This window comes from Mitsuaria sp. 7, from assembly GCF_001653795.1.
In the GTDB taxonomy this organism is placed as follows: Bacteria; Pseudomonadota; Gammaproteobacteria; order Burkholderiales; family Burkholderiaceae_C; genus Roseateles.
Map to the genome: position 1 here is coordinate 1,755,842 of NZ_CP011514.1, position 230,686 is coordinate 1,986,527.

194 protein-coding genes and 2 pseudogenes (2 of these 196 cut by a window edge) are annotated in these 230,686 nt (G+C 68.9%); 98 read left to right on the plus strand and 98 right to left on the minus strand.

Going from position 1 to position 230,686, the window contains the following annotated elements; translation table 11 throughout:
* The 3 genes in view from ABE85_RS28725 to ABE85_RS07795 are tightly spaced (at most 53 nt apart) and all read right to left on the minus strand, a layout consistent with a single transcriptional unit that may run on beyond the window.
* Positions 1-376, minus strand: the start of a protein-coding gene (locus ABE85_RS28725; protein ID WP_067272240.1) for a PA domain-containing protein. It extends 1,124 nt beyond the left edge of the window; only the first 376 of its 1,500 coding nucleotides appear in the window; the start codon lies at positions 374-376; its stop codon lies beyond the left edge, outside the window.
* Between the two features lie 3 nt (positions 377-379).
* On the minus strand, positions 380-844 hold the full coding sequence (locus ABE85_RS07790) for a post-PEP-CTERM-1 domain-containing protein (RefSeq protein ID WP_067272244.1): 465 nt from the start codon (positions 842-844) through the stop codon (positions 380-382).
* 53 nt (positions 845-897) lie between these two features.
* Positions 898-1,533 carry a choice-of-anchor J family PEP-CTERM protein gene (locus ABE85_RS07795; RefSeq protein ID WP_067272247.1) on the minus strand — a complete coding sequence of 212 codons (636 nt, stop codon included), beginning with the start codon at positions 1,531-1,533 and terminating at the stop codon, positions 898-900.
* A gap of 625 nt (positions 1,534-2,158) precedes the next feature.
* Here ABE85_RS07795 and ABE85_RS07800 point away from each other — a divergent pair.
* A complete protein-coding gene (locus ABE85_RS07800; protein ID WP_067272249.1) occupies positions 2,159-2,947 on the plus strand; it encodes an alpha/beta hydrolase in 789 nt (262 codons plus the stop codon).
* Positions 2,948-3,015: 68 nt separating this feature from the next.
* Positions 3,016-4,635, plus strand: coding sequence for an HD domain-containing phosphohydrolase (locus tag ABE85_RS07805; protein WP_310732603.1), 1,620 nt, complete (start codon positions 3,016-3,018; stop codon positions 4,633-4,635).
* Positions 4,636-4,641: 6 nt separating this feature from the next.
* Here the strand turns inward: ABE85_RS07805 and ABE85_RS07810 are convergent, their stop codons facing one another.
* The gene (locus ABE85_RS07810; RefSeq protein WP_067272255.1) at positions 4,642-5,499 is read right to left on the minus strand and encodes an alpha/beta fold hydrolase; all 858 of its coding nucleotides are present in this window, start codon (positions 5,497-5,499) and stop codon (positions 4,642-4,644) included.
* A 49-nt stretch (positions 5,500-5,548) separates the two neighbouring features.
* Positions 5,549-6,463 carry a LysR family transcriptional regulator gene (locus ABE85_RS07815; RefSeq protein ID WP_067272259.1) on the minus strand — a complete coding sequence of 305 codons (915 nt, stop codon included), beginning with the start codon at positions 6,461-6,463 and terminating at the stop codon, positions 5,549-5,551.
* Between the two features lie 157 nt (positions 6,464-6,620).
* Here ABE85_RS07815 and ABE85_RS07820 point away from each other — a divergent pair, with 157 nt between their 5' ends.
* A complete protein-coding gene (locus tag ABE85_RS07820; protein ID WP_067272262.1) occupies positions 6,621-7,415 on the plus strand; it encodes an SDR family oxidoreductase in 795 nt (264 codons plus the stop codon).
* A gap of 256 nt (positions 7,416-7,671) precedes the next feature.
* On the opposite strand, the gene ABE85_RS07825 is transcribed toward ABE85_RS07820, so the two are convergent.
* From ABE85_RS07825 to ABE85_RS07835, 3 genes are all read right to left on the minus strand, one after another.
* On the minus strand, positions 7,672-8,862 hold the full coding sequence (locus ABE85_RS07825; RefSeq protein WP_067272265.1) for an MFS transporter: 1,191 nt from the start codon (positions 8,860-8,862) through the stop codon (positions 7,672-7,674).
* Positions 8,863-9,074: 212 nt separating this feature from the next.
* Positions 9,075-11,258: a hybrid sensor histidine kinase/response regulator gene (locus tag ABE85_RS07830; protein WP_157522055.1), complete on the minus strand. Its 2,184-nt coding sequence runs from the start codon at positions 11,256-11,258 to the stop codon at positions 9,075-9,077.
* A gap of 4 nt (positions 11,259-11,262) precedes the next feature.
* A complete protein-coding gene (locus tag ABE85_RS07835; RefSeq protein WP_082938423.1) occupies positions 11,263-11,952 on the minus strand; it encodes a response regulator transcription factor in 690 nt (229 codons plus the stop codon).
* A 349-nt stretch (positions 11,953-12,301) separates the two neighbouring features.
* On the opposite strand from ABE85_RS07835, the gene ABE85_RS07840 reads away from it, so the two are divergent.
* Positions 12,302-13,132, plus strand: a complete 831-nt coding sequence (locus ABE85_RS07840) for a MipA/OmpV family protein (RefSeq protein WP_067272273.1) — start codon at positions 12,302-12,304, stop codon at positions 13,130-13,132.
* A 78-nt stretch (positions 13,133-13,210) separates the two neighbouring features.
* A complete protein-coding gene (locus ABE85_RS07845) occupies positions 13,211-14,395 on the plus strand; it encodes a sterol desaturase family protein (protein WP_067272276.1) in 1,185 nt (394 codons plus the stop codon).
* Between the two features lie 34 nt (positions 14,396-14,429).
* On the opposite strand, the gene ABE85_RS07850 is transcribed toward ABE85_RS07845, so the two are convergent.
* Positions 14,430-15,554, minus strand: coding sequence for a DUF4126 family protein (locus tag ABE85_RS07850; RefSeq protein ID WP_067272279.1), 1,125 nt, complete (start codon positions 15,552-15,554; stop codon positions 14,430-14,432).
* A 151-nt stretch (positions 15,555-15,705) separates the two neighbouring features.
* Positions 15,706-17,118 carry a PLP-dependent aminotransferase family protein gene (locus tag ABE85_RS07855; protein ID WP_067272281.1) on the minus strand — a complete coding sequence of 471 codons (1,413 nt, stop codon included), beginning with the start codon at positions 17,116-17,118 and terminating at the stop codon, positions 15,706-15,708.
* 154 nt (positions 17,119-17,272) lie between these two features.
* Here ABE85_RS07855 and ABE85_RS07860 point away from each other — a divergent pair, with 154 nt between their 5' ends.
* Entirely contained in the window at positions 17,273-17,749 is a 477-nt protein-coding gene (locus tag ABE85_RS07860) for a carboxymuconolactone decarboxylase family protein (RefSeq protein WP_067272284.1), read from the plus strand.
* Here ABE85_RS07860 and ABE85_RS07865 read toward each other — a convergent pair whose 3' ends face one another.
* Positions 17,750-18,364 carry an N-methyl-D-aspartate receptor NMDAR2C subunit gene (locus ABE85_RS07865; protein ID WP_067272288.1) on the minus strand — a complete coding sequence of 205 codons (615 nt, stop codon included), beginning with the start codon at positions 18,362-18,364 and terminating at the stop codon, positions 17,750-17,752. It lies immediately after the preceding gene.
* A 47-nt stretch (positions 18,365-18,411) separates the two neighbouring features.
* Here ABE85_RS07865 and ABE85_RS07870 point away from each other — a divergent pair, with 47 nt between their 5' ends.
* Positions 18,412-19,329, plus strand: coding sequence for a pyridoxal-phosphate dependent enzyme (locus tag ABE85_RS07870; RefSeq protein WP_067272290.1), 918 nt, complete (start codon positions 18,412-18,414; stop codon positions 19,327-19,329).
* 11 nt (positions 19,330-19,340) lie between these two features.
* Here the strand turns inward: ABE85_RS07870 and ABE85_RS07875 are convergent, their stop codons facing one another.
* The 9 genes from ABE85_RS07875 to ABE85_RS07915 form a co-directional block, all read right to left on the minus strand.
* Positions 19,341-19,802 (minus strand): DUF1801 domain-containing protein, encoded by a 462-nt coding sequence (locus tag ABE85_RS07875; protein ID WP_067272293.1) that lies wholly within the window; start codon positions 19,800-19,802, stop codon positions 19,341-19,343.
* Positions 19,803-19,816: 14 nt separating this feature from the next.
* Entirely contained in the window at positions 19,817-20,278 is a 462-nt protein-coding gene (locus ABE85_RS07880) for a PIN domain-containing protein (protein WP_067272296.1), read from the minus strand.
* Complete coding sequence (locus ABE85_RS07885; protein ID WP_067272298.1) at positions 20,278-20,499, minus strand: hypothetical protein; 222 nt, start codon at positions 20,497-20,499, stop codon at positions 20,278-20,280. Before ABE85_RS07885 ends, ABE85_RS07880 begins: the two co-directional genes overlap by 1 nt.
* Positions 20,492-20,695, minus strand: a complete 204-nt coding sequence (locus ABE85_RS07890) for an AbrB/MazE/SpoVT family DNA-binding domain-containing protein (RefSeq protein WP_409072595.1) — start codon at positions 20,693-20,695, stop codon at positions 20,492-20,494. Before ABE85_RS07890 ends, ABE85_RS07885 begins: the two co-directional genes overlap by 8 nt.
* 115 nt (positions 20,696-20,810) lie before the next feature.
* Positions 20,811-23,948, minus strand: a complete 3,138-nt coding sequence (locus ABE85_RS07895) for an efflux RND transporter permease subunit (RefSeq protein WP_067272304.1) — start codon at positions 23,946-23,948, stop codon at positions 20,811-20,813.
* A gap of 10 nt (positions 23,949-23,958) precedes the next feature.
* Positions 23,959-25,374: an efflux RND transporter periplasmic adaptor subunit gene (locus tag ABE85_RS07900; protein WP_082938424.1), complete on the minus strand. Its 1,416-nt coding sequence runs from the start codon at positions 25,372-25,374 to the stop codon at positions 23,959-23,961.
* An 8-nt stretch (positions 25,375-25,382) separates the two neighbouring features.
* Positions 25,383-26,735: a TolC family protein gene (locus ABE85_RS07905; RefSeq protein ID WP_067272307.1), complete on the minus strand. Its 1,353-nt coding sequence runs from the start codon at positions 26,733-26,735 to the stop codon at positions 25,383-25,385.
* Positions 26,736-26,868: 133 nt separating this feature from the next.
* The gene (locus ABE85_RS07910) at positions 26,869-27,300 is read right to left on the minus strand and encodes a hypothetical protein (protein ID WP_067272310.1); all 432 of its coding nucleotides are present in this window, start codon (positions 27,298-27,300) and stop codon (positions 26,869-26,871) included.
* A 77-nt stretch (positions 27,301-27,377) separates the two neighbouring features.
* Positions 27,378-28,487, minus strand: a complete 1,110-nt coding sequence (locus ABE85_RS07915) for a beta family protein (protein ID WP_067272312.1) — start codon at positions 28,485-28,487, stop codon at positions 27,378-27,380.
* A 253-nt stretch (positions 28,488-28,740) separates the two neighbouring features.
* On the opposite strand from ABE85_RS07915, the gene ABE85_RS07920 reads away from it, so the two are divergent.
* Positions 28,741-29,835, plus strand: a complete 1,095-nt coding sequence (locus tag ABE85_RS07920; RefSeq protein WP_231993256.1) for an alpha/beta fold hydrolase — start codon at positions 28,741-28,743, stop codon at positions 29,833-29,835.
* A gap of 164 nt (positions 29,836-29,999) precedes the next feature.
* Here the strand turns inward: ABE85_RS07920 and ABE85_RS07925 are convergent, their stop codons facing one another.
* Complete coding sequence (locus ABE85_RS07925; protein WP_067272315.1) at positions 30,000-30,446, minus strand: DUF4148 domain-containing protein; 447 nt, start codon at positions 30,444-30,446, stop codon at positions 30,000-30,002.
* A gap of 147 nt (positions 30,447-30,593) precedes the next feature.
* Between ABE85_RS07925 and ABE85_RS07930 the strand changes: the two genes are divergently transcribed.
* Both ABE85_RS07930 and ABE85_RS07935 read left to right on the plus strand, forming a co-directional pair.
* Positions 30,594-31,490: an ATP-binding protein gene (locus tag ABE85_RS07930; protein WP_197507250.1), complete on the plus strand. Its 897-nt coding sequence runs from the start codon at positions 30,594-30,596 to the stop codon at positions 31,488-31,490.
* Complete coding sequence (locus ABE85_RS07935; RefSeq protein ID WP_067272322.1) at positions 31,487-32,809, plus strand: 3-oxoacyl-ACP reductase; 1,323 nt, start codon at positions 31,487-31,489, stop codon at positions 32,807-32,809. Before ABE85_RS07930 ends, ABE85_RS07935 begins: the two co-directional genes overlap by 4 nt.
* 18 nt (positions 32,810-32,827) lie before the next feature.
* Here the strand turns inward: ABE85_RS07935 and ABE85_RS07940 are convergent, their stop codons facing one another.
* A complete protein-coding gene (locus ABE85_RS07940; protein ID WP_067272324.1) occupies positions 32,828-32,983 on the minus strand; it encodes a DUF3309 family protein in 156 nt (51 codons plus the stop codon).
* A gap of 230 nt (positions 32,984-33,213) precedes the next feature.
* On the opposite strand from ABE85_RS07940, the gene ABE85_RS07945 reads away from it, so the two are divergent.
* The 4 genes from ABE85_RS07945 (at position 33,214) to ABE85_RS07960 (ending at position 36,466) form a co-directional block, all read left to right on the plus strand.
* Positions 33,214-34,998, plus strand: a complete 1,785-nt coding sequence (locus tag ABE85_RS07945) for an ATP-dependent DNA helicase RecQ (RefSeq protein WP_067272327.1) — start codon at positions 33,214-33,216, stop codon at positions 34,996-34,998.
* 226 nt (positions 34,999-35,224) lie between these two features.
* Positions 35,225-35,485, plus strand: coding sequence for a DUF1778 domain-containing protein (locus tag ABE85_RS07950; RefSeq protein WP_067272329.1), 261 nt, complete (start codon positions 35,225-35,227; stop codon positions 35,483-35,485).
* Between the two features lie 35 nt (positions 35,486-35,520).
* Positions 35,521-35,979 carry a GNAT family N-acetyltransferase gene (locus tag ABE85_RS07955; RefSeq protein ID WP_082938426.1) on the plus strand — a complete coding sequence of 153 codons (459 nt, stop codon included), beginning with the start codon at positions 35,521-35,523 and terminating at the stop codon, positions 35,977-35,979.
* A 22-nt stretch (positions 35,980-36,001) separates the two neighbouring features.
* On the plus strand, positions 36,002-36,466 hold the full coding sequence (locus tag ABE85_RS07960; protein ID WP_157522060.1) for a hypothetical protein: 465 nt from the start codon (positions 36,002-36,004) through the stop codon (positions 36,464-36,466).
* Between the two features lie 35 nt (positions 36,467-36,501).
* Here the strand turns inward: ABE85_RS07960 and ABE85_RS07965 are convergent, their stop codons facing one another.
* Positions 36,502-37,389 (minus strand): LysR family transcriptional regulator, encoded by an 888-nt coding sequence (locus ABE85_RS07965; protein WP_067272333.1) that lies wholly within the window; start codon positions 37,387-37,389, stop codon positions 36,502-36,504.
* Positions 37,390-37,530: 141 nt separating this feature from the next.
* On the opposite strand from ABE85_RS07965, the gene ABE85_RS07970 reads away from it, so the two are divergent.
* From ABE85_RS07970 to ABE85_RS08005, 8 genes are all read left to right on the plus strand, one after another.
* Positions 37,531-38,226: a substrate-binding domain-containing protein gene (locus tag ABE85_RS07970; RefSeq protein ID WP_067272335.1), complete on the plus strand. Its 696-nt coding sequence runs from the start codon at positions 37,531-37,533 to the stop codon at positions 38,224-38,226.
* A gap of 67 nt (positions 38,227-38,293) precedes the next feature.
* Positions 38,294-38,977 carry a 4-carboxy-4-hydroxy-2-oxoadipate aldolase/oxaloacetate decarboxylase gene (ligK, locus tag ABE85_RS07975; RefSeq protein ID WP_067272340.1) on the plus strand — a complete coding sequence of 228 codons (684 nt, stop codon included), beginning with the start codon at positions 38,294-38,296 and terminating at the stop codon, positions 38,975-38,977.
* Positions 38,978-39,231: 254 nt separating this feature from the next.
* A complete protein-coding gene (locus ABE85_RS07980; RefSeq protein ID WP_082938427.1) occupies positions 39,232-40,179 on the plus strand; it encodes a tripartite tricarboxylate transporter substrate binding protein in 948 nt (315 codons plus the stop codon).
* A 1-nt stretch (position 40,180) separates the two neighbouring features.
* On the plus strand, positions 40,181-41,158 hold the full coding sequence (locus ABE85_RS07985) for an NAD(P)-dependent oxidoreductase (protein ID WP_067272343.1): 978 nt from the start codon (positions 40,181-40,183) through the stop codon (positions 41,156-41,158).
* Between the two features lie 33 nt (positions 41,159-41,191).
* Positions 41,192-42,127 carry an amidohydrolase family protein gene (locus tag ABE85_RS07990; RefSeq protein ID WP_067272346.1) on the plus strand — a complete coding sequence of 312 codons (936 nt, stop codon included), beginning with the start codon at positions 41,192-41,194 and terminating at the stop codon, positions 42,125-42,127.
* An 11-nt stretch (positions 42,128-42,138) separates the two neighbouring features.
* Positions 42,139-42,600, plus strand: coding sequence for a protocatechuate 4,5-dioxygenase subunit alpha (gene ligA, locus ABE85_RS07995; RefSeq protein ID WP_082938995.1), 462 nt, complete (start codon positions 42,139-42,141; stop codon positions 42,598-42,600).
* Entirely contained in the window at positions 42,597-43,472 is an 876-nt protein-coding gene (locus ABE85_RS08000) for a class III extradiol dioxygenase subunit beta (protein ID WP_067272349.1), read from the plus strand. The genes ligA and ABE85_RS08000 overlap by 4 nt, the downstream gene beginning before the upstream one ends.
* Positions 43,473-43,539: 67 nt before the next feature.
* A complete protein-coding gene (locus ABE85_RS08005) occupies positions 43,540-44,505 on the plus strand; it encodes a Gfo/Idh/MocA family oxidoreductase (protein WP_067272352.1) in 966 nt (321 codons plus the stop codon).
* 39 nt (positions 44,506-44,544) lie between these two features.
* Here the strand turns inward: ABE85_RS08005 and ABE85_RS08010 are convergent, their stop codons facing one another.
* A complete protein-coding gene (locus ABE85_RS08010) occupies positions 44,545-44,898 on the minus strand; it encodes a hypothetical protein (RefSeq protein ID WP_067272354.1) in 354 nt (117 codons plus the stop codon).
* A gap of 186 nt (positions 44,899-45,084) precedes the next feature.
* On the opposite strand from ABE85_RS08010, the gene ABE85_RS08015 reads away from it, so the two are divergent.
* The 5 genes from ABE85_RS08015 (at position 45,085) to paoC (ending at position 51,656) form a co-directional block, all read left to right on the plus strand.
* A complete protein-coding gene (locus ABE85_RS08015) occupies positions 45,085-47,247 on the plus strand; it encodes a diguanylate cyclase domain-containing protein (protein WP_067272357.1) in 2,163 nt (720 codons plus the stop codon).
* 66 nt (positions 47,248-47,313) lie between these two features.
* Positions 47,314-47,496, plus strand: a complete 183-nt coding sequence (locus ABE85_RS08020; protein ID WP_067272360.1) for a DUF3606 domain-containing protein — start codon at positions 47,314-47,316, stop codon at positions 47,494-47,496.
* A 214-nt stretch (positions 47,497-47,710) separates the two neighbouring features.
* Positions 47,711-48,475 (plus strand): aldehyde dehydrogenase iron-sulfur subunit PaoA, encoded by a 765-nt coding sequence (paoA, locus tag ABE85_RS08025; protein ID WP_082938428.1) that lies wholly within the window; start codon positions 47,711-47,713, stop codon positions 48,473-48,475.
* Positions 48,472-49,437: a xanthine dehydrogenase family protein subunit M gene (locus tag ABE85_RS08030; RefSeq protein WP_067272364.1), complete on the plus strand. Its 966-nt coding sequence runs from the start codon at positions 48,472-48,474 to the stop codon at positions 49,435-49,437. The genes paoA and ABE85_RS08030 overlap by 4 nt, the downstream gene beginning before the upstream one ends.
* Positions 49,434-51,656: an aldehyde oxidoreductase molybdenum-binding subunit PaoC gene (gene paoC, locus ABE85_RS08035; RefSeq protein WP_067272367.1), complete on the plus strand. Its 2,223-nt coding sequence runs from the start codon at positions 49,434-49,436 to the stop codon at positions 51,654-51,656. Before ABE85_RS08030 ends, paoC begins: the two co-directional genes overlap by 4 nt.
* 195 nt (positions 51,657-51,851) lie before the next feature.
* On the opposite strand, the gene ABE85_RS08040 is transcribed toward paoC, so the two are convergent.
* On the minus strand, positions 51,852-54,131 hold the full coding sequence (locus tag ABE85_RS08040) for an ATP-binding protein (RefSeq protein WP_082938429.1): 2,280 nt from the start codon (positions 54,129-54,131) through the stop codon (positions 51,852-51,854).
* Between the two features lie 109 nt (positions 54,132-54,240).
* Between ABE85_RS08040 and ABE85_RS08045 the strand changes: the two genes are divergently transcribed.
* Positions 54,241-54,933 carry a heavy metal response regulator transcription factor gene (locus ABE85_RS08045; protein ID WP_067272374.1) on the plus strand — a complete coding sequence of 231 codons (693 nt, stop codon included), beginning with the start codon at positions 54,241-54,243 and terminating at the stop codon, positions 54,931-54,933.
* Here ABE85_RS08045 and ABE85_RS08050 read toward each other — a convergent pair.
* Positions 54,906-55,913, minus strand: coding sequence for a DUF4886 domain-containing protein (locus tag ABE85_RS08050; protein WP_082938430.1), 1,008 nt, complete (start codon positions 55,911-55,913; stop codon positions 54,906-54,908). The genes ABE85_RS08045 and ABE85_RS08050 overlap by 28 nt on opposite strands.
* A 306-nt stretch (positions 55,914-56,219) precedes the next feature.
* Between ABE85_RS08050 and ABE85_RS08055 the strand changes: the two genes are divergently transcribed.
* Positions 56,220-57,011 (plus strand): Crp/Fnr family transcriptional regulator, encoded by a 792-nt coding sequence (locus ABE85_RS08055; protein WP_067272377.1) that lies wholly within the window; start codon positions 56,220-56,222, stop codon positions 57,009-57,011.
* A 218-nt stretch (positions 57,012-57,229) separates the two neighbouring features.
* Here the strand turns inward: ABE85_RS08055 and pepA are convergent, their stop codons facing one another.
* Positions 57,230-58,021 (minus strand): flocculation-associated PEP-CTERM protein PepA, encoded by a 792-nt coding sequence (pepA, locus tag ABE85_RS08060; protein WP_067272381.1) that lies wholly within the window; start codon positions 58,019-58,021, stop codon positions 57,230-57,232.
* Between the two features lie 377 nt (positions 58,022-58,398).
* Here pepA and ABE85_RS08065 point away from each other — a divergent pair, with 377 nt between their 5' ends.
* Positions 58,399-58,698: a hypothetical protein gene (locus ABE85_RS08065; RefSeq protein WP_157522066.1), complete on the plus strand. Its 300-nt coding sequence runs from the start codon at positions 58,399-58,401 to the stop codon at positions 58,696-58,698.
* A 78-nt stretch (positions 58,699-58,776) separates the two neighbouring features.
* Here ABE85_RS08065 and ABE85_RS08070 read toward each other — a convergent pair whose 3' ends face one another.
* The 5 genes from ABE85_RS08070 to ABE85_RS08090 form a co-directional block, all read right to left on the minus strand.
* Complete coding sequence (locus ABE85_RS08070; protein WP_067272386.1) at positions 58,777-59,172, minus strand: hypothetical protein; 396 nt, start codon at positions 59,170-59,172, stop codon at positions 58,777-58,779.
* Between the two features lie 73 nt (positions 59,173-59,245).
* A complete protein-coding gene (locus ABE85_RS08075) occupies positions 59,246-60,103 on the minus strand; it encodes a protein-glutamate O-methyltransferase CheR (protein ID WP_067272389.1) in 858 nt (285 codons plus the stop codon).
* Positions 60,104-60,140: 37 nt separating this feature from the next.
* Complete coding sequence (locus ABE85_RS08080; RefSeq protein WP_067272391.1) at positions 60,141-63,725, minus strand: response regulator; 3,585 nt, start codon at positions 63,723-63,725, stop codon at positions 60,141-60,143.
* A 107-nt stretch (positions 63,726-63,832) separates the two neighbouring features.
* Entirely contained in the window at positions 63,833-64,645 is an 813-nt protein-coding gene (locus tag ABE85_RS08085) for a beta/gamma crystallin family protein (protein WP_197507252.1), read from the minus strand.
* 131 nt (positions 64,646-64,776) lie between these two features.
* Positions 64,777-65,874 (minus strand): hybrid sensor histidine kinase/response regulator, encoded by a 1,098-nt coding sequence (locus ABE85_RS08090; protein ID WP_082938433.1) that lies wholly within the window; start codon positions 65,872-65,874, stop codon positions 64,777-64,779.
* Between the two features lie 237 nt (positions 65,875-66,111).
* Here ABE85_RS08090 and ABE85_RS08095 point away from each other — a divergent pair, with 237 nt between their 5' ends.
* The 9 genes from ABE85_RS08095 to ABE85_RS08135 all read left to right on the plus strand — a co-directional run bounded on the left by ABE85_RS08095 (position 66,112) and on the right by ABE85_RS08135 (position 76,040).
* Positions 66,112-66,996, plus strand: a complete 885-nt coding sequence (locus tag ABE85_RS08095; RefSeq protein ID WP_067272396.1) for an STAS domain-containing protein — start codon at positions 66,112-66,114, stop codon at positions 66,994-66,996.
* Positions 66,993-67,427, plus strand: a complete 435-nt coding sequence (locus tag ABE85_RS08100) for an STAS domain-containing protein (protein ID WP_067272399.1) — start codon at positions 66,993-66,995, stop codon at positions 67,425-67,427. Before ABE85_RS08095 ends, ABE85_RS08100 begins: the two co-directional genes overlap by 4 nt.
* Positions 67,424-67,834 (plus strand): anti-sigma regulatory factor, encoded by a 411-nt coding sequence (locus tag ABE85_RS08105; RefSeq protein ID WP_067272402.1) that lies wholly within the window; start codon positions 67,424-67,426, stop codon positions 67,832-67,834. The genes ABE85_RS08100 and ABE85_RS08105 overlap by 4 nt, the downstream gene beginning before the upstream one ends.
* 2 nt (positions 67,835-67,836) lie before the next feature.
* Positions 67,837-69,009 carry a SpoIIE family protein phosphatase gene (locus tag ABE85_RS08110; RefSeq protein WP_197507414.1) on the plus strand — a complete coding sequence of 391 codons (1,173 nt, stop codon included), beginning with the start codon at positions 67,837-67,839 and terminating at the stop codon, positions 69,007-69,009.
* A gap of 17 nt (positions 69,010-69,026) precedes the next feature.
* Entirely contained in the window at positions 69,027-69,986 is a 960-nt protein-coding gene (locus ABE85_RS08115) for a HAMP domain-containing sensor histidine kinase (RefSeq protein ID WP_067282172.1), read from the plus strand.
* A complete protein-coding gene (locus tag ABE85_RS08120; RefSeq protein ID WP_067272404.1) occupies positions 69,983-72,010 on the plus strand; it encodes a response regulator in 2,028 nt (675 codons plus the stop codon). The genes ABE85_RS08115 and ABE85_RS08120 overlap by 4 nt, the downstream gene beginning before the upstream one ends.
* A gap of 176 nt (positions 72,011-72,186) precedes the next feature.
* A complete protein-coding gene (locus tag ABE85_RS08125; protein WP_067272407.1) occupies positions 72,187-73,755 on the plus strand; it encodes a hypothetical protein in 1,569 nt (522 codons plus the stop codon).
* A 31-nt stretch (positions 73,756-73,786) separates the two neighbouring features.
* A complete protein-coding gene (locus ABE85_RS08130; RefSeq protein WP_157522075.1) occupies positions 73,787-74,338 on the plus strand; it encodes a hypothetical protein in 552 nt (183 codons plus the stop codon).
* Between the two features lie 4 nt (positions 74,339-74,342).
* Positions 74,343-76,040, plus strand: coding sequence for a hypothetical protein (locus ABE85_RS08135; protein WP_067272415.1), 1,698 nt, complete (start codon positions 74,343-74,345; stop codon positions 76,038-76,040).
* On the opposite strand, the gene ABE85_RS08140 is transcribed toward ABE85_RS08135, so the two are convergent.
* On the minus strand, positions 75,999-78,155 hold the full coding sequence (locus tag ABE85_RS08140; RefSeq protein WP_067272417.1) for a TonB-dependent receptor: 2,157 nt from the start codon (positions 78,153-78,155) through the stop codon (positions 75,999-76,001). The two genes, ABE85_RS08135 and ABE85_RS08140, sit on opposite strands and share 42 nt — an antisense overlap.
* A 215-nt stretch (positions 78,156-78,370) precedes the next feature.
* Here ABE85_RS08140 and ABE85_RS27430 point away from each other — a divergent pair, with 215 nt between their 5' ends.
* The 5 genes from ABE85_RS27430 (at position 78,371) to ABE85_RS08165 (ending at position 83,889) form a co-directional block, all read left to right on the plus strand.
* On the plus strand, positions 78,371-79,696 hold the full coding sequence (locus ABE85_RS27430) for a hypothetical protein (protein WP_157522077.1): 1,326 nt from the start codon (positions 78,371-78,373) through the stop codon (positions 79,694-79,696).
* 76 nt (positions 79,697-79,772) lie between these two features.
* Positions 79,773-81,221, plus strand: coding sequence for a sorbosone dehydrogenase family protein (locus ABE85_RS08150; protein ID WP_231993257.1), 1,449 nt, complete (start codon positions 79,773-79,775; stop codon positions 81,219-81,221).
* A 214-nt stretch (positions 81,222-81,435) separates the two neighbouring features.
* The gene (locus ABE85_RS08155) at positions 81,436-81,939 is read left to right on the plus strand and encodes a hypothetical protein (protein ID WP_067272420.1); all 504 of its coding nucleotides are present in this window, start codon (positions 81,436-81,438) and stop codon (positions 81,937-81,939) included.
* Between the two features lie 109 nt (positions 81,940-82,048).
* On the plus strand, positions 82,049-82,375 hold the full coding sequence (locus ABE85_RS08160) for a helix-turn-helix domain-containing protein (RefSeq protein WP_067272422.1): 327 nt from the start codon (positions 82,049-82,051) through the stop codon (positions 82,373-82,375).
* On the plus strand, positions 82,372-83,889 hold the full coding sequence (locus ABE85_RS08165) for a type II toxin-antitoxin system HipA family toxin (RefSeq protein WP_067272424.1): 1,518 nt from the start codon (positions 82,372-82,374) through the stop codon (positions 83,887-83,889). Before ABE85_RS08160 ends, ABE85_RS08165 begins: the two co-directional genes overlap by 4 nt.
* On the opposite strand, the gene ABE85_RS08170 is transcribed toward ABE85_RS08165, so the two are convergent.
* The gene (locus ABE85_RS08170; protein ID WP_067272427.1) at positions 83,846-84,409 is read right to left on the minus strand and encodes a hemerythrin domain-containing protein; all 564 of its coding nucleotides are present in this window, start codon (positions 84,407-84,409) and stop codon (positions 83,846-83,848) included. The genes ABE85_RS08165 and ABE85_RS08170 overlap by 44 nt on opposite strands.
* Complete coding sequence (locus ABE85_RS08175; protein WP_067272431.1) at positions 84,406-84,678, minus strand: hypothetical protein; 273 nt, start codon at positions 84,676-84,678, stop codon at positions 84,406-84,408. The genes ABE85_RS08170 and ABE85_RS08175 overlap by 4 nt, the downstream gene beginning before the upstream one ends.
* Positions 84,679-84,955: 277 nt before the next feature.
* Between ABE85_RS08175 and ABE85_RS08180 the strand changes: the two genes are divergently transcribed.
* From ABE85_RS08180 to otsB, 4 genes are all read left to right on the plus strand, one after another.
* On the plus strand, positions 84,956-85,168 hold the full coding sequence (locus ABE85_RS08180; RefSeq protein WP_067272434.1) for a hypothetical protein: 213 nt from the start codon (positions 84,956-84,958) through the stop codon (positions 85,166-85,168).
* Positions 85,169-85,316: 148 nt separating this feature from the next.
* Positions 85,317-85,889: a hypothetical protein gene (locus tag ABE85_RS08185; RefSeq protein ID WP_157522080.1), complete on the plus strand. Its 573-nt coding sequence runs from the start codon at positions 85,317-85,319 to the stop codon at positions 85,887-85,889.
* Positions 85,886-88,174, plus strand: a complete 2,289-nt coding sequence (locus tag ABE85_RS08190) for a trehalose-6-phosphate synthase (RefSeq protein WP_067272441.1) — start codon at positions 85,886-85,888, stop codon at positions 88,172-88,174. The genes ABE85_RS08185 and ABE85_RS08190 overlap by 4 nt, the downstream gene beginning before the upstream one ends.
* Positions 88,171-88,971: a trehalose-phosphatase gene (gene otsB / locus ABE85_RS08195; protein ID WP_067272445.1), complete on the plus strand. Its 801-nt coding sequence runs from the start codon at positions 88,171-88,173 to the stop codon at positions 88,969-88,971. The genes ABE85_RS08190 and otsB overlap by 4 nt, the downstream gene beginning before the upstream one ends.
* A 228-nt stretch (positions 88,972-89,199) precedes the next feature.
* Here otsB and ABE85_RS08200 read toward each other — a convergent pair whose 3' ends face one another.
* The 3 genes from ABE85_RS08200 to ABE85_RS27435 form a co-directional block, all read right to left on the minus strand.
* Positions 89,200-90,312: an IS481 family transposase gene (locus ABE85_RS08200; RefSeq protein ID WP_067270535.1), complete on the minus strand. Its 1,113-nt coding sequence runs from the start codon at positions 90,310-90,312 to the stop codon at positions 89,200-89,202.
* Between the two features lie 112 nt (positions 90,313-90,424).
* A complete protein-coding gene (locus ABE85_RS08205) occupies positions 90,425-91,546 on the minus strand; it encodes a mechanosensitive ion channel family protein (RefSeq protein ID WP_231993258.1) in 1,122 nt (373 codons plus the stop codon).
* 41 nt (positions 91,547-91,587) lie between these two features.
* Entirely contained in the window at positions 91,588-92,544 is a 957-nt protein-coding gene (locus ABE85_RS27435; RefSeq protein WP_067272448.1) for a hypothetical protein, read from the minus strand.
* A 140-nt stretch (positions 92,545-92,684) separates the two neighbouring features.
* Here ABE85_RS27435 and ABE85_RS08215 point away from each other — a divergent pair, with 140 nt between their 5' ends.
* Positions 92,685-93,050, plus strand: a complete 366-nt coding sequence (locus ABE85_RS08215; protein WP_157522083.1) for a hypothetical protein — start codon at positions 92,685-92,687, stop codon at positions 93,048-93,050.
* On the opposite strand, the gene ABE85_RS27440 is transcribed toward ABE85_RS08215, so the two are convergent.
* Positions 93,004-93,687, minus strand: a complete 684-nt coding sequence (locus ABE85_RS27440) for a hypothetical protein (protein ID WP_157522086.1) — start codon at positions 93,685-93,687, stop codon at positions 93,004-93,006. The two genes, ABE85_RS08215 and ABE85_RS27440, sit on opposite strands and share 47 nt — an antisense overlap.
* A gap of 167 nt (positions 93,688-93,854) precedes the next feature.
* A complete protein-coding gene (gene rpoN, locus ABE85_RS08225; protein ID WP_231993259.1) occupies positions 93,855-95,258 on the minus strand; it encodes an RNA polymerase factor sigma-54 in 1,404 nt (467 codons plus the stop codon).
* Positions 95,259-95,846: 588 nt separating this feature from the next.
* On the opposite strand from rpoN, the gene ABE85_RS08230 reads away from it, so the two are divergent.
* The 3 genes from ABE85_RS08230 to ABE85_RS08240 all read left to right on the plus strand — a co-directional run bounded on the left by ABE85_RS08230 (position 95,847) and on the right by ABE85_RS08240 (position 100,082).
* Positions 95,847-97,148: an AI-2E family transporter gene (locus ABE85_RS08230; RefSeq protein ID WP_197507254.1), complete on the plus strand. Its 1,302-nt coding sequence runs from the start codon at positions 95,847-95,849 to the stop codon at positions 97,146-97,148.
* A gap of 91 nt (positions 97,149-97,239) precedes the next feature.
* Positions 97,240-99,576, plus strand: a complete 2,337-nt coding sequence (locus ABE85_RS08235; RefSeq protein ID WP_067272463.1) for an ATP-binding protein — start codon at positions 97,240-97,242, stop codon at positions 99,574-99,576.
* Positions 99,577-99,623: 47 nt separating this feature from the next.
* Positions 99,624-100,082 carry a PA2169 family four-helix-bundle protein gene (locus tag ABE85_RS08240; RefSeq protein WP_067272466.1) on the plus strand — a complete coding sequence of 153 codons (459 nt, stop codon included), beginning with the start codon at positions 99,624-99,626 and terminating at the stop codon, positions 100,080-100,082.
* Positions 100,083-100,136: 54 nt separating this feature from the next.
* Here ABE85_RS08240 and ABE85_RS08245 read toward each other — a convergent pair whose 3' ends face one another.
* The 5 genes from ABE85_RS08245 to ABE85_RS08265 form a co-directional block, all read right to left on the minus strand.
* Entirely contained in the window at positions 100,137-102,119 is a 1,983-nt protein-coding gene (locus ABE85_RS08245) for a C2 family cysteine protease (RefSeq protein WP_067272469.1), read from the minus strand.
* Positions 102,120-102,214: 95 nt separating this feature from the next.
* Entirely contained in the window at positions 102,215-102,772 is a 558-nt protein-coding gene (locus tag ABE85_RS08250) for a hypothetical protein (RefSeq protein ID WP_067272473.1), read from the minus strand.
* Positions 102,747-103,121 (minus strand): hypothetical protein, encoded by a 375-nt coding sequence (locus tag ABE85_RS08255; protein ID WP_157522090.1) that lies wholly within the window; start codon positions 103,119-103,121, stop codon positions 102,747-102,749. Before ABE85_RS08255 ends, ABE85_RS08250 begins: the two co-directional genes overlap by 26 nt.
* A gap of 205 nt (positions 103,122-103,326) precedes the next feature.
* Entirely contained in the window at positions 103,327-103,704 is a 378-nt protein-coding gene (locus ABE85_RS08260) for a YqjD family protein (protein ID WP_157522093.1), read from the minus strand.
* 141 nt (positions 103,705-103,845) lie between these two features.
* On the minus strand, positions 103,846-104,367 hold the full coding sequence (locus tag ABE85_RS08265) for a hypothetical protein (RefSeq protein WP_231993260.1): 522 nt from the start codon (positions 104,365-104,367) through the stop codon (positions 103,846-103,848).
* Positions 104,368-104,709: 342 nt separating this feature from the next.
* Between ABE85_RS08265 and ABE85_RS08270 the strand changes: the two genes are divergently transcribed.
* Together ABE85_RS08270 and ABE85_RS28855 are read left to right on the plus strand one after the other, a co-directional pair.
* Positions 104,710-105,243: a response regulator gene (locus tag ABE85_RS08270; RefSeq protein WP_067272478.1), complete on the plus strand. Its 534-nt coding sequence runs from the start codon at positions 104,710-104,712 to the stop codon at positions 105,241-105,243.
* A 127-nt stretch (positions 105,244-105,370) separates the two neighbouring features.
* Positions 105,371-105,853: pseudogene (locus ABE85_RS28855) on the plus strand (D-glycero-alpha-D-manno-heptose-1,7-bisphosphate 7-phosphatase); the annotation flags it as partial.
* A 13-nt stretch (positions 105,854-105,866) separates the two neighbouring features.
* Here ABE85_RS28855 and ABE85_RS26845 read toward each other — a convergent pair.
* The 6 genes from ABE85_RS26845 to ABE85_RS08315 form a co-directional block, all read right to left on the minus strand.
* On the minus strand, positions 105,867-107,084 hold the full coding sequence (locus ABE85_RS26845; protein ID WP_082938437.1) for a DNA topoisomerase IB: 1,218 nt from the start codon (positions 107,082-107,084) through the stop codon (positions 105,867-105,869).
* A gap of 168 nt (positions 107,085-107,252) precedes the next feature.
* Positions 107,253-108,725, minus strand: a complete 1,473-nt coding sequence (locus ABE85_RS08295; RefSeq protein WP_067272491.1) for a sigma-54 dependent transcriptional regulator — start codon at positions 108,723-108,725, stop codon at positions 107,253-107,255.
* A 314-nt stretch (positions 108,726-109,039) separates the two neighbouring features.
* On the minus strand, positions 109,040-109,387 hold the full coding sequence (locus ABE85_RS08300) for a hypothetical protein (RefSeq protein WP_067272494.1): 348 nt from the start codon (positions 109,385-109,387) through the stop codon (positions 109,040-109,042).
* 152 nt (positions 109,388-109,539) lie between these two features.
* Positions 109,540-110,349, minus strand: a complete 810-nt coding sequence (locus tag ABE85_RS08305) for a hypothetical protein (RefSeq protein ID WP_197507256.1) — start codon at positions 110,347-110,349, stop codon at positions 109,540-109,542.
* Between the two features lie 74 nt (positions 110,350-110,423).
* On the minus strand, positions 110,424-111,494 hold the full coding sequence (locus ABE85_RS08310; protein WP_067272502.1) for a glycosyltransferase family 9 protein: 1,071 nt from the start codon (positions 111,492-111,494) through the stop codon (positions 110,424-110,426).
* Positions 111,495-111,615: 121 nt separating this feature from the next.
* Positions 111,616-112,530, minus strand: coding sequence for a YihY/virulence factor BrkB family protein (locus ABE85_RS08315; RefSeq protein WP_067272507.1), 915 nt, complete (start codon positions 112,528-112,530; stop codon positions 111,616-111,618).
* 187 nt (positions 112,531-112,717) lie between these two features.
* Between ABE85_RS08315 and ABE85_RS08320 the strand changes: the two genes are divergently transcribed.
* Positions 112,718-113,059 (plus strand): PRC-barrel domain-containing protein, encoded by a 342-nt coding sequence (locus ABE85_RS08320; protein ID WP_067272510.1) that lies wholly within the window; start codon positions 112,718-112,720, stop codon positions 113,057-113,059.
* A gap of 101 nt (positions 113,060-113,160) precedes the next feature.
* On the opposite strand, the gene ABE85_RS08325 is transcribed toward ABE85_RS08320, so the two are convergent.
* Positions 113,161-113,616, minus strand: coding sequence for a CBS domain-containing protein (locus tag ABE85_RS08325; protein ID WP_067272514.1), 456 nt, complete (start codon positions 113,614-113,616; stop codon positions 113,161-113,163).
* A gap of 89 nt (positions 113,617-113,705) precedes the next feature.
* On the opposite strand from ABE85_RS08325, the gene ABE85_RS08330 reads away from it, so the two are divergent.
* The 6 genes and pseudogenes from ABE85_RS08330 (at position 113,706) to ABE85_RS08350 (ending at position 118,050) form a co-directional block, all read left to right on the plus strand.
* Positions 113,706-115,019: an O-acetylhomoserine aminocarboxypropyltransferase gene (locus ABE85_RS08330; protein WP_067272517.1), complete on the plus strand. Its 1,314-nt coding sequence runs from the start codon at positions 113,706-113,708 to the stop codon at positions 115,017-115,019.
* A complete protein-coding gene (locus tag ABE85_RS08335; protein ID WP_067272522.1) occupies positions 115,016-115,846 on the plus strand; it encodes an alpha/beta fold hydrolase in 831 nt (276 codons plus the stop codon). The genes ABE85_RS08330 and ABE85_RS08335 overlap by 4 nt, the downstream gene beginning before the upstream one ends.
* 63 nt (positions 115,847-115,909) lie before the next feature.
* Positions 115,910-116,269, plus strand: a complete 360-nt coding sequence (locus ABE85_RS08340; protein WP_067272526.1) for a DUF962 domain-containing protein — start codon at positions 115,910-115,912, stop codon at positions 116,267-116,269.
* A gap of 111 nt (positions 116,270-116,380) precedes the next feature.
* Positions 116,381-117,070, plus strand: coding sequence for a hypothetical protein (locus ABE85_RS27445; protein ID WP_157522098.1), 690 nt, complete (start codon positions 116,381-116,383; stop codon positions 117,068-117,070).
* Between the two features lie 47 nt (positions 117,071-117,117).
* Positions 117,118-117,216 (plus strand): annotated as a pseudogene (locus tag ABE85_RS26850) (Mpo1-like protein); the annotation flags it as partial.
* A gap of 111 nt (positions 117,217-117,327) precedes the next feature.
* A complete protein-coding gene (locus ABE85_RS08350; protein WP_067272532.1) occupies positions 117,328-118,050 on the plus strand; it encodes a hypothetical protein in 723 nt (240 codons plus the stop codon).
* Here ABE85_RS08350 and ABE85_RS08355 read toward each other — a convergent pair.
* Together ABE85_RS08355 and ABE85_RS08360 are read right to left on the minus strand one after the other, a co-directional pair.
* Entirely contained in the window at positions 118,021-118,890 is an 870-nt protein-coding gene (locus ABE85_RS08355) for an SDR family oxidoreductase (protein ID WP_067272535.1), read from the minus strand. The two genes, ABE85_RS08350 and ABE85_RS08355, sit on opposite strands and share 30 nt — an antisense overlap.
* A gap of 60 nt (positions 118,891-118,950) precedes the next feature.
* Positions 118,951-119,883 carry an NADP-dependent oxidoreductase gene (locus ABE85_RS08360; RefSeq protein WP_067272538.1) on the minus strand — a complete coding sequence of 311 codons (933 nt, stop codon included), beginning with the start codon at positions 119,881-119,883 and terminating at the stop codon, positions 118,951-118,953.
* A gap of 106 nt (positions 119,884-119,989) precedes the next feature.
* Here ABE85_RS08360 and ABE85_RS08365 point away from each other — a divergent pair, with 106 nt between their 5' ends.
* Complete coding sequence (locus tag ABE85_RS08365) at positions 119,990-120,910, plus strand: LysR family transcriptional regulator (RefSeq protein WP_067282190.1); 921 nt, start codon at positions 119,990-119,992, stop codon at positions 120,908-120,910.
* Positions 120,911-120,919: 9 nt separating this feature from the next.
* Here the strand turns inward: ABE85_RS08365 and ABE85_RS08370 are convergent, their stop codons facing one another.
* The 5 genes from ABE85_RS08370 to kbl form a co-directional block, all read right to left on the minus strand.
* The gene (locus ABE85_RS08370) at positions 120,920-121,123 is read right to left on the minus strand and encodes a hypothetical protein (RefSeq protein ID WP_067272541.1); all 204 of its coding nucleotides are present in this window, start codon (positions 121,121-121,123) and stop codon (positions 120,920-120,922) included.
* Positions 121,113-121,562 carry a hypothetical protein gene (locus ABE85_RS08375; RefSeq protein ID WP_197507258.1) on the minus strand — a complete coding sequence of 150 codons (450 nt, stop codon included), beginning with the start codon at positions 121,560-121,562 and terminating at the stop codon, positions 121,113-121,115. The genes ABE85_RS08370 and ABE85_RS08375 overlap by 11 nt, the downstream gene beginning before the upstream one ends.
* A gap of 102 nt (positions 121,563-121,664) precedes the next feature.
* Positions 121,665-122,357 carry a hypothetical protein gene (locus tag ABE85_RS08380; protein WP_067272544.1) on the minus strand — a complete coding sequence of 231 codons (693 nt, stop codon included), beginning with the start codon at positions 122,355-122,357 and terminating at the stop codon, positions 121,665-121,667.
* Between the two features lie 7 nt (positions 122,358-122,364).
* Positions 122,365-123,306, minus strand: a complete 942-nt coding sequence (locus ABE85_RS08385) for an NAD-dependent epimerase/dehydratase family protein (RefSeq protein WP_067272547.1) — start codon at positions 123,304-123,306, stop codon at positions 122,365-122,367.
* A gap of 24 nt (positions 123,307-123,330) precedes the next feature.
* Positions 123,331-124,572, minus strand: coding sequence for a glycine C-acetyltransferase (gene kbl, locus ABE85_RS08390; RefSeq protein WP_067272550.1), 1,242 nt, complete (start codon positions 124,570-124,572; stop codon positions 123,331-123,333).
* A 154-nt stretch (positions 124,573-124,726) separates the two neighbouring features.
* Here kbl and ABE85_RS08395 point away from each other — a divergent pair, with 154 nt between their 5' ends.
* Positions 124,727-125,305, plus strand: coding sequence for a helix-turn-helix domain-containing protein (locus ABE85_RS08395; RefSeq protein WP_067272552.1), 579 nt, complete (start codon positions 124,727-124,729; stop codon positions 125,303-125,305).
* Between the two features lie 116 nt (positions 125,306-125,421).
* Complete coding sequence (locus ABE85_RS08400) at positions 125,422-125,742, plus strand: hypothetical protein (RefSeq protein WP_067272555.1); 321 nt, start codon at positions 125,422-125,424, stop codon at positions 125,740-125,742.
* Here the strand turns inward: ABE85_RS08400 and ABE85_RS08405 are convergent.
* Positions 125,726-127,066 carry a YihY family inner membrane protein gene (locus tag ABE85_RS08405; protein ID WP_067272558.1) on the minus strand — a complete coding sequence of 447 codons (1,341 nt, stop codon included), beginning with the start codon at positions 127,064-127,066 and terminating at the stop codon, positions 125,726-125,728. The genes ABE85_RS08400 and ABE85_RS08405 overlap by 17 nt on opposite strands.
* Before the next feature lie 19 nt (positions 127,067-127,085).
* On the opposite strand from ABE85_RS08405, the gene ABE85_RS08410 reads away from it, so the two are divergent.
* Positions 127,086-127,541, plus strand: coding sequence for a DUF2069 domain-containing protein (locus ABE85_RS08410; protein ID WP_067272561.1), 456 nt, complete (start codon positions 127,086-127,088; stop codon positions 127,539-127,541).
* Positions 127,538-128,950: an FAD-binding oxidoreductase gene (locus ABE85_RS08415; RefSeq protein WP_067272565.1), complete on the plus strand. Its 1,413-nt coding sequence runs from the start codon at positions 127,538-127,540 to the stop codon at positions 128,948-128,950. The genes ABE85_RS08410 and ABE85_RS08415 overlap by 4 nt, the downstream gene beginning before the upstream one ends.
* Before the next feature lie 19 nt (positions 128,951-128,969).
* Here ABE85_RS08415 and ABE85_RS26855 read toward each other — a convergent pair whose 3' ends face one another.
* Complete coding sequence (locus tag ABE85_RS26855; RefSeq protein WP_197507260.1) at positions 128,970-130,184, minus strand: NHL repeat-containing protein; 1,215 nt, start codon at positions 130,182-130,184, stop codon at positions 128,970-128,972.
* Between the two features lie 370 nt (positions 130,185-130,554).
* Entirely contained in the window at positions 130,555-130,917 is a 363-nt protein-coding gene (locus ABE85_RS08420; protein ID WP_157522101.1) for a hypothetical protein, read from the minus strand.
* Between the two features lie 144 nt (positions 130,918-131,061).
* Between ABE85_RS08420 and ABE85_RS08425 the strand changes: the two genes are divergently transcribed.
* Positions 131,062-134,175 (plus strand): sensor histidine kinase, encoded by a 3,114-nt coding sequence (locus ABE85_RS08425; protein WP_067272572.1) that lies wholly within the window; start codon positions 131,062-131,064, stop codon positions 134,173-134,175.
* Here the strand turns inward: ABE85_RS08425 and ABE85_RS08430 are convergent, their stop codons facing one another.
* Both ABE85_RS08430 and ABE85_RS08435 read right to left on the minus strand, forming a co-directional pair.
* The gene (locus ABE85_RS08430; RefSeq protein WP_067272575.1) at positions 134,176-137,409 is read right to left on the minus strand and encodes an efflux RND transporter permease subunit; all 3,234 of its coding nucleotides are present in this window, start codon (positions 137,407-137,409) and stop codon (positions 134,176-134,178) included.
* Positions 137,410-137,429: 20 nt separating this feature from the next.
* On the minus strand, positions 137,430-138,674 hold the full coding sequence (locus tag ABE85_RS08435) for an efflux RND transporter periplasmic adaptor subunit (RefSeq protein ID WP_067272578.1): 1,245 nt from the start codon (positions 138,672-138,674) through the stop codon (positions 137,430-137,432).
* Between the two features lie 413 nt (positions 138,675-139,087).
* On the opposite strand from ABE85_RS08435, the gene ABE85_RS08440 reads away from it, so the two are divergent.
* Both ABE85_RS08440 and ABE85_RS08445 read left to right on the plus strand, forming a co-directional pair.
* Entirely contained in the window at positions 139,088-140,164 is a 1,077-nt protein-coding gene (locus tag ABE85_RS08440; protein WP_067272598.1) for a glycosyltransferase, read from the plus strand.
* Positions 140,164-141,099, plus strand: a complete 936-nt coding sequence (locus ABE85_RS08445) for a hypothetical protein (RefSeq protein ID WP_197507262.1) — start codon at positions 140,164-140,166, stop codon at positions 141,097-141,099. Before ABE85_RS08440 ends, ABE85_RS08445 begins: the two co-directional genes overlap by 1 nt.
* A gap of 7 nt (positions 141,100-141,106) precedes the next feature.
* Here the strand turns inward: ABE85_RS08445 and ABE85_RS08450 are convergent, their stop codons facing one another.
* A complete protein-coding gene (locus ABE85_RS08450) occupies positions 141,107-142,528 on the minus strand; it encodes an MFS transporter (RefSeq protein WP_067282203.1) in 1,422 nt (473 codons plus the stop codon).
* Between the two features lie 42 nt (positions 142,529-142,570).
* Positions 142,571-143,362, minus strand: a complete 792-nt coding sequence (locus ABE85_RS08455) for an inositol monophosphatase family protein (RefSeq protein WP_067272601.1) — start codon at positions 143,360-143,362, stop codon at positions 142,571-142,573.
* Between the two features lie 96 nt (positions 143,363-143,458).
* Here ABE85_RS08455 and ABE85_RS08460 point away from each other — a divergent pair, with 96 nt between their 5' ends.
* The 3 genes from ABE85_RS08460 to ABE85_RS08470 all read left to right on the plus strand — a co-directional run bounded on the left by ABE85_RS08460 (position 143,459) and on the right by ABE85_RS08470 (position 145,670).
* Positions 143,459-143,893 carry a response regulator gene (locus ABE85_RS08460; RefSeq protein WP_067272604.1) on the plus strand — a complete coding sequence of 145 codons (435 nt, stop codon included), beginning with the start codon at positions 143,459-143,461 and terminating at the stop codon, positions 143,891-143,893.
* Between the two features lie 126 nt (positions 143,894-144,019).
* On the plus strand, positions 144,020-144,949 hold the full coding sequence (locus ABE85_RS08465) for an alpha/beta hydrolase (RefSeq protein WP_082938443.1): 930 nt from the start codon (positions 144,020-144,022) through the stop codon (positions 144,947-144,949).
* A 40-nt stretch (positions 144,950-144,989) separates the two neighbouring features.
* Positions 144,990-145,670, plus strand: a complete 681-nt coding sequence (locus tag ABE85_RS08470; RefSeq protein ID WP_067272607.1) for a DUF6928 family protein — start codon at positions 144,990-144,992, stop codon at positions 145,668-145,670.
* A 38-nt stretch (positions 145,671-145,708) separates the two neighbouring features.
* On the opposite strand, the gene ABE85_RS08475 is transcribed toward ABE85_RS08470, so the two are convergent.
* Positions 145,709-146,197 carry a VOC family protein gene (locus ABE85_RS08475; RefSeq protein ID WP_067282207.1) on the minus strand — a complete coding sequence of 163 codons (489 nt, stop codon included), beginning with the start codon at positions 146,195-146,197 and terminating at the stop codon, positions 145,709-145,711.
* Positions 146,198-146,783: 586 nt separating this feature from the next.
* Between ABE85_RS08475 and ABE85_RS08480 the strand changes: the two genes are divergently transcribed.
* From ABE85_RS08480 to ABE85_RS08530, 11 genes are all read left to right on the plus strand, one after another.
* Positions 146,784-156,236, plus strand: a complete 9,453-nt coding sequence (locus tag ABE85_RS08480; RefSeq protein WP_067272609.1) for a hypothetical protein — start codon at positions 146,784-146,786, stop codon at positions 156,234-156,236.
* A gap of 146 nt (positions 156,237-156,382) precedes the next feature.
* On the plus strand, positions 156,383-160,858 hold the full coding sequence (locus ABE85_RS08485) for a hypothetical protein (protein ID WP_067272612.1): 4,476 nt from the start codon (positions 156,383-156,385) through the stop codon (positions 160,856-160,858).
* Positions 160,859-161,262: 404 nt separating this feature from the next.
* A complete protein-coding gene (locus ABE85_RS08490; protein WP_067272614.1) occupies positions 161,263-164,856 on the plus strand; it encodes a hypothetical protein in 3,594 nt (1,197 codons plus the stop codon).
* A gap of 259 nt (positions 164,857-165,115) precedes the next feature.
* Complete coding sequence (locus tag ABE85_RS08495) at positions 165,116-166,237, plus strand: glycosyltransferase family 4 protein (RefSeq protein ID WP_067272617.1); 1,122 nt, start codon at positions 165,116-165,118, stop codon at positions 166,235-166,237.
* Between the two features lie 26 nt (positions 166,238-166,263).
* Positions 166,264-167,352, plus strand: coding sequence for a glycosyltransferase family 2 protein (locus ABE85_RS08500; protein WP_067272620.1), 1,089 nt, complete (start codon positions 166,264-166,266; stop codon positions 167,350-167,352).
* 14 nt (positions 167,353-167,366) lie between these two features.
* Positions 167,367-168,140 carry a glucose-1-phosphate cytidylyltransferase gene (gene rfbF / locus ABE85_RS08505; RefSeq protein ID WP_067272622.1) on the plus strand — a complete coding sequence of 258 codons (774 nt, stop codon included), beginning with the start codon at positions 167,367-167,369 and terminating at the stop codon, positions 168,138-168,140.
* Positions 168,137-169,243: a CDP-glucose 4,6-dehydratase gene (gene rfbG, locus ABE85_RS08510; protein WP_231993261.1), complete on the plus strand. Its 1,107-nt coding sequence runs from the start codon at positions 168,137-168,139 to the stop codon at positions 169,241-169,243. Before rfbF ends, rfbG begins: the two co-directional genes overlap by 4 nt.
* Positions 169,244-169,282: 39 nt before the next feature.
* Complete coding sequence (gene rfbH, locus ABE85_RS08515; protein ID WP_067272627.1) at positions 169,283-170,635, plus strand: lipopolysaccharide biosynthesis protein RfbH; 1,353 nt, start codon at positions 169,283-169,285, stop codon at positions 170,633-170,635.
* 46 nt (positions 170,636-170,681) lie between these two features.
* Positions 170,682-171,638: an NAD(P)-dependent oxidoreductase gene (locus tag ABE85_RS08520; RefSeq protein WP_067272630.1), complete on the plus strand. Its 957-nt coding sequence runs from the start codon at positions 170,682-170,684 to the stop codon at positions 171,636-171,638.
* Positions 171,635-172,672, plus strand: a complete 1,038-nt coding sequence (locus ABE85_RS08525) for a GDP-mannose 4,6-dehydratase (RefSeq protein ID WP_067272633.1) — start codon at positions 171,635-171,637, stop codon at positions 172,670-172,672. The genes ABE85_RS08520 and ABE85_RS08525 overlap by 4 nt, the downstream gene beginning before the upstream one ends.
* Positions 172,669-173,688 (plus strand): 2Fe-2S iron-sulfur cluster-binding protein, encoded by a 1,020-nt coding sequence (locus ABE85_RS08530; protein ID WP_067272636.1) that lies wholly within the window; start codon positions 172,669-172,671, stop codon positions 173,686-173,688. The genes ABE85_RS08525 and ABE85_RS08530 overlap by 4 nt, the downstream gene beginning before the upstream one ends.
* 49 nt (positions 173,689-173,737) lie before the next feature.
* Here the strand turns inward: ABE85_RS08530 and ABE85_RS08535 are convergent, their stop codons facing one another.
* Positions 173,738-174,499, minus strand: a complete 762-nt coding sequence (locus ABE85_RS08535) for a glycosyltransferase family 2 protein (RefSeq protein ID WP_067272638.1) — start codon at positions 174,497-174,499, stop codon at positions 173,738-173,740.
* A 294-nt stretch (positions 174,500-174,793) separates the two neighbouring features.
* On the opposite strand from ABE85_RS08535, the gene ABE85_RS28735 reads away from it, so the two are divergent.
* From ABE85_RS28735 to ABE85_RS08555, 4 genes are all read left to right on the plus strand, one after another.
* Positions 174,794-176,368, plus strand: coding sequence for a methyl-accepting chemotaxis protein (locus ABE85_RS28735; RefSeq protein WP_067272642.1), 1,575 nt, complete (start codon positions 174,794-174,796; stop codon positions 176,366-176,368).
* 49 nt (positions 176,369-176,417) lie between these two features.
* Positions 176,418-177,497, plus strand: coding sequence for an AAA family ATPase (locus tag ABE85_RS08545; RefSeq protein WP_067272645.1), 1,080 nt, complete (start codon positions 176,418-176,420; stop codon positions 177,495-177,497).
* Positions 177,481-179,289 (plus strand): DUF2201 family putative metallopeptidase, encoded by a 1,809-nt coding sequence (locus ABE85_RS08550; RefSeq protein ID WP_067272648.1) that lies wholly within the window; start codon positions 177,481-177,483, stop codon positions 179,287-179,289. Before ABE85_RS08545 ends, ABE85_RS08550 begins: the two co-directional genes overlap by 17 nt.
* Positions 179,290-179,529: 240 nt before the next feature.
* Positions 179,530-179,754: a hypothetical protein gene (locus ABE85_RS08555; protein ID WP_157522104.1), complete on the plus strand. Its 225-nt coding sequence runs from the start codon at positions 179,530-179,532 to the stop codon at positions 179,752-179,754.
* Between the two features lie 99 nt (positions 179,755-179,853).
* On the opposite strand, the gene ABE85_RS27450 is transcribed toward ABE85_RS08555, so the two are convergent.
* From ABE85_RS27450 to ABE85_RS08620, 14 genes are all read right to left on the minus strand, one after another.
* Complete coding sequence (locus tag ABE85_RS27450; protein ID WP_067272652.1) at positions 179,854-180,480, minus strand: hypothetical protein; 627 nt, start codon at positions 180,478-180,480, stop codon at positions 179,854-179,856.
* Positions 180,470-181,852: a peptidylprolyl isomerase gene (locus ABE85_RS08565; protein ID WP_067272655.1), complete on the minus strand. Its 1,383-nt coding sequence runs from the start codon at positions 181,850-181,852 to the stop codon at positions 180,470-180,472. Before ABE85_RS08565 ends, ABE85_RS27450 begins: the two co-directional genes overlap by 11 nt.
* On the minus strand, positions 181,849-182,865 hold the full coding sequence (locus ABE85_RS08570; RefSeq protein ID WP_067272658.1) for a phospholipase: 1,017 nt from the start codon (positions 182,863-182,865) through the stop codon (positions 181,849-181,851). Before ABE85_RS08570 ends, ABE85_RS08565 begins: the two co-directional genes overlap by 4 nt.
* 170 nt (positions 182,866-183,035) lie before the next feature.
* Complete coding sequence (locus ABE85_RS08575) at positions 183,036-183,692, minus strand: superoxide dismutase (protein ID WP_067272661.1); 657 nt, start codon at positions 183,690-183,692, stop codon at positions 183,036-183,038.
* A gap of 154 nt (positions 183,693-183,846) precedes the next feature.
* A complete protein-coding gene (locus tag ABE85_RS08580; protein ID WP_067272664.1) occupies positions 183,847-184,983 on the minus strand; it encodes a patatin-like phospholipase family protein in 1,137 nt (378 codons plus the stop codon).
* A 57-nt stretch (positions 184,984-185,040) separates the two neighbouring features.
* Positions 185,041-185,892, minus strand: coding sequence for an ABC transporter substrate-binding protein (locus ABE85_RS08585; RefSeq protein ID WP_197507264.1), 852 nt, complete (start codon positions 185,890-185,892; stop codon positions 185,041-185,043).
* A 190-nt stretch (positions 185,893-186,082) separates the two neighbouring features.
* Complete coding sequence (locus tag ABE85_RS08590; RefSeq protein WP_067272668.1) at positions 186,083-187,123, minus strand: TRAP transporter substrate-binding protein; 1,041 nt, start codon at positions 187,121-187,123, stop codon at positions 186,083-186,085.
* 46 nt (positions 187,124-187,169) lie between these two features.
* The gene (locus ABE85_RS08595; RefSeq protein WP_067272672.1) at positions 187,170-188,462 is read right to left on the minus strand and encodes a TRAP transporter large permease; all 1,293 of its coding nucleotides are present in this window, start codon (positions 188,460-188,462) and stop codon (positions 187,170-187,172) included.
* A gap of 18 nt (positions 188,463-188,480) precedes the next feature.
* Positions 188,481-189,014 (minus strand): TRAP transporter small permease, encoded by a 534-nt coding sequence (locus tag ABE85_RS08600; protein WP_067272675.1) that lies wholly within the window; start codon positions 189,012-189,014, stop codon positions 188,481-188,483.
* Positions 189,011-189,505 carry a gluconokinase gene (locus tag ABE85_RS08605; protein WP_082938999.1) on the minus strand — a complete coding sequence of 165 codons (495 nt, stop codon included), beginning with the start codon at positions 189,503-189,505 and terminating at the stop codon, positions 189,011-189,013. Before ABE85_RS08605 ends, ABE85_RS08600 begins: the two co-directional genes overlap by 4 nt.
* Before the next feature lie 239 nt (positions 189,506-189,744).
* Positions 189,745-190,035, minus strand: a complete 291-nt coding sequence (locus ABE85_RS08610) for a hypothetical protein (RefSeq protein WP_067272687.1) — start codon at positions 190,033-190,035, stop codon at positions 189,745-189,747.
* Between the two features lie 96 nt (positions 190,036-190,131).
* The gene (locus tag ABE85_RS27455) at positions 190,132-190,587 is read right to left on the minus strand and encodes a hypothetical protein (protein ID WP_157522107.1); all 456 of its coding nucleotides are present in this window, start codon (positions 190,585-190,587) and stop codon (positions 190,132-190,134) included.
* An 8-nt stretch (positions 190,588-190,595) separates the two neighbouring features.
* Entirely contained in the window at positions 190,596-194,546 is a 3,951-nt protein-coding gene (locus tag ABE85_RS08615; protein ID WP_067272693.1) for an RHS repeat domain-containing protein, read from the minus strand.
* 3 nt (positions 194,547-194,549) lie between these two features.
* Complete coding sequence (locus ABE85_RS08620; protein WP_157522110.1) at positions 194,550-198,041, minus strand: FG-GAP-like repeat-containing protein; 3,492 nt, start codon at positions 198,039-198,041, stop codon at positions 194,550-194,552.
* Between the two features lie 227 nt (positions 198,042-198,268).
* Between ABE85_RS08620 and ABE85_RS08625 the strand changes: the two genes are divergently transcribed.
* The gene (locus ABE85_RS08625; protein WP_067272700.1) at positions 198,269-199,306 is read left to right on the plus strand and encodes a LacI family DNA-binding transcriptional regulator; all 1,038 of its coding nucleotides are present in this window, start codon (positions 198,269-198,271) and stop codon (positions 199,304-199,306) included.
* Positions 199,307-199,315: 9 nt separating this feature from the next.
* On the opposite strand, the gene ABE85_RS08630 is transcribed toward ABE85_RS08625, so the two are convergent.
* From ABE85_RS08630 to surE, 10 genes are all read right to left on the minus strand, one after another.
* Positions 199,316-199,993 carry a hypothetical protein gene (locus tag ABE85_RS08630; RefSeq protein WP_067272703.1) on the minus strand — a complete coding sequence of 226 codons (678 nt, stop codon included), beginning with the start codon at positions 199,991-199,993 and terminating at the stop codon, positions 199,316-199,318.
* A gap of 116 nt (positions 199,994-200,109) precedes the next feature.
* Complete coding sequence (locus tag ABE85_RS08635) at positions 200,110-203,355, minus strand: efflux RND transporter permease subunit (protein ID WP_082938448.1); 3,246 nt, start codon at positions 203,353-203,355, stop codon at positions 200,110-200,112.
* 35 nt (positions 203,356-203,390) lie between these two features.
* Positions 203,391-204,545 (minus strand): efflux RND transporter periplasmic adaptor subunit, encoded by a 1,155-nt coding sequence (locus tag ABE85_RS08640; RefSeq protein WP_067282212.1) that lies wholly within the window; start codon positions 204,543-204,545, stop codon positions 203,391-203,393.
* A 259-nt stretch (positions 204,546-204,804) separates the two neighbouring features.
* Positions 204,805-206,010, minus strand: a complete 1,206-nt coding sequence (locus tag ABE85_RS08645) for an MFS transporter (RefSeq protein ID WP_231993262.1) — start codon at positions 206,008-206,010, stop codon at positions 204,805-204,807.
* Positions 206,011-206,012: 2 nt separating this feature from the next.
* A complete protein-coding gene (gene aroC, locus ABE85_RS08650) occupies positions 206,013-207,122 on the minus strand; it encodes a chorismate synthase (protein WP_067272706.1) in 1,110 nt (369 codons plus the stop codon).
* Positions 207,123-207,224: 102 nt separating this feature from the next.
* A complete protein-coding gene (gene rlmD / locus ABE85_RS08655) occupies positions 207,225-208,754 on the minus strand; it encodes a 23S rRNA (uracil(1939)-C(5))-methyltransferase RlmD (RefSeq protein WP_082938449.1) in 1,530 nt (509 codons plus the stop codon).
* Positions 208,755-208,802: 48 nt separating this feature from the next.
* Positions 208,803-210,029: an RNA polymerase sigma factor RpoS gene (rpoS, locus tag ABE85_RS08660; protein ID WP_082938450.1), complete on the minus strand. Its 1,227-nt coding sequence runs from the start codon at positions 210,027-210,029 to the stop codon at positions 208,803-208,805.
* Positions 210,030-210,053: 24 nt separating this feature from the next.
* Positions 210,054-210,941 (minus strand): peptidoglycan DD-metalloendopeptidase family protein, encoded by an 888-nt coding sequence (locus tag ABE85_RS08665; RefSeq protein WP_067272709.1) that lies wholly within the window; start codon positions 210,939-210,941, stop codon positions 210,054-210,056.
* Between the two features lie 66 nt (positions 210,942-211,007).
* The gene (locus tag ABE85_RS08670; protein WP_067272712.1) at positions 211,008-211,853 is read right to left on the minus strand and encodes a protein-L-isoaspartate(D-aspartate) O-methyltransferase; all 846 of its coding nucleotides are present in this window, start codon (positions 211,851-211,853) and stop codon (positions 211,008-211,010) included.
* Positions 211,850-212,605 carry a 5'/3'-nucleotidase SurE gene (gene surE / locus ABE85_RS08675; RefSeq protein ID WP_067272714.1) on the minus strand — a complete coding sequence of 252 codons (756 nt, stop codon included), beginning with the start codon at positions 212,603-212,605 and terminating at the stop codon, positions 211,850-211,852. The genes ABE85_RS08670 and surE overlap by 4 nt, the downstream gene beginning before the upstream one ends.
* 106 nt (positions 212,606-212,711) lie before the next feature.
* Here surE and ABE85_RS08680 point away from each other — a divergent pair, with 106 nt between their 5' ends.
* A complete protein-coding gene (locus ABE85_RS08680; protein ID WP_067272717.1) occupies positions 212,712-213,689 on the plus strand; it encodes an NADPH:quinone oxidoreductase family protein in 978 nt (325 codons plus the stop codon).
* A gap of 149 nt (positions 213,690-213,838) precedes the next feature.
* Entirely contained in the window at positions 213,839-214,579 is a 741-nt protein-coding gene (locus tag ABE85_RS08685; RefSeq protein WP_067272720.1) for a response regulator transcription factor, read from the plus strand.
* 104 nt (positions 214,580-214,683) lie between these two features.
* On the opposite strand, the gene ABE85_RS08690 is transcribed toward ABE85_RS08685, so the two are convergent.
* From ABE85_RS08690 to ABE85_RS08705, 4 genes are all read right to left on the minus strand, one after another.
* Positions 214,684-217,071 carry a TonB-dependent siderophore receptor gene (locus ABE85_RS08690; RefSeq protein WP_067272723.1) on the minus strand — a complete coding sequence of 796 codons (2,388 nt, stop codon included), beginning with the start codon at positions 217,069-217,071 and terminating at the stop codon, positions 214,684-214,686.
* 111 nt (positions 217,072-217,182) lie between these two features.
* Positions 217,183-218,118 (minus strand): AEC family transporter, encoded by a 936-nt coding sequence (locus ABE85_RS08695; protein WP_067272726.1) that lies wholly within the window; start codon positions 218,116-218,118, stop codon positions 217,183-217,185.
* 4 nt (positions 218,119-218,122) lie between these two features.
* Complete coding sequence (locus tag ABE85_RS08700; RefSeq protein WP_067272729.1) at positions 218,123-218,413, minus strand: hypothetical protein; 291 nt, start codon at positions 218,411-218,413, stop codon at positions 218,123-218,125.
* A 13-nt stretch (positions 218,414-218,426) separates the two neighbouring features.
* Complete coding sequence (locus ABE85_RS08705) at positions 218,427-219,101, minus strand: GNAT family N-acetyltransferase (protein ID WP_082938452.1); 675 nt, start codon at positions 219,099-219,101, stop codon at positions 218,427-218,429.
* Between the two features lie 146 nt (positions 219,102-219,247).
* Here ABE85_RS08705 and ABE85_RS08710 point away from each other — a divergent pair, with 146 nt between their 5' ends.
* Entirely contained in the window at positions 219,248-219,538 is a 291-nt protein-coding gene (locus ABE85_RS08710; RefSeq protein WP_067272734.1) for a hypothetical protein, read from the plus strand.
* Here the strand turns inward: ABE85_RS08710 and ABE85_RS08715 are convergent, their stop codons facing one another.
* A complete protein-coding gene (locus tag ABE85_RS08715; protein WP_067272737.1) occupies positions 219,539-220,504 on the minus strand; it encodes a GlxA family transcriptional regulator in 966 nt (321 codons plus the stop codon).
* 139 nt (positions 220,505-220,643) lie between these two features.
* Here ABE85_RS08715 and ABE85_RS08720 point away from each other — a divergent pair, with 139 nt between their 5' ends.
* From ABE85_RS08720 to ABE85_RS08745, 6 genes are all read left to right on the plus strand, one after another.
* Positions 220,644-221,072, plus strand: a complete 429-nt coding sequence (locus ABE85_RS08720; RefSeq protein ID WP_067272740.1) for a DUF2946 family protein — start codon at positions 220,644-220,646, stop codon at positions 221,070-221,072.
* 116 nt (positions 221,073-221,188) lie between these two features.
* On the plus strand, positions 221,189-223,432 hold the full coding sequence (locus tag ABE85_RS08725; RefSeq protein ID WP_082938453.1) for a TonB-dependent receptor: 2,244 nt from the start codon (positions 221,189-221,191) through the stop codon (positions 223,430-223,432).
* On the plus strand, positions 223,432-224,259 hold the full coding sequence (locus ABE85_RS08730; protein ID WP_197507266.1) for an ABC transporter ATP-binding protein: 828 nt from the start codon (positions 223,432-223,434) through the stop codon (positions 224,257-224,259). The genes ABE85_RS08725 and ABE85_RS08730 overlap by 1 nt, the downstream gene beginning before the upstream one ends.
* Entirely contained in the window at positions 224,256-225,671 is a 1,416-nt protein-coding gene (locus ABE85_RS08735) for a DUF3526 domain-containing protein (protein ID WP_067272743.1), read from the plus strand. The genes ABE85_RS08730 and ABE85_RS08735 overlap by 4 nt, the downstream gene beginning before the upstream one ends.
* Complete coding sequence (locus ABE85_RS08740; protein ID WP_067272747.1) at positions 225,668-227,059, plus strand: DUF3526 domain-containing protein; 1,392 nt, start codon at positions 225,668-225,670, stop codon at positions 227,057-227,059. Before ABE85_RS08735 ends, ABE85_RS08740 begins: the two co-directional genes overlap by 4 nt.
* A 91-nt stretch (positions 227,060-227,150) precedes the next feature.
* Positions 227,151-228,734, plus strand: coding sequence for a hypothetical protein (locus ABE85_RS08745; protein WP_067272751.1), 1,584 nt, complete (start codon positions 227,151-227,153; stop codon positions 228,732-228,734).
* Between the two features lie 3 nt (positions 228,735-228,737).
* Here the strand turns inward: ABE85_RS08745 and ABE85_RS08750 are convergent, their stop codons facing one another.
* Entirely contained in the window at positions 228,738-229,961 is a 1,224-nt protein-coding gene (locus tag ABE85_RS08750) for an MFS transporter (protein WP_067272754.1), read from the minus strand.
* A 372-nt stretch (positions 229,962-230,333) separates the two neighbouring features.
* Here ABE85_RS08750 and ABE85_RS08755 point away from each other — a divergent pair, with 372 nt between their 5' ends.
* Positions 230,334-230,686: the 5' portion of a glycoside hydrolase family 64 protein gene (locus tag ABE85_RS08755; protein WP_082938454.1), read on the plus strand. 1,288 nt of this gene lie beyond the right edge of the window; the window shows 353 of its 1,641 coding nt (coding positions 1-353); it begins with the start codon at positions 230,334-230,336; its stop codon lies beyond the right edge, outside the window.

The window sequence follows — 230,686 nt, forward strand, 5'->3', positions numbered from 1 at the left end:
GGGCCTGCGGGTACCAGGTTCCAGGCGTGCCGCCGGGGAAGTCGTGCCAGATGTTCCAGGCGCCGGCGCTGCCCAGCACCGCCTGCGAGGCGCTGCAGGTCAGCGGCTCCCAGCCGGCGTTCACGGTGATCGTGACGTTGCTGTCGAGCGCCTTCTCCCACACGTCCGCCACGTAGCGGTAGACGTACATGCGCTGCTCGCCCAAGGTGGTCTTGGGGTTGCCGCCGACCGGGGCGACCGGCGTGGTGTCGTTGAAGCCGACGCCCGCGGGGTCACGGCTCTGGATGACGATGGTGGCGGCCTGGGCGGCGCCGGCGGCGCACAGCGCGGCCAGCAGCGCCGTGCGGATCACGGTGTTCTTGAAGGATGTCTGCATGGCTTACTCCGTGGGCAGGGCCGACTTGGCGACCGCGCCGCCGTTCTTCATGAAGGCTTCGGCCTCTTCCTTGCTGGCGAAGCAGGCTTCGATGAGCTTGCCGTCGGCGCCGCGCACCATGACGGACTGGCTCACCATGTCCTCGGTCAGGCGCACGCCGATGGCGCCGCTGCGATGCTGCTTGAGCACCGGCGTCAGCGCGGCCGCGCGCGACGCGACGCGCGCCCGGGCGTTGACATTGGCGGGCAGCGACTTGAGGGCGGTGATGGCGGTGTGCTCCTCGGGCGTGGCCGGACGCAGCTGGCCGGTCTCGGCATCGCGCACGATGACGATCTGGTTGACGTCGGCAGCGGCGGCGTCAGCCACCGACAGCGCGGCGGGAGCGGCCGGAGCGGCGGCTTCGTGAGCCTGCGCCGCCAGCGGCAGGGCCGCGGCGATCGCCAGGCCCAGGGAAATGCGGGTGATCATGGTCGTTGTCCTTGCGGAGATGACTCGGAGGTTCCGATGATTCGAAACGCGGCTCAAACCTGTGCGCGGCGGCGACGTGCGGCCACCAGGCCCAGCAGGCTCACGCCGGCCAGCGCCCAGGTCGACGGCTCGGGCACGTTGACGCTGACGTTGTCGACGCCGACGTAGTTCGCGTTGTCCGCGGCACCGGCGTACTGGATCGCGAAGCGCGAGGTCGCGCCCGCGCCCTGGCCCGACAGCAGGAAGCTGTACTGGGTCCATTCGCCCGCCACCGTCACGGTCGCCTGCGGCACGAAGCTGCTGAAGACGCCCGCGGCGTTCACCAGGCCGTAGGTCAGCTGGTCGAAGAAGCCGGCCTGGATGTCGCCGCGCGCCCAGAAGGACACTTCCAGGTTCTCGGCGGTCGAGAACACGGGGCTGATCAGCCAGCTCGACAGCGTGCCACCGGCGGGCGCGTTGTTGTAGTTGGACGTGATGTACGAATTGGCCGCGCCGCTCAGCGCGGTGAAGATCGACTGGTCGCCCTGCACCCACGGCTGGGTCAGTCCGCCCGGCGTGCCCTGGTTGGAGATGATCCAGCCGGGAAGCGCGTTGACATCGTCGAATCCCTCGTTGATGAGGGTGGGCCCCGCGTGGGCCGCGGCCGCGGCGCCGACGAGCGCCAGGGCCAGACAGGTCTTCTTGAACATTGCTGCGTCCTTTTCAGGATGAAGGTGGGATATCCACCTGGACTTGAACGACGGCGCACCGTGATGCGGTGCGCTGTCTTGACTGCTGACGGCCGGCGGGAGGACGACCTTCGGGCGTGTCGATTCTGTGACTCTTGTCACGGAGAGCACGAGGGGGTCGGGCCGGGTGTCCCCCTCGGTACGGGGGTGGTTCTTTCCCTAGGGGATGACCCTTTCGGGCTGCAAGGCGGGAAAACGGCGCGTCTGCGGCGGGGTCAGGACTTGCGCGAGTGGGTGACTGGGGCGGGACGCAAACGGCGCGCAAACGCATTCGCACAGGGAACACGGGAACGCGCACGCCCTGCACGGTGGTCGCTCCCCGGCGGCGGAACCCGCCCACCCCGGGCGATCGACGTTTAACGAGGCGCTCACATCGCCCGACGGAAGTGTGGCGGCCTCGGTGTAAATACCGATGGGCAACGCGGCGCAATGTCCCGTCCGTGTCACTGCTTCCAGGGGACAGGTCTCCCCTGCGGGGGAGGCGGACCTCGGACATTCGTCCGATACCGGCGCCAGGCTCGAACCGCGACAGTTGAGCCCTGTCTTGAACACCCTCGACATCCTCCCAACCACCAGGAGCCAGACCATGAACTTCACCCGCCGCTTCATCGCCACCGCCGCTGCCGCCGCCGCCCTCGCCGCCTCGGCCGGCCTGTCGACCGCCGCGCTGGCCGCCACGCCGGCTGCCGCCGCGCAGCCCTCGGTCGTCATCGTCCACGGCGCCTTCGCCGACGGCTCCGACTGGGCCAAGGTCATCCCGCTGCTGCAGCGCGAAGGCGTGCAGGTCACGGCGGTGCAGAACCCGCTGAGCTCGCTGGCCGACGACGTCGCCGCCGCGCGCCGCGCGATCGACGCGCAGCCCGGCAAGGTCGTGCTGGTCGGCCACTCCTGGGGCGGCACGGTGATCACCGAAGCCGGCAACTCGGACAAGGTCGCCTCGCTGGTTTACGTGGCCGCGTTCGCGCCCGACGTCGGCCAGAACACCGCCGAGCAGGGCAAGGGCTTCCCGGCGCCCTCCGGCTTCGCGCACATCAAGCCCGACGCGCAAGGCTGGCTCAGCCTGACCGCCGAAGGCATGAAGAACCACTTCGCGCAAGACCTGCCCCCGGCGGCGACCGCCGTGATGACGGCGACCCAGGGCCCGATCCAGGCCAAGGCCTTCGATCAGACGGTGTCCGCCGCGGCGTGGAAGAACAAGCCGTCGTACTACCTGCTGGCCACCGCCGACCACATGATCGACCCCGAGGCGCAGGCATCGATGGCCAAGCGCGCCGGCGCCAAGGTGACGAAGGTCGACAGCTCGCACGTGCCCCAGCAGTCGAAGCCGGAAGCGGTGGCCAAGGTCATCCTGGACGCCGTCCGGCAATCCCGGTAAGGTCCGCGCCGTCCGCGGGCACCCATCACGCGGTGCCCGCGGCGCGCAGCACTTTCCCCTGGGACGCCGTGACCGATCCTTCTCCCCTGCCCCCTCCGATTCCTTCCTCCACGGCTTGCGCCGCGACCTCCACGCGGGCCACCACGGCCACCGTGGTCGTCCCGGCGGGCTCGCGCGTGGCGGTGCTCGACGCCGTGCGCGCGTTGGCGTTCGTGGGCGACCTCAGCATGGGGCAACCCGTCGACCATTCGACGCGGACGGGCTGGCTCGCCGCGCGCATCGCGGAGGCCGCCCGGGCCGAAGGCCTCGCGCTGGGCCGCGATGCCGACCAGTCGCCCGGCCACGCCGCCTGCGTGGCGCTGCTGCGCTGGTCCGGCTGCACGGCCAACGCGCCGGAAATCGCGGTCGCGCTGGGCGACGACGTCGACGGACGCGACGCGATGCTGTCCAACGGCTCGGCGAAGGAAGCCTCCGCGCTGGCCGACACGCTCGGCGAGGCGGCGTTGATCCATTGCGAGGTCGCCGGCGAGATCGCCCGGCTGCTGGGCCTGCCGGCCAACATCGAGCGCGCGATGCGCCACCTCTTCGAGACCTGGGACGGTGGCGGCAAACCTGCCGGGCTTCGCGGCGACGAGGTGCCGGCCGTCGTCTTCCATGTGGCGCTGGCGGGAGATCTGGAGATCTTCTCGCGCGTGCACGGCGTACCTGCGGCGCTGCGCCACATCGCCGAGCGGTCGGATGCGAAGTATCCGAAGGCGCTGGTGGAACTCGTGACGCGGCACGCGCAAGCGTGGATGGCCGCGCTGGAGGCCGGTGCCCATGAAGGCAGCGCGCTTGACGCCGGAAACGGGGGCACCCCGCGCGCTGCGAGTCGCGATGCCGCCGACCTCGACGCGGCCCTGGCCGCTCTCGAGACCCCGCTCGAGCTGGTCGCCGATGTCATCGACCTCAAGCTGCCCTGGATGACAGGCCTGTCGCGACGCGTGGCCGATGCAGCCCGCGACGCAGGCGCAGTGCTCGGCCTCGACGCGGCCGCGCTGGAGCAGTTGCACCGCGCGGGACTGCTGCACGGCATCGGCCGCGCGTCCGTGCCCAACGCGATCTGGAACGAGGACCGCCGCCTCGGCGAGGCCGACCGCGAAAAACTCCGGCTCATGCCCTACTGGACCGGACGCGCCGCGCGACGCCTGACCGCGCTGCACGCCGAGGCGGAGTTGGCCTCCTACGTCGACGAACGCATGGACGGCTCCGGCGCCTTCCGCAGCGCGTCAGGCGCGGCGATCCCGATGCCGGCACGGGTGCTGGCCGCAGCAGCGGCGTGGGTGACCGTGAGGACCGCCCGGCCGGGCGCACCTGCCCTCGACACCGACGCCGCGCGCGCGGCCATGGGCAAGGAAGTGGCAGCCGGACGCCTCGATCCACAAGCCGCCGACGCCGTCTGCGGCGGCGAGCGTCGCCGCGCGGTCGCACCTGCGCCCTCATCGACGGCGATCACGCTGTCCGCTCGCGAGACCGAGGTGCTCGGCCGCATCGCCATCGGCGAGAGCAACAAGGAAGCCGCAAAGGTCCTCGGCATCAGCCCCGCCACCGTGCGCACCCACCTGGAAAGCGCGTTCCGCAAGCTCGAATGCAGCACGCGGGCGGCGGCCACGCTCAAGGCGATGACGATGGGGTTGCTGACGGTCTGAGACCGACTACCTGCCCTCGCCAGGGCGTTGGCCGCTGGACCATGGGGCCTTGGCGTCAAGCGCCAAAACCCCACGGACCACCGTCCCCAACCAATGGCTGACTTCGGCGATCACTTCGACGGGCTTGTCCTTGTGCGGCGAGTGGCCGCATGCAGGGATTTCGAAGAGGCGCGTCTGAGGGACCTCGCGCGCGATGCCGCGGATCTGCTCGAGGGTGCCGTATTCGTCGTCGACACCCTGCATCGCGAGCAGCGGACAGTTGATCGCGCGGATCTCTTCGACGATCGACCAGTCTCGGAACGCGGGACTCAACCAGCTCCCGCTCCAACCACCGAACGGCGAATCAGGATCGTCGTGGAAGCGCGCCAGGCGCTTGCGCAACGGACCCGCCTCATAGACCTCCACGGTCCTGCGGATGCCTTCCAGCGACAGCTCCTCGACCACGATGTGCGGCGCGGCAACCACTGCCCCCGCCGTCGGCAACTTCGCCGCATGCAGCAGCGCGATGGAGCCCCCGTCGCTGTGCCCGAACAACCAGGGCGGCGAGGTCACGCCCAGTCCCGCGAGGACCGCGGGCAGCACCTCATGCGCCTGCCGGTGCAGGTAGTCGACATCCCAGCGATCGTCCGGCGCCCGCATCGTCGAGCGCCCGTAGCCCGGCCGCGAGTACACGAGCCCGCGCATGCCGACCGCCTCGCACAGGCGCTCCGGGAAGTCCCGCCACATCGCGATCGAGCCCAGGCCCTCGTGCAGGAAAACCATCACCGGGGCGTCAATCGAATCGTTGACCCAGATGTACTCGATGTCGGTGGCCCGACCTCGCCAGTCGATGCGAAGCCGTGGCGTCGAAGTCGTGGTGTTCATGGGCACGCATCTTAGGCATGCGCCTGGAAGCACGTTGTCGCGCAGGCGCTCACGCGATCGGCACGCCGTCGACGAGCCTCTTGGCCAACCGCGGTTGCCGCAGACGCTCGACCCACCAGTCCAGCGCGCGGCCTTCGTGCTCGCCGCGCCAGGCGACGTAGAGCGTGTTGGGCTCGCGCGGATCGACGGTGCGTTTCTCCACCAGTTCCCCGCGTTCGATCAGGCCGCTGACGCGATGTCGCGGCAGCCAGCCGACGCCGAGTCCGTCCGCCTGCGCCCGGGCCTTGGCCGCCATGCCCGGCACCGCGAGCTGCGCTTGCCCGCCCTGGATGCCGTAGCTGCGTGCGCTCGCGCCGCGTGAGGTGTCCGCCACGACGATCGCACGATGCGCCCGGATGGAGTCCCGGCTCAGCGGCTCCGGCGCCTTGGCCAGAGGATGCCGGGGCGAGACGGCGAAGGTCCAGGCCATCTGACCGAGCTCGAACCAGCGCAGGCCAGGAATGGCCGGCGGCTCGTTGGTCGCGCCGACGACCAGGTCGGCGCGGCCTTCGCGCAGCGCCTCCCAGGTGCCACCGAGCACCTCGTGCGTGAAGCGCAGGCCGACGCCGGCCTCGAGCTTGTCGAAGTCCGCGATCACCGGCAGCAGGGTCGCCATCTCCAGGAGTTCGTCGGTGACGATCGTGAGGCGGTCCTCCCAGCCGTTGGCGACCTGCTTCACCCGGGTGTTCAGGCGCGTCATGTCGGCCATGAGTCGCTGCGCCTCTGTCGCGAGCAGTTGCCCCGCGGGCGTCAGTTGCAGGCGGTACCGGCGCCGGTCGAAGAGCAAGGCGTCGTAGCGCGTTTCCAACTGCCGCGCGGCGTGCGAGATCGTCGACGGCGCCTTGCCCAGCGCCGCTGCGGCACGCGAGAGGCTGCCCGTCGTCCGGATGGCCTCCAGCAGCGCGAGTTCTTCCTGACTCAACATGTTCGATGCTTTCGAATGAGTGCGTCGCGATTGTGGTGCGACTTCCCCGGCGGGAGCGACGAATATTCATTCATCGCCAGGCAGCAAGGCCAAAGCGAAACACCCACCCCCGGCATCGCCGGACCTCACGCACCGAACGAGTCTGAAAGGAAACACCATGAACGCCATCACTTCCACCGCCTCCGTGACCACCACCGGTCGTGCCGGTCGCTTCGCCGGCAAGACCGCACTGGTCACCGGCGGCAGCAGCGGCATCGGCCTGGCCGCCGCGAAGGCCTTCGTCGCCGAGGGCGCCCGCGTGGTCATCACCGGTCGCGATGAAGCGGCCCTGGCCCGCGCCAGCGCGGAGATCGGCGGCGACGTCATCGCCCTGCGCAACGATGCCGGTCAGATCGCCGAAGCGGCCGCGCTCGGCCAGGCACTGCGCGACCGGGACATCCAGCTCGACGCCGTGTTCCTGAACGCCGGGGTCGCGAAGTTCGCGCCGCTGGCCGACGTCACCGAAGCGCTGTGGGACCAGACTTTCGACACCAACATCAAGGGCCCCTACTTCCAGGTGCAGGCGCTGCTCCCGCAGCTGCGCCGAGGCGCTTCGATCGTCATCAACGGCTCGATCAACGCGCGCATCGGCATGCCGAACTCGTCGATCTACGCGGCGAGCAAGGCCGCGCTGATCTCGCTGGCCAAGACGCTGTCCGCCGAGCTGCTGCCCAACGGCGTGCGGGTGAACGTCGTCAGCCCGGGCCCGATCCAGACGCCGCTCTACGGCAAGCTGGGCATGGACGCCGCCACGCTGGACGCGACCGCCGCGGCCATCCTGGGTCAGATCCCGCTGGGCCGTTTCGGCACGGCGGAGGAACTGGCCTCGACGGTGCTGCATCTGGCGGCAGCGGAGTCGGCCTTCATCGTCGGCACGGAGATCATCGTGGACGGCGGCATGAGCCAGCTGTGAGCCCGCTTTGAGCCAGGCTTGAGTCGACGCCGGGCCCAAAAGAAAAAGGCCCCGGTCGTGAGACCGGGGCCGAAAGTTCGTCCGCCTGCAGAGGGAAAAGGCGGACCATGCGAGAGAGAAGCATGAACAACGAAAGCTCGAATTCCGTTGTCAGGATCAACTGTAGGCAGGTCCGCGTTCCCTGGCACGAAGGCAACGACGCATCGTCGACGAGGGGATCGCCCGATGCGCGTGTCGGGCGATCGCCTACACGCCCTCAATCGGCGGCCGCGGGCGCCGTCGGCCGGGCGGTGCCGCCCAGCGCGCGCTGGGCGCTGGCGGCCATGAACAGCGCGAAGAGGACGACGCAGGACAGTCCGGCGGTCAGCGAGGTGTGCTCCGCGATCATGCCGATCAGCGGCGGGCCGGCCATCATGCCGAGGTAGCCCAGCGACGAGACGGCCGCGATGCCGTGTGCGGCGCTGACGCCGGGCACCTTGGACGCCGCGCTGAACAGCACCGGCACGACGTTCGACAAGCCCAGCCCCACGAGCCCGAAGCCCAGCAGTCCGGCCGACGCGACCGGCACCAGCAGCGCCGTCGCCATGCCGGCGGCGGCGAGCAGGCCGCTGGCGACCATCAAGGGCACCGGCGCGACACGCGCTCGCACCCAGTCGCCCCCGAAACGCCCCAGCGCCATCGCCAGGCTGAAGCTCGCGTAGCCGAGCGCCGAAAGACTCGCATCGCTGGCGCGTTCCTGCTTCATGAACAGCACGCTCCAGTCGTACATGGCGCCTTCGGCGATCAGCCCCAGCGCCGCCAGCGTGCCGATCAGCGCGAGCACGCCGCGCGGCAGGCTCAGCGGTTGCGATTCGCCGGCGTCGGTCTTCATCTTCAGCATCGCCCCGCAGGCCCCGAGGATCATCACCATGCCCGTGCCGCAGGCCACCAGCAGATGCGTCTGCGGCGTCCACCCCAGCAGCGGCAGCAGGCTGCCCACGCCCGCGCCGACCATGCCGCCCAGGCTGAACATCGCGTGGAAGCCGCTCATCAGCGGGCGGCCCGCGAGGTGTTCGATCTCGGTGGCCTCGGCGTTGATGGCGACGTCGAAGAGACTGGCCGTGGCGCCGAAGAGCATCAGCAGCAGCACCAGCCCGAGGTACACGCTCGGTGCGATCAGCATCGACACGCCGGCCGCGCACAGCACGCCGGTCAGGCCGGCCACGCCGCGGGGTCCGAATCGCGCGACGACACGCCCGGCCTGCGTCAGCGCCAGCAGCGCGCCGACACCCGACGCCAGCATCGCGATCGCGAGCGACTGCTCGCCCAGGCCGTAATGCGCCTTCACCGTCGGCACATGCACGCCCCACGTCGCGAACAGCGCGCCGGAGACGAAGAACTGGATGCGCAGCGCCCAGGCCGCCGAGGTCAGGCGGCGGGGCGTCAGGGTGTCAGAGATCGTGGTCATCGTGGAGCAGCGTGAAGAGCACGTTACTGTAGGCGCCAAGGGGCGCCCCTCGCGCGGATGTCGCCCCGTTTTGCCAAGCGCGGGCACTCCACGGTGCAGGGGGCGTCCCTCCGGGAACCCCCAGCACCATTCCGGCCCCACAAGCACTCGCTGACGTCGCCCCGGCGTTTGACGCTGGAACATGCGACGTCGGCTCGGGGTCAGGTCGTGCGTCAGGACACCATGCCGCGCAGCGCGTTGAAGAGCTTGCGCGGCTGCAGCGGCTTGAAGAGCACCGTGTGCCCGCTTTCAGTGGCGCGGCGTAGTTCCTCGCGGCTGGTGTCGCCGGTGACGAGGATGGCCGGGACCTCGGTGCGGCAGAGCTCTCGTACCGCGCGGATCGCGGCAATGCCGTCCGGCCCGTCGCCCAGGTGCAGGTCCGACAGGATCAGGTCCGGCGGCAGCGCCCGCGTGCGCACCGCCTCGGTGGCTTCGGCGGCGGTCGCGGCGATGATGGACTCGTAGCCCCATTCCTCGAGCAGCAGCTGCAGGCCGATGCGGATCGGCTCCTCGTCGTCGATGACCAGCACCGAACGCGGCTCCATGACCGGCATCGGCACGGTGTCCGCCGCCGTCGTGAACTCGGGGATCTCCGGCAGCCCGCCCAGCGGGATGCTGAGCCGGAACATCGTGCCCCGCCCCGGCCGCGACGCCACCATCAGCCGGTACCCCAGCAGGTGCGCCAGCCGCTTGACGATCGCCAGCCCCATGCCCAGCCCCTGCGTGCGGCTGCGCTCGCTCTGCCCGACCTGGTAGAACTCCGCGAAGATCCGCGGCAGGTCGATGGACTTGATGCCGATGCCGGTGTCCCAGACCTCGAGGTTCAGGTGGGTCGAGGTCGACCGCGCGACGACCACCACGCCGCCCTCCTCCGTGTACTTGATCGCGTTCTGGATCAGGTTGCCCAGGATGCGCTCCAGCAACTGCGGATCGCTGGTGACGGACTTGCCGCCCGGCGAGAAACGCAGCCCCAGCCCCGAGCCCTCCGCCTGTCCCGCGTAGTGCATGTGCAGGCGCCGGAACAGGTCGCGCAGCGGGAAGTGCTGGAGGTTGGGCTCGACGGTGCCCGCGTCCAGCCGGGAGATGTCGAGCATCGCGTTGAACGAGCGCTCCAGACCCTCGATCGAGCGCATGACGTTGCGGATCAGCGGCTCTTCTTCCGTGCCTTGCAGGCGGCGCTCCAGGCTGGCGGCGAAGAGCCCCAGCGCGTGCACCGGCTGGCGCAGGTCGTGGCTTGCGATCGCGAGGAAGCGGCTCTTCTCCTGGTCGGCGCGGATGGCGCCGTCACGGTCCTGCTCGAGCGTGCTGACCTGCAGGTCCTGCTCCATCAGCAGGCGCTTGGCCCGCTGCCAGCGATGGTGTTCGAGCAGCGCCAGTCCGCCGACCACGGCCGCGGCGAGGAACCAGACCGGCCCCGCGCCGGCACGCGCCGTGGGATCGAACAACCGCGCCAGGCCCTCGGACGCCGGCAGCACGGCGATCACCGCCGCCCAGCGTCCCATCGGCGCCAGCAGCACGCCCACCACCGCCGCCGTGGCCGCCAGCAGCGGTCCGGTCAGCAGGCCGCGCGCGCCCGGCGATTCGGCCAGCCAGGGGTGCAGGCTCAGCAGCCCCAGGCAGCCCGCAGCCTGCAGATAGAGCAGGCGCCGCCCCTCGCGGTCGGAGAAGACCATGCGGCTGCTGTCGCTGCGGGGCCCCCGGTGCGACAACGAACGCGCGGTGAAGACACAGCCGATCGCCAGCGCGATCACGCCGAAGACCCAGACCACCAGACCCGTCGCGGGCATGCCGCGCAGCAGCGCCGAGACCAGCGGCACGGCGACCGCCGTCAGCAGCCAGGGCCAATGGCTCCAGGCTTCGTCGAAGCCGGCATCCTGCAGCCGGCGCGCGATCGCGCGCCGTTCGCGGCGTCGGCCTTCCTGGACGGACTCGTCGTTCTCCGGCACCGCGCCGGCGACCGCGACGAAGAGGCTGGGTTTGGGTGGACGCCGGGCACGCTTCGGACGGACGCCCGGGCCGTCGGCCGGCGGCGGAGCCCCCGCACCCGCTGGTGCCGGAGCCCCGGAACCGGCATCCCCTGCGCGAGTACCGGACGTCGAAGGTGCTCCGGACGCGAACGGACCCGCGGCGCGATCCGTGACGGGCGCGCCGGGTGCGAGGTGGGGGATGGGCGCGAGGGGCGTGACGAGGCCGCCGTTCGATGACTCACCGGACGGCAGGCCAGAAACGACGCTCGCCGGCACGTCGTGGACGTCCGGCGAGTCGATGCGCGAGTCGATGAAGAGCTCGGTCGGCGGAAAGCTCGTGTCGGGGCTCTGTTCCTCGACCCGGTGTCCGCCTCGGTGGACCGTGGCCACCGCGTCAGCGGAAGAGGCTGATCATGTGCGAGCGCGACTTGACGTCCAGCGCCAGCAGCAGCGAGGAGACGTAGTTCTTCACCGTGCCGAGCGACAGCTGCGTCGAGTTGCTGATCTCCTGGTTGCTGCAGCCCGACAGCACCAGTTCGAGGATCTCCAGGTGACGGGGGCCGAGTTCGGCCACGCGGTCGTACATCGCCGACGACGGGAAACGCGGGAACAAGGTGCCCGACTGCGACTGGCGGTGACGCTGGCCGTCGGCCAGCAGCGCGCGCAGCGTGCTGCGCATCTCGGCCATCAACGCGCCCTTGGGCAGGTAACCCACGGCGCCCAGCGCCCGCGCCTGGCGGACGACGAATTCATCCTGCGTGCCGCTGAAGACGACGACGCGGGCCTCGGGATAGGCCTCCATGAACTGCCGCAGGCCTTGCAGGCCCTTGCAGTCCCCCAGGTTCAGGTCCAGCAGGACGGCATCCACCGTGCCGCTGCCGGCGTAGGCCTGCAGGCCCTCCTGCAGCGACGCCGCCTCCACCCACTCGATGTCGATCTCGTCCAGCGACTGGTACAGGGTGCGGATGCCAGCCCTCACCAGTTCATGGTCGTCGACCAGGAGCACCCGGCGCTTCACCGCCGGCAGCGCATAGCCACCACTTCCTGCCGCCTCGAACGTGCGGGCAACGGACACTGCTTCCATAGGGCCTCCCTTTTTCGACTGACCGGTGGGTCTCCGGCTCGGTCGTCGTCGTCCCTCAAATCACGCCGGAGAAGGCCCGGATGATAGGCCGAAGGTCACTTGCGTCTCCCCCTCTTCAGGGGGAACCCTGAGGGGGGAGCCCTGAAACACTTGTGACCACATGTTGCGGATATAGACCGGCAACGTTGTCAGACGCCATCCCTACTTATAGGTCGCCGGATGCTTGCGCTACCCCCAATCGGTGGGAGTGCAAACGTACCCCGCACGCGGAGTCGGACGGAGGACGACAGACTCCCGCAAGGTCGTGACGGACCCCGCTCCCTAGAATCGCGGGCAGCTTTCGTCCCCCATGCGCCGCGTCCTTCCACCTCCCCTTCACCAGCTCCTGTGTCCCGGACTGATCGCCGGCCTGATCGCCGGCATCGCACCGCCGTCGGCCCAGGCCGCGGGCAGCCTGGTGCTGATGGACGCGCCGCCCGCGCAGACGAGCTGGTCCGCCGGCGCATCGACGCGCAGCTGGCCCTCCGCGCCCGGGAGCCGCGCCCGCAGCAACGACCTGCTGCCCGCCCTGGAGGTGCTGACCGCCAACGGCGCGTTCGTCTCAACGGACCTCGGCATCGGCTGGAATGTCGTGCCCTTGCTGGCCGATGCTGAAACGGCCTCGACATGGCAGGTCGGCGCCCGGCTGTGGCCGCAGTTCGGGCGACCCTCCCGGGTCACGCCCAAGGGCATCGACCGGTTGGGCTCGCGCGTCACGACGGAGGCGTTCGCCAACGTCCAGGTGACCTCATGGCTGATGTTGCAGTCAGGCTTCTCCTGGGGCAGCGGCCGTCGGCACGACGGCCAGCAGTTCGAGCTGGGCCTGACCTCGGGGATCCCGATCGGCGACGACCTCATCGCCGTCACGCTGGCGACCACCGCCGCGAACAGCGCGCATCTGCGCAGCAGCTACGGCATCGGCGCCCGCGAGTCCCTGGCGAGCGGCCTGCCGGAATGGCACCCGCGCGCCGGAATGATGGATTGGAGCATCGCGTTCAGCGGAGAGCACAAGTTCTCCGAGCGATGGTCCGTCAGCGGCCAGTGGCTGAACGCGCGGCTGGTGGGCGACGCGTCGCGGTCCCCGCTGACGACCTCGAAGACGCAGCAGACCTTCAGCGCCAGCCTCTGGTACCGCTTCTGAGTCCTCTCAGCCAGTGCCTCACGTTCATACGCGGCGTCCAACAGGCAAGTCCTGACCCCTCCTCCCCGGCAGTCCCCCATGCATCGCGTCCTCCTCATCGCCGTTCCGCTGTTCGGACTCCTGATCGCCTTCGAGTGGCTGTGGGGTCGTCTGAAGGGACGCGACGGCTACCGGCTGTCCGACTCGATCAGCAGCCTGAGCCAGGGCCTGATGAGCCTGGCCGTCGCCGCGATCACGCCGCTGTTCCAGAACGGCATGTACGCCTGGCTGCAGCCGCATCTGGCGCTGGTCCCGGCCTCGGCCTGGGACGGCTGGTGGGGCTGGGCCGTCGCGATCGTGGTCTACGACTTCTGCGACTACTGGCTGCACCGTGTCAGCCATGAGAGCGCCCTCTTCTGGGCGGCGCACACGGTGCACCATCAGAGCGAGCACTTCAACCTGACCACCGCCCTGCGCCAGGAGAGCTTCTATGCGGTGATGGGCTGGCCGTTCTTCCTGCCGATGGCGCTGCTGGGGTTGCCGCTGGAGCAGTACGTCGCGGCGGGGCTGTTCGTGCTGCTGTACCAGTTCTGGATCCACACCGAGCACATCGGCCGGCTGGGCTGGATGGACCGCGTGTTCTCGACGCCGTCCAACCACCGCGTCCACCATGCGGTGAATCCGGGTTACCTGGACAAGAACTACGGCGCGGTGCTGGTGATCTGGGACCGGATGTTCGGCACCTTCACCGAGGAAACCGAGCCCTGCGTCTACGGCACGGTCAAGCCGCTCCACAGCTGGAACCCGATCCTGGCGGTCGGCCAGTTCTACGGCGAGCTGTTCGAGCGTGCGCGGGCCACGCCGCGCTGGGCGGACCGGTTCCGCGTGCTGTTCAAGTCGCCCGGCTGGATGCCGCCGGGGACGTCGACGGTCGCGCCGGACGCCGACCGGCTGCGGCAGCCGCGCTTCGATCCGGTCGTCACCCGGCTGGACCGTTGGCGCGCGGTGAGTCTCGTCGCGATGACGGGCCTGGCGTCGGCGGTCTGGCTGGACGTCAGCGACGACATGAGCGAAGGCCGCAACCTGATCGCGGCGGCGGTGATCGCCGCCGGGCTCTACGCTGCGGGGGCCTTGCTTGCGCGAGGCGAGGATGAGCGTAACGATCGCAACGATCGCGACATCAGCGTTGAGCGCGTGGAGCGCAGACGCCGCGACCTGCGCGCCTGGGCGCTGTACGTCGGCGCGATGGCGCTTTGCGCCGCGATGATCGGCGTGCTGGCCTGAGTCCTCAGCGCCCACCGACGCTGATGCCGCCGGCTCAGCTGTGCGGCCAGCCCAGCGCTGCGAGCGCATCGTCATAGGAGTCCGTGGGGACGCCCGCAGAGGTCGCGGATGCTGCGTCCTCGGTGCTGCCCAACTGGGCCAGGCACACCATCGTCGCTCCACCGAAGGCGATCAGGTCCTCGACCGCCGCCACGGGGAAGTCGTGGCCCAGCGCGTCTGACAGCTTCTCGCGCAGCGTGTACCCCGCGTACGTCGCCACGACGGCCCCCATGGCGCCGGCGAAGGCGGCCGGCCAGGAGCGTCCGCCGGCCAGCGCCGCGCCCGAGATCGCCCCGCTGACCGCGCGCGCCGCGAGCCCCGGCGGATCGGTGCGATCGGGCGTAGCCGGCAGCTTGTCGACGATGAGCTCGCCGATCGCCATCGGCGTCGTCACCGCCACGGCGTGCGTCGAGGCGAGGAAGGCCAGCGGCGAGTCCTTCACATCGATCCAGCCGAGCTTCGCGGCCCAGCTGGTGACGGTCAGCGGCGCGCTGGTGCGCGGACCGGCGGTGCTGCCGAGCAGGAAGGCCATCAGCAGCGTGCGCCGGGAATCGGCCGGCTTGGCCGCGACGACCGGCACGCCCTGCGCCCTCGCCTCCCGGACGACTTGAGCGCCCGCGCGCACCCGCCCGAAGAAGCGTCGGAAAAGCTGGCGCGCCGACTCGGTGAAGGCGCCGTAGACCAGGTGCGAGGCATACGAATACGGATGCGATTGCAGCGGTGCCCGCGTGATGGGGTCGCCGAAGCGGAACGCGGGAACGAGCGTCTCGTCGACGACGGTCGCGGCGGCCACGCCGAAGACCGTGCCCCGCCCGCAGGTCACCCGCGGATCGAGCTCGGCCGCGGCGCCGTAGAGTCCGCCGACCAGCGAGCCCATCCCGTAGTGGACGGCTTCCCCGGCGACCGGACGCTGACGGTAGGGCAGACGGCGACCGGTGAAGCTGGCGAGGCGGTCGGCGGCCCGTTCGGTCGACGGCATGCCGCGCACGCCCGAGGTGATGCCGACCCGGGCCAGCCCGGCCTGGAAGGCGGTCATCGCGGCGGCGCCGATGAGGCCGCCTAGCAATCCGGAAGCGGTGCCCACGCAGAGGTCGCGCGGCGGGCGGTGATCGAGGCTCATGGGCGTTCCCGTCAAATCGGAGTGGAGCCGCCTTCATGGCAAGGCTCGTTCCTCCCGGGATGACGGGGTGTCGGCATCGATGCGCCCGGTGTCGAACCCGATGTCGCACCCCGTGTCGCGCCCGGTGCCGCAGCCGGTATCGAGGGGCGCTTCAACGGGGCGTGTACCGGGCGATGGCCTCCTGCAACCGATCGCAGGCGCGGGCGATGTGAGCCTTCGGCGCGGTCGCGACGCTGAGCATCAGCCCTGACTGCGCCCGTTCCGGTTCGGCAAACCAGACCGACAGCGGCGCCGGCGAGATGCCGAAGGCGAACAGGTCCCGCGCGATCGCGAGGTCCGACGCGCCCGCCGGCGTCCGCACGAGCACCGCCAGCGCCGCGGGCAAGGTCTCCAGGCCGCGCTCGTGCAACAGGTCGAGCAGACCGTCGCGTTGCGCCAGGTACAGGCGCTTGGCGCGTCGCAGATGGCGCAGGTAGTGCCCGTCGCGCATGAAGGCCGCGATCGCCAGTTGGGCGGCCGGCCCGGGCGGCGGCGCCAGGCAGGCGGCCACCTCCGCGAAGCGCGCCGCCATCGCCGCCGGCGCGACGATGAAGCCGAGCCTCAGCCGCGGATCGATGGTCTTGCTGAAGGACCCGATGTGGATCACCCGCCCGTGCGGGTCCAGCGACGCGAGCGCCGGCGCGGCGCGGCCTTGCAGCTGCAGCTCGCTCAGATAGTCGTCCTCGACGATCCAGCCGCCGGTGCTCCCGGCCCAGTCGAGCAGACGCAGGCGGCGCTGCAGCGACATCGTCACGCCCAGCGGCGCCTGCTGGCCCGCCGTGACGACGGCGAGCGCCGCGTCCGGCGCGCGCCGCCAGCCGGCGTCGACATCGAGGCCCTCCTCGTCCACCGCCACGGGGACGGGCGTCAGGCGACCGAGCGTCAGCGCCTGGCGCGTGAAGAAGAAGCCGGGTTCCTCCATCCACGCCGAGCCGCCGTCGAGCCCGAGCACGCGCAGCGTGATGCCGAGCCCCGCCGCGTACCCGCCGGTGACGAGCACCTGGTCCGGCGAACAGACCACCCCGCGCGCCACGGCGAGGTAGCCGGCGATCTCGCGCCGCAATTCCAGCTCGCCCCGAGGGTCGGGATAAAGCGCCGCGCCGGTGGTCTCCGCCAGCAGCGCCCGCGCGCGGAGCCGGTGCATCAGCTTCGCGGGCAGGCTGTCGCGCGACGGAATGCCGGGCTGGAAGATGCCCGGCCCGGCGGTCATTTCGCGGTACATCGAGATGAAGGGCCCGGGATCCAGCGAGCCTTCGCTGCGACGGGCGGCCACGGGCCGCTCCGCGACGCGCGTCCCGGCGGAGCGCGACGCCTCGATCATCTGCGCGGCGGCCAGCTTCTCGTAGGCCACGCGCACCGTGCCGCGCGCCACGCCGAGCTGCGCCGCCAGATCGATCCAGGACGGCAGCCGCATGCCGGCCTGCAGCACCTGCCGGTCGATCGCCGTCGCGATGCCCCGATGGATCTGGTCGGCCAGCGGAACGGCCGAGGACTTGTCGAGCGGGAGACTCAGCGGCGACGTCATCGTGGTACAGCGATTCCTGCAATTCTTGGGACTCCACTTTGCACCACGGCGGGAGAAGAATCCAGTCATCGATCACGCACCCGCCGCCATCGATCACCCGATCCCTCCCAGTCCATCCTTCACCTCTTCATCTCTTCATCCCAAGGAGTCCGCCATGTCCCACCGTCTCGATTACAGCCAGATCGCTCCCGCCGGCGTCAAGGCGCTCGGCGGCGTCTACGGTTACGTTGCCCAGAGCGGCCTGCCGCCGGCGCTCGTCGAACTCGTCTTCCTGCGGATCTCGCAGATCAACAACTGCGCGTACTGCCTGGACATGCACACCCGCGACCTGCTGAAGAAAGGCGTGCCCGCCGAGAAGCTCGCGCTGGTGCAGGCCTGGCAGGAAGGCGGCACGCTGTTCGACACGCGCGAGCGCGCGGCGCTGGCCTGGGCGGAGTCCGTCACGCGGGTCGCGACGACCGGCGTGCCCGATGCCGACTACGCCGCCGTCCGCGCGGTGTTCAGCGAGAAGGAACTCGTCGATCTCACGATCGCGATCGGTCTCATGAACACCTACAACCGTCTGGCGATCAGCTTCCGCAACGTGCCGCAGGCCGTGACCGCGGCCACGACCGCGGCGGCCGCGCGCTGATCAGCCGATCGCGCGCCGCAGGTTCTCCCGGGCGCGCGCGTCCAGCCGTTCGCGCAACGCCGGCGTGCTGTACAGCACCGGCCGGTCCAGGAAGATCCTGAGGATCTCCTGTCGCTTGCGCCGGAACAGGAAACCCGGCACGTACGCGTATTCATCGCGGATCTGGCGTTCGTATTCGTCGAAGCGCGGGCGCTCGGCGCCGAGGATCGCGAGGTCGATGTCGACGAGCACCTGCTCGTCGACGCTGGCCGGCACGCCATCGTGTTTCGTCACCAGCACCAACTGCCGGACGCGGTCGGCGACGTCGCGGGTCACGCCGGCGGACAGCAGCGCCTCATGCGCCCACACGGCGCTCCGCTCTTCGTTGCCCGATCCCTTCACGTCGTAGATCGCGTCGTGGAACCAGAGCGCCATCTCGACTTCGGCGGGATGGACGGCGAGATCGCCGACCTCGTCGAACAGCGCGAGGCATTCCTCGAGGTGCTGACGCGTGTGGTACTTGCGTGGCGGCTCCGCGTAGCGGGCGAGCAGCTCGTCGCGCAGCGCGGTGCCGTCGCGTTCGCCGACGAGGGCGGACCAGGCGCGCTGCCAGGATCGTTCGAAGAGGGCATTCATGTGCGCTGGATGGTAGCGGCTGCCGGCCCTCGCGCTACGATCCCCGGATGGCCATCCACATCACCACGCCCACCGTCGAATCCGACGCGTTCAGCACGCCCGACCAGCGCGTCTGGCTCAAGCTCGAAGCCCTCCAGCCCTGCGGATCGTTCAAGCTGCGCGGCATCGGCCACGCCTGCGAAGTCCACGCGTCGCGCGGTGCGACGCGGCTGTTGTCGTCCTCGGGCGGCAACGCGGGGATTGCGGTCGCGTACGCGGGACGTCGGCTCGGACTGCCCGTCGTCGTCGTGGTGCCGGAGACCACGCGCGAGTGGCCCAAGACGCTGATCCGCCGTCAGGGCGCGGAGGTCGTCGTCCATGGCAAGAGCTGGATGGAGGCCAATGACCACCTGATGTCGTTGCGCCAGCCGACCGACGCCTTCATCCATCCGTTCGACGACCCGCTGCTGTGGGACGGCCATGCGCCGATGATCGCGGAGGCGGCGACGCAGGCGCCGAAGCCGGACGCGGTCGTGCTCTCGGTCGGCGGCGGCGGCCTGATGAGCGGCGTGCTGCAGGGCATGCACGCGGCCGGGTGGCAGGACGTGCCGCTCGTGGCGGCGGAGACCGTCGGCGCCCATTCACTCAACGCGGCGATCGCCGCAGGCGAGCTGGTGACGCTGGACGCGATCACGAGCCTCGCGACCTCGCTGGGTGCCCGGCGGGTCAGCGAGCAGGCCTTCGCGTGGACGAGGCGGCATGCGGTGACTGCCACGACGGTGACCGATGCCGAGGCGGTGCAGGCCTGCCTCGACGTGGCGAAGGAACACCGTGTGATCGTCGAACCCGCGTGCGGGGCCGCGGTCGCGGCGACCCTCAAGCGCGAGGTGCCCGCGCTGCAGAAGGCCAGGAACGTGCTGGTAATCCTCTGCGGCGGTGCGTGCGCGACCTACGAGGATCTGATCGATTGGCGCACGGCGAGTTGATCACGCGCTGATCACATCTTCTCGCCGGGGATCGCGCTCGCCGCTTTCACCCAGGCGATGAAGGCGGCCTCGTCAAGCGGCTCCTTCTCGCTGACATGCAGATAGCGCGCATGTGCCGTCTTCGAATCGACGGGCGGCATCGGATCCAGCGATTTGCCGTTGAAGAACGCGACCTTGACGTATCGCGTCATCACATGGAGACCGAGGAACCAGGTCGTGCCATCGACGCCATACAGCGGCGAGTTCCACTTCACGGCCTTGTGCACCTCGGGCACGGTCTCGACGATCAGCGCGTCCATGCGTCGCACCACCGCCTGCTTCCAATTCTGGAGCGCGGCGATATACGCCTGCACCGGCTTATCCCCGGACCCTTTCGGGATCTGCGGATTGCCGCCGGAGAGCAGGACCACGTCGCGGTCACCTGCGGGCGCCGCGGCGGTCTGTCTTGAGGTCTTGCGAGTCTCCGTGGGCATTTCTTTCCTTCAAATCACACGACGTCACAAAGCTGCTTTCGGCTCATTCGCCATGCTGGTCTCGGCTCTTCCGCCCTGATGCTGAGCAGTTGTGCGCCCGGCAGGGTCGAAGCACGACGATCGAATGTGTGAAGCGGCTCCTGCCCCTCCCATGCCGAAATCCGTGCATGCATGCAGTCGGCAAGATCAGCATCGCGCAGCTTGAATTCGGCGAGCGCTTCGACCATCGCCATCTCCCGCTCGACGAACAGGTCGCTCGCGTTCAGGATATTCGGCATCGCGGCGATGACCTCATCCTTGCCAAAGCTGAAGCGACTTCGCAGCACCCATTCGAACTCCAGCAGGACCGTCACGGGCACGAAGAGTTTGCTGCCATTCTGTATGTGGCGTTCGCGCAATCGAGCGACAGCGTCGCACTGACGTTGATCGTCCTGAACGATGTACCTGATCAGGACGTTGGTATCGACGGCGCCCATCAGCGGAACGGACTCATCTCTTCGACGGATACCGTCCTGCCGTTGCGCGGCTTCAGCATTCCCGCCAGCTCCGCCAACGACGTCGTCTTGGCGCGAACATAGAGGGTATTGTCGCCACGGGTGTACCAGACGAACGGGGTGCCAGGCTTTGCGCCCAGCTCTTTCAAGATCTCCGCGGGCACCTGCAAGGTACCTTGCTCGCTCAGAAACGTTTCATGCATTGCCTTCTCCATTCAGTGAATCACCGGAATCCGGCTGCGGCGTCTCTTCCGCGACCGGCTTTTTCGACTTCGCAACGACGTGGATGCTGCCGTCCTCCGTCAACTTCCAGATGAAGCGCGTTCCGAGCCTGGCGCCGACGGCCTTCCGGATGTCCTTCGGGACGACGATCCGCCCGTTCATTTCCATCTTTGACATCGACACGCCACTCTCCTTGCGAAGCGATGCAGCTACTTTAGGAAAACGTCGATCGAAGTGCCATGACCTGCACTTGTCGATTTGGCGCCGAGGCCACTCCGACAAGGCAGCTCGCTCACGTGGATGAGTGTTCATCCCGTCGATACACCCACCGGTACAGCACCGGCAACACCAGCAGCGTCAGCGCGGTCGAGGACAGGATCCCGCCGATCACCACCGTCGCCAGCGGTCGCTGCACCTCGGCGCCCGTGCCGGTCGCCAGCGCCATCGGGACGAAGCCGAGCGAGGCCACCAGGGCCGTCATCAGCACCGGCCGCAGGCGCGTCAACGCCCCCTCATGGATGGCCTCCTCCAAGGGACGGCCCTGCTCCCTCAACTGGCGGATGAAGGAGATCATCACCAGCCCGTTCAGCACCGCCACGCCGCTCAACGCGATGAAACCGACAGCCGCCGAGATCGACAGCGGAATCCCCCGCATCCACAGCGCCAGCACACCGCCCGTCAGCGCGAAGGGGATGCCCGAGAACACCAGCAGCCCGTCCCGCGCGTTGCCGAACATCGCGAAGAGCAGCACGAAGACCAGCCCCAGCGCCACCGGCACCACGACGCGCAGGCGCTCGCTGGCCGACTGCAGGTTCTCGAACTGGCCGCCCCAGCCCAGCCAGTAGCCCGACGGCAAGGCGACCTGAGACGTCACCGCCTGCTGGGCCTCGGCGACGAATGAGCCGAGATCCCGTCCGCGCACGTTCGCGCTGACCACGACGCGCCGCTTGCCGTCCTCGCGGCTGACCTGGTTTGGACCCGGCGCCAGCGACAAGGTCGCGACCTCGGACAGCGGCAGGAAACGCGCAGCGCCGTCGGCGCCCTTCGGCAAGGGCACCGGCAGCCTCTGGATCGCCGCCAGGTCCGTGCGCAGCGCCTCGGGCAGGCGCACGACGATCGAGAAGCGCCGGTCGCCCTCGAACAGCGTGCCCGCATGCGCGCCGCCCGTCGCCGTCGCCACGAGTTGCTGCACGTTCTGCAGGTTCAGCCCGTGGCGTCCCGCCTTCTCGCGATCGATGTCGACGGTGAGCATCGGCAGCCCGGTCGTCTGTTCGACGTTGACCTCCGCGGCGCCATCGAGTCCGCCGAGCACCGCAGCGATCTTCACCGCCGCCGCGTTGAGCTGGTCCATGTCGTCGCCGAAGACCTTCACCGCCACGTCCGAGCGCACGCCCGAGATCAGCTCGTTGAACCGCAGCTGGATCGGTTGCGAGAACTCGTAGTTCTGCCCCGGCAGCGTCGCGAGTTCCGCCTGCACCGCGGTGATCAGCGCCTCGCGCGTGCGGCGCGGCTCGGGCCACTCGTCCTGCGGCTTGAGCATCACGTAGGCGTCGGAGATGTTCGGCGGCATCGGGTCCGCCGCGATTTCCGCCGTGCCGGTGCGCGAGAACACGCGCTCGATCTCGGGGAACTTCTCCTTCAGGCGAGACTCCATCTGCTGCTGCATCGCCACCGACTGCGACAGGCTGGTGCCCGGCAGCCGCAGCGCCTGCACCGCGAAGTCGCCTTCGTTGAGGCTGGGCACGAACTCGCTGCCGAGCCGCGTCGCGAGCAGCGTCGACAACACCACCGCGACCGCCGCGCCGGTGATGACCACCGGACGCGCGGCCATGGCCTTGGCCAGCAGCGGCTCGTAGGCGCGATGCGCCCAGGCCATCACGCGGCTCTCCTTCTCCTGGACCTTGTCGCCGATGAACAGCGCCACGGCCGCCGGCACGAAGGTGATGGACAGGATCATCGCGCCCAGCAGCGCCATCACCACGGTCACCGCCATCGGATGGAACATCCGCCCCTCCACGCCGGTGAGCGCGAAGATCGGCAGGTAGACCACCATGATGATCAGTTGCCCGAACAGCAGCGGCCGGCGCGCCTCCTGCGCCGCGGCGAAGACCTCGTGGAAGCGCTCCGCGCGCGTCAGCGGCCGGCCCAGCCGCGACTGCGCATGCGCCAGGCGCCGCACGCAGTTCTCGACGATCACGACCGCCCCGTCCACGATGATCCCGAAGTCCAGCGCGCCCAGGCTCATCAGGTTGGCGCTGACCTTCTGGCCGACCATGCCGGTGAAGGTGAACAGCATGGACAGCGGGATCACCAGCGCCGTCAGCACCGCCGCGCGCAGGTTTCCCAGGAACAGGAAGAGCACCGCGATCACCAGCACCGCGCCCTCGACCAGGTTGCGCTTGACCGTCGCGATCGCCTTGTCCACCAGCACCGTGCGGTCGTAGACGGTCACGACATGCACGCCCTTGGGCAGCGTGGTCGCGACCTCCTTCATCTTGCGGTCCACCGCCTGCGCCACGCTGCGGCTGTTCTCGCCGATCAGCATGAAGACGGTACCCAGCACGACCTCGCGGCCGTTGTCGGTGGCCGCGCCGCTGCGCAGTTCCTTGCCGATGCCGACCTGCGCCACGTCGCGCACGCGGACCGGCACGCCGCCGTCGGTGCGCAGCACGACGTTGCCGATGTCGGCCAGATCGCGCAGCTGGCCCGGCGCGCGGATCAGGTACTGCTCGCCGCGGCGCTCGATGTAGCCGGCGCCGACGTTGGCGTTGTTGCGCTCCAGCGCCTCGACGACCTCCGCCAACGTCAACCCGTGCGAGGACAGCCTTCCCGGATCGGGTGCCACCTCGAACTCCTTGGCGAAGCCGCCTATCGTGTTGACCTCGGTCACGCCCGGCACGTTGCGCAGCTGCGGCTTGACGACCCAGTCCTGGATCTCGCGCAGGTCGATCGGCGTGTAGGCCGAGCCGTCCGGCTTGCGGGCGCCCTCCTCGGCCTCGATCGTCCACTGGTAGATCTCGCCCAGGCCCGTGGACACCGGCCCCATCGCCGGCGTGAGCCCGTCGGGCAGGTGCTCGCGCGCGGCCTGCAGCCGTTCGTTGACCAGTTGCCGCGCGAAATGGATATCGGTGCCGTCGCGGAAGATCACGGTCACCTGCGACAGCCCGTAGCGCGACAGCGAGCGCGTCTGCTTCAGCCCCGGCAGGCCCGCCATCGCGGTCTCCACCGGGAAGGTCACGCGCTGCTCCGCCTCCAGCGGCGAGTAGCCCGGCGCGCCGGTGTTGATCTGCACCTGCACGTTGGTGATGTCGGGCACGGCGTCGATGGGCAGCTTCTGGTAGCTGAAGACCCCCAGCGCCGCCATGCCCAGCACGGCCACCAGCACCAGCCATCGGTGCTCGATGGCGAATCGGATGATGCGTTCGAACATGCGTCCCCCGTCAGTGCGAATGCGTCGCCGAGCCCTTGCCGGCCTCGGACTTGATGACGAAGGCGTTGACCGCCGCGACCTTGGCGCCGGCCTTCAGGCCGTCGACGATCTCGATGCGCCGGCCGTCGCCTCGACCGGTCTTCACCGGCTGTGCGGCGAAGCCGTCGGCCGTGCGCACGAAGACGACCTGGCGGTCCTCGAAGACCTGCACGGCGTCGGCGGCGACCGTCACGGGCGCGGGGGCCTCGCCGGTCACCACGTCGACGTTGACGAAGAGCCCGGGCCGCCACGCGCGCTCGGGATTCGCCAGCGAGATGCGCGCCTGCGCGGTGCGGCTCTGCCCGCCGATCAGCGCGCCGACGTAGGCCACCTTGCCGTCGGCCGACTGCTCGAAGGCGGCCGAGCGCACGACGGCGCGCTCTCCCACGCGCACCTTGGCCAGATCGCCGGCGGGCACGTCGATGCGCGCCCACACGGTGCGCAGGTCAGACAGGACGAAGACACTCGCGTCCTCCTTCACCTGCTCGCCCAGCGTCAGGTGCTTCTCGACGACGACGCCGTCGAAGGGCGCGCGCAGCTCGAATCGCGTGAGCGCGCCGCCGCTCGTGGCGCCCGCCAGGGAACCCGGCGCGGCGCCGATGGCGACCAGTTTCTGCCGCGCGTTGGCGACGGCGATCTCGGCCTCGCGCAGCGCCTGTTCGGCGATGTCGACGTCCTGCCGCGGGGAGATCTTCTCCTCCCACAGCTTGCGTTCGCGATCGAAGGTCCTGCGCGCCAGCTGCTCGCGTTTCTGCGCGGCGAGCAGCTCGCTGCGCTGGTCGGATACCTGCGCGCTCGCGATCACCGCCAGCAGCTCGCCCTTGCGCACGGACTGGCCCAGCGTCACCGGCACCGACTCGACGACCCCGGCCACGCGCGGCACGACGTGCGCGGTGCGGTCCTCGTTGAAGCCGATCTCGCCGGGCAGACGCGTCGTCGTCCGGAGGGTCGCGGGGCCGGCGGCCTCCAGCGTGATCGCGGCGGACTTGATCTGCGCCTCGGTCATCGCGATGGCCTCGGGCGCTGCGGCGGCGTGACCGTGGCCATCGTCCTTGTCGGCGGATTTCCCACCAGCCCCGGCGGCCTGTTGTGCGTCGCCGGGCTTGGCGGTCCTGGCTTCACCGGCGTGCTCGTCCTTGCCCTCGTGTTTGTGCTCGTCGGGCTCCTTCTTCTCGGCATGACCATGATCGTCATGGCCTTCTTCGGCGTGCTCGCCATGGCCGCCCTTGGGCGAGGCCGAGGGGCCAGAGACCAGGATGGCCGCGCCGCCGGCCAGGCCGAGGGCCACCAGCACCGCGATCGCGATCCATTGCCGCTTCGGCAGCCCGCGTCCCGAGGACGCGCGGTCGGTCTTGCCGGTCTTGTCGTCTTGCTTGTTGCAGTTCATCGTCGTTCTCACGGTTGCTGGACGGGCGCGCCGAGGCGGCGCTCGAGGTCGGCGTTGGCGCGATGCGCCCGCGCGAGCGCGGCTAGCCACTGCATGCGCGCCTGCAGCCAGGTGCGCTGCGCATCGAGCACGTCCAGGAAGCCGAACTTCCCCAGTTCGAAGCCGCGCGTGGCGGCGGTGTAGGCCTCGCGGGCGCCGGGCAGCACGGTGCGCTCCAAGGCCTCGACCTCGTCGGCGCGGGCGGCGAGCTCGTCCGCCGCGCTCAGCACCTCGGCGCGCAGCCGCAGCGACTCGGCCTCGGCGATCTGCTCGGCGGCCTGGCGGCGCTTGAGGGCCTCGCGCTGCGCGCCCTGGTTGCGGTCGAACAGCGGCAGCGGCATCGACACGCCGATCACCGCCTGGTTGCGGCCGATCTCCTGGGCGCGTTTCGCGCCGAGGGTCACCGTGACGTCGGGGATGCGGCGCGCGCGTTCGAGGTCGTATGCGGCCTGCGCGCGCTCGACCTCGAGCCGGGCACGACGCAGCACCGGCGCGTCGGCCAGACGGCGGGCGACGTCGGTCTCGGCCGGCAGGGCCGGCAGCGACGCCGGGTCCCCGTCGAGCGGACCGATCAAGGCTTCGTCCATCCCGACCGCCGCCGCCAGCGCGTGCCGCGCTGCCAGCCGGTCCGCCTGGGCCTGGCGCCGTTCGATGCGGGCGGTGGCCTCGGCCACCCGCGCGCGGGTCTCGTCGTTCGGCGCGAGCTTGCCCGCGGCCACGCGCCGCGCGGTCGCGTCGGCGCCGCCGCCGGCAATGCGCAGCGACTCTTCCGCAGCGGTGACGCGCTCCTGCGCGACCAGCGCGGCGAAGAAGGCCTGCACCACATCCGCCCGCACTTCGGCGCGCAGCGCGTCGAACTCGGCCTGGGAGATGTCACGACCGCGCCGGGCCAGCGCGGTCCGCGCGGCGCGCTGGCCGCCGATCTCCAGCGGCTGGCTCAGCAGCACGGTGACGGTGCGCGTCTCGCGGCGGGTGTCCTCCTGCTCGAGCCCGAGCGAAGGATTCGGCGGCAGCGCGGCCTGCTGCACAGCGCCGTCGGCGGCCTCGACCTCGAAGGCGGCGGCGCGCAGCCGCGGATGGCTGGTCAGCGCGCGCTCGATGGCGGCGCTCAGCGTCAGCGACAGCGCGGGAGAAAGCGAAGGCGAGCTCGCCGGCAACGCCGATATCGTTGGCGTCGATGTCGATGTCGATGTCGACGTCGAGGGCGTCAGCATCGATGGCGAAGCAGAGGATGCGGGCGGCGCTTCGGGCGCGGCCCGGGCAGCCGACGGCATGACGGAAAGCAGCGCCGCGCTGTACAGCGGCACCAGGAACTTGGGCATCGGAGACTCCGGCGTTGTGCCCGCCGCCGCGTGGGCGGCCGGGCAGGAAAGGGATCAACGGGGAATCGGCGAGCGCCGCGCGCCTCGGCGGGCGCCGGGGCGATCAAGGATCAGTTGAAGGGACGGCCGCCGATCAGGCGGCCAGCCAATTGGGTCGTTCTCTGCGGTCGGGGCCGCGCGAGGACCACACATCGGCAGCGGATCCCGTGGTCACGAGGCTTTCCACCGCCGGCAGCACGATCGGCGTGCTCGCCACCGGCTGGCTGTGGCCCAGGTGGCAGAAGCCGCAGTCGTCGTCGACACAGGTCAGGGCCTTGTCGGTCGCCTTCTCAGGCGCCTTCTCAGGCGCTCTCTCGGTCACCTTCTCTGGCGTCTTCTCGGACATCGACGCCTCGGCGGCCGCCTTGGCGCCCGAAGCCTCTCTCGACGCCTCATGCCGATGCTCATGGTGACCGATGTGGTTCACCGCCGGATCGGCTTCATGCGCGCAATAGGTCGCCGCCACCGCCCAGCTCAGCTGGAGCGGCAGCAGGATCAGCAGGAAGACGGTCAACCAGCGGCGCATGGGGCGCGAGTATAGGCAGCCCGCATGCCCTTCCCCGCCGACCGGCTTCGCCGCGCCCTGTCGCCACCCCGTGGTTTTCACGAAGTCGAGGCGGGCAGCACGCTGCGGACGCTCCGGTGTTCCATGAGCATCTCGTCGACCTGCGTCGCCAGATGCAGATTGACGCGGATGGCCGTCCACGCCTCGCGCCCCCGCGAGAACGCGCGGCCGTCGGCGGCGTCCCGGATCTCGTGCTCCCCCCACAGGCCGCGGACGCCGAACGACGGCGCCGCCGCGACCAGCGCCGCGGCGGTTTCCCGGCTGGCCTCGTCGGGGTTCGCGCGCCGCCGGCGCTCGAAGCACCACACACCCTGCCACGGATAGTCGATGCGCACGTGCCCCGTCGGCAGCTCCGGGCCGGGCTCGCTCGGCGCGTGGATGGCGCCATGGTCCCCGTAGCCGACGACCGCCAGGCCGCCCAGCCGCCGATGCAGCTCGCGCTCCAGGATCGCGAGCCGGCCCGAGCGGGGGTTGTCCTCCGAGGTCGCGGCCGCCATCCAGGGCGCCGTCGCCGGGAAGCTGTTGCCCATCATCACCACGCGCAGCCCCGGCCACCGCGTCCGCCAACGCGCCAGCAGGTCCCGGCCGACGCCGGCGCAGCCGAGCAGCCATTCGCGCTCGGTCCCGAAGTCCAGCACGACCACCGTGCGGCGACAGTCCTCGATTCCCTCCAGGGCCCGTTCCACGAGCGCCCTCGACGGGGACGTCAAGGGCGCCGTGCCGCGCAGCCGGAACATCACCCGGCCGAACTCGCGCTCGATTGCGGCGGCCTGCAGCACGACGCTGCGTTCGCTGGCCCCCTCGGGCATCAGCACCACGGGCAGCGCGTGCCGGTGCCCCTGGACGAACTCGCGCCAGGTCCGGAAGCCCTGCGTCGGGTCCGCCAGCCGGCGCCAGGCCAGCGCATGGTCCAGCGGCACGCGGCCCAGGTCGATGAAATGCGGCAGCTCCTGCATCGCCTCGCCCGCCTGCTGCGCCGCGCGGCGGAAGTCCACCACGTCGGGCATGCGCTGCAGCGGCAGCAGCGTGATCAGCGGCAGCATCCGCCGCTTGCGCACCCGGTCGAGCTCACGCAAGCCGCGCAGCTCGGCCGGCAATGTCTGCAGCGACGGAAAGTAGACGGCCTCGTCCAGCAAGACTCCATTCATCGATACCTCTCCTGCGGGCGTGCAGCCCGAATCACGGGCGCCCCGCGCACCCGGTCCCCGGCAGGCTAGGAAAGACGCGGCTGGAAAGCCAGGGGTTGGTTTGATGGATGTCAGAGATCGGCTTTGTATGCCGCTGTATCTGCACCCCGAGGGGCGACACCGCCATGCAATGCCGGTTCGATGTCGACAAGGCGGAGATACATCGGGGACGTCCACTGCGGAGATCGCCACCACACCTCTCCGGAGATCCTCGATGACCGATCGCAACGACATGATCGACACGACCGACCTGACCGGTCGCCGCGGCGCCGCGCTGCCCCGCCGCCAGTTCCTGCGCCTGGGCGCGTCGCTGGGGGCCGCGACGGCCGCCGCCGCGCTGCCGTTGACGGGACTGCTGCCCTCCGCGGCGCTGGCCGCGCCGGCTGCGGGAGGGGCCATCACGATCGCGCCTTCCTTCGGCACGCTCAAGCACATCGACGCCGGCGATCTCCGCGTCGGTTATGTCGAGGCCGGCCCCGCCGACGGCCCGCCGGTCCTGCTGCTGCACGGCTGGCCCTACGACGTCCACACCTACGAGGGCGTCACGCCGCTGCTCGCGGCGGCCGGCTATCGCGTGATCGTGCCCTACGCCCGCGGCTACGGCACGACGCGCTTCCTGTCCGCCGACACGCCGCGCAACGGCCAGCAGGCCGCGCTGGCGCGCGACGCGATCGCGCTGATGGACGCGCTGCGCCTCCCGAAGGCGATCATCGGCGGCTGCGACTGGGGCGCGCGCACCGCGGGCATCCTCGCGGCGCTGTGGCCCGAGCGCTGCCAGGCCGTGGTGTCCGTCAGCGGCTACCTGCTGGTCGACCGCCAGGTCAACGCGGCGCCGCTGCCGCCGGCCGCCGAGCTGCAGTGGTGGTACCAGTACTACTTCGCGACGGAGCGGGGCCGGCTGGGCTACGAGAAATACCGCGCCGAATTCTCGAAGCAGATCTGGCAACTGGCCTCGCCGCAGTGGCGCTTCGACGACGCGACCTTCGCCCGCAGCGCCGCCGCCTTCGACAACCCGGACCACGTCGCGATCGTGGTGCACAACTACCGCTGGCGCCTGGGCCTGGCCGACGGCGAGTCGCGCTTCGACGCGGTGGAGGCCCGCATCGGTGCCACGCCCGAGATCGCCATCCCCGCGATCACGCTGGAGGGCGATGCCAACGGCGCCCCGCATCCCGCACCGGCCAACTACCGCCGCAAGTTCACGGGCCGGTACGAGCACCGCGACCTGACCGGCGGCATCGGCCACAACCTGCCGCAGGAAGCGCCGAAAGCTTTCGCGCAGGCGATCCAGGACGTCGCACGCACCTGAACGAAAGCGGGGTTCCCTCATGGGAACCCCGTTGCTCGAAGTCGGACGACCGTCAATTACCGGTCAGGCCGTCCAGCGTCCATCGTCCGGTCCGTCAGGTCGGCACTGTCTCGCTCCGATCCGGCTGGCGGATCGTCGCGGCCCGTGCCGGGCATCAGGAGCGATCAACGATGGTACGAATGCGCCGCCTCGAACTCCGGCGCATAACCCTGCTCGCTCCACATGCGGTCCAGCGACCCATCGGCGCGAGCCTGTGCCAACTCATCGTTCACCTGGGCACGCGTCTTGCCGCCCGCAGCAGGTGCGGCGAACTGGATCTGCGTGCTCGTGTCCGCGGACATGCCAACCGTCACGTCGGCATCGGCCTGGTGATTCGAGTACTGCACGTCCATGCCCTTGGCTTCGTCGAAGTCGGGGGCGTAGCTGTGTTCGCCCTGCAGGCTGTCGAGGCTGCCGTTCATGCGTGCGGCCTCGATTTCGGCCACGACCTGATCGCGGGACTTGGGGCCCGAGAGGACCTCTTCCTCGACCTGCGCGAAGGCCGGCACGGCGAGGGCCGCGGCCAGTGCGGCCGCGCCGATCGGAAGGGAAAGCTTCTTGAAGTGGTTCATGGTCAGACTCCTTGGATTGAAAGTGGTCCTGCACGCGGGGGGCCGAGGGTCATCGCATGAAAGTCGGATCCCGCTGCGTCGGCGCGCGTTTCAAACGCCTTGGATCCCACTCTATGCGCGCGACACCGACACGAGGCGGACATGCGGATGACCGTTTTGTCATCGTTGCGCAGCGCGGGCGGCCTGCTGCGCGCGCTGCGTCAACGCGTCGATCAGCTGACCGCGATGCTGGAGCGGCAACGTCGATCGCAGGCGCAGGTGGAGGCGTTCAGCGCCAATGTCGCGCATGAGCTGCGGACGCCGCTCGCGACGCTGATCACGGGCACAGAATTGACGATGCGCGAGGCCGATCTCGGACCCGAGGCGAAGGACCGCCTGGGCGCCAACCTCGAAGAACTGCGCCGCATGCAGGGCATCGTCGGCGACATGCTGTTCCTGTCGCGGGCCTACGGCGGCCACCGTGCGCGGCGGCAGCGCGTGGACAGCCTCGCGGCGCTGGTGGCGGAGGTTGTCGACTACCACGACGCCGCCATCGAGGAGGCGGGGCTGTCGCTGCGCGTGGAGGGCGAGGCGGCCGGCGACTTCGACGCGGCGCTGCTCAAGCGCGCGCTGTCCAACCTGATCGCCAACGCGACGCGCTACGCCGCCGCCGGCAGCGTGCTGCGCGTCGGCATCGAGGGTGCACGATCCGGCCAGGTGCGTGTCTGGGTCGCGAACACGGGGCCGGTCATTCCAGCGAAGCGGCTGCCGCGCCTGTTCGACCGGTTCTACCGCGCCGACGGCGGGCAGGACGCGCAGCCCCCGGCCGCCGCAACGGGTGCGAGCGGTGGCGACGACCACCTCGGCCTGGGGCTGTCGATCGTCGACGCGATCGCGCGCATGCACGGCGGCGCGCCCTTCGCGCGGTCGGACGAACGGGAGACGCGCATCGGGTTGACGTTGAGCGGCGGCGCGTCCGGGCGCGCCTACACTGCGCGCCGTTCCCCGCCCTCAGACACGACCTTGTCGCCGGCCGCCCCCGCGTCGACCACCCTGCCTCCATGACCGATCGCCTGCTCCACTTCGTCCAGCACCCGTTCGGCCGCCGTATCGCGCGCCTGTTGAATCTGCCGCAGCCGGTACCGTTGCTTCGTCGCCAGAACGCGTGGGTTGATGAAGAACTGGCCGGCCGGTCCGTGCTCGCGATCGCGCCGGGGAGCACGGCGCCGTTGCCGTCGCTGCTGGCCGCGATCGTCGCGCAGGGCGGCACGCCGAGCGGGGACGGCCCGGTGCGCACGCTGGTGATCGACGCGACAGGTTGTCGCGATCTCGCGGCCTTGCGCGCGCTGTTCGAGCAGGCGCAGCTGGCGATGGTCCGCCTCGCGCCGGGCGGACGCATCCTTGCGTTGACGTCGGCTGGCGTGATGAGCGCCGCGGAAGCGGCCTGCCTGCACGCGGTGCAGGGCTTCGTCCGCGCGCTGGCCAAGGAAATCGGCCGGCGCGGCGCGACGGCCAACGCCCTCGTGCTGCAGGAAGGCGCGGCCTCGATGGAATCGCTCGCCGGCGCGCTGCGCTTCTTCGGCACGGACCGTTCCGCGTATGTCTCGGGGCAGGTGCTGTCCTGGCGCAAGGACATCGAGCCGACCATCGACGAGGAACGCGCCCCGGTGGCGCTGGTCACGGGTGCGGCGGGCGGCATCGGCGCGGCCACGGCCCGGCGGCTGGCGCTCGACGGGATGCGCGTGCTCTGCGTGGACGTGCCCGCGGCGAGGCAGCCGCTGGAAGCGCTCACGCGCGAGATCGGCGGATCGCTGCTCGCGGCGGATCTGACGGCGCCCGGCGCCGTCGACGAACTGGTCGATGCCGTGCGTCGCCTGCAGGGCGTGGACGTGCTGGTGCACAACGCGGGCATCACGCGCGACCGCACGCTGGCGCGGATGTCTCCCTCGGAATGGGACGCGGTGATGGCGGTGAACCTGGCGGCGATCCTCGCGATCGATGCGCGGCTGGACGAAGCCGCGCTGCTGAACGCCGGTGCGCGCGAGATCTGCCTGTCGTCGATCAGCGGCATCGCGGGCAATGCGGGCCAGACCAACTACAGCGCGTCGAAGGCCGCGTTGATCGGCTATGTGGGGGCCCGGGCGGCGACGCTGGACGAGCGCGGCGGCACGATCAACGCCGTGGCGCCGGGCTTCATCGAAACGGCGATGACGCGGCGCATGCCGCTGATGGTGCGCGAGGCCGGACGACGGCTGAATGCGCTCAAGCAGGGCGGCACGCCGGCGGACGTGGCGGAGGCGATCGCCTTCCTCGCCTCGCCGGGCGCGCACCCGCTCACGGGTCAGGTGTTGCGGGTCTGCGGGCAGTCCTTGCTGGGCGCGTGAGCGCCCAGCGGGACGTCGTCAGATGTAGCCCAGCAGCAGCAGGACGATGAGGATCAGGACGACCAGGCCCAGGCCGCCGCTGGGCCCGTAGCCCCAGCTGCGGCTGTGAGGCCAGGAGGGCAAGGCGCCGACGAGCAGCAGGATGAGGATGACGAGCAGGATGGTGCTGATCATGCGGATCTCCAGAGTGTTGTGAAGTCAGTAAGGCCCGACGCTCGGCGCAGTGCGCCAGGACGCGGGCGGCATGGCTCCTTACGGCAACCCCTGTGCCCGGTATACGAACGTGGGGACAGACGCACGTCGAACGACGGTAACTGGATGACGATTCGTTGAATGTCGAAGGTCGCGGGCTCGCAGCTTGCTGATGGCGAGCGGGACATCCGCCCTGCCCGATTCGAGACCTCATGCCCACGCGCCGCCAAGCTCCTTCAGAACGTCTGCTGCTCCAGCAACTCCGCCGCTTCGGGCTGCGTGTCTGGCGACCTGGTCAGAAGGACGTCATCGATCGCGTGCTGCGCGGCCTGAACACGCTGGCGGTGATGCCGACCGGTGCCGGCAAGTCGCTGTGCTATCAACTGCCCGCCGCCCTGCTGCCGGGGCGCACGATCGTCGTCTCGCCGCTGATCGCTCTGATGAAGGACCAGTGCGAACGGCTGAGCGCGCTCGGCCTGCGTTGCGCGCAGGTGCACAGCGGCCTCGACGCGGCGAAGCTCGCGGCGCAGGAAGCGGCGGCGCTCGACGGCACTGCGCGGGTCGTTCTTCTGACGCCGGAACGCCTGGACGACGCCGAGTGGGTCGAGCGCCTCGCGCAGCGTCCGACGGACCTGCTGGTCGTCGACGAGGCGCATTGCATCTCCGAATGGGGCCACGACTTCCGCCCGGCCTTCCTGCGCATCGGCGAGGCCCGCGAGCGCCTGGGCCGGCCGACGGTGCTCGCGCTGACGGCGACGGCGTCCGCGGAGGTCGTCGAGGACATCGCGAAGCAGCTCGACATCCCCGCCGCGGGCTGCCTCATCGGCGGCACCTACCGCCCCAACCTGCATTACCGCGTCGAGCCGCTGGCGGACGAGGAGGACAAGCTCCGGCGGCTGCTGGCGCTCGTGGCCGGCAAGGATTCGGACGGGTCCGAAGGAACGGCTGAAGCAGCGGAATCGGAGCGCTCAGATGAAGCAAGCATCGACCTCGAGGCAGCGCCGGCACGGCCATCGACGATCGTCTACACGGCCACCGTGAAAGCTGCGGAAGCGGTGCACGAAGCGCTCGTGGGAGCTGGCGTCTCGTCCGCGGTGTACCACGGCCGCTTGCGCGCGGCGCAGCGCCACGAGGCGCAGGACCGCTTCATGCGGGGCGACGTGCGCGTGATGGTCGCGACCAACGCGTTCGGCCTCGGCATCGACAAGCCGGACATCCGACGGATCGTCCACTACCAGGTACCGGCGGGACTCGACGTCTACTACCAGGAGTCCGGCCGCGCGGGCCGCGACGGCGAACGTGCGGACTGCACGCTGCTGTTCGTGGCGGGCGACCGCGCGGTGCAGCAGTTTTTCCTGAACGGCCGGTATCCGGCGCCCGCCGATGCGCAGGCGGTCATGGATGCCCTGCACACCTCACCGCCCGATGGGACAGGCTGGACGCTCGACGCGCTGCGGGATCGGCTCAACCGGCCGCGCAACAAGCTCGAAGTCCTGACCGGACTGCTGGTCCGCGAGGGCTGGCTGACCGAGAACGAGGACGCCTTCCAACTGGCCGAGCCGGCGCCCGGCGACGTGGCGTCGTTGATGGAAGCGCTCGCGCGCTACGAGGCGAAGGTCGGGCAGGACCGTCGCCGGCTCGAACAGATGGTGTTCTACGCGCAGACCGGGCTCTGCCGCTGGCGCGTGATGCTGGAGGCCTTCGACGAGGCGGCGGGCTTCGACCGTTGCCACGGCTGCGACAACTGCGAGCGCATCGACGCGCACGAGCGCGAGTCCTCCTCGCGCGGGGCCGAGGCAACACCTGACACCCCGGCCGTGCTGGCAGCGGTGGCGGTGTTCCAACCCGGCGAAGCGGTTCGGGTCAAACGCTACGGCGGCGGCGTGGTGGTCGAGGCCAGCGCGGACAGCGTGACGGTCGCTTTCGGTCAGGAGAAGCGCAGCTTCCTGCCGCAGTACGTGAAGCGCGCGAAACCGCCGACGGCGAAAGCGGCCTGAGCGTCTCCCCCCATTTCCCTCTTTGGTAGGCCCTCTTCATTGCCCCACTCGGGGCGATGCGCGCCGCCGTGCCTTCGACGAGCATGACGTTGTCGCGCAGAGATTTTTTGAGGCACGTCAACGGAACGCCGGATTTCTGTCGCGACACCCGCCGGCTGGCTTGCTTCGTGGCCGCATCGGCAGCAGCATTTCAGCCCTTTGATCGCTACCGCTTTTCGGACAGACCATGAGCGCACTGAACACCGTCGCCTTCCTCCACCTTCAAGTGCCAGAAGACTTCTGCAACCTGATCGACCGCGCAGCGACCTTGACGCGCAAGAACCGCTCCGAATTCGTGCTGGATGCGGTGCTCGACGCCACCGAGGCGACCATCCTCGACGCTGCAACGTTCTGCATGGGTGATGAACCCAGGAATGACGGCGATCAGACCGCTCCCTGCGCGCCAACGGAGGATGTCGCATTCCAGAGGCTGCTCGCGAGGGCATAGCCGTGACAGAAATTTCCCTTCATGAGCCGGTGACGATGCAGTTGCTGACGGCGACCCACGCCTGCGGGCAATTCAGCTGTGGCCACACGATTCTGGATCGCTGGTTGCAGCAGCGTGCGTTGTCCAATCAAGCGACAGGCGCCTCCAGGACATACGTCATCGCGACTGCTCGCGGTGTCGTGATAGGTTATTACTCGCTCGCACCAACTGCCCTTGATGCACCGCTGGCGACCGGACCCATCAGGCGCAATGCGCCGTCTCCAATCCCGACCTTCCTGCTGGGACGACTCGCGGTGGATTTCTCTTGCGCCGGCAAGGGAGTGGGCCTGGCGTTGATCAACGATGCCCTTGCGCGCGTCCAAGTGGCCGGCGGCATCGTCGGAAGGAAGGCATTGCTGGCGCACGCCATTGATGAGGTGGCAAAGAACTTCTACTTGAAGCAGGGGTTCACGGCATCGCCAATCGACCCTCTTCTCGTGATGACGAGGGTGTAACTCTCCTAAGGTTGAAATCAAGATGACCCATCGCCCAGACTACCCGTCCACGGATTGCCCCACCGCCTGGCGTGCCTACTTTGAAGCGGTCAGAAACCTCCAAGAAGAGGACATGCGACAGGCTTACAAGCGGACCGTACAGCGTCGCCTCGGCGAGGGTGACATGCTATCGGCCGCCGGTATTGCGACCATGTTTCATCTTTCGGTCGAAGAGATCCTGGCGATGGTGAGGTGCGGACGCGCGATCGGAATCGAAAGGTCACCCGGCGATCTCCGTTTACCGTTCTGGCAATTTCAAGAACCGCTGTGGAGTCTGCTGCCAACGATCCGTGATGCGAGCACTTGCAAGGATCCTCTGGAGCTAGTTGGCTTCCTGGAGCAAGAAGCTGCTGAGTTGGAGTACTTGACGCCGAGAGTGGCCCTCGAGCGAGGGCATCTAGATCGGGTTCTTGACCTGGCCAAGTACGGGCTGGGCGAAATGTGTTGATCGCGCCATCGAGCGTCTAGCCTCGTCAACCATCATCAACGCGATTCCCCCACCATTCTCATGATCACCCCCGCCGTCTTCTGCATCAACGGCGTCGCGCGCTTGCTGGTCGGCGTGACAAGACAGAGGGTGCTCTGAATGTCCGCCTTCGCGAACGGCGTAGTGACCAGACGCTCAGGCTTCTCGTAGATCTGCAGCGCGTCTTCGCCCAGCGCCGCGTGGCCGATGCCGGCTGCGACGCAGTCCAGGATCGCCGGCACGCTCGCCACTTCCCAGCGCACGTCGAGCTGCACGCCCGCCATCGCGGCCGCCTGCTCCATCAATGCGCGGAAGATGTGCCCCCGCTGCGGCATCACCAACGGGTAGCGCGACAGCTGCGACAAGGTCGGCGGCCGCGCCGGCGCCTGGTCCTTCGGGCTCACCAGGCACAGACGCTCGCGCCGCAACGGCAGGATCTCCAGCGCGGGCACCGGCTCGGGGTTGTAGACCAGCGCCAGGTCCGTGCGACCCGTCAGCAGCCACTCGGTCAGGTGGACCGAGAACCCCTCCATGATCGTCAGGCGCGCCTGCGGCATCTCCGCCTGGAAGGCCCGGATCAGCGCCAGCGTGTGCAACCGCGCCAGCGTCGGCGGCATCGCGATGGTGATCTGCCCCACCGGCTCGCTGCGCCGCGCGCGCAGGTCGTCCTTCGCGTGGCTCACCAGGTTCAGGATGTCCTGTCCGTGTTGCAGCAGCCGGCGGCCCGCCTCGGTCAGCTCCACGCCGCGGCCGTTGCGCAGCAGCAGGGTCTCGTGCAGCTCCGTCTCCAGCGCCCGCACCTGCCGGCTCAGCGCCGGCTGCGCCACCCCCAGCACCATCGCGGCCTTGCTGAAGCTGCCGTGCTCGGCCACATGGACGAAAGTCTCCAGTTGCGTCAGGTTCATGCACCGCATGCTCTCACGAACCGGCATGGCCCCGCATCCGTGTCATGCCGGATCGGAATAGCAGCTAGTGGAAGCCAGCGCTGGTTGGACGGCCCGGACGGGACCAGAATCCGCCCCACTCGACCGCTTCCGGATTCTCCCGTGATCGCACCCCTCGCCGGCATCTCCTCCATGGCCACCCGCGCCCTGCTGGCCGAGCTGTCCGCCGCCTACACCGCGGCGCACGGCCTGGAGATCCGTTTCGAGTCGATCGGCGGCGTCGACGCCGCCAAGCGCGTCGACGCGGGCGAATCGCTGGACCTCGTCGTCCTGGCCTCCGATGCGATGGCACGGCTGCTGGAGTCGGGCCGTCTGCGCGCCGGCTCGCTGCGTCCGATCGCCGACTCGCCGATGTTCATCGCCTCCCCCGAAGGCCATGCCCGGCCGGCCGTCGACACCGCGGACGAGCTGCGCCAGGCCTTGCTCGGCGCGCGGGCCATCGGTTACTCCACGGGCCCCAGCGGTCAGGCGCTGCTGAAGCTGCTGGAGGACTGGGGCCTGCGCAACGCGCTCGATGACCGCCTGCGCCAGTCGCCCGCCGGCGTGCCCGTGGCGAAGATGGTCGCGCAGGGCGATGTCGATCTCGGCTTCCAGCAGTTGAGCGAGCTCCTCGGCCACGGCGGTCTGACCCTCCTCGGTCCGATGCCGCCCGGACTCGAGATCGTCACCCGCTTCACCGCCGCCGTCGCCGCGACCAGTGCCGAGCCCGCCACCGCGCAACGTGTCGCCGACGATTTCGCCACCGCCCGCCACGACGCGCTGCGTCGTCGGCTGGGCCTCGCCTCGCCGGTCGTCTGAGCGCCAGGAAGGCGCCCATCGACGTCCGTTCCACAGATCCCCGCTCCCCCAGAAGAAGGAACCCGCCATGTACGAACTCGGCGTCGTCTACCGCAACATCCCCCGCGCCGACCGTGTCGCCGCCGACGCGCTCGGCCACTTCGGCGCCGCGACCGTCCATGAGGCGCTGGGCCGCGTCGGCCTGCTCAAGCCCTACATGCGGCCGATCCAGTCGGGCGTGGCGGTTTCCGGCACCGCCGTGACCGTGCTGCTGCAGCCCGGCGACAACTGGATGCTGCACGTCGCCGCGGAGCAGATCCGCGAAGGCGACATCGTCGTCGCCGGCGTCACCGCCGAATGCACCGACGGCTACTTCGGCGACCTGCTCGCGACCTCGTTCAAGGCCCGCGGCGCCCGCGCGCTGATCATCGACGGCGGCGTGCGCGACGTGCGCACGCTCAACGACATGGGCTTCCCGGTCTGGAGCAAGTGCATCTCCGCCAAGGGCACGATCAAGGCGACGCCGGGCTCGGTCAACATCCCGGTGGTCTGCGCCGGCGCGCTGGTCCATCCCGGGGACGTCATCGTGGCCGACGATGACGGCATCGTCTGCGTGCCGGCCGCCCTGGCGCAGAAGACGCTGGACGCGGCCGCCACCCGCGAGGCCAACGAAGGCGCCAAGCGCGAGCAGTTCGCCGCCGGCGTGCTCGGGCTGGACATGTACAAGATGCGCGAGCCGCTGGCCAAGGCGGGGTTGCGCTATATCGACTGATCCAGGTTTTCCGCAGTACCACGCAGCAGTACCCATCCCCTCGAGCGACCCGCCCTGCAGAGGTCGCCGACAACAAGAGATCGACGGAGACAACGACGATGACTGCCTTCACCCAAACGCCGGATTCCAGCACCGGAGTTCAGTACTGCCACCGCCGCTGGCCCTCACCCCAGCCCTCTCCCGCAAGCGGGAGAGGGAGTAAGACCAGCCGCACGGGGCAAGTCCTGACCCTCGCGGCCGTTCTGTTGACTGCGATGCTGCCTCGCCTGGCGGCAGCCCAGGCCAGCGCCCCGGCCGCGGACTGGCCGACCAAGCCCGTGCGGATCATCACGCCCTTCCCGGCCGGTGCCGGCCCGGAGACCGTGGCCCGCGTCGTCGCTGAGAAGCTCTCGAAGAAGTGGGGCAAGCCGGTGATCGTCGAGAACAAGCCCGGCGCCAACGGCTTCATCGCGATCGACGCCTTCAAGCGCGGCGCGACCGACGGGCACGACCTGATCCAGCTGGACAACGTCCACCTCGTCGTCTATCCGCACCTGTTCAAGAAGCTGCCCTACGACCCGGTCAAGGACTTCGATCCGATCGCGCCGCTGTTCAAGACCTACTTCTTCGTCGGCGTGCCGTCCACCAGCAAGTACAAGACGGTCGGCGACATCGTGGCCGACGCCAAGGCCCATCCCAACGCGTTGAACTACGGCTCCTGGTCGATCGGCAACCCGGTGCATCTGGGCGCCGCGCAGCTCGAGGCGATGACGAAGACGCAGATGACGCACGTGGTCTACAAGGAGACCACCATGCTCTACACCGCCGTGGCCAACGGCGAACTGAACTTCGCACTCGGCTCGATGGCGACCGCGGGTCCGCTGCAGCGCGCCGGCAAGATCCGCTTCATCGCGGTCACCGGACCCAAGCGCCATCCGGCCTTCCCGGACCTGCCGACCGTCAGCGAGTCCGGCGGGCCCGCCGGCTACGAGGTGACCGGCTGGACCACGATCGCCGCGCCGCGCGGCCTGCCCAAGGCCGTGCAGGAAAAGATCCAGCGCAACATCGAGGCCGCCCTGGCCGAGCCCGACATCCGCGAGCGCTACGCCGCCTTCGGCTACGACGTCTTCCCGACCACGAAGGAGCAGTACCAGGCCTTCATCGCGAGCGAGTCCGCCAAGTACGCCGACCTGATCAAGCGGCTCAACATCTCGCTGGACTGACATGAGCACCGCAGTCCCGCAGGACACCCCGTCGTCCCAGGCGCAGCCGGACGGCACGCCGCAAGCGTTCCGCATCGGTCTCGTCGGCTACGGCGAGGTCGGCCGCATCCTCGCCGAGGACCTGCGCGCCGCCGGCGTCGCCGTCAGCGCCTACGACCTGAAGCTGGAGTCCCCGTCCAGCGATGCCGACACGATGCGTGTGCACGCGGTCGAGTTCGGCGTCGAGCTGGGCGCTTCCGCGACGATGGTGGCGACGCCGGCCGACCTCGTGATCAGCGCGGTCACCGCCAGCCAGACGCTGGACGCGGCGCGGGCGGCCGCCGCCGGGCTGAGACCGGGCACTTTCGTGCTCGACGTCAACTCGGCCTCGCCCAAGGCCAAGCGCGACGCGGCGCAAGCGGTGCATGCGCAGGGCGGCCGTTATGTCGAAGGCGCCGTCATGACGAGCGTTCCGCCTTATCGCATCCGCGTGCCGCTGCTGCTCGGCGGCCCGCATGCGTCAGCGGTCGAACCGCTGCTGAAGCAGCTCGGCTTCGCGCCGACCGTCGGCAGTGCGGACCTCGGCGTCGTCAGCGCGACCAAGATGTGCCGCAGCGTGATGATCAAGGGCCTGGAGGCCATGGTCATCGAAAGCCTCGCCTCGGCGCGCCATTACGGCGTCGAGGACGCGGTGCTCGCGTCGCTCAAGGAGACCTTCCCCGGCATCGACTGGGAGAAGCAGGCGGCCTACTTCTTCCAGCGCGTGATCCAGCACGGGCGCCGCCGCAGCGAGGAGGTCCGCGAAGTCGCCGAGACGGTCCGCGACGCGGGCCTCACGCCGTGGAGCGCCGAAGGCACGGCCGAGCGCCAGGCCTGGATGGCCGATCTGGCCGAGGACGGCGTCTTCGGCCAACGCGGCGATGCGGACTTCGGCCGCAGCCCGGACTGGCGCACCGAGGCCGACCGGCTGCTCGCGCAGATCGCCAAGCCGAAGCTCTGACCCCTGCCCACCGACATTGCAGAAGGATCCCCGATGACGCTCCCCACCTCCGGCGGCTTCGACAAGACCCCGGGCTGGCTCGACTGGTACCAGGACCCGTCGACGCCGCGCTTCCAGCTGCCCAACGGCGCCGTCGACGCGCACTGCCACGTCTTCGGTCCCGGCGCCGAGTTCCCCTATGCGCCCGAGCGCAAGTACACGCCCTGCGACGCGGGCAAGGCGCAGCTCTTCGCGCTGCGCGACCGGCTCGGCTTCAGCCGCAACGTGGTCGTTCAGGCCACCTGCCATGGGGACGACAACCGCGCGATGGTCGATGCCTGCCGCGCGTCCGGCGGCCGTGCCCGCGGCGTCGCGACGGTGCGCCGCAGCATCACGGACGAGCAGTTGAAGGACCTCCACGACGCCGGCGTGCGCGGCGTGCGCTTCAATTTCGTCAAGCGGCTGGTGGACTTCACGCCGCGCGACGAGCTGATGGAGATCGCGCAGCGCGTGAAGGCGCTGGGCTGGCACGTCGTCATCTACTTCGAGGCGCCGGATCTGCCCGAGTTGTGGGATTTCTTCAGCGCGCTGCCGACGACCGTCGTCGTCGACCACATGGGCCGGCCCGATGTGACCAAGCCGGTCGAAGGGCCGGAATTCGCGCTCTTCCTGCGCTTCATGCGGGAACACCCCTTCGTCTGGAGCAAGGTCACCTGCCCGGAGCGCCTGTCCGTCGCCGGCCCGCCGGCCCTGGACGGCGAACCCGAGCCCTACCGCGACGTGATCCCGTTCGCGCGGCGCGTCGTCGAGGAGTTCCCCGACCGCGTGCTCTGGGGCACGGACTGGCCCCACCCCAACCTGAAGGACCACATGCCCGACGACGGCCTGCTGGTCGACGTCATCCCGCGCATCGCGACGACCGCCGAGCTGCGCCAGCGGCTGCTGGTGGACAACCCGATGCGGCTCTACTGGCCCGAGGCCATCCGCTGATGGAGACCGCCATGCCCATCGACAAGCCCTACCAGGACATCCCCGGCACCACCATCTTCGACGCCGACCAGGCGCGCAAGGGGTACTGGCTCAACCAGTTCTGCATGTCGCTGATGAAGGCGGAGAACCGCGAACGCTTCAAGGCCGACGAGCGTGCCTACCTCGACGAGTGGGCCATGACGGCCGCGCAGAAGGAGGCCGTGCTGGCGCGCGACCTGAACCAGTGCATCCGGCTGGGCGGCAACATCTATTTCCTGGCCAAGATCGGCGCGACCGACGGCCGCAGCTACCAGCAGATGGCCGCCGGCATGACGGGGATGTCGGAGACCGACTACCGCGACATGATGCTGGCCGGCGGTCGCCGGCCGGACGGCACGCCGCGACGGGCCGCCGTCGCGCCGGACGTCGCTGCCGATGCGAGCACCGCCACGGAAGGCGACACGCGACAGGACACGAAAGGAAGCCCCCGATGAGCACGCACGCGCGGATCACCGCGTCCGTCTACACCTCGCACGTGCCGGCGATCGGCGTCGCCATGGACCAGGGCCGCACGCAGGATCCGTACTGGTCGCCGCTGTTCGCGGGCTACCAGCCCTCGCGCCGCTGGATGGACGCGAACCGGCCCGACGTCGTCTTGCTGGTCTACAACGACCACGCCAACGCCTTCAGCCTGGACATGATCCCGACCTTCGCGCTCGGCACCGCCGACCGCTACGAGCCCGCCGACGAAGGCTGGGGACCGCGCGCGGTGCCGCCCGTCCACGGCCACGGCGAACTCGCGGCGCACATCGCCCAGAGCGTGATCCAACAGGACTTCGACCTGACGCTGATCAACCGCATGACGGTCGACCACGGGCTGACGGTGCCGATGTCGCTGATGTTCGGCGAACAGGAGGCCGGCGCGCCCGGCTGGCCGGTGCCGGTGATCCCGCTGGCGGTGAACGTGGTGCAGTACCCGGTGCCCTCGGGCCGGCGCTGCCTGCAGCTCGGCCAGGCCATCCGCCGCGCGGTGGAGAGTTTCGACACGCCGCTGAAGGTCCAGGTCTGGGGCACCGGCGGCATGAGCCACCAGTTGCAGGGACCGCGCGCCGGCCTGATCAACCGCGAGTGGGACAACGCCTGGATGGACCGGCTGATCGCGGACCCGCGCGGCCTGTCCGAGATGCCGCACCTGGACTACGTCCGCGAAGCCGGCTCCGAAGGCATCGAACTGGTGATGTGGCTGATCGCCCGAGGCGCGATGGCCGACCTCGACGGCGGCGGTCCGCCGCAGGTCGCGCACCGCTTCTATCACGTGCCCGCCTCCAACACGGCCGTGGGTCACCTGATCCTCGAGAACCGGTGAATCGTCCCGACCACGGCCCTGACCCCGCCCCCGGCCCTTGGAGGGCCCCCGACATTCCGGAGACCCCATGACCGCACCGATCCGCATTGCCCTGGCCGGCGCCGGCGCCTTCGGCCAGAAGCACCTCGACGCGCTGAAGCAGATCGCCGACGTCGAGGTCGTGTCGCTGATCAGCCGCGATCTCGACAAGACCCGCGAGACCGCCGCGAAGTACGGCATCGGCCACGCGACGACCGAGTTGGACGAGGCGCTCGCGCGCGACGACGTCGACGCCGTCATCCTCTGCACGCCGACGCAGCTGCATGCACGGCAGGCGCTGGCCTGCCTGGACGCGGGCAAGCATGTGCAGGTCGAGATCCCGCTGTGCGACGTGCTCGCCGACGGCGAGGCCGTCGTGCGCCGCCAGCGCGAGACCGGCCTGGTCGCCATGTGCGGCCATACGCGCCGCTTCAACCCGAGCCACCAATGGGTGCACCGCCGCATCCAGGACGGCGGATTCAACATCCAGCAGATGGATGTCCAGACCTATTTCTTCCGCCGCACCAACACGAACGCGCTGGGCCAGGCGCGCAGCTGGACCGACCACCTGCTGTGGCACCACGCCGCGCACACGGTGGACCTCTTCGCCTGGCAGTGCGGCAGCCCGGTCGTGCGGGCGAACGCGCTGCAGGGGCCCATGCATCCCACACTCGGCATCGCGATGGACATGAGCATTCAGCTGCAGGCCGCCAACGGGGCGATCTGCACGCTGTCGCTGTCCTTCAACAACGAGGGGCCGCTGGGCACCTTCTTCCGCTACATCGGCGACACCGGCACTTACCTCGCGCGCTACGACGACCTCGTCACCGGCCGCGACGAAACCGTCGACGTCAGCCGCGTGGCCGTGTCGATGAACGGCATCGAGCTGCAGGACCGCGAGTTCGTCGCGGCGATCCGCGAGGGCCGGGCGCCGGAGGCCGCCGTGGCCCAGGTGCTGCCCTGCTATCAGGTCCTCGATGGCCTGGAGGGCCAGCTCCGGACGCAACGGACCTGACAACCGGCGGACGGCGGACGGCGGACGGCCTCATGGCGCTCAGATCACCGCGTTGTCCTGCGGGTGACCGATCGCGGCGATCGTGCACTGGGGGCCGATGACGGGGAGCGTCGCGCAGACCTCCTGAAGGGTGTAGGCGTATCGGGGGGCGAAGACCGTCGTGGCGAAGGTGTCCGTCTGGCCGCCGATGGTGAGCCTGATGTGCTGCACATCCTCCAGTCGGAGCGAGTAGTCCCGGTGTCTGAGCTCCTCGCCTTGACAGCCCACCGCGGTCGCCCGGACGGACAGGAGGTCGCCGGACTTGTGGAGCGTGGCGAAGCCGTGGGCGTCCAGGTTCCCGAGGTCCAGCGTCGCGTCCGGTGCGGGACTGCGGACATTTGTCGGAGCATTCATCTCGATTCCTTTCAACAACCGGTCGTTCCGGTTTCCAAGGGTCAGGGAGGACGCGAAGAGCCCTCGCGTCGGCGCCGCGCGGCGGGGGAAAGCCTCCGTCGCGCCTCCCTTGGTGGACCTTCGCCGTCCGGTCGCTCGACCACCCGCCGACGCGGTTAGGATGACTGCTTCGCCCGCGTGCCTTCGATGGACCGACCGCTCCTCTACGCCCCCCGCTCACTGACGCGACTGGCCTTGTGGCTCGCGGCGGGCAACCTCGTCATCGCCGCGGCGATCGCGACCGCGACCTGGCTGGCCTTGCAGGCCGGGCGCGAGTCCGACCTCACCCGCGCCCGCGAGACCACCGAGAACCTGGCCGCCAGCCTCAGCATCGAGATCGGCGCCGAGCTCAAGCAGGTCGACAACGCGCTGTCGACGCTGGCCCTGCAGTACCGGCGCACCGCCGGCGATCCGGAACAGGTCCGGCGCGCGATGGAACGCGCGCTGGCCGACCAGCGCAGCCTGCTGCCGCAGGTCGACGCCATCCGGATCACCGACGCGCGCGGCCAGGTCTTGTACGGGCTGGCCGGCGAGGAAGGCGCGCTCAACGTCGGCGACCGAGACTACTTCCAGCGCGCCCGCGACAGCGACGTCGACGTGGTCGTCATCTCCGAACCCCTGTTCGGCCGCGTGCTGCACAAGTGGGGCATCGCCGTCTCGCGCCGGCTGGAGCACGAGGACGGCAGCTTCGCCGGCGCGGTCTACACGACCTTGTCGACGGAGCACTTCATCGAAAGCTTCAAGGGTCTGACGATAGGCGCCGAGGGCGCGATCTCGCTGCGCACGCGCAGCCAGCGCCTGATCGCACGCTACTCGGCCACGGAGCCGCATTCGATCCGCGGCATCGGCGACGTGATCGTGTCCGAGGACCTGATGCGCAAGATCGCCGCCGACCCGCGGCAGGGCTGGTACATGACGCGGACCAAGCTCGACAACATCGAGCGCATCACCTGCTACCGCGAGGTGCGCGGGTATCCGCTGACGATCTTCACCGGCGCGAGCACCGCGGAGTTCCTGGCCGCCTGGCGCGGCGAGGTCGTGCAGCAGAGCGCGCTGGCCGGGGTCGTCATCCTGACGGTGCTGGGGTGTTCGCTGCTGGTCTTCCTGCAGCAGCGACGCGACCGGCGCGCGGCGATCGGGCTGCAGCAGCTCGCGCTGGAGCAGCAGCTGATGCTGGACAACGACATGGTCGGCATGATGCGCCTGCGCGACCGCACGGTGGTCTGGAAGAACCGCGCGCTCGCCTCGCTGTTCGGCTACGCGCCGGGCGAGCTGAACGGCCAGACCACGCGGGCGCTCTACCTGGACGACGCGAGCTTCCGCCAGATCGGCGACGCCGCCTACCCGGCGATCGCCGCGGGACGGCGTTTCCGCCAGCAGCTGCGGATGCGGCGCAAGGACGGCACGCCGGTGTGGATCGACCTCAGCGGCGCGTCGGTCGCCGAGCGCGAGTCGCTGTGGATGATGATCGACATCTCCGCGCTGAAGGAGAGCGAGGCCACCGCGCAGCATCTGGCGGTGCACGACGCCTTGACCGGACTGCCCAACCGCGTGCGCTTCACCGAGCGGCTGGCCGGCGCGATGACGCTGCTGGGCGAGCGCGTGGGGCTGGTGGCGGTGTGCTGGGTGGACCTGGACGGCTTCAAGGACCTGAACGACCAGTTCGGCCACGAGGCCGGCGACGTGGTGCTGCGCGTGGTCGGTCAGCGGCTGCTGGCGGGCGTGCGCAACCATGACCTGGTGGCCCGGATGGGCGGCGACGAGTTCGCGATCCTGCTCACCGCCTTGCGCGCCGAGCATGAGGCGGAGCCGGCGCTGCGACGCATGCTGGAATCGGTGGCCGAGCCTATCCGGCTGCCCGACGGGACCCAGGCGTCGGTCACCGCGAGCATCGGCATCGCGTTTGCCCCTCACCATGGCCGCCAGGCGGAGTCGCTGATGCGGCTTGCCGAAACGGCGATGACGACGGCCAAGCGCGCGGGCAAACGCCGCTTCGTGTCGGCCAGCAGCCTGCCAGGGATAGCCATGAACGCACCGAATTCACCGTCGACCTCCGTCGGCCCTGACGCGCCCACGCCCGTGGACGCGATCGACACGCCCTCCGGGCCCGCGCCGGAGTCGGGGACGGAGGAGGCCGGGGACGTGAAGGGCAAGCGCGCCGCGCCGGCCTCGCCGCGTCCGCACGACCCGGGTCCGCCGGCCGTGCCGGACCATTCATTCGACGAATCGGTCGCCGGGGAGGAAGATCCCGGCGCCACGCTCGACGGCGAGGACAGCAGCCGCGTGCCGCCCTCGCGCAAGCCGGGCTGAAACGGCGTCGGGCCTTGGGGCCACGCCTTCTCCACGCCTTCTCCACGTTCCGCGGGAGCGATCGTCATGTCCGAGGAAACCTCCAGTCCGCACAACAGCGAACGCCATCGCGTGAACGTGCAGGACGACTACGAGCTGCGGTATTGGGGCGAGCGCTTCGGTGTCTCGCCGGAGTTGCTGCGGCATGCGGTGGATGCCGTCGGCACCAGCGCCAGGTCGGTCGAGGAGTGGTTGCAGGCGCATCGCTGAGGCTTCAGCACTGCCACCGCCGCTGGCCCTCACCCCTGCCCTCTCCCGCAAGCGGGAGAGGGAGTCCGACCGGCGCCCTTCTTACTCCCTCTCCCGCTTGCGGGAGAGGGCGGGGGTGAGGGCCAGCGGCCTCGGCAGTCAAAAGGAATGGGGAGTGGCACGACGATTGCCAGTTCCTGGGCTTGCCGATCCCGGCCAGCCAGGAGTCCCCAGCATGGATCTCGACACGGATCGATCGGACGCGGACATCGCGTCTTCCCTGTCCCCTCCGGACAACCCCTCATGCGACGCCGAGTCCTGCGCGATCTCGCGCCGCGGCCTGCTGATCGCCGGCGCGGGCGCGTCCGCCGCGGTGGCCGCCGGTGCCCCGCTGGAAGCCGCCGCGCAAGCGCCCTCGCCCGCCAGTCCGAAGCCTCAGGAGAACCTCGTGGCCACCTCCCGCGTGACGCTCAGCGTCAACGGCCAGCCGCACACGCTGGTCGTCGACAACCGCACCTCGCTGCTGGACCTGCTGCGCGAACACCTGCAGCTCACCGGCACCAAGAAGGGCTGCGACCACGGCCAGTGCGGCGCCTGCACCATCCACCTCGACGGCCGGCGCGTCAACGCCTGCCTGACGCTGGCCGTGATGCACGAAGGCGCCAAGGTCGTGACCATCGAAGGTCTGGGCACGCCCGAGAAGATGCATCCGATGCAGACGGCCTTCGTGCGGCATGACGGCTACCAGTGCGGCTACTGCACGCCGGGCCAGATCTGTTCGGCGGTCGCGGTCCTCGACGAGATCAAGGCCGGCGTGCCGAGTCACGTCACGCCCGACATCAACGTCCGCCCGCTGCTGTCCATCGACGAGCTGCGCGAACGCATGAGCGGCAACCTCTGTCGCTGCGGGGCCTACTCCAACATCATCGACGCCATGGCCGACGTGGCCGGCATTCCAGGTGGCAGTGTGCCGGGCACCGGCGACCGGAGGTCCGCATGAAGCCGTTCACCTTCGAGCGCGCGGCCTCGCCGGCCGCCGCCGTGGCCGCCGCCGCGAAGCAGCCCGGCGCGCGTTTCATCGCCGGCGGGACCAACCTGCTCGACCTGATGAAGCTGCAGGTCGAGACCCCCACGCACCTGATCGATGTGAACGGCCTCGGCCTGGACCGCATCGAGGCGGGCGCCGACGGCGGCCTGCGCATCGGCGCGCTGGTGCGCAACACCGACCTCGCCGCCGACGCGCGCGTGCGACGCGACTACGGCGTGCTGTCGCGGGCGCTGCTCGCCGGTGCGTCGGGCCAGTTGCGCAACCGCGCGACGACCGCCGGCAACCTGCTGCAGCGCACGCGCTGCCCCTACTTCTACGACACCGACCAGCCCTGCAACAAGCGCAAGCCCGGCAGCGGCTGCTCGGCGATAGGCGGCATGAGCCGGCCGCTCGCGGTCATCGGCGTGAGCGAGGCCTGCATCGCCTCGCACCCGAGCGACATGGCCGTGGCGATGCGGGTCCTGGACGCGACCGTCGAGACGATGCGCCCCGACGGCCAGGCGCGGCGCATCCCGATCGCGGACTTCCACCGGCTGCCCGGCAACACGCCGCATCTCGAAACCACGCTCGAGGCCGGTGAGCTCATCACCGCGGTGACGCTGCCCAGGCCCACGGGCGGCACCCACGTCTATCACAAGGTCCGCGACCGGGCGTCGTATGCATTCGCGCTGGTCTCGGTGGGCGCGATCGTGCAGCGCGACGGCACGGGACGTTTCGCCGTCGGCGGTATCGCGCCCAAGCCGTGGCGGTCCGACGCCGCCGAGCGTGATCTGCGACGAGGCGCCTCCGCTGCCGCGCAAGCGCTGCTCACCGGCGCCACGCCGACCGCCGAGAACGCCTTCAAGCTGCCGCTGGTGGAGCGCACGCTCGCCGCCGTGCTGGCGCAGGCCAAGGTCACCGGGAGGACCGCATGAAGTTCGACACCCCCGCCACCACGAACCCGATCGATCAACTGCGCGTCGTCGGCAAGCCGACCGACCGCATCGACGGGCCGCGCAAGACCACCGGCACCGCGCCCTATGCGTACGAACGCCATGACGTCGCGAAGAACGTCGCCTATGGTGTGGTCGTCGGCGCCGGCATCGCCAAGGGCCGCATCTCGACGCTGGACGTCCAGGCGGCCGAAGCCGCGCCGGGCGTGCTCGCCATCGTCACGGCCTACAACGCCGGCAAGCTCGGCAAGGGCAACATGAACACCGCCAAGCTGCTCGGCGGGCCGGAGATCGAGCACTACCACCAGGCGATCGCCGTGGTCGTCGCCGAGAGCTTCGAGCAGGCGCGCGCGGGCGCGGCGCTGATCCGCGTCGAGTACGCGCGCGAGGACGGCGCCTTCAGCCTGGCCAAGGCCAAGGACGGCGCCAAGCCGCCGAAGGAGGCGAACGACACGCCGCCCTCGACCCAGGTCGGCGATTTCGACGGGGCCTTCGCGCAGGCGGCGGTGAAGATCGACCAGACCTACACGACACCCGACCAGTCGCACGCGATGATGGAACCGCATGCGACGCTGGCCGTCTGGGAGGGCGACAAGCTCACGGTCTGGACCGCCAACCAGATGATCGACTGGGGCCGCGGCGACCTCGCGAAGACGCTGGGCCTCGGACGCGACAAGGTGCGGCTGATCTCGCCCTTCATCGGCGGCGGTTTCGGCGGCAAGTTGTTCCTGCGCGCGGACGTGCTGATGGCCGCGCTGGGCGCGAAGGCCAGCGGGCGACCGGTGAAGGTCGCGCTGCAGCGGCCCTTGATGATGAACAACACGACGCACCGGCCCGCGACCATCCAGCGCCTGCGCATCGCCGCGGGCCGGGACGGGAAGATCACGGCGATCGGGCATGAGAGCTGGTCGGGCGACCTGCCCGGCGGCGGGCCCGAGACGGCCGTCGCGCAGACGCGGCTGCTCTACGCCGGCGCGAACCGGATGACCGCGATGAAGCTCGCGGTGCTGGACCTGCCCGAAGGCAACGCGATGCGCGCGCCAGGCGAGGCGCCGGGGCTGATGGCGCTGGAGATCGCGATCGACGAGATCGCCGAGAAGGTCGGCATGGACCCGGTCCAGTTCCGCATCACCAACGACACGCAGGTCGATCCGGAGAAGCCGGAACGGCCGTTCTCGCAGCGCCGCCTGACCGAGTGCCTGCGCACGGGCGCCGAGCGTTTCGGCTGGAGCAGGCGCGCCGCGCCGGGTCAGCGGCGTGAGGGGCCTGGCGGCCGCTGGCTGATCGGCCTGGGCGTGGCGGCGGCGTTCCGCAACAACATCGTGATGAAGTCCGCCGCCCGCGTGCGGCTGGACCGCCGCGGCATCGTCACCGTCGAGACCGACATGACCGACATCGGCACGGGCACCTACACCGTGCTGGCGCAGACGGCGGCGGAGATGATGGGCGTCGGCCTCGAGCAGGTCGTCGTGCGGCTGGGCGATTCGGCGCTGCCGGTGTCGGCGGGCTCGGGCGGGCAATGGGGCGCCAACAGCTCGGCCTCGGGCGTGTACGCGGCCTGCGCCGCGCTGCGCGAGATGGTCGCGAAGAAGGCCGGCTTCGACGCCAAGGCCGCGAAGGACGCCGTGTTCGCCGACGGCCAGATCCGCGCCGGCGGACGCAGCCTGTCGCTGGGCGAGGTCGCCGGCAACGAGGGCCTCGCCGCCGAGGACAGGATCGAGTTCGGCGACCTCGACAAGAAGTACCAGCAGTCGACCTTCGGCGGCCACTTCGTGGAGGTGGCGGTGGACGCCTTCACCGGCGAGGTCCGCGTGCGGCGCATGCTGGCCGTATGCGCGGCGGGTCGCATCCTCAACCCGAAGGCGGCGCGCAGCCAGGTCATCGGCGCGATGACGATGGGCGTCGGCGCGGCGTTGATGGAAGCGTTGCATGTCGACGAGCGGCGCGGCTTCTTCGTCAACCACGACCTCGCGGGCTACGAGGTGCCGGCCCACGCCGACATCCCGCACCAGGAGGTCGTATTCCTCGACGAGACCGATCCGATCTCCTCGCCCATGAAAGCCAAGGGCGTCGGGGAGCTGGGCATCTGCGGCGTGGCCGCCGCCGTCGCCAACGCGATCTACAACGCCACCGGCATCCGCGTCCGGGACTATCCGGTGACGCTCGACAAGCTGCTCAAGGAGTTGCCGAAGGTGGCTTGACGGTCGCTCGTCAGCGCGACGCGATGGTCGCCAACCGGAGAGCTCCGACTGAGGCGAGTCCAGATGTCATCGCCTACCGCTGCTTCCAACATGAAGGTCTCCGGATCCGAGTCGCAGCGGGCGCATCAGTCGGGGGACGCGAGGCACCCCGGTTCCCGGGTGCGGACAACGACTCCAGCGCGCGCAAACCAGGCCCTAGACGGCTTCGCCCGTCGGATTCATGGCCTCGGCGAGCACGGCCGCCAGCACATCCACGTCATAGGGCTTGGGCACCAGCGGCACGTTGGGCGCCTCCTCGATGCGCACCGGATGGCCGCTGGCCAGCACGACCGGCAGCGTGGGCTTGAGCACCTTCAAGGTCCGCGCCAGGTCCACGCCGCTGCGCGCCCCCGGCATCACGATGTCGGTCAGCACCACGTCGGCGGCGAGGCCGCCGCGCAGCTGATCCAGCGCCTGGTCCGCGGTCGGCGCCGTCTTCACGGTGAAGCCGCGTTCCTCCAGCGCCTGCGCGGTCAGCTCGCGCACCGAGGGCTCGTCCTCCACCAGCAGGACCGTGCCGGCGAAGCGCCGTTCCGGCGCGGACGAGGGCACGGTCAAGACCTGACCCTGCGCCTCCACGTCCGATGCCGTCCTGCCGTGCGAGCGCGGCAGCCACAGCGTGACCTCCGTGCCCAGGCCGATCTTGCTGATGATGCCGGCCGTGCCGCCCGCCGAGCGCGCCAGCGCATAGACCTGCGCCAGCCCGAGGCCCGTGCCCTGCCCCACCGGCTTGGTGGTGAAGAAGGGTTCGAAGGCGCGTTCCATCTGCTCCTGCGACATGCCGTCGCCGGTGTCGCGCACCGCGATGGCGACGTAGTCTCCCGGCAGCAGCTCCGGTGCGAGCCCCACCGGATCGCCCTCCGCCAGCATTCGATTGCGCGCGGAGACGGTGAGGCGACCCCGTCCGTGCATCGCATCGCGCGCGTTCAGCGCGAGGTTCAGCACCGCCAGCTCGAGCTGCACCGGGTCCGTGCGCACCGGCCAGAGGTCCTCGTCGATGAGGAGCTCGACCTCGACCGCGGTTCCCACCGCGCCGCCGGCCAGCGCCATCAACTCGGGCAGTTGGCGGCGCAGGTCGATGACCGCTTCATGCCCCACCTGCGGCCGTCCGAAGGCCAGCAACTGCCGCGTCAGCTGCGCCGCCTTGCCCGTGGCGCGCTGGCAGGCGTCGAGCGCCGTGTCGGCGCGCGGGTCGGTGCTGAGCCGGCGCGCCAACTGCAGCCCCGTCGTCATCGTCTGCAGCAGGTTGTTGAAGTCGTGCGCGATGCCGCCGGTCAGCCGGCCCAGCGCCTCCAGCTTCTGGCTGCGCAGCACCGCCTGCTGCGCGCGGCGCGTCTGCTCGACGGCCGCGTCGATCTCCTCGCGCAGGCGCTGCTCGTTGCCCGCGCGTTCGCGGCTGGCCGTGGCCAAGGCGTGCTGGACGACATCGATCTCGTCGACGCCGCCGGCGGCCTCGACGATGGTCGCGCCGCCGCCCATGCGGATGGCATCCTTGCGCAGACGCCGCAGCGGATCGGCGATCGCGCGGCTCATGCGTCGCGCGAGCACCAGCGCCAGCACGATGAAGACCATCGACAGTGCCAGCATCATCGCGAAGGCGGTCCAGGCGCCCTTGGCGAGCTCCGACTGGCTCAGGCCGATCAGCACCACCCAGCCCGAGTCGGGCGCGCGGCTGAAGACGGTGAAGACCGGTTCGCCGTCCAGCGTGCGCGCGTCGACGACGCCCTGGTCGCCGCGGCCCAGCGCGGCGAGCATGTTCGCGCTGGCCCGCTGGCCGACGCGTTTCTCCGGATCGCGGGTGCGGGCGATGACGACGCCGTTGCGGTCCAGCACGACGCCCAGCCAGCCTTCCGGCAGCGGCTGCTGGCGGAAGATCTGCTGCATCTCGCTGACGGGGCTGCCGTAGCCGAGGTACATCGGCTGGCCCAGCACCGTCACCGGCACGCGGACGGCGAAGCTGAACCTGCGGTCCACCGGGCCGAGGTAGAGGTTGGAGACCAGCAGCCGGCGTCTGCTGTCGATGCCGTCGGTGAATCCACCCGCCGCGGGCAAGGCCTGACCCCAGGCGATCCGGGTGTTGATCAGCTGACGGCCCTCGGCCGTCGCCAGCACGATGGTGTTGGGCGAACCGGCGACCAGCCGGGCGGCTTCGCCCTGGAACTGCTCGAGCCGGCCCTCGGCCAGGCTGGGCGAGACGCTGAGCGCCTGCAGCAGCGCCGTGCGCACGGCCATCTCGCGGTCGGTGACGAGGCTGAGCGCCTCGGCGGTCTCGGTGGCGGCGGCCACGGCCGCGCGGCGTTCGGTATGGAAGACGGCCATGCCCGCGATCACCGACAGCAGCAGCGGCGGCAGCACGATCAGCCACACCATGGCGCGCAACTTGCCGCTGACGGACCCGGCGCGTGGCGCGGAGGAAGACGGGGTCCGGAGGGGCATGATGGGCGGATTCTAGGGGCGGACCCTGCCAGCGCATGACGCCTGGGCGCCACTGCCCCTTGAAGCGATGCCCAGACAAGGTCCAGGCGCTATCCAAGAAGGACGGACGATGAAACTGCTGGTGGTCGAGGATGAGGAGAAGCTGGGCGCCTACCTGCGCGCCGGTCTGACGCAGGAGGGATTCGTCGTCGACCTGGTGCGCGACGGCGTGGACGGTCTGCATCAGGCCAGCGAGGGCCAGTACGACCTGGTGCTGCTGGACGGCGGACTGCCGGGCATCGACGGCCTGGCCGTGCTGGCCGCGCTGCGCCAGCAGGACCACACGCGCGCGCTGCCGGTGCTGATGATGACGGGGCGCGCCGAGGTCGAGGATCGCGTGCGCGGCCTGCAGGCCGGCGCGGACGACTACCTGTGCAAGCCCTTCGCCTTCTCCGAGCTGGTGGCCCGCGTCCAGGCGCTGCTGCGCCGCGCGGCCGGCACGGCGCCGGTCGAGGCCACCGTACTGAAACTCGCCGACCTGGAGGTCGACCTGCTGCGCCGCAAGGTCCACCGCGCGGGGCAGCGGCTGGACCTCACGCCCAAGGAATTCAGCCTGCTGACGCTGCTGCTGCGGCGCCAGGGTCAGGTCATGTCCCGGACCGAGCTCGCCGAGCAGGTCTGGGACATGAACTTCGACAGCGAGACCAACGTCGTCGAAGTCGCCGTGCGACGGCTGCGCGGCAAGCTCGACAAACCTTTCGACGTCGAGTTGCTGCACACCGTGCGCGGCATGGGTTACGTGCTGGAGAGACGCGACGCGTGAGCGGCGCTGGCGTCGGCGCCGACACTGCGGCGACGCCACACCGCCAGCAGGCCGACGCCCGCCGCCAGCATCGCCCAGGTCGAGGGCTCAGGCACCGGCGCGGCGAGCTGCTCGAAGGCCAGCTGCTGCATCACCCGCACCTGCGCTTCGGAGATGCCCAGCTGCGCCGCCGAGGTCTCGCCCACGCCCAGGCTGCGCGGATCCAGGCCGGTGATCTTGCCGAAGATGGTCAGCGCCTCCAGGTAGCTGCCGTACATGCTGGCGTGGTAGTTGTCGCTGGCCCACAGCTTGACCTTCCCCGCGTCGATACCGTCGTAAGGGTTGGTGTCGGCGAAGCCCTGGGACATGGCGCGGTTCCAGGCCAGCCCCACCGGGATCACGCCGTCGATCTTGTCGGAGGCCTGGTCCGCCTGCAGGTAGCCGCTGTACACGTCCTCGGCCATCTTGTAGATCGACTGGCCGTACCACGCGCCGCTGGGCGGATAGGTCTGGTCCGCGCGCGACCAGGTCGCCATCAGGCTGATCTTCACGTCCGCGTTCTGCGCATGCAGCGCGTCGGCCAGCAGGCCCGAGTACTGGATCAGCTTGGCCGGATTGCCGGGCTGGGACGCGTCCAGCGTGCTGTAGCTCTGCAGCACGACCCGGTCCCAGGGCTTGTTGATCAGGTCCATCTTGGTGTTGTAGTGCAGGTCCAGCCCGCTGCCGCCGACGGTCTCCAGGCTGACGTCGTAGCTGAGGCCGGCCTGCGCGGTGAAGGCCTTGAACAGCGCCGGGATGCCGCCGATGCCGGTGCCGTTGAGGTCGGTCACGGAGCCGGGGTTGAACTGCATCACCGACGAGCCTTGCGCGTAGGTGAAACTGTTGCCGACGAACAGGATGCTCTCGGCCTGCGCCGCGCCGAAGGACAGCGCGAACACGAGGCCGGCCAGCGGACGGGCCGCGCGCAGGACCCCCTGGAACCGGGTGGTGGATCGGATCATTTGTCTTCCTCGGTGGTTGTCGTGGATGCGCAAGCGGGCGACGCCCACGCGCTTCTCCGTTATAGGGAGCGGGACGCCGTCCGGTAGGGCTACGCCGGGCTCCCCCCTAGAACGCTGTGCGGACAGCATCGGCAACCCGGTGCGCTGGCGCACCGAGGCGGGGACACCTGCACGCTGGGTGGCGTTCCCGCGAGCGCGGGGGAAGCCACACGCAATGGCACCAAAGACACGCTCCGATACCTCGACGGGCACGGTGCTTGCCATAGTCGTGCGCTGGAACGGATGTCCAGTTCCCGGAGCCCATCGATGTCCCTGTCTCTTGCTGCAAACCCTTCCGCCATGCACCCTCGCGCGAACCATCTGCTCGTGCAGCTGCCCGCCGAGGACCAGGCGCGCTGGTCTGCGCAGCTCGAAACCGTCGAGCTGCTGAAGGGCCGCGTGCTGTTCGAGGCCGGCAGCCCCGCCACCCACGTGTACTTCCCCATCACCGCGATCGTCTCGCTGATCCACACGACCCATTCGGGCGATTCGACGCAGGTCGCGATGATCGGTTCGGAAGGCGCGGCGGGCCTGGCCGCGGCGATGGGCGGGGAGTCCCCGGCCTGCCGCGGCGTCGTGCAGCGGGCCGGCCTGGCCTTCCGCATGCGCGTGCCCCTGGTGCGTGAAGAGTTGATGCGCGGCACCGCGGCGCTGCCGCTGCTGCTGCGATATCTGCAATCGTTGCTCGCGCAGATCGCGCACACGGCGGTCTGCAATCGTCATCACTCGCTGGAGCGGCAACTGTGCCGCTGGCTGCTGCTGAGCCTGGATCGCCAGCAGGGGCATTGCGAGTTGTCGGTGACGCAGGAGGCGATCTCCAGCCTGCTCGGCGTGCGCCGCGAAGGCGTCACCGAGAGCGCCCAGCGCCTCCAGGCCGCCGGCCTGATCCGTTATTCCCGCGGTCATATCGCGGTACTGGACCGGCCGGGGCTGGAGGCCCGGGCTTGCGAGTGCTACGCCCTGCTCAAGCAGGACTTCCAGCGTCTGCTGCCTCAGGACCTGGACGACGAGAACGCGGCCACCTCTGCCACCTTCGCATCCGTCGCCGTGCAGGCCTGAGGGCGCTGCATCGCTGTTGAAGCACCGCAGCGAGTTGCCCGTCATCGACGGGAACTCGTCCTGCGCGCCGGGATGAACCCGGCACGCTGCTCGACGCTCGAAAGAACCGGCTCGCGCCGGCCCCCTCTCACGTGATCAGTGCAGTGGCGGAACCTCCGGGCACCCGCATGCCCTCGCGTTCCGACACCGTGACCGGCCCCGAAGGACCGGTCGTGTCATCACTTCTCCTGACGACGGCGACGCGCCACGAAGCCGACCGCGCCGAGACCGGCCAGCAGCATCGCGTAGGTCGACGGTTCCGGCACCGCGGCGAAGTTGATCGATCCGCCGCCCTGACGGATGCGGAAGCCGCCCGCGAAGGGCTCGACCTGCGACGTCGTGTTGGAGAACGAGGTCAGCGCGATGCTGTAGGCGGGCGACGAGCTCTGGAAGCCCGGCACCAGCCAGTTGATCGACAGCTTGGCGTTGGCCGACGGGTTGAAGGTGCCGTCGCCCAGCGGCGTGGTCGCCACCGTGCCCAGCACCAGCGAGCCGGTGGCCAGGGCCACTTCGCCGGTCGCGGTTTCCGTCGGCGTGTTGCCGGCGAAGCCGAACGACGAGGTGCCGTTGTAGCCGTACAGGGTGTACGTCAGCGAGTTCAGCGTGCCCAGCGTCGGGGTGGTGCCCGGGTTGCCCGGGGTCGTCAGCGTGCCGGAACCGCTGAACTGGATGTAGTAGCCGTAGTCCGAGTTCAGACCGTTCGACGGCAGCGTCAGGCCGCCCAGCTGGGCCGCGCTGATCGACAGGTAACCCGCTTCAGTGAAGGAGTTGCCGGCACCGAAGGTGATGGTCGAGTAGTTGGACACCAGCAGGTTGTCGGCCGTCAAGGCCGAACCGTTCAGACCGGCGGCGGCCGGGTCCCAGGTGAATTGGGGAAGCGCGGAAGCGCTGGCGCTGACGGCGGCCAAGGCGAGAGCCAGCAGGGTACGCTGGAACGCAATGGGCTTCCGGGCGAGCAAAGGCAGGGTCATGGTGGTTGCTCCGAAAGGGAAATCCGCGAATTGCGGACATCGCAGTTCACCACCCGCCACAGAGGGAGTCTGTTCGTCCACCCACATAAAAACCGGCCCTCTTCCGGATGTACCCGGAAGGTGCTACGAACAGGCCTCCGCGTGCCTGAAAACACCCCGCATCCAGGGGGTGCTGCGCCGCAGCAAAAACACGACAGAAGTCCGATGGATCCTGGGGAAAGTCGTGACCAGACGTGCGGTCTCGCGTCTCACCGGAAGCATACGGCGGTCCGACGCGAATTACTGCGCTCGCGCGGCGCTTTTCGGAAGGCTGGCGACACGGGGACGACCAGACAATCCGGCATCGCTTCCCGACGACTCAACGAGCCCCGCACGCCATGTCTCAACCTGCCCGCACCGCCACTTCCGCCGCCCTGTCTTCGACTGCCGTTTCCGGCGTGGCGGGGCTCATGCTGGGTCAGATCGTCCTGGCGCTGGCGCTGCACCACGGACGCTCCGTCGAAGGCCTGGGCTACGCGCTCGTGTTCCTGCTGGCCGGCGGCGCGTCGGTCGCCTGCCTGCTGGCGCATCGGCATCAGCAACGTCGTCCGCGCAACGAACCGGCGCCGCTGCGCCTGTGGGTCGCCGCGCTGGCGCTGGGCGTGTTCGCGTCGTTGGTGGCCGCCGGCTCGTTCTGAGCAAAGAAAAACGGCGCCGGGAGGCGCCGTCCACAAGCGCCGTCCTCCGGCGCTTCCTGTCGACGTCAGGCGTCGACCTTATTCCTCCAGATCCTCGTCGTCGTCCGCATGCTCGGGATCGGGCCCGGCGGAAGGATCGTCCCCGCTGGCCAGGTCTTCCACGTCGATGCTCGCGTCGATGTCGTCCGGTGTCGGCGAACGGCTGACGCGATCGGGCAGGATGTCGGCGGCTTCATCGCCACGGCCGGGCGTCGCGGAAGCACGCTCCCCGGTGCCGAAACGGTCGGTGTCGCTGTCGCGCGCCGACGGCGTCGCGCCGAGCTCATCCGGATCGTCCGGGCCGGTGCTCATCTGACGCTCGCCCGAGACGTCGCTGCCGCTGTCGGAACTGTCGCTCGGTCCGAGCGAGTCGGTGCCCCGCCCCTTCGCCTGCGCGGGCGCCTGGGTGCCGCCGAGGATGCTGCTGGTGGCCATGGTGTGTGCTCCTGTGAGACCCGATGCGGGTCGATGCAGGAGTTCGGCAAGCCCCGGGCCCGCCGGGGCCTTATCAGGCCGAACGCTTCTGGTAGACGCGCTCTTTCGCCGCGATCTCGACGAACTCGCCGGCGTGCGCGGAGAAGCGCAGCGTCTCGCGCGCGCCGAGGCCGAGGAACCCGTTGCGGCACAGCGCCTCGGTGAACAGGCCCAGCGCGCGGTCCTGCAGCGCGCGGTTGAAGTAGATCAGCACGTTGCGGCAGGACACCAGCTGCACTTCCGCGAACACGCTGTCGGTCGACAGGCTGTGGTCGCTGAAGACGATGCGTTCCTTCAAGGACTTGTCCATCAGCACGTGGTCGTACGCGGCCGTGTAGTACTCCGACAGCGACCCCACCCCGCCCGACGCGCGGTGGTTCTCGGTGTACAGCGGCACCTGGTCCACCCGGTACACCCCCGCCTGCGCCTGCGCGAGCGCCTCCTGGCTGATGTCGGTCGCGTAGATCAGCGTGCGGTCCAGCAGCCCTTCCTCCTTCATGAGGATGGCCATGGAATACGCCTCCTCGCCGCCGCTGCAGCCCGCCACCCAGATGCGCAGCGACGGGAAGGTGCGCAGCACCGGCACGACCTGCTCGCGCAGCGCGCGGTAGTACTCGGGGTCGCGGAACATCTCGCTGACCTGCACGGTCAGGTCGCTCAGCACCGAGCGGAACACCTCGGGCTCATGCAGCACGCGCCCCTGCAGCTGCGAGAGGTTGGCGCAGCCGAAGCGCTGCTGCCCGGCCTTCAGCCGACGCCGCAGCGAGCTGCCCGCGTAGTCGCGGAAGTCGTAGTGGTAGCGCTCGTAGATCGCTTCGAGGATGAGCCGGACCTCGAGGTCGTCCGCGTGCCGGCCATGCCTGTCGGGCTCGTCGTGCGCGCTGTTCGTCATCGTCCGGCGACCTTCATCGCGACCCTCGCCGTACCCCTCATCGCGGCATCCACACCCGCACCAGCGAGAGCAGCTTCTCGATGTCCAGCGGCTTGGCGATGTAGTCGTTGGCGCCGGCGGCCATGCACTTCTCCTGGTCGTCCTTCATCGCCTTGGCGGTGAGCGCGATGATGGGCAGGCGGCGCAGGTCGGCGCGCGCGCGGATCTCGCGCATCGCCGTGTAGCCGTCCATCTCCGGCATCATGATGTCCATCAGGACGAGGTCCACCGCGGGCATCGCGCCCGGCCCCTGCAGCGGCGCGGAGAGCCGCTCCAGCGCCTCGCGCCCGTTGCGCGCGATGTCCACCTTCACGCCCTTGGGCTCCAGCACCGCCGACAGCGCGAAGATGTTGCGCACGTCGTCCTCGACGACCAGCACGCGCCGCCCTTCGAGCATGTTGTCCCGCGCGCGCACTTCCTTGAGCATCTTCTGGCGCTCCGGCGGCAGCTGCGATTCGACCTGGTGCAGGAACAGCGTGACCTCGTCGAGCAGCCGCTCCGGCGAGCGCGCGCCCTTGATGATGATGGAGCGCGAGTAGCGGCGCAGCTGCTGCTCCTGCTGCGGGCTGAGCGTGTGGCCGGTGTACACGATCACCGGCGGGAAGGCGACGTCGTCCTGCGCCGCCATCTGGTCGAGCAGGTCGTAGCCGCTCATGTCGGGCAGGTTCAGGTCCATGACCATGCAGTCGAAGGTCGAGCGGCGCAGCGCCTCGAGCGCTTCGGCCGCGGTCGCGACGCCCTCGATGCGGACCTCGTCCGCGGCCAGCAGATGGCGGATGCTGTCGAGCTGGCGCGCGTCGTCCTCGACCACCAGCACCGTGCGCAGGCGCTGCGAGAACTTGGCTTCCAGCTTGTGCAGCGCGACCTCGAGCTCCTCGCGCTTGACCGGCTTGAACGCATAGCCGACGGCGCCGCGCTCCATCGCCTCGTGCGTGTAGTCGGCCACCGAGATCACGTGCACGGGGATGTGGCGGGTCAGCGGCTCGCGCTTGAGCTGGTCCAGCACGCCCAGGCCGGAGTGGTCGGGCAGGTTCATGTCGAGCAGGATCGCGCTGGGCGCGTAGCGCTGCGCGATGGACAGGCCGTTCTGCGCCGTGTGCGCCATCAGGCAGACGAAGCCCATCTCGCGGATCAGGTCGCGCAGGATCAGCGCGAAGCGCTGGTCGTCCTCGATGATGAGGATCGCGCGATCCCCCGGCACCCAGGACAGGCGGTCGTCGTCGAGCTGCGGCAGGCGCGGTTCGGGCGCCGCCGGCGCGGGCTCGCGCAGCAGCGATTCCGTCGTGGCGGTCTCCTCCTCCATCGCGCCCAGGGCCGGCAGCGTGGCATCGAAGGCGGGCACCGCGGGCGGTGCCTTGATCGCGCCATGCAGCGGCGACTGGGCGGGTGACAGCGGGCGCGGACGCTCGTCGCCGAGCGGCGCCTCATGCGTCAGCGGCAGCACCAGGCTGAAGACGGAGCCCTGCCCCGGCGTGCTCTGCAGGTGGATGTCGCCGCCCAGCAGCCGCGCCAGGTCGCGCGAGATCGACAGTCCCAGCCCCGTGCCGCCGTACTTGCGGTGGGTGCTGCCGTCGGCCTGGCGGAAGGCGTCGAAGATCAGCGCCTGCTGGTGCTGCGGGATGCCGATGCCGGTGTCCTTGACCGTGAAGGCCAGGCGGCCGTCGGCGGTGGCGCCGACCTCCATGCGCACCGAGCCGCGCTCGGTGAACTTCAGCGCGTTGGACAGCAGGTTCTTGAGCACCTGGCCCACGCGGGCCTCGTCGGTCTCGATCCACTCCGGCGCGCCCGGCGCGAGCTGCAGGCCGAAGGCCAGGTTGCGCTGCGCCGCGACCGGCGCGAAGACCTGCGTCAGCTGCTGCAGCAGCCGCGGCACCGAGACGCGCTCGATGCTCATGTCGACCTTGCCGGCCTCGATCTTGGACAGGTCCAGGATGTCGTTGATCAGCATCAGCAGGTCGTTGCCGGCAGAGCTGATGGTCTGCGCGAAGCGGACCTGCTCCTCGCTCAGGTTGCCGTCCTTGTTGTCGGACAGCAGCTTGGCCAGGATCAGCGTCGAGTTCAGCGGCGTGCGCAGCTCGTGGCTCATGTTGGCCAGGAACTCGCTCTTGTACTGGTTGGAGCGCTCCAGCGCCTCGGCGCGCTCGGTCAGCAGGCCTTGCGCCGCGGTCAGCTCGGAGCGCTGCAGCTCCAGCTGGCGCGCCTGCTCCTCGAGTTGCGTGTTGCTTTCCTCGAGGTCGGTCTGCTGCTTCTCCAGCCGCAGCTGCGAGTCGCGCAGCGCGTTGCCCTGCTCCTCGAGTTCCTCGTTGCTGGCGCGCAGCTCCTCCTGCTGCATCTGCAGTTCCTCGGCCTGGCGGCGGCTCTCCTCGAGCAGCGCCTCCAGCCGGCTGCGATCCTTGGCGGCGCGCAGCGCCATGGCGATCGGCTCGGCCACGCGCGCCAGCAACTCGCGCTCGGCGTCGCCGACGTGGTGGAGGAAGCCCAGCTCGATCACGCACTGCACGCGCCTGTCCAGCCCGGCCGGCGCGATCAGCAGCTCGGCCGAATCCGCCTTGCCCAGCGACGAGGTGATCGGCAGATAGTCCGCCGGCAGTTGCGTCACGTGCACCGTCTGGCGGTCGCGGGCCGCCTGCCCCAGCAGCGTGTCGCCGCCGCGCACGACCGGCGGCGCCGCGTCCGTGCCGGTCGAGACCGGCAGTGCGTAGCCCCCGACGCGCAGGAAGGTCCCGTCCTCGTGAGCGACGTAGAACGCGCCCACGCGGGCATCGGTCCAGCGCGCGAGGAAGCTGGTGGCGATGTCGGCCAGCCGCTCGACGTGCGGATCGCCCTGCAGCTCCACGCCCAGTCCGGCCATGCCGGCCTTCAGCCATTCCTCGGTCTTGGCGGCACGGTAGCCGCGCGAACTCAGCACCGCCGCGACCATCGTCAGCAACAGCAGCAGGGCCGATCCGCCCCACATCACGCCGACGGTCTGCTGCACCGCGCCGTCCCACAGCGCGCGGCGTTCGGCGGCACGGTCGCGTTCCTCGCGTTCCATCTCGCCGAGCAGCGTGCGGATGCGCTCCATCAGGATGCGGCCGCGGTCGCCCTTCACCAGCGTCACCGCCGCGGCGCTCTCGCCGGCGCGCCGGGCCGCGATGGTCTCCTCCATCTCCGCGAGCTTGGCCTTGAACAGCTGCTCCGCCGTCTCCAGCCGCGAGAGCTGCGGCCGGTAGTTCTGGAAGCTGGCCCGCAGACGCTCCGCCGCGGCGGGGATCGTCACCTGAGCGGTGTTGAAGGGCACCAGGTAGCTGTCGATGCCGGTGAGCAGATAGCCGCGTTGGCCGGTCTCGGCATCCTTCATCGCCGAGCCCAGCGTCTGGATCTGTTCCTGCACGATCAGCGTGCGGGCCATCGCGTCGGCCGAGTCGGACTGCGCCTGCTGCGAACGATAGGAGAAGCCTGCGGTGATCAGGATCGTGACCACCGCCAGCACGAAGCCGAACAGCGTGGGCAGCGGCAGCCAGTCATGCCGGCGCACGCCGTGGGCCAGGTGGAGGTCGGTGCCCGAAGAGGCCCTGGAGGCGGAGGAAGTGATGTTCTTCATGAAAGCGGAAACGGGGCGGCCGGAGCGGGGCCGCATGCTAACGCGCCCCGCTCCGGCCGGCCCCAGGAGTCCTCACTGGGTCAATCGATCGATGACCGTGCCCGTCTCTATTCGCGCGGTTCGCCGCGCGCGTTGACGGTCACGGTCGCTCCCGGCTGTCGCCGGGTCTGCATGTAATGGTCCTGTCCCTTGAAACGATAGGTCACGTCCCAGTACTGGGGGTTGCCGTTGTTGGTCGCCGCACCGCAGCGCTGCACGTTGCGGACGTCCTTGTCGCGGTTGACGTTGCTGCCCACCACGGCGCCGCCGACCGCGCCGGCGACCGTCGTGGCCGTCTGCCCGGAGCCGCCGCCGAACTGGTGGCCCAGGATGCCGCCCAGCACGCCGCCGACGACCGCGCCGCCGACGTTGGGCCGGTCACGCACTTCCTTCTGCTCGATCCAGCACCGCTGCTGTTCCTCGCCCATCACGGCGCGCACGGAGACGACCTGCGCCTGGTAGAGGCCCTCGTCACCGCGGCGGAAGTAGGTGGGCTGCGGGTCGGGGCCGTAGCGGTCGCGGCTCACGTCCTCGCCGACGCGGCGCGCGGAGCTGATGCGGTTGTCCAGACCCATGGATTTCAGCGACGGGTAGCTGCCCGGCTGCAGCACGCGGCAGCGGCCGCTGTAGCCCGGGTCCTCGCAGACTTCCCAGCGCTCGCCGCGGACCTCGATCGAGGACGCGCGGTCGTCGAAGCCGATCTCCTTGAGGAAATTGATCTGCGACTCGGTGCCCGCGTTGCGGCCGCGGAAGTTCTCGTTCTCGTAGAACGTGATGTCGGCCATCGCGTGGCCGGCCAGCGCGCAGGCGGCCGCCGCGACGGCGACCTTGAGCGCGCGCTTCATCCGGGGTGGGCTGTTCGGTGCGGAGGATCGGTTCATGGCAGTCCCCATCGTGGTTGCTCTGATGCCGCCACTGTGGGCCGGCGCGGACGCCGGGTCTGTCGGGCCGCGCTGGGAGCGGGTGTAGGACAACATTCCCTGTTCATGCCCTCGGCGTCCCTCAACGTTCTTCAGCGTTCCGCCTGCAGCCGCGGGAGCAGCAACTCGAACATGGTCCCCTGCCGGGCCCGCGACATCCCGATCAGCGAGCCGCCATGCGCCCGCGCTACGCGCTCGGGCTCCTGCAGGCCGGGCCCGACCTGGGCCGAAGACATCCCCGAGACCGGCTCGTTGCCGCCGAACAGGTGGATGGAGGCCTCCGGCTCGAGCACCGTGTCGAAGCTGATGCGCAGCATCAGCGAGCGCTGCGCGCCGCCGTCGACCTGGATGCGGATGGCGCTGTCGCCCGCATGCGTGGCGGCCTGCATCAGCAGCTGATCCAGGGCCTGCGCCATCAGCTCGACGTCGAAGTCCCCGCTCGTGTCGCCGATGCGGTCGAAGGCCGGCGGCGCCCACATCACGGCCTGGTTGCTCTCGATGTCCAGCCGCTGCGCGGCCAGCATGCCCAGGTCGCTGCGCACGGGCTGGACCTGCAGCAGCTCGCACGGCCGGCGCGCCAGGCTGCCCAGGTGGTCCACCTGGCGTCCCAGCAGCGTCGCCGCGGCCTTGACCCGCTGGCCGGCCTTCTGCAGCGAGGGCGATTCGGTCTGGCGGATCAGCAGCTCGGCGTTGAGCATCATGACCGACAGCGGGCTGCGGATGTCGTGGCTCAGCGCGCTCAGCATCAGCGCGTTGACGCGCGCCAGACGCTCCTGCTCGACGATGCGCTCGGCCAGCAGCTGGCGCTGGCGGTGCAGGTCGGCGAAGACGGCCACCTTGCTGCGCAGCACGTGGGCGTCGACCGGTTTGTAGATGAAGTCCACCGCGCCGGCCTCGTAGCCCTTGAAGCTGCGCTGCGCCTCCTGCGAGCCGGCGGTCAGGAAGATGATCGGGACGTGCCGCGTACGCTCCGCGCCGCGCATGAGCTCCGCCAGCGTGAAACCGTCCATGCCCGGCATCTGGATGTCGAGCAGGGCCAGCATCACGTCATGGGTGAGCAGCAATTCCAGGGCGGCAGGACCGGAATCTGCCGTCAACACCTGCAGGCCGGAATCGGCCAGCAAGGCTTTCATCGCGAGCAGGTTCTGAGGCTTGTCATCCACCACCAGCACGCTGATCTCATCCGCCACGGTCGTTCTCCCGATCTTTGTTCATCTTGGTTTGGTCATCATCATCTTGCATGTCCGACAGGCGCAGGTGGCAACCGGCGTGCCCACGACACCCTGGGAGATACCCTCCCCTGATCCTCGCCCGCAGATGCCTTTGGGCGATCAGCGCCGAGAGTAGGATCGCGCCGCCGTGCCGTCCGTCCGCACGACCCCCAATTCCCTGAATCCCAGGCGCGCCCAGCGCCCCGAGAGGACACGATGAAACAGAACAGCGCCGCCGTCGAAGAACTCCTGTCCACCCACCGCGACCAGGTCTTGTCCGAATGGCAGACCGAACTGGTCGCCACAGGCGGCGGTCGCGGGCTGTCCACCGATGTCCGCGAGACCGGCGAACTGCTGAACGCGATCCTGGGCGGTGTACGCGCCAGCGGCAGCACGGAGAACTTCGACGACGCGGCCTGGACCAACGTGCGCACGGTGCTGGGCCAGTTGTCGGCCTCGCGCGCCGCGCAGGGCTCGACCGCCGCCGACACCAGCCGCTTCGTGCTGGCGCTGAAGAAGCCGCTCTTCGCCGGCGTGCAGCGCAAGTTCGCCGGCGACGCCGCGGCCTTGGGCGACGCGACCTGGGCCGTCTCGACGCTGCTGGACAACATGGCGCAGTACACCGTCACGACCTACCAGCGCAGCCGCGAGGAGATCATCGGCCGCCAGCAGCAGGAACTGCTGGAGCTGTCGACCCCGGTCGTGAAGCTGTGGGAAGGCGTGCTGGCCGTGCCCATGATCGGCACGCTGGACAGCGGCCGCACGCAGCTGGTGATGGAGGCGCTGCTGCAGCGCATCGTCGAGACCGGTTCCGCGCTGGCCATCATCGACATCACCGGCGTGCCGACCGTGGACACGCTGGTCGCGCAGCATCTGCTCAAGACCGTCACCGCGATCCGCCTGATGGGCGCCGACGCGATCATCAGCGGCATCCGGCCGCAGATCGCCCAGACCATCGTGCACCTGGGCATCGACCTGGAAGGCATCACGACCAAGGCGACGCTGGCCGACGCGCTGGCGGTGGCCTTGAAGCGCACCGGCTTCGTCGTCGCCAAGGGCCGGCCGACCGCCGGCGCAGCCGGCTTCACGGGCGCGGCATGACCACACGCATCCCCATCCTGCGCATGGGCAGGACCCTGCTGGTCACCATCCAGGTCGACCTGCAGGACCAGACCGCGCTCGCGCTGCAGGACGACCTCGCCAACAGGATCCAGGACACCGGCGCGACCGGCGTGCTGATCGACATCTCCGCGCTGGAGATCGTCGACTCCTTCATCGGCCGCATGCTGGCCGGCATCTCCAGCATCGCCAAGGTGCTGGGGGCCAATTCGGTCGTCGTCGGCATGCAGCCGGCGGTCGCGATCACGCTGGTGGAACTGGGGTTGACCTTGCACGGCGTGCGCACCGCGCTCAACGTCGAACGCGGCATGGAGCTGCTGCGCCATGCCGACGAAGCCGACGCCGACCTCGAGACCAACCTGGATGCGGGTGCCGGCGACGGTGACGCCAACGACGCGGGGCCTGGCCGGTGACGGCGTCCTCATCCACGTCGGGATCGCTGCCCATCCGCAGCGAGCCCGACATCGTGCTGTCGCGCCAGCTGGTGCGCAAGCTCACCCAGGAACTGAAGTTCTCGCTGGTCGACCAGACCAAGATGATCACGGCGGCCAGCGAGCTGTCGCGCAACACGCTGGTCTACGGCGGCGGCGGCGACATGGAATGGGCCATCGTCCAGTCCGGCGTGAAGACGGGATTGCGGCTTGCCTTCGTCGATCAGGGCCCCGGGATTCCGGATCTGGAGCTGGCGATGAAGGATGGATGGACCTCGGGCAACGGCATGGGCATGGGCCTGTCGGGCAGCAAGCGGCTGGTCAACGATTTCGAACTCGATTCCGCGCCCGGACGCGGGACGCGCGTGACGATCACGCGCTGGAAGTAGCCGTGCGCGCGCATCGACGCTTCCCCATCGACGACGCGAGTCAGGTGGGCGAAGCCCGCCGTGCCGCGTTGGCGCTCGCGGGCGACCTCGCCTTCGACGAGGAATCCGCCGGTCGGCTCGCGCTAGCGGTCACCGAGCTCGGCACCAACCTGTTCCGCCACGTCGGACCGGGGCGCCATGCCGCGCTGCTGATCGGCGTGGAGGAATGGACCGACCGCGGCGGGCCTGCGACCGCGAACGCCCCGTCGGGTCCGGGCCTGGGCCTGCAGGTGCTGTCGTTGGACCGGGGCGACGGCATGGACCTGTCGCGCTGTCTGCAGGACGGCTTCAGCACCGGCGGCACGGCCGGCACCGGGCTCGGCGCCATCCGGCGGTCGGCCGACCGCTTCGGCGGCTTCTCCGCGCCGCAGCGGGGCACGGTCCTGGCCGCCCGCTTCAGGCCACGGACCGACCGGAGCCGCCTCGGCGCGCCGGGCGCCTTCCCGCCTGCCGGCAATGCCACCGTCAACGCCGCTCCCGACCTCGCCTTCGACGTCGGCGGCCTCTCGCTGGCCGCCCCGGGCGAGACCGTCAGCGGTGACGCCTGGGCGCTGCGTCGCGACCAGGACCCGCCGCACGACCGCTGGTCGCTCGCGATGGCCGACGGTCTGGGCCACGGCGTCGACGCGGCGGAAGCGGCGGACAAGCTCATGAGCCTGCTCGCGCGCGCCGACGCTTCGCACCTCGCGTCGCCGGCCGCTTTCCTGGAGCGTTCGCACGACCTCCTGCGCAGCACGCGCGGCGCCGCGTCGGCCGCGCTGTCGCTGTCGCCCGACGGTCCGCTGCGCTTCGCCGGCGCCGGCAACATCTCGGGCCGCCTGATCTCCGGCGTGTCCGATCGGACGCTGCTGTCCCAGCACGGCACGCTCGGCGTGCAGATCCGCCGGCTGCAGGATGTCGTCTACGATTGGCCGCCGCACGCGGTGCTGGTGCTGCACTCGGACGGCATCGTCAGCCGCTGGACGCTGGAAGACACGCCGGGTCTGCTGCAGGCCGATCCGGCGGTGATCGCCGGATGGATCCTCCGGGACCACCTGCGCGGCAAGGATGATGCGACCGTGGTGGTGGTCCGGCGCCGCGACAGGAGCCACGAACGCAATGCCGATCCGGGCCCCGCCCCGATCGCAGGCGCATGACGCACAGGAAGGACACGATGCCCACCGACGACCCCGTCGCCCTGCGCGACGCGCTGAGCACGTCACAGGCGCAGATCGCCGCGCTGCAGGAAGAACTCGACGAGACCAACCGCGGCGTCCTCGCGCTGTACGCGGAGCTCGACACGCAGGCGCAGCAGCTGCGCCAGGCCACCGAACTCAAGAGCCGCTTCCTGGCCTACATGAGCCACGAGTTCCGCACGCCCATCTCCTCCATCCGCAGCCTGACGCGGCTGCTGCTGGACCGCGTCGACGGGCCGCTGACGGACGAACAGGAAAAACAGATCAGCTTCATCCAGACCACGTCGGAAGAATTTGCCGACATGGTCAACGACCTGCTCGACCTGGCCAAGGTCGAGGCCGGCCGCATCGACATCTCGCCGGCATGGTTCGAGCTGGTCGATCTCTTCGCGGCGCTGCGCGGCATGTTCAAACCGGTGCTGGTCAATCCGGACGTGCAGCTGGTCTTCGAGGAGCCGCACGACATCTCCCAGCTGTTCACCGACGACGCCAAGCTGTCGCAGATCCTGCGCAACTACATCTCCAACGCGCTGAAGTTCACCGCGCAGGGCGAGGTGCGCGTGAGCGCGGTGATGGTCCCCGGCGTCCCCGGTCCGGACGGCGCGCCTGCGGAGGGCGAGATCACCTTCTCCGTGGCCGACACCGGCATCGGCATCGCGCCGGAGTTCCACGACGCGATCTTCCAGGACTTCACGCAGATCGGCTCGCCGATCCAGAAGCGGCTGCGCGGCACGGGGCTGGGCCTGTCGCTGAGCAAGCGGCTGGCGGAACTGCTCGGCGGCCGCGTCGGGCTGACGAGCGAGCCGGGCGTGGGCTCGGTGTTCTCGGTGACGCTGCCGCTGCGCCTGCCCGGCGCGCAGGACCTCGCCAACGGTGCTGCCAATGGCACCGCAAATGGCGCTGCACCGGGAGTCGCCACGGAGGTGCCCGACGCATGAGCGAGGCGCGCTTCATCGATCGTTCGCAGCATCGCGTGCTGGTCGTCAACGACGACCCGATCGGCCGCTACACGACGGTGCGCCAGCTCAAGGTGGCCGGTTTCCCCACGGTGGAAGCGGCCACCGGCGCGGAGGCGCTGCGCATCGCGGACCAGGCCCTCTCGGCCGTGGTGCTCGACATCCATCTGCCCGACATCGACGGCTTCGAGCTGTGCCGGCGTCTGCGCGCGCAGGTCAGCACCTTCCGGCTGCCGGTGATCCATCTGACCGCCGCCTACCTGACCGACGAGGACAAGGTGCGCGGCCTGGATGCCGGCGCCGACGCCTACCTCACCCACCCGGTGGAGCCGGCGGTGCTGATCTCGACGATCCAGGCGCTGGTGCGCACGCGCACGGCCGAGGACGCGATGCGCAGCAGCGACGCGAAGTTCCGCGCCGTGTACGCGCAGGCGCCCGGCGGCCTGTGCCTGCTGAAGTCCGACGACGGCACGGTGCTGGACGCCAATCCGGCGATGCTCGCGCTGCTCGGCCTGGGCGCGGACGAAGGCGAGGCCGTCATCGGACGGCCGCTGACGGACTTCGTCGCCGACGCGGACCTGACCGCCGCGCGCGGTTTCATCCAGGCGCTGGGCAGCGACGGCGTGCACGCCGAGTTCCCGCTGCAATCGGACGACGGCGTCGGCGTGCCGGTCGAATGGACCGCCTCGGCGCCGATCGAAGCCGGCGTGTGCATGGCGATGGCCGCGGACATCTCGCAGCAGCGGCTGCTCGCGCAACAGCGCCAGGAGCTGCTCGATCGCGAGCGCAGCGCGCGCAGCGAGGCCGAGGCGCTCTCGCGGATGAAGGACGACCTGATCGCCGTGCTGTCGCACGAGCTGCGCACGCCGCTGAACGCGATCATGGGCTGGACGCACGTGCTGCAGCGGCACAGTCCGCCGGACCTGCTCGCCAAGGGCCTGGCGGCGATCGACCGCAACGTGTCGATCCAGGCGCGGATGATCACGGACATCCTCGACATGTCGCGCCTGAACATCGGCAAGCTGCCGCTGACGCGCGAGCGCGTGGAGGCCGGCGAGGTGCTGCGCGCGGCGGTGGCGGTGATCCAGCACACGCTGGACGAGAGCGGGCATCTGATCGCGCTCGATCTGCGCGACGAGTCGACGCTGCTGCTGGCCGACAGCGGCCGGCTGCAGCAGGTGATCTGGAACCTGATGGGCAACGCGGCCAAGTTCTCGCCGCGCGGCAGCGCGATCACGCTGTCGTTGCGCGCGCAGGACGCGGGCGTGGTGGTGGAGGTGCGCGACCAGGGCCAGGGCATCTCGCCCGAGTTCCTGCCGCATGTCTTCGACCGCTTCACGCAGAGCGACGCCGCGAGCAGCCGCCAACACGGCGGGCTGGGGCTGGGGCTGGCGATCGTCAAGAGCCTGATCGAGGCGCACGGCGGCTGGGTCGACGTGCGCAGCGAAGGCCGCGGGCGGGGCGCGGCGATCCGGTTCTGGCTGCCGGGCGAGGAAGCCGCGCCGACGCTGCAGGACGCGGACACCGCCTCCGGCGGGCTGAGCGCGTACGGCGCGCTGGGCGCTCCGGGTGGCGTCGCTGCTTCCGGAGCACCGGGCGATGGCGGCACCGCGGACGCGCCGCCGATCTCGCTGACCGGACTGGGCGTGCTGGTGGTCGAGGACGACATCGACGCAGGCGCGATGCTGAAGCTGATCCTCGAGGAGCGCGACCTGCGGGTGACCGTGGTCCACAGCGCGGACGAGGCGTTGCTGGCGCTCAGCGGCAACGCCTTCGACCTGCTGATCAGCGACATCGGCATGCCGGGCCGCGACGGCTACGAGCTGATCCGCGACATCCGCGCGCTGGAGGCCCCGGGTGAGCGGCTGCCGGCGATCGCGCTGACGGCGTTCTCGCGCGACCTGGACCGGCGGCAGGCGCTGCAGGCCGGCTTCGACGCGCATCTGGCCAAGCCGCTCAAGCCGCAGCTGCTGATGCGCCTGGTGGAGCAGCTTGCGGCGAACTGAGCCGGGCGGCCGCCGCATCGACGGTGACGGGACCGGTTCGGCAGATATTTCCTGAGCGCGGGTTTGTTCGCTGACGGATGTCAATTCGCTCAGCAAACCCGTTGGCGGGTGTCGCATGACAAATGAGGTCCATGCAACTACCAGGCGTTGCCGGACGCGCCAGCGGATCCGGCCGCGTGAGCGACATGCCGTTCTTCCAGAAATCCTCTCCCAACACGGGCGTCCATCCCTTCGATGACGTATCGACCGAAGAAGACGGGTTTGAAGTCATCCACGATCGGGGGCAGACGCACGAGGCCAAGTACATCAGCCTGGATGGATTCGATGTCTTCGTGGGTCTGAGCGATCGGGGCAGCCTGGATGACTGCCAACTCCAGTTCATCAATCAGATCCTTGAGCGGGCCGAGCGCACCAACACGCCGTTCTTCCCCCACTTCCCCCCGCTGAGGCTGACGGAGCGCACCCTCAGGTCCAAGGATCCCGCATTCCAGAAAATGTGTTCACGTGGCATCGAACTGCTGGGCGTGGACCCCCTCCTCGACGAAGGCGACATCGCCCTGGCCGCGCGACGCACGGCGGACGCGGCGGAGGCTTTCCTGGCCACGCCTGCTGCGCGTGATCAATTGAGGAAGTTCGGCCTCGAGATCCGGCTCCGCGCCCGGGAGGTGATGGAGGCGCGCATCCGCCGGGCGCCGCAACGCAGGGACCCGGCGATCGAGATCACCCCTCAGTCCAATGAGTTCGCCGTTGTCAATCGCGAACGCGCTCGGCTGATGGCTGAGTTCCTGGGCGTTCATCGCGCGCCGGAGGTGCCGGGCGTCGACTTCATCCTCGACGCCCATGGCAAGGTCGCCTACGCCTTCAAGCCCATGACCGCTGCGGCGGTCGAGGCGGTCTGCATGGCAAGACTGCTTGGCGAACAGCCCGAGGCGATGGGCGTGGCGCCGCAGACGTCCCCCCTGTCGACGGCGATGATCGTGACGATGCCGGAATGTCTGGAGCGCGACGCTGCCGAGGCCGGTGAGGCCGAGGAGACGCTCGGCGTGCTCATGATGCCGCCGCCGGGCTTCAATCTCTGCCTCACCCGGCCGGACGAGGGCGAGGACGTCGGTCGCCGACGGCTGGCGGACGCGTTGGCCCGCCCCTTGCGCAACGCGTCATTCGACCAGTTGGCACTGGCCGCACTGACCTGCGGCGAGCATCGCTTCCAGCTCGACGGGGTGCTTGTCGACGAGGACGGTCGCGCGTGGATGCTTGATCACCAACGCTTGTTCGCCTACGCCCCCGCGGACACCGACAGCGCTGCCGCCGGGCCGGGCCGGGCCCTCGACTGGTCCACGACGCCACGCGCGCCGGCAGACAAGCCGATGAGCCCGGAGACGCTTCGCGCCCTCGCCGAGATGGACGTGGAGAAAATGAAAAAGCGTCTCGTCGACCTGTGGAAGCCCTCCCCTCGCGAGAAACGGTTGCTGGGGAACGCCTTCGGCAAGATGAGCAAGGCGGACATCGACGCGTTGGCCCGGCAGCAGTGGCCCGGCGAGAAAGATCTGTCACGCGTGGCGCTTCGCCTTGGCGAGGTGCGGGACTGGGCTCGACACTGCGTGCGCTTGGACGAGAAGATGTCGACCACCAAGGATCCGCTCGACGTGAAGAACATGCGCGAGGTGCTGTCCGAGCAATCGTCGATCCGGTGGCTCTTGTCGACCTTCGCTCCGACGGGTGCGGGCGACGGCGCGACGGCCTGAACCGGCGCGCGTTGCCGCGCGACATACGGGGATGACGACCTCATCCCTCCCGCGCCCCGGGCGCCTCGATGCTTTCCCGCCGAACGCGCGCCCCGGGCGCGCCGAGGCGCCGTCCCCTCCGGCGCGCCAGACCTGGTCGCAGACACGCCGACGCTTGCGGCTGGCGGTGGACGATCTGCGGCGCGCGGTGATCGAACGCTGCGAGACCCATCCCGACCGCGCGCGCCTGACCGTGGCCCTGGACGATGCGGTCGCGGACCTGGAGACGCTGATCGACGGGTTCGACCGGCCGCTGATCGCGTTGCTCGATGCCGCCGAGGCCACGTCGGACCGGGTCGTCCGCGACGACGTGCTGCGCCGCGTCGGGGCCCACGTCGCCGACGGCCGGCAACGTTTCGCCAGCGACGACCTCGTCGAACTGATGGATACCAACGGCTTCATCGAACTGGGCCTGCGATCGGGGCTGGACGCGGCGCTCGCGGAGATCGCGCGGCAGCTCGGCGGGACACCGCCGGCCGGCTTCTCGCCCGAGCGCAAGCCCGTCGAGGCGAGCCCCCCTTCCTTGCCGCGTGGCAGGCGCTGACCCGATGCAGCCTCTCTTCGCCACGCTGCACCCCTCACCGCAGATCACCCGCCCCGACGATCCGTTCGCGGCCGACGGGTCTGACAGGCTTGACGGGTTCGACCTGCCGCCGGACTGCTACCACGAGGAGCCCTTCGTCGCGAACTTGCTCGCGCGTCATGCCAGCGGACGGAACCGGACGGCCCAGCAGATCCGGGACTACCGGGCCCGGACCGCCGACAGCGTCAACGGACGGGATCCGGCCGCGCAGCACTTCGATGCCGGCGTGGATTTCCTGGCGGTGGGTCCGGAATATCCGGCCTACAAGCGACGCCTCCGAACGCTCCATGTGCTGGGGGACAAGTTCCCCCGCGTCTCGTCGCCAAGCGATCCTCGAACCGCCCTGCTGTGCGACCGCCTGGGGCAGCCCCGCCTGGCCTTCCACCCTGCGACCGACGGCGGCACGGCGCTTCGCGAGTCCATGGCGAGCGCCTTCGACACCGCCCTGAGCTCGCGTTACGGACTGTCGCTCGGCATCGGCCTGCCGGTGCCCCACCCCGTTGCCCGGGGCGGCGCAGGCACCTTGAGCCTGGCGCCAGGGAGGTTCCCGGAGCCGCTCCCCGGTGCCTTCTCCACCTATCGCCAGCGTGGCGCGGAAGCGGAACCCGGCGTGCGCCAGGCCATCCGGCAGAGGCTTCAGACCGTGTCGGCCCAGGCCCTGCAGTCGACGGCCTTGAGCCGCCTCTTCACCAATCGCTGGCAGGGCGAGTGGGAGAGGCAGCTGTTCGACGCGCAGGGCCGCTGCTGGCATCTCGACGCGGGCGCGTCGTTTCCCGAAGACGACGTGCTCGGGCCCGCGCTGGACGGCATGAGCAACGACGGACGTCTCGCGCCGCTGTTCCGGGTGCCGGACGATGCCGGCGCGGCGTGGGATGCGCCGTTCGACCCTGACCTCGCCGAGAAGGTGCTCAGCATCGACACCCACGCGCTGCGTTGGCCGCTCGAGCTCGAACTGGACAGGGTGTTGAAGGCCGGCGTGCCGTCGGCGCCCGGGAATGCGCACCTCGCCGCAAAGTTGCTCAGCCGGACGGCCGTGCGTCGCTCGTTCGATGCCATCGACGCGGTGCAATCACTTCTGATGCGCAACCCGGTGATGTCCTTGCGCGAACTGCTCTCGCAGTATCCCGCCCGGATCCGTGACTGGATCGACGACGAGCCGTCCGCAGCGCTCCCCCTTCCACGCCAGCCGCCGCGCAAACCGCCGCGCACGCCGATCACGCCGCCCGCGGTCCGGCCGCAGTCGACCGCCGCCGCGCCGACCGCCGAGTTCCTGATCACCAATGCGGAACTCTCCGAACGGCTGCAAAAGGCATCCCCGTTCAGCCCGTTCAAACGGCGCGACCGGGCGCTCGCGCCGTTGCTTCGCGATGCCATCGCGCTACGCCAGATGAAGGACGGCCCCAAGCGCCTGCGTGCCGCGGGCAAGCTGCGGGACGGCGCGGTCGCGGCGATCCAGCGGATCTCGTCGAAGCTGGAGCGCGGAGGTCCCGTCGCACAGTCCGACATCGACGCCGCCAATGGGCGACTCGCCACCCTCTTCCGCCTGATCCACGACACCGAGTCGCGCCACGGTCTGCCCGCCTTGGCGGAACGGATCGAGACGCCGACCCAGCGGGGCCGCTCATGGCTCCCTTGGCGACGCGGCACGAAGAGACAGGCCTAGCCAGAAGGAGCGCCCCGGTGCCGGCTCGTAGAACCGGCCGTTGCCGTCGTTGACGATGACGCTGCCGACGTAGCGTCGGTCGGCGGCGTTGTCCACGCGTGCGATCAGCTCGGCGCGCATCGCGCCGAAGTTCCAGCCGCGACGGGCACGCAGGTTGAGCACGCCGTAGCCCGCGGCCGCCTCGCTGTTGATGTCGTTGACGGCGGTGCGCTTCACGCCGCGCCATTCCACGGCGAGTTCCCCGTCGCGCGCCGCCTCGAAGGGGCGCCACGCCAGCTCGGCGTAGGCGCTGCCGCCGTTGGTGCCCGCGATGCGATTGCCCGCGGACACCGGCACGTTGGCGGTCGGGCATGGCGTGCCAGTGCAGGTCAGGAACCCGTCGCGATACCGCGCCTTCAGCGTGCCGAGCGCCATCTGCGCGCGCCAGCGCGGCGCGAGATCCCAGGCGCCGGACAGCTCCACGCCGCTGCGCCGCGTGCGGCCGACGTTCTGGTAGCTTGAGCGCCCGCCGCTGTTGGACAGCACGCCGATCTCATCGCGCGTGGCGACATGGAATGCCGTGGCGTCGAGCTCGACAGCGCCCGCGCGCCACTTCGCGCCGAGCTCCTGCTGCAGGCTCTTCTGCGGCCGCAGCGCGGTGTTGAAACCGCCCTGCCCGTCCGCGCGATAGGCCAGCTCGTTGAGCGTCGGCGATTCGAAGCCGCGCCCGAGCGCGGCGTGCAGCAGCAGCGACGGCGCCACTTTCCACCCCAGCCCCACCGCCGGATTGGCGTAGTCGTAGCGCAGCGATCCGGAGTCGTCGCCGTTGCCCAGGAAGCGGTCGCGGGCGGACAGCGTCACCCGCCCCGCGCGTACGCCGGCGCTAGCGGACAGCGTGGTCGTCAGCGGCAGTTCCGCCTGGGCATAGGCCTCGCGCGTGACGGCCTCGTTCTCCTCGTCGCGACGCAGCGCGCCGGTCACGCCCAGCTGCTGCGACGCCCCGGTGCCGAGGAAGTTCTCATAGCCCTGGCGATCGTCCTTCTGGCGCTCGAGGTTCACGCCGGTCACCAGCGTCGCCGGTCCGAGCCGCCACAGCAGGCGCGCGTCGACGCCGTCGTAGCGCCGGCTGAAGTCGACGACACCGCCACCGCTGCCCGCCGGCGTCTGTGCGCCGACGGCGATGGATTGCCACTGTGTCACCGATCGGTGGCCGCCGTAGGCGGTGAGCACGCTGTCGGACAAGACCTGCCCCTCGTCGAAGCGGTGGCGCCAGCGCGCGCCGAGCTGCGTCTGGCTGGCGTTCTTGCGGGTGTTGAACTGTTCCGCCTGGGATGCGGTCTGGTCCGGATCCGCGGCGAACTGCGCGGCGGTCAGGCCGAGCGGATCCTGGGCGCGCTGGTCGATGTCGTTCACCAGCAGCAGCACCTGATCGCGCGCGCCGGTCCAGGCCAGGCGACCGTTGGCCAGCGTGCGACGCGCGGCGCTGTGCGGCCGCGTACCGTCGGTTTCCATCCGCGACACGCCGCCCTGCGCCTCCCATCCGTCGCCGAAGGGCGTGCCGGCGGTCAGGCGGGCCTGGCGCAATCCGGCGCTGCCGGCGTCGAGGTCCAGCTCCGCGAAGCGTTCGCGCACCGGCGCGCTCACCAGCGCGATGACCCCGCCCGAGCTGTTGCCGTAGAGCGCCGAGAACGGCCCGCGCAGCACCTCGACGCGCGCGGCGGACGCGAGGTCGAAGTGCGTGACCTGCCCCTGCCCGTCCGGCATCGTGGCCGGGATCCCGTCCGTGTAGAGCCGCAGCCCGCGCACCCCGAACGGCGCCCGCGCGCCGAAGCCGCGAGAGGACAGCTGCAGGTCCTGCGCATAGTTCTGCCGGTTGTTGGCGGTGAGGCCGGGGACGCGGCTCAATGCCTCGGACAGGTTGACCATGGGCCCCGCGCCGCGCAGCGTGTCGGCATCGATGACCGACGCCGCATACGGCGCCTCGTCCAGCCGCCGTTCCGCGACGCTGCCGGACACGACCACGGTGGGCAGCGCCTGGGCGCCCGGGGTCGGCGGCTGCTGGGCCTGGCCGAAGGCCGGCGCCCAGATCAGCCCCAGGACCGCGCCCGCGCAGGCGGTGTGTCGAATCGTCTTCATCGTCCTCCCAGGAATCCCTGTGTACCGCAGTTCGGGCCCGCTCGCCGAATGAGGCCCCGCCTCGAACAGGCCGCTCCCGGAGCAAGCGAGGTGCCAGGTGTTGTCCGACGCGACTCCGGTTTGAAGAACTGAGGGTTGTCGCAGGAAGACAAAACCTGCATGCCCCCCGCGACGATCCCGTCGGGATGGCGGCGGGCCAGGAGGAGTTCGTAGGCATGCCGAAATCCCTGAATCTCTTGAATCGCTTCGCCAGACAGTGCGCCCCTTCTGCTCCAGAGGTCCCCTCCCCCTCGCCGGGCGAACTGAAACGGCAGAACTTTCTCGGCAAGTTGTTGATGCGGCTTCCTCGCCGTTCGAGGTGTTCAGACAAGCCGGTGAACTATTCCTACCTGAAACAGTTGGACAACTCGAAAGAAGCCGAGGCTCGTGCCGGTGAGATCCGCGATCTGGCGACGCGCTACATCCGCTGGGTGGAGACCCAGCCGGACAGCAGGAAGTTGCGTGATCGCAAGTGCCGCGTCGCGGGGATGCTGATACACACGATGTACCCGAGGCCGCCGCAGCCTCCGGTCGCCGAAAGACCCGCGTCGGTCAAACCCGCCACAGGCACGACAAGCACGACAAGCACGACAAGCCGGACACAAGCGATCGGCCCCCTGCCACCGATATCGAGAGAGCCCACGCCGCAACAGCGGGCGGCGCATGTCCGAGCCCTGAGCAAGACCGATCCCGATTCGCATCCGGCCATCGGCCACAGCGAAAGGCTCGTGTTTGCCGGATCCAAGGGTGACGCGCCCTATCGACTGCAGCCGGTCATCGCGCGCGAATCGCAGAAGCTCGAGGGCGAGCGGGCACTGCACGCCGCGTTGGCCTCCACGTTGCGCGATGCCATTCTGGAGCAGACCGGATTGGATCTCTGCCTTCCCCGGGCGACCTTCGACACGCCGCTGCGTCGCAGGGACACCGCCCTGTTGATCGTCGACAACGTGGCCGGAAGGACCCCGACGGGGGACGAACGCGGTCACCAGACAGAATTGCAGCAGGCCGTCGTAGGGCAATGGCTGCTCGGCAAGCCGAATCCCCGCTGGGCCGACTTCGCGCGCGATGACGACGGTCGACTCCGGGCCAGGTCGATCTCGCCCTGTGTCGATCCGCTGATCGAGGTCTGGAGCGAGGCCGTGAACCGGGGACCGTCGGCGTTGTTCCGCACGCCCGACGGCAAGGCGGAGAGCGCCATCACCTGCAAGCCCTTGGACGACGCGATCCGATATGCCATCGCTCATCATCTGGACATGGGCAGGATCGAACGGGCGCTCTCCAAAACGTATGACAGGATGGCGGGCCATCTTCCAGGAAAGGCTTCGTCGACGCTGAGCGACAAGGAGAAGCCGCTGCTGGCTCGACTGATGGCGCCACTGCGGGCCCTGCGGCAGGCGCTGATCGATTCCTCGCGCCATCCGGGGCTGCCGCTGGAGATGCTGATGGCGGACGCCGGGGACTGTCTGCATGCGATCGACAAGAAGGAGTTCCGGCAAGCCTGACCACCTGCGGGCATCCCGCTTGCTGATCCGTCGGCTGCCGCCGCCCCGTCCGGGGCGGCCCTCGACGGAGAAGCCGATGAACAAGAAGATGCCCGCGTCCTCACGCCTGTCCCTCCCTGCGTCCCTGCGTGTCCGGCGGATCAGCCGCGTCGTCGTGGCGGTCGCCGCGCTGGCCGGCCTCGCCGGTGGCGCGCGCGTCGTGCTGGCGCTCGAGGCGCAACCCGCGACCCCGCCCGGCTACGGCCCCAACCCCGCGCTGCCCGAGCCGCAGAAGTCCCTCGTGCCGACGATCAACGTCGCCAAGGCGGTGGGCTGGCCCGCGGGCGCCAGGCCGCAGGCGGCGGCCGGGCTGGCGGTCACGCGATTCGCCGACAAGCTCGACCATCCGCGCTGGGTCTACGTGCTGCCCAACGGCGACGTGCTGATCGCCGAGACCAACGCGCCCGTGCGCCCCGACGACGGCAAGGGTCCGAAGGCCTGGATCACCAAGCAGTTCCAGAAGAAGGCCGGCGCCACGCCCAAGAGCGCCAACCGCATCACCCTGCTGCGCGACACCGACGGCGACGGCGTCGCGGACCAGCGCTTCGCGTTCGCGGAGGGCCTGAACTCGCCGTTCGGCATGGCGCTGGTCGGCAACACCTTCTACGTGGCCAACACCGACGCCGTCGTGCGCTTCCCCTACACGACCGGCCAGACCCGGCTCGCCGGCAAGCCGACGAAGGTCGCCGACCTGCCCGGCGGCACCATCAACCATCACTGGACCAAGAGCCTGATCGCCAACGCCGAAGGGACCAAGCTCTACGCGGGCATCGGCTCCAACAGCAACGTGGCCGAGAACGGCATCGAGAACGAACAGCGCCGCGCCGCGATCCTGGAGATCGACCTGCAGAGCGGCTCGACGCGCGTGTTCGCGTCCGGACTGCGCAACCCGGTCGGTCTGGCCTGGGAGCCCACGAGCAAGGCGCTGTGGGTCGCGGTGAACGAGCGCGACGAGCTCGGCGACGACCTGGTCCCCGACTACATCACCTCGGTGCAGGACGGCGGCTTCTACGGCTGGCCGTACAGCTGGTACGGCCAGCACGTCGACGAACGCGTCAAGCCGCAGCGGCCCGAACTCGTCGAGAAGGCGATCGTCCCCGACTTCGCCGTCGGGGCGCACACGGCCTCGCTGGGGCTCGCGTCCTCGGACGGCAACCAGCTGACGCAGGACTTCGCCCATGGCATGTTCATCGGCCAGCACGGCTCGTGGAATCGCAAGGTCCCGGCCGGCTACAAGGTCGTGTTCGTGCCCTTCGTCGGCGCCAAGCCCAGCGGGCTGCCGATCGACGTGGTGACCGGTTTCCTCGATGCCCAGGGGCAGGCGATGGGCCGTCCCGTCGGCGTCGCGCTCGACCGCCAGGGCGCGCTGCTGGTGGCGGACGACGTCGGCAACGTGATCTGGCGCGTCACCGCGGCAGGCGCCGCGGGGCCGAAGGCCGCGTTCCCCGCCGCGGCAGGCGCGGCCAGCACGCCCGCATCGCGCTGACCGGACCGGCGGACGCCGCGTCGCACGCATTGGACGCAACAGCCGATTCGGCCGACGCGGCCGACGCGGCGAACCCCGGGTGGTTGTCGTCGGACACAGTCGCACTTGCCCCGCGACAACCCGTCGGGTTGGCGGCAGGCAAGTCCGCTTGCCTCCGATGCGTCTGACTCAACTCTTCCGCGCTCGTTCCGACGAAGCCTCACTCGCGTCGTCGATGGATCCCGCCGCTCCCGCGGCCCTCGACGACAGGCAGCAAGGTTTCGTCGATCGCCTGCGATCTCGCATGAGGTCCCTGGCGCCGCAGCCGGTCCGCGATTTCTGTACGGTCAACAAGCCTCGGATCTTCCGGCACAAGGCGTACGACTTCTCCAAGGTCGACGCGTTGCATCGGCGTTGGGTGCGGCTCGGACGCCCGGCTCACGGGGACGCCGCTGAACGGTTCGAAAGTCAGGCGAACGGATTCCGGTTCGACAACGACAGGGTGCCCCAGACGCCCAAGCTGGCGCAGGATCGAGCACGCGTGCGCGAGATGTCGGCGGAGCTCAGCAGCGTGCGTTACCAGCAGCACGCGCGCGGTGTGGTTCCGCCCCCTCGCACCGGCTTGCTGGCGCAACTCGCGGCATGTTTTCCCTGGTTCCGCCGGTGGTCTGACAAGCGGCGCAAGGAGGAAGCGGTGCGGAATCACTACTGCCCGCCTCGAGCCAAACACCGCACTTGATATGGCAACATAGTTCCATATTCGCCTGATATGGCACCTTATTTCCAATTCCCTTGACCAGCGATCAGCAATAAAGTACCTTTTCAGGACGAATTGGAACTTTATTGCCATGCTCACGCTTCCCGAGATCTCCGGACTCCTCCGCGACACCGCCCGCCGCAACGGGCTGACCCAGGCGCGCCTGGCCGACACTTCGGGCATTTCCGCTCGCACGCTCACGCATGTGCTCAGCGGTCAGGAGGATTTCCGCGTCTCCACCCTGATGGCCGTGGCGCACCAACTGGGCCTGGAACTGGTGTTGGTGCCCAAGGCCGCTGCCAGGGCGGTCGCCGCGGGAGAAGCCCTGGGCCCGCCGGTAAGGTCCGTGGTCACCGAGGCGCTGGACGCCTTGCACGCGCGGCAGGATGCCCGCGCGGATGACAAGGGGCGCCCATGAACGTGAAGGTGCTGGCCATCCATCTCGGCACGCTGCGACTCGGCGTGCTGTTCCAGTACGCCTTGAACGACGACACGGTCATCAACCGCTTCGTGGCCGACGAGGACCTCGCCGACCGTGCCGGGGCCGACGCGCCGACGCTGTCGCTGTCCATGCGCGCGGCCACGCCCGAGGCGCAGGCCGAGCTGTGGCGCAACATCCGCTCGATCAGCTTCAACGGTCGCCACTCCACGGCGGCCGGCTGGATGCTGCCGACCTTCTTCCAGAACCTGCTGCCCGAAGGTGTGTTCCGCCATCACGTCGCGGAACTCCGCGACTGCGCGCCCGACGACCACTTCGAGATGCTCGCGGCCTGCGGCAAGGATCTGCCCGGCAACGTCCATGCGCTGCCGATCGAGCTGACCCGGGAGGAACTCGCGCGCTACGTCACGCAGGGACAGGATGCGCTGGAAATGTCGGTCACGGCGGATCCGCTCGAAGAAGGCGTGTCGCTCTCGGGTGTGCAGCCCAAGCTCGGCGTCATCCGCGACGGCGAGCGCTATGTCGGCCGGACCAGGGACCACGACACCCACATCATCGCGAAGCTGCCGGTCGTGGGCCAGCCGCTGCTGCCCGAAGTCGAGGAACTGAGCCTGCGCCTGGCGCGCGCGGCCGGGGTGGACACCTGCGAGGCGGTCCTGGAGCCGCTGGAGCGGCTCGGTCTGCAACACGGCTACGAACTCGGCGACGCGACGGCGCAGACGAACTTCCTGGCGGTGACGCGCTTCGACCGTTCGCCGGCGGGACGCATCCATGTCGAGGACTTCGCGCAGATCCTCGGCCGCGCGCCGGAGGACAAGTACGGCCGCGGGTCGGACGGCCTGCGGATCAGCTACCTCGACATCGCCGCGGTGCTGCTGGCCGAGCCGTCGATGGGCGAGCCCGCGGTGCACGAACTGCTGCGGCGCATCGTCGTCAACGAGATGATCGGCAACGCCGACATGCATCTGAAGAACATCGGCGTGCGCTACCTCGACGGTGTCACCCCGACGCTCTCACCCGCGTATGACGTGGTGGCCTATGCCGTGTTCCATCGCCTGCGCGGCCATGCCCTTCACATCGTGCCGCCGAAGTTCCTGCCTCGGCGCGCGGCCGCGTCGGACGACAGCGAGGCGCCGCTGCTGCGGCAGTCCATGTCGCCCGCGCTGCTGCAGGTCTTCTGCGATCGCCTCAAGATCCCCGTCAAGTCGGCGGACACGGCGATCGCGCGTTGCGTGAAGGCGGCTTTCGCCACCTGGCCCGCGATGATCGAAGCGTCAGCCTTGACCCCGCAGCAGAAGGGGCGGTTGCAGGTGCAGTTCGCGGCGCATCCGCTGGTGGTGTCGCTGACCCGGCGCGCGGAACGCGCAGCAGCCCGAGCGGCCGAACGCGCCGCAGATACCGCCCCGCCCGGCGCCTTGGAAGGCGTGGAGCGCGAAGTGGTGCCGACGCTCACGCGTCCTGCTGGCGCTCGTACTCCCGGCTCTCCAGGCTGAGCTCGTCGCGCCACTGGCGGTCGAGTTCATCGCGGCGGCGGCGCAGCGCGCTGGACAGTCCGCGCCAGTCCACCGACGAGGCATGCGTCAGCCGCGGCAGGATGCCCTGCTCCACGTCCTGCGCGTGATGCGTGACGTAGCGGCCCAGCACGCCGACCAGGGGCGCGAACTGCGTGTCGTCCGAGCGCATGCGCCGCAGCTGCGACATCAGGATGCGCACGACCAGGTGCTCGATCTCCGCCTCGTTGATCAGCCGACGTTCGATGGCGCCGATCTCCGGGCACTTGCGGACCGCGGGATAGAACAGCTCTTCCTCCAGCGTCGCATGCACCGTCAGCAGCGCGCAGGTGCGGCGCACCAGCGCCTCGCAGGATTCATGGTCCCCGATCGCCCACAGCCGGTCGAACTGGTGGAAGGCGTGCTGCGCGCGCTGGTGGTCGTCGACCAGCAGCGCCACGACCTCGTCGCGCGCCATCAGGTCCGCGCGGAAGTCGGTCTGCGGCAGGACATGCGTCCTCATGCGGGTTCCCCTTGTTCGACGTGCTCATCGATACGCCGTGCCGCCTCCTGATCGAGCTGCTGGCGCGCCGGCGCGGCATGGTCGTCGTGATAACGCTTAGGTCCGTCCGGATGCACGCCCGGATCGTCCGGATGCTCGTGCGGCGCCTGATCGGGTCCGGGTGCGGGCGGCTCCGCCGGGCGCGCCTCGTCCGGGCGCCGCGGTGGATCGGGCGTCGGGGACGCCGTCACCGCCGGGGGCCGGGGCGATTCGAGAGCCGTGTCGTTCATGGGCGGGTCTCCTTGGGGAATCGATGGGCGAGGGACCGGGTGCTGCAGGTGTCTTGCAGGTTTCTGGCAAATGCGGTGCCGCCCCGGATGTGGGGAGGCGCCGCTCCTGCGGGTCACCCTGCGAGCGACGTGCCCCTCTGAGTGGGTCCGGGGTTGCGTGTACGCACGCACGGCCTTCTGCAGTGCTTGCCGACAGAACTCCCGGTCACCGGCTTACAGAACCCCGATGTCATCGGGCGCGCCGCTTGCAATGGCCCGCGTGACAACAAGGAACGACATGCACCAGTTGCCCCTGCCCTTCGAAGCCCACACGGTGCCGCCCAGCCCGCCGCATCCGAACGAGGTCCCCTTCGTGCCGCCGCCGCCGCACGGCCCGACGCCCCAGCCCGGCGACGATCCGCCCGGGGTCATCGATCCGCCGATTCCCGGCGAGAACCCGGTGCCCGTGCGCGAACCGCCCTACATGCCGCCGCCGACGGCCGTGAACTGAGCCTGTTCCGGGCCGGAAAAGCCCGTCCCTGCCCCTTGTGAAGAGGCAGCCGCATGGCCCGGCGGGCGTATGCCGTCCGCTTCCTGCCTGGGCGGCACGGCGATTGCCATCCACAGGGGCTTGTTTCCCTCTGTCACAGGAGTCGCCTTTGAATGCATTGCTGCTCCCGGCGCTGCGCCGGGCATGCGCCGACGGCGTGTTGGCCAGCCTGTTCTCAGGACTGGCGCTGTTGCGCGGCAGCCGGTCCGATCATGCCCATCTGGTCGGTCGTTCCGAATACCGCGTCGGCCGTCCGCCGCTGAAGACCTCCGCCGCCGGCATCGCGCTGCACGCCGCCACCGGCCTCGTGTGGGGCGCGCTCTACGACCGGCTGCGCGCGACGCGCCGCCGGCCCACGCGCGGCAACGCGGTGAGCGACGCGCTGCTGCTCACGGCGATCGCCGTCGGCGTGGATCGCGTCGTCACACCCAGCGTGCTCACGCCGGGCGCGGACAAGCGCGCCACGGCCTCGGGCACGCGACGGCCTTCGGTCAACAGCCTGCTGCTGGTGTACGGCGCGTTCGCAGCCGGGCTGGCGCTCGGCGGCATGCACGCGCTCAAGCGACATCCGAGCTCCGTCGACGAGGACGACGAGGACGACCACAACAACGATAACGACGACGGTTACGGGGACCTCTTCCGTGCAGACCCTGCGCCGCGTCGCGCGGGGGGCCGGGCATGAAATCGCTGCATCTCCAGATCCGTTTCCTCGTTCCGCTGCTGATCACCCTGACCCTGGCGGCGCTGCTGGCGCTGCCGCTGCTGGACCGCATGACGCTGCGCTGGTTCTCGCGCGACCTGAGCCTGCGCGGCGCGATGGTCGCCAAGACCCTCTCCGTCGCGATCAGCGACATCGACCCCAGCGCCCAGCGCGAACGCCTGCGCAACCTGCTTGAACGCGGCGTGCTGGACGAGCGCCTCGTGGGCATCGCGCTGTGCGCGCCCGACGGCACCCAGGTCATGAGCACCAAGGGCTTCCCGGGCTCGCTCAGCTGCAAGGAGGCCGAGCTCAGCGCCGCGCAGAAGGACCCGCGCCTGGAACTGGCCAGCGGCGCGGTCCACATCGGCGTCTTCCCGGTCAACCCGCAGCAGCCCGACGCCGAGCGGCTCGTGCTCCTGCACGACCTGAGCCTGCCCGACCGCCGCAGCCTGGACACGCGGCGCTACATGATCATCTTCATCACGGTGCTGGGCCTGGCGATCGCCGGCATCACGATGATCGTCGCGCAGCTCAGCTGGCGCGGCTGGGTCTCCGGCATGCGCGCCATCCTGCGCGGCGAGGGCCTGGTGCGGCCGCTGCTCAACACCGGCGGATTCCGCGGCGGCCCCGAGACGGCCCCGCCCGAGCTGCAGCCGCTGGAGGTCGAGATCCGCCAGCACATCCGCGAGCTCGAGGACAACCTCTACCGCGAGCACGGTCCGCTCACCCCCTGGGATCCCGAGCGGCTGCGCAGCCTGCTGCGCACGCAGCTGCGCGGCGACCAGGTGATCGTGGTCTCCAACCGCGAGCCCTACATCCATCAGCGCGGTCCGGACGGCATTTCCGTCAGCCGGCCGGCGAGCGGCCTGGTCACCGCGGTCGAGCCCGTGATGCGCGCCTGCTCCGGCACCTGGATCGCGCACGGCAGCGGCAGCGCGGACCGGGACGTCGTCGACGCGCACGACCGCGTCGCGGTGCCGCCGGACACGCAGGACTACCTGCTGCGCCGCGTCTGGCTGAGCGAAGAGGAGGAGCGCGGCTACTACCAGGGCTTCGCCAATGAAGGCCTCTGGCCGCTGTGCCACGTGGCGCACGTGCGGCCGGTGTTCCGCGAGTCGGACTGGGCGCAGTACAAGGCCGTGAACCAGCGCTTCGCCGACGCGGTCGTCGCCGAGGCCCGCGGCGACGATCCGGTGGTGCTGGTGCAGGACTACCACTTCGCGCTGCTGCCGGCCATGGTCCGCGAGAAGCTGCCCAAGGCGACCATCATCACCTTCTGGCACATCCCCTGGCCCAACCCGGAGTCCTTCGGCATCTGCCCGTGGCGTCGCGAGCTGCTGCAGGGCATGCTGGGCAGCACCATCCTGGGCTTCCACACGCGCTTCCATTGCAAGAACTTCACCGAGACGGTGGACCGCTACCTGGAGGCGCGCATCGAGCACGAGCATTCGACCATCAGCTACCAGGACGAGCCGACGCTGGTGCAGAGTTATCCGATCTCGATCGCGTGGCCCACCGACGAGGAACGCGCCGGCTGGCAGTCCCCCGCGGACGCACGCGCCTCGGTGTTCGAGCGGCTGAAGCTCGCGCCCGACACGGTGCTGGCGGTCGGCGTGGACCGCTTCGACTACACCAAGGGCATCCTGGAGCGGCTGCACGCGGTTGAGCGCCTGCTGGAGAAGCATCCGCAGTGGCAGGGGCGCTTCGTGCTCGTCCAGGTGGCGGCGCCGACGCGCAACGCGCTGGAGGAATACCGCGAATTCCAGGACCGCATCCATCGCGTCACCGAGCGCATCAACCTGCGCTTCGGCGGCGCCGGCTACAAGCCGGTCGTGCTCCTGGCCGAGCACCACGACCATGCGGCGCTGATGACGCTCTACCGCGCCGCGCACATGTGCGTGGTGACCAGCCTGCATGACGGCATGAACCTGGTCTCCAAGGAGTTCATCGCCGCCCGCGACGACGATCAGGGCGTGCTGATCCTCAGCCGCTTCGCCGGCGCGGCGCGCGAGTTGCAGGAGGCGCTGGTCATCAACCCCTACCACGTGGAAGAGACCACGGACGCCCTGCACCGTGCGGCGCTGATGCCGCCGCAGGAGCAGCGCGAGCGCATGGCCAGCCTGCGCATGACGGTGCGCGAGTTCAACGTCTACCGCTGGGCCGGCCGCATGCTGACCGACGCGGGTCAATGGCGGCTGCGCGAGCGCATCACGCGACGCGTGCAGCGCCGGTCAAGAGAGTCTGGAGAGGAGGCGCTGACGCCATGATGCCGGTGCGATATCTGCTCGACGCGGAGGGCCGCGCCGCGGTCGCCCGCCTCATGACCCGTCGTCCGTTGCTGGGTTTCGACTTCGACGGCACGCTGGCGCCCATCGTCATGCATCCCGACGAGGCCCGGCTCCCCGAGCCCACCGCGAAGCTGCTGGAACGGCTGGTCGCGCGCGTGCCCGTCGCCGTGGTCAGCGGCCGGCAGGTGCTGGACGTGCGGCATCGGCTGGGCTTCAAGCCCACGCACATCGTCGGCAACCACGGTGCGGAGGACGAGATCGACGGTCCCGACCCGCACGTGGTCACGACGCTGGGCACGTTCCGCGAGCGCATGCTGCGCATGGAGACGGATCTCAACCGGGCTGGCGCCACGATCGAGGACAAGGGCGCGTCCATCGCGATCCATTACCGGATGGCGAGTGATCCGGTGGCGGCGCGCAACGCGATCGCCGTGCTCGTCGCCGATCTGCCGGCGGGCGTCATCACCGAGCCCGGCAAGCGCGTCGTGAACGTGCTGGTCGACGGTGCCCCCGACAAGGGTGATGCGATGGCGCGTTTGACGGCGCGTTACGGGGCGGATGCGGGCTTCTACGTCGGCGATGACACGAATGATGAGCCGGCCTTCCAACGTGCGGAGGCCGATTGGGTCACGGTGCGCGTGGGTCCCCGACTCGATCACAGCCACGCGAGGTACTACCTCAACGAACAGGCGGAAATCGACATCGTGCTCCGATTGATGCTGGAACACCTCGGTGATTCGGGAGAGGGGCGACCGGGTCCCCTTTTSGGAACTTAAGGAGGGAATTCGCTTGCCGGGAGGCAAGCGAAGGAGGGAGATGGAGAAAAGGGGACCCGGTCGCCCCGAACCGTGCGCAGCCTCGGCAGTCGAGGGCTGGCGAGAGTCCAAAAGGCTTCAGCACTTCCGCSGCCGCTGGCCCTCACCCCTGCCCTCTCCCGCRAGCTGTATGGACCGAGGACATGGGTGACAGGTGTGCCAGGACATGGGTAACAGGTCAGGTCCAGGTTAGTCAGCCTGGCACAGGTCAATCATGCGTACTTTTTGATGGCAGAAGAAGACATCGAAGCTGCCATCAAGATCCAGGTGAGGTCGTAGGGCTACAGGCTGGCCGATGAGGCCTCTGCCGACGCGGTAGGTGTTGCCTTTGAAGGCGATCCGTCCACCGTATCCGACCCGGCGCACGATGGCGCCATCGCCATATTCGACGGGCCGCAAAGAGCTTGGCATCGAGCGCGGGCTGGCCGCGTAGCGGCTGGCTGGCGTGTCCATGCCCAGCGCTTGATGCGGGCGCTTGGCGTTGTACAGATGCCGCCACTGGATGAAGTGGTGCTGGGCATCGTCCAGGTCCTTGAAGTGCCGACTGGCCAGCAACTCGGCTTTCAGGGTGCGATGGAATCGCTCGTCCTTGCCGTTGGTCTGAGGATGCATCGGTCGGCTGTGGCTCAACCGCACTCCCAAGCGAATCAGCCAGACGCCCAGCTCGGTGAGTGCTCCGCGCGTCGGCGAGCCCCAGGGCGGACCGTTGTCGGCGTTGATGCGCTCAGGCAGCCCATAGCGCTCAAAGGCGCGCTGCAGCACCGGCTGCACGGACTCTAGCCGCTCGTTACTCAGCGCTTGCAGCACGATGTTGAAGCGCGAGTGATCGTCCAGCACGGTCAGCGGATGGCAGCGCTCAGTGTCGGTGGCGAAGTGGCCCTTGAAGTCCATCTGCCACAGTGCATTGGGCGTCTCGTGCTCGAAGCGCTGCCATGCCGTCGCGGCCTGGCTTGCTGCCGGGTCGATCAGGCCGTTTCGGCGCAGCACCCAGTTGGCTGTGCTGGCTGCTACGTGCACACCATGATCGCGCGCCAGCACCTTCGCGATCTTGCGACCGCCCCAAGCAGAACATTCGGCCCGCACTGCAAGCACCTGCGCCTGCAGCTGTTCGGGCGTACGAGTCGGCGAGGTGTGTGGTCGCCGAGATCGATCCTCGAGATCGTCTCGGCTGAGCCACTTGTAGCCTGTCTTGCGGCTGATCCCGCTGCGTCGACATAGCTCGCTGATATTGGCGCCAGGCTGTCGGGCCAGTCGAACAAATTCCTCTCGTTGATCCTTCACGGTGTCTTGGCTCCAGGGCAACTTCGTCCTCCCGCTGACTAGGCGGGAAAAGTGTCACCCATGTCCTGGCACGCCTGTTACCTATGTCCTCGGTCCATACAGCGAGCGGGAGAGGGAGTCACATCGGCGCTCATCAAGGGGCTGGTGACGGTGGCAGCGAAGGCTTGAGCACAGGCGCAGCGGGTGCGGGAATGTCTTCCACCAGCGCCCTGACCCGTGGCAGCGACTGCGGGTGCGTCTTCTGCAGCCACGCGATCAGCCCTTCGCGCAACTCGCAGCGCAGGTCGAAGGCCTTGCCCGAGTCCTTGGCGCTGACGAGCACGCGGATCTGCATCGTGCGTTCGGTCGTCTCGACGACCTGGACGCCGCAGACCCGGCCGTCCCAATGGGCGGAGCTTTTGCACATGGTGGTCGCCTTGTCGCGCAGTTCGTTGACCGGCAGCGTGAAGTCGACCCACAGCATCACCGTGCCGAGGATGCTGGAACTGGTGCGTGTCCAGTTCTGGAAGGGGTTCTCGATGAACCATTGCAGCGGGATGACCAGCCGTCGTTCGTCCCAGATCTTGAGCACGACGTAGGTGGAGGTGATCTCCTCCACCCTGCCCCACTCGCCCTGGATGATGAGCACGTCGTCGAGCCGGATCGGCTGTGCCATGGCGATCTGGAGGCCGGCGAGCAGGTTGCCGAACACGGACTTCGCCGCCAGGCCGAAGACCAGTCCGGCGATGCCTGCCGAGGCCAGCAGGCTGGCGCCCACCTGCTTCGCGCGCGGGAAGGTCATCAGGATGAAGGCCAGCGCGGTCAGCATCACCGCGCCCTTGGCCACGCGCGCCAGCACCTTGGTCTGCGTCTGGATGCGGCGTGCGGCGAGGTTGTCCTCCACATCCGCGGGATTCATCAGCGCCACGCCGTTCGCCACGCCGGTGATCGCGCCGGCGGCCACCGCCGCGATCGCGACGATGCACAGGACGCCCAGCAGATGCTGCACGCCGTTGATGCCCGGCATCGTGTCGGGCACGCCTTGCGCGGCGATCAGCAGACCGATCATGGGCAGCGCCCACCGCGCGGGGTTGTCGCAGCGCTGCACCACCGCGCTCAGCAGCGGCGAGAAGCGCGTCAGGCGCTGCGCGATCGGCCGCAGGATCGCGTGCAGCAGCAGCGCGCCGGCGATGATCACCAGGGCGCCGAGCAACAGCTGACCCCAGAGCATGAGGTCGGTATCGAGGATCGTGAAACGGGTCTTCCAGGCTTGCATGGCGCGGGGCGGGCAAGCGCCGTTCCGGCGTCGCGGCGCGTTCAGCGTCTGCGGAGCGGACCCGGGTCACGGTGCCCGCCGGCTTGGTGCCGCATCAACGCACGCAAGGCATCGGCAAACTCCTCGGCGGCCTCCGCCGTGAGCAGGACACCCGGCCCTGCACAGTCGAAACGTGCGGCGACCTCGGCCGTTGCCCGCCTCAGCGGGTCGTCCCCATTCCGATGGGCGACGCTCTCCATCGCGCGCAGGCAGGATTCCATGCCCGTGAGCGTGTGCAGCAGCCTCGCGCCTGCGTCGCCTCGTTTCTCGATCGTGCGATGGATGTGGTCCAGCATCACGGCGGCTTCCAGACTGCGCTCAAGCCGCATGAGCGCATCACGCAGGCGCTGCTTGACCGCGGACGCGCGAGTCGCTGCCGCCAATGTCCGATCAGCCTCGTCCGGCCGGCGTCCAAGCAAGGACTGACTGGCGAGGACCAGCCCGTCCTGCAGGCGTGTCAGCCGGCGTTGTCTCGGATCGGAAGCGTGGCGTGGCACCTGGTCCCGCAGCTCGTGGATGCAGGCGTCAAGCTGGAGGCAGGCCTGCTCGCTCCGCCAGAGATCGACCAGTGCCTGCTCGAGGTTGCCGATCAACGCATCGTGGTCCGCTCCGGCGCACCGCGTCTGCTCCTCGAGGGCATGCATGAGGATCTGGGCCAGTTCGAGCCCGGCGGAGGGCGATCCCGCACGCTGGAGAACGGCCGCCACCACCTGGGAGAGTTTGCGCAGATCCTGGCGCTGGGCTGCGGCGTCTCCTGGTCTCTCCAGGATGGACAGCGAGATCCGGAGACAGGTCGGGATGCCTTCCTCGCGGAATCGCTGCAGCGCACCGCCGGTCGATGGATGGTCGGCATTCCTCCCGGTCTTGTAGCCCTCGGGCATGGCAAGGACCTCATCCAGGGAATCCGTCGGCTGAATGACCGGAAACGGCGGCGGAGACGACGGCGGCGGCGGGCACATGGATGTCCTCCAGCGAACAAGGGAGGATGTCAGTGGCCCTCCGATGCATCTGGTGCGGTGGTATCGACTCGCGCGCCTCAAGACCGGCGCGGGTGGGCCGATTGCCTGGACCGGACATCGCAATGAACCAGGAGCGCGCCATGGCCGGCACCACCACCGACAACAAGACCGATCGACCTGCCGACAGCCAGGCCTCGCGCCGCATGCTGGACAAGGCGCCCGTGGCGCCGGGACAGGTCGAGCCCGACCCTGCCCCGACGCACAACGACGACGCGCAGCTGCCGCATGAGCGCGACCAGAGCACCGGCGGCGATTCGACCGGCGGCATGGGCAGCGGCGCGGCGGGAGAGGACCAGCGTGCGGTCATCGGCCAGGCGCACGAAGACCTGAAGCAGGGTCAGGTCGACACCGACCTGCGTTCGACGCCGGGACTCGACGCCGAACGGCGCGATCAACTGGTCAAGGACGGAAAGAAGACCGACCCGGCAAAGGGTCCTGCCCGCTGACATCCGGCGGAGGCCCGCAGACGAATTCGTCCCGCCACGACATCCCTGAGATCGAAGGCGGCGGCGCGGACGGAATCAATCGCGGCGGCAGTGGCGTGGCGATCGAGTCCATCGACAGCGGCGGTGCGGAGGGGATCAACGCCGACGAGCAGGCGGTCGTGATCGAGGGCATCGAGGGCCGCCCCGTCGACCGCCGCCCGGCGTCCGACAGCAGGGGCGCCGGCAAGGCGGACGGGCTCGCGCATCGCAGCCATCGGGCCTCCAGGGCCAGGAAGGCTCGATAGTCGTGACCGAGGTTGCTCGCGGTGACGCCTGTGGCGCCTCTCGCTCCTCCCAGCTCTCTCTGATATCCCTCCCGATCGCTCCTGATCAACGCGGCCCATTGATCCCAGCGGAAGACGCAGTCGTTCCATTGCCGCTGCCACTCGCCACTGGAGCGGTCACGATAGCGGGCCGCCCCCTGGCACAGCCGGTCGACATGCGGCAGCACACGTCGGTAGTCCACCCGGTCGTGATGCCCCACGTCGAGACAATGGCGCGAGGGTGCACTGCCGCCCCGGCACTCGTCGAGATCGTCCTGCATGACCTCCGACCGGTAGGGGCCGGCGAAGCGCACATTGAAGCTGTCGTTCCACATGGGTCTGGAGACGCCTGCATATCCGGCCGCCTCGAAGGAGGCGGCATCGGCGCGACATCGAAGCGGCATGAGTTGCGACCCGCCCCGCCCGGTTCCCGCGCGCCAATGAAAACGGAGCCTCATGGGGCTCCGTCCTTGTCTCCATCGCGCCTCGGGAAATCGGGTCGTCAGCTGTGCTGTCTGCGGCGTTCGACCGCGTCGATGCGCAGCATCTGGCGGTACTTGGTCACCGTGCGGCGCGCCACCACCAGGCCCTGGCGGGCGAGCTGGCGGGTGATCTCGGCGTCGGACAGCGGGTTGTCCGCGCGCTCGGCCTCGATGATGTCCTTGATCAGGCCGCGGATCGCGGTGCCCGAGCACGCGCTGCCGTTGCTGCTCACGATCGCGCGCGAGAAGAAGTACTTCAGCTCGTACACGCCGCTCGGCGTCGCGAGGTACTTGTTGTTGGTGACGCGCGAGACCGTCGACTCGTGGATGCCGACCTCGTCGGCGATCTCCTTGAGCCCCAGCGGCTTCATCGCCATCGCGCCGAACTCCAGGAAGTGGCGCTGGCGGCGCACGATCGCGTCGGCCACGTCCAGGATGGTCGAGAAACGCTGCTCGATGTTGCGCATCGTCCAGCGCGCCTCCTGCAGATGGGTCGCCATCTCCGCATGTCCCTGCTGGCGATGCCGCTGGAACAGCTCGGCATAGACCTGGTTCATCCGCACCTTGGGGATCACCGCCGGATTCAGCTGCACGCGCCATTGGCCGCGGACCTTGGTGGTCAGCACGTCCGGCACGATGTAGGCGGCCTGCGTGGTCTCGTAGCGCCAGCCCGGCCGCGGGTCGAAGCGGCGCAGCTTGAGGCACACGGCCTCCGCTTCCGCGACGCTCACGTCCAGCAGCTGCGCCAGCGACGGGATGTCGCGCGAGGCCAGCAGGTTCAGATGCTGCGAGATGACGCGCTCGGCCAGCAGGCGGCTGCGCGTGTCCTCGATCTTGGGCAGTTGCAGCAGCAGGCATTCGGCGACGCTGCGCGCGCCCACGCCCAGCGGGTCCAGGGCCTGCACGCGCTTGAGCGCGATCTGCATTTCCTCGATCGCCACCGTCGGCTGCATCTGCGCCACCGCCGCCAGTTCCTCCAGCGAGCTGCGCAGGTAGCCGTCGTCGTCCACCGACTCGGCCACGATGGTCGCCAGCACCAGATCGCGCGGCGACAGGCGCAGCACGTTGAGCTGGCTGCGCAGGTGTTCTCGCAGGCAGGTCTGCGCCGCGGTCATCTCCAGCGCGCTGAGTTCGCCGTCTTCGGCGCGGCGCATCGAGCCCGAGCCCTCGGCGCGCCAGATCTCGCGATCGTCCGGGAAGGATTCCGGCGCGTCCGACATCACCGGCGACGAGGCGACCGGCACATCGGCGTCCAGCGGCGACGAATCGTCCGAGCCTTCGGTCACTTCGAGGAAGGGGTTGCGCCCCAGCATGTCGGTGACCATGGTGGTGAAGTCCAGCGAGGACATCTGCAGCAGCCGCACGGCGTGCTGGAGGCGGGGCGACAGCGTCTGCGACTGCCTGTGCTCATGCCTGAGTTCCATTGCTCCCACTTGTGACACTCCTGTCCGGTAGAGGGTGAATCTGCCGACAACCGGTTCCGGAAAGTCCCCGCCGGCGAGGACGGGAACGGGTTGTAGGCAGTGCCGGCGAACCGGCCTGATGGAGCCATCAGCGCAAGGACCATGCCACCTCGTCCAGGAGGTTTCACATGGCGGAGCGCGCGTCATTCGGCGTGCCTGCCCGAAAGACGCAAACGCAGTAGGCACGGGGCCTGCCGGGGATACGGCGCATCGACGTGCGGCGAACCCGAACACCCCCGGATGCCACCGCGCCGGTTCGCCCAACGTCCGCGAAGCCCGCGCCGCCCCCGCTTCCTCGCAAGGCTTTCGGCACCTTTTACCGACGGCGGGATATGTCACGCCCACCGAACGCCGCACCTCGCTTCTTCGGGAGTCCGAAGACCTCCGTGGGGCCGGAATGAGGCTGGGGGTTCGCGGACGCGATGCCCCCTGCCTCGTGGAGTGCCCGCGCCTGGCCGAACGCAGTCAGGGCCCGTGGTAGCGCTCCCTCCTGGCCCAGGCCTTGCTTCAACAGCCTGCCCGATCCCTCTCTCCGTCATCCTTACCATCTTGCGCCCCTCCGCCCTGCCCCCGACCACGATGCGCCGCTGGGCGACGCGAGGCCTGCTCTTGATTGCGCTGGTCTTCCTGCTGAAGGAGGCCAGCGCCATCGTGCTGCCGGTGCTGGTGGCGCTGATCCTGACCTTCGTGTTGGCGCCCGCGGTGCGGACGATGCGTCACTCGGGCATCCCGGAGTCGGTGAGCGCGGCCATGCTGGTGACCACGGTGGTGGGCTGCACGGTGCTGAGCGTGGCGCTGCTGGCCGAGCCGGTGGCGCAGTGGTGGCAGCGTGCGCCGGTGGCGGTGTCGCAGGCCTTGAACCAGGTGGACAAGTGGCGGGCGGCGATTCCGGGTTTCGGTCCGCCGGTGGAGCGTCGCAATTCGAATCGCGCCGCGGCGCCGACGCCCCCCGCGGATCCGGTCCGGGAGCGCATCGCCAGCGAAGGCGTGGCGCTGACGGCGCAGGCGCTGGGCATCGGCCTGAAGTTTCTCGTGTCGACGGCCGCGACGACCATCCTGCTCTACTTCCTGCTCGCGTCCGAGCACTGGGTGCTGTCGCGCTGCATCGAGCTGCTGCCGCATCGTCCGCGCTTGCGGGCCGTGGTGCTCGGCGGCCTGCGCGCGGCGCAGCGCGACATCTCGCGCTATGTCGTCTCGGTCAGCGCCATCAACATCGGCGTCGGGCTGGTCGTGTCCGGCACGATGTGGTTCGTGGACCTGCCCAACCCCGGCTTCTGGGGCGCGCTGGCCGCGATCTTCAACTTCATCCCCTACCTCGGTCCGCTGATCATGTGCGGGCTGCTGCTGGCGGCGTCGCTCGCCGCCTCGCTCGGCGATGCGGGCCTGGCGGCCCTGTTCGCGCCGGTGCTGTCCTACCTCTGCATCCACGCGATCGAATCCAACTTCGTGACCCCGATGGTCGTCGGCAAGCGGCTGTCGATGAACCCGCTGTCGGTGCTGCTCTCGGTGATGTTCTGGGGCTGGCTCTGGGGCGTCGCCGGCGCGGTGCTGGCGGTGCCGCTGCTGATCTGCCTGCGCAGCATCAGCCAGCGCAACCGGCAGATGCGCCCGGTCGCCGTCTACCTGCGCGGCAGCGACCGCCCCTGCACGCCGCTGAGCACGCTGCTGCGCCCGCCCCGGCCGCCGCACGCGCCACCGCTCGTGCCCGGCTATGTGCCCGCGCACGTCGCGGCGACAGCCACATCGACGGCAGCGACCGCCACGACCACCGCGACGACCTCGCCCCCGCCCCTTGCCGATGGCGCCATCCCCGTGGCCCATCCGAACGCCCTTGAACAGCACCGCCCATAATCTGCCGCCTCGACGTGCCCGCGCCCGCGGGCTCGTCCTCGCCGCCGGCCTCTGGCCGCGGCGGCCCGACCGTTCCTCCGACCGACCGCCCATGCCCCTGCCGATCCGTTCCCGCCTGCTCGTGCTTGTCCTGTCCGTGATGTTGCCGGGCATCATCGCGGCGCTGTGGGTCAGCTGGCAGACCTGGAACGACGAGCAGCAGGCCACCGTGCGCCACATGCGCGACAGCACGCGCGCGCTGTCCATGGTGGTGGACAAGGAACTGGCCCGCCGCGCAGGCATCGCGCGGGTGCTGTCGCTGTCGCAGATCCTGGACGCGTCGCCGCAGATCCCGCCCGACGACCTGGCGATGCTGGAGCTGCAATCGCGTCGCGCGATGCAGGGCCTGTCGGGCTGGGTGGAGCTCAACGCGCCCGACCGGACGCTGTTCAGCACGCGCCTGGCGGCGGAGCGTCTGCCCGAACCGGCGACCGGATCAACGACCGGATCCACAACGGGATCAACCACCGAGTCGCCGACCGGATCGGCGACCGGTTTGACCACCGTGACGCCGCCCAAGGCCGCGGCCTCCGCGGCGCTGATCGAGCAGGCCGTCGTGAGCGACCTCGGTCCCGATCCGGCCACGGGCCAGCTGCGGGCGCAGATCATCCAGCCGATCGAACGCGGCGGCCACGTCTGGCTGAACATGGTCATCACCGTGCTGCCGCAGGAGCTGCAGCAGATCATCGACGGACAGCGTCTCCCGGCGGACTGGACGGCGTCCATCGTCGACGCCCACGGCGCGGTCGTCGCCCGCCACCCGGGCGGCATCAGCTACGCCGGCCGCCCCAGCACCGACGACCTCAAGCGCCTGATGGCCACGCGCGACGAGGCGCCGTTCGACTCCGTCAACCTCGACGGCAAGCCGGTGACGGGCTATTTCAGCAAGTCGCCGCAGGGCTGGACCGTCATCACCGCCGTGCCGCGCGACGGCGGCCCGGGCGGCTTCGGCGCGCGCGCCGCGCTGCAGCCGATCGCGATCGGCGCCTTGCTGCTGGTCCTGGTCGGCATGTTCGGCGCGCTGTGGATCAGCCGGCGCATCTCCGGCCCCATCCACGCGCTCAACGAGATCGCCAACGAACTGCGCGCCGGCGAGCCGGTGCGCGCGCGCAAGACCGGCATGGTCGAGTGCGACGAGGTCGCGCTGGCGCTCGAGGACGCGAGCGCCGCCATCCATCAGGGCCGCTACGAGCTCGAGGAGCGCGTCAACGAGGCCATCGACCGCACGCGCGAGGCCGAGCAGCTCAGCTCGCGCTCGCAGCGCACGGCGGCGCTGGGCCGGCTCACCGGCGGCGTCGCGCATGATTTCAACAACCTGCTGGGCGTCATCAGCAACAGCGCCCACCTGATCCAGCGCAGCCCGCACGCCGAATCGCTGGCGATGCCGCTGGGCGCGATCATGCGGTCCGTGGACGTCGGCAGCCGGCTCACCCAGCATCTGCTGCGCGTGGCGGGCCGCCAGCCGGTGCACCCGCAGGTGGTGGACCTGCGCTCGACGCTGGGCGAGATGAACGAGCTGCTGGTGACGGTGCTCGGCAAGCGCATGCAGCTCGCGACCACGATGGCGCCGGACCTGCCGAGCGTGCGCGTCGATCCCTCGGAGCTGGAGCTCGCGCTGATCAACATCGCGCTCAACGCGCGCGACGCGACCAACGGCATGGGCGAGATCTCGCTCGAGGCCGGTCGCGCGTCGCCGGGCGACGTGCAGGACCTCGCGCCGGGCGAGTACGTCGCGATCAGCGTCACCGACCGCGGCCCGGGCATCCCGGAGGACCTGCTGGCGCGCGTCTTCGAACCCTTCTTCACCACCAAGCCCGTGGGCAAGGGCACGGGCCTGGGCCTGAGCCAGGTGCTGGGCTTCTGCGTGCAGGCGGGCGGCACGGCGCGCATCGCGAGCCAGCTCGGCGCGGGCACGACGGTGACGCTGCTGCTGCCGGCGCAGACCAGTTCGCGCCTGGTGCCCGACGGCGCCCGCGTCGACGGGACCGAGCGCACGCGCGACGACGGATTCACCAACAGCCTGGCGGGCGTGCGCGTGCTGCTGGTCGAGGACAACGAGGAGCTAAACCGCGTCACCGCCGGCCTGCTGCGCAGCTTCTCCTGCCAGGTGCTCAGCGCCAAGGACGCGGACGAGGCGCTGCAGCTGTTCGGCAGCGGCGCGGCGGTGGACATCGTGCTGTCGGACGTGGTGATGCCGGGCTCGATGGACGGCCAGGCGCTGGCCCGCGAACTGCGCGCGCGCCGCCCCGGCCTGCCCGTGGTGCTGATCAGCGGCTACAGCGAAGCGCTGACGGCGGAATCCTCCTTCATCGTGCTGCGCAAGCCCGCGTCGCCGTCGCAGATCCTGGAAGCGCTGCGGCATGCGATGGGACTGCCGACGGGTACGTGACTTGCTGTTCCAAGGCATCACCACTCCCCCGATCGGAAAGGACTGCCATGGACAACAAGGACGTCATCGACGAACTGAACACCCTGATCGAGACCTGCAAGGACGGCGAGTACGGATTCCTGAGCTCGGCCGAACACGTCAAGGGCGCCAGCCTGCGCGAGGTCTTCGCCCAGCGCGCGGCGGACTGCCGTCAGGCCGCCTCCGAACTGCAGCAGCTGGTGCGCCAGCACGGCGGCACGCCGGAGGATGACGGCAGCGCCTCCGGATCGCTCCACCGCGGCTGGGTCGCGGTCAAGGGCACGCTGACCGGCTACAGCGACAAGGCCATGCTCGAGGAATGCGAGCGCGGCGAGGACGTCGCCGTCGCGCGCTACCGCAAGGCGGCGCAGAAGGACCTGCCGGCCGGCGTGCTGGAAGTCGTCCAGCGCCAGCTCGCGGGCACGCTGCGCAACCACGACCAGATCAAGCTGCTGCGCGATCAGGCGCGCAACGCCGAGAAGGCATGACGCTGAGTTGACGTGACGCTGCCGCGATGCGAGTCCCAGCGAGCGTCGCGGCGCTCACAGATTGATTTGCTTGAATCGTTTCTGGAAGTCGACCAGTTCGATCCATGAGCGTCCGTCACCCTGCTCCACCACTTGCGGAGCCAGCACGCCCGATGCGCCGGCGACGTAGATCCGACCGTAGCGTCCCCAAGGGTTGCGGACCTGGACGTAGCGCACATCCGCCTCGGTCTTCACCGCCAGGACCGAATAGGAGTGGTTGCCGACCAGCCCGCCGCCTTTGGGCTCCCGGGCGCTCTCTCCAGAATTTGTCTGATCCACGGAGATCACCCCGGGCGTATCCGCCGTCACAGCCTTGCCCGCCATACAAGCCTTGCGCACCTTCTCGTAGAGCGCGATGTGCTCCCGCGTATAGCGCCCCGTGCCGCGCCTCCCCGGCAACAACTGGCCGTCCCGGAGGTATTGGTTGATGGCCGACTTGATGCCGGATGGCAAGCCCGAGGCAGACATCGTCTCGTCAATGTCCTCCAGCGTCACGGCCTCTTCGTAGCTGCGCCGGCTGCGATCCCGCAGCAGGACCTGGTTGTCTTCGAACCGATTGCGAATTCCGTCCCCTTTCACGAACGCCCGCCATCTGCGGGTAAGGTCCTTGTCGCCTCCGAACCAGACGTGGGTGACACTGTCTTCCCACGGTGCCTTACCGGCGGCCGCGAGGTCGATCCTCTCCATCTCGGCGTCGCTCCACGGCATGTCATCGCGGTTGTGATGGCGAAACTCGTTGCGTGGATTCTCAGGGTCGCTATCGTCACCGTCGAGCCTGTCGACACGAACCTCCCGGCCGAGCAGGATCTCCAGCGCCTCGTCAGAGCGGCCTCCCTCCAGATTCTCATAGGTGTTGCGGTCGTTCGCTCTGCCTTGACGGCTTCCCAAGCCGGACATGGCGTACGCTTTCTCGAGCATCTGCACCCAGAGCGCGCCTGATGCGTAACGTGGCTGGCCGTTCGAGCGTTTCAGGATCGACTTGTCGACGGCCATGTAGCGCGGCGTGAACGTCTTGCGTCCGGGAGTTCCAGCGACTTCGAACAGGCGCACGATCACCTTCTCGGCGCCTTGCTCTCTCATCATGGCCCTGATGAGTCCCGGATTCATCGCCGCGACGCTGGCCGCCGGAGCCAGGAGAAAGCAGTCGCCGATCGGACCTTGCCGGACATGGTCCGGGCTGGGATCGACCGGAAACAGATCGTCCAGCAACCGGCGATGCGGCTCTTCGACGTCGGCGGCGGCCACGACATAGGTCGACGTCCCCGAGCTGAACTCACGATACTGGCCGTGCTCCCTCGTGATTTGGACGGCGAGGGGCTGGCTCAGCGTCAGTTGGCTCGTGAGCTGACCCTCGACAAGTTTCGCAATGCGTTTGCCGGCTTCAATCCACACCTCCGGCACCGGCGGATTGGCGGTAGCGCGGAAATCGTTGAAGGCCGGACTCTGATGCGCGACGTTCCGGATGCCGGCCAAGCGGTCCCTTTCCTGCGCAGCATCGCGGAACAGCTGGAAGGCGGCCTCCTGCGGCCGCGTGCGCTGCGTCCCGCGGGTCATGCAACGCTCGGCGGCAAAGCACAGGCGCTCCAGGCTCGTCACCAGGTGCGGGCCGTCTCCCCGTCTGTCCAGGAGTTTGAGGTACTCGTCGAGCATTGCGGCGACTGCGGTGAAGCCGGCGTCGTCGGACACCGGGCCCGCCTGCTCGGCAAGTCTCTCGGCGCTCCAGTCGAGCTGCCGCTGCACGGTGTTGGCACCTGAACGAGGCTGCGGGGATGGCAGGCCGGTGCGATGCCCGGACCGTGGCCGGAATGCATCACCCAGAACGCGCTGCAACCGGCGCCTTTGCGCGAGCATTCGCGGGGAGCTGTCGATGTGCGCTTGCCACGCGTCGGACTTGGCGGCGACGCTTGCGAGGTCGGCCGTCGTCGCCAGTGGCTGCTCCGGCACGGCGGCGGCAGGCTCATGCGGACCCGCAACGGCGTTGGCATCTCGCGCTCTCATGCGTGACCTTTCGGACTGGCACCGTCTTCACCATCGACCGTTCACGATAGAGACGACGTGCCGCCGTGGCCATCGGCAGATCACCTAGAGCGCGCTCAGCGATTCCCGGAAGTGCCCGTCTCACCGACGGTCCGGTCGCGGGATTCGTCCCGCTGCGTCTTGCGGCCTTGCATGAACCCCGCGATCACGCCCAGCAGGAGCTGGGTGATCTCGGGTCCCACCTGCCCGCGCAGTCGGGTCGGCATGAAGCTCCACAGCATCGTGAGCAGCTGCAGCGTCCCGACTTCCGGACGATCCGCGGCCGGCTTGGCTGCATCGGCGTGCGACTCGCGCGGCGCACGGAAGGCATGCCGCGGGGACTCGTCCTCGCGATGCCGTTCGTGACGCCGTCGCTTGCCGCGCACCAGGCGCCAGAACAGCCAGCTCGCGCCGGTGCCCAGCGCCGGCAGCAGCCAGCGGCCCGGGACCAGCACGTTCCTGCCGCGCTGCTGCACCGCGTCCCAGTGCAGCTGGAATTCGAGGTCGCGACGCACGACGCGCAGCTCCGCCATCTCGATGCGCAGCGTCAGCGCCTCGATCGACTCGGCCGCGCCCCCGGGGTCGGGGACATCGGGGATGCGTCGGGGGTCAGGACGGTCTTGGGGTGCGGCCATCGGGACTCGGTTCCTCGGGATCCATGGGATCGTTGAACAGCCAGTGGAACTGTCGGCGGGAAGCCGGCAGCGCCAGCATCGGGGCGAGCGCCTTCATCGCGGCGGCGACCCAGACCAGCAGCAGCAGGTTGATCACCAGCACGCCGGCGAAGGCCCAGGGCCAGGTCAGGCCGAAGTGCACCGCCAGCGCAACCGCCAGGGCCCACAGCGCGAGCCAGGCCGTGGCGCCGGCGATCGCCGCCACCACGCCCAGGATCGCCAGGCTCACCAGCCCGTGCTTGGCACGCTGCAGCTCCAGCGCCAGCAGCAGCAGGCGTCCGGACAGCATGCCGCGCGCGGCACGGGCCATGCCCTGCAGCTCGCCGATCAAGCTGCCACTGGAGGCCGGACCTTCGCCCGAAGGCGGAGATCCAGCGGTTGATCCGGGGGCTGAACCCGCAGTCGACCCCGCGGCCGATCCGGGAGCAGGCCCGGACCGGGGCGGTGGCGGCGGCGGAAACGGCGGCGGGAAAGAAGGCGTCGCGTGCGGCACGTCGCTCATGGGCGCGACGCGATCAGCGCGTCAGACGCGCGATCAGCAGGCCGACCGCCAGCGCGGTGCCGATGGCCGTGAGCGGATGCTCGCGCACGTTCGTGCGCAGGCTGTCGCACCACTCGTTGCCGGTGGAGCGCAGACGCTCGGCGCGGTCGTGCAGCAGCTCGTTCGTGTCCTCCAGGCTTTTCTGCAATTGCTGCGCCTTCGGTGCGGCCGTGGTCGCGAGCCGGTCGATGGTCGCGTGCGCCTTGTCGGCGACGCGGTTCACCAGATCGGCGGCCGCGGTGCTGGACGGCGCGCTCGACGAGGCGATGCCGTTGGCCAGCTTGGCGGCGTCCTCGGCCGTCGTGAACGGCACGGTCTTGTCGCTCTTCTCGTTGTTGGGCGTGGTGCTCATGGGAAGTTTCCTTTCGTGGTGCGCAGTGGCAGCAAGGGCATGGATCGGTACTGAATCGCTGTTCGACCGGTGCTGAGCAGGATGGCAAGCGGCGTGCCTCGAAAGCCGCGCTGCGAAGACCGGGCCGCAGGAGGGACAGGCTCAGCGCGGCAGCGGCGGTTTCGGATGCGTGTCGAGGCCGCGGTGCGGCGACTCGGCCACCTGCGGACGGCCGCCTTCGGGCTCCAGCATCTCCTCGATGATGAAGTGCCCGTAGTACTGCGCTCGCTCGGCGCGGTTGCGGCGCGCGATCTCGGCGATCTCGCGCGCCTGCTCGTCGTTCTTCGCCTTGACGACGAGGAAGTGGTAGCCGCGTCCGGCCAGTTCGCCGTGGCTGCGCAGCAGGTTGATCTCCTGCCCGATCGCGGCCAGCGGACTGGCGCGCTTCAGGTCGCGCTCGACGAGTTCGACCATCTCGCGGTCATCGATCGCATGCAGGTCTTCGTCGGCGATGCCGTGCGCGCTCAGCGCCGCGCGCGCCTGGGCCGCATCGGGCGCGCCCGGGAAGCTGATCACCAGGTGGTCCACCGGCTTGTGCACGCCGAAGCTGGTGGGGCGATCATCACCGGCATCGTCGGAGATGTCGGGGCTGTCGGCGTCGCTCGGTCGCTTGCTGGTAGCCATGGAAGCTCCTTGAAGTGAGACGTTGGGTGGGGCGTCGGGTGAGGCGTGAAGGTGCGCCGTGGGAATTGCGGCATGGGAAGTGCGGCGAGTCTTCCCGTCAAGGCAAGCCTCGTACCCATTGCGTACGCCGTCTTCCCCGGACGCGAACCGACCGGAAAAAGAGAGCACTGAACATGTCACCGAGATTGACGGAAGGCTCATCCAGCGGTTACACCGGACGAGCCGAATGACCCGGTGCGACGCGGTGCCCGCGCGTGGAATCCCCAGGGTTGGGGAGACCTTCAGGCACGGCGATTGCCATATCTCGCGACCAACTGGATTCGAACAGGGAAGGAGCGAACGATGAACGACGGTCTCACGTCGGTGCTGTACGTCGAAGACAGCCCGCTCAACGTCATCGTGATGGAGGCGATGTTCGAGCAGCGCCGCGACCTGCGACTGCACGTCGCCGAGGCCGGCATGCCCGCCTGGCGTCTGAGCGCGCAGCTGCAGCCCTCGCTGCTGCTGATCGATCTGCATCTGCCGGACTGCCACGGGTCGGACCTGCTGAAGCTGCTGCAGATGCGGCGCGGCTGGGCGCAGGTGCCGGCGATCGCGGTGACGGCGGATTCCGATTTCGACGCCCTGGGCTGCGGCTTCATGGAGCTGTGGGCCAAGCCGCTGGATGTGCGCAGGACGCTGGCCCGCCTGGCTGAACTGCTGCCGCCTCCGCGCGGTGTCCGGCCGGCCGACGCGGTCGCCGCGCCGGTCGACGGGCTGCAGACCGGCGTCGTGATCGATCCGGCCGGCGACGGTCCGAGACGGGAGTCGGGCCTGATGGCCCGGCACAAACAGTCGCTGGCGCCGCGCCAGACCGACTACGGCTGGGTGCGCTGAGCGCGTCGCGGAGGCTGATCCTGTGACTGCCTGGCTCGACGCCCCCCTCACCACCCTCTCCCTCCACGACCTCGATTTCTCGCGCGAGCGGCCTGACGGCCCCTCGCCGGGATCGTTGCGTCCGGCGGTGTTCCTCGACAAGGACGGCACGCTGGTCGAGCCCGACGACGCCGCCATCCACGATCCCTCGCGTCTGCGGCTGATGCCCGGCGCGGGCGAGGCGCTCGCGCGATTGAGCGCGGCGGGACTGGCGCTGGTCCTGGTCACCAATGAGAGCGGCATCGCGCGCGGCGCGTTCACGCGGGTCCAGTTCGCGCGACTGCAAGGCGCGTTGCTGCGCCGCCTGAAGGAGGAGTTCGGCGTGGTGCTCGACGACGTCGCGGTCTGCCCGCACGCGCCCGATCCCCAGGGCCGTCCGGCCTGCCTGTGCCGCAAACCCGCGCCCGGCATGCTCACGCGCGCGGCACGGGCGCACGGCCTCGATCTGAGCCGTTCATGGATGGTGGGCGACCTGCTCGACGACGTCGAGGCGGGCCATCGCGCCGGAGCCACGGGCCTGCTGCTGGACACCGGCGGCGAGACCGTCTGGCGCCGCTCGCCGCTGCGCGAGCCGGCGGGCGTCTTCAGCGACTGGCCGTCGCTGGCCGAGCACGTGGTGCGCGAGGCGGCGTCGACATCGCCGCCGCCGTCGTCGTCGTCGTCGAGCCTGTCGGCTTTGTCCTTGAAGGACGACGCGCTCGCCCCGCCGCTGAGCCGGATGAGCGCGACGTCGGCTTCTTCGACGATGGCCTCGATGACGCCGCCGGTTCCGGCGCAGGCGCAGGCGTAGCGACCTCCACGCGGGGCTGCGTCCGGAGCAACCCCATCAGACGCCGCTCCGCCGCGCTCAGGCCGGGCATCGCCGGCGGCGTGCTCATCCAGCGCTGCGACGGCAGGGACGCCAACGCTTCCGACTGGCCCCACGCCAGTACCGCGGGATGGATGTACGACTTGCGGCAGACCGCCACGGTATTGCCCAGTCGCGCGGCGACCTCCTTCACCGTCTGCTTCAGCGCGTCCACCGGCGCGGTGCCGGCGCGTGCGTGGTCCGACAGCAGGTCGAGCGCCAGCACGCTTGCATGCCAGGTGCGGAAAACCTTCGCGCTGCACGTCGGTCCGCCGGCGGTGGCGAGCCAGTCGTTGACGTCGGAGGCATCGATGCGATGGGGCTCGCCGGCCTCGTCCTCGTAGCCGAACAGCTCCTGTCCGGGCAGATCGCGGCAGTGACGCACGAGCGCCGCGACGCGGTCATCCCGGACGGCGAGCTGGTGGCGCACGCCGCTCTTGCCGGGGAAGCTCAGCAGCAGCGCGTCGCCCTTGACCTTCACATGCCGGCACAGCAAGGTGCTCAGGCCGTAGGAGCCGTTGCTGCGCGCGTACTCGCGATGGCCGATGCGCATCCAGGTGCGGTCGAGCAGGCGGACCAGCGCCGCGATGACGCGCTGGCGGTCGACGCCGGTATCCCGTAGATGTCGTTGCACCTGCCGCCGCAGCCGGGGCAGGCGCTGGCCGAAGTCCAGCAGCAGGCCGAACTTGTTCTCGCCGCGCAGGGCCATCCAGTCCGCGTGATAGCGGTACTGCTTGCGGCCGCGGGCGTCACGCGCGGTGGCCTGGATATGGCCATCGTCACGCGTGCAGATCCAGACGTCCTCGTAGGCCGGCGGGATCGCCAAGGCGCGGATGCGCTGGAGCGTCGATGCATCGCGCACCGGCCGCCCCGCCGCATCGACATAACGGAAGCCCTTGGCTGCGCGCTTGCGGCGCAGCCCGGGTTCGCAATCGGACACCCAACGCAGTGACATACGAGTCCTCCTGCCTTTCACAAGGCAGGCCGCATGCCAAGCCCTCAAGCGCAAGCTCGAAGTCAGCCACTTCCGGTGGGGCCGGAATGATGCGGGAGGTTCGCGGACGCGATGCCTCCTGCATCGTGGAGTGCCCGCGCTTGGCCGAGCGGTGTTGGGCGGTCTCTCTTACTGCGCAGCCTGGTCGGCGGCCGCCGCGTCTTCCGCCGCGTATTCCTTCAAGCGGTTGTAGAGCGTCTTCAGGCTGATGCCGAGGACGGCCGCCGTCTGTTCCTTGTGGTGCTTGTAGTGCTGGAGTGTGGCCAGGATGAAGGCCTTCTCCACCTGTGCCATCGAGCTGCCCAGCGGCATCGTGATCGACGGACCGGAAGACTCCGCCGACGTCACGAAGGCCGGTGCCGTCGCGGGTGCCGCAGCGGTCGGGACGCCCACGCCGAAGCTGGTGACCGCCGCGGCGGACGAAGCCGTGGACTGCGGATCCACGCCTTCCCCCTTGGGCAGCCATTGCTCGTCGACGACATCGGCCACCGCCATCACATACGCGCGCTGGACCGCGTTGCGCAGTTCGCGCACGTTGCCGGGCCAGTGGTAGGTCTGGAGCTGCGCCAAGGCCTTCGCGGTGAAGCGCTTGTTCTTGCCTTCCTTCGCCGCGATCTGGCGCAGGAAATGGTCGGCCAGCAGCGGCACGTCGTCCAGGCGGTCGCGCAGCGGCGGCATCTCGATCGGGAAGACGTTGAGGCGGTACAGCAGGTCCTCGCGCAGCTTGCCGGCCTGCACCGCCTGCAGCAGCGGGCGGTTGGACGCGGCGATGACCCGCACGTCGGCGTCCAGCGTCGTCGTCGAGCCCACGCGCATGAAGCGCCCGGTCTCAAGCACGCGCAGCAGCTTGACCTGCAGCTCCATCGGCATCTCGGTCAGCTCGTCGAGGAACAGCGTCCCGCCGCTCGCGCGTTCGAAGAAGCCCTCGTGCTGCTTGTCCGCGCCGGTGAAGGCGCCCTTCTCGTGACCGAAGATCTCGCTCTCGATCAGGTTGGGCGAGATGGCGCCGCAGTTGACCGCCAGGAAGGCCTTCTTGCGGCGACGGCTCAGGTCATGGACGGTCTGCGCGACCAGTTCCTTGCCCGTGCCGCTCTCGCCGTTGATGAACACCGACACGCTGGTGCCCGCCACGCGCGAGATCTGTTCGTAGATCCGCTGCATCGGCTGCGTACGGCCCCACAGCAGCCCGAAGTGGCCGGTGTTGGCCAGGTTGGCGTTGAGCTCCGAGACCTCGGCCTGCAGCGCCGCAGGCTTCATCACGCGCGACAGGACACCCTGCAGCTGCTTGATGTTGATCGGCTTGACCAGGTAGTCGGCCGCGCCCAGGCGCAGCGCCTGGATGGAGGTGTCCAGGCTCGCGTGGCCGGTGATCAGCACGACCTCGGAGTTGGCCACCAGCTGGGGATCCTGGAACAGCTCCATGCCGTTGCCGTCCGGGAGTTGCAGGTCCAGCAGCACCACGTCGGGCTGCTGCAGCGCAATGTGCCGGCGGGCATCGCGCAGGGTATGGGCCACCGACACGGTGAATTTCTCGCTCGCGATCAATTCCTGCAGGGTGGCGACGGAATCGATATCGTCGTCCACGATCAACGCATGGGTCACCGGTTCATCCTTCGTTCTGGGAGAGTTCTGGGAGAGTTCTGGGAGAGTTCTGGGGAGTGGGGTCACATCGCGGAGTTCAGCGTTTCGTGAACTAGGTCCACTGAACTCGTCTAACTCATTCTTGCAGCAAGCGGCCAGCTTGCCAGCCCCTTGACGGATTGATTTGAAAAATATTCCGGTGAGCGCTGGTCGATGAGCGTCCATGCGGAAACGACATGCGAACAACAAGCCCCACAAAACGACACCGGCAGCGGTTCGAGAACCACGCCGGTGCCGGTGAACGGTCTGCGGGACCGCGGAAGACAACGGGGACGTCAGGCATCCCGACGGCGTCGCTGGACCCACCCCACCAAGGCCAAGGCGACGACCAGGGTGAAGAAGTTGCGGATCTCGAACGACGTGCCGGACGGCTCGCTGTCGGCGTCGATGACGGAGGACGGGCTCGGCGACGCAGAGGTGCCCGTCGACGGCGTCTGGCCCTGCGGGGCGGGACGGACACCGGCGGGAGCGTGGTGGGAAGGGCCGTTCGCCGGGGCCGCGGCCTCCGGACGGACCAGGGCCGCGAGCTTGGCACCCTCCAGGAAACTGCCGGAGCTTTCCGCGTGGGCCACGGTGGCGGCCAACATCAGCGGGATCGCCCAGGCGAGCTTGTGCAGGTGCATGAAAACCTCCTGTAATGGAAACGCAGCGCGGCCGGACATCCGCCCGGTCGTCGCAGTCGCCGAGCGTCCACGCGCGGCTCGCACCAGAGGCAAGCACCGTGCCCGGACGAACGTCCTGTGACGATTTCGTTTCCCGCCAGAAGGTCAGGAATTCAGCAAAGCAGCGCGCCCAACCCGAAACCGACGGCGGCCGGCAGCATGGATCTCATGACCGATCCACAGGATGAGAACGGCGAATACGCGCAGGGTTCTGCGTAGCTTGTGCCATAAGGCGAGTGGTACGGCGCAAACGGTGCGGCATACGCCTGCGGGAAGGTCGCAGCGCACGAGTAGGGATTGACGCCCATCCAGGAGTTCAATGCCCCCAACTGCGAGTACGAGCGCTGCAGTTGCATCATGGCCGCCTGCATCTGCACGGCCTGGAGCGCTTCGTGCATGTACTTGAACGCCTGCTCCAGCTGCTGCTCGGTCGGCTGCTGCTGGGCCGGCTGAACCACCTGCTGCACCGCCGGCTTCTGCGCACCCAGCGCCTGCTGCATCAGCCCGATGAGCTGCTGCATCTGCTGCTGCGGGGTGGATTGCTGCTGGACCGGCTGACCGGCGGCCTGTTGCGGTTGGAGCGCCTGCAGCAGGAGCCCGATGAGCTGCTGCATCTGCTGCTGTTCCGTAGTCGATTGAGCGGCAGGCTGGGCGGAGGGCTGAGGCGGCTTCGGCTGCCTGGGCTGCCCGCCGGGCGCCTGGTTGCGCAGGTTGTGCGCCCGTCGATCGTCCCGCGCGCGCTGGGGGGCCTGCCATTGGGCAAAGCCTCCTTCCAATCGATCCCGGGCTGGCTCGTACCCGCAGTCATCGTCATCGACGGATCCATCGTCGGAGTGGCTCATTTCATCGATCGCGTCCTCGTAGGCATACGCGTGATCGAAGTGGCCCTGCGCCCCCCCTGTCGAAACTCCCGATTTGGGCATGTCATTCCTTTCGCTGAACTGCAACCCTCCATCGGGGTTCGATAGCGATGTGTCGATCTCGACCCGCCAGCAGTTCAGGAAAAGTTCATCTCGCGTCGCAGCGCCTCGCCGGGGAGAACGGCGGGCACCCGCACGGCGGCGGCGATCGTGAGCGGCAGGTCATCCGTGGCCACCATCACGCGGGCGCCGGCCGCCAGCGCGGCCAGTTCGCCGATGGACACGGTCGCCAGCAAGACGTGACCCCGTTGAGGCAGCGTCGCGCGGAGTTCGGCCAGGGCGGCCTCTTCAGCCGGCAGCGCGCACAGCACGACCGCCGTGTCGTCCGCCCAGGCGTCGAGCAGCACATCCGCCGCCGCCGCGAACGCCGCGGGCGGGCAATGGCGCGCGCCGCCGCCGCCCGGGCACACCAGCACGTAGCGCTGACCGAAACGCAAGCCCGCTTGCTGCAAGGCGTTCCTCATCTGGTGGCTGTCCTTGGGCAGCAGCCGCAGGCGCGGTCGTTCGTCGGCGGTGCGCATGCCGACGTGCGCCACCAGCGCGAGTTGTCGGAGGGTGTCGTCGCCGCCGGTGCCGACGGTGCCGTCGGCGAGCAGTTCATCGCTGAGCAGTCCGTGCGCCGGTTCGCGCACATGGGCGAGCGTCAACGGAATGCCTGCCATGCGGCACAACACGGCCGCCGGCAAGGCGCTCTGGTCCGCAGGCGAGAACAGCACCGCCGCATCGAAATGGCTGCGGCGCAGCTTGCGCACGAGGTGCATCTCGGCGTCGCCGCGCATCGTCGAGGGCTCCGCGTTCAGCGCCATGGCGCCGCAGGCGGTCCAGGGCGCGTTGAAGGTGAGGACCTCGTCCACCGCCTGCAGATGCGGCCGCAGCGCCAGGGCTTCGGGCGCCGCGAGCAGCGTCGACTGCGTCCACGGCATCGTCTCGTGCACCGCCGCGAACGACGCCGTCGAGGCCAGCACGCCCGCCACGCCGTCCAGCCGGATCAGCAGCACGCGACGCACGTTGCACCAGCGGCGGTGGCGTTCCTCGGCCTGCGTGCCCGCGTCGACCGGCAGCGGTCCGTCGCGCAGGATGGCTCCCGCCTCGCTCAGCGCCAGAGGGCCGGGGGCGGGGGCTCGCTGCTCGAGGGACGTCGCAATCATCCCGCAAACGTGGCAAGCGGCATGCCGGACGGAGCGCCAGCATTGGCGCGGGTTTCCGGGTGATCGCGCGCTCCGTTCCGGTGCGCGTCCCGCCCCTGCCGGCGGGGTGCCGGTCGCGACCTCAGCCCGGCGTCAAGGTCCGCGTGGCCGTCTCGGCGGCCTGCTCCCGCAGGCTGTGGCGTTTCGCGAAAGCCCAGCTCAGTTCGGCGCCCATCAGGAAGACCTGCGTCGAGTAGTAGACCCACAGCATCATGACCACCAGCGAGGCGGCGGCGCCGTACGCGGAGCTCACGCCGCTGCGGCCGATGTACAGGCCGATCAGCGACTTGCCCAGGCTGAAGAGCGCCGACGTGATCAGCGCGCCGACCCAGACGTCGCGCCAGCGCACGGGGACGTCAGGCACCCACTTGTAGATGACGGCGAACATCACGGTGATCAGCGCGTACGCGAGCGTCCCGTTCAGGATCTGCGCGAGCAGGACGAACTCGGTGCCCAGCCAGGGCGTCCACCACTTGCTGATCGCCGCGAGCGCGGCGCTGGCCACCATCGAGATCATCGACAGGAAGCCCAGCCCGAGGATCAGGCCCAGCGACAGGAGGCGCTTGCGCAGCAGCGTCACGAGCCCTTGCCAGACCGGACCGCTGCGCACCATCGGCGCCTTCCAGATCCGGTTGAGCGAGTTCTGCAGTTCGGCGAACACCGAGGTCGCGCCCACCAGCAGCACGATGGTGCCGATCGCGGCGGCCCAGCCGCCCTCCTCCGGCCGGTTCACGCGCTTGAGCAGGTCCTCGACCGCCAGGGCGCCGTCGGTGCCGAGCAGGCCGGAGAGCTGCTCCATGACTTCGCCGCGCGCGGCCTGCTCGCCGAACACCAGGCCGGCCACGCTGATCACGATCAGCAGCAGCGGCGCGATCGAGAACAGCGTGTAGTACGCCAGCGCCGCGCCCATGCTGGGCGCGTTGTCGTCGCTCCAGCCTTGCGCGGCCTCGCTGACGATGTCGATGGCTTCCTGGAGGGCATGAGGCAGCTTGGGCATGCAGGGCGGCCGCGGCGGGACGCGGCGTTGAGGGATGACGGGGCGGAAGGCATTTCTTTGTCGAGGCAAGGGAAATTCCCGCCCGGCGCCGATGTGCGGGACAACCGTCGGGCGACATCGGGGAAGACGGGGGCGGCGGCACGGCGATTGCCTTGAACCTCCTATCCCAACCCACCAGGAGACCCTCATGGCAAGCACCACCATCGCTTCCGACCGCGTCGAAGGCACCAAGGTCTACAACGGCAACGGCGACAAGCTGGGCTCGATCGACAACCTCGTGATCGACAAGCGCTCGGGACTGGTCCGCTACGCGGCGCTCGAGTTCGGCGGCTTCCTCGGGATCGGTACCGACCGGTATCCGATCCCCTGGAACATGCTGAAGTACGACACCAGCCTGGACGGCTATGTCGTGCCGCTGCGCGAGGACCAGCTCGAGAAGGCCCCGCGCTACGCGCAGACCGATCGTCCCGAGTACTCCGACGAGTACGGCCGCAAGGTTTACGACTACTACGGCGTGGCTTGGATGTAAAAATCCCCGGCCCTTGCCTTCAGGCAAGGGCCATCGATCCTGCAATGAAGAACGCCCCGGGAGACCGGGGCGTTTTTTCTTTGGGGGTCGCTTGGGGGCGATCAGGCAGCGTTCGCGCCGTCTTCCGCCGGCCAGTCCCGGATGTAGGCCTTGAGCATGCGGTTCTCGAAGTCCTGCGCATCGACGACCGTCTTGGCCACGTCGTAGAACGAGATCACGCCCATCAGCTGCCGGCCGTTGAGCACCGGCATGTAGCGCGCATGGCGGCCGAGCATCATGCGGCGGACTTCGTCGATCTCGGTCTCGGGCGTGCAGGTCAACGGCGCGTCGTCCATGACGCTGCGCACCAGCCGGGTCCCGACGGTGCCGCCGTTGCCGACCACCGCCTGGATGACCTCGCGGAAGGTCAGCATGCCGACCAGGTCGCCGAACTCCATCACCACCAGCGACCCGATGTCGCGCTCGGCCATGGTCTCGGCGGCCTGGGCCAGCGGGGTGTCGGGAGAGACGGTGAAGAGCGTGCTGCCCTTGACGCGCAGGATGTCGGAGACTTTCATGGCCGCGAGAGAGAAATGTTGACTGCCAACATAGCACACAATGCCCGGCGCCAGACACGACTGGACACCATAACAAGCAGGAGACACCCATGTCAGGTCCATCCGACCCGGGCTTTGATACCTTGGCGCTACACGCCGGGGCCGCGCCCGATCCCACCACCGGCGCCCGCGCGGTGCCGCTGCATCTGACGACCTCGTTCGTGTTCGAGAGCGCCGAGCAGGCCGCGGGCCTGTTCAACATGGAGCGCAGCGGCCATGTGTATTCGCGGCTGTCGAACCCGACGACCGCGGTGCTGGAGGAACGCATCGCCGCGCTGGACGGCGGCATCGGCGGCCTGGCCACGGCCAGCGGGCAGGCCGCGTTGCACCTGGCGATCGCGACGATCGCGGCGGCGGGCGACCACATCGTGGCGTCGAGCGCGCTGTACGGCGGCTCGCACAATCTGCTGCACTACACGCTCAAGCGCTTCGGCATCGAGACGACCTTCGTGCGGCCCGGCGACCTGGATGCGTGGCGCGCGGCGATCCGCCCCCAGACGAAGCTGCTGCTGGGCGAGAGCCTCGGCAATCCCGGGCTGGACGTGCTGGACATTCCATCGATCGCACAGATCGCGCATGACGCGCATCGGCCGCTGCTGGTCGACGCGACCTTCGCGACACCCTACCTGCAGCAGCCGATCGCGCTGGGGGCGGACCTGGTCTATCACTCGGCCACCAAGTTCCTGTGCGGCCACGGGACCGTGGTGGGCGGACTGCTGGTCGACGGCGGCCGATTCGACTGGGACCGCACGCATTCGGCGAGCGGTGAGCGCCGCCGCTTCGCCGAGCTGTGCGAGCCGTACGACGGCTTCCACGGCATGGTGTTCTCGGAAGAAAGCACCGTCGGCGCCTTCCTGCTGCGCGCGCGCCGCGAGGGCCTGCGCGACTTCGGCGCCTGCATGAGCCCGCACACCGCGTGGCTGATCCTGCAGGGCATCGAGACGCTGCCGCTGCGGATGCAGCGCCACGTGAGCAACGCGCAGAAGATCGCGGAGTTCCTCGAGGCGCAGGACATCGTCGAGCGCGTGAACTACCCGGGCCTGGCTTCGCATCGCGACCATGCGCTGGCGCAGAAGCTGCTGCCCAAGGGCAGCGGCGCGGTGTTCAGCTTCGACCTGAAGGGCGGGCGCGAACCGGGCCGGCGCTTCATCGAATCGCTGCGGCTGTTCTCGCATCTGGCGAACGTGGGCGACGCCCGCTCGCTGGTGATCCATCCGGCGTCGACGACGCATTTCCGCATGGACGACGCGGCGCTCGCGGCGTCGGGCATCCGTGCGGGGACGATCCGCCTGTCGATCGGATTGGAAGATCCCGACGACCTGATCGCCGATCTGAAGACCGCGTTGAAGGTGGCGTCGAAATGAGCGCGAAGAAACTCGGCATCCAAGGTCGCGCCGCCTATGTGTACACCGGCGGCAAGCGCTTCGACGCGGCCCTGCCCTGCGTCGTGTTCATCCACGGCGCCTTGCACGACCACAGCGTGTGGACGCTGCTGGCGCGCCATTTCGCCCATCACGGGCGCAGCGTGCTGGCGGTCGACCTGCCCGGGCATGGGCGCAGCGAGGGCCCCGCGCTGGGAGACGTGGAGGCGCTCGGCGACTGGATCAACGAGGTGCTCGACGCCGCCGGCGTGAATGCCGAAGGCTCGGTGTCGCTGGTCGGACACTCGATGGGATCGCTGATCGCGCTCGAAGCCGCGGCGCGGCGACCGGCGCGCGTGTCGCGGCTGGTCATGGTCGGCACCGCGTGGCCGATGAAGGTGTCGGACGCGCTGCTGAGCACCTCGCGCGAACGGCCGCGCGCAGCGATGGCGATGGTCAACGCGTTCTCGCATTCGACGACGGCCGGCAAGCCGTCGTATCCGGGACCGGGCGCATGGATGCACGGCGGCAACCTGGCGTTGATGGAGCGCATGCAGGACCGCTACGGCGAACACGGCAACCTCTTCGAGCACGACTTCCTGGTCTGCGATCGCTACCAGGGCGCGCCGGAGGCTGTCGCGAAGGTGACCGCAGCCGGCATCCGCACTGAGATGATCCTCGGCGCGAAGGACGCGATGACGCCCCCCAAAGCCGCGAAGCCGTTGGCCGAGATGTCGGGCGCGCGCGTGACGACCCTGCCGGCCGGGCATTCACTGATGACCGAGGCGCCAGAGGAGATGTTGAATGCACTGAAGGCGGCGCTCGGCTGAGCGCCCTACGGTGACGCCCTCAGCCAAGCAGACGGTCCGTGAGGGCCGCGCCAGGAGACGACCATGAGCACCAGCCCCCTGCCCCACGCGCCCGAGGAATCGGACGCCGGCGTCGACCGCGTGAAAGCGATGCGCAGCTTCGCCGAGTTCTATCCCTTCTACCTCGGCGAGCACCGCAACCGGACCTGCCGGCGGCTGCACTTCGTCGGCTCGACGCTGGGGCTGCTGTGCCTGGCCTACGCGCTGGTCACGCAGACGTGGAGCTTCCTGCTGATCGGGCTGCTGTGCGGATACGCCTTCGCGTGGATCGGGCACTTCGGCTTCGAGAAGAACAAACCCGCGTCGTTCAAGCGCCCGCTGTACAGCTTCATGGGTGATTGGGTCATGTACAAGGACATCTGGGTCGGGAAAATTCGCTTCTGAATCATTTCCGGCGAACCCCCGCCGATTTGCACATGACATATCCATCCTGGCACCTCGACTGGCAATTCCGCAGCCGGGGATTCGAGTTCGCGACAATCAGGATGCGATGCAATGAACCCAACAGCCCACTCTGTCGGCACGGCCTCCGGCGTTTCCGGCACCTCGTTCGATTCACCAATCCACGAATTTCAACGCCTGTTGGATGAGGTGGAAAAACTACCTTCAGACACGCAGATGCCAAAGCTGAAGGAGCTGGGGAATCTGGCGCACCGCCTCCCCTTCAGCCCGCAAGGTCACGACCTCATTCACAAATACAACTCCCTTGCTCTCGAGGGCCCTGCCGGCGATGAGGTCAGAGCGGGAGGAAACGTGAAAGACATCGCCAAACGATATGGCATCTCCGATGTCAGTTGCCGACGTGCGCTAGGAGCACCTGATGTCGTTTTCGAAACCGACTATGACTATGGCCCCAGCTCCGGGCTCTCCCGATTAGAACAACTTGCTGTCGAAGGCATGGCGGCACAGGAAGTCGCAGACGGCGCAAACCCACAGGACGTTGCCCACAAATTCGGTGTGGGGCTTGATGATGTTGCAATTTTTACGCTGTACGACATCGCTGTCACTGGCCCCGGAAAGAAGTCCATCGAAGGGGGAATGAGCGCGGAAGAGGTCAGGACCCGGTTTGGCCTTCCTAAGTTCTGCGGTCCAACTTATAAACTGGAGGAGTTTGAGGCGGAGTACTTGAAAAGGATCAATGCCAAGCCGTCTGCGTCAACGCACGTTGGCAAGCGTCCCTACTAGATCTTTATATCGGTGCAGTGGTCTCCCCTGAACCTCTGACAATTCACGAGAAGAACAAACCCGCGTCGTTCAAGCGCCCGCTGTACAGCTTCATGGGTGATTGGGTCATGTACAAGGACATCTGGGTCGGGAAGAGCAAGTTCTGAACCGTCTCCGCGAACTCCTGTTGATTCGAACATCACAGATCCGTCTCGCCGTCCCACCCGCCAAACTGGTAGTCGTGGGACTTCCATTCATAAGAATCGGGACACCCTGTGATGAAAACAGCAATCCTCTCCGGAGCCACGGATTACAGCAATGCGGGCAGTTCAGTTGATCCATTCACCACGGACTTTCAACGGCTGTTGGTCGAGGTCGCGAAATTCGCCCTCGGGAATCAAGTGGAGAAGCTTCGTGAAATGGGTGCACAGACGCACCGGTTGCCCGACGACACGCTCGGGCACTCCCTACTCGACAAGTACAACACCATCGCCTGCGAAGGCCCCGCAGGTGAAGAAGTGAGGAACGGCGGAAATGTCAAAGAGGTCGCCGGCAGGTATGGCCTCACTGAGCAGGCGTGTTTCCTTGCCCACGGTTTCTTCGGGGCATTGGAAACGAACTTGGGCGTCACCGACGACTCTGTCTTGGTTGATGAGCCGGACTACGGTCCCCGATCAGGCGTGACACGTCTGGAAGAGATTGCCGTTGGTGCAGTGGCTGGCAAGGAAGTGGCGGACGGCGCCAACCTCCTTCAGGTTGCCCACAAATACGGCATTCGAGTCGATGGCAATCCCTTTGCTCGCTTGGCGCGCATCGCCGTCCAGGGGCCTGGGCGAAAAGCCGTCCTTGCCGGAGGTCGCGCGGCTGACTTCCTGGCCAGCAACGGCATCTCCAAGCTCTGGGACTGCGGCCGGGATCTGATCGCGTTCGAGAAGGAACATCTGAAGAGGCTCCAGCCGCAGGCGCAGGCATCAACGCAAGCCGGCAAGGTCCCCGACTAGGTCCTCATAGCTGCGAAGTGGCCGGCCGAGCAGTGTTTCCAGGCGCTGCGCTGTTCCCACCGATGGCTTCATGCCGTGCTGCTGTATGCGCGCCATCATCAACCGCATGTCATAGGCCATCCAGGACGGCGCCGCATTGGCGAGCTGTGCTTCGAAGGCAGCCAGGTCATCGCCGCCGTAACGGATCTCCCGCTGCAGCACGCGGCTCCAGGTCTCGGCCGCCGATGCTCCCGTCAGTGCTTCCGGACCGACGACATCGAACACCTCGCGCGGCAGCGGTCCCGGCGCAGCATCACGCCGCAGCAGTTCCGCGACGGCGACATCCGCCAGATCGCGCGTGTCGATCATCGCCACGCCCGCGTCGCCGATGGGCATCGGATAGACGCCGTAGCCCTCGATCACCGATTGCACCTGCTGATCGTTCTGCATGAAGTAGGCCGGGCGCAGCACCGTCGCGGGCAGGTCCAGGCTCTCGATCATCCGCTCCACCGTGTGCTTGCCGGTGAAGTGCGGCACGTCGGTGAACTGGTCCGCGTGGATCACGGACAGGTAGACGATGCGCTCGATGCCGGCCTCGCGGGCCAGGCTCAGCGTCTGCAGGCCCTGCGTGACTTCGTCCGGCGTGACCGCGTTGAGCAGGAACAGCGTGCGCACGCCCGACAGCGCACGGCGCATCGACGGGATGTCGGACATGTCCGCGACGACTTCGGCGACGCCTTCCGGCAGTTGCGCCTTGCCCGACTTGCGGACCAGCGCCTTCACGGAGGCGCCTTGGCGCGACAGACCTTGGACGACGAGGGAACCGATGGTGCCGGTGGCACCGGTGACGAGGATGCTCATGGTGGACTCCTTGTGGGAATGGTGGGGTTGGGGAACAGGAACGTGGTGGCGGGACATTGATCAGGCGTTGAAGTCGACGACCGCCTTGCCGTGGACGCCGCCGTTGCGGTGGCGCTCGATGGCGGCGGGCAACTCGGCGAAGGGCACGACCTCGCCGACGCGGGTCTGCAGTTCGCCGCGGGCGACCTGCTGCGCCAGGTGCTCCAGCAGCTTGGCGTCGGGCTTCATGACGAACCACAGACCGCGCAGGCCGGAGGGCGTGCTCGCGAGGATCCCGGGCGACGAGGTGCCGACGACGACGCCGGTCCGGGACAAGACCTGCCACGTGCGGTCGAGGACGTCGCCGCCGACGTAGTCGAGGACCAGGTCGATGTCGCGGACGACCGATTCGAAGCGCTCGGTCCGGTAGTCGATGACCTGATCGGCACCGAGCGCGCGGACGGCCTCGATGTCATCGCTCGAAGCGGTCGCGATGACGTGCGCCCCGGCACGCTTGGCGAACTGCACCGCGAAGCGCCCCAGTCCGCCGGCCGCGCCGTGGACCAGCACGCGCTGGGACGGCCAGATCGGGCCGGCGAAATGCAGGCTCTGCCAAGCCGCCAGCACCGCGACAGGCAGCGACGCGGCGGTCAGGTCGTCCAGCGATTCTGGCGTCGGCGCGAGATTGGCTTCGTTCACCGCCACGAGTTCGGCGTAGGCGCCAAGGCCGCCTAGCGGTCCCATCACGCGGTCGCCGACCTGGAAGCGCGAGGCGCCCGGCCCGACCGCCTCCACGACGCCGGCCAGTTCGATGCCCAGCACCGCGGGCAAGGCGATCGGGAAAGCGTCGCGGACGTAGCCCTCACGGACCTTCCAATCGAGGGCGTTGAGCCCGGCGGCGCGCACGCGCACCAGGACTTGGCCGGCCTGGGCGACCGGGGCGGCGATGGTGGAGATCGTGGCGGCATCGGCGCCGCCGTAGGCATTCAGGGTCAGGGCTTGCGTAGTGGTCATGGTTCAGTTCTTTCCATCGGTGGGTTGCGATGGATGAACGATAGGCCGTTGCGTTCCATAAACACAGACGCCAAAATCGATACCGACTGTCTCAATGGTGGAACACATGGATTTGAACGCACTGGCGGACTTCAATCTGGTCGCGACGCATGGCGGCTTCGGACGGGCGAGCCGCGCCAGCCGGCGCTCGAAGGCGACCTTGTCGCGGCGGGTCGCGGATCTGGAAGAGCAGCTCGGGGTGCGGCTCATCGAGCGCAGTACGAAGGGGCTGGAGCTGACGGAAGCGGGTCAGGCCTTGCTCAGCCGGACGGAAGGTCCGATGAACGAGGTGGCGGAGGCCTTCGCATCCACGGTCGAGGGCGCGGACCAGGTGCGGGGGCAGTTGCGCATCGCTGCGCCGCTGCTGTTCTCGCAGTTGGCGATGGGACGGTTGTGCGCCGAGTTCCGCGCGCTGCACCCCGGACTCACGGTCGACGTCGTCGGGGAAGACCGGGTGGTGAACCTTGTCGATGAGCGGTTCGACGTCGCGATCCGTCCCAATCCGCGGATGGACACGGCGCTCGTGGGACGCTGCTTCGCCAAGGACCGGCTGGTGGTCGTCGCGGCGCCGTCGTTCGCGATGCCGGCCACGATCAGGCCGGCCTCCGGCAAGGCGACATCACGCAGGACTGCGGTGAAGCCTCCTCCCATGGAGGTGCCTGCAGTCGTGAGCACGGCGCGCGAGGGCGATGTCTGGGAGCTCGATGGCGGCCTGATGCTCGCGCCACGCCCCGTGCTGCGGTTGTCGTCGATGCTGATGGTGCGGGACGCCACGCTCGCCGGCGCAGGGGTCGCGCTGCTGCCTCAATCGATCGTCTGGAGCCAGCTCACGCGCGGGGAGCTCGTGCAATGGGGCGCCGTGCCCGGCAAAGAGGTCGAGCTGTGGGTGCTGCACACCTCGCGCCGGCTCGCGAGTCCGAAGGTCAAGGCCTTCGTGGATTTCATGTGTGCCAGGTATCCGGATGGGGTGCTGACGCTGGCCGGCTGATGTTGCGATCTACTTCAGGTCCAGATCCCAGTCCTGCTTCGCTGCCGCTTGGACGTCCTTGAATATGCCATTGAGCTTGACGAGGTTCTCATCCACGAACACCTGCTCATCTTCGTCCACCGAGTTCTTCGAAACCTGCGCCAAGTGTTGTCGATAAAACTTCAACGCTTCCCACAGGAGGTTGTATTCGCTGACGATGAACCTAGCGGGCATCTGAATCTCCTTCACCGATGAGTTGAACTCGGCTGCGGTCCATGCCGAGTTCCTCCAACGCACCGAGGTACTTCTTCAATGGCATCGTCGTGGCCGGCGCGATCATGTAGTGCCCAGTGTGGTTGAGACGGAGGTCCTTCACCAAAACAAGTTCTGACGGGATCACAGCACCCTTCATGATGCGCCAGACCTTCCGTCCCGGTTGTCGCATCACGGGAACGATCGTGTCAAAGGCGGAGAACCCATTGCCGTTGGCGATCACGACCTCCACGCCGTTCTGCACGGACACTGGAACGTCGACCCGCGCGCGCTCGTCAGTGAACAAGGGCCACTTCCCGTTCCCCATCCGATAGAAGTCTTTCGAGAACTCGGTGACATCGAGGATGTACAGATCCTCGGGAGAGACGATTGACTGCGATGCGACAACGACGGAAGACATGGATGGCACCTCCGGGAAGGAAGGCAGCAACTTTGTCTGGCGGCACCGCGATCGTCATTGACCTATCGATGTGAATGTCGCCGAGTTCATTCCACACAGAAGTCAGCGCTTCTCCATTCCAAGCATCAATGCCCTCGCCGCCTCGATCCTCAGCGCCATTGGCACGGTCGCATCATTCATCACCTGCAGCAGGAACGCGCGGGGATCGGTGAAGCGGGTGGCGGGCGAGTAGGAGGAGGTCGCGGCTGAGACCTGCGGTCCCGGCGACGCGGTCGTGAGGGCCAGGTCTTGCGGTGCCGGCGCAAGTTGCCCCATCGCCGCCGCCCACTCCTGTGGCGTGATGCTCTTCAACGTCTTCAGCAGATCCGCCTGTCCTTCGACGCCCGGCGGAATGTCAAGCCAGGTCGCCTCGACGAACACCGGCGCCAGGTCCGGCGCAACGAAGGCGGACCATTGGCCTTCCTTCACTTCGGCCGGTACTGCCGGGGGCTCGGTGAGGCACCGGATGCGCGATGCGGCGACGCCGTTCAGGTAGCGCGACTTCAAGCCGTCGAAGAACGTCCGCGCCTCGTCCGGCGAACAGCCGTGCCCCAGCGAGAACCACAGCTGATAACTGTTCTCTCCTGCGATGGCGATGCCCGGCGCCGGCAGCGACAGATCGAGCTGCACGCCGCGCCAGACGGTGCCGAGCAGCTCCCAGTCCGAGGGGCGACCGACGTCGAGCACGAACGAGCGCACCGATCCTTCGGAGCCGGCGGCATAGAGTCTTTGGAATTCAGTGGCGAGTCGGGACACGACGTCCTCAGCCCTGCGCCTTCAACGACGTCAGCATGTCGTCCGACATCGCGTCCAAGTCGTAGCCCAGCTTCCAGCCCCAGTCGCGCTGCGCGACCGAGTCATCGATGGACTGCGGCCAGCTCGCCGCGATGTTCTGGCGGAAGTCCGGCGCGTAGTCGATCGTGAAGCCGGCGATGCGGCGACGGATGGATGCGGCGATCTGCTCCGGCGTGAAGCTCACGCCCGCCAGGTTGTAGCTGCCCCATTCGGTGATGCGCTCCGCCGGTGCTTCCATCAACTCCAGCGTCGCGCGCAGCGCGTCCGGCATGTACATCATCGGCAGCGCCTGTTCTTCCTTCAGGAAGCAGGTGTAGCGGCCGTGCTTGAGCGCCTCGTGGAAGATCTCGACCGCATAGTCGGTCGTGCCGCCGCCGGGCGGCGTCTTCCAGCTGATCAGGCCCGGATAGCGCAGGCTGCGCACGTCCACGCCGTGGTTGGCGTGGTACCAGCGGCACCAGCCCTCGCCCGCCAGCTTGGAGATGCCGTAGATCGTCGTCGGATCCATCACCGTCGTCTGCGGCGTGTCGCGCTTGGGCGTCTGCGGACCGAAGGCCGCGATCGAGCTCGGCCAGAACACCCGCTCCAGTTTCACCGTGCGCGCCAGCTCCAGCACGTTGAGCAGGCCCTTCATGTTCAGGTCCCAGGCCCACATGGGGTGCTTCTCACCCGTGGCCGACAGCGCCGCCGCCAGGTGGTAGACCTGCGTGATGCCGTAGCGCTTGACCACCGCCGCCAGCGCGGCCGCGTCGGTCACGTCCAGCATCTCGTGCGTCAGTTGCGGCACGCGGCCCTGGGGCGCCACATCGCTCGTGATCACGTTGGCGTTGCCGTGGCGCTTCGCCAGCTCCACCGCCAGTTCGGAACCGATCTGGCCGTTCGCGCCGATCAACAGGATCTTCGTCGTCATGGAATCTGCTTCTTACGCTTCTTCTTACTTCACCAGGCCCAGCTCGCGGCCCGCCTGCGCGAACGCGGCCACCGCCTTCTCCAGATGCTCGCGCTCATGCACGGCGGAGATCTGCACTCTCACTCTCGCCTGCTCCTTCGGCACCACGGGGTAGAAGAAGCCGACCGCGTACACGCCCAGCTCCAGCAGGCGCGCGCTCAGCTGCTGCGCCTTGACGGCGTCGAACAGCATCACCGGCACGATCGGATGCGTGCCCGGCTTGATCTGGAAGCCGGCCTGCTGGATGGCCTCGCGGAAGTAGGTCGTGTTGGCCTCGAGCTTGTCGCGCAGCGCGGTGCTGCCTTCCAGCAGATCCAGCACGGCGATCGACGCGCCGACGATGCTCGGCGCCACCGTGTTGGAGAACAGGTAGGGACGCGAGCGCTGGCGCAGCAGCTCGATCACTTCCTTGCGGCCGGTGGTGAACCCGCCCGAGGCGCCGCCCAGCGCCTTGCCCAGCGTGCCGGTGATGATGTCGACCTTGCCGAACACGCCGCGGTACTCATGCGTGCCCCGGCCGGTCTTGCCCATGAAGCCGCTGGCGTGGCACTCGTCGATCGCGAGCAGCGCGCCGAAGCGGTTCGTGATCTCGCGGATCTTGTCGAGCTGCGCGATCGTGCCGTCCATCGAGAACACGCCGTCGGTGAAGACCATGACGTGACGCGCACCGGCGGCACGCGCGGCGGTCAGCTGGACCTCCAGGTCGGCCATGTCGTTGTGCTTGTAGCGGAAGCGCTTGGCCTTGCACAGGCGGATGCCGTCGATGATGGAGGCGTGGTTCAGCTCGTCGCTGATGATCGCGTCCTGCTCGCCCAGCAGCGGCTCGAACAGTCCGCCGTTGGCGTCGAAGGCGGCCGCGTACAGGATGGTGTCCTCAGTGCCGAGGAAACGTGCCAGGCGCTGCTCCAGCGCCTTGTGAATGTCCTGCGTGCCGCAGATGAAGCGCACCGACGACAGGCCGTAGCCGTGCGTGCGCAGCGCCTCATGGGCGGCTTCCACGACCTTCGGGTGCGAGGACAGGCCCAGGTAGTTGTTGGCGCACAGGTTGAGCACCTCGCGACCGTCGTTCGTCGTCACGATCGCGCCCTGCGGGCCCGTGATGATGCGTTCGCTCTTGTAGAGGCCGGCGTCGCGAATGCCTTGCAGTTCGTTCTGCAGGTGGCGATAGAAGTCGTCGGTGGACGGCGCCGTGGACGCAGCGATGGAGGGGGGGACGATGTTGGTCATGCGGTGCTCCTGCGGCACAATCCGTTAAATCGAACGTGTTCGTTATATCGAACAGCCGTGCAGTATCAAGGAAGTGCCGCAGCCGGTCAAGGCGTCGGCGCTCCCCGGCACGCTACCTGAACTCAACGTTTTCTCCGAACCCTTGTCGCCACCGATGTCCGCCAGTCCCTCAGAGAAACTCGAGCCGCCCAGAGTCGGCGCGACGCTGCAGACCTTGCGGCAATCGCAGGGCCTGTCGCTGGACGAACTCTCGCGAAGAGCGGGCGTGTCCAAGTCCATGCTCTCGCAGATCGAGCGCAACCAGGCCAATCCCACGGTGGCCGTGGTGTGGCGGCTGGCCAATGCGCTGCGGGTGGAGTTGTCGGAGCTGCTGGGCGGCGAAAGACCCGCCGCGCCGCCGATCGAGGTCGTCGCGTCGCACGGCACGCCGGGGCTGTCGAGCCCGGACGGCCTGTGCCGGCTGCGTATCCTCGGCCCCATCGATCTGGCCGGCAATTTCGAGTGGTACGAGCTGACCGTGCAGCCGGGCGGCGCACTGGAGTCCGCGGCGCATGAGCCCGGCTCGCGCGAGCACCTGAGCGTGCTCGGCGGCGAGCTTGAAGTGACCGCCGGAGGGAGCCGGCAAATGGTCAAGACCGGCGAGACCGCGCGCTATGCCGTCGACGGCGCGCACGCGATCCGCAACCTGTCGAAGAAGGCGGCGACGGCGCTGCTCGTGGTGCTGCACGCGTAGCATCCGGTTTTCCCCTCGTTCGCTCCTACCTCCTGTTACTTGACCCACGCGTCGAGGTCGTGACAATCGGTCGCTTCGCGGAGGCGAGGGAGCGTATTGCAGTCAAGGCAGTCCACATGCAGCAACGCTCGTTTTCAGACAAGCACCCCCACATCCCCACCCCGACCCAACCGGCCACGATCGACACCGAAACCCAGGCGAAGCAGCTCCAGTTGCTGGATGGATCCGCGCGCCTGCGCGTGGCTGAACAGCGGGCCCGCGAGCACCGCTCGACCCCCTTGATCGACAAGGCGGCGCTGCCGCTCGGCGCGACGCCCAAGTACGGCATGAAACCGACCGGCGCGACGCGGCCCAAGCCGCCGTACCGGCGGGCGATCTATTCCGTGGTGGCGCTGCTGGCCGTGATCGGCGGCGTGGCCGTCACCTGGCTAAGGTAGCGGCCGAGGCCGACATCGCACTCGAGGACGCCACGGGCGTCAGCGCCATCGCGCCTTCAGCGGGCTCGGCGAGCGAGGCGGGGGCCGTGCGCCCGATCAGCACGCCCACGGTCGTCTGTTCCCAGCCGGCCTTCTCCCAGAGTTCCGCCAGTCCCGGCTGGCGGTCCGCCAGCAGCGTGCGGATGAGCGGCTCGGCGATCGTCGAGGACGGTTCGCAGAGCAGCACCAGACGCTGAGCGCCCTCCTCTTCCAGGCGTCCGATCCAGTCCAGCTTCTGCAGGTGCTGGATCACGGGCTCCAGCTGCAGCGGGTCGACCGACATCCGCTGCGACATGCCGAGCATGGACAGCCCCGACTCGCCGCCGGCGCGCGCCGCGTCGAGTTCGCGGATCACGTCCAGCGCCAGCGCCATCTGCATGCCCGGCTTGTTGCCGCGCACGCTGACGCCGCCGGCCAGGGCCGGCGCGTTCGCCGCCAGGATCGCGCCCAGCAGCACGATCGACCAGCCGACGTAGATCCAGATCAGGAAGATCGGGACCGCCGCGAAGGCGCCGTAGAGCGTCGAGTAGGTCGGCACCTGTTTCACGTACCAGGCCAGTGCGAGCTTGGCCAGGTGGAAGGCCACGGCGACGAAGGCCGCGCCCGTCAGGGCGTGGCGCCAGCGCACGTCGGTGTTGGGCACGTAATGGAAGAGCCCCGCGATCGCGGCCCAGAGCACGAGCAGATCCACGCTGTTGAGCAGCACGACCAGACCGCGCGGCAGGTTGTCGACGAGGTCCCGGCCGGCCGAGACCAGCAGGCTGGTGACCGTCAGGCTGCCGCCCAGCAGCAGCGGGCCCAGCGTCAGCGCGGCCCAGTACACGAGCACGCGCTGCGCGATGGGCCGCGGCCGCTGCACGCGCCAGATCTGGTTGAGCGTGCGGTCGATCGTCAGCATCAGCGACAGCGCGGTCACGGCCAGCACGATCAGGCCGACGACGCCGAGGCGGTTCGCCTTGGCCGCGAACTGCGTCAGCGACATCAGCACGGGGCGCGCGATGGTGTCGGGGATCAGCGACTTGAGGAAGTACTTCTCCAGCGCGGACTGGAAGCTGGAGAACATCGGGAACGCGGTGAACAGCGCCAGCGCGACGGTCAGCAGCGGCACCAGCGAGATCAGCGTCGTGAAGGTCAGGCTGCCGGCAGTGAGGCCCAGCCGCTCCTCGCGAAAACGCTGCACGAACAGGCGCAGCGTGCGCGCGTACGGCCACGTCAACAGCTCGCGTCCGAGCTCCCGGATTCCCTCGCGCCAGCTCTGCGTCTGCGCCTGAACTTCACTGATCATGCTGGCTATGATGCCAGCCATGTCAAGCCTCGATGCCGCCCCTTCGACAAGGTCCGGAGCGACCTCCCCGGCCGCCCCGACCTCGCGTTCGGCGCCCACCGCGCGGGAACGCGGCAGCCGGCAGCTCGCCTTCTTCGCCACGCTGGCGCTGGCGCTGGTGTGCCTGGCCTGGGAGCTCTGGCTGGCACCGACGGGACGCGGCACGCTCGCGATCAAGGCGCTGCCGCTGCTGCTGCCGCTGCCCGGCCTGTGGCGCTACCGCATGTACACCTACCGCTGGCTGAGCCTGATGATCTGGCTCTACGTGACCGAGGGCCTGGTCCGCGGCACGTCCGAAGGCGGCGTCGGCATGGCGCTCGCGTGGGTCGAGGTGGTGCTGTCGGTGGCCATCTTCGTCGCCTGCGCCGCGCAGATCCGGCAGCGGCTGGCCGAGGCCAGACTGGCCGACGACAGGTCGACGAAGGACGCACGATGACTACCGCCCTGATCGCCGCCCTGCGCGCGGCGCTGGGCAATGCGCATGTCCTGCTGCCTGCCGAGCACGACCTGTCCGGCTTCGAGCGCGACTGGCGCAAGCGCTACATCGGACGTGCACTGGCCGTGGTCCGGCCGGCCGATACGGCGCAGGTCGCCGCGGTGGTGGCGCTCGCTCGCGAGCACGGCGTGCCGCTGGTGCCGCAGGGTGGCAACACCGGGCTCGTCGGAGGCGGCGTTCCCGACGACTCGGGCACCCAGCTGCTGCTGAGCCTGCAGCGGTTGAACCGAGTCCGCCACATCGATCCTTCCAACCTGACGATGACCGTCGAAGCCGGCTGCGTGCTGCAGAACGTGCAGCAGGCGGCGCGCGAGGCGGGATGGCTGTTCCCGCTGAGCCTCGCGGCCGAAGGGAGCTGCACCATCGGCGGCAATCTGGCGACGAACGCCGGCGGCACGCAGGTGCTGCGCTACGGCAACGCCCGCGAACTCTGCCTCGGCCTGGAGGTGGTGACCGCGGACGGCACCGTCTGGGACGGGCTGTCCGGCCTGCGCAAGGACAACACCGGCTACGACCTGCGCGACCTGTTCATCGGCTCGGAGGGCACGCTGGGCGTGATCACCGCGGCGACGTTGAAGCTGCATCCGCTGCCGCGCGCGCGGATGACGGCGCTGGCCGCCTGCGACACGCTGGGCGAAGCGGTGGCGCTGCTGGACCTGGCGCGGTCGCGCTGCGGCGCCGCGCTGACCGGCTTCGAGGTCATGAACGCGCTGTCGCTGGCGCTGGTCCGCAAGCACTTCCCGCAGTTGCCGCAGCCGCTCGGCCCGCGGCCGTGGACGGTGCTGTTGGAGCTGTCGGACAGCGAGGGTGAGGACCACGCCCGCACGCAGTTCGAAGGCCTGCTCGAGGAAGCGCTGGAGCGCGGCGCGATCGACGACGCGGCGGTGGCGGAGAGCCTGTCGCAGAGCCAGGCGATGTGGCACCTGCGCGAGTCCATCCCGCTGGCGCAGAGCGAGGAAGGCCTGAACATCAAGCACGACATCGCGCTGCCGGTGTCGCGCATCCCGGCGTTCGTCGAACGCTGCGACGCGTTGCTGGCGGAGCGTTTCCCGGGCTCGCGGCTGGTGGACTTCGGCCATCTGGGCGACGGCAACCTGCACTACAACCTCCAGGCGCCGGAAGGCGTCGCCGCCGCGGACTTCCTTCGCGAGCACGAGACCGAAGTCAACGAGGTCGTCTACGACCAGGTGGCGGCGCACGGCGGGTCCATCTCCGCCGAGCACGGCATCGGGCAGCTCAAGCGCGAGGAACTCGCGCAGCGCAAGAGCCCGGTGGCGATGCAGCTGATGCGGCAGATCAAGCAGGCGTTGGATCCAAGGGGCCTGCTTAATCCGGGCCGCGTCATCTAAGCAAACGTCGAAGTTCGACTTATGGTGTGCGCACTGGGCTGATCTTGCGGATCAGGTTGTTGCCCGAATCTGCGACGTAGACGTTCCCCTGGCGGTCGACCGCGATGCCGAAGGGTCGATTGAAAGTTGCAGCAGGACCGATAGCGCTGGCTGCGCCCTGCGCGCCGGATCCCGCGAGGGTTCTTACGTCCCCTGTGGGCGAGATCCTGCGAATCTGGTTTCCGTGAATGTCAGCCACGTAGACATTACCGCCGCTGTCCACGGCCACGCCAATTGGCCCGTTGAATGATGCATTGGCACCGCTGCCATCGATGGAAGCTCTTGCGCCGGAGCCTGCCAACGTCGTGACATCGCCGACTCCGTTGATCTTGCGGATCAGTCCGTTGTTCGAGTCCGCCACGTAGACGTTCCCGTCACCGTCAACTGCCGCACCATTTGGCTGGGAAAAAGATGCATTGAGGCCATTTCCGTTTGCGAACCCAAACGACGCGGAACCCGCCAGAGTGGAAACTTCGCCCCCCGGCGTGATCTTGCGCATCACATCCCCAGTCGAGTCTGCGACATAAACGTTCCCTGCTCTGTCCACTGCGATGCCCTTTGGCGTCGAAAACGAGGCATTGACTGCTTTGCCATTTTCAGCGCCATCAGCCCCTGAGCCGGCGAGCGTCGTCACCTCACCCGCTGGGGAAATCTTTCGAATCAGATTATTGAACGCATCCGAGACGTAGAGATTTCCACCGCTGCCCACAGCTACGCCGTAGGGATAGTGGAACGTCGCTCCTCCGCCGTTGCCATTGTTCGATCCTCCCACGCCAGAGCCAGCCAGCGTCGTGACGTCACCCAACGGCGATATCTTCCGGATCAAGTTGTTGTACGTATCGGAAACGTAGACGTTTCCACCCCCATCTACTGCAACCCCAGTGGGGTATTTGAACGTTGCATTTGAACCATTGCCATTAGCCGATCCTGCTGCACTGGAGCCAGCCAACGTCGTGACCTCAGCCTGCGCCGCGACGCACATCACCGTCACGTTGCTTGCCACCGCCGTTGCAGTGCCTCTGGCATTGGAGATCGCACAGTTCTGCCACAGCGGTTGGTCCTTCACGGTCACGGAGAACGTGGTGCCATCAGCGACAGGCGCTGCAAAGGAGAACGCACCGTTGGCCTTGACGCTCAGATCGTCGCCACCGTTCTGCCGGAGCACCAGCACATTGCCAGCATCCAGGCCGATCACGTTTCCGACGATCGTGTGAGTCGGAACTGGTGTCGGTGTCGGTGTCGAGGCCGGGTCTGATGCAGGAGCCGTCGGAGTTGCTGGATTCGTCGGCAGGCCAGCGTCAATAGGTGGCGGAGTAATGGAGATCGGCGTTGAAGCGACGTCGCTGCCCCCACCGCCACAAGCCGCTACGCCGGCCAAAAGAAGGATGGACACGGCCGCTTGCACGGTACGCAGTGCCGCTAGCCGCGGCGCGTTTTCATGAACCGAATACATCGCATTGCTCCTGGATTGCTAAGAGCTACTCAAGTCTTGCTGGGGTCGTGTTGGGTTCGTTGAGCGGATCTTCGAACTGCCAATAAGTGCAGTCGCAGGCCGCGGCCGTTGATCAGGGCGCACCTTTGATCCGCCACGTGGCCATCTCCGCCGCGCCTCTCCAAGGCCACGCCCGTTGAGCCGTGTGGGTCGCGTCGACGTTGTCCGCAAGAGGTTCGGAAGCTTGCGCAGGCAACTGCGTCGCTTCACCGGCGGCGGCGATAGCCGGTGAGGCCGCGCTCTCCGTGGGAGCAGCGTCCTCGCTGCCATCACACGCCGCGACGCCGGTCAGCGCGCAGGCCGCCAGGACCATACGCACGATGGGGCCTGCTGCACGTCGCAGCAATTCATCAAAAACGAAAATCATCGGGTTGCTTTCAAGGTTGGACAGCCCCCCCCAGTGCTCTGGGCGCAAGTCGAGTTCGCGCAGCGGCATCGACGAGCGTGAGAACTTCGGCACCCCTGCCCACAGGCACAATCCCATCGCTTCCGCGTCCGCCCCTCTTCGATGCCGCTTCCGACGTCCTTTTCGCCCCCGATCCGTCCGCACCTCCTCGCCCTCGCCGCCCGTTCGACACTGATGGCGTTGACGGTGTTGCTGCCGCCGACCGCTCACGCGCAGTCGTCGACACCGTCCGAGCAGCCGCTCGCACATCTGCAGCACACGACCTGGACGCTGAAGGACGGCATGCCGGGCCCGGTGATGGCCATCGCGCAGACCACCGACGGCTACCTCTGGCTGGGCACCGGCGCGGGACTCTTCCGATTCGATGGCGTGCGCTTCGAGCGTTTCGATGCGATCGCCGGCCAGCCGCTGCCGAGTCGGCAGGTGCTGTCGCTTTTCGCGACGAAGGACAACGCGTTGTGGGTCGGCCTGCTCGACGGAGGCACCGCGTTGGTCCGCCAGGGCCGCGTCCTTCACCTCGATCCTGCGGGCGGACATTTCGCGACCTCGACCCGCGCCTTCGCCCGGCAACCCGACGGCACGCTGTGGACCGCCACCGGTCGATCCCTGCTCAAGCGCGAAGGCGATCGGTGGACGGCGATCGGCCCGGAGTCCGGTTACGACGACGGCACCGGACGCACCCCGCTGACGATGAAGGTCGACGTCGACGATCGCGGCAACGTCTGGGCCGTCACCGACCGCACCGTGTTCATCAAGACCGCCGCGAGCGCGCGTTTCGTCGCTACCGGGCAGCCCGCGCTCGGCCTTTCCCAGCTCGTCATCGCCACCGACGGTCGTGCGTGGGCCAACGACATGTCCCCCGCCACCCGCGGCTTCGGTCCACTGCCCGTCCCCGGCGAACCCGCCGCTTCCGCGGCCGAACCGACCTATGGGGTGCCGAAGAGCTTCTTCATGCCGACCTTCGACCGGCAGGGCCTGCTCTGGTACGGCGCGCTGGACGGCATCAACCGCATGGACGTCTCCGGAACGCCGGCGGCAGCGGCCGCCAGCCGTCAGTTTCTCGGCATCGACAAAGGACTGTCCGGCGAACTCGTGATGCGCATCTTCCAGGACCGCGACGGCGCGATCTGGGTCGGCACCAACGGCGGGCTGGACCGCTTCCGCGGGGCCGGCGTCGACCGTGTCGATCTGGCGTCCCGAAGCGCCAGCATCGCCATGTCGACCGACGACCGCGGCAATCTCTGGATCGCGTCCGGCAACACGCTGCAGCGCCGCGCATCGGGAAGCGCGACGTTCGAGCAACTCCCGGTCGACCCGCGGATGGAGACTTTCACCAGCGTGCTGGTCGACAGTCGCGGACAGCTTTGGGCCGGAGGACGCACGGGCTTGTGGCGACAGGAAGGGGGCCGCTTCGTCCCGCTGCCCACACCCGATGGTCAACCATGGATGGCCGCGGTCTTCGAGGTCACGGAGGACGCCGACGGCGCGATCTGGTTCTGCGGCAATCGCTATGGCCTGATGCGTTATGCCGACGGCCAGGTCATCCGACTTTTCGGCGCCGAGGGCTTTCCGCGCAAGGGGCCCAATGCGATCGCCCGGGATGCGCGGGACCGGATCTGGGTCGGCTATGGCGACGGCTCGCTGTTCCGCCGCGAGGGCGGGAAGACCCTCGCACTGACGCCCGCCGACGGCCTCAAGATCGGTTCGATCAAGGTCATCGCGCCCAAGGGCGACCATCTGTGGGTCGGCGGCGAACGCGGCGTTCAGCTCGTGTCCGCGCCCGGTCTGCCGACGCTGCGGCTGGCCGACCCCGACGCGCTGGACGGTGTGTCCGGGATCGTCGAGACGCCCGACGGCGAGCTGTGGCTGAACGGCGCCAACGGGATCACCCGGCTGACCGCCGACGAGGTCCGACGCGCGTTGCTTCCTGCCGGCGCCGACACGTCACGTCCCTCAGGGCGGCGCTTCGATCTGATCGACGGCCTCTCCGGTCGCGCCGAGCAGTCCTGGCCGTTGCGCACGGCCGCGCGCACGCCGGACGGCGTCCTCTGGTTCTCGCTCAGCAACGGCCTGGTGCGCATCGATCCGACGCGCTTGCCCAAGGGAGAACCTGTGCCGCCGCCCGTCGAGGTGCAAGGTCTCTTCGTGCGTGGCGAGACCACGCCGGTCGGTGGAGTCCGTGGAACGGGCGGCGCCAGCGCCAATGGAGACGGACTCGGCGACAACGGCCGGCAACACCTGTCCCCCGGCACGCGGGACCTGGAGATCACCTACACGGCGATCAGCCTCGCCCAGCCGGAGCGCACGCGATTCCGGTACCGGCTGATCGGACAGGATCGCGGCTGGCAGGACGCAGGCACGCGGCGCCGGGCGTTCTACACCAACCTCGGTCCGGGCGAGTACGACTTCCACGTGGAGGCGTCCCAGGACGGCGGGCCATGGAGCGCCACGCCCGCGACGCTGCACTTCGAGATCGCGCCGACCCTGACCCAGAGCGCGTGGTTCCGCGCGGCCGCCGTGCTGGTGGGCCTGGCGACGCTGGGCGCGCTGGCCGCGCTGCGCGCGCGACAGCGTCGCCTGCACGAGCAGGAGCGTCTCGCCGCCCGCGTGCAGGAGCGCGAGCGCATCGCCCGGGACCTGCACGACACGCTGCTGCAGGGCGTGTACGGGTTGATCCTGCGCTTTGAAGCCATCGCGCGCCGGCTGCCCGGCACGGAGCGCGCGGCGATGGAACGCGTGCTGACCGACGCGGATGCGCTGCTCGTCGAGGGCCGCGATCGCGTCACCGACCTGCGCCTGCCGCCGCCCGATGCCAACCTGCTCGAGCACACGCTGGAGGCGCTCGGGCGCGAACTCTCGCACACGCATGGCGCCGCCTTCGCGCTGTCCGTCGAGGGCAGGCCGCGTCCGCTGGTGCCGACGCTGTCGGCCTCGATCTGCCTGATCTCGCGCGAGGCGATCTTCAACGCGTTCCAGCACGCGCAGGCCGGGCAGATCGAAGTCACGCTCCACTACGAGGCCGCGCGCTTCGCACTCTTCATCCGCGATGACGGCGTCGGCGTGCCCGACGACGTGCAGGAACGCGGCGGACGGGCGGGCCACTGGGGCCTGTCGGGCATGCGCGAACGCGCCGAGCTGGCCGGTGTCGCCTATCGGCTAACGTCCCACGTCGGCAGGGGGACGGAGATCGAGCTGTCCGCGCCCGCCGCGCGAGCGTACGACCCGTCCGGCGAGGCCACGTCCCTCAAGACGGGCGCGCCGTGGTGGCGTCGGGCGCGTCGCGTTTGATCAATCGTCCCCCGCACCCAGCACGGCCTCGTGGTGCGCGACCGGGCGGCCCCGGTTGATCAGGCCGGCGATCAGCCACCACACGAAGATCAGCCCGGTGAGGAAACCGACGATCACCGCCAGCTCGACGAGCCGGTTGATCGCCATCGCGCCCACCTTGCCCCAGCCGTCGCCCGCCTTCGCCACGCGGGCGCGCTGCTTGTCGCGGAACATCTCGATGCTGTCGTAGAAGCTCGGCACCATCAGCAGCGTCAGGAAGGTCGACGTGATCGTGCCGCCGATGATCGCCACCGCCATCGGGCGGTAGAACTCGCCGCCCTCGCCGATGCCCACCGCCACCGGCAGCATGCCGGCGATCAGCGCGAAGGTCGTCATCAGGATGGGCCGGAAGCGCTTGCGGCCCGCGTGCATCAGCGCCTCCTCGCGCGGCACGCCCGCCGCCTCCTCCTGGCGCGCGGCGTCCAGCAGCAGGATCGCGTTCTTCGCCACCAGGCCGGCCAGCATGATGATGCCGATGAAGCTCATCAGGTTCAGCGTGCCCTTGGTCAGCAGCAAGGCCACCACCACGCCGATCAGCGAGAGCGGCAACGACAGCATCACGCCCATCGGCGCCGTGAAGCTGCCGAACTGCATGACCAGGATGAGGTACATCAGGCCGATGCCCGAGACCAGCGCGATGCCCATCGCGCTGAACACCTCCTGCTGGTCCTTCGCCGCGCCGGCCAGTTCGATGCCGTACCCCGGCGGGAAGTTGATGGCCTTGGCCAGCTTCAGCGCGTCGCTGGTGACCTCGCCGGGCGAGCGGCCGTGCGCGTTGGCCGACACCGCGATCATCCGCTTGCCGTCCGCGTGCTGGATCTTGGCCGGGCCCTTGCCCATGGTCACCGTCGCGATCTGCTCCAGCGGCACCATCACGCCGGCACCGGTCACCGCGATCGGCAGGCGCTCGATGTTGCTAGCGTCCACCCGGTCCTCCGGCGCCAGCCGCACCGCCACATCACGCGTCTCGCTGCTCGGGTCGATCCAGTCGCCGACCTCCACGCCGGCGAAGGCCACGCGCAGCGAGTTCGCCGCGTCGCCGACCGAGATCCCCAGCGTGTTGGCCAGGCCGCGGTTGAGCTCGATCTGCAGCTCGTTCTGCGGATCCTGCTCCGACAGGCCCACGTCCACCGCGCCCGGCACGCGGCGCAGCTTCTCCATGTAGTCGGTGGTGATCTCCATCAGCTTGCGCGAGTCCGCGCCCGAGAACCGGATCTGCACCGGCTTCTGCGCGCCGTTGTTCAGGTCGTCGAGCACCACGTACTCCGCCCCCACCAGCCGCGACACGCGCGTGCGCAGGTCGGCCGCGATCTCCGCCGCGCTGCGCTTGCGCTTGGTGCTCTTGCCCAGGTCCACGTAGACACGGCCGCCGCTGGCGTTGACGCTCTCGTTGGTGGCCACGGTCTCGGGGATCTCACGCGCCAGCGCGGACGCGGCGCCCATCTTCAGCCGCGCGTACTCCAGGCTGGACGAGGCCGGCGTGCGGACCTCGATCGCGATGGTCCCGGAGTCCGAAGCCGGCAGGAAACTCGTGCCGCCCAGCGTGCCCTGCAGGAAGATCGCCAGCGCGAAGCTCAGCACCGCGAACACGGCCATCCACCGGCGGTGGTGCAGCGCCCACGCGATCACGTGGCCATAGCCGTCGGCCTGCCGGTCGAACCATTCATTGAAGCCCTGCAGCTTCTTCGAGATGCCGGTCTTGGGCGCCTCATGGTGTCCCGGAGGGTCGCCCCAGAACGCCGACAGCATCGGGTCCAGCGTGAACGAGATGAAAAGCGAGACCAGCACGGAGGCGACCACCGTCAGCCCGAAGGGCCGGAACCACTCGCCCGACACGCCCGGCATGAAGGCCACCGGGATGAACACGGCCACGATGGAGAAGGTCGTCGCCGCGACGGCCAGGCCGATCTCGGCCGTGCCCTTCAGCGCGGCGGTGCGGCGGTCGGCGCCGCGCTCCATGTGGCGCACGATGTTCTCGCGCACCACGATCGCGTCGTCGATCAGCACCCCGATCGCCAGCGACAGGCCCAGCAGGCTCATGAAGTTCAGCGTGAAGCCGCACAGCCAGACGGCGATGAAGGCCGCGATCACCGAGGTCGGCAGCGACAGCGCCGTGATCATCGTCGAGCGCCAGGAGTTCAGGAACACGTAGACGACGAAGATGGTCAGGCCCGCGCCGAACACCAGCGCGTGGATCACGTTGTTCAGGCTGTCCTGCGCGTCCTGCCCGCCGTCCTGCACGACCTCGAGCTTGGTGCCCTTGGGCAGCGTCTTGTCGATCTCCTCGACCAGCTTGCGGACTTCCTTGGCCACGCTCACCGTCGAGGCGTCGCGCGAGCGCGTCACCATGATGCCGACGTTCGGATGGCCGTTGCGCACCGACAGGCCGGTCTGCTCCGCGAAGCCGTCCTGCACCGTAGCCACCTGGCCCAGGCGGATGAGCTCGCTGCCCGAGCGTTTCACGACGATCTGGTTGAAATCGGCCGGCGACTCGATGCGGCCCAGCAGCCGGATGCTCTGGTCTTCCAGCTGCCCGCGGACCTTGCCCACCGGCGCCGTCGTGTTCTGCATGCGCAGCGCGTTGACGACCTCGGTCACCGAGACGTTGAACTCGCGCAGCTTCTGCGCGTTCAGCAACACCGACAGCTCACGCTTGAGCGAGCCGTTCACGGTCACCGTCGCCGCACCGGGGATGGCACGGAAACGGTCGGCGAACTGGTCCTCCGCCATCCGCGAGATCTCGGCATGCGACTGCGTGCTGGACGAGAGCGCCAGCTGCATGATCGGCTGCGCCGACGGATCGACGCGCTGCAGCACGGGCTCGCGCATCTCGGTCGGCAGCTTGTGGCGGACCGCGGCGATCGCGTTGCGGACCTCGTCGGCCGCCTCGATCATGTTCTTGTCGAAGTTGAAGAACAGCAGCAGCTGGGCCGAACCCTCGCCGGAGGTCGAGCGGACCTCGTTCACGCCGGAGATGCTCTGCAGCGACTTCTCGATGCGGTTGACGATCTCGCGCTCGGAGGTCTCCGGCGACGCGCCCGGATAACTGATGCTGACCACCAGCAGCGGCAGGTCGACGTCGGGGCGCTCGTTGACGCGCAGCTTGGACAGGGCCAGCAGGCCCAGGGCCATCAAGCCGATGATGATCACGATCATCGCGATCGGCTTCTTGACCGAGAAATTGGAAAGGAACATGGTTCAGGCTCCTGTGCGCATCACTGGGCCGACGCGGCCGAAGCCACCGGCAGCACCGGCAGCGGCGCGGCGGTCGAGCCCGACGTCGTCGACCCTGCCGCGGGCGCGCCGCTGGGGTTGGTCAAGCCGGTCGCCGGGCTGGTGGTCCCTGCGGCGGAGACCGCGGTCTTGCTCAACTCGACGCGTTGACCGTCGATCAGCGTGCTGGTCGGGCTGCGCAGGATGCGATCGCCCTGCTTGATCCCGCCGGTCACCACATACAGGCCCTGCCGGTCATCCCGGGCCCCCAGGTTCACGGAGGTCTTCGCGACCTTGCCACCGTCCAGCCGCCAGACGAAGGACTTGTCGCCCTCCCGCACCAGCGCGCTGTCCGCGACCATCAACGCCGAGACGCTGTTGGTCTGCACGCGCCCTTCGGCGTAGAGGCCGGCCACGCCGGGCTGCTGCGCGCCGGCGAAGTCGACCAGCACCTCGACCTGGCGCGTGTTGGCGTTGGCGGCCTGCGCGATGCGGCGCACCTTGCCCTGGAAGTCGACCTGCGGGTAGCCGTTGACGCGGAAGTAGACCGTCTGCGCGAGCTTGAGCTCGGACATGCGGTCGGCGGAGACCAGACCTTCGAAACGCATGGACGCCGGGTCCATCACCTTGATCAGTTCCTTGCCGATCTGCGCGGAGTCGCCCGGCGAGACCTTGCGGTCGCTGACGACGCCGTCGAACGGCGCGCGCACCTCGGTACGCTGCTGTTGCTGGCGCGCCGTGGCCACGCGGGCGCGGGCGGCGACCAGGTCGCTCTGCGCGTTGTTGCGTCGGATCTCGGCGTCTTCCATCGCCTGGATGGAACTCATGCCCTGCGCCTGCAAGGTCTTCAGACGCTGGTATTGGCGCTCGGCCTGCTCGAAGCTCTGCGAGGACGCGCGGGCGGACTCGTCGGCGGACTGGACCGTGTCACGGATGGCCGTGTCGTCCAGGCGCACCAGCAGGTCGCCGCGCTTCACGCGCTCGCCGTTCTCCTTGTAGACCTGCAGCACGATGGCCTGCAGTTCGGCGCGCAGGTCGGCGCGGCGCTCCGGCTGGATGGAACCGGTGATCACCGGGCCGCTGGCATAGGCGCTCACGCCCAGGGTCTGGACGTCCTCGTTGGCCACCAGCAGGCTGGGCGCGCTGGCTGCCTCGGCCGCAGGCGACGCCTTCTTGTCGGGAGAGGACTTGCCGCAACCGGCAAGCAGGGATGCAACGACAAGGGCGATCAGCGACAGACGCAGCATGAAGCGGGCTCCGGGGGAACGTGGCAGGTGGCGTAAAGATGTGTCCTTCGTGCGAAACCCGCAAAAAGGCGCGCTAGCTTAACTTCAATGACCCTGCATGCAGGTGGTCACGCCCTGCAGTTCATCCCAGGGAAACAGCGCTTCGTCGCGCCGCCGGCCACGCCCCCCGGCATTGCCGGTTTGGTTACGTCAGGTTTCATCGACCTGGACATCCCCACGCCCCAACTGAGCGCGTGGCTCGCCCCACCTTCGCCCCGACTGTTCGTGCAGCGTCAACACCGCGCATGGAATTGCGCACACCTTTGCTATTGACGCACCGTACATCCCACGATCTCGGGGGAAATCCCGCTCTATTGCTGAATGTTAAGAAATAGACTCCGGACGTTATTTATCCTTTTTGCCGATTCGACGTCATGCGCGCACTTTCCATCGTCCATGTGGTCTTCTCGTCTCGCATCGCCGGTGGCGAGCATCATTGCGTCGACCTGGCCAACGCCCAGGCGGCGCTGGGCCACACGGTCCACGTGATCGGGCCGGCGGGATCGGCTGTCCGCCATGCGCTGGACCAGCGCGTGAGCTACCACGGCCTGCGCCTGCCGCTGCTGCGAGGCGCGCGCGTGCGCCGCCTGGCCGCGAAGCTGGGCGCGGACGTCGTCCATGGTCACCTGGGCCCCGCCTGCAAGGCGGTGGCGGCGGCCAAGCAGAGCGCGCGGGTGGGCACGCTGCATGTCGGGTACAAGACGCATCACCATGCGCGGATGGACGCGCTGGTGTGCGTCAACTCGGCGCAGGTCGATCACCTGAAGGAATTCGGCGGCATGCATCGCGTCATCTACAACTGGGCCCCGGAACGCAGCCCCGGCTCCTGCGCCGCGAAGGCGCCGTCGGGTTCCTTGCGCATGGAGCTCGGCATCCCCCACGCCGCGCCGGTGATCGGCTGCGTCGGCCGGCTGCACGCGGCCAAGGGCATGCACACCCTGATCCAGGCCTTCCAGCAGCACGCCCCGTCGACCGCCCATCTCGTCCTGATCGGCGAAGGCCCGCAGCGCGCCGAACTGGAGGCGCTGCGCGGCGACGACAAACGCATCCACCTGCTCGGCTTCCGATGGAATGTGGACGAACTGCTCGGCGAGATGGACCTGTACGTCTCCTCGTCGCGCGAGGAGCAGTTCCCGCTGGCCATCCTCGAAGCCATGCGTGCCCGCCTGCCGATCGTCGCGACCGCCACGCTGGGCGCGCGCGAGATGCTGGACCCGGCTCAATCGACCATCGTGCCGATCGATGACGCGACCGCCATGGGCCAGGCGGTCGCCGCCGCGCTCGCGCAACGGCAGCGCGACAACCGGCGTCCGGTCGACTACGACATGCAGCGCTACGACCGCTCCAGCGCCGTGCGCGCCACGCTGGGCCTCTACCAGGACGTGCTGACGCGCCAGGGCGCGCGCGAGCACGACCTGGCCGGCCTGAGCGTGGAAGACGTCCGGGGTTGATGTCCATGGTCAAGCGACCGAAGTCGGACTTCTGGACCGTCGGCGTCGTTCCCGAGCGCATCGATCTGCTCAGCCCCGAGCGGCTGCTCGAACTGCGGGACCGCATCGTCTGGATGCCCGAGGCCGGTGACTGGCGTTACTACGCCGATCCCTTCGCCTTGCGCGACGGCGACGCCTTGCATGTCTTCGTCGAGAACTTCGACTACCGCACCAAGCGGGCCGATCTGCAGCGCCTCACGCTGAACCTCAGCGACGGCGCCTGGAGCGCGCCCAGGCCGGTGCTGCAGACGCCTTTCCATCTGTCCTACCCCTTCGTCTTCGAGCACGAAGGACAGGTGTGGATGGTCCCCGAATCGAGCCAGGCCGAGGAAGTCGCGCTCTACCGCGCCGTCGACGGCGCCGAGCGCTGGGAACGGTGGGAGCGGGTCTGCGCGCTGCTTCCGGGCGTGCGCGCGGTCGACGCCTCGCTGGTGCGGCACGATGGGATGTGGTGGATGTTCTATGCGGTCATCGGCCCGGACAAGCGCGACCAGCGCGAGTTGCATGTCGCCCACGCCGAGTCGCTGCAGGGTCCCTGGACACCGCATCGCACGAATCCGGTGAGGTCCGCGCACGACGGCGCGCGACCCGCAGGTACGCCCTTCGTCGGCGCGGACGGTCTCGTGACGTTGCCAGTGCAGGACAGCCGCAACGGCTACGGCGGCGCGACGCGCTGGGTGCGCTTCAGCCGCCTGACGCCGGAGGCCGTCGAGGTCCAGGCGCTGCCGGCGACCTTCACCGGCGACCTCGCCCACCGCGACTTCGCCAGCGGCCTGCACACGATGTCCGCCTGCGGCGACGTCACGCTGATCGACGTGAAGCGCATCGACCGCTCGAGACACCGGCAATGGCTGGACTGGAAGCGCCGCGCGCGGCGGTGGTTCGGCAAGCGATGAGGCGGCGCTAGTCCGCGTCGTGCATCGAGGGCGCGACGTCCTCCAGCGGTCTGCGCTCAGCGTCGACGCCGAAGCGCAGCGCCAGCAGGCCCGCCACGATCACGAGCACCGCACCGATGCCATAGCCGATCGCCACGTTGCCGCGGTCTCCGCTCTCCACCAGCCACCCGAACAGCAACGGCGCCGCGAAGCCGCCCGCGCCCGTGCCGACCGCGTAGAAGATCGCGATCGCCATCGCGCGCATCTCCAGCGGGAAGATCTCGCTGACCGTCAGGTAGGCGGAACTGGCGGCCGCGGACGCGAAGAAGAACACCGCCGACCAGCACAGCGCCTGCGACCGCGCATCGAGCACGTCTGCGAGGAAGGCGACGCCGGTAGCCGCCAGGCCGACGCCGGCCAGACCATAGGTCAGCGCGATCATGCGGCGGCGGCCGACCCGGTCGAACAAGGGCCCCAGCAGCAGCGGTCCCAGGACGTTCCCGAGCGCGAAGGGAAAGATGTAGAGCGCCACGCGGTGGTCGGCGACGCCGTAGAAGCGCGTCAGCACCAGCGCGTAGCTGAAGAAGATCGCGTTGTAGAAGAAGGCCTGCGCCAGCATCAGCGACATGGCGACGCCGCTGCGCACGCGGTAGCGGCGCAGCAGCACGTGCAGCACCTCGCGCATCGTGGGCACGGCGCGGCGATGCTCGTTCTGTGCTGCCGGTGGGACGGACGGCAGCGGTCCGTGCTGGGCGACGACTTCTGCCTCGATGGCGTCGATGATGCGGGAGGCCTCTTCGACACGGCCGTGACGCAGCAGCCAACGGGGACTCTCCGGAACGTGGCGACGTACCAGCATCATGCCGACCGCCAGCAGCGCGCCCATCCCGAACCCCACCCGCCAGCCTTGCACAGGGCCCAGCACGTCCGGATGCAACAGCAGGAGACTGGACGCGGCCCCCAGCGCGGCGCCGATCCAGAAACTTCCGTTGATCGCGAGGTTCACGCGGCCGCGCACGCGGGCCGGCACCAGTTCGTCGATCGCGGAGTTGATCGCGGCGTACTCGCCGCCGATGCCGAGACCGGTGACGAAGCGGCACAGCGCAAAGAAGGTGAAGTCGGTGGAGAAGGCCGTCGCCAGCGTGGCGACGGCGTAGATGGCGAGGGTCGCGAGGAACAATTTCTTGCGGCCAAGCCGGTCGGACATGCGTCCGAAGATCAATGCACCGACGATGGCGCCCGCCAGATACAGCGACCCGGACCAGCCCACCTGGACGGCGCTGAGGCCCAGGGTGTCAGGTCTTTCCAGCACGGCGCCGACGGAGCCGACCAGCGTGACTTCAAGTCCGTCCAGGACCCATGCCACGCCGAGCGCGAGCACCACGCGCCAGTGCCAGCGCGACCAGGGCAGCCGATCGAGCCGGCGTGCGATATCGAGGGAAGCCGTCATCGACGGCAGACGCGGCAATCGGCGTTCCGGCCGCGCCTGGCGTCATGCAGGCTTCCAGGCTGCCGCGGCCTCTTCCCACACCTCGGGACTGCGGGCGACGAGCAATCCCGGCTGCCGATCACCCGCGCGATACGGCGTGCCGTCCAGCCGCGCCGCGAAGCCTCCGGCTTCTGTCATGAAGAGGGTGCCCGGCGCATGGTCCCAGGCGAGCTTGCGCCAGTACAGCGTCGCGTCGAACGCGCCTTCGGCCAGAGCGGGGTATTCGGCGCCGGCGCAGTTGAGGCCGGACAGGATCTCGACGCCTGACCAGGTCGCGACGCGATCCTGATGTTCCTGCGGCAGGAAGCGCGTCTTGACGACAGCCCGCTTCAGCCCCGGACCCGACGCGGCGTGCAGCCGCTCGGACTCCCGCCAGGCGCCCTGCCCGCGCCGGGCGTGATGCAGCACGCCCGAGATCGGATCCAGCATCCATGCGCCCACGGTGACGCCATCCTCCAGCAGCGCCACCATCGACGACAGCGGCTCCCTCCCGGAGATGAAGTTGAAGGTCCCGTCCAGCGGATCGACCAGCCACACGGCCCCCTCGTCGAGCTGGTCCAGCAGTTCCGGCGTCTCGGCGCATTGCTCCTCGCCGACGACGCGCGATCCGGGCACCAGCGCGCGGAGTTCGGGCGTCAGGAAGGCTTCGACGTCGCGATCGACGGTCGTGACCCACTCGCCGGGGGCCTTCTCCATCACCTCGTCGTCCGCCAGATGGCGGAAACGCGGCGCGATCCATGTCGAGGCGGCGTGGCGCAGCAGGGCGGCGACGGGGTCAGGCGTTGTCGAAGTCATCCTGGGATGCTACCCGCTGCGCCATGACCCCGAAGCGAGCCCCGGCGCCCTCAAGACCCGGCTCGCGCTAGGATTCCACCCCTGAAGGGGTTCCACATGGTCACGACGATCAAACGCGAAGAGTTCTGTTTCCTGGTGGTCGACGATTTTTCGACCATGCGCCGCATCATTTCCGGTCTGCTGCGCGAACTCGGCTTCAAGAAGATCCTCGAAGCCGAGGACGGCAAGGCCGCGCTGCGCCAGCTCGAGCTCTCGGCCGAGTCCGGCGAGCCCATCCATTTCGTGCTCAGCGACGTGAACATGCCGGTGATGAACGGCTTCCAGCTGCTCGAGGCGCTGCGCGCCAAGCCGGAGTCCGATCCGCTGCGCAAGGTGCCGGTGCTGCTGGTCACCGCCGAGGGCCGCAAGGAAGACATCATCCGCGCCGCCCAACTCGGCGCGACCGGATACATCGTCAAGCCGTTCAACAAGGACACGGTCGGCGACAAGATCCATCTGACGCTGAAGAACCGGAACATCCTGGTCGACTGAGTCGCGCCCGGGCGCGGCGCTCGCCAGGTGCGCGCATCGCGCGTAACGTGCGTAACCGCTTCCAGGACGCGGGGCGGCGCGGTGGCGCGAGACACTCGCGACCCTTCGTTGCTCCAGCTCCCTCGCATGATCGACCGCAGGCAAACTCTCGCCGCGATGCTGGGCCCGCTGCTGATGCCGACCGCCCGGTCCATCGCCGCGCCCGTGCTGCCCGAGGCCACCGGGCCTTACGTCCTTCCCGGCACCTTCGTCCATCCGCTGCCCGATCCAGCCACGGGTCGCCGATACGAGGCCTGGATCGACCTGCCGCCGGATGCGCCCCCGACCGCCGGTCCCCGGCCGGCCGTGTTCGTGACCGACGCGCCGTACGCGTTCCCGCTCGTGCGGGCCCTTCGCAACCGCGTGGGCCAGCACGGACGCAACCTGGCCGATTTCGCCGTCGTCGGATTGGCGGGGCCAGCGGATGAATCCGCCGTGGACATGCGTTCACGCGACTACACCCCCAGCGATCCCCGGATCCGTTCCGGCCAGCCCGCCGACCGTTATGGCGCGCCGCGCTACGGCGAGGGAGCGGCCTACCTCCGGTATCTGAGCGAGGTCGCCGTGCCGGCGATCTCGGCCCGGTACCAGTTCGACCCGGACCGCCGGGTCCTGCTTGGACATTCCTATGGCGCGCTGCTCGCGGCGCAGGTGCTGTTCGCAAGACCGACGCTGTTCAGCCACTACATCCTCGGCAGTCCGTCGTTCTGGTTCGATCGCCACCTGATGTTCGAGCGCGAAGCTGCCTACGCGAAGCAGCACAACGATCTGGCGGCCCGCGTCTTCCAGTACGTCGGCGCCTACGAGGCCGTGGCGCCGGGTCCGCGCTTCAACAAGGAGGCCGATCTCGTCGCCGATGCACGTCGTTTCGAGGCGCTGCTGCGCAAGCGCCGCTACAAGTCACTGCGCATCGACACGCGCGTGATGGCCGGCGAGGACCACCTCACCGTCGCGCCGGCCGGCGCGACGCTCGGCCTGCTGTGGGCGCTGCCCGGGAAAGGACCGTACCAGGGTTGACGCGATTACCATCCTCGCCATCGAACGGAGAGGATGGCGCATGGGGGCCAAGACTTGGATGCTGGTCATCGCGGACGGCGACGCTCGCGAGGCGCTGGAGCGGCAGCCGGCGCTCGACCGCGACGCCTCGCGTGCGCTGGCTGAAGCGCTCTTTCCGGGGGAAACGCTCGAACTGATCGGCGAAGGCGATCTGAGCTACACCAATCCGCCGGACCCGCTGATGTTCATCGGCTGTTTTCCCGGCGTTGCCGTCATCGCGGCCAGCGAGTTCGCGATCGATCACCCTTCGCAACTGCCGGGCCGCTTCCTCGACATCGCCGGCAAGCGCCGGATCACCTTGCACGCCATGCACAGCGTGGTCGACTGGTTCGCCTTTGCCGTCTGGGAAGACGGACGCCTCATCCGCTCCCTGAGCCTGTCGCCGGACAGCGGGATCCTGGAAGACATCGGAGAGCCGCTGCCCTTCGAAGCGCCGTACTGGGCGGAACAGCCACGCGCGACCATCGATCAGGGCGACGACGCCTACCCCTTGCCCTTCCATCCACTGGAGCTTGGCGAAGAGGTCCTCCTCGCCCGATTCGGCTACCAACTCGAGGGCCGCGCCGCAGCGAAAGTCGATCCGTTCTCCATTCCCTTGCTGCACTTCCAACGCTCAGGCATTCGACGCAGGGCGGCGCTTGAAGAACACTCCGAGCCCACCCCCTGGTGGAAATTCTGGTGACGTCGCCCCCAGACGCTGACACCCCCCGGTCGCGCGGATCAGGCCTCTGATCCGGTTCGCCCGCCCAAGGCGCTCACCACCTCGTCCGGCGCCTGGACCAGCTCGATCAGCACGCCCTCCCCGCCGATCGGGAACTCGCCGCTGCTCTTCGGGTGGATGAAACAGATGTCGTGCCCCGCCGCCCCCCTTCGGATGCCGCCAGGCGCGAAACGCACGCCGTTCACGGTCATCCACTCGACGGCCTTGGGCAGATCGTCCACCCACAGCCCGATGTGATTCAGCGGCGTCGCATGGACCGCCGGCTTCTTTTCCGGATCCAGGGGCTGCATCAGATCGACCTCGACCCGGTAGGGCCCGGCACCGATCGTACAGATGTCCTCGTCGACGTTTTCCTGCTCCGACACAAACGAGCCTGTGATCTGCAGTCCCAGCACGTCCACCCACAACCGGCGGAGCGCCGCCTTGTCCATCCCTCCAATCGCGATCTGCTGGATGCCGAGGATCCGGTATGGCTTCGTCGTGTTCATCTTCATATTAATTGGCCATTAGTAATTAATAGCGGTCGTCATACCCTCGAAACTGGACGCGACGAGGCGGCCGGAAACCCGTGAACTTATCACGACCTGTACAACTCGCCTCTGTCCAAGCCCGGAGCCAGCGCCATGCCTTCTCGGACTTCGTTCACACCACTTACATTGCGTGACAGGACGTGATGGGACCTGTCGGCGGCTGGCCGATCCAGCCAGCGATTTGCGCCAGATTTCAGAATCGCCGCTAACTGCCGATCACCATTGAATGTCTGGCGCGTGACAGTCGAACGATCGTTCGATGACCCGCTCGAATCCCTTGCCCTGGCAAGGATCTCCTCCCCCGCATTCGCGGGCTTTACGCGCGTTCTGTAACCGTGAACTGAGGCCCACTCCGGGCTCTTTTGTTCCATTCACGTTAAGCGCGGCGCCAATAACATTTCCGGGCTCGCTCAAGTTTGTCAATCGGCGACCGAAAACCGAATGACGGCATCCGGAAGTTCGGCTGCCCGGCAACAACAAGCTGACCCAACCCCACCTCGCGCCTATGGGCGCATCCGCCCCCATAGGTTCACGGAGTTCCAAGATGGCATCGCTGATTACCAACCTGACGACCGACCAGATCGCCGCCCTCACGTCGACGACCCTGGCGCGCCTGACCAGCGAAGACTGGGCCGCGTTCTCCACCGAGCAGTTCCAGGCGCTGACGACGTCGCAGTTCGCCACGCTCGGCACGAAGGCGGTGTCGCTGTTCACGACGACCAACATCGCCGCCATCGAGTCCGACGACCTGCGCGCGCTGTCCACCGTGGCCGTGCAGACCTTCACCAGCGCGCAGTTGAATTCGCTGGGCTCCGATCAGTTCGGCGCAATGACGACCAAGCAGGTCGGCGCGATGACCACGCAGCAGGTCCGGAACCTGGAGTCCGACGATCTCAACGCTTTGGCCTCGGACCAGATCCGGGCGCTGAGCACGCAACAGGTCGCCGCCCTCTCCACCAGCCTGATCGGCACCCTGGCCTCCGATGATCTGCAGGCACTGAAGACCGATCAGATCAAGGCCCTGAGTTCCCAGCAAGTTCACGCCCTCTCCACCGAGGGCGTTGCCGCTCTGGCGACCCACCAGGCGGCCGCGCTGAGCAGCACCCAGGCCGCCGCGCTGACCTCCGACCAGACCGCCGCACTGACCTCGGACGCTGTGCACGCGCTGAGCACCGCCGCCGTCAAGGCGCTGGGCACCGACCAGATCGCCGCGCTGAATTCCGACCAGATCGCCGCGCTGACCACGGCACAGATCGGCGCGTTGTCCACGCAGCAGATCCGCCAGTTGGCCAGCGATGAGCTCGCCGCCCTGGACACCAACCAGATCCGCGCCATCACCACGCAACAGATCGCCGCGCTGACGACCGACCAACTGGCCGGCGTCAACAGCACCGACGTGCAGGCGCTGACGACGGCGCAAGTCCGCGCGTTGAGTTCCGCCCAGATCGGCGCCTTGAGCACCGACTCGATCGAGGCGATGAGCTCCGGCCAGATCGGCGCGCTGAGCTCCACCCAGGTGAAGGGCCTGACGACCGACCAGATGGCGGCCATCGGCTCCGAGGACATGAAGGCGCTCTCGACCGCCACCATCCGCGCACTGTCGACCGACCAGGTCCAGGCGCTGAATTCCGACCAGGTGTCGGCGCTGAGCAGCACGCAGATCGGTTCCTTGACGACCGGTCAGGTCGCCGTGCTGTCGACCGATGAGTTGAACGCGCTGAGCAGCGCCCAGATCCGCGCGTTGGGCACTGCCCAGATCGCCGCGTTGTCGACCGATCAGGTCTCGGGCATGGAGTCCGCCGATGTTCAGGCGTTTACCACCGGCCAGGTTGCCGCACTGAGCTCGGCCCAGATCGCCGCGCTGTCCACCGACGCCATCGTTGCACTGACCTCCGGCCAGTTCGCAACGCTGACCTCCAAGCAACTGGCAGGTCTGTCGACCGACCAGGTCGCCGCGATCGAGTCGCAGGACTTGCGTGCGCTGTCGACGGCAGCCATCCGCTCGCTGACGACCGACCAGTTCGACGCGCTGCATTCCGACCAGGTTGCCGCGCTGTCGACCCAGCAGGTCGCCGCCCTGACGACCGGCCAGGTCCAGGCGCTGTCCAGCGACGACCTGAACGCGCTGGGCTCCGGTCAGATCCGCGCGCTCGGCACCGCCCAGGTCGCCGCGCTGTCGACTGCCCAGGTCTCCACGATGGAAAGCGCGGACGTTCAGGCGCTCACCAGCGGCCAGGTCCAGGCGCTGAGCTCGGCCCAGGTGGGTGCGCTGTCCACAGAGAACATCGCCGCGCTGAGTTCTGCCCAGGTGGCCGCCCTCTCGACCAAGCAGATTGCCGGTCTGACGACCGACCAGGTCGCCGCCATCGAGACTGCCGATCTGCGCGCCATGTCCACGGCTGCGATCCGCTCGTTGACGACCGACCAGTTCGACGCGTTGAACTCCGATCAGGTCGCTGCCCTGTCGACCGCCCAGGTTTCCGCGCTGACAACCGGCCAGGTCCAGGCGCTGTCCAGCGATGACCTGAACGCACTGGGTTCGGCCCAGATCCGCGCGCTGGGCACTGCCCAGATCGCCGCCCTGTCGACCGCCCAGGTCTCCACGATGGAGAGCGCCGACGTCCAGGCGCTGACCACCGCGCAGGTCGCCGCACTGAGCTCGGGCCAGATCGGCGCGCTGTCGACTGACAATGTCGCCGCGCTGAGTTCTGCACAAGTCGCCGCCCTGTCGACCAAGCAGATCGCCGGTCTGACAACCGACCAGATGGCCGCCATGGAAACGCAGGATCTGCGTGCCCTTTCCACGGCCGCGATCCGTTCGCTGACCACCGACCAATTCGACGCACTGGGCTCGGCCCAAGTCGGCGCGCTGACGACCCAACAGGTCGCCGCCCTGACGACTGGTCAGGTCCAGGCGCTCGCCAGTGACGACTTGAACGCGCTGGGTTCGGCCCAGATCCGCGCGCTCGGCACTGCCCAGGTCGCCGCCCTGTCGACCGCCCAGGTTTCCACCATGGAAAGCGCCGACGTGCAAGCGTTGACCAGCGGCCAGGTGCAGGCGCTGAACTCCGCTCAGGTCGGCGCGCTGTCGACCGAGAACATCGTCGCCCTGACCTCCTCGCAGGTCGCCGCTCTGTCGACCAAGCAGGTCGCAGGCCTGACGACTGACCAGATGGCCGCCCTCGAAACGGGCGACCTGAAGTCGCTGAGCACTGCGGCCATCCGTGCGCTGTCCACCGATCAGATCGCCGCGCTGGGTTCCGATCAGATCGCCGCACTGACGACCGCACAGGTCGCTGCGCTGACGACCGGCCAGATCGCCAACTTGACTTCTGACGATCTGAACGCGTTGACCAGCGCCCAGATCAAGGCCTTGTCGACCGCGCAGGTCGCGGCCCTGACGACCGCGCAAATCTCCACGATGGAGAGCAACGACGTCCAGGCGCTGTCCACGCAGCAGATCGCCGCGCTGAACTCTGACCAGGTCGGCGCGCTGTCGACTGAGAACATCGCTGCGCTGACCTCGCAGCAGGTCGCCCCGCTGTCGACCAAGCAGGTCGGCGGTCTGACGACCGACCAGGTGGGTGCCATCGAGACGGTGGACGTCCGTGCGTTGTCGACCAACGCACTGCGCGCCCTGACGACGGCGCAGATCGATGCGCTGAATTCCGACCAGATCGCCGCGTTGACGACCGCTCAGGTCGCCGCGCTGACGACCGCTCAAGTCCAGGCACTGGCTTCCGATGATCTGAACGCGCTGGGCTCGGCCCAGATCCGCGCTCTGACGACCGCGCAGGTCGCCGCGTTGACCACGGGACAGGTCAATGGCATGGAATCCGCTGACGTGCAGGCCCTGACGACGGCACAGGTCGCCGCGCTGGGCTCCGCGCAAGTCGGTGCGCTGTCGACCGAAAACGTCGCCGCGCTCACCTCGGCCCAGGTGGGCGCGCTGTCGACCAAGCAGGTTGCCGGCCTGACCACTGACCAGATGGCCGCCCTGGAAACGGGAGATCTGAAGGCGTTGTCCACCGCGGCGCTTCGCGCCTTGGGCACTGACCAGATCGAGGCGCTGGGCTCTGACCAGATCGCTGCGCTGACGACCAACCAGGTCGCCTCGCTGACGACTGGCCAAGTCAGCAACCTGACCTCCGACGACCTGAACGCGCTCACGAGCGGCCAGATCAAGGCGCTGTCGACCGCACAGGTCGCCTCACTGACGACCGGCCAGATCGCGACGATGACGAGCGAAGACGTCGCCGCGCTGACCACCGCGCAGTTGCAGTCGCTGGGCTCGGCTCAGTTCGGCGCGCTGAGCACGGACGCGATCGTCGCACTGAGCTCCGCCCAGGTGGGCGCGCTGACGACCAAGCAGGTCGCCGGACTCACCACCGACCAGATGGCCGCCATCGAAACCGGTGACCTCCGCGCGCTGAGCACGACCGCGTTGCGCGCCCTCACCACCGATCAACTGAACGCGTTGGGTACCGATCAGGTCGCCGCGTTGAACACCCTCCAGGTTTCCGCGCTGACGACTGCGCAAGTGGCCGGGTTGGCCAGCGATGATTTGAACGCGCTGAGCAGCGCACAGATCAAGGCGCTGGGCTCCGCCCAAGTGGCCGCACTGACGACCGCCCAAGTCTCGACGATGGAATCCGCCGACGTGCAGGCCCTCACCACGGCACAGGTCGCCGCGCTGGGCTCCGCGCAAGTCGGCGCGCTGAACACGGATTCGATCGTCGCGCTGACGTCGACGCAGGTCGCCGCGCTGAGCAGTAAGCAGGTCGCAGGACTGACGACCGACCAGATCGCCGCCCTCGAGACGGGTGACCTGAAGGCGCTGTCCACCACGGCCCTGCGTGCCCTGAGCACCGACCAGATCGATGCGCTGGGTTCCGACCAGATCGCCGCGCTGACGACCGCCCAGGTCTCGTCGCTGTCGACGGGCCAGGTCAGCAACCTGTCCTCGGACGACCTGAACGCGCTGACCAGCGGCCAGATCAAGGCGCTGACGACCCAGCAGGTCGCCGCACTGTCGACCGCACAGGTCTCGACAATGGAATCGGCCGATGTGCAAGCGCTCGCCACCGGCCAGGTCGCCGCACTGAGTTCGGCCCAAGTCGGCGCGCTGAGCACCGACTCGATCGTCGCCCTGACTTCGGGTCAAGTGGCCGCGCTGAGCAGCAAGCAGGTCGCCGGTCTGACGACCGATCAGATGGCCGCCCTGGAAACATCGGACCTGCGTGCGCTGTCCTCGACCGCCCTGCGCGCCCTGACCAGCGACCAGTTGCAGGCCCTGTCGACCGATCAGGTCCAGGCGCTGACGACCACCCAAGTCGCCGCGCTCACGACCGGCCAGGTCAGCCAGCTCGCCACCGATGACTTTGGTGCATTCACCTCCGGCCAACTGCGAGCGCTGGGCACCGCCCAGATCGCTGCGCTCGGCACCGCTCAACTCGACGCACTGAACAGCGATCAAGTCGCCGCACTGTCGACCCAGCAGGTCGCCGCGCTGACGACCGGTCAGGTCAGCAACCTGTCCTCGGACGATTTGAACGCCCTGACCAGTGGCCAGATCAAGGCGCTGACGACCCAGCAGGTCGCCTCGCTCACGACGGGCCAGATCAATACGATGGAATCAGGTGACGTCGCCGCGCTGGCGACCAACCAGATCGCCGCGCTGAGCTCGTCACAAGTCGGCGCGCTGAGCACCGAAGCCATCGTCGCGCTGACCTCTTCCCAGGTCGGGGCGCTGACGACCAAGCAGGTCGCCGGTCTGACGACCGATCAGATGGCCGCCCTGGAAACGGGTGACCTGAAGTCGCTGTCGACCGCCGCACTGCGCGCCCTGAGTACCGACCAGATCGAGGCGCTGGGCTCCGACCAGATCGCTGCGCTGACGACCGCCCAGGTCGCGTCGCTGACGACCGGCCAGGTCAGCAACCTGACCTCCGACGACCTGAACGCCCTCACGAGCGCTCAGATAAAGGCGCTGACGACCCAGCAGGTCGCCTCGCTGACGACCGGCCAGGTCTCGACGATGACCAGCGACGACGTCGCCGCGCTGACCACCGCGCAGGTGCAGGCCCTGGGCTCCGCCCAGGTCGGCGCCCTGAGCACCGAGGCGATCGTCGCCCTGGGTTCGACGCAGGTCGCTGCGCTGACCAGCAAGCAGGTCGCCGGTCTGACGACCGACCAGATGGCCGCCCTGGAAACGGGTGACCTGAAGGCGCTGTCCACCACGGCTCTGCGTGCCTTGGGCACCGACCAGATCGATGCGCTGGATTCCGACCAGATCGCCGCGCTGACGACTGCGCAGGTCGCTTCGTTGTCGACCGGTCAGGTCAGCAACCTGTCCTCGGACGACCTGAACGCGCTGACGAGCGGCCAGATCAAGGCGTTGTCGAGCCAACAGGTCGCTTCCCTGACGACTGCGCAGGTCTCCACCATGGAAAGCGCCGACGTCGCCGCACTGACCACGCAGCAGGTCACCGCCCTGAGCTCGGCCCAGGTCGGCGCCCTGAGCACCGACGCCGTCATCGCCCTGAGCTCGAGCCAGGTCGCCTCACTGAGCAGCAAGCAGGTCGCAGGCCTGACGACCGATCAGATGGCCGCCCTCGAAACGGGCGACCTGAAGGCGCTGTCCACCAACGCCCTGCAGGCGCTGACGTCTGCGCAACTGGAAGCGTTGGGCTCCGACCAGATTGCGGCGCTGACGACCCAGCAGGTCGCCTCCCTGACGACCGGCCAGGTCAGCAACCTGACGTCCGATGACCTGAACGCCCTCACGAGCGGCCAGATCAGGGCCTTGTCGACGCAGCAGGTCGCCGCGCTGACGACCGCCCAGGTCGCTGCGATGGAGTCCGCCGACGTGCAGGCGCTCGCCACCAACCAAGTCGGCGCACTGAGCTCGGCTCAGGTCGGCGCTCTGAGCACCGACTCGATCGTCGCCCTGACCTCGGCACAGGTTGCCGCGTTGAGCAGCAAGCAGGTCGCGGGCCTGACAACCGACCAGATGGCCGCCATCGAAAGCGGTGATCTGAAGTCGCTGTCGACGGTCGCCCTGCGCGCCCTGACCAGCGACCAGTTGCAAGCCTTGAGCACTGACCAGGTCGAAGCGCTCACCACCGCCCAGGTGGCCGCACTGACGACAGGCCAGATCAGTCAGTTCGCCACCGACGACTTCGCCGCGCTGACCACCGGCCAGTTGCGCGCCTTGACCACGGGTCAGGTGGCATCGCTGACCTCGGCCGAACTGGAAGCACTCGACAGTACGCAGATCGCTGCGCTGACGACCCAACAGGTCGCCGCGCTGACGACCGGCCAAGTGAGCAACCTGACGTCGGACGATCTCAACGCGCTGACCAGCGCGCAGATCAAGGCGTTGACCACCGCCCAGGTGGCCGCCCTGACGACCGCCCAGGTCTCGACGATGGAGACCAACGACGTGGCTGCTCTGGCCACAAACCAGGTCGCCGCGCTGAGCTCCGACCAGGTCGGCGCGCTCACGACCGAAGCGGTCGTGGCGCTGAACTCGCTGCAGGTCGCCGCGCTGACCAGCAAGCAGGTTGCCGGCTTGACGACGGACCAGATTGGCGCCATCGAAACCGGAGATCTGAAGGCCTTGTCCACGGTGGCGCTGCGTGCGCTGACCAGTGACCAGCTCGCAGCCCTCGGTTCCGACCAGGTCGCCGCTCTGACGACGCAGCAAGTCGCGGCGCTGACGACCGGGCAGGTCAGCAACCTGACTTCGGACGACCTGAACGCGCTGACCAGCGCGCAGGTCAAGGCGTTGACGACACAGCAGGTCGCCTCGTTGACGACCGCACAGGTCTCGACGATGGAGAGCAGCGATGTCGCCGCGCTGTCCTCGCAGCAGGTCCAGGCGCTCAGCTCGGCTCAGATCGGTGCGCTGAGCACCGACTCGGTGGTCGCGCTGACCTCCGGCCAGGTGGCCGCGCTGTCCTCGGCGCAGGTCAAGGGCTTCACGACGGACCAGATGGCCGCGATGGAGACCGCCGACCTGCGTGCGATGTCGACGGTCGCCCTGCGCGCCCTCGGTACGGATCAGCTGGAAGCCTTGGACAGCAACCAGATCGCCGCACTCACGACGCTGCAAGTTGCCGCGCTGACGACCGGCCAGATCGCCAACCTGACCAGCGATGACCTGAACGCGCTGACCAGCGGCCAGATCCGCTCGCTGAGCAATGCCCAGCTGCAGGCGCTGACGACCGCGCAGATCTCGACGATGACGACGGAAGACGTCGCCGCGTTGACTTCCACGCAGCTGCAGGCCTTCGGCTCGGCCCAGATCGGCGCACTGAGCACGGACTCGATCGTCGCGCTGAGCACGACCCAGTCCGCGGCGCTGACTTCGGCGCAGGTCGACGGACTGACCACCGACCAGATGGCGGCCTTCGAGACCGGCGACCTGCGCAGCCTGAGCACGCTGGCGATCCGCTCGCTGGACAGCGCACAGCTGGAGGCTCTCGGCTCCGACCAGATCGCCGCGCTGACCACGCAGCAGGTTGCCGCGCTGAGCACGCTGCAGGTGAGCCAGTTGGCCACCGACGACGTGCAGGCCTTGACCTCGCAGCAGATCGTGTCGATGAGCTCGGCTCAGTTGCATGCCTTCACCACCGACCAGGTGCAGGCCATCGACTCGGGTGACCTCGCGGCGATCAGCAGCGTGAACATGGTGGCCTTCGGCTCGGCGGACTTCGAGGCGTTCACCTCGGATCAGATCCATGCGCTGACCTCGCAACAGTGGAGTGCGGTGGGAGCGTCGCAGGTCGCAGGTATCGAGACGGGCGACATCGCCTCCATCACGACCGCCGGCATCCATGCACTGAGCACGGCCGCACTGCACGCGTTCAACACCGACCAGATCGCGGCGTTGACCAGCGACCAGGTCCATGAATTCAGCACCGCGCAACTGCGCGCGCTGGGCACGGACCAGATCGCGGCGCTGTCGAGCGAAGACATCGGGGCATTCGGCAGCCAGCACTTCGGCTCGCTGACCTCGGCGCAGATGCACGCGTTCACGACGGACCAGATCCTGGCGCTGGACTCCAGCGACATCCATGCGCTGACGTCCATCCAGGTTCAAGGCCTGTCGACGGACCAGATCGTGGCGATGACGTCCGACCAGTTCCTTGGCTGGGACACGCAGGATCTGGCGAGCATGAACATGCAACAGGTGCTGGCGATGACCACCGATCAGACGGTCGGCTTCACCGGCGAGCAGACGAACGCGCTGTTCCTGGCCTCGCCGATCGTGCTGGACCTGGACGGCAACGGCATCCAGACGCTGTCCGCGTCGCACGGTGTGAACTTCGATCTGAACGCCACGGGTCATACCGACAAGTGGGGTTGGGTCGGCGGCAACGACGGTCTGCTCGTGATGGATCGCAACGGCAACGGCTCGATCGACAGCGGTGCGGAGCTCTTCGGGGCCGGCACCACGGTCAACGGCCGCAAGGGCCTGGACGGCTTCAGCGCCCTCGCCTCGCTGGACACGAACCATGACGGCCACATCAACGCCAAGGATGTGGACTTCAGCAAGCTCCAGGTCTGGGTCGACGCCAACCACGACGGCAAGACCGACGCAGGCGAACTCAAGACGCTGGCGGACCTGGGCATCACCGACCTGAACCTCGGCGCGACGAAGGGCACCGAGGTCGACAACGGCAACGTGCTGGGCCTGGTGTCGAGCTTCACCAAGTCCGACGGCACGACGCACGACATGACCGACGTGTGGTTCGCCAAGGACGGCTCGCAGCACACGGCCACCGGCGCGACGGCTGCGACGCCGCACCTGGGCGACCTGCTCGCCCAGCCGGAGGCCAACCTGCTTGGCGGCGCGACGGCCCACACCGCCACGGCCAGCGCGGCGGCGACCACTTCCGCGGCGACCGACACGGTGAACCACGACGTCATGAGCGCGGCCTACAAGAAGCTGCATGAAGACGACCAGAACGGCGCTGCTCCGCTGATCTAAGCGGCAGTCCGGAACCGGGGGCCTCGCGCCCCCGGTTTGCCGTTTGCGGCTCACGGCGCACAGGCTTCGACCTTCGCCCACTCGACGCAGGTCGAGGGCCGCAAACGACAGACCAGACAGGTTTCAGAAGTACCCTCCTTCCCCGCATGGCCACCTTCGACGTCGGTTCGCTCACTCCCGAGGAGATTGCAGCGCTCACCACCACGCAGCTCGCGACGCTGACGGGGTCGGAGTGGGCCTTGCTGACCGCCGCGCAGGTGGTGGGGCTGACCACCGTCCAGGTTTCCGCGCTGTCGGCCCGTCAGCTCGGCTACCTCGCTTCGGGCCAGCTCTCGGCGATGGAGTTGCAGGACGTCCAGGCGATCAACACCGGCGCGCTCCGCACCCTGACGACCAACGCGCTGGCGGTGCTGAGCACCGACCAGATCCACGCGCTGACGACCGCCCAGATCCCGGCGCTGACCGTGGACCGGGTGCGTCGCATGACAAGCGACCAGTTCGCCTCGCTGGACACGGCGCAGATCGGGGCGCTGACCTCGGTGCAGGTGCGGGGCCTGGGCACCGCCCAGATCGGCCTGCTGGCGACCGACGAGATCGCCGTGCTGGGAACGGCTGAGATCAAGGTGCTCAACACCGGGCACATCGGCGCCTTCGGCAGCGACCAGATCGCCGCGCTGAGCAGCGCCCAAGTTGCCGCGCTGAGCGGCAACCAGAGCAAGGCGCTGACCGGCAACCAGCTCAACGCAATGGGCAGCGACGCGCTGCACGCCCTCGGCAGTCAGGCGATACGCGGGCTGACCACGGCGGCGCTGAACGCGCTGAACTCCGACGCCTTCGTCGTGCTGGAGAGCCGCCAGATCGGGGCGCTGACCAGCCAGCAGTTCCGCAGCCTGTCCAGTGACGCCATCGCGGCCCTGGACAGCCAGCAGATCGCCGCCGTCGGTTCCGCGCAGATCAAGGCGCTGGGAACCTCGCAGATCGCCGCCATCAGCCCCGAGGACATGCAGGCGCTGGGCACCAAGGGTCTGCGCGCGATGGGGTCCGACCAGATCGCGGCACTGAGCAACGACCAGCTCGAGGCACTCAGTTCGCGGCAGGTGGCCAGCCTGACCTCCTCCCAGTTGATCGGCATTCACTCGGAACAACTGTCCACCTTCAGCGCCGACGAACTGCGCTCGATGAGCAGCGGCGCGATCGCCGGCCTGCGCCCCGAGGTACTTGCCGCGATGGCGCCGGAACAGCTTGCCGCGCTGACGACGGCGCAGCTTGCCGCCTTGAGTACGCGGCAGCTCGCGATGCTGGACGTGGACGACCTTGCCGCCCTCACCGGTGCCCAGTTCGCCGCGCTGACGTCCAAACAGACCGCGGCGCTGAGCGCCGATCAGCTTCACGCCCTCGACGCTGGCGACATCGCGTCGCTGAGCACCACCGCACTGCGCGGGCTGAGCGGCGCCCAGCTGGCGCTGCTCGACACGGCGCAGCTGCACGCGCTGACGAGCCTGCAGGGCACAGTCTTGTCGACGCAGCAGTTGCAGTCGCTCACGCCGGAACAGCTGCAATCGCTGAGCACCGAGGTCCTGAGCGCGATCTCGACGCGCGTTGTCGCCACGCTGACGGCGGCGCAGCTCGACGCCTTCAGCTCCGACCAGCTCCAGTCGTTGACCTCGGCGCAGATCCGCGCCCTCACGACAGCCCAGCTTGCCGCGCTGGCGCCCGAGGATCTCGTGGCACTCACGACGGCGCAATACCAGGCGTTCACCTCGGCGCAGTTCCGCTCCCTGACTACCGACCAGATCGCCCTGCTCGAGACGGAGGACTTCGGCGCACTGAACGCGCAGGTGATCCGCTCGCTCAGCAGCGCGCAGGTGCAGGCACTGGACCTGAACATGGTCCATGCGATCAGCACCGGCCAGGCGATGGTGCTGACCTCGCAGCAGGTCGGCGCGCTTCGTGGCGATCAATTGCAGGTGCTGACGACGGAAGCGCTGCAGTCGATCGGCACGCTGGCGCTGAAGTCGCTGTCGGCGGACCAGCTCGACGCGCTCGGTCCGACGGGGCTCTCGGCGCTCAAGGCCAGCCAGTGGGCGGCGTTGACGACCACGCAGATCCACAGCCTGAATCGCGACGATTTCAACGCGATGACGACCGGCCAGTTCGCCGCCCTCACCTCCTACCAGTTGGCGGCGATCCCGACGGAAGACATCGGCGCGCTGTCTCCCACGCTGCTTGTCTCCGTCAAACCCAGCTTCCTGGCAGCGCTGAGCTCAACGCAACTCGGCAGCCTCAGCCTGGATCAGATCAACGCCTTCGGCAGCGCACAGACCTCGTTGCTGAGTTCGTCGCAGGCCGTCGCGCTGACACCTGACCAGCTCGCGGCGCTGTCGACCGACGCGCTGCGCGGCTTGAGCGCGGGCGCGCTCCAGTCCCTGGGCAGCGACCAGCTCAATGCCTTCGGCGTGGAACAGGTGCAGGCCTTGCGCACCAGCCAGGTGGCGGCGCTGACGCCCAACCAGCTCGCACACTGGTCGCAGGAAGACCTCAACACGCTGAGCAGCGCCCAATGGGCGGTGTTCTCCTCACGCCAGGTCGGCGCACTCACGACGGACCAGGTTTCGCTGTTGGAGGCCGGCGATGTCGCGGCGCTCAGCACGACCGCGCTGACCGGCTTCGGCTCGGCTCAGTTCACGGCGATGAACTTCGACACCATCGCCGCGCTGACCAGCGCGCAGTTGGCTTCACTGAGTTCGCGGCAGGTGGCGGGCTGGTCACCGGACCAGGTCCACAGCCTGCGCGCGGAACAGGTGGCGGCGCTCGGCACAGCGACGCTGCTGGGCCTGGGCAGCGACCAGTTCGCTGCGCTCGAGCCGGGCCAGCTGTCGGCGCTCACGCCGCGCCAGATCCAGGGTTTGAGTTCGCTGCAGTTGAGCGCCTTCGCGCCCGACGAGCTGGCGGGCCTGACGACGCTCCAGTTCGCAGCGTTGCGTTCCTCGCAGTTGATGGCCCTGGATGCCACGCAGATCGCGGCGATCGAGACGCAGGACCTAGCGTCGCTGCACTCCAGTGCGCTGCGCATGCTGACGACCGACCAGATCGCCGCGCTCACCCTGGACCAGATCGCCGCGCTCACGCCGGCGCAGGCCGGCCAGATGACCTTCCAGCAGGCTGCGGCGATGCACACCGACCAGATCCAGGCGCTGACCACGGCGCAGATCGTCGGCCTGACCAACGTCCAGGTGATGGCCTGGTCGCCCGAGCAGATCGCGGCGCTGGACACCCAGGACATCGCCCTGCTGCCCGGCCGCGCGATCCGCGTGATGGAGGCCGCGGACTTCGCGGCGCTGTCCACCGACCAGATCCACGCGATGACGAGCGTGCAACTGGTCGAGATGACGAACACGCAGTTGGCGGGCTTCGGCACCGAGGACTATGCGGCGCTCACCTCGTCCGCTTTCCGGATCCTCGGCACGGCGACACTGAATGCGCTGTCCACGGACGTCTTCGCGGCGTTGGGCTCGGATCAGATCCATGGACTGACGACGCAGACGCTGCGCGGATTGCATACGGAAGCGATCGCCGCGATGAATTCCGACGCGATCGAGGCGCTCGACAGTCGACAGGTCGCGTCGCTGACGACGCAGCAACTCGCGGCGATCACGTCCGAGGGTTTCGCCACGATGTCCAGCGACGACCTGACCGCGTTGAGCCGCGATCAGGCCAAGGCGCTGACGGTGGACCAGATCCATGCGATCGGCAGCGACGCGATCGTGGGCTTCGAGACCCGCGACCTGGCCGCGCTGAGCATGGACCAGGTGATGGCGTTCAGCACCGAGACCATCCACGCGATGTCCGGCGCGCAGCTCGATGCGCTGTTCCTGGCCACGCCGATCATGCTCAACCTCGATGGCCACGGACTCGGCACGGTGTCCGCGGCGCAGGGCCTCAGCTTCGACATGAACAACACCGGCCACGCCCAGCAGTGGGGGTGGATGGCGCAGGGCAACGGCCTGCTGGCGCGCGACCTGAACGGGAACGGACAGATCGATTCGGGTGCGGAGCTCTTCGGCACCGGCACCGTGCTGGCCAACGGCAGGCACGCGGCCAATGGCTACGAGGCGATGCAAGCCATGGACGCCAACGGCGACCACGCCCTGAATGCGCTCGACGCCGGCTTCGGCCAGTTGCGGATCTGGGCCGACGCCAACGGCAACGGCAAGACCGACGCCGGCGAACTGAAATCGTTGGCGGAGCTCGGCATCGTCGAGCTGGACCTGAATGCGCATTCGAGCTCGACCGTCGATCACGGCAACCTGATCGGACTGATCTCCGGCTACAAGACCGCGGACGGCGTGACACACCAGATGGGAGACGTGTGGTTCGCCAAGGCCACGGACGGGAGCGAGGCCGCGACAGGCGCCGCCTCGCCCGTTCCGGCGGCGTCGGAACTGCTCGCGTCGCCGAAGACCTCGGAGACCGCGCTGCTCTCCGACGGGATGTCGGGATCGACATCCTCCGCCGTCTCGTCGGCCACGGATGCGCACGCCCACGTCGCCGCGACACATGCGGCGCTTTCCGTCCTGAGGCGTCAGGAAGACGAGAACAACGGCGGCATGCCCTTGCTCTGATCGTCTTCGCGCGACACCGCAGCGCCTGCGAGCCGCGACCTCCCTTCGTCCTTCACGAACGAACCGCGAACGACAACCCCGGCACTGTTCGTTCATCTGGCCGCCACGCGTCGATACAGGGCGGTCCGACAGTGGTCCGGGACGCTTGGCGCGTCGTCTCGCCATGGAGCACGACGATGCGTTTCAGTCTCTTCGGATGGCGCCCCGGCGGCGCGCAACCGATCGCTCCCGCAGCGACCGAGGCAACGCCTGAGTCCTCTGAAGCGCGGCCGCCGCAGCCCGGCCTCCAGACGCCGATGGGTCGATCAGCCCGCGGCCTCCCGTCGAGACGGCATCTCCGGAGCGGCTCCGCCGCTCAGATCCATCGTCCGCCCACCGACCCGGCCATCGAGCGCGCGGCTCGCATGGCGGCCTTCGACCACGCGCAGGTGTTGGCGCGCCTCGATGCACAAGCCGCCGCGGGCGCCGCCCTGTCGTCGCGACAACGGACCACCGAGGAACTCATCCAGCTGCAGTCCGCCACCGAGGCGGAAGCGGCCGGCATGATGGCCCGGCTCAAGTCCTCCGGCGACGACGATTTCCACGACGCGCTGCTCACGCTCCGCCAGCACCTGACGCGCACGCTGGCGCATCATCGCCCTGCGTTGGAAGCCCATGCGGCGGCCGCGCAAGCCGCCTTCCACGCGGCGCAAACCGCCACCTTGGCGCACCGTGAGCTGGCCGGACGATTGCATGAACCGGGCTCACCCGTCCCGACCGGACCCGGACGGGCTGAACGGGAACGGATGGCCCTGGAAGCCGATGAAGCGGCGCGGAACGCGGCGTCGCATCGGGATCAATTGCAGGTCGATGCCGATGCCGCCGTCGACGCCGTGCGTCGATCGATCCAGGCACTCACCGTGGAACTCCAGCCGCCCCCGTTGGCGCCGCGAGTGCCCGATCCGGCAATCAAGCCTGGCTTCCTGGATCGACTGCGCCGTCCGTTCGATGCGCTGCGACTGCGTGCCGCAGTGCCGCGCATTGAAGGCGCCATCGGACCGATCAGCCTATCCGGCAGCACCTCGAAGCCTGAGTTCCCGTCCAAACAGCGTGCCCAGGTGTTCCAGCCGACGACAACCGCCGACGATCGAGGCTTGGCGGCGGCCGACCGCCAGGCCGATGCTGCCGCCCGCGGTGCCGTCGTGGGCTTGACGGACCGTTCGAATCTCGCAACGACGAAGGACACCAAGGACAAGGTAGTCGCGGGCAATGCCGGCCTTGCCGTCGACGCCCGGACGGCCTTCAGCAGCGCAGTCGCCTTCGATGCCGAGATTGAGCGGATGTTCCCCGCCGCTTCCACGACGTCGCGACTGGCCATCACCCGGCTCGCCACCACGCTCCTCGATCACCCCAATCCGGACCCGGTCCTGCGCCCCGACGGTCACCGACTGCGCTACGAGCAGGCGCTGCTGATCGCCACAGGGCTGCGCAGCGTCACCGCGGATCCGACGCAGGCCTTGCAGGTCTACCAGCGGCTGCGCCTGGAGACGCCGCCGGCGTTGGACGACTTCACGGTCCGCAGCGCGGATTCGCCCTCGCCGAGCATGGCGGATCTGGGCAGCGGTTCCCGGGACGTCGCACGGATGACCCACCAGGCGCGCCGCGCACTGGCGGCAACGGCGGGCGGCTTCCAGGCGCTGCTCGACCTGCAGGGTCTTGCGCTGCCACCGACCGGTGATCCGCACCGCAGCCGTGGCGAAGAGGCCTTCGAGTTCTACAAGCTCGGACTCCGAGCCGAGGATGCCTTGCTGGCCACCGACCTGGCAGTCGGAGGTTCCCAGTCGATGGCGGACATCCGGGCCGCCCTCGACGCCCATCCTCAACGGGGCAAGCTGCTGGATGCGGCCCGCCTGGGCACCGGCAACGCACGCCGCGAACCCGATGGGCAGCGCGAGGAGGAAGACCCCGCCACCCTCGCCGCCCAGGCCTTCATGTACGCCACGGACAACCTGCGCCGCGCGCCGGGACAGGCCGAGGTGCATCACGACCTCAAACCGGCCTACGTCGCCTTGCGCAACGGCTTCACGAAGAGCGGTCAGGGATCGGACTTCCATCTGATGGCCAAGCGCCTGCGCAAGTTCGTGACCTACATCGATCTCGCCTGCAAGACGCCCGACGGCGGCCTGCCGACGAAGATGCACAAGGCCCGCCTGCCGATACGCGTGCTGCGGCGTTTCGCCGGCAAGGACAAGTCGCCGTTGGAAACCATGCTGAAGGCCGGCCCCATCGAGACGACCGCCACGATCAGGACCCCGCAGGGCGACCTGGACACGCGTCAGGATGCGAAGCGCCTCCAGAAGAGCTTCAATGCCGCCTCGCCGCCCGAGCGGCGCGACATGCTGCGACAGGTGATGGTCGCCGCCACGGGTGGTCGCCCCGGCACCTACAGCGACGGTCGTCGCCATGGCGTCGGCGTGACCGCTGGCTACGGCCTCGTGGACGTCGGCGGTCTGGGCGGCTTGAACGCCGGCAGCATCACACCGGTCGTGGAAGTCAGTGCCGAGCATTCGCGCGCTGCGGTGTTCCGGGCCGGCATCGCTGAGACCGGGTTGCTCTACCTCGGCAGCGAACGCAAGATCAGCGGTTCCGTCGGCGCGGGCGTACGAGCCGGCGTGCAAGCCGGTCCGATCGTGAACGTCTCCGCCCAGGCCATGGCCAGGATCGGCGGCTCGCATCTGGCTTCGCGGGGATTGATGATCCGCACCCGCAAGGCGGGGCGGGAGCACGAGACCCTGCCCGCCGATCAGGCCGCCGCGCTCAAGGCCACCGACTGGAAGCGGATGAATGAACTGGTGATCAATTCGATCTTCGAGATCGCCGGCCAGGACAAGGCCGACCGCCCCGCCCATGGCGGCGCCATGTGGGCGCAGATGGTGGAGAAGCTGGGCGACTTCCGCGACATCTCGTTTGGTTGGAATGAGGGGAAGGCAGTCACCGCGGACGTATCCGTGACCCTCGACGCGACGGCCTCCGCGAAGCTGCCGCTCGGCTTTGCCGCCTCCGCCTCGGCGGGCATCGGCCTGAAGCGCACCCTGTTCGACCGGAAGCGGACGCGGGACGCGGCCGGCACGGCCCGCAGCGTGCAGGCGGAACAAGGATCACGCAGCGCGGCGCGCGCTGGCATGAGCGCAGGTATCAGCCATCCCGCGTTGCCCACATCGTCTGGCCGTAGCGTCGCGTTGTTCGGGCGGCATCGCGTCGGCGTCGAAACGGAGTTGGTGATCCAGGCGCAGAGCAGTCTCGTCCGGCTCGTCACTGAGGACGGGCGGCTCCGTCCGGAGCTGTCGACGCGCGACCGCGAGTTCGGCGTCCGCGACGACTTCATCCGGGCGATGAATGCCCAGCGCGAGCGCTGGGTCGACGCCATGGGCGACCGCGGTCCGGACGGGAAGTCCCGCGGCGGAGAACGGAAGTACGACGACTTCATGCGTCAGCTCGTCAATCTTCCCGCCGCCGGCTCGCGTATCTACCGGTCGCATCAGGCGCTGACGCCGGAGGCCGCGGAGGAGATCAACGCCTGCATGGATCGGCTCGCGGTGCTGCAGCGTCCTCCGCCTTCCGGCACGCCGCAGGATCCGCGCGCCCTGGACCAGGTGCAAGACCTTCAGCGTGAGATTGCTGCCCTTGTGGAAGACCCCGCCCACTGGCAACCGTCGGGTCTGGACGTGGTCCAGTCCATACAGGCGGCGAGCGCCTGGTCCGGCGGCGTTGACACCAGCGTCACGGTGCAGCCTGGCAGCGATCAGCGCAACGGCGCGGAACGCCTGCTCGGCGGCGGCCGCCTGGCTGTCGGCGGCCGGATCCGGACGGCGGTGGGCGGAAAGATCCTGCTCGCGCTGGACGCCGCCCGCCGCCCGGGACCCTCACCCGACAGCGCCAGGCCCCATGAAGCGCGCCTGTCCGCCATGCCGGACTTCTCCGACTCGACGATGCACGACACGATGGCCTTGGCGCACTGAATCGCCCTGCTGCCCCCTGCTGCCCCTGTCGTCCCTAGCCGCCACCCGCACGCGACCCGCGGGACGGCGACGCCCGTCTCCCCTGCCACCGCGCGGAGTTGACGGCTCCCTGTCCCCCTTATCCTGGCATGGCCGCGTCCACGGCGCGACACAATGGCTCAAAGATCGATGGGAAGGGCGGCGCCCGGGCGGGTCCGCGACCTGAGCGTCCAAAGGGGATCCGACGTTGAAAACACTGTGCATCGAAGGCTGGCGGGGGGTGAACCACTCCATCGCGATGGTCAACCAGAACCAGATCCTGGAGATGGTGAAGGACCCGCGGTTCGAGCTGTTCCACAAGGACGCGCCCTTCTTCCTGCCGCACTGGGACAAGAGCAAGCTGGACTCCGGCTTCGCGCCCGAGGAGCGCGCGATCATCGACGGCCTGCCCGATCCCGGCGATCGCGTGATGGACGTGCGCCTGCGCATCGCATCACCGGTGCGTCTGGGGGATCCCGCCGCCGCGCGTCGCAACGCCAGCTTCGTGGTCACTGAATTCGGCCTGTCGGGCAAGAGCTTCGACCCGCCCGAGATGGCCCCGTCCGCGCTGACCCGGGGCGACGACATCGTCATCACCCCCACCTTGTGGTCCAAGGCGCGGGTGGTCGACTACGGCTTCGACCCGGACAAGGTCCACGTCGTGCCGCACGGCTACAAGACCGACGTCTTCTTCCCGATGACCGCCGCCGAGCGCGAACGCGCCCGCGCCGCCATCGGCATGCAGCCGCACGAGACGGTGTTCTGCAACGTGGGCGTCGCGACCTGGAACAAGGGCATCGACCTGCTGCTGCTGGCCTTTGCCGAGCTGCGCCTGCGCGGGCTGCCGGTCCGGCTGATCCTCAAGGACCACCAGGGCCTGTACGGCATCGGCGTGGAGCGCGTCTTCGCGGAACTGGCCTCGCGGGCGCCGAACCTGGCGTCCCCGCTGGTGCGCGACGGCATCTCGGTGCTCTCGACCAGCCTGAACCTGCCGCAGATCCGCTCGCTGTACGCGCTGTCCGACGCCTACGTGTCGCCGTACCGGGCCGAGGGATTCAACCTGCCCGTGCTCGAAGCCATGGGCTGCGGGACCCACGTCATCGTCACCGACGGCGGCGCCACCGACGACTTCGTCCCGCCCGCGCTCAGCCGGCGCATCGCCAGCAAGCCCGGCACGCCGGCCGACCAGCCGCAGGTCAGCGGCCCCTACCGCGTGCCCGAACTGGACGACCTGCTGGCCGCGATGCTGGAAGTGGTGGAACGTCGCTTGCCCGCCCAGGATGTGCGGACGCTGGCCCGCGAAACCCTGGCCCGGGGCTACTCCTGGGGCCAGGTCACCCGGCAGCTGCTGGATCTGTTCTGATCCGCGCCTCGCAGCGAGAGACCGCCATGCCGCTTGCCACCTTCGTCCTCAACAACGCCGAGCTCGGCTTCATCGAACGCCTCGTCGGCCGCCTCGGGCCCGGCAGCCGCGTGCTCGATGTCGTCGTCTCCGCCTGCCGCACGCTGCAGGTGCAGGACTGGACGCCGTGCGATCACCGCCTGTCGCGCGCCGAGGATCATTTCGAAGTCCGGTTTCACCGTCCCGAGAACGCCCAGCAGTTCCGGCTCGACATCCAGCACGACGGCCTGGAAGGGCTCGAAGTCCTGACCGGCCGGGTCCAGCCGCTGGACGACGCGGCGCTGGCCGCCTTCCTGAAGACGCGCACGATCGCCTTCGTCGGCTGCGCCCGCCAATGCGCGGACGCGGTCGGCACGACCGTGCGCCAGCTGGACGCGCTGGGCCGCCTCTTCGGCCGGCACGAGCTGATCGTCTTCGAGAACGACTCCACCGACGGCACCGCCGAGCGCCTGCAGGCGCTGGCCGCGGATTATCCGATCCGGCTGATCCAGGCGCCGGGCCTGGGCCGCCAGCTGACGCAGCGCACCGCGCGCCTGGCCTACGGCCGCAACGCGCTGGCCGAAGCCGCCATCGCCACCGGCGCCGACTACGTCTGCGTCGCCGACATGGACGGCGTGCTGACCGACGCCGAGCCGGGCGCCGCCTCCTTCACCGACGCCTTCCGGCGCGAGGCCTGCTGGGACGCGGTCTTCCCCGTCAATGCGGGCATGTACTACGACATCTGGGCGCTGCGCCATCCGGTGTTGTGCCCGACGGACTTCATGACGCGCGGCACCGTGATGGATGCCTCCCTGGGCCGTCCGCTGGCGGTACATTTCGCTGCGTCGAGCATCCAGATGGATTTCCGCTCGATGCCCGGATGGCTGCCGGTGGAGTCGGCCTTCGGCGGCATGGGGGTGTACAAGCGCGAGGCGCTGGCGCAGGCGCGCTACGTCGGACTGCGGGACGGGCGCGAGATCTGCGAGCACGTGCCGCTGCACGAGCAGATGCGCCGCCAGGGCCGGCGCCTGTACGTCTCCCCCGCCTTCGTCGTCGCTTCCCACGGCCATGCGCCGCAGGCCACGCACAACCTCTGACAACGGAACGTCCCATGAAAGCAGTCATCCTCGCCGGCGGGCTCGGCACCCGGCTCAGCGAAGAGACCACCGTGCGCCCCAAGCCGATGGTCGAGATCGGCGGACGCCCGATCCTCTGGCACATCATGAAGCTGTACTCCCACCACGGCGTCAACGACTTCGTGATCTGCTGCGGGTACAAGGGCTACGTGATCAAGGAGTACTTCGCCAACTACTTCCTGCACATGTCCGACGTCACCTTCGACATGCGCAGCAACCGGATGGAAGTCCACCACAAGCGCGCCGAGCCCTGGAACGTCACGCTGGTGGACACGGGCGACGACTCGCTCACCGGCGGCCGCCTCAAGCGCGTGGCCCGCTACGTGGAGCGCGACGAGTCCTTCTGCTTCACCTACGGCGACGGCGTCGGCGACATCGACATCAGCGCCACGCTCGAGTTCCACAAGCAGCACGGCAAGGCCGCGACGCTGACCGCCACCTACCCGCCGGGCCGCTTCGGCGCGCTGGACATCCAGGGGCAGCAGGTCCGCAGCTTCACCGAGAAGCCCAAGGGCGACGGCGCGATGATCAACGGCGGCTTCTTCGTGCTGACGCCCAAGGTGCTGGACTACATCGACCACGACCAGATCATGTGGGAGCAGGAGCCGTTGCAGGGCCTGGCCGCCGCCGGCGAGCTGATGGCCTACGAGCACCACGGCTTCTGGCAGCCGATGGACACCCTGCGCGACAAGCACCTGCTGGAGGAGCTGTGGACCTCCGGCAAGGCACCGTGGAAGAAGTGGGAATGACAGCAACGGGAATGACGGGACAGACCGATCCGGCCTTCTGGCGCGGCCGCCGCGTCCTGCTGACCGGCCACACCGGCTTCAAGGGCAGTTGGCTGAGCCTGTGGCTCCAGTCGATGGGCGCGACCGTGCGCGGCGTCGCCCTGACCCCGCCGACCGAGCCGGCGCTGTTCGACGTCGCCCGCGTGGCCGAGGGCATGGAGCACCGCGTCGCCGACGTGCGCGACCTGGCCGCGGTCCGCGCCCAGATGGACGAGTTCCAGCCCGAGATCGTGCTGCACATGGCCGCGCAGCCGCTGGTGCGGCTGTCCTATCAGCAGCCGGTCGAGACCTACGCCACCAACGTGATGGGCACGGTGCACGTGCTCGAGGCCGCGCGCCTGGCGGGCTCGGTCAAGGCGGTCGTGAACGTCACGACCGACAAGTGCTACGACAACCGCGAGTGGGTCTGGGGCTACCGCGAAGACGAGCCCATGGGCGGCCATGATCCCTACTCCAACAGCAAGGGCTGCGCGGAGCTGGTCAGCGCCGCCTACCGCAAGTCCTTCCTGCAGGCCGGCGGCATCGCGCTGGCGACGGCGCGCGCCGGCAACGTGATCGGCGGCGGCGACTGGGCGCTGGACCGGCTGATCCCCGACATCCTTCGCGCGCTCCAGGGCGATGAAGCGGTGCTGATCCGAAACCCGCATGCGATCCGGCCGTGGCAGCACGTGCTGGAGCCCCTGTCGGGCTACCTGCTGCTGGCGGAACGCCTGGTCACGCACGGCCAGGCGGACGCCGAGGGCTGGAACTTCGGCCCGCGCGACGAGGACGCCCGTCCGGTGCAGTGGATCGTCGAGCGCCTGTGCGCCGACTGGGGCCGCGGCGCGCGCTGGACGCTGCAACCCGGCGATCATCCGCACGAGGCCAGCTTCCTGAAGCTGGACATCTCCAAGGCCCGGCAGCGCCTGCACTGGGCACCGCGCTGGTCGCTGCAGACCGCGCTGGACCGCATCGTCGTCTGGCACCAGGCTTGGCTGGCGGGCGAGGACATGCGCGCGCTGTGCCTCCGTCAGATCTCCGAGTACCAGGCCGCCGGCGGCGGCCACGATGCCAAGACTTCCTGATTCCACGACTTCCTGATCCCACGACTTCCTGAGCGAGCCATGAGCACCACTCCCGTCAACTTCCAGCCGCAGCTCGACAAGCTCCGCAGCCAGATCGCCGAGCTCGTCCAGCAGTACGCCGACGTCGCGTACGCCCCGAAACCTTTCGTGCCCGGCGAGTCCGTCGTGCCCGTGTCCGGCAAGGTGCTGGGCGCCGGCGAACTGAAGATGATGGTGGACGCCTCGCTCGACGGCTGGCTGACCACCGGCCGCTTCAACGCGATGTTCGAGCAGCGCCTGGCCCAGTTCCTCGGCGTGAAGTACCTGATCACGGTGAACTCGGGCTCGTCGGCCAACCTGGTCGCGTTCTCGACCTTGACCAGTCCCAAGCTGGGCGACCGCGCGATCCAGCAGGGCGACGAGGTCATCGGCGTGGCCGCCGGTTTCCCGACGACGGTCAACCCCATCCTGCAGTTCGGCGCGGTGCCGGTCTTCGTGGACGTGGACCTGGCGACGCACAACATCGACGCGAGCAAGATCGAAGCCGCGATCACGCCCAAGACCAAGGCCATCATGCTGGCCCACAGCCTGGGCAACCCGTTCAACCTGGACGTGGTCACGGCGCTGTGCAAGAAGCACAAGCTCTGGCTGGTCGAGGACTGCTGCGATGCGCTGGGCGCGACGTACAACGGCCAGCTGGTCGGCACCTTCGGCGACATCGGCACGCTGAGCTTCTACCCGGCGCACCACATCACGATGGGCGAAGGCGGCGCGGTCTTCACCAACAACGCCGAGCTCAAGCTGATCGCCGAGTCCTTCCGTGACTGGGGCCGCGACTGCTACTGCCCGCCCGGCAAGGACAACACCTGCGACAAGCGCTTCTGCTGGACCAAGAAGGAACTGGGCGGCGACCTGCCGGACGGCTACGACCACAAGTACACCTACAGCCACCTGGGCTACAACCTGAAGATCTCCGACATGCAGGCCGCCTGCGCGCTGGCGCAGATGGACCGGGTCGAGGAATTCATCGCCAAGCGTCGCGCCAACTTCGCCTACCTGAAGGCCCGCCTGCAGAGCTGCGCCGAGGTGCTGCACCTGCCGGAGGCGACGCCGAATTCGGAGCCGTCGTGGTTCGGCTTCCCGCTGATCCTGAAGGAGAGCGCCGGCGTGAAACGCGCCGACCTGATCAACTTCCTCGAACAGAACAAGATCGGCACGCGGCTGCTCTTCGCCGGCAACCTCACGAAGCAGCCCTACATGGCCGGCCGCAACTTCCGCATCAGCGGCGAGCTGACCAACACCGACGTGGTGATGAACCAGACCTTCTGGCTCGGGACCTTCCCCGCGCTGGGCGAGCCGCAGCTGGACTACATCGCCGACAAGCTCGAAGAGTTCTTCGGCCTGAACTTCTGAGCGCACGCACCGCCGTCGCATCGCCCCTTCAGGAGAACCGCCGCCCATGCGCATCGTGCTGACCGGCCCCACCGGCTTCCTCGGCAGCGCCCTCGCCCGCCGCTGGGCCGCGGACGGTCATGAGCTGCTGCTGCTGGCACGGCCGGGTTCGCGCACGCAGCGCATCGATGCGCTGCTTGGCGAGTCGTCGACCCTATCGTCGAGCGCATCGAGCGCATCGAGCCCATCGACGACGGTCCGACGGATCCGACTGGTCCGTGCCGACGGCATGGAGGCCGCCGCGCAAGCGCTGCGCGACTTCGCGCCGGACGCGGTGGTCCATACCGCCTGCGCCTACGGGCGCGCGGGTGAAACGCCGCTGGATGTGCTCGACGCCAACCTGCGCCTCGGGACCGCGCTGCTGCAGGCCGCCGCCGCAGTGCAAGGCCGGTCGCCGGTGAGTTTCCTGAACACCGGCACGGTGCTCTCGCCGGAGGTCAGCCTCTATGCGCTCAGCAAGACGCAGTTCTCCGCCTGGGGCGCGACACTGGCGGGCCAGCAGCCCGAGCGGCTGCGCTTCATCGACCTGCGGCTGCAGCAGATGTACGGCGCGGGCGACGACCGCTCCAAGTTCACCACGCACGTCATCGAGTCCTGCCGTCGCAACGAGCCCCGCCTGGCGCTGACTGCCGGCGAGCAGCGTCGCGACTTCATCCACATCGACGACGTCGTCGATGCCTACGACCGCGTGCTCGCGGCGCGTGACGGCTTCGCCGCCGCCGACGCCATCGAGGTCGGCTCCGGCGACGCCGTCCGCATGCGCGACTTCGTCGAGCTGACCCGACGCCTCACTGGCGCCGCCACGCAGCTGGACTTCGGCGCCGTGCCCTATCGCGCCCACGAGGCGATGCTCTGCGTCGCGGACACCGCGCGGCTGCGCGGCCTCGGCTGGGTTCCCCGTTTCGACCTGGAGGCCGGCCTGCGCCAGACGCTGGCCGCCTCCTCATCTCCGGACACGCCATGAAACTCCTGATCACCGGCGGCTGCGGCTTCCTCGGCAGCAACCTCGCGGCGCACGCGCTGTCGCAGGGCCTTGAGCTCTGCGTCTTCGACAGCCTCTACCGCCACGGCTCGCAGAGCAACCTGCAATGGCTGCGCGGCCAGGGCGCGTTCGAGTTCGTGCACGGCGACATCCGCAACGCCAACGACGTGTCGCGCGTGATCGCGCGTTTCAAGCCGGACGCGATCTTCCACCTCGCCGGCCAGGTCGCGATGACGACGTCGATCGCCGATCCGCGCATGGACTTCGAGGTCAACGCCATGGGCACGCTCAACGTGCTCGAAGCCGTGCGCGCCCACGTGCCCGAGGCCGTGGTCATCTATTCCTCCACCAACAAGGTCTACGGCGACCTGGAGCAGTACCAGTACCGCGAGACCGACACCCGCTACGTCTGCGCCGAGCAGCCCGACGGCTTCGACGAGCAGACGCCGCTGGACTTCCACTCGCCCTACGGCTGCTCCAAGGGCTCGGCGGACCAGTACCTGCGCGACTACCACCGCATCTTCGGCCTGAAGACGGTCGTGTTCCGCCACTCCTCGATGTACGGCGGCCGCCAGTTCGCGACGGCGGACCAGGGCTGGATCGGCTGGTTCTGCCAGATGGCGGCGCAGGCCCGCGCCGGCACGCTGAAGGCGCCCTTCACCATCTCCGGCAACGGCAAGCAGGTCCGCGACGTGCTGCATGCCGAGGACATGATCTCGCTCTACTTCTCGACGCTGAAACACGCCGACGCCGCGGCCGGCCAGGCCTTCAACATCGGCGGCGGCATCGCCAACAGCCTGTCGCTGCTGGAGCTGTTCCAGCTGCTCGAGACCGAGATCGGCCAGCCGCTGCAATACACGAAGCTGCCGCCGCGCGAGAGCGACCAGCGCGTCTTCGTGGCCGACATCGGCAAGATGGGCCGGCTGAGCGGCTGGGCGCCGAAGGTGAGCGCGCAGGCCGGCGTCTCCAAGATGCTGGCCTGGACGACGGCCATGATGGAGGCGGAGCGGGGATGACCGCCGGGACGACGCACACCATCACCATCAGCAGCGGCCGGAGCTTCCAGGCGCGCGAGGACGAGTCGCTGCTGGACGCCGCGCTGCGCCAGGGCATCACGCTGGACTACAGCTGCCGCACCGGCCGGTGCAGCACCTGCAAGGGCCGCCTGGACGACGGCCACGCGCTGGCCGCGCGCGACGAGACCGGCCTGAGTGCCCAGGAGATCGCCGAGGGCTGGATGCTGACCTGCGTCCGGCAGGCCCGCGGCGATTGCCGCGTCGACATCGAGGACCTGGGCGACCTCTTCATCCCGCCCGCGAAGACCTTGCCCTGCCGGATCCAGTCGCTGGAGAAGCTGGCCGAGGACGTGATGCGCGTCGTGCTGCGGATGCCGCCGGCGACGCCGCTGGCCTTCCTGCCCGGCCAGTACGTCGACGTCATCGGGCCGGGCGGCGTGCGCCGGAGCTATTCGGTGGCCAACGCGCCGCGCGAGGACAAGCTCGTCGAGCTGCACATCCGCGAGGTGCCGGGCGGCGCGATGAGCCGCTACTTGTTCCAGGAGGCCAAGGCCAACGACCTGCTGCGCCTCAACGGACCGCTGGGGACCTTCTTCCTGCGCGACGCCGCAGGGTTGCATCTGGCGCTGCTTGCGACCGGCACCGGCATCGCGCCGGTCAAGGCGATCGTCGAGGGTCTGGCCGGCGCGCCGCCGGAAACACGCCCCGCCTCAGTGACCGTGTACTGGGGCGGCCGTCATGCCGAGGATCTCTACTGGACGCCGCCGGTCGAACTCACCGAGGCCACCGCCTTGCGTTTCGTCCCGGTGCTGTCACGCGCCGGCGAGGTCTGGACGGGCGCGCGCGGTCACGTGCAGGACGCCTTGCTCGCGGACGCGCCCGACCTGTCCACCACCGCGGTCTATGCCTGCGGGTCCGACGCGATGATCCACGCGGCCCGCGCGCGGCTGGTCGGACTGGGGCTGCCGGAGCGGCGCTTCCACTCCGATGCGTTCGTCAGCTCAGGCGCCGCTTGATCGCGGCATGAGCGCCGCATGAGCGCCGCATGAACGCGGCGCCCGCAACTCACAAGCCCTTGACCGTCGCCCGCAGCCACTGACGCGCCAGCGCATAGCCCTCGGGGACGAGGTTGCTCTCGTTGGCCCCGGAGATCGAGTCGTCGTGGGCGAAGAAGAAGGTCAGCGGCTCGTCGACGTAGGTGACGTAGGGGTAGCTCAGCGCGGTCAGCGCGTAGATGAGCCAGTCCACGCCGGCGCCGGTGCGGTTGAAGTCGTAGTCGGGCAGGCCCGGCAGCTCGGTGAGCAGGTTCTTGCGCAGGTCCGCGGTACGCAGCAGCGCGGCGCCCGGCGAGACCGGCGTGAAGTGCTCGATGTAGGTCGTGCTGCGCAGGAAGTACTCGCGGGCGAAGTTCGTCGTGCCGCGGAAGGCGCGGTACTGCGGCACGCCCTTCCACTCCTCCCGGCCGACCAGCGCGTAGGTGTAGACCAGGCCGCACTCGTTGTTGATCAGGTGCGGCAGCGTCCGTTCGACGAATTGCGGGGCGATCAGGTCGTCGCTGAACAGGATCTTGGCGTACGGCGCCGTCGTCTTGTCCGCGCAGGCCAGCCAGTTGCGCACCGGACCGATGTTGGTCTCGTTGCGGAACAGCTTGACCCGCGGGTCACGTGCGGCGATCGCCTCGACGGCGGCATAGGTGCCGTCGGTGCTGCAGTTGTCGACGACGATCACCTCGATGTCGCGGTAGGTCTGCGCGAGCGCGGACTCGACGGCCCGGACCACCAGGGTCTCGCGGTTGTAGACGGGGATCAGGATTGCGACGGTCGCCATGGGTGCTTCTCTCCGCTCCCACGACGCCGGGGAGCCACCTCGTGACTGGACCACATCCGCACGCCGCCGGTACACCGATAAAAGGGGAATTAGCGGGGAACAAAAGGGGACTTCCCCCGCCTCCACGCACGCCGGGGTCGGGTTTCCACCAACCCCGCTTGCCGCCGTCCCCCCGGATGTAGGTGATCGCAGCACACGGGATTCGGCGCGCCTCCAATTGAGAAACGTGCGGATAGCGCCGAAGATCACATTGGGATCGCAACCACGGTCCCGCATCCATCAGGGGGATAACAAATGAACTTCTCAGGCCTCAAGGTCAAGACCAAGCTGTGGGCGGGTTTCGGCGTGATGGCGGTGATCGTCGCCGCCGTGTCCGGCGCGGCGCTGCACTGGCTGAACCAGTCGAGCTCGCGCGTCAACGACTACCTCCACGGCGTCGCTGCCCGCGAACGCATGGTGATCGCGGTGCAGTCCGCGGCGAAGTCGCGTGCCATCGCGGCGCGCAATCTGGTGCTGGTCACCACGCCGGAGGACCGGACCAAGGAACTGGCCGCCGTGACCAAGGCCCATGAAGAGGTGGGCCAGTCGCTCGCGACCTTGAAGTCGCACCTGACCGCCGCGAAAGACGCGACACCCCAGGACCGGACCCTCTTCGACAAGGTCGCGGCGATCGAGGAACAGTACGGCAAGGTCGCGCTGGCCATCGTGGGCCTGGCCAACGACGGCAAGCGCGACGACGCCGTCGCCAAGATGAACGCGGAATGCCGCCCGCTGCTGGCGGCCCTGCTGACCGCGACCGGCGATTTCATCCGCTACGAGGACGAACGCTCCACCGCCGAGACCAAGGAAGCGACCGAGCTGTTCGCCACCGACCGGATGCTGCTGATCACGACGGCGGTCCTGGCGGCTGCGGTGGCCGGCCTGCTGGGCTGGCTGATCAGCCGCGCGGTGACGACGCCGCTGAACCGCGCGATCAAGGTCGCGCAATCGGTGGCCGACGGCGACTTGCGCGACGAGATCCAGGTCGACGGCCGCGATGAGTTGAGCCAGCTGCTGACCGCGCTGAAGGCCATGAGCGGCAACCTGTCGACGATGGTCACCAACGTGCGCCAGGCCGCCGACGGCATCGCCACGGCGTCGACGCAGATCGCCAGCGGCAACCAGGATCTGTCCAGCCGGACGGAGACCCAGGCCAGCGCGCTGCAGGAAACGGCCTCGTCGATGGCGCAGATGACCGAGACGGTGCAGGTTAACGCCGAATCCTCGCGCAAGGCGACCGGCCTGGCCGACGCCGCCGCGCAGGTGGCCGGCCAGGGGGGCGAGGTCGTGCACCGCGTCATGACGACCATGGAGGCCATCACCGGCTCCAGCAAGCGGATCGGCGACATCACCAGCGTGATCGACGGCATCGCGTTCCAGACCAATATCCTGGCGCTGAACGCGGCTGTCGAAGCGGCGCGCGCCGGCGAGCAGGGCCGCGGCTTCGCGGTCGTGGCGAGCGAGGTGCGGGCCCTGGCGCAGCGCAGCGCGCAGGCCGCCAAGGAGATCAAGACGCTGATCTCGGACTCGGTCGAGAAGGTCGACGCCGGCGCCGTGCAGGTGCAGGAGGCCGGCCGCACGATGGACGAGGTGCTGACGCAGGTCCGCAAGGTCACCGACCTGATGGGCGAGATCAGCGCCTCCACCGACCAGCAGACGCACGGCATCGTGCAGGTCAACGAGGCGGTGGCGGCGATCGACCGCGGCACGCAGCAGAACGCGGCGCTGGTCGAGGAAAGCGCCGCCGCGGCCGAGAGTCTGCGTCAGCAGGCGATGGCGCTGACCGAAGCGATCTCGCGGTTCAAGGTGCGGGGCTTGTCGGCCGCATGAACTCCGGCACTGGCCGACACGCGGAAATCCGCGTTAGGCTGTGCCGGCCATGCACGCTCAAGTCACGCTGACCCTCTCGCAGATCCACGAACTGCTGCTCAACGTCGCCACGGTGCGCCCCGTCTTCATCTGGGGGCCGCCTGGCGTCGGCAAGAGTTCCCTCGTGGAGCAGTTCGCCAGTTCATTGGGGCTCGAGTGCGTCTCGCTGCTCGGCTCCCAGCTCGCGCCCGAGGACCTGATCGGCATCCCCAAGATCGAAGGGGCGGTCAGCCGCTTCTATCCGCCGTCGATGATCGTGCGGGATCGCGAGTTCGTGCTGTTCATCGACGAGCTCAACATCGCCTCGCAGGAGATCCAGAAGGCGTTCTACAGCCTGATCCTGGACCAGCGCATCGGCGAGTACCGGCTCCCCAAGGGCTCCGTCATCATCGGCGCCGGCAACCGCGCCCATGACGCCGCCATGGCGCGGCAGATGCCCAGCGCGCTGGTCAACCGCATGGTCCACGTCCACCTGCGCGCCTCGCACCGCGAGTGGCTGCAATGGGCGGAATCCAACGGCATCCATCCCTGGGTCCTGGACTACGTCCGCGCCCGCCCGCACCAGCTGGCCACCGACGTCCCTCCGTCCAAGGAGGAACCGTTCTCCACGCCGCGCAGCTGGCATGCGGTCAGCGACGCGCTGCACGCGTTCGGCGAGGACATCTCGCCCGACCACCTCGACGCCCTGCTCTTCGGGACCCTGACGCGCGACCACGCCATCGGCTTCAAGGCCTTCCTCAAGCAGGTCCGCAACCGCTTCAGCGTCCACAAGATCCTGCGCGGCGAGGAACCCTGGCCGAGCGCCGCCGAGGACCGCGACCTGACCTACTTCCTCGCGCAGAGCCTGCGCGACCTGCTCGTCAAGGAACTCCCGGAACGCGAAGCCCAGCTCGGCCGCGACAGCCGCGAGATGGCGCAATCCGCCAAGTCCGCGCTGAAGACGCTGGCCCGCATCGACGGCGAACTCGCCCAACTGGTGCTGACCGAGGACGACGGCGGCCGGCGCCTGCCGGACTGGTTCGTGCTGGAGATCGCCAAGGAACTGCCGCGGCTGCTGCAGCGCAAGGCCGCCGATGAGCAGCAAGGCTAGCCGCGAGCAGCGCAAGCCCAAGCCGCATGAGGCGGCGCTGGCCCTGCTGAAGAAGCACTACCTGCTGAGCGCGGTGGTCGACCAGGTCGACTTCCACGCCATGTCGCGCTTCGGCGGGCCACTGCCGCCGCGCGCCTATTGCCAGATCGACGGCGGCGCGCGCGTGCGCTTCGACGACACCCAGCCCCTGACGACGAACCAGTGGCTCGGGGTCTTCTCGCTGGCGGCATTGATCGTCGCCATCGGCGGGCTGACGCGCCTGGCGCTGCCGTCGCGCGAGGCCGACATCGCCGCGCAACTCGCCGCGTTGCACTGGTGGCACCAGTTGCGCACCGGCGAATTGCCGGAGGCGATGGCACTGCCCGGCGACCTGCTGCAATGGGGCCGGCAGCCCATCGAGGACATCGCCGCCCGGCTGCGAGATGAGCCGCCGGCGGAGCTGCTGGATCCGGCCTGGACGCTGACCCGCTCGACCCATCCGCTGCTGGTGCCGGCCCCGCGGCGGCGCGTCTATCTCGCCACGTCGCCCGTCGATCACGAACAGCTGTTCGCGCAGGCCCTGGTCGACAACGCCAAGCAGGCGCTGCGCCTGCGCCACGAGGCCGATCACCCCGCGCGCGCCGGCAGCGATCCGAACAGCAACGCGGCCCAGGCGCGTCGGTGGCTGATCACGCACATGCCGCTGCTGGGCTCCCTGCTCACGCACTTCGAACTGGTCGAGGACGCCGAGGTCTGCGAACGCCTGCACATCAGCATCGCGGCGATCCAGGTCGGTACCGGCGAGATCTACATCAACCCGCGTCGCCGACTCGGCCTGGAGCAGAGCAAGTTCGTCGTCGCGCACGAGATCCTGCATGCGGGCCTGAACCATTCCAGCCGGCGTCAGGGTCGCGACGCCTACCTCTGGAACGTGGCCTGCGACTTCGTCATCAACGACTGGCTGGTCGGCCTGAACGTCGGCATCCCGCCCGAGGGCGGCCTGCTCTTCGACGAGCAGTTCCGAGGCCTGCCCGCCGAGGACATCTACCCGAAGCTGGCCGCCGACCTGCGCATCCGCCGGCGTCTGTCGACCTTCCGCGGCGACGATTGCGACATGCTCGATGAAGGCAGCAGCCGCTTCTTCACCGACGGCGAGGAGTTCTGCCGCCGCGCATTGCTGCAGGGCCTGGACTTCCACCAGGCGAGCAACCGCGGCACGCTGCCGGCGGGCCTGGTCGAAGCGATCCGGACGCTGAACCAGCCGGCCATCCCCTGGCAGGCGAAGCTGGCCGAGTGGATCCAGGAGCGCTTCCCGCTCGCCGAGCGGCGCCGGAGCTGGGCGCGCCCGTCGCGCCGCCAGTCGGCGACGCCCGAGTCGCCCCGTCCGCGCTTCGTCGAGCCCGAGGACGACCGGGCCACGCGCACCTATGGCGTCATCGTCGACACCAGCGGCTCGATGGGCCGCGAGGACCTGGGCAAGGCACTGGGCGCGGTGGTGGCCTACTCGCAGGCACAGGGCGTGCGGCAGGTGCGGCTCGTCTACTGCGACGCGCAGCCCTACGACGAGGGCTTCATCGAGATCGACGCGCTGGCCTCCCGCGTGCGGGTCCGGGGTCGTGGCGGCACCGTGCTGCAGCCGGCGGTGGACCTGCTGCTGACCCGGCGCGATTTCCCCAAGGACTGTCCGATCCTGATCATCACGGACGGCGGCTGCGAGCCAGAACTGCGCGTCCAGCGGGATCACGCCTTCCTGGTGAGTCCGGGCATGAGGTTGCCCTTCTCGACCGCCAAACCGGTATTCACGATGCGCTAAGGGCTCGCAAAAAGTCGGTGCCGCAACGTTCGTCGGATGGCGAACCGCTGAGGCTTTGAAAAACCGATACCAAGCGCGAGCGGACTCCCGTTTTTCGTTTTCAACGCCGAACAATCTTGTGCAGATCCGTTGTTCGTGCGATCGCCGGACGCACGCGCCGAAACTTGTTGCAACCGCCTTTGAACCTGTTGCGATGCAGCATAGAGTCTGCCGGTGTTCAGTCCACTCGTGAGGTCCAGCATGAGTTCGATCGCCATGACGGTGTTCCTCGACTCCTCGCCCGGGGAGCTCGTCGACCTGCCGCACGCCGGGTCCGCCCTGGAGCACCCGCTCGTCTTCGACAGCGCCGCGCGCGAGATCAAGAAGCTCGCCGCCGACGGCCGGGCCGAGGTCGTCGCGCAACGCGTGAGCACCGTCGGCGACGACGCGCTCATCGAGGAGCTGCGCTTCCGGCGCATCACCTGACCCTTCGCCAGGCAACGCGACCTTCGTCGCGCGGGGCGGCCTCACAGCCGCTGCGGCTGCGGCTGCGGCTGCGGCTGCGCTGACGCTGATGCCGACGCGTCAGGGCGCGGGCGTGCTCGCAGCCAGATCCGCCTGCATGCGCGCGCGCATCTCCGCGATGCGGCGCCGTTTCTCTTCGCCCTTCGCAAGCTGCTCCGGCGGCACGCCCATCGCGCGACCCTGCTCGATCTGCTGATCGAGCCGCGGGATCTCGCGATCGGCGGCATCGACGAAGGCGCGCTGCACCGCCTGGTGCCTGTCCTGCTCGCGTCGCGCGTAGGCCTGATGGTTGTCGAGTTGCCAGGCCGGCGTGGCGGCCTCTTCCTTGGCCCGCTCGAACGGAGGCGCGCGATCGTCTCCGGCGACCCGGGCGTCCGCGAGGCTCCATGCCGCCGGAACCTCGATGCCTGCTGAAGATGCCGGTGCCGGAGCCGACGCGGCACTCGCGGCGCTCACCGGCAAAATGCCGGCATCGGGCACCGGCGCCGGCGCCGGCACCGGCACCGGCACCGCGCCCCCGCCGTCCCCCGTCCGGCTAGCCGCCGAGGCAGACGTCGAAGCCCAGGCGGCATGGGGCGAGGTCCGTGACTCGGGATCTGCATGGTTGAGGCCAAAGGGGCCATCGACAACGATCCAGGCGACCGCGACGACTGCCAGCGCGATCGCCGCTCCGACGTCAATGCGCATGACCGTGCTCCCCGCTTGCAGGCATCGGGCGCTGCGGTTCGAAAGGTGTCGCCGGTGGCGTCAACCCTGGCGCCCAGCGCAAGCCCGCGGACGTCAGCAGCTCGACCTGCCGCTGCTGCCAGCGCGCTTCCAGCTTCTCCAGGGCCACGGCCTGCCGTGCTTCATGCCGGACCGTCTCGCTGTCGACGGGATGATGGCCCCGCTTCACCGAGAGGGCCTGCACCCGCTCCCAGCCGTTCCCGTCCGGATGCCGGATCGGCGGCGAAGCCTGGCCCGCGGGCCAGGCCTGCAGCAGATCGAGTATCCAGGCGTCGACTTCCGCGGAGGGTCTGGCATCGCCGAGTCGCCACGCGACCCGCGTCACGCCGCGTCGCCCCGTCAGATCTGCCCCTTGCGCCTCGTCGGCGCAGCCTGCGCGATCGCAGCGCAGGCGCAGGCCCTCGACGGACTCCAGGCGCTCGAAACGGTCCAGATGGGCGCGGTAGTACGCGGCGATCTCCTCCGGGGTCACCGCCGCCGCCAACGCGTCCCGAGGCGGCGCGTCCCCATGCGGATCGCCGGTCAGGCCCGACCAGCGCTGCCAGGCGAGCTTGCGCTGCCGGGCCTCGATGACCCGGCGGACGAAGTCGAGCTCGGCCTCGCTCCAGCCGCTGTCGCGATGCAGCCAGGACTCGACGAAGCGTTCCCGCAGAAGCTGCCTCGCCTGGGCCTGGGCAAAGTCGAGGTCGCCGGCACGCAGGAGTCGGCGTCCTTGCACGTTCTGCAAGGGCCAGACATCGGCCAGCGTGATCGCACCGGCCGGTCCGCCGCCGAAGCCGCGATGCCGCAGCAGCACGAGGCGTGCCGCGCCAGCGCGCTGAGCCTCGTCGAGGTCCTCGTTCATCCGCAGACGGTCGCCCTGCCCGGTCGACCACAGCGCCTGCCACGCGCGGAGGTCGACCGCCGACGGCAACGCCGGCGCCGCCGCCTGCCAGTCGCGCTCGATCCGCTCGGGCCAGACCTGCTGCAAGGTCGCGAGCCATTGACGTCGCACGTCGACCTCCGGCGCGAAGGCCACGCGCCGGCTCGCGAACAGCGCCGCGTCGCCGACCTCGCGCGACGCGGCGTCGCCCATCAACAGGTCGATCGCCAGATGCTGCGCCAGTTCCTGCAGCGTCAGGTCCGGCTGCTCGCGGCGGGCGAGCATCAGCAGCGCCTGCGTCGGACGACGCGGGATCGTCTCGTCGCCGAGACGCGCGACCCAGGTCGATGCGGCACGCGCATCGACCGACGTCGCCGCGACGCCGCTGCCCATCGGCAGCAGCGTCGTGCCGCAGAGAAGCGCCAGCACCGCCACGGTCGCCGCCGTGGGGAGCGAGGCTCGCGCGCTCACAGCCGCTCGGCCGCGCGATTCAACAGATGGACCACCATGGCGATCGCGTGCGGCACGACGACGCGCCCCACGTCGCGGCGGACCGCGTGATCGGTCGTCGACAGCACCTGCCCGCCGCGGCTGTACGAGATCTGGCCGCCCTGACGCAGCAGCGGCCGGATGTCGCCGGCGGTCGCGGCCAGCGGCGTGTAGCTGCCCAGCGCCGTGGTGACGAGCGCATCCGCGTTCAGCGTCTCGCTGTCGTAGTAGTCCTTGACCCAGGTCTCCCAGCCGGAGTGGTTCAACGCGGACGTGGTCCAGGTGTGATGCGGCTGAAGCAGATCGGTGGTGTGCATCACGAAGCCCAGGCTCTGCACCGTGGGCCGTGCCAGGAACTGCGACCACCAGTACTGGCCGAGGTTGTCGATCGGCTGGAACGGCGCCTTCTCGAAGTCCGCGTACATCGACGCGCTGGAGCTGCCGCCCTGGCGGTAGTTGGCTTCGGTCAGGCCGTACGAGTTGTACTTGCTGCCGTCGCTGAACCAGCCCTTCATGCCGCCCTTGCCGTCGTCGAGGTGGTCGCCGACCAGCCACGCGGCGGCGAGGTCGTCGATGTCGCCCTTCACCGTGAGCTTGGCGTAGTTGTAGCCGCCGAAGGGATTGCCGTGGACGTCCGGCCCTTGCGTGCGGTTCTGGAAATGCCAGTAGGACGTGTAGTTGACGATGCCCGACCCCAGTCCCCAGACCGGCGCCAGCACGCAGTCGCCGGTCACGGCGCCGCAGAGGTAGGTGTCGGCGAAATCGTCGACGTCATACGCGCCCTGCCCCAGCTGCTCGGCGAACTGGTCGATCGTGTAGCCGGCGCGTGTCACGCCGGCCAGCAGCTTGGCGTAGTTGGTGGTGTCCGCATGCCGCTGCATGTAGCGGACCGCATCGCTGGCGATGCGCTTGTGGGTTTCCTGGGCGAAGGCGTTGGCCTCAGTCTGGTGGACGAGGCCCGCCGCCACGGCGGTCAGAAGCAGGATGGATCGCATCGAAGTCTCTCTGATGGTCCCGAATACCGCGTGCTTTCCGCACGTCGAAATATGGAAACCGATGTTCGAGCAAACGCATGACGATCCGGTGAAGAAATCGTGCAGCGCCGGGGTTCTCCCTGTCCCCCGGCGCCGGGACGCCGACCGCGCCGCGGTCGACCGTCACGGGGTCAGGACTTGCCCCTGCCGCTCCCTGCGGCCCGCGCGGCCTCGAAACGGCGCGCCACCTCGTCCCAGTTCACGACGTTGTAGAACGCTGCGATGTAGTCGGGCCGACGGTTCTGGTACTGCAGGTAGTAGGCGTGTTCCCACACGTCCAGGCCGAGGATGGGCGTGCCACCGGAGCCGATGCCGACCATCAGCGGGCTGTCCTGGTTGGCGCTGCTTTCAACACCGAGCTTGCCGTCCGCATCCACCGTCAGCCAGGCCCAGCCGCTGCCGAAGCGCGTCAGCGCGGCCTTGGTGAACTTGTCCTTGAAGGCATCGAGGCCGCCGAGGTCGGCGTCGATCGCCTTGGCGAGGTCCGCCGTCGGCGCGCCGCCGCCGCCTTTGCCGGCCGGCGCCATCACGGTCCAGAACAGGCTGTGGTTGGCGTGTCCGCCGCCGTTGTTGCGCACCGTGCCTCGGATGTTCTCCGGCAGCGCATCGATCTGGACGATCAGGGTCTCGACCGGCGTGTCGGCGAAGGCCGTGCCCTCGACCGCGGCGTTCAGGTTGTTGACGTAGGCCTGGTGGTGCCTGGTGTGATGGATCTCCATCGTGCGCGCGTCGAGGTGGGGTTCGAGCGCGTCGACGGCATACGGCAGCGGCGGCAGGACATGAGGCATGGTGAGACTCCGGAGGAGCCCGTCGCGTCGTGCTGCCGGGAGGGTCGCTGGTGCGGGGCGGTTGAAGGATGGGAATCCCATTCTTGTCGCTCCGCGCGCCGCGCTCAAGTCGCAGGCTCAGAAGACCCGTCCCCCTCGGGGTCATGCCGTCGTGTCAGGTCTTGCCTGGTTTCCCCATGAGCTTGCCGACGGCCTTGTCGACGGCCTGCTTGGGCGGCTTGACCGCTGGCCGCGCGTTGCGCACTCGGTTGGCCAGGAACACTTCGCCGATGTCCAGCGTGCTCTCGTGGCCGACGTGCTTCGCGCAGGTGGACAGCCAACCCTCGGCCGCCGCGCGACCGAGGCTGAACAGCGTCGTCAGCAGCCGCGGATCGGTGTTGAGCTTGCTGGACGCGCCGAACTGCGCCAGCCCGCCCTCATCGGCCACGCGGTGCAGCCGCATCTGCTTGTAGCGCGTGGGATCGACGCGCTGGTCGCGCAGCAGCCGCTGAACGAAGTGGATCGCCCGCAACTCGGCCACCAGGCTGGCGTTGAAGGTGATCTCGTTGATGCGATCGTCGATCTCGGTGGACGTGCGCGGGATGCCGTCATGCTGACGCGGATTGATCTGGACCAGCAGCACGTCGTCGGACTCGGTGCCGTAGACCAGCGGCCACAGCGCCGGGTTGCCCGAGTAGCCGCCGTCCCAGAACGGCTCACCGTCGATGACGACCGTCTGCGCGCTGTGCGGCAGGCAGGCCGACGCCATCAGCGCCTCGATGCTCAGGTCGTCGCCGCTGAACACGCGCGGCTGGCCCGTGCGCACCGAGGTCGCGGTGACGAAGACCTTGACCGGCCCGGTGTGCACGGCGTCGATGTCGACATGGCGACGCACGATGTCGCGCAACGGATCGAGGTTGAACGGGTTGAGCTGATACGGGCTCCACAGCCGCAGCCAGGCATCCCAGGCGGCCATCCCCGGCCACGCGCTGCGGTTGAAGACCCAGGCGGGCGTCTCGAGCCGCGTGGTGTCCGCCAGGCCCTTCATCTCGCCCACGACGCCGAAACAGGCCGGCACACCGGAGACGTCCTGCCAGAAGCGCGACAGCGCCTGCCGCGCGCCCAGTGCGCCGCCTTGCGCGAAGCCGGTCGCCATGACCGCCGCGTTCATCGCGCCAGCGCTGGTGCCGGAGACGCCGTCGATGCGCAGCGAGCCGTCCTCGAGCAGCCGGTCCAGCACGCCCCAGGTGAAGGCGCCGTGGGAGCCGCCGCCCTGCAGGGCAAGGTCGATCGGTCGGGGCGATGTCGGCATGGCGTGAAAGCGCGAGGGACTAGCCTCGCGAGACAGCGGTGGAATCCGCAGCCTAGCCTACCTCGGCGGCGCGTCGTTCGGCAGCCAACGCTTGTAGATCGCCTGGAACGTCCCGTCGCGCTTCATCTCGTTGAGCTGCGACTGCCACGCGTGGATCGTTCCCATCGGCGTGCTGCGCGAGAACGCGATGTAGCCCTCGCTCGCGGCGAAGCTGAAGACCTCTTCCAGCGCTCCCTTGGCCACGCCGGCCTGCACCAGCGTCTGCGGCATGGACAGCTTCTCCGCCGCGAACAGCGGCGCCCGCCCGGCAGCCAGCATGCGCACGCCCTGGATGGGGTCGCTGATCTGCTGCAGGTTGTGGAAGCCCGCGGACTGGAGCTGCGTCAGCGTGTACCAGTCCCGCACGACCAGCACCTTGGCCGCGCGCTTCGCTTCGGCCAACGAGCGCAGCCGGATGCCACTGCCGGCCTTGGCGTAGAAGGTGCTCTGGAAGGTGACGATGGGGCCGACCCACTGGAAGAGCTTCTCGCGCTCGGGGATGCGCGCCATCGAGAACAGCGCCGCCGGCGGACCGTCCTGCGCTTCGCGGAAGGCGCGGGCCCAGGGCATGAACTCGATCGGCAGCGACTGGCCGAGCCGCTTCTGGATCGCCTGCACGATGTCGACCGAGAGCCCGCGCGGCTGGCCGGCCTCGGTGAAGTTGATCGGCGGGAACTCCTCGCTGAGCAGGCGCAACGATGCGGCCGGCGCACCGCCGGACGAGGCAGTGGCGGGGAACGCCGAGAGCGGCGTGGGCGGTGTCGACGCCGGCCCCGGCACTGAGGCCGGGGGCGGCAAGGTGGCGTGACCGGCGGCTCGTGCGCCGCTCAGCCAGGCCAGACCCGCCAGGGTCAGGTGTCGTCGATGCATCCGCGTATCAGGTGAGGCTGTCGAACCATGATAGGCGGCGGTAACGAAACGTGTTCTCCGCAGCGGGGAGAAAGCGACACGGCCGCTGCGCATTCGTGCGCAGACGCGGACGGGGAAAACACCGAGCCGCGCTGTCGCACGCGCGTCATGCGCTCACGTCATGCGCTCAGGTCATGCACCCCTCAGGCGCTCACTTGCCGCCGCGCAGCTGCGTCAGCTGTGCCTGCGTCTCGTTCCACAGGTCCATGCCCACCTGCGTCGCGACGCCCGCGTTCACGCGCGTCAGCTTGTCGCGCATGCGGGCGGTTTCGGCGGGGCTCAGTTCGTTGACGGCCATGCCCTTGGTCTTGAGCTCGGCCAGCGCCTTGGCGGCTTCGTCGCGCGTGTCCTTGCGCTCGAAGTCGCGGCTCTTCACGGCGGCCTGCTGCAGCACGGCCTGTTCGTCCTTGGACAGGCCGTCCCAGAACTTCTTCGACACCGTCACGATCCACGGGCTGTAGACGTGGTTGGTCACCGTCAGGTACTTCTGCACCTCGTAGAACTTCGCCGACAGGATGGTGTTGTACGGGTTCTCCTGGCCGTCGACCGCGTTGGTCTCCAGCGCCGTGAAGAGCTCAGAGTACGGCAGCGGCACCGCGTTCGCGCCCAACTGCTTGAAGCTGTCCAGGAACACGCTGTTCTGCATCACGCGCAGCTTGATGCCGTTCAGGTCTTCCAGCTTGTTGACCGCGTGCTTGCTGTTGGTCAGGTTGCGGAAGCCGTTCTCCCAGTAGACGAGGCCGACCAGGCCCTTGTCGGTGAGCTTGGCCTTGACCTTGTCGCCGACCGGACCGTCCAGCAGCGCGTCAGCCTCGCGGACGTTGTTGACCAGGAAGGGCGTGTCCCACAGCGCCATCTCCTTGGCGATGCCGACCAGCGTCGCGGTCGAGCCGACCATCATCTCCTGCGCGCCGCCGATGAGCGCCTGCTGCATCTGCGTGTCCGGTCCGAGCGCTGCACCGCCGATCGCGCGGATCTTCATCTTGCCGCCGGAGAGCTTCGCGACCTCGTCGGCGAAGACCTTGACCGCGCGGCCCTGGTTGCTGTTCTCGGCCAGGCCGTAGCCGAAGCGGATCAGGCGCGGCTTGATGTCGGCGGCCTGCGCGGGCAGCGCGGCGGCCAGCATCGCGGCGCTCAGCGCCGTCGCGGCGGCCAGGATCTTGCGGCGGGTATTCAGGCTCTTCAGGCTCATGCTTGTCTCCTTGGGGGAACGGGTCTCGACGGGAATCCCGACGGTCTCAGCGCATCCATTTGACGGGCGCGGTCACGAGTTCGGGGAACGCGGTGAACATCACGAGGATCAGCGTATACGTGATGAGGAAAGGGTTCACGCCCTTGATCACCTGGTGCATCGACAGCCGGCCGACGCCGGCCACGACGTTGAGCACCGTGCCCACCGGCGGCGTGATCAGCCCGATGGCGCCGTTGAGCACGAACATCAGGCCGAAGTACACGGGATCGATGCCCGCCTTGACGGCGATCGGCAGCATCACCGGGGCGAAGATCAGGATCGTCGGCGTCAGGTCCAGCGCGGTGCCGATGACCACGAGGATCAGCATCATCAGCGCCATCAGCAGACGCGGCGAGTCGATCAGCCCGCCGAGCCAGCCGGTCAGCACGCCCGGCAGGTCGGCCAGCGTGATCATGTAGCTCGCGACCTGCGCGCCGGCGCACAGGAACATCACGATCGCCGTCGTCTTGGCCGCGCGGACCAGCACGCCGTGGAGGTCGCGCAGGCTCATCTCGCGGTGCACGACGAAGCTGATCACCAGCGCGTAGAAAGCGGCCACGACGGCGGCCTCGGTGGGCGTGAAGACGCCAGTCTTCATGCCGCCGATGATGATCAGCGGCATCAGCAGCGCAAAGAACGCCTTGGCGGTGGCCTTGAGCCGGTCGGCCATCGGCAGCGGTGTGCCCGGCGGCAGGTCGATCTTGCGCAGCTGCAGTTTCCACGCGATCAGCAGGCCCAGTCCCATCACCAGGCCCGGCACGATGCCGGAGATGAAGAGCGCGGAGATGGAGGTGTTGGTCGTCACGCCGTAGATCACGAAAGGCATCGACGGCGGGATGATGGGCGCGATGATGCCGCCCGAGGCGATCAGGCCGGCGGAGGTCGCCATCGGATAGCCGTGGCGCTGCATCATCGGCAGCAGGATGGTGGCGAGCGCGGCGGTGTCGGCCAGCGCCGAGCCGCTCATGCTGGCCATGAGCACGGCGGCGCCGATCGCGACGAAGCCCAGTCCGCCGCGGATGTGGCCGACCCAGGCCTGCGCCATCTGGATGATGCGCCGGCTGATGCCGCCGGCGTTCATCAGCTCGCCGGCGAGGATGAAGAACGGGACGGCCAGCAGCGGGAAGCTGTCGATGCCCGCGACGAGGTTCTGCGCGAGCAGCTGGGTGTCCCAGAAGTCGAGCGACCAGGCCATGCCGGCGCCGGTCAGCACCAGCGCGAAGGCCATCGGGATGCCGAGGCCCATCAGCAGCAGCATGCCGGCGGAGAAGACGATGAAGGCGAGTGCTTCGTTGCTCATGATGGATGCGCCCTGCCCTTATTCGATGTCCGACTCGTGCTCGAGATCGAGCGGCCGGTTGCGGATCAGTTCCCACAGCGCCATGACGGCGATGGCGATGCAGGACAGCAGCGCGGGCAGCGGGAGCAGCGCGTTGGAGTAGCCCAGCACGACCGACTGGCTGTCCAGGCCGACGACGACCTGCTGCCAGGCGCCCCATGCCACCAGTCCCGCCGCGAAGATCACCGCGATGCGGATCAGCGCCGTGATGGCGCGCAGGGCCGCGGGCTTCTTGCGCAAGGGCAGCAGCAGGCTGGTGAAGGCCATGTGCTCGCCGAGCGGATACGCGGCGGTGGCGCCGATGAACACCATCCAGACGAAGAGCAGGCGCGAGAGTTCCTCGCTCGCGTTGATGCCGCTGCCGAAGCCGTAGCGCAGCACGACGTTGATGAACACGGCGAGCGCCATCACGCCCAGGCACAGCGCCATCGCGGCTTCGCTGAGGGTCTGCAGGCGGGAGCGGCGCGCGGGAGTCGCCGAAGCGGCGGGAGCGTCCGATGCGGGGGGCGTCATGGTCCGGTCTCCTGATTGTTTTTCGGGGTCAGCAGGGCAAGCGCCAGATCGACCTGTTCCGCCAGGGTCAGCGTCGCGGGGACGGTGACGACGCCGGGCTCGCCGATGGGCGATTCCAGCGTGGCGAACTGGCTGTCGACCAGCGTGGTCGAGAAGAAATGTCGATCGGCGCGATCGGCGACGCGCTGGAGCGCGAGCGCCCTATCGATGTCGATGAACACGAAGCGCAGCGCCGGGCACGCGCGGCGAAGCCGATCGCGGTAGGCGCGCTTGAGCGCGGAGCAGCTGAGGACGACCGGCGACCGCTCGGCGAGCATCTGCCCGAGCCGTTCCAGCCAACCCCAGCGGTCCTCATCGGTGAGCGGCTGACCGGCCTGCATCTTGGCGATCGACACCGGCGCGTGGTGCGCGTCGCCTTCGATGAAGGGCCAGTCGAGCGATCGGGCGAGCGCCTGTCCGACGCTGGTCTTGCCGCAGCCGGCAACGCCCATCACGACGATGGCGCGCGCGGAGATCGAGGCGGCGGTGACGGTCGGCGAAGTCATTGGATAGCGCTATCCCGAAGTCTGAAAAGAGACGGCGATCGGATGAACCGGGGTCGCCGTCGAGTCCTCGTCGCACAGGGAAGCAGACGGGATAGCGCTATCTTAGGTGGTGCATGGGGGCACCAAATCAGGGATTACGCGGAGCAAGCGGCCGTCAGCGCCGCAAGTGCTCGCAGGCTTTGACCTTAATCGGCGACGAGCCAGTTTCGCAATAGCAGTATCAAGGCAGCGGTGCCGACGAGCAGTACGAAAACAGCGCCGGACTTCAGAAATCCGATGCGTTCCCGGCGCTGCCGCTCATCCAACTTGGCAATATCACCCACGTCGCCCTTTGCACTTGAGTGGGTCGACAGCAGTCGACTCATATCAAGGGAAAATCCCCGACCTATTGGAAACAGGCTCCGAACTGCCCCCACGAGGGCAGCAATTACAAGACAGAAGGCCAACGAGGTCAGAGCAGCAGAGATCATGGCCATCACCGTTCTCCGTCTCACCTATAAATCCAGCCTCCGCCGGAAGGGGTGCAGAGGCGTAGCGTCGTCTTAGATGATGCACATAGACATCACAGCAAACTATTGAACCGCAAATGCTTCGCCGACCAGGGGATTCGGCGACATCTGAAAACACAAGTGACAAGGCTTATTCTTCCCCAACCAATGATGCATCTGAACCAAAAAAGCCTCTGTCAAATCAAAAACTATTGTTCGATCTAAATTTAAAAGCAGTTCGGCATGGTCGAGAATGATAACCAATCCAGGAAGCTTCCTCGAAAGAGAGATCATATCGTCGAGCAGGCGAATCCAGTGCTCTTCACCGTATGGCGCGTTTTCTGCATCAATTGCCAAGGCGACTACTTCGCATGTCGACATCGAACTTCCCGAAATCTTCCGGCAATCAATGTAAGCACACCGAATCCCCGCATCGAGAAGCTCCTCTCTAATTTCCATTAAATCATCAGAGACTTCATGTGCTTCTACAAAATGAACGCAAGCAGAAGTCGATCTTACAACATCGATATAACCTCTCATAACTTCCTTCAATCTTTGGGGTGACCAGCCTCGAACCTAGTCCATCTTAGCGGCTGAGCCGTCGTCGCCTTATAGTGATCGAGAGACACCCAGAAAACGGTAGGGTATTTTGGAGAGAAAGCGATTCGAACGGCACCCGCTTCAGCCAGTCCAAGATCGTAGATTTGATAGAGCGGGCCTGACGCACGGGGAAGCTGAACCTTCGGATCATTGAATTGCAGCCATTCACGGACATCTGCCGTTCCGGCTGCAATTTCCTGAGTTCTAAACCATACTCGTCGCTCTTCATCGCTTCCAAAGAAGCGATTCTTAAACTCTTCAGTGGCCGCAAATGGGTGGTCAATATCAGGATACTCGTAGCCCCACATCGGCTCCTTTGGGCCGCCACGAAGACCATTTCTTCCCCCATGGCCCGGACCCGCTTGATTAAACAGATAAGCAAACGCCGAGCTTCGCGCACCTACCCAGAAATCCCCCCCGGCAGCCGCGCTGATCGCTCCTCCAACTAGAGCATTCGAAATCGTATTAGCAATGAGGTACTGAAGCCTACTATCCGCCTTAATTTCAAAGCCACTATGCGCCCACATAGTGGACGCCGCCCCAGACAGAGCACCCGATCCGCAATTACTTTTATTCGCCACGCTCTCAATACATCCCCAAGCAGCATGAGCAGCAACATTGCTCTGATAGCTGGTAAACGTATCGCCAATGAATTTATTTGCATAAGCCGAAATTCCGGCAAAAGCTCCTGCCCGAATATTTTGTTCGATCGAATTCCCAGCAAAGCCGGACCATTCCGCCGCACCAATGGCGGCACAAACGGGAGCCAGCCCATTGCAATAGGTCGACAACACGCCGATGGCAATCGAGCCGATTTGATACCCCACTTTATTACGTGCAACTGTTCGATACGTCCAATACTGCAACGGGTCGCTCATCGAGGTGAGAAAGAAATTCGAGAAGAAGCTTCCTGGCCCAAACGTCTTCCCACCGGTAAAGACGTCGCTGAACTTGAAGTATCCGGTCGGATCCGTGCACGTCATCGGATTGCTCGAGCAATATCCGTAGCGCTGGTAATCCTGCAAATTGGCATGCGATTGAATGAACGGATCCGGCTGCAGGAACACACCCAGATTCGAATCAAACAAGCGGCCGTTCATGTGCACGATGCCAACGTCGTCCAGATGCTCGTGCCCGGTGAAACCGCGATCGGTAGCACCTGCTGCGGTGCCATTCCAGTCGATGACAATGTTCCCGAAGTCGTCGTAGCGGCCGTTGACGTAGCGGCGCTTGCCGAACGGGTCATAGGCATAGCGCGCCGTCACCGCACCAGTCTGGTCCGTCGTCGCAACGATGCTGCCGAGATGGTCCTTGTGCCAGTACTCCAGCTTGCCCGCGGACACGCTGGTCAACACCGACGGTTGGGTCTGGCCAGCAGCCAGTGCGGGCAATACACCGGACGTCACCACGACCAGCGTCGACGAGCCCGTCGAGATGTAGTGGCGATTCAGATCGCCACCGGTCCCGCCGGTCTCGCGCTCGAAGCCGAGTCCGCCCTGGTTGTCCGGGTGCAGGTACCAGGTCGTGCGCGTCGTGCCACCGGTCGTCCGCGTCTCGCGTATACGCGCGGTCGACTCGTCGTACTGCCATTGGTAGCGTGTACCGCTGCCCTGCAGGCCATCCTGACCGTCAGGCAGGTTGAAACTCGTGTAGCGGATGGACGAGTACTTCGCACCGCCCGCGCTCAACAGGTTGCCCGCGTCGTCGTAGACGTAGCTGCCGCCGGTCGAGCCGAGCACCTGCTGCACCGCGTGCGGACGCACCGACGTCGGTCCTTGCGCGCCGTAGACGAAGCCCGCCGCGTCACTCTTGGACAGCATCATCCCGAGCGCGTTGTAGGTCATCGTCACCGTGCGGCTGCCGTTGGGCACGCCGTTGGCAGCCACCGTGTACGACGTCAATCGATTCAACGCATCGCCATACACGAAGGTCTCGGTGACCTTTTCCAACACGGATCCGCTGCTGTTGTCGACACGCTGGATCAGATTGCCCTGCACGTCCCAGTAGTGCTCCCGGTCCACGGCCTGTCCAGCGCCGCCAGTGCCGGAAACCAGCAAGTACAACTGACCGGTGACCTCGTCGACCGTGTGGGTCTCAGCGACACCGTTCTGCAGCTGTTCCGAGACGACACCGCCCCAGGCAGTCTTCGCCTTTGCTTCCCAGAGCACCGTGCCTGCCGGCAGCGACGTGCTGCCTGCCTGCACAGCGGTGGCCAGTGACAGCTTGTTCAGGAATCCGCCAGCCGTATAGCCATAGCTGACCTGCAGGCCGCTCGGGTACGTCTGCGTGGCCGGGCGGCCAGTGGCTGCTTCGTAGCTCAGCGCGGTCGCCATCGACGGCCCGCCCATCACGTCCGAGCGACTGCCGATCGGTCGGCCCATGCCGTCATAGCCGTAGCGTTTGACCAGCCCGTGATTGGTCCGCACTTCACAGAGTCGACCGTTGCCGCAGGCCACATTCGAGGCGTCCGAGTCGTAGTACCAGGAGCTCGCATACTCCGGCATCGCGCGCAAGGTCATCCGGCCCAGCTTGTCGTAGACCATCGTCGTCGACGTGTTGTTCTTCAACTGGTTGGCGTTGCGCTGCGCCACCATCTGACCGAGCGCGTCGAAGGCATAGCTGCTCGCCCCCGCATCCGGATCGTTCATCGACACCTTGCGACCCGCGAGGTCGTAGCCGGCCACGATGCGGTTCTGCAGCGCGTCCTTGGACTCGATCAGGTTGCCGAACGCGTCATGCTGATGCGCCAGCGTCGCGCCGGCCGGGTCAGTGACGCGCACCGTCTGTCCGTTTACGTTCCGTTCCTCGACCTTGCGCAGCTCGCGCCCGCCTTCGGCAACGGTGATCGTGGTGACGGTCAGGCCGTTGTATTCGAAGCGGACCTGCGCCGCAGCACCCGAACCGAAATCGCCGAAGTTGCCGGTCACGGTGCCCTTCGCGTTGCGGACGAGCACCTCCGTCGGTCTGCCGAGCCGGTCGTAGGTGGTACGTGACGCGCCTCGGACATCCGCCTTGTCCTGACGCGATGCGCGAAGTGCCAGGAAATACGGCTGGCTTTCCAGCACCTTGGCGCCGAACTCGTCGTAGACCGTGTCCTTGACGACCAGGCGCGCATTGGCGCTCTGCCCTGCACCGTCGAAGCTCTCCGCGGCCGAGCGGATCTCACGTCCCAGCGCGTCGCTGTAGACCCGCGTGTACGGGCCCATCTTCTGATCCACGTTGTTGCGCGGCTCGCTGTGCACCAGCGTCCAGGCGCCCTCAGGCTTGTCCGTCAACGACAGCCCCGCGCATTCCGGCGAGTTGCTGCTCGTGTCGACACTCGGACCGACCAGGCAATAGAAGATGACCGTCTTCGTATCGTCGGCGCGGATCTCTTTCGTCTTTCGCCCGAAGTCGTCCACCACCCATTTTGTCGTCAGCTGGTTGGGGCCCTTGGACCAAGTGACGACGCCGAAGCGAGGGTCGTATCGCCGCACCTCATTGTGTCCCGCCGCATTCACGAGCGTGTAGGCGAAGAGCTTTTCCGCAGACGACACCGGCGAGCCGTTGATCTCCGTCGACCCAGTAGGAGGCACGACGAAGCTCACGCTCGACGAGCGTATCGTGAACAACGCCGTCCCGCTCGCATTCGCGCAGTTCGCGATCTGCGTGCTGGTGCGATTGCCCTTGTCGTCGTAGCCGTGCGTCGTCTTCGTGCACTGCTGCGGGTTGTCGGGCTCGACGGTCTCCGTGTCGACCAGACCGTCCGCGCGGTACGTGATCGCGCTGGTCCGGCTGTAGCTGTAGGGATTCGCCGGTGTCTGCGCCAGCACGGCCGGCACCATCGCCACCGCGCCCAGCACCGCCATCGTCCAGCGCGCCATCTGACGCGCCACTGCTGTCTTGTTCGAGTACGTCATGGCTCAGTCCTCCAGCAGCAGGTTGAGGATGACGCTCATCACCGCAGGCGGCACTGGCAGATTCCCCGGTCTCGCTCCTGAGGTCGCACTGGCATTCGGCGCAGGACCCGCGTCTGTCGGCAGGCTCGCCAGGCTGTTCGGCACCGTGTTCGTGATCGTCGATCGCGACAGCCGGCTCAGTTGCCACTTGCAGCTCGTGTCCGAGCTGCACGCGGTGTTCGCGGCCTGGTAGTCGTAATCGTTGACCACCGTCTTGATGAAGGTCTGCGCGAGGCCGCGGGTCATCGTGCCCGTCGTCGTCGTGTCGATCCGAACCAGGTCGAAGCGGTCGTTGTAGCCGTTGCGGATCTCGATCGTCGGCAGCGGTGCGCCGTTGAGGTCGTTGGACACCTGCGCGCTGCGCAGCTGGAACGGCCGGCTGATCTTCGTCGTCGGATCGAGCACGCAATGAGCGCCGCTCGCCGCCGCGGCATCGCGCTGGGCCTGGGTCGTGTCCATGTGGCAGTAGGTGTTGACGCTGCGACTCAGCACCAAACCAGTCGCGTTCCACGCGCCCGTGCGTGTCTCCGACACCGCCGGTGCCCCCAGGTAGGGATTCGCCAGCAAGGACTCGGTCACCGTCGTGATCCAGCCGCCGTCAGCGCCCTGCGTCGATCGCCTGACCTCCCGGAAGCCGAGACCGCCGCGACCGGCCACTTCCGCCTTCATGCCCGCATACGCATGCTCGACGACCGAAGGACGGCCGGAGACCGTCGTCTGGGAACTCAAGGTGATCGCCACCCAACCAGGCAACGCCACGTCGATGATGGGCCACACCGCCTGCTTGGCCGCATTGCCGCGATCGCTGACATAGCGTCCGTCGCTGGCGGTCATGGCGCCGTAGATCACCGAAGTCGACAGACCATTGCCGCCCTTGACCGCGACCAGCAGCTCCGCCGGCCTCGCGTCGCTCACGCCCAGCAGCTTGTTGTCCGTGTTCGCCGCAGTCAGGTCGGGCGCGTTCTTCGAGATGCGCAGCAGCTCGATCACGCCGTTGCCGCGGAAGTCGCCCGGCACGAGCTCGTAGGTACCGTCGCTGTGCTGCAGTTGCAGGCCCGCCATGTCGCCCAGCGAGGTCGACGAGGTGAACGTGCCGTCGCCGTTGGAGAGATAGATCCGGTTGTTGCCCGGGCTGTCATGCCAGCGCAGCACGTCGTCCTTGCCGTCGCCATTCAGGTCGAGCACGAGGAAGTTGAAGTTCTGACTGACGACCTCCGCGTAGTTGGTGCTCAGCCCATCGGGAATCGAGAAGCCGGACGCATAACGGTAAGTCCCGTCGCCCATGCCCGCCGCCAGCATGTTGGTCGTCCCGGTGTTGCCGGGGTACAGGCAGTCCGGGCGGCCGTCGCCGTTGAAGTCGAGGGGACGCGAGCAGCCCTGATCGTTGGGCGTCATCACGAAGTTGCCATTGCCCAGCGAGCGCCAGGTGCTCAACCAGCCGGGCACGCCGACGAAAGTCAGGTCCGCCAGGCCATCCGCATCGACGTCACGCACGTTGTCGGAGGAACCCATCCCTCCCGGCGGCGAATACACCGCCTGATTGACGATCGACGCATCGGTCTTCTCGATGAAGCTGCCGTCGGTGCGTTGCAGGAAGACGCGCGTGCAGCCCGTGCACTGGACGCGTTCCTCCGGCGGCGTCGCTCCGGCTTGGGGATCCTCGGGCAGCGCCTCGGCCAGGGTCGTGGTGACGATGTCCAGCCGCCCGTCGCCGTCCATGTCGATCAGGTAATAGGTCGCTCCGGGCGTCCAGCCTTGACCGACGCGCGGGTTCTCCTGGCAGAAGGGATCACCTCCGCCCAACGCCAGCAAGCCACCGTCGTACCAGGTGCCCTCCGCCAGCTTCGGACCCAGCGCCGCGCTCTGGCCGCAGTAGGTTTGCGTGGTGGTCTTGGCCTTCCGGCGAGCGAACGGGATCGCCGCGCCGCTCGGCAGCGTCAGCGCGCGCGGCGTGAAGTTGCCATTGCCGTCGTTGATCAGGAACTCACCGCCAGAGGCCCGCGCGCACGCGGCACCGGCGGCATTGGTCGTGTGGTCGATCCGGACGATGTCCGGGATGCCGTCGCCGTTGACGTCGGCCACCAGCGACGTCGTGCAGCCATCCGGCGTCTGCAGCGGACGCGCGGTACCACCTATGGTCAAGGTCCCGGGCTGGAAGCTGCCGTCGCCCTGGCTGAGCCAGAGCTTGTTCTCCGTTGTCGTCTGCGACCAGCGCAGCAGGTCGGACTTGCCGTCCACGTTGAAGTCGCCGACCAGCACGCCGTACTGCCCGTTGACCGAGGCCAGGCGTTCGCGCTTCAGGTTGAAGGCTGAGACCTCGCCGCGCGCGGCGTCGTAGCCGTCCGTGTACGTGAACTCGGTCGCCGGCAGGCATCGGGTGCTGCTCGCGTCTCCGGCGCACTCGGTGATCTTCTGAAGCCGCGAGCGGCCGTTCTTCGGATTCGTCTGCTGATCCAGCTTCAGCGTCTTCACGGCGATGGCGCCGCTCACGTCGCCCATCGTCGTCGAGGGCGCATTCACGTAAGTCGTGATCGTCTTGAGCAGATCGACGTCGACGTTCTTCACGCCGTGGTGATAGCTCTCCGACGCGTCGCGCGGCAACGCCGTCGACGGACGCGGCGCGTAGCCGAAGACCACCTTGTTGAGTCCGTACTGGATCTCGCGGATCTTCCACGTCCGGCCGTTGCCCGGCAGGTTGATCGAGTTGGAGGAGCCCCAGACCGGCGCCCCTTGCTCGTACTTGTAGTCGATGAAGTTCCCGGACACGTCGGACAGGCGGCCGACAGCCCAGACCATCGCCGTCGAACTCCCTTGCGCCAGGACCAGCGCCGAACCGCCGACTCCGCCAGGGGTCGCGCCGTAGTCGAAGATCTGCCCCGCCTTGGTCCACACCCGGAAGTAGCCCGGCCCGCTGGCCGCATCGCCCGACGTCGCCTGCCCATACGCGCGGATGCGGGCGAAGCTGTCCTTCTCCGTCCGGTATTCGCGGAAGCCCGACGCGAGTCCCGTGGCATCACCGCCCTGTGTGGACAAGGCCAGTCCCGTCGACGGATCGACCCGGATCAGTCGTTGGCCATCCAGGCAGAGCCGGTCGTCGACGCCGAAGGTCACCGGCACCAGCTTGCCGTCGAGTGCCTTGGTGCCCGGGCAGCGGCTGATCGCCGACAGGCCCTGGATCGCCCACCCCGCGCCCGGTGCGCCGTTGCCGCCGCTGCTGAACATCAACCCCAGCTGCGGTGCCAGCCCCGCGACGCCCGGAGGCACCGCGATCGGCTGCGAGTAGGTGGGCATGCCGTTGTCGTTGACCTCGAGCGCGTTTGCCGCACCTGGCAGCAGCACCGTCAGTGCCGCGAGCACCAGCGGTGCCCAAGGGGCAGCAAGCGTCAGACGAGCAAGCGTGCGAGCGCGCGGCGCGCGACCCATCCCGCCTGCGGCGGGCCGAAGAATGGCGTTCAAGTGATCCTCCCGGCCGCGTTGCTGGCCCGGGCGGGCTCGCGGCTCATGTCGAATTGGTTTCGCGGGAGTATCGCTTCGGTTTTTCCGTCATTTCACGACAACGGGGTCAGGTGTTACCCCAATGCGGCCGTCATCGACGCGTCACAGGCGCAGTGGCTCCCGGCCGATCGATGGTCGGGGTCTGCCCCGGCACCCTCAGCAGGAGGACAGCGCTATCCTCCCGACCAATGAGTTCTGCCCCCGCCTCCAAACGCCGCCGCGCCACCGGCCGCGCCACGCTGCAAGACGTCGCGCTTGCCGCCGGCGTCAGCCCGATCACCGCCTCTCGCGCGTTGCGCGGCGAGCGCAGCGTCGCCACGGAGCTGGTCGAGCGCGTCACCGCCGCCGTCGCGCAACTCGGCTACGTGCCGGATCCCGCCGCGCGCGCCCTCGCCTCGTCGCGCAGCAACCAGGTCGTGGTGCTGATCCCGCTGCTGTCGAATGCGCTGTTCGTGGACCTGCTCGACGCGGCGCAGCGCACGCTGCTCGCCGCCGGCTACCAGAGCCTGATCGGCGTCACCCATTACCACCCGGAGGAGGAGGAAGCGCTGCTGCGCACCTACCTCATGAACCGGCCCGCCGGGCTGCTCGTCACCGGCTTCGACCGCACGGACGCCTCGCGCGCCCTGCTCCAGGGCAGCGGCGTGCCTTGCGTGCATGTGATGGAGAACCGCAGCGGCAGTGACGCCGGCAGCGGCTTGCATTCGGTCGGCTTCTCGCAGCAGGCGGCCGGCCATGCGATGACCGCCGAACTCGTCCGTCGCGGTTACCGCCGGATCGCCTTCGCCGCCGCGCAGCTGGATCCGCGCACCTTGCAGCGCGCCGAGGGCTATCGCGCGGCGCTGGGCGCGGCGCACGATCCGGCGCTGGAGTTCATGGATGCCGCACCGTCATCGCTGGCGCTGGGCGCGACGATGTTCGAACGGGTGCTGAGCGAAGCCCCCGACGTCGATGCGATCTTCTTCAACAACGATGACCTGGCGCAAGGCGCGCTGCTGCAGGCGCTGCGCCAGGGCATCCACGTGCCGGAGCGCGTGGCCGTCGTCGGCTTCAACGACCTGACCGGCGGCGACCAGATGCTGCCGCCGCTGAGCACGGTGCGGACACCGAGACGGGAGATCGGTCTGGAGGCCGCCCGCATGCTCATCGCACTGATGCGCAACGAGGCCGTCCCGGAGGCCTGCATCGACCTCGGCTTCCAGCTGGTCCTGCGCGAGAGCTGCTGAGCCGTGTGCTCAGACGGGCGGCACTGCCGGCCGCTCGGTCACCAGCAGATGCCGGCGAGGCGCCCAGAACGCGCTGACGTCGACCAGGCCGAACGGATGCTGCGTCTCCAGCCGGATCAGCGGCAACCCTTGCCGGCCGCGACCATTGGCCACCAGCGGCATCAGCACCTGCCGGCGGGACCGCGGCGCCACATCGATCCAGCCGTTCCCGGCCGGCATCGCGGTCGAGCCGAGCGTCACGGCGATGTCCCACCGCGAGCGGCCGGCGGGATTGGTCACGTCGAGCGCCACCATCACCCGGTCCCCGGCAAAGCACGGCAGCGGCGCGGCGCAGCGCAGTTCGAGGCCTCTGAGCGTCTCGACGCCGTGCCACAGGCAACCCAGCGCGGCCAGGAGCAGCAGCGCGCCGACCGTCGCCGACTCCAGCGATTGCGCCGCCGCGCCCAGCATCAGCAGCGGCACGGCGCAGGCGAGCATCGCGAAGAACAAGGGCGTGGGCGCGATGTGGAGGTCGCGCAGACGCAGGACGGTGTGGTCCTGGTCCCTGGCCTTGAAGTCGGCATCGTTGGCCGCCTGACTGGCGACGCGCGGCGCGGCAACTGGCGGCGCGGACGCCGACCGGCGTCCGGGGGTCGATGAAGAACGGCGCAGCAGCGCGATCGGCGGATTGGGCGGCGACAGGGACACGGGGAGAGGCGGCAGAGCGCGTTGAAGACGATGCCGCTAATCTGCCCGCCGCCCTTGAGAGGCACCACAGCCTCAACAAGTCATCCCGTTACGTCGACCAACCTATTGTTGCAAGTTCAGTCCGCGATTCCAGGCGTCGGCGTGACGGGCATCACGACCGGGTGATCCGTGCCGTTCGAGGGCGTCGCACCGGCGTCCGCCGCCGAGAACACCTTGCGGCCGCGCACCAGGTACGAATAGATCACCGGCACCACCACCAGCGTCAGGATCGTCGACGTGATCACGCCGCCGATGATCGCGCGGCCCATCGGCGCCTGGATCTCGCCGCCCTCGTTGAGCGCGATCGCCATCGGCAGCATGCCGAACACCATCGCCGCCGTCGTCATGATGATGGGACGCATCCGGATCAGGCCCGCCTGCAGCAGCGCCTCGGGCACCGACAGGTCCTGGTCCTTGCGCAGGTGGTTGGTGAAGTCGACCAGCAGGATGGCGTTCTTCGTCACCAGGCCCATCAGCATCACCAGGCCGATCATCGAGAAGATGTTCAGCGTGGTCTTCCACAGCAGCAGCGCCACCATGACGCCGATCAAGGCCAGCGGCAGCGAGGCCATGATCGCGATCGGCTGCACGAAGCTGCCGAACTGGCTGGCCAGCACGATGTAGATGAAGATCAGCGCCAGACCCATCGCGATCATCAGGCCGTTGAAGGCCTCCGCCTGCTGCTTGCCGTCGCCGTCGACCATGAAGCTGATGCCCGGGGGCAGCTGCGTCTCCTTGATCAGCTTCTGCACGTCGGCGTTGACGTCGCCGCCCGGACGTCCCTGCACGCCGGCATACACCGCCTCGCGGCGCTGCAGGTTCTGGCGGCGGATGACCTCGGGGTTGAACACCGGCTCGATGGTCGCGACCTGTTCCAGCGAGATCGGCGAGCCGTCCTTCGCGAAGGCCACCGGCAGGTTGCGCATCTGCTCGATGCTCTGGCGCTGCGCCTTGGGCAGGCGCAGCAGCACCTCGACCTGGTTGCCGTCGGGCGTGGTCCAGTAGGTCGCGATGTCGCCGTTGACGTAGGCGCGCAGCGACGAGGCCACCTGCACCGCGTTCAGTCCGAGCTCGCGCACCGCGTTGTCGCGCAGCTTGACCGCGAAGGCCGGCAGGCCGGGCTTGACCGTGGTGTCGACGTCGACGGCGCCCTTGATCTTCTTGACCTTCTCGGCGAAGTCCTTGGCCACCTGCGTCAGCACTTCCGGATCCGAGCCGAGGATGGTCACCCACACCGGCCGGTTGAAGCCCACGCTGACCTCGACGCCGGGGATGCGCGCGATCTCGGCGCGGATCGCGTCCTCGACCTGCGTCTGCGAGCGCTTGCGCAGCTTGCGGTCGACCAGCGCGATGTCCAGGTTGGCCTGGTTGCGGCCGGTCGCCAGGCCCTCGCCGCTGCTGCCGACGACGGTCGCCACGGTCTTGATCTCCGGGAAGGTCGCGAGGATCTCCTCGACCTGCCGCACCTTGGCCTCGCCGCGCTCCAGGCTGGTGGCCACCGGCATGCGCAGCGTCAGGTGGGTGAAGCCCTGGTCGATCTGCGGCTGGAACTCGCTGCCCACCGCCGGCACCAGCAGGATCGCCAGCACGAAGCTGCCGACGCCCGACCACGCGACGATGCCGCGCGGCGTGATCGTCGCCATGCGCAGTCGGCGCGGCTGGTCCTTCAGGCGCTGCTTGTCGGTCCCGAACGGGCGACCGAAGGCGGGCAGCGGGATCCGGAAGCGGCGCGGCGAGAACACCCAGCGCAGCGTCTTCTCGTAGACCGTGTGCAGCACGTCCATGCCGGCGTCGGTGGCGCGGATCAGGTGGCCGATGACGGGCACCTTCTTGACGTAGGTGCTGGGCGGATCGGGCCACACCGACGACAGCATCGGATCGAGCGTGAAGCTGACGAAGAGCGACACCAGCACCGCCACCGCGACGGTGATGCCGAAGGGATAGAAGAACTTGCCGACGATGCCGCCCATGAAGGCGACGGGCACGAACACCGCGCAGATCGCGAAGGTCGTGGCCATGACGGCCAGGCCGATCTCGTTGGTGCCGTCCTTGGCCGCGCTGTGGTGGTCCTTGCCCATGCCGACGTGGCGCACGATGTTCTCGCGCACGACGATCGCATCGTCGATCAGCAAACCGATGCACAGGCTGAGCGCCATCATCGTCATGAAGTTCAGCGTGAAGCCGAAGGCGTAGATCGCGATGAAGCTGGAGATCACCGAGATCGGCAGCGTCAGCCCGGTGATGATGGTCGAGCGCCAGCTGTGCAGGAACAGGAACACGATGGCGATCGTCAGCAGCGCGCCTTCGACCAGCGTGTGGCGCAGGCCGTCGAGCGAGTGCTTCACGAAGTCGCTGTTGACGTAGACCAGGCGCAGCTCCATGTCCTTGGGCAGCGACTTGCGCAGCTCCTCGACGGCGGCCTTCACCGCCTCGCCGGTCTGGACGATGTTGGCGTCCTGCTGCTTGAAGATGTTGAAGGTGACCGCCGGCTGGCCGTTGATGCGGGCGATGGAATCGAGCTCGCGCTCGCGCTCGCTCAAGGTACCCAGGTCGCCGAGCGTCAGCGCCAGGTCGCCGCGGCGCGCCACGACGACGTTCACGAACTGCTTCGGGTCCTTGACCTTGCCCTCGACGCGCAGCATCGCGTCGTCGTAGCGGTTGGAGATCAGGCCCACCGGCGCGTCGGTGTTGGCCGCGTTCAGCGCGGTGGAGATTTCCGCCGGGGTGATGTTGTAGGCGCGCAGGCGCGTCGGGTCGAGGTCGATGCGGACCTCGCGCACGGCCATGCCGCCGACGTCCACCTTGGCCACGCCTTCGACGCGGCCCAGGCGCTTGGAGACGTTCAGGTCCGCCAGCATCGACAGCTCGCGCAGCGTGCGGTTGGAGCTCATCAGCGCCGCCACGATGATGGGCTGCGCGTTCTCGCCCTGGAAGCGCTGCACCATCGGCGGCTTCACTTCACGCGGGAACTGCGCCTGCGCGATCGCGACGCGGTCGCGGATCTCCTGCATGCCGCGGTTCATGTCGGCGCTCAGCGAGAACTCGACCGAGGTCTGCACGCGGCCTTCGAAGCTGCGCGACTGCACGCGCTCCACGCCGGCGATGGTGTTGAGCGCTTCCTCCAGCGGCTTGGCCACTTCGCGCTCGACGGCCTCGGGCGAGGCGCCCGGGTACTGAATGTCGATCTGCGCGCCGGGGAAGGTGATGTCGGGCGACTGCTCGACGCCCAGCTTGGAATAGGCGACCAGCCCCAGCACGCACAGCGCGACCATGACCATGGTGGCGAAGACGGGGTTGCGGATCGAGACGCGGGTCATCCACATGGGAAGCTCCTCGGCGGAAGTTGTTGTTGTTGTGTTTACTGGGCGGCGCTGCCGCTGGCGGCGGCGCTGGCCACGCTGGCCTTCGGAACGCGGATCTCGGCGCGCTCCCCTTCCTTGAGATTGTCGAAGCGCGCGCCCAGCACCTGCGACTGCGGCGTCACGCCGGCGAGGATCTCGACGCGGCCCTCACGCGGATCGCGGCGGCCCGTGGTCACGATGCGGCGCACGAGCGTGCCCTTCTCGATCAACCAGACGTGTTCCTGTCCGGACACCGCGCCGATCGCGGTCACCGGCACCGTCAGGCGCTGCTTGTCGTCGGTCAGCTCGACGCGGGCGACCGCGTACTGGCCGGCGCGGAAGCGCTCGCCGGGGTTGTCCAGCGACAGGGTCACACCGATCGAGCGGGTGCCCGGCTCGGCGGCCGGCGAGATGCGCGCGATGCGGGCCGTGACCGGGTCGTCGAAGCCTTCGATGCGGAGCTGCACCGTCATGCCGGGCGACAGCTTGCTGACCTCGTGCATGCCGACCAGCCCGGCCAGTTCCAGCTTGGACAGGTCGACGATGGTCAGCACCGGTTGTTCGGCGGCCACCTTCTCGCCGGGCAGCGTGTGCCGCTTGGAGACGATGCCGTTGATCGGCGAGACCAGCGCGGCCTGGCGCAGCAGCACCTCGCTCGTGCCGAGCTGCGCCTTGGCCGACAGCATCTGGCCCTTCGCCGATTCGAGCTGGGCGCGGGAGTTGTCCAGCGCCGTCGGCGCGATGAAGTTCTGCGCCGCCAGGCCCTGGTTGGCCTTGTACTGGCGCTCGGACTGCTCGTACATGGCCTGCATGGCCTCGACGCTGGCGTTGCGCTCGGCGACCTTGTGGCGCAGCTCCTCCAGGTCCAGCTGACCCAGCGACTGGCCGGCCTGCACGCGGCTGCCTTCGGCGACCGCGAGGCGGTCCAGGCTGCCCGAGGCCTTGGCGCGGACGATCACCGTGTTCGGCGCGACCAGCGGGCCGGAGAACTCGATGACGCCGGGCATCGCGGCCATCGTGGGCTTGACGATCTCGCCGGCCTGGAACTCCAGGGCGGGTTTGGCCTCGTCCTTCTTCGCGGCGGGCGCGCTGCCCCCGCTCGTGGCATACACGCCGGCGCCGGCCGCCAGGACCGCCACCGCCACACCACCCAACCACCATTGCTTGCGCATGATCTCCCCCATCCGTCGACACGGGATCACCCAGTTGATGATCCTTGAATGCGGCGGAGTGTAGGAATCCCCAAATTGATGCGAAGGCCGTACGCGACGAATTGCAGATTGCGCGTCATGGCCTGCTTTTCTCCGGGACTGAAATTGGCGCGACGGAGGACGGACTGCAGGTCGGCCCGATGAAATGACATCGACGGTCGATGGCGCGCACTCGGAAACCGCTGAGTTTTCCTCTCTCAGCAGACTCGCACTGATAGCGTCATACCGCGCTCAACGGATCCCGCTTCGCGCAGCGCCAATGGCTCCACGCGCCGACGAGCGCGAAGACCGATGCCGCCCAGAAACACGCGGCGTACCCATGACTTTCGGCCAGCCAGGCGCCGCCCAGGCTGCCGAGCACGCCCGACACGCCATAGCCCAGCACCGCGTAGAGCGCCTGCCCGCGGCCTTGCAGACGACCGGGGAAGTAGCGCCCGATCAGGCCGATGCAGGCCGTGTGCTGCGCCGCGAAAGTCACCGCATGGCAGCACTGCAGCACCACCATCGCGGCGAGGCTGGCGCCCAGCCAGGCCGTGCCGGCCAGCCGCAGCGCCGCCAGCAGCGCGGCGGCGACCAGCCAGTGGTGCAGGTGGTGCTGCCGCACCCAGCGCCCCTGGAACGCGAACCAGCAGATCTCCGCCGCCACCGACACCGCCCACAGCGCCCCCACCTGCCCCTTGCCGTAACCGAGCCGGTCCAGGTAGAGGCTGTAGAACGCGTAGATCGCCGTGTGCGCGAGCACGGTGAAGAACATGCCGAGGAAGAACCAGCCGACCTCGGGCCGGCGCAGCGTGTCGGCGATGGAGACCGGCTCGGCGGCATCGTGATGGACGGCGGCGCGCCTGGGCAGCCGCCAGGCGGCGATGACGAGGGTCGTCAGCCCGACGACGATGGTCCACGGGAACACCGACATCCCCGCCCAGTCGAACCACCAGCCGCCGCCGACGACGGTCGCCAGGAAACCGACCGAGCCCCACAGCCGGACGCGTCCGTAGCGCTTCGGATCCATGCCGCCGCTGGCGGAGAGCTCATGCGCGATCAAGGCCTCGTTGAGCGGTGTCACGCAGGCGTTGAAGAAGTACATCAGGAAGACGACCAGCGTCAGCCCGATGACCGGCGCGGCGCCGGAGGTCGAGGCCGAAGCGGTGGGGACCAGCAGCAGTCCGAGCGCGCTGATCCAGCAGGCCACCGATGCCGCCCGGATGAGCTCGACGCGCCTGCCGCTGCGATCGGCCACCAGGCCCCAGAGATAAGGCGCGAACAGCCGCGTCCAGCTCTGCATCGACACCAGCAGCCCGATCGCGACGACCGGCAGGCCGAGGGACTTGTACCAGAGCGGCGCGAACGGGTTGAACAACCCGATGCTGCCGTAATAGGCGCAGCCGAGCAGCGCGCTGGCGCGCAGCACGCGGCGGCTGTCAGCCACCTTCAGGCTCCGTCTGGACGCTGGCCCGCGATGGCGGGGATCGGCAGTTCGACGTCCGCGCACTGCGCGCGGTCCATCAGCACGTGGTCGATGACGACCAGCGCCAGCATCGCCTCGGCGATCGGCGTGGCGCGGATGCCGACGCAGGGATCGTGGCGGCCGAAGGTCTCGACCGTGGTCGGTTCGCCGGCGCGGTTGATCGACGCCTTCGGCGTCCTGATCGAACTGGTCGGCTTGATCGCGATCGACACGCGCAGGTCCTGGCCGCTGGAGATGCCGCCCAGCACGCCGCCGGCGTTGTTGCTGGCGAAACCCTGGGGCGTCAGTTCGTCGCCATGCTGGCTGCCGCGCTGGCGCACGCTGTCGAAGCCGGCGCCGATCTCGACGCCCTTCACCGCGTTGATGCCCATCATCGCGTACGCGATGTCGGCGTCGAGCTTGTCGAACAGCGGCTGGCCCAGACCGGCCGGCATGCCGGTGGCCTCGACCATCAGCCGCGCGCCGACGGAGTCCCCGTCCTTGCGCAACGCATCCATGTAGTCCTCGAGCGCCTGGATCTGCGAGGCATTCGCGGCGAAGAACGGGTTCTGGCCGACATGCTCCCAGCCCTCGAAGGCGAGGTCGATCTCGCCGAGCGCGGTCATGCAGCCGCGGAAGCCGACGCCGAGTTCCTGCTTCAGCCATTTGCGGGCCACGGCGCCGGCCGCCACCATCGGCGCGGTCAGGCGCGCCGACGACCGGCCGCCGCCGCGCGGATCGCGCAGGCCGTACTTGCGCCAGTAGGTGTAGTCGGCGTGGCCCGGGCGGAAGGTGTCGAGGATGTTCCCGTAGTCCTTGCTGCGCTGGTCCACGTTGCGGATCAGCAGGCAGATCGGCGTGCCGGTGGTCAGGCCCTCGTAGACGCCGGACAGGATCTCGACCTGGTCGGGCTCCTGGCGCTGCGTCACGTGGCGCGAGGTGCCGGGGCGGCGGCGGTCCAGCTCGGGCTGGATGTCCTCGACCGACAGCGCCAGACCCGGCGGGCAGCCGTCGATCACGCAGCCGATGGCCGGACCGTGGCTCTCGCCGAAGTTGGTGACGCGAAACAAGCTGCCGAAAGTGCTGCCGGACATCTGGGAACCTGCCGAGGCGGGAGAAACCGAAGCCGTCGATTCTACGAGCGGCCCCTGCGCTCCCGACTCGTCATGCGCCCCGTCTCCGACCTTTCGACCTCATTAAGCGGTCAACTCAGCGCTCGACGATGACGATGCGTCGGAACCGGCGTCGCCATCGACGCGCAGGGTGGCATCAGCGCCGGCATCGGCCAGCAGATCGACGCTGACCCCTGCCCCGACCCCGGTCGCCGATTCGCCCCGCGCGATGCGCGCCTGCGCCTCGGGATCGCGCTCGAACACCGCGATCGATTCGACGTGGGCCGTGTGCGGGAACATGTTCACCGCACCCGCCTTGACGCAGCGGTAGCCGGCCACATGGACCAGCAGCCCCGCGTCGCGCGCCAGCGTCGACGGCGCGCACGACACGTAGACGATGCGCTCCGGCGGCGTCCAGCCAGGCGCCAGCGACGGGTCCTTGATCAGGTCCGCCAGCGCCTTCACCAGCGCGAAGGCGCCTTCGCGCGGCGGATCGATCAACCAGCGGTCGGCCACGCCGTCGGCGGCCAGTTGCTGCGGCGTCATCTCGAACAGGTTGCGGGCGACGAAGCTCGCCTTCTGATCAAGGCCGTTGCGCACCGCGTTCTCGCGCGAACGCTGCACCAGCGCCTCGCTGCCTTCAATGCCCAGCACCTCGCGCGCCTGCGTGGCCAGCGGCAGCGTGAAGTTGCCGAGGCCGCAGAACCAGTCGATGACGCGCTCGCCCTGCTGCACGCCCAGCAAGCGCAGCGCGCGCCCCACCAGCACCGTGTTGATGTGGTGGTTGACCTGCGTGAAGTCGGTCGGCTTGAACGGCATCAGCACGCCGAACTCGGGCAGCGTGTAGGCGAGCTCAGGGCCGCCCGCGTCGAGCAGATGCACCGTATCCGGCCCCTTGGGCTGCAGCCACCATTGCACGCCATGCTCCGCCGCGAACGCGCGCAGCTTGGCGATGTCGCCCGGGCTCAGCGGTTCCAGGTGGCGCAGCACCAGCGCGATGACCTGCGTGCCGTCGGTATCGCCGATGGCGAGCTCGATCTGCGGCAGCCGCTCGCGCGCGTCCATCGCGCCGACCAGATCGCGCAGCGGCATCAGCATCGCGCTGATCTTCTCGGGCAGCACCTTGCAGACCTGCATGTCGGCGATGTAGCGGCTCTTGCGCTCATGGAAGCCGACCAGCACCTGGCCCTTCTTCGGTACGTAGCGCACCGACAGGCGAGCGCGATAGCGGTAGCCGGTGGCGGGTCCTTCGATCGGACGCAGCAGCGTCTCGGCCTTGACCTTGCCGAGGTGCCAGAGGTTGTCCTCGAGGACGCGCTGCTTCACCGCGACCTGGGCCCCCGGATGCAGATGCTGCATCTTGCAGCCGCCGCAGGCGCCGGGGTGCAGGCCGAAGTGCGGACAGACGGGACGCACGCGCTGCGAACTCTCGCGACGCATCGCGACCAGCACGGCCTGCTCCCACTTGTTCTTCTTGCGGCCGACGGAGACCTGGACTTCCTCGCCGGGCAAGGCGCCCTCGATGAACACCACCTTGCCTTCGCTGTTGTGGGCGACGCCCTGCGCTTCAAGGTCCAGCGAGTCGACCTTCAGCCATTCCGATACATCAGTCATGGGGGCGCATTATCCCAGCGCCCCGCACGCCGATCCCGAGGACCGACCTCAGAAGATCGAATCGCGGCTGATGCCCTGCCGCATCATGTTGCGCTTGAGCTTGGCCAGCGCCTCGATCTGGATCTGGCGGATGCGCTCGCGCGTCAGGCTGAGCCGCACGGCGAGGATGTCGAGCGTCTCGGGCTCGCGGTCCGCGAGGCCGTAGCGACCGGCGAGCACCTCGCGCTCGCGGTCGCTGAGCGAGGCCAGCCCGCCCTTGAGCAGGTCCTCGAGTTCGTGGCTCAGGCGATGTCCCGCGGGATCGACCGCCTGCTCGTCCGCGACCAGGTCCAGCATCGATTCGCCGCCTTCGCCGTTGCGATCGACCGGTGAATCCAGCGAGCTCGGCAGCTCCGCGTAGGCCAGCAGTTCGGCGACTTCCTGGACCGGCCGTCCGAGCGCCTGCGCGACGTCCTCGGCGCGTACGCCGCCTTCTCCGCCGCGTTGTGCCGCCAGCGACTCCAGCGCGCGACGCGCCTTCAGCACCTGATTGAGCTCGCGCACGATGTGCACCGGCAGCCGGACCAGCCGCGCCTGGTGCATCAGCGCGCGCTCCACCGCCTGGCGGATCCACCAGCTGGCGTAGGTCGAGAAACGGAAGCCGCGCTCGGGCTCGAACTTGCCGATCGCGTGCATGAGGCCGAGGTTGCCTTCCTCGATGAGATCGCTCATCGGCAGGCCGCGGCCCAGATAGTTCTTGGCGATGCTGACGACCAGGCGCAGGTTGTGCTCGATCATCGCCTGGCGCGCCTCGAAGTCGCCGGCACGCGCCTTCACGGCGGTGTCGTACTCCTCCTGCGGCGTCAGCAGCGGCGTGCGCCGGATGTCGCGCAGGTAGGCCTGCAGGGCGTTGGTGGCGTCGCCGTCGGCGGGGCCGAGATCGCCCTTGCCGGACTTGGCCTTGCTCTTGCCGTCTTCCGACTCGACGCCGCGCAGGACGCGGACGTCATCGTCGTCGTCGGTGGCGGGCTCGGCCGCACCGGGCGCGTCGGCATCGTCACGCAGGGCGAGTTCGCGCTCGCCGTCAGGGTGGTCGTGGCCGTCGTGAGGCTCACGGCCGTCGTCGGGTGCCGGGTCATGCGCGGCATCGTGGCCGGTGTCATGGGCGGCCTCATGGGCGGCCTCATGGCCCTCCGCCGACAACTCGGGCGGCAGCTTGAACCGGCCGGGATGAACGGGGCGGTCCAGGCCGTCGGGCAGAAGTCCGTCAGTCGAAGAGGCGCGATGCAATGTCATGTTGCGGCGCCTCCTTGAGCGCCTCTAGCGCGCGGGCAACAACTTGGACGGATCGATCGGCTTGCCTTGCTTGCGCACTTCGAAGTGCAGCTTCACCGAATCCGCGTCGCTGGAACCCATCTCGGCGATCTTCTGGCCCTTGCGCACCACCTGGTCTTCCTTGACCAGCAGTGTCTGGTTGTGCGCGTAGGCCGTCAGATAGTTCGTGCTGTGCTTGATGATGATCATGTTGCCGTATCCGCGCAACCCCGCGCCCGCATACATCACGCGGCCATCGGCGGCGGCGAAGACCGGATCGCCGGCCTTGCCGGAGAAGGCCATGCCCTTGTTGCGGACCTCGTCGAAGCCGGCCGCCACCGCGCCGGACGCGGGCCAGCCCCAGCTGATGTCGTCGTCGTCCTTGGTGGCGACAGGTGTTGCCGGCGCTGCCGGCACCGTGGCGGCACTGGCCGGCGCCGAGGCCGCGGCGGTCGTCGTCGCCGGAGCCGGGGACTTGCCATCCAGCGGACGCGTCTCCACCTTGGAGGTCGCCAGCGGGCGGGTCGTCGCCGCATTCGGGTCGAGGCCCGGCGGAATCACGCGCAAGACCTGACCCACCTCGATGAGGTTGGGGTTGTCCATGCCGTTCCATCTGGCCACCTCGCGCCAGCCCTGGCCGTTGTCCATCGCGATGCGGATCAGCGTGTCACCGGGCTTGACGGTGTAGTAGCCGGGCTTGCCGGCGTTCTCGGCGCCGGGCAGGGGTTTCGATTCCGGGGCCGGCGTCACCGCCGTGCCGGGAATGGCGGGCGCGGTCGCCTTGCCGACGGGACGATCTTCCACAGGCGCACGGTGCGGGGTGTTCTGGCAGCCCGACAGCGCGAGCACCGCCACGGAGACCCAGAGCAGCGGGGAACGGAAGAGTTGTTGCATGCGCGAAGTTGTCATATGGAAAGCCGAAGCGCGGGAGCCGCATCAGGACCGACGGTGGCCGGCGCGCTACAGGACCCCTGATTTTAGGGGCACGAACAGGACGGCCTCATGCAGGCTGCGCAGGAAACGCGAGCCCGCGGCGTCGCGGACATGATCGATCAGGACCAGGACTTGCCCCCGGCCGCTCGGCGCGGTCATGGGCGCCACCAGCCGGCCGCCGGGCGCGAGCTGGTCCAGCCAGGCTTGCGGGATGTCGTCGCCGCCGGCGGCGGAGATGATGCTGTCGTAGGGCGCCGAGGGCCGGTGGCCCAGCATGCCGTCGCCGTAGACGAGCCGGATCTGGTGATGGCCGACGAGATTGGCGCGCGCCTTGTCGTGCAACGGCTTGAGCCGCTCGACCGACACGACCTGCCTGGACAGCTGCATGAGCAGCGCCGCCTGGTAGCCGCAGCCGGTGCCGATCTCCAGCACCTTGCCCAGATGGCCGCGTTGCCGCGCGCCGGGCGCCTCGAGCATCAGCGCCATCATCCGGCCGACCACGGACGGCTTGGAGATCGTCTGGCCGTGCCCGATCGGCAGGCTGGTGTCCTCGTACGCCTGCGTGGCGAGCGCGGAGTCGACGAAGTGATGGCGGTGCACGGTGGCCAGCGCCTGCAGCACGCGGTCGTCGGACAGGCCTTCGCGGCGCAGCCGATCGACCATGCGCTGGCGCACGCCGGCGGAATCGAGGCCCAGCCCGATCGGCGTCGTCTGCCGCGCCTTGATGGCGGCGGCCTGCTGCCAGTGGCCTTGCGGCTTGAGGGGCTCGCGCGCCTCGGCGGCCGCGGCCGCGCCCGGCACGCCGGGTCGGGCCGATCCGAGCTTGTCCAGCGACAGCGGAAAACGCTTGGGCCGGGGCGGCAGCGAGGTCATGGACGCCCGTCGGTCTGCAGTTGCTGGCGCCAGTGGCCGAGCGTCGCGTGCTCGGTGAGATCGACCTGCAGCGGCGTGACGGACACGGCGCCGTTGGCGGTCGCATGGAAGTCGGTGCCCTCGCCCGCTTCGCGCTCGGCGCCGGCGGGTCCGATCCAGTAGATCATGTCGCCGCGCGGGCTGCGCTGCTGGATCGTGGCCTCGCTCGCATGGCGGCGGCCCAGTCGCGTGATGCGGCGCGGCAGCGAGGCGGCGTCGGCGCGGTTCGGGATGTTGACGCTGAGCAGGAAGGCCCGGTCCAGTCCGCCGGCGACCACGTCCTGGATCAGGGTCCGCATGACGGCCGTGGCGGCGTCCAGATGGCCCCAGCCCTTCTCGACCTGCGAGAACGCGATCGACGGCACCCCGAAGAGGTAGCCCTCGGTCGCGGCCGCGACGGTGCCCGAATAGAGCGTGTCGTCGCCCATGTTGGCGCCGTTGTTGATGCCGGAGAGCACCAGGTCGGGCTTGTAGTCCAGCAGGCCGGTCAGCGCCAGGTGGACGCAGTCGGACGGCGTGCCGTTGACGTAGCGGTAGCCGTTGGAGGCGGTATAGACCGAAAGCGGCCGGTGCAGCGTGAGGGAATTCGACGTGGCGCTGGCGTTCTGCTCGGGGGCGATGACTTCGACCGTGCCTAGCCCTTCGCAGGCACGGACCAGGGCGGCGAGTCCGGGGGCCAGGTAGCCGTCGTCGTTGGCGATGAGGATGCGCATGGGCGGCATTGTAGGCAGGCCGTCACCCCGGTGACGCGAGGGTCCACCCGCGCTGCCTATCATGCGCCCGGAGCCCTCCGGACAGGGCAGGAACAGGAGACGAGACATGAAGGCATGGCTGTGCGAGAACCCGGTCGGCGTCGAGGCGCTGCAGTGGAAGGAACTGCCGTCCCCGCAGCCCGGCCCGGGCCAGCTGAAGGTGGCGATCAAGGCGGCGAGCCTGAACTTCCCCGACCTGCTGATCGTGCAGAACAAGTACCAGATGAAGCCGCCGCTGCCCTTCGTGCCGGGCACCGAGTTCGCGGGCATCGTCGAGGCGGTCGGCGACGGCGTGACCGGCTTCAAGCCGGGCGACGCGGTGGCCGCGTTCACCGGCACCGGCGGCTTCGGCACCGAGGCGCTGGTGCCCGCCGCGCTGGCGCTGCCGCTGCCGACTGGCTTCCCGTTCGAGGACGCCGCGGCCTTCATCTGCACGTACGCGACCAGCCACCATGCGCTGATCGACCGCGCGGCGCTCCAGGCTGGCGAAACGGTGTTGATCCTGGGCGCGGCGGGCGGTGTCGGCACGGCGGCGATCCAGATCGCGAAGGCGGCCGGCGCGCGGGTGATCGCGGCGGCCTCGTCGGATGAGAAGTGCGCGCGTTGCCGCGAGATCGGCGCCGATGCCACGATCAACTACGCGAGCGGTTCGCTGCGCGACGAGATCAAGACCCTGACCGAGGGCAAAGGTCCGGACGTCGTCTACGACCCGGTCGGCGGCGACCTGGCCGAGGCGGCCTTCCGCTCGATCGCCTGGCGCGGCCGCTACCTGGTGGTCGGTTTCGCGCAGGGCAGCATCCCCGCCCTGCCGCTGAACCTGGCTCTGCTGAAGGGGGCCTCGCTGGTGGGCGTCTTCTGGGGAGAGTTCGCCAAGCGCGAGCCCAGGCGCAACGCCGCGATGATGATGGAACTCGCCCAGTGGTACGCGGCCGGCAAGATCCGCCCGGTGATCGACCAGGTGCTGCCGATGGAGGAGCTGCCCAAGGCATTCGCGCGCATGGCGTCGCGGCAGGTGGTGGGCAAGCTGGTGGTCGTCAACGGCTGATCGCCCGTCCTCGGGCCGGTCGACCGCCCGTCGACCGCTCGTCGACCGCCGGAAGCGCCCTTGCCGCCTGTCGGACGACACCCTGTTTCACGGGGCATGCAAGCCCGGGGGGCGCTGCTAGGATGCGGCCAGCTATCGCTCCCCACACCATGGCCGTCAAAGTTCTCATCGTCGAAGACAACCCCGTCGCCCGCAGCTTCCTGTGCCGCGTGGTGCGCGAAAGCTTCAGCGACGGCATGGAGATCACCGAGGCCGGTGACCTGGAAGGCGCGCGCCGGAATCTGGCGAAGGTGGAGGCCGAATCGCCCGCCACCGGCTACAAGCTGATCATGATCGACCTGGAGTTGCCGGACGGCAACGGCATGGAGTTCCTGGGCGAGCTCGCCGGCAAGCCGGCGGTGAAGATCGTCACCACGCTCTATTCGGACGACGACCACCTCTTCCCCGCGCTGCAACGAGGCGCCGACGGCTACCTGCTGAAGGAAGACCGCTTCGAGGTGCTGGTGGAAGAGCTGCAGCGCATCGTGCGCGGCCAGCCGCCGCTGTCGCCGGCGATCGCGCGCCGGCTGCTGTCGCACTTCCGCCCGGGCTCGACCGGCGATTCGGGCCCGATGGGGCTGAACTCCGGCTTCGGCAGCCTGACCTCCTCGGCCACGCCGAGCACGCGCGGCGTCACGCTGGATCCGGTGCCCGAATGGGAACGCCTGACCCCGCGCGAGAACGAGGTGCTGACCTACCTCAGCAAGGGCTTCACGATCAAGGAGATCGCGAACCTCATGGGCATCAAGTGGTTCACCGTCAACGACCACATCAAGAGCATCTACAAGAAGCTCAACGTGTCGAGCCGCGCGGAAGCGGCGGTGCTGGCTTCGAAGCAGGGCTTGGTGTAACTGCCGGACTGCTGATCACTCGCGCTGAAGGGCCGGCCACCGCCGGCCCTTTGCATTTCCGGTCTCATCGCATCCCGGCCCTGCGGCCGGAACGTGACGGACGATCACCAGCGATAACCGGCCTTCGCGTAGTACTGACGCCCGTTCGCCCCGAACGGCGAGAACTGGTTGTAAGCCAGGATGCCGCCGATGGCGTTCGGCGTGATCACTCGATCGGGGTAGCGGTTGGTGACGTTGTCGATGCCGGCGCTGAGCGACCAGGCGCCCTGCTCCCATCCCGCCGACAGATCCAGCAGCCACGCCGGCCCGAAGGTCTGGTCGTTGGCCGCATTGGACTGGCGGATCACGAAGCTGCCGTAGCGGCTCGCCGCGGCGCGGACTATCCACGGGCCAAAGCGGTGTTCGGCGCCAAGCACCAGCTTGTCCTTCGGTGACCCGATCGTGGCGCGCGCCAGCGAGACACGGTCGATCAGCTCCAGGTTGCTGGCGGTCAGGATGGCCGGGTTGTCGTCGACATGCCGGATCGAATTCTTGTTGTGGTTGTAGGCCACCGTGTACTGGCCGCGACCCGCGCCGCCCCAGTCCTGCTGCCACGTGCTCACGATGTCCACGCCGCGCGTGCGCGTGTCCAGCGCGTTGGTGAAGTAGCGGCCCGCGCTGACCAGCACGCCTTGCGCCGCCAACTGGTTGCGCAGCGCGGCGGGCAGCGTCAGGTTGGCCGACAGCAGGACGCGGTCGTCGATGTCGATCTGGTAGACATCGACCGTCGTCTGCCATTGCGCCAGCGGCTGCAGCAGCAGGCCCAGGCTCACATTGCGCGACTTCTCCGCCTTCAGCGGCTTCGCGCCCAGCGCCGCTGCGGGCGCCGATTCGACCGGGAAAGTGCCGGCGTCGACCAGCGCGCCGTTGATCAGGTTGGTCGACGTGGTGGCGAAGTACTGCTGCGCCAGCGACGGCGCGCGGAAGCCGGTGGAGACAGTGCCGCGCAGCGCCACGGCCGGCGAGAACACATAGCGGCCCGACAACTTGGCCGAGGTCGCGCTGCCGAAGTCGTTGTAGTGCTCGGCGCGCAGCGCGGCGGAGGCGCTGAAGGCCTTCGTTACCTGGCCTTCGAGGCTGGCGTAGGCGGCGATGTCGTGGCGCGAATGCGCGCCGGCGTTGCTCGGCTGGAAGCCGGGGAAGCCGGAGGCGCCGCCGCTCTGATACGACGCGGGTTCGCCGGCGTCGATCTCATAGCGCTCGCGACGAGCCTCTGCGCCAAACGCCAAGGTCCACGGCGCGGCGAGGCCGATGTCGACCTCACGCGACAGGTCCAGGTTCAGCACCGTCTGCTGATTGCTGAGCCGGCCCGCATCGAAGCGTGTCGGACTCGCATTGCCGAGCGAATAGTTCGCCGTGTTGGCCACGTCGATGTCGAAGCGGTTGCGGCCATGGTTGACGCTCGCATCCCAGGACCAGCCGGCGAGTTCGCCGCGCACGCCGGCCACGATGCCGGTGTCGACCGTGGTGCTCTGCTCCAGCGGCAGGAAGCCTTCCGGATACAAGCCCGCGACGTTGTTGGCGACGGCGGTTGCGCGGGTCCGCCAGAACGCGGCGGAGACCGTGTCGCGATGGCTCAGCGTGGCGACGGCATAGGCCTGCAGGCTGCCGGTCAGCGCGATCGCGGCGTTGATCACGGCGGACTGCTGATGGCTGTCCGGATCGCCGAGGCGGTTGTTGACCTGGCCGAAGCGGGGTTCGGTCGCCGCTTCACGCGTGTCGACGCCGGCGCGGTTGGTGCGCTGCTGATGGCGGTTCTCGAGCGCGAAGCGCACCCAGCCGTCCTGACCGAGTGCGAAGCCCGCGCTGGCCGACTCGGTGTGGCGGAAGCCGTCGCCTGAATCGGTCTGGCCGACCTCGGCGTTGATGCTGCCGCCCTTGGCGCCCTTCTTGAGCACGATGTTGATCACGCCGGCGATCGCGTCGGAGCCGTACTGCGCGGCGGCGCCGTCGCGCAGGACTTCGACGCGCTCGATGGCGGCGAACGGGATGGTGTTCAGGTCCACCGGCGCGGAGCCGCGGCCCTGCGTGCCGTTGATGTTGACGACCGCGGTAGTGTGGCGACGCTTGCCGTCGATCAGCACGAGGGTCTGATCGGGCGAGAGTCCGCGCAACTGCGCGGGTCGCACGGCGTCGGAGGCGTCGGTCAGCGACGGACGCGGGAAGTTCAGCGACGGCAACAGCTGGCCCAGTGCGGTCGCGAGTTCAGACGTCCCGGTGCGTTGCAGATCAGCGACGCTGAGGACGTCGACGGGCGATTCGGACTCCGCGACGGTCCGGTTCACGCGACGCGTGCCTGTGACGACGACCTGCTGGAGTTGATCACCGGCGGCGGCGGCCGACGATGTTGCTGTCTGCGTCTGAGCCTGTACGACGGGTGCGAGGCTGGCGATGGCGGCGAGCGCAACGGCGCTCAGCGGGATCTGCGGGCGGAAGGACGAACGGAGGGACATGGGGGCTTTCGGGGATTCATCAGTCACGACAACCTCATAGCCTGCGGGCGTTGGCGTGCCCGGCCAACGAAGCGCGACGCACAAGCAAATGCGAAGGACGAGCTTCTGCCTCTATCGCAACTGCGTCAGCACCACCGCCAGCGTCCCCAGCGACAGCACCGTCGACACCAGCGTGGTGGTCGACGACACCCCGACGTCCCGTCGGTAGAACTCCGCCAGCATGAACGGCCCGGTGCCTGTGGGCAGCGCGGCGAGCAGCACGGCGGCGCCCGCGCTGTGCGGCGGCAGCATGAAGACGTGGTTCGCCAGCCACCACGTCAGGCCCGGCAGCGCGAGCAGCTTCACCGCCACGAGCGCCCAGGCGGTGCCGCGATCGGCGCGTCGCACCGGGCAGTCCGCGAGGAACACGCCCAGCGCGACCAGCGCGCATGGCGTCGCCGCCTGGCCGAGCAGTTGCAGGAAGGTATGCGCCACCTCGGGCAGCGCAACACCTGTCCCCGACCACGCCGCGCCGAGCAGCGGCGACAGTACCAGCGGATGTTTCAGCGAGCGCCACAACGCCGCGCCCACCCGACGGGCCCGGCTGCGCCCATCGCCTTGCAGGCCGAGCTCGATCAACACGATCGCCACGGAGAACAGCACGCACACGACGATCAACGTGGCGATCGTCGCCTCCACCTGGCTGCCGCGGCCGAAGACCAGCAGACAAAGGGGCAGGCCCACATAGCCCGTGTTCGAGTACGACGCCGCCACGGCTTCGACCGAGGCGTCCGCCATGGGCCGTCCGGCGCGCAGTCGCGCGAGGAAGACCGCCGCAAAGACCGACGCCGTCGCCAGCCCGAAAGCGCCGACGAAGCCAGGCTGCCACAACGCGGCCCAGCTGCTGTGCGCGGTGATGTCGAAGAGCAAGGCCGGCAGCGCGAGCCACACGACGAAGGCGTTGAGCACGCTCGCCGCATGGCCGTCGAGCAGCGACAGCCGCCGCGCGCCGTAGCCTGCCGCAATCAGGCCGAAGAGTGGGAGCAGGATGCTCAGCGTCGCGGGCATGAAGTCATTCGGCCGGATCGAGCTTGGGCGGAACCCCATCCTGCTGCCATTGCGCCATCATCCGCTTGTAGCGCCGCGGCATCAGATGGCGCAGCAGCACGCCCAGCATCAGGAGCGTGCCCAGCAGTCGGGCGCCTTCGCTGTCGCGCGACAGGAGATGGAGCACGATCTTGCCCGTGAGGACGAGCCCAAAGAGCTCGATCACTCCGGCCGCGCCCGACAGCAGGTAGGCCAAGGCCATCGCTGCGGCGACGACGCTTGCGCCGATGAGCACGTCCCCAGGCTGCTGTTTCATCCGCGACCGCCCTTCAACCCGCCGGCCGCTGGGTTTCGCCCCACTGCGGATTGATCAGCGCGAAGGTCTCGTGATCGCGCCACGCGCCGTCGATGAACAGGTAGCGCGGGCTGAAGCCCTCACGCCGGAAGCCGAGCCGCTCCAGCACGCGACGGCTGCGCGCGTTCTCCGGCCGGACCGACGCCTGAACGCGGTGCAGCGACACCGCCGGCCCGAACGCTTCGTCAATCAGATGCGTCAGCGCTTCCTGCATCAGCCCGCCGCCGACGCAGCCCTCATCCAGGCTGTAGCCCAGCATCGCGCTCTGGAACACGCCGCGCGCCACGTCCGACAAGGCGCACACGCCGATCACCCGCTCAGGCTCGTCCGCCAGCGACAGCCAGTAACGCCAGATCGTGCCCGCATCGAAAGCGGCCTCTTCGCGAGCGAGGCGGGCTCGCGTGACGTCCGGCTCCCAATGATTCGCAGGCCGCGTCGGATCCCAGCGCGCGAAGTGCGCGAGGTTGCGCGACTGGTAGTCGATCGTGGCGTCGGCCAGCGCGGGCGTGGACGCCCGCATCAGCAGGCGCCCGGTCCGCAGCAGCTTGAGCGGCGATCCGGCGCGGATATCGGCTGAAGCGTCGACCGGGGCAACGGCAGCGGCGTTGCCGGGGAGTTCGGCAGGAGGCTCGACAGGAAAAGCAGGCATGGCGCAACTGTAGTCGCCCGATACGACCTCACGAGCGGATGTCGCAATCCACTTCAAAGATGTCGTTTGTGACCGTTCATTCCTCTGAGACTCGTCGATAGAGTTCACTTCGTTGTCCAACCCGTCGATCTGACAAGGAGCTCACCATGAAGGTTTTCGCCATCGCTTCCCCCACCGCGTCGCTGACCCCGCAGGCGATCGAGTCGCACATGCCCGCCGAGGTCCACGACACCGTCCGGATGTACCTCTCCGGCAAGGTCGACCAGTTCTGGTTCCAGGAAAAGGCCGGTCCGATCTTCCTGATGGACGTCCCGTCGCTGGAAGACGCCAAGGCCACGCTGGACGCACTGCCGCTGGTGGCCGACGGACTCATGAGCTATGAGCTGCGACCGGTCGTGCCGCTGATGCCGCTCGCGCGTCTGATTCCGGCGAAGTGATCAGCGCAGGTCGTTGCGCAGTTCGCGCACGCCGCGTCCCAGCCGCTGACGGAGCAAGGTGCCCAACGTTGCGCCGTCGGCGTAGCCGACTTCCGCGGCGATGGCCTCGAGGTCCAGCCCGCTCCCATGCAGCAACGACTGCGCGCGCTCGACGCGCAGGTCCTGGAAGTAGTCCAGCGGCGACTTGCCCAGCACCGCCTGGCAGCGCCGCTGCAAGGTGCGCGCCGTCGTCGCCAGCGCGGCGGCGGCGTCCTGCAGCGAAAACCCGTCCTTCAGCCGCGCGCGCGACCAGCGCTCGAAGCTCAGGATCAGCGGGTCCGATTGCGCCAGGTGATTCGGGATGATGTACGGCGCCTGCAGGCTGCGGATGTCGGCAAGCAGGTAACGCGACACCAGCGCCGCCAGCTCCGGACTCGCCTTGCGGATCAGCCACAGCGCGAGGTCGAGGTGCCCCATCGCCGCGCCCGCCGTGACGCCGACATCGGTCGGCACCAGCATCCGTGATTCGTCGAGTGCGACCTTCGGATAGCGCTGGCGGAACAGCGGCGAGAGCGACCAGGTCGTCGTCGCCTCGCGGCCGTCGAGCAGGCCCGCTTCCGCGACGACGAAGGTCCCGATGCAGGACGCGCCGATCGGCACGCCCTTCGCGTGCCAGGTCCGCAACTGATCCATCGCGTCGGCCACGTCGCGCTGTTCGAGCGCGGGCAGCAGACGGTCCGGCGTGGTCGCGGCCAGCGCGGGCATGAGGACCCAGTCCGGACGCGAGCGCGACGAGATCGCCTGCACCGGCACCGTCAGCCCCTGGCCCGAGCGCACACGCTTCCTCACGCCGACGATCGTCACGTCGAACGGCGGCGCCAGCCCCGGCAGCAGCGCCGACAGGTTGTTGGCGGCCCGCAATGCGTCGAGCGTCACCGCCAGCCCGGTGTCGAAGTGACCTTCCAGCGCGAGCACCGAAACCTTCATGTCGCAATTCACCTGTTGATGATGATTTACGACTCTACCAGCGAGTGAATACCCGGAGCGGACGCGCATGACCAACGGAGCGTCACGAAGTCCGGTGCACAATCCCGCCCGCGCTTTTCAACGCCTTGCCTCTGAATCGATGCCTCGCTTCAACCGGTCCCTCACGCTGTGGACGTTCGCCCTGCTGGTGGCGAGCGTGCTGCTGGCGTGGCCGTTGCACGAGGCCCTGCACGTGAGTCAGCCGATCACCGCATTGAGCGGCGCTTCGACGTCCTCCGTTGAAGGAACGACCTCCGACGCCGCCGCCGACTTCGACGCCGTCATCGCGTCCGCCTTCGACGATCACGGCGATGCCGACGGCCCTGACGGGGTCAGCGGCGCCGGCGAAGCCAAGGGCGGCGGCTGCGCGTGGTGCCTGTTCCATGCGCAGCTCTTCGCGGCATCGGACACGCCGCTCGTCTTCAGCTTCCATGCGGAAGCTTCTTCCCCGCCCATCGCGCCTCCCAGTGGCTTGCCCACCGGGCGCTGCGCACTCGCGGCCGAACCTCGAGGTCCACCCCGGGCCTGAGTCTGCGTCCTCTCCGGACGCCTGACCTCTCCACGTCTTCACGGCTTCATCCGCACCTCCGGTGCCGGGTGACGGCCGCGCTTGGCGTCGACTTCCCTCCTCCCGGGCCCTCTCTCATGAACTCGATCCGTTTCACCTCCGTCCCTTCCTCGTTCTCGCCGCTGCAGGCTTTCACGCTGAATCCCCTCGCCGTCGCCGTTGCGCTCGCATCGACCCTGGGGGTCGCCACCGTCCACGCGCAGACGGACGGATCCGCTGCCGAAGCACCAGCCGACGCGCAGGCGCTGCGACGCGTCGAGGTCTCCGGCAAATCGGCGTCGACCGTCCGCCAGCCCGGCGACCGCAACGACCTGAGCCTCAAGCCGACCGCCCTGCCCGGCTCCGTCCAGCATCTGAGCGAGGAAGACATCGCCTCGACCAACATCGGCCGCGACATCTCCAATGTCTTCCGCCGCGTGCCCGGCGTGCTGGCCAACAACATCGACCAGGGCGAGACAGGCAACGGTTTCCGCATGCGCGGCTTCGCGACGCAGGGCACGCACGGCGCGGACACCGCCGTCTACGTCGACGGCGTGCCGCAGAACGTCCCGTCCAGCCAGGGCGGCGCGGGCCACGGCCCGGTGTTCCTCGAATGGCTGGTCGGCGACCTGATCAGCGGCATCGACGTCGTCAAGGGACCCATCTCCGCGCTGTACGGCGACCAGAACCGCGCCGGCGCGGTGGACATCCGCACCCGCGACGGCGGCGCGGCGACACCTTCCAGCCTCGGCGTGAGCGTCGAACGCTACGGCCTTCGACGTGCCACGCTGGTGCTTTCCAACACCTTCGGCGGAGGCTCCAGCAACGGCTCTGGCAACGGATCCAACAGCGGTTCCGGCAGCGCGTCGGGCAGCAGTTTCTTTGGTGGTTTGCCGAAAATCGATTCGCTGCTCGTCGCCGATCTCTACCGAAACGACGGCTACCGTCGCGACTCCCGCACCGACCGCGACACGCTCTTCTGGAAGCTCGGCACCCGCGTGGGCGACGCCCGCTACAGCCTGCGCTTCACCCGCTACGTCGCCGACTTCGCCGCCGCCGGCTACCTGCTGCTGCCGGATCTGGAGAAGGGTCTCGATCCGCGCTCCACGCAGGCCAACACGCCGGGCTTCGGCAACGCGCGCCGCACCTCGCTGGTCCTGAACCGCGCGCCCGCCGAGGGCGACGCCGGCTGGTACGGCACCGCCTACGCCGAGCGCTTCGACCGCACGCGCGGCATCACCTCGAACGCGACGACTCACACCGTGGGCGTCGACCACCGCAACATCTTCGGCGGGCGCGTGCTGCAGAACTTCCGCCTCGGCGAGGACGCCGCGATCGCCGTCGGTGCCGAGGCGCGCGCCGACCGGGGCGATGCGTCGCGCCGGATCTTCGTCAACCGCCTCCCGACGGCCAACTACGTCAACGCGCAAGACCTGGACCTGCTCACCTACGGCGTGTTCGCGCAGGCGCAATGGCGTCCCGTCCGCGATCTGAAGCTCAGCGCCGGCGCGCGCTACGACCGCTTCGACTACGACATCGACAACCTCAAGCTGCCCGCGGCCGCGACCGACTACCGCAAGGGCGTGCTGACGCCCAAGCTCGGCGCGTCGTGGTCGGTGATGCCGTCGCTGGAGCTGTTCGCCAACGTCGCGCAAGGCATGCGCTCACCGGCGGCCGAGCAGATCAGCAGCAGCGGCGCGACCGGTCCGCTGGGCGCGTCCGGCGGCGTGATCAGCCCCGTGGCACCGAGCAAGGTCCGCTCCTACGACGTCGGCTTCACCACCGCGCCGCTGGCCGGCTGGACCACCTCCGGCACCGCTTACTACATCCAGAACGACGACGAGATCACCGGCCAGCCCGACGGTTCGTTCAAGTCGGTCGGCGACACGACCCGCAAGGGCGTCGAGCTGGAGACGCGCTGGCAGATCGCCGCGTCGACCAGCGTCTACGCCAGCCTGGCCCGCATCCTCGAAGCGAAGGTGAACAACCCCGCGGCCAACACCGGTGCGAAGCTCTCCGTGCCGAGCCGCCAGTTCAAGGGCGGCGTGCAGCACCGCTTCGCGCTCGGCGCCGGCCGGATGACGCTGAATGCCGATGCCTACTACATCGCCAGCATTCCCTACTACGTCGGAACACCCGCGACGCAGGAGCGCGAGATGCCCGTCTACACGCGCTACGACCTGCGCGCGACCTACGACTGGGCCTCCATGCAGGCGACGCTGTACGCGGTGTTCCAGCCGCACCGCTACGGCACCGAGATCGCCTACGGCAGCGCCGCGGGCCTGATGCTCTCGCCGGTGCCGCGCAGCACGGTCGGCGCCTCGCTGAAGGTGTTCTTCTGATGAGCGCCCCGGTGCTCGAAACCCGGCGACTCGTCGTGCGCCGCGGCGCCGCCGCCACGCTGGACGCGCTCGATCTGCGCGTGCCGGCCGGCTGCGTCTACGCGCTGCTCGGCGGCAATGGCGCGGGCAAGACCACGACGCTCAACGCGCTGCTCGGCTTCGTGCCGGCGGCGGCCGGCCAGGCGCTGGTCGACGGCATCGACGCCACGCGCGATCCGCAGGCGGCGCGCGCCCGGATCGCCTACCTGCCGGAGAACGTCGCCCTCTACCCCTACCTCAGTGGCATCGAGAACCTGCAGCATTTCTGCGCGCTCTCCGGCCTGCGCATCGATTTCGGCACCGCCTGCGACCTGCTCGCGGCGTCCGGCCTGCCCGCCGAGGCGCATTCGCGCCGCGTCGACGGCTACTCGAAGGGGATGCGGCAGAAGGTCGGACTCGCCATCGCGAAGGCGCGGCGGGCGCGCGCCATGCTGCTGGACGAACCGACGTCCGGCCTCGATCCCGCGGCCGCGAACGAATTCGCGCGCGGCGTGCTCGGCGCCCGCGACGCGGGCCTGGCGATCCTGATGGCCACGCACGACCTGTTCAACGCGCTGCAGGTCGCGGACCGCATCGGCATCCTGCGCGAAGGTCGCCTGGTGGCGGAGTTCGATGCCCGCGGCGTCGCGCACGATGAGCTGGAGCGGATCTACCTCCAGCACGCGCGGGGTGATGCGCGGGGTGATGCACGAGCCGGGGCGCGAGGCGGACGGCGAGGCGATCCGCGCAGCCAAGCAAGTACTGACCCCGGCGACGAAGCACGCGCCGTCGAGGAGCCGTCGCCATGATGAGGACCCTCGTGATGACGGAGCTCCGCGCCCAGATGCGCGACGGTCGGCTGTGGGTGCTGGGCGTCGCGCTGGTGCTGCTGTTCGGCGCGATGCTCGCGCTCGCGCAGCAGCGACGCGACAACGCCGAGCAGGAGCGGCTTGAAGTCGAGACCGCCTCCCGCGCGCAATGGGACCACCAGGGCGGCAAGCATCCGCACCGCGGCGCGCACTTCGGCCTCTATGCGTTCAAGCCGAGTTCGCCGCTGGCCGCGGTGGAGCCCGGCATCGACGCGCAGGCGGGCCAGGCGCTGTGGCTGGAGCCTCACAAGCGCAACATGGCGATGTTCGCGCCGGCGGCCGACGCCGCGCCGGCCATCGGCTTCGGCGAATTGACACCGGCGTTCGTGCTGAGCGCGCTGGTACCGCTGCTGATCGTGGTCCTCGGCCACGGCGCGATCACGCGGGAACGCGAGTCCGGCACCTTGCGCCTGCTGCAGGCCTGCGGTCTGCGTGCGCGGGCCATGCTTTTCGGCAAGTGGCTCGGGCTGTGCGCCGCCGTCTCGCTGGTGCTGGTGCCCGCCCAGTTGATCGCCTTGCTGCTGGGCGCCCGGCTCGTCACCGACGCGGACGTGGCTGTCGAAGCGATCACGCTTTGCATCGCGCTGCTCGTCTCCTGCGCCGTCTGGGCCGCGGTGACGGTGAGCGTCTCCGCGTTCTGCCGCAGCTCGCGCGCCGCGCTGCTGACGCTGGCCGGCGTGTGGGTCACCGCGGTGTTCCTCGTGCCGCGACTCGGCGCAACGGCGGTCGAGCGCCTCGCGCCGCTGCCCACGAGCCAGGACTTCTGGTCCGCCATCGGCCGCGACATCGAGCAGGGACTGCCCGGCGACGGCGATTCGAAGCAGCGACTGCAGGCCTTCGAGGCCAGGCTGCTCGCCGAACACGGCGTGAGCCTCCTCGACGATCTGCCGCTAGGCGCGAACGCCGCGCGGCGGCTGTTCCGCGATGCCTACGCGGCCCGCGTCCACGCGCTGCACTTCGACGCGCTGTGGACAGCGCAGTTGCGGCAGCAGGCCTTGCTGCGCGGCCTGACCGCGATCAGCCCCTACGCGCCGATGCGTGCGGTCGGCGGCGCGCTCGCGGGCACGGACCTCGCGCATCGCCGGCATTTCGAGGACGCGGCCGAGCAGTACCGGCAGACCTTCACCACGCGCATGGACCAATGGGACCGCGACGCCACGCGCGGCCTGACCTCGTTCGAAAGCCGCTACGCGGGCGACGCGCAGTGGCGCGCGATCCCGCCGTGGACCTACGAGCCGCCCGGGTGGCGCTTCAGCGTGAGCACGGCGCTGCCCGACCTCGGACTGCTGGCGCTGTGGTTCGCGACAGCCGTCGGCGCGCTCTGGTTCAGCGCGCGGAGGGTGGCCCCATGAGCGTCATCCCTGACATCGACACCTGGCGCGCGGAGGGTCTGCGGCTTCGACGCCAGCCGCTCGCCTGGATCGCGCTCGGCGCCCTGCTCCTGGCATTGCTGACGGCGGCGCTGTCTGCGGGATTCGAAGCCCGCGCGTGGCGGCAGGCCGCCGCCGAGGACGGCGCGCGTCGCACCGCGCTCATCACCGCCGCCGTCGAGCAGTTCCGCAGCCTGCCGCCCGGTCCCGGCGCCGCGCAGGCGACCTACCAGTTGGGGCGGGGCGAACTCGGCGCCACAAGGATGCCGGTCGGCGATGGGCTCGCCCTCGGCGTCGACCGGCTGCGCGTGCTGCCGGCGCAGCTCAAGGCGACGCTCGACAGCCGTCATGTGGATGCCCGTCCCGCGGGTCCGCTGCGCAATCCGCTGCTGACCGACAGCGGTCTGCCAGGCCTTCCTTCGATGGTGGCCCTGCTGCTGCCGCTGGTCGCGCTGGCGCTGTGCGCCGGCCTGCTGCAGGAGGAGCGCGAACAGGGCCGGCTCGGCCTGCTGCGCGTGCAGGCGCGCCGCGGCATGACGCCGGTGATCGTCGCGGCGCTGGGTTGGCGCTTCATCGCGCTGTGGGGGGTGACGCTGCTCGCCACGCTGCCGGCGCTGCTGCTCGATCCTGGAAGCCAGCAGGCCTCGGCAGCGACAGCGGCGACAGCAACAGCAACATCAACAGCGCCGGCGGAAGCGGCAATGCCGGCGTCCGCCGCCGGGCACTGGGCGCTTGCGCTCGCGGTCTTCTGTGGCGTCTGGGTGCTGCTGGGTGGTCTGCTGTCGGCGCTGCCCTTGTCAGGACCGGCGGCGATGCTCGCCGCGCTGGGCCTGTGGGTGATGCTGAGCTTCGTCGTTCCCGCCGGGCTGATCTGGGGCGCCCAGCGCGAGTCACCGATGCCCTCGCGCCTGGCCGCGATCGTGCAGATCCGCCAGGCGCAGCAGGACAGCGAGACCCACGAGGACGCCCTCGCCCGCGACTGGTACTTACGGCATCCGACGGTCTCCGCGCAGTTGCCGGCGGCGTGGCCCGCGAGCTTCGTGCCGCGCGTGCTGGCGCAGGACCGCGTGCTGCGTCCGCTGATGCGGCGCTTCGACGACGCGCGTCTGCGTCAGGCCGCCTGGGTCGAGCGCTGGTCGTGGCTGTCGCCGGGTCTCGCGCTGACGCTGACGAGCGAGCGCCTGGCCGGCACCGACGCGGCCAGTCACGTCCGCTACCTGCGCAAGGTCGATGCCTTCGAGGATCGCTGGCGGGACGCGCTCATCCCGCAGGTGATGGACCGGCGCGGGATCAGCGCAGAAGACCTGGCCGCGCTGCCGCGGTTCGCGGGGAGTTCCACGGAGAAGGACAAGCCCTCGCTGGACCTATAGTCACGCCCGCCGCGCCCCGCCTGGACGCACCTGCGTCCAGGCGGGGTCTCGCCAAAAACAAGGTGCGCGACAGCGCCTCCGGGAGGAATCCATGTCGAGAACGACCCTGACGGCGGCCGCGCTGGCCGCAACGCTGTTCATCGCCGGTTGCGCGTCCACACCGCCGGTCCAGGCACCGGAGCAGTTGCGCGCGACGCACGGCTTCGTCCGGATCACCATTCCCCAACTCGATCAGTTCCCGGCCTTCCAGCTCAAACAGGAAGGCACCGGCGTCACCTTCGCACTGACGCCGCAGGAGGGCGCCGGCCCGCGCTCCTTCGGTCGCTGGATTCCCGCCGGCGCGTACCGCATCGAAGACATGAAACAGGCGGACGGCCAGCCCTTCCCTTCGATGCGGGTGGAGGCCGGCCGCCTCCTCGATCTGGGGGCGCTGACCTTCCTGCAACTGGGGAACTACGAGTTGCTCGACCTGGTCATGCCGCATCCCGAGGCGGAGCAGGACCTGGAGATCACGATGCGCCAACTGGCGCCGCACCTCTCCAGCATGGAGCCGCTGCGCTGGTCCCAGACCACCGTCCCCGCCGCTCGCAGGCCGCGAACGGACATGGTGCCCGGAGGCGGACTCATCCAGGCGTTGATCGTCAACGCCATCGAGGATGCCAACCGTCCGCCGTTGAAGGAGCGGCTCCGGCAGGCCGCCACGCCGTCGCAGGCCTTCGCCATTGCCACGGAGACGGTGCCGCCCGCCACGGACGAGCCCGCCATCGGTCCGGGCGGCGAGCGCTACTACGGCGCCGACCTGGGCCAGGTCCGCGTGCGTCGCCCCGACGGCCGTTGGACGCACCTGGACACCGGATCGCTGCAGGCGATCACGGCGGTCGCCGCCTCGGGCCTGCGCATCGTCGCCGGCACCGTGCAAGGCGACCTGCGCGTCAGCGAGGACGGCGGCAAGACCTGGACCTTGGCGCCCGCGCGCTTCCCCGGCCAGGCCGTCGCCGACATCGACCGCGTGGGCGGGCGGTGGTTCGTGTTGACGACCACGGAGACGCGGGACCTCAACTTCGTCCCCTTCATCCAACGCTGGCGTCTGTCGGTGCTCGACGGCGAACGCCTGGACAACGCCCGGCCGCTCCGGGACCAGGCCATGAAGTACACCTCGGCGGTGATCGGGGGCAACCGGGTGCGGGGTGTCGCGCCGAACGACGGCAGCGCGTACTACGTCAACGGCTTCGACACGATCATCAAGGTCGACCCGGCCACGCTCGCCGTCAGCCGGCTCGCGGTCCCGATCGACCTGGTCGGGCGCCTCAACGTCGGTCAGGACCAGCGGACCCTGAGCGCGTACGTGTCGGGTGGCATGTTCTCCAAGCTGGTCCTGTCCACCGACGGCGGCGCCACCTGGACGCCGCGCCCGGCGCCGCCCTACCCCGGCGTCGACGTCTTCGTCGACGACCAGGGCACGGTGCGCGCGACGCGCTGGGACGTCGGCGCCTTCAAGAGCCGCCTCGAGCTGCAGCAGCTCGCTGCGGACGGCCATCAGTGGAAGCCTGGCCCCAAGATCCCGGAGGACTGCCTGCGAATGCTGACCGACGGCAGCGGCGCGCCCTCGACCTGCGTCATGAACAGCGGCCGGCTGCTGACCTATCGCAGCGACAAGTGGGTGGCCGAGGACTGACGCTCAGCGCCTCGGGTCGGCCGCCGCCGCCGCCCGCTTCGCCGGGATCCACATCCCCAGCAAGGTCGCCGCCAGCATCGCCAGCAGGCCGGTGACCGCGATGCCGCCGGCCAGCGACGCCGTCGCCACCAGCGCCGACAGCAGCGCGGGTCCGCAGGACCCGCCCACGTCGGACAGGAAGCGCCACACCGCGAGGAAGTAGGCGCGGCCGTGGCGCGGCGCGTGGTCGGCGCCCAGCGTCATGATCAGGCCCGAGCCGATGCCGTTGCCGAAGCCGATCGCCGTCGCGGCGATCAGCAGCGTCGTGAAGCCGACCGTGAACGGCATCGCCAGCAGCGCCAGTCCGATGATGGCCATCGACGGCACCGCCACCCAGCGTCGGCCCTTCAGGTCCATCACGCGGCCCGCCGGGTAGAACAGCAGCATCTCGATGCCGCCGGAGATGCCGTAGATCAGCGAGGTCACCGCCGGCGCCAGCAGCAGGTGGTCCGCCCACAGCGGGATCACCGCCTGCCGCGACGCGCGCACCGCGCTGACCAGCATCACGCCCAGGCCCAGCGTGAGGAACACCCGGCGATGGTCGGCCACGATGGACTTCAACGAAACCGGTCCCGGCGCCGCCGCGCCCGCGGGGTGCGGCGGCGCCTCCAGGTCCGGCAGCCGCGCGCCGATCGCCGCCGCGGCCAGCACACCCGCGATGCCGACGCCGAACGCCGCCTGCAGCCCGAAGGCATGCACCGCCGCCGCCGACAGGAACGGTCCGATGAACATGCCGATCCGCATCACGCCGCCCAGCGTCGACAGCGCCCGCGCACGGTACGCCGCGGGCACGGCCTCGGTCAGGTAACTCTGGCGCGCCAGGTTGTAGACCGCCTGCGACATGCCCACCATGAAACAGCCGATCCCCAGCGCGAGCACGCCGGGCAGCAGCACGGCCAGCGCCATGCCGAGCGCGCTCCACACGCCCGCCGCGACGATGGCCCAGCGCTCGCCCCAGCGCATGGTGATGACCGAGGCCGGGATGTTGTTCAGCAGCGATCCCAACCCGATCAGCGTCACCACGAAGGCCGCCATCGACACCGACGCCCCGAGGTCGCGCGCCATCAGCGGCACGATCGGCAGGATCGCGCCCTCGCCCAAGCCGAAGAGCATCGACGGCCCGAACGCGGGCACCGCGATCCTGCGGAACGAGAACTCGGCATCAGACGTTGCGGAAGGTGTCGACATCGGGGGGTGGAACGGGGAGCAAAAGCTGGCGGAACGATAAGCGAGGTCCGTACCCCCCGTCGACGCTCTTCGCCCGCAAGCCCGCTGCGGACGCATTCCTCGCCCATCGGTCTCCGGCGCCCGACCGGACATCGCACCGATCCTCACGCGCCGATGGCGCCTCCCGCCCGCCGCACCGGTCGCCACCGCCGCTTTCATGCGGTTGCAATCGCATACCTCCAAATGGTGAAAGCGCTTTCAGAATCCGGCGGTTTTGCCTAGGATGGTTGGCGCAGGAGAGAAGTCGCGGACCCGGAGGCGCGTCGCAGAACGTGTCCCCGGACCGCGCCGATCGGTGCCTCCAGCACACCATCGAAACCTCTTGGAGACTTCATGAACCGCCTCCTCTCCTGGCTGGGCGCTTGCCTGGCCTTTCTCGCGCTGAGTTTCAGCGTCCCCACCACGCAGGCGCAGACCAATGCGAGCTTCTCGCACGGCGTCGCGTACAGCGGCAACCAGGCCACGCTCTGGTTCAAGTCCAACGTCGCGACGACCTGGGTCGACGCGCACTACCAGTTGAACGGCGGCGCGCAGCAGAACCTGCGCATGCCCTTCAACGGCGGCGCGGCGCGCTACGAGCTGGCGCTGCCCGGCGCGGCGCTCGGCACGCGCGTGGACTACTGGTTCACGTACAACAACGGCAATCCGGCCTATGACAGCGCGCGCTTCACGGCGACGGTCACGGC

Coding starts and splice junctions, on each gene's coding strand:
- ABE85_RS07985 (WP_067272343.1), top strand. CDS start 40,181: ATGAGCACCGCAGTCCCGCAGGACACCCCGTCGTCCCAGGCGCAGCCG.
- kbl (WP_067272550.1), bottom strand. CDS start 124,572: ATGACCAACATCGTCCCCCCCTCCATCGCTGCGTCCACGGCGCCGTCC.
- ABE85_RS08315 (WP_067272507.1), bottom strand. CDS start 112,530: ATGCCCAAGCTGCCTCATGCCCTCCAGGAAGCCATCGACATCGTCAGC.
- ABE85_RS08615 (WP_067272693.1), bottom strand. CDS start 194,546: ATGACGTACTCGAACAAGACAGCAGTGGCGCGTCAGATGGCGCGCTGG.
- paoA (WP_082938428.1), top strand. CDS start 47,711: ATGGATCTCGACACGGATCGATCGGACGCGGACATCGCGTCTTCCCTG.
- ABE85_RS08410 (WP_067272561.1), top strand. CDS start 127,086: ATGTCAAGCCTCGATGCCGCCCCTTCGACAAGGTCCGGAGCGACCTCC.
- ABE85_RS08320 (WP_067272510.1), top strand. CDS start 112,718: ATGGCAAGCACCACCATCGCTTCCGACCGCGTCGAAGGCACCAAGGTC.
- ABE85_RS08695 (WP_067272726.1), bottom strand. CDS start 218,118: ATGCCCGCGACGCTGAGCATCCTGCTCCCACTCTTCGGCCTGATTGCG.
- ABE85_RS07930 (WP_197507250.1), top strand. CDS start 30,594: ATGACCGTTTTGTCATCGTTGCGCAGCGCGGGCGGCCTGCTGCGCGCG.
- rfbH (WP_067272627.1), top strand. CDS start 169,283: ATGAGCACCACTCCCGTCAACTTCCAGCCGCAGCTCGACAAGCTCCGC.
- ABE85_RS08480 (WP_067272609.1), top strand. CDS start 146,784: ATGGCATCGCTGATTACCAACCTGACGACCGACCAGATCGCCGCCCTC.
- ABE85_RS08445 (WP_197507262.1), top strand. CDS start 140,164: ATGTCCATGGTCAAGCGACCGAAGTCGGACTTCTGGACCGTCGGCGTC.
- ABE85_RS08325 (WP_067272514.1), bottom strand. CDS start 113,616: ATGAAAGTCTCCGACATCCTGCGCGTCAAGGGCAGCACGCTCTTCACC.
- ABE85_RS08245 (WP_067272469.1), bottom strand. CDS start 102,119: ATGAGAGCGCGAGATGCCAACGCCGTTGCGGGTCCGCATGAGCCTGCC.
- ABE85_RS08040 (WP_082938429.1), bottom strand. CDS start 54,131: ATGCCCCTCCGGACCCCGTCTTCCTCCGCGCCACGCGCCGGGTCCGTC.
- ABE85_RS07915 (WP_067272312.1), bottom strand. CDS start 28,487: ATGAATGGAGTCTTGCTGGACGAGGCCGTCTACTTTCCGTCGCTGCAG.
- ABE85_RS08430 (WP_067272575.1), bottom strand. CDS start 137,409: ATGTTCCTTTCCAATTTCTCGGTCAAGAAGCCGATCGCGATGATCGTG.
- ABE85_RS27445 (WP_157522098.1), top strand. CDS start 116,381: ATGAACCCAACAGCCCACTCTGTCGGCACGGCCTCCGGCGTTTCCGGC.
- ABE85_RS08530 (WP_067272636.1), top strand. CDS start 172,669: ATGACCGCCGGGACGACGCACACCATCACCATCAGCAGCGGCCGGAGC.
- ABE85_RS08460 (WP_067272604.1), top strand. CDS start 143,459: ATGGTCACGACGATCAAACGCGAAGAGTTCTGTTTCCTGGTGGTCGAC.
- rfbF (WP_067272622.1), top strand. CDS start 167,367: ATGAAAGCAGTCATCCTCGCCGGCGGGCTCGGCACCCGGCTCAGCGAA.
- ABE85_RS08310 (WP_067272502.1), bottom strand. CDS start 111,494: ATGATTGCGACGTCCCTCGAGCAGCGAGCCCCCGCCCCCGGCCCTCTG.
- ABE85_RS08500 (WP_067272620.1), top strand. CDS start 166,264: ATGCCGCTTGCCACCTTCGTCCTCAACAACGCCGAGCTCGGCTTCATC.
- ABE85_RS08595 (WP_067272672.1), bottom strand. CDS start 188,462: ATGAGCAACGAAGCACTCGCCTTCATCGTCTTCTCCGCCGGCATGCTG.
- ligA (WP_082938995.1), top strand. CDS start 42,139: ATGCCCATCGACAAGCCCTACCAGGACATCCCCGGCACCACCATCTTC.
- ABE85_RS08640 (WP_067282212.1), bottom strand. CDS start 204,545: ATGCGCAAGCAATGGTGGTTGGGTGGTGTGGCGGTGGCGGTCCTGGCG.
- ABE85_RS27430 (WP_157522077.1), top strand. CDS start 78,371: ATGCCGAAATCCCTGAATCTCTTGAATCGCTTCGCCAGACAGTGCGCC.
- ABE85_RS08120 (WP_067272404.1), top strand. CDS start 69,983: ATGAGCGAGGCGCGCTTCATCGATCGTTCGCAGCATCGCGTGCTGGTC.
- ABE85_RS08600 (WP_067272675.1), bottom strand. CDS start 189,014: ATGACGCCCCCCGCATCGGACGCTCCCGCCGCTTCGGCGACTCCCGCG.
- ABE85_RS08055 (WP_067272377.1), top strand. CDS start 56,220: ATGTCCCTGTCTCTTGCTGCAAACCCTTCCGCCATGCACCCTCGCGCG.
- ABE85_RS08165 (WP_067272424.1), top strand. CDS start 82,372: ATGAACGTGAAGGTGCTGGCCATCCATCTCGGCACGCTGCGACTCGGC.
- ABE85_RS08305 (WP_197507256.1), bottom strand. CDS start 110,349: ATGCCCAAATCGGGAGTTTCGACAGGGGGGGCGCAGGGCCACTTCGAT.
- ABE85_RS07845 (WP_067272276.1), top strand. CDS start 13,211: ATGCATCGCGTCCTCCTCATCGCCGTTCCGCTGTTCGGACTCCTGATC.
- ABE85_RS27455 (WP_157522107.1), bottom strand. CDS start 190,587: ATGAGAGGTTATATCGATGTTGTAAGATCGACTTCTGCTTGCGTTCAT.
- ABE85_RS08550 (WP_067272648.1), top strand. CDS start 177,481: ATGAGCAGCAAGGCTAGCCGCGAGCAGCGCAAGCCCAAGCCGCATGAG.
- ABE85_RS08555 (WP_157522104.1), top strand. CDS start 179,530: ATGAGTTCGATCGCCATGACGGTGTTCCTCGACTCCTCGCCCGGGGAG.
- ABE85_RS08265 (WP_231993260.1), bottom strand. CDS start 104,367: ATGGCTACCAGCAAGCGACCGAGCGACGCCGACAGCCCCGACATCTCC.
- ABE85_RS07955 (WP_082938426.1), top strand. CDS start 35,521: ATGCAGTTGCTGACGGCGACCCACGCCTGCGGGCAATTCAGCTGTGGC.
- ABE85_RS08585 (WP_197507264.1), bottom strand. CDS start 185,892: ATGCATCGACGACACCTGACCCTGGCGGGTCTGGCCTGGCTGAGCGGC.
- ABE85_RS08365 (WP_067282190.1), top strand. CDS start 119,990: ATGGATTTGAACGCACTGGCGGACTTCAATCTGGTCGCGACGCATGGC.
- ABE85_RS07895 (WP_067272304.1), bottom strand. CDS start 23,948: ATGTTCGAACGCATCATCCGATTCGCCATCGAGCACCGATGGCTGGTG.
- ABE85_RS08580 (WP_067272664.1), bottom strand. CDS start 184,983: ATGCCGACATCGCCCCGACCGATCGACCTTGCCCTGCAGGGCGGCGGC.
- paoC (WP_067272367.1), top strand. CDS start 49,434: ATGAAGTTCGACACCCCCGCCACCACGAACCCGATCGATCAACTGCGC.
- ABE85_RS08075 (WP_067272389.1), bottom strand. CDS start 60,103: ATGACGAACAGCGCGCACGACGAGCCCGACAGGCATGGCCGGCACGCG.
- ligK (WP_067272340.1), top strand. CDS start 38,294: ATGTACGAACTCGGCGTCGTCTACCGCAACATCCCCCGCGCCGACCGT.
- ABE85_RS08735 (WP_067272743.1), top strand. CDS start 224,256: ATGATGAGGACCCTCGTGATGACGGAGCTCCGCGCCCAGATGCGCGAC.
- rpoN (WP_231993259.1), bottom strand. CDS start 95,258: ATGGAACTCAGGCATGAGCACAGGCAGTCGCAGACGCTGTCGCCCCGC.
- ABE85_RS08420 (WP_157522101.1), bottom strand. CDS start 130,917: ATGCCGCTGCGCGAACTCGACTTGCGCCCAGAGCACTGGGGGGGGCTG.
- ABE85_RS08300 (WP_067272494.1), bottom strand. CDS start 109,387: ATGCACCTGCACAAGCTCGCCTGGGCGATCCCGCTGATGTTGGCCGCC.
- ABE85_RS08115 (WP_067282172.1), top strand. CDS start 69,027: ATGCCCACCGACGACCCCGTCGCCCTGCGCGACGCGCTGAGCACGTCA.
- ABE85_RS08535 (WP_067272638.1), bottom strand. CDS start 174,499: ATGGCGACCGTCGCAATCCTGATCCCCGTCTACAACCGCGAGACCCTG.
- ABE85_RS08020 (WP_067272360.1), top strand. CDS start 47,314: ATGTCCGAGGAAACCTCCAGTCCGCACAACAGCGAACGCCATCGCGTG.
- ABE85_RS07980 (WP_082938427.1), top strand. CDS start 39,232: ATGCTGCCTCGCCTGGCGGCAGCCCAGGCCAGCGCCCCGGCCGCGGAC.
- ABE85_RS08690 (WP_067272723.1), bottom strand. CDS start 217,071: ATGTCCCTCCGTTCGTCCTTCCGCCCGCAGATCCCGCTGAGCGCCGTT.
- ABE85_RS08340 (WP_067272526.1), top strand. CDS start 115,910: ATGAGCACCAGCCCCCTGCCCCACGCGCCCGAGGAATCGGACGCCGGC.
- ABE85_RS08385 (WP_067272547.1), bottom strand. CDS start 123,306: ATGACGACGAAGATCCTGTTGATCGGCGCGAACGGCCAGATCGGTTCC.
- surE (WP_067272714.1), bottom strand. CDS start 212,605: ATGCGCATCCTCATCGCCAACGACGACGGCTACCTGGCCCCCGGACTC.
- ABE85_RS07925 (WP_067272315.1), bottom strand. CDS start 30,446: ATGAACCACTTCAAGAAGCTTTCCCTTCCGATCGGCGCGGCCGCACTG.
- ABE85_RS08490 (WP_067272614.1), top strand. CDS start 161,263: ATGGCGGCCTTCGACCACGCGCAGGTGTTGGCGCGCCTCGATGCACAA.
- ABE85_RS08070 (WP_067272386.1), bottom strand. CDS start 59,172: ATGGCCACCAGCAGCATCCTCGGCGGCACCCAGGCGCCCGCGCAGGCG.
- ABE85_RS08625 (WP_067272700.1), top strand. CDS start 198,269: ATGAGTTCTGCCCCCGCCTCCAAACGCCGCCGCGCCACCGGCCGCGCC.
- ABE85_RS08355 (WP_067272535.1), bottom strand. CDS start 118,890: ATGAGCATCCTCGTCACCGGTGCCACCGGCACCATCGGTTCCCTCGTC.
- ABE85_RS26845 (WP_082938437.1), bottom strand. CDS start 107,084: ATGTCACTGCGTTGGGTGTCCGATTGCGAACCCGGGCTGCGCCGCAAG.
- ABE85_RS07810 (WP_067272255.1), bottom strand. CDS start 5,499: ATGAACACCACGACTTCGACGCCACGGCTTCGCATCGACTGGCGAGGT.
- ABE85_RS07990 (WP_067272346.1), top strand. CDS start 41,192: ATGACGCTCCCCACCTCCGGCGGCTTCGACAAGACCCCGGGCTGGCTC.
- ABE85_RS08250 (WP_067272473.1), bottom strand. CDS start 102,772: ATGGCCGCACCCCAAGACCGTCCTGACCCCCGACGCATCCCCGATGTC.
- ABE85_RS08080 (WP_067272391.1), bottom strand. CDS start 63,725: ATGAAGAACATCACTTCCTCCGCCTCCAGGGCCTCTTCGGGCACCGAC.
- ABE85_RS07965 (WP_067272333.1), bottom strand. CDS start 37,389: ATGAACCTGACGCAACTGGAGACTTTCGTCCATGTGGCCGAGCACGGC.
- ABE85_RS08685 (WP_067272720.1), top strand. CDS start 213,839: ATGGCCGTCAAAGTTCTCATCGTCGAAGACAACCCCGTCGCCCGCAGC.
- ABE85_RS07855 (WP_067272281.1), bottom strand. CDS start 17,118: ATGACGTCGCCGCTGAGTCTCCCGCTCGACAAGTCCTCGGCCGTTCCG.
- ABE85_RS07935 (WP_067272322.1), top strand. CDS start 31,487: ATGACCGATCGCCTGCTCCACTTCGTCCAGCACCCGTTCGGCCGCCGT.
- ABE85_RS08605 (WP_082938999.1), bottom strand. CDS start 189,505: ATGGGCGTTGCCGGCTGCGGCAAGACCAGCGTCGGACAGGCGCTCGCC.
- ABE85_RS08205 (WP_231993258.1), bottom strand. CDS start 91,546: ATGCAAGCCTGGAAGACCCGTTTCACGATCCTCGATACCGACCTCATG.
- ABE85_RS08370 (WP_067272541.1), bottom strand. CDS start 121,123: ATGCCCGCTAGGTTCATCGTCAGCGAATACAACCTCCTGTGGGAAGCG.
- ABE85_RS07960 (WP_157522060.1), top strand. CDS start 36,002: ATGACCCATCGCCCAGACTACCCGTCCACGGATTGCCCCACCGCCTGG.
- aroC (WP_067272706.1), bottom strand. CDS start 207,122: ATGTCCGGCAGCACTTTCGGCAGCTTGTTTCGCGTCACCAACTTCGGC.
- rfbG (WP_231993261.1), top strand. CDS start 168,137: ATGACAGCAACGGGAATGACGGGACAGACCGATCCGGCCTTCTGGCGC.
- ABE85_RS08180 (WP_067272434.1), top strand. CDS start 84,956: ATGCACCAGTTGCCCCTGCCCTTCGAAGCCCACACGGTGCCGCCCAGC.
- ABE85_RS07885 (WP_067272298.1), bottom strand. CDS start 20,499: ATGCATGAAACGTTTCTGAGCGAGCAAGGTACCTTGCAGGTGCCCGCG.
- ABE85_RS08455 (WP_067272601.1), bottom strand. CDS start 143,362: ATGACTTCGACAACGCCTGACCCCGTCGCCGCCCTGCTGCGCCACGCC.
- ABE85_RS08330 (WP_067272517.1), top strand. CDS start 113,706: ATGTCAGGTCCATCCGACCCGGGCTTTGATACCTTGGCGCTACACGCC.
- ABE85_RS08215 (WP_157522083.1), top strand. CDS start 92,685: ATGGCCGGCACCACCACCGACAACAAGACCGATCGACCTGCCGACAGC.
- ABE85_RS07905 (WP_067272307.1), bottom strand. CDS start 26,735: ATGCCCAAGTTCCTGGTGCCGCTGTACAGCGCGGCGCTGCTTTCCGTC.
- ABE85_RS07890 (WP_409072595.1), bottom strand. CDS start 20,695: ATGTCAAAGATGGAAATGAACGGGCGGATCGTCGTCCCGAAGGACATC.
- ABE85_RS08730 (WP_197507266.1), top strand. CDS start 223,432: ATGAGCGCCCCGGTGCTCGAAACCCGGCGACTCGTCGTGCGCCGCGGC.
- ABE85_RS07860 (WP_067272284.1), top strand. CDS start 17,273: ATGTCCCACCGTCTCGATTACAGCCAGATCGCTCCCGCCGGCGTCAAG.
- ABE85_RS08670 (WP_067272712.1), bottom strand. CDS start 211,853: ATGACCTCGCTGCCGCCCCGGCCCAAGCGTTTTCCGCTGTCGCTGGAC.
- ABE85_RS07865 (WP_067272288.1), bottom strand. CDS start 18,364: ATGAATGCCCTCTTCGAACGATCCTGGCAGCGCGCCTGGTCCGCCCTC.
- ABE85_RS08045 (WP_067272374.1), top strand. CDS start 54,241: ATGAAACTGCTGGTGGTCGAGGATGAGGAGAAGCTGGGCGCCTACCTG.
- ABE85_RS07870 (WP_067272290.1), top strand. CDS start 18,412: ATGGCCATCCACATCACCACGCCCACCGTCGAATCCGACGCGTTCAGC.
- ABE85_RS08135 (WP_067272415.1), top strand. CDS start 74,343: ATGCAGCCTCTCTTCGCCACGCTGCACCCCTCACCGCAGATCACCCGC.
- ABE85_RS08150 (WP_231993257.1), top strand. CDS start 79,773: ATGAACAAGAAGATGCCCGCGTCCTCACGCCTGTCCCTCCCTGCGTCC.
- ABE85_RS07900 (WP_082938424.1), bottom strand. CDS start 25,374: ATGAACTGCAACAAGCAAGACGACAAGACCGGCAAGACCGACCGCGCG.
- ABE85_RS07815 (WP_067272259.1), bottom strand. CDS start 6,463: ATGTTGAGTCAGGAAGAACTCGCGCTGCTGGAGGCCATCCGGACGACG.
- ABE85_RS08130 (WP_157522075.1), top strand. CDS start 73,787: ATGACGACCTCATCCCTCCCGCGCCCCGGGCGCCTCGATGCTTTCCCG.
- ABE85_RS08425 (WP_067272572.1), top strand. CDS start 131,062: ATGGCGTTGACGGTGTTGCTGCCGCCGACCGCTCACGCGCAGTCGTCG.
- ABE85_RS07800 (WP_067272249.1), top strand. CDS start 2,159: ATGAACTTCACCCGCCGCTTCATCGCCACCGCCGCTGCCGCCGCCGCC.
- ABE85_RS08590 (WP_067272668.1), bottom strand. CDS start 187,123: ATGAGCCTGAAGAGCCTGAATACCCGCCGCAAGATCCTGGCCGCCGCG.
- ABE85_RS07950 (WP_067272329.1), top strand. CDS start 35,225: ATGAGCGCACTGAACACCGTCGCCTTCCTCCACCTTCAAGTGCCAGAA.
- ABE85_RS08360 (WP_067272538.1), bottom strand. CDS start 119,883: ATGACCACTACGCAAGCCCTGACCCTGAATGCCTACGGCGGCGCCGAT.
- ABE85_RS08435 (WP_067272578.1), bottom strand. CDS start 138,674: ATGCTGCGTCTGTCGCTGATCGCCCTTGTCGTTGCATCCCTGCTTGCC.
- ABE85_RS08465 (WP_082938443.1), top strand. CDS start 144,020: ATGATCGACCGCAGGCAAACTCTCGCCGCGATGCTGGGCCCGCTGCTG.
- rpoS (WP_082938450.1), bottom strand. CDS start 210,029: ATGACATTGCATCGCGCCTCTTCGACTGACGGACTTCTGCCCGACGGC.
- ABE85_RS08720 (WP_067272740.1), top strand. CDS start 220,644: ATGCCTCGCTTCAACCGGTCCCTCACGCTGTGGACGTTCGCCCTGCTG.
- ABE85_RS08140 (WP_067272417.1), bottom strand. CDS start 78,155: ATGAAGACGATTCGACACACCGCCTGCGCGGGCGCGGTCCTGGGGCTG.
- ABE85_RS08375 (WP_197507258.1), bottom strand. CDS start 121,562: ATGTCTTCCGTCGTTGTCGCATCGCAGTCAATCGTCTCTCCCGAGGAT.
- ABE85_RS08160 (WP_067272422.1), top strand. CDS start 82,049: ATGCTCACGCTTCCCGAGATCTCCGGACTCCTCCGCGACACCGCCCGC.
- ABE85_RS08575 (WP_067272661.1), bottom strand. CDS start 183,692: ATGCCTCATGTCCTGCCGCCGCTGCCGTATGCCGTCGACGCGCTCGAA.
- ABE85_RS08335 (WP_067272522.1), top strand. CDS start 115,016: ATGAGCGCGAAGAAACTCGGCATCCAAGGTCGCGCCGCCTATGTGTAC.
- ABE85_RS08680 (WP_067272717.1), top strand. CDS start 212,712: ATGAAGGCATGGCTGTGCGAGAACCCGGTCGGCGTCGAGGCGCTGCAG.
- ABE85_RS08705 (WP_082938452.1), bottom strand. CDS start 219,101: ATGCCTGCTTTTCCTGTCGAGCCTCCTGCCGAACTCCCCGGCAACGCC.
- ABE85_RS08475 (WP_067282207.1), bottom strand. CDS start 146,197: ATGAACACGACGAAGCCATACCGGATCCTCGGCATCCAGCAGATCGCG.
- ABE85_RS08015 (WP_067272357.1), top strand. CDS start 45,085: ATGGACCGACCGCTCCTCTACGCCCCCCGCTCACTGACGCGACTGGCC.
- ABE85_RS08485 (WP_067272612.1), top strand. CDS start 156,383: ATGGCCACCTTCGACGTCGGTTCGCTCACTCCCGAGGAGATTGCAGCG.
- ABE85_RS08085 (WP_197507252.1), bottom strand. CDS start 64,645: ATGAACCGATCCTCCGCACCGAACAGCCCACCCCGGATGAAGCGCGCG.
- pepA (WP_067272381.1), bottom strand. CDS start 58,021: ATGACCCTGCCTTTGCTCGCCCGGAAGCCCATTGCGTTCCAGCGTACC.
- ABE85_RS07795 (WP_067272247.1), bottom strand. CDS start 1,533: ATGTTCAAGAAGACCTGTCTGGCCCTGGCGCTCGTCGGCGCCGCGGCC.
- ABE85_RS08000 (WP_067272349.1), top strand. CDS start 42,597: ATGAGCACGCACGCGCGGATCACCGCGTCCGTCTACACCTCGCACGTG.
- ABE85_RS08240 (WP_067272466.1), top strand. CDS start 99,624: ATGGACAACAAGGACGTCATCGACGAACTGAACACCCTGATCGAGACC.
- ABE85_RS08095 (WP_067272396.1), top strand. CDS start 66,112: ATGAAACAGAACAGCGCCGCCGTCGAAGAACTCCTGTCCACCCACCGC.
- ABE85_RS08440 (WP_067272598.1), top strand. CDS start 139,088: ATGCGCGCACTTTCCATCGTCCATGTGGTCTTCTCGTCTCGCATCGCC.
- ABE85_RS08745 (WP_067272751.1), top strand. CDS start 227,151: ATGTCGAGAACGACCCTGACGGCGGCCGCGCTGGCCGCAACGCTGTTC.
- ABE85_RS07835 (WP_082938423.1), bottom strand. CDS start 11,952: ATGGAAGCAGTGTCCGTTGCCCGCACGTTCGAGGCGGCAGGAAGTGGT.
- ABE85_RS07910 (WP_067272310.1), bottom strand. CDS start 27,300: ATGCGCCGCTGGTTGACCGTCTTCCTGCTGATCCTGCTGCCGCTCCAG.
- ABE85_RS07940 (WP_067272324.1), bottom strand. CDS start 32,983: ATGATCAGCACCATCCTGCTCGTCATCCTCATCCTGCTGCTCGTCGGC.
- ABE85_RS08740 (WP_067272747.1), top strand. CDS start 225,668: ATGAGCGTCATCCCTGACATCGACACCTGGCGCGCGGAGGGTCTGCGG.
- ABE85_RS07875 (WP_067272293.1), bottom strand. CDS start 19,802: ATGCCCACGGAGACTCGCAAGACCTCAAGACAGACCGCCGCGGCGCCC.
- ABE85_RS08010 (WP_067272354.1), bottom strand. CDS start 44,898: ATGAATGCTCCGACAAATGTCCGCAGTCCCGCACCGGACGCGACGCTG.
- ABE85_RS27450 (WP_067272652.1), bottom strand. CDS start 180,480: ATGCGCATTGACGTCGGAGCGGCGATCGCGCTGGCAGTCGTCGCGGTC.
- ABE85_RS08450 (WP_067282203.1), bottom strand. CDS start 142,528: ATGACGGCTTCCCTCGATATCGCACGCCGGCTCGATCGGCTGCCCTGG.
- ABE85_RS08570 (WP_067272658.1), bottom strand. CDS start 182,865: ATGCGATCCATCCTGCTTCTGACCGCCGTGGCGGCGGGCCTCGTCCAC.
- ABE85_RS08610 (WP_067272687.1), bottom strand. CDS start 190,035: ATGGCCATGATCTCTGCTGCTCTGACCTCGTTGGCCTTCTGTCTTGTA.
- ABE85_RS07920 (WP_231993256.1), top strand. CDS start 28,741: ATGACCGATCGCAACGACATGATCGACACGACCGACCTGACCGGTCGC.
- ABE85_RS08190 (WP_067272441.1), top strand. CDS start 85,886: ATGAAATCGCTGCATCTCCAGATCCGTTTCCTCGTTCCGCTGCTGATC.
- ABE85_RS08470 (WP_067272607.1), top strand. CDS start 144,990: ATGGGGGCCAAGACTTGGATGCTGGTCATCGCGGACGGCGACGCTCGC.
- ABE85_RS07790 (WP_067272244.1), bottom strand. CDS start 844: ATGATCACCCGCATTTCCCTGGGCCTGGCGATCGCCGCGGCCCTGCCG.
- ABE85_RS27440 (WP_157522086.1), bottom strand. CDS start 93,687: ATGTGGAACGACAGCTTCAATGTGCGCTTCGCCGGCCCCTACCGGTCG.
- ABE85_RS28735 (WP_067272642.1), top strand. CDS start 174,794: ATGAACTTCTCAGGCCTCAAGGTCAAGACCAAGCTGTGGGCGGGTTTC.
- ABE85_RS08155 (WP_067272420.1), top strand. CDS start 81,436: ATGGATCCCGCCGCTCCCGCGGCCCTCGACGACAGGCAGCAAGGTTTC.
- ABE85_RS07945 (WP_067272327.1), top strand. CDS start 33,214: ATGCCCACGCGCCGCCAAGCTCCTTCAGAACGTCTGCTGCTCCAGCAA.
- ABE85_RS08030 (WP_067272364.1), top strand. CDS start 48,472: ATGAAGCCGTTCACCTTCGAGCGCGCGGCCTCGCCGGCCGCCGCCGTG.
- ABE85_RS08520 (WP_067272630.1), top strand. CDS start 170,682: ATGCGCATCGTGCTGACCGGCCCCACCGGCTTCCTCGGCAGCGCCCTC.
- ABE85_RS08750 (WP_067272754.1), bottom strand. CDS start 229,961: ATGTCGACACCTTCCGCAACGTCTGATGCCGAGTTCTCGTTCCGCAGG.
- ABE85_RS08715 (WP_067272737.1), bottom strand. CDS start 220,504: ATGAAGGTTTCGGTGCTCGCGCTGGAAGGTCACTTCGACACCGGGCTG.
- ABE85_RS08545 (WP_067272645.1), top strand. CDS start 176,418: ATGCACGCTCAAGTCACGCTGACCCTCTCGCAGATCCACGAACTGCTG.
- ABE85_RS27435 (WP_067272448.1), bottom strand. CDS start 92,544: ATGTGCCCGCCGCCGCCGTCGTCTCCGCCGCCGTTTCCGGTCATTCAG.
- ABE85_RS07820 (WP_067272262.1), top strand. CDS start 6,621: ATGAACGCCATCACTTCCACCGCCTCCGTGACCACCACCGGTCGTGCC.
- ABE85_RS08170 (WP_067272427.1), bottom strand. CDS start 84,409: ATGAGGACGCATGTCCTGCCGCAGACCGACTTCCGCGCGGACCTGATG.
- ABE85_RS08400 (WP_067272555.1), top strand. CDS start 125,422: ATGCAGCAACGCTCGTTTTCAGACAAGCACCCCCACATCCCCACCCCG.
- ABE85_RS08350 (WP_067272532.1), top strand. CDS start 117,328: ATGAAAACAGCAATCCTCTCCGGAGCCACGGATTACAGCAATGCGGGC.
- ABE85_RS08395 (WP_067272552.1), top strand. CDS start 124,727: ATGTCCGCCAGTCCCTCAGAGAAACTCGAGCCGCCCAGAGTCGGCGCG.
- ABE85_RS08050 (WP_082938430.1), bottom strand. CDS start 55,913: ATGATCCGATCCACCACCCGGTTCCAGGGGGTCCTGCGCGCGGCCCGT.
- ABE85_RS08260 (WP_157522093.1), bottom strand. CDS start 103,704: ATGAGCACCACGCCCAACAACGAGAAGAGCGACAAGACCGTGCCGTTC.
- ABE85_RS08665 (WP_067272709.1), bottom strand. CDS start 210,941: ATGCAACAACTCTTCCGTTCCCCGCTGCTCTGGGTCTCCGTGGCGGTG.
- ABE85_RS08255 (WP_157522090.1), bottom strand. CDS start 103,121: ATGGCCCGTGCCGCGCGCGGCATGCTGTCCGGACGCCTGCTGCTGCTG.
- ABE85_RS08270 (WP_067272478.1), top strand. CDS start 104,710: ATGAACGACGGTCTCACGTCGGTGCTGTACGTCGAAGACAGCCCGCTC.
- ABE85_RS08405 (WP_067272558.1), bottom strand. CDS start 127,066: ATGATCAGTGAAGTTCAGGCGCAGACGCAGAGCTGGCGCGAGGGAATC.
- ABE85_RS08700 (WP_067272729.1), bottom strand. CDS start 218,413: ATGAAACAGCAGCCTGGGGACGTGCTCATCGGCGCAAGCGTCGTCGCC.
- ABE85_RS07825 (WP_067272265.1), bottom strand. CDS start 8,862: ATGACCACGATCTCTGACACCCTGACGCCCCGCCGCCTGACCTCGGCG.
- ABE85_RS08725 (WP_082938453.1), top strand. CDS start 221,189: ATGAACTCGATCCGTTTCACCTCCGTCCCTTCCTCGTTCTCGCCGCTG.
- ABE85_RS08175 (WP_067272431.1), bottom strand. CDS start 84,678: ATGAACGACACGGCTCTCGAATCGCCCCGGCCCCCGGCGGTGACGGCG.
- ABE85_RS08235 (WP_067272463.1), top strand. CDS start 97,240: ATGCCCCTGCCGATCCGTTCCCGCCTGCTCGTGCTTGTCCTGTCCGTG.
- ABE85_RS08525 (WP_067272633.1), top strand. CDS start 171,635: ATGAAACTCCTGATCACCGGCGGCTGCGGCTTCCTCGGCAGCAACCTC.
- ABE85_RS07840 (WP_067272273.1), top strand. CDS start 12,302: ATGCGCCGCGTCCTTCCACCTCCCCTTCACCAGCTCCTGTGTCCCGGA.
- ABE85_RS07850 (WP_067272279.1), bottom strand. CDS start 15,554: ATGAGCCTCGATCACCGCCCGCCGCGCGACCTCTGCGTGGGCACCGCT.
- ABE85_RS08005 (WP_067272352.1), top strand. CDS start 43,540: ATGACCGCACCGATCCGCATTGCCCTGGCCGGCGCCGGCGCCTTCGGC.
- ABE85_RS07880 (WP_067272296.1), bottom strand. CDS start 20,278: ATGGGCGCCGTCGATACCAACGTCCTGATCAGGTACATCGTTCAGGAC.
- ABE85_RS08100 (WP_067272399.1), top strand. CDS start 66,993: ATGACCACACGCATCCCCATCCTGCGCATGGGCAGGACCCTGCTGGTC.
- ABE85_RS08710 (WP_067272734.1), top strand. CDS start 219,248: ATGAAGGTTTTCGCCATCGCTTCCCCCACCGCGTCGCTGACCCCGCAG.
- ABE85_RS08415 (WP_067272565.1), top strand. CDS start 127,538: ATGACTACCGCCCTGATCGCCGCCCTGCGCGCGGCGCTGGGCAATGCG.
- rlmD (WP_082938449.1), bottom strand. CDS start 208,754: ATGACTGATGTATCGGAATGGCTGAAGGTCGACTCGCTGGACCTTGAA.
- ABE85_RS08065 (WP_157522066.1), top strand. CDS start 58,399: ATGTCTCAACCTGCCCGCACCGCCACTTCCGCCGCCCTGTCTTCGACT.
- ABE85_RS08635 (WP_082938448.1), bottom strand. CDS start 203,355: ATGTGGATGACCCGCGTCTCGATCCGCAACCCCGTCTTCGCCACCATG.